The organism is Paenibacillus sp. FSL L8-0663 (assembly GCF_038008125.1).
In the GTDB taxonomy this organism is placed as follows: domain Bacteria; phylum Bacillota; class Bacilli; order Paenibacillales; family Paenibacillaceae; genus Paenibacillus; species Paenibacillus polymyxa_D.
The window spans coordinates 588700-819385 of record NZ_JBBOYM010000001.1 but is presented as its reverse complement, the minus strand read 5'-3'; the positions used below and the strand labels follow the sequence as shown (position 1 = coordinate 819385).

The window sequence follows — 230686 nt, the reverse complement described above, 5'->3', positions numbered from 1 at the left end:
ACTGCAACTCAGGCAAAGCTGTTGTTTTTTCTGTTGATCTATGTACATTCTCCATACGTTATCCCCTATCTATAAAAATAACTGTTATCCATAGGCTAATCGTAATTTTAAGGCGGCTATCCCGTCGTTTATATCTGATGTTAACAAAAAAAGGTGGCTACGCCTATGCGTAAACCACCCTTTTTTGTTCATCACATAAACGTCTTGCGATGTTCGATCAATCCTTAAGCAGCGACAGAAACTCTGCGCGCTGCGCTGCATCATCACGAAACGTACCGCGTACCGCAGACGTTACTGTTTTGCTACCAGGCTTTTTGACACCTCTTGCACACATGCACAGGTGCTCGCCTTCTACGACTACCATAACCCCGTGAGCGGAGACCGCTTCATTTAAAATATCAGCGATCTGTGAAGTAATACGCTCCTGTACCTGCAATCGGCGGGTCACTGCCTCTACCAGGCGTGCAAGCTTGCTCAATCCTACAATTTTGCCGCTGGGTACATAGCCGATATGCACTTTTCCGAAGAAAGGAGCCATATGGTGCTCACACTGGCTGTAATAGACGATGTCCTTCACGATCACAAGCTCCTCGTGATTCTCGTCAAATGTCACACCCAGCGCATCCCGGGGATCAACCTCATAACCCGCAAATATTTCCTCATACATGCGCGCAACGCGTGCCGGTGTTTCCAACAACCCTTCACGCTTGGGGTCCTCACCGATCAGTTGTAAAATCTGCTCCACATGGTACTCGATTTTATCCCGGTTATCCGCAGCTTTGCGGTTAATATAATCTTTTACGCCAGCCACAGTAATCCTCCTCTATGCAGCAACCTCATGCGGCATCCGTACTCACGTTGCTCATTATTTCCGACGGCCCTGATTTTTACGCGGACCAGGCTGATTTTTGGAGAACTGTTGGTTCTTCATCATCTGCTGGGCTTTTTGCATTTGTTTCCCATTCAGGTTGTAACCCATCTGTTTGGCCATTTTTTGCAGCGTTTCAGGGTCGTTTTGCATCTTTTCAAGCTGTTTACGAAGATAATAAGCACCGATGAAAAATCCCCCAACCAAACCAGCAATCAGGGTAATAATCGGAATGACAATATTCCACACCACGAAGTCGTCACCTCTGTATATTTATATGAAACATCTTGAATTACACACGAACCTATCATAGCAAAACATGGGACAGCTAGCAAATCACTTTTTGCAAACATATGTCCTTATTGTTTCTCCAAATCCAGCAACTTCGTCTTGACTGGCAAGCCTCCAGCATAACCGACCAAACTTCCGTTAGCACCCGATACTCGGTGACATGGAAACAGAATGGGTAACGGATTTTTGTTATTGGCTCCACCCACAGCACGTACTGCCTTGGCTCGTCCGATCGATTCCGCAATATCTTTGTAGGACACACTTTGTCCGTACGGAATATTTTGCAGTGCACGCCACACCTGCTCTTGAAAAGGAGTCCCTCTCAAATCATAAGCTATACTAAATTCCCGCCGTTCTCCGGCAAAATACTCACGCAGTTGGTCCGCAGCTTCGCGCAGCTTTTCCGGCTCCTGCACATAGACATATTCCCCAATCCATGTTCGGGCCCATTGCTGAAGCAGTGCTTCCTTCGCATGAAAAACGCCATAGTCTATTCGGCACAGCCCCCGATCCGTAGCGCACAGCGTTAACGTGCCCACAGGTGTCTCCATCTCATCATAATAAATGGTGGTTGGACTCTGTGAATCCCCGGCCGTTACTTCTGATTTTGATAATTCAGATGCCTTTAGCTCTTCTGCCTGCTCTTGTTCCTCTAGCTTGGAATGCGCCTGTGCGATCATTTCGCGTACTTGCTCATGTTGTTCCTTCTCTGATGCTTGCTTGATCGCTGTCATAGCGTTTTCCCCTCCTATTCGACTCAAAGCCCACGCCGCCGTGCCTCGCAGCTCGGGACGCGGATCATCCAATAAAACCTCCGTCAATTTGGGCACCGCGCTAACATCCTTGAAATTGCCAAGACCAATGACTGCATTGCGTTGAATGGGCTTCTTCCCCCGCCAAGCCGCCGCACTTTGTCCAAATCGGTCTTTGAATTCACGGTTGCTCAAATCCAATAACGGCAGCAGCAACGGCTTCACAATTTCAGGATCGGGTGTAAGCTCGGGATGGTGATCCCAGTTGAGACCCCGATTTTTAGGGCATACCATTTGGCAGGTATCACATCCATACAGCCGATTCCCTATTTTCAGCATAAACTCCTCGTCCAAAAAGCCCTTCGTTTGCGTCAAAAAGGACACACACCGCTGGGCATTCAGCTGTCCAGGACCTACAAGCGCGCCCGTAGGACAGGCATCCAAACATTTGGTGCACTCTCCGCAACCATCCGTAACCGGTTCATCTGGCTGGAAAGGAATGTTCGTCAACAGCTCCCCCAGATAAATCCATGATCCCAGTGTCGGTGAAATCATCATCGTATTTTTGCCGCTAAAACCAATCCCTGCGCGTTCCGCAACGGCTCGATCCGACAGTTCTCCGGTATCCACCATGTTTTTCATAATGGCATCAGGCACCCGCTCGCTTATAAAAGCCTCAAGCTTTTCCATCGCTTCGCGTAGTACCAGATGATAATCTTTCCCCCAGGCTGAACGCGCCAAAATACCACGGTACTTCCCCTTGTCCGACTTCGGCGGGTCCTTCATTTTGGAAGGATACGCCACTGCAATAGCAATCAGAGATGCAGGCTGTGAGCCATACAGCTCCGGGTAGATCCGCTTATCAATATCTGGCTCCTCAAAGCCGGATTCATAGCCTTTCGCACGATGCTCTTCCAATATAGCTTTCAGAGACAGAAAGGGGTCGGCGGATGCGAACCCGATGGAGTCGATACCCAGCCCTGGAGCCGCCTCAATAATTTCCTGCTTGAGCGAAGCCCAAGTCGAAGCGGTTCCGGCAGCCGCCTGAGTCAATCCGCGTTGCATCCGATACTCACCTCTCTTCCACTTTTTATCATTACAGATATGAGAATTTGCAAAATTCTCATATCTCAAATTTCAACAGAAAATAGCAGCAGATGCTACCGTAAATTTTTAACAGCACTGGTCGCTAGAAAATCACAACGATTATTCAGTTCGTTGTCACTGTGCCCCTTAACCTTCACATATTCAACCTCATGCTTACCCATCAGTTCCCACAGCTCTTCCCATAATTCCTTATTCTCCACTGGCTGATTTTTACTGTTGCGCCAGCCATTACGAAGCCAGTTCTTAATCCAGCCCTGTTTGAAGCAATTGACGACATAGGCAGAGTCACTGTGTACTTTCACATGGCAAGGCTCCTTGAGCAGCTTCAGTGCTTCAATCACGGACTTAATCTCCATACGGTTGTTTGTCGTCATTTTCTCGGCACCTGACAGCTCCTTACGATGCTCCCCATACAGCAGAACGATCCCCCAGCCCCCAGGACCCGGATTTCCCGAACAAGCACCGTCGGTATATACCATCACTTCTTTCATCATCCTCTTCCTTTCCTTGATTTCAGACTTTAGTTGCTCTATAGCCACTTCCACTCAGATATCGGCCAAAATATAAATTCTGCACGTCCCAGTAAATCTTGAGATTTAATGCTGCCAAAATAGCGGCTATCCTTGCTTGCTGCAGTATGGCGATTATCTCCCATGACAAAAAAGTGCCCCGGCTCCACCGTAAAAGGACCATAATCACCATCCTCCACGTCAGAGTTGGTGTAAGGTTCATTTAGCAGTTCACCGTTCACATACAAATGATTATGTTCAACTCGGATTACATCTCCGGGAATACCTATGACTCTTTTCACTAAAAATCTTGGGCTCGACAGCTTGGAATCGGGATCTTTTAAAATCACAATGTCCCCCCTGCCCGGATCATGAAAATTATAAACCAGCTTGTTAACGAACAAATGCTGGCTTTCCATTAGCGTCGGCTGCATCGAATGTCCTCTGACCGTGGACAAGTTAAATACAAACAGGTTCAGAAGCAGCAAGACGACCATAGCGATCAGAAGAGTGACTAACCAATCGCGTATGTAACCAGAGCGACCTGCTTGTTTGGACGTTTCCGGCGAGGGAGGCGGGCCTGACGAAGGAGCCAAAGCGTCCATAATTAAACCTCCTCAACCCTGTTATAAATAGAAAAGCATATCCCGTACCCGATTGCAACGGTTACTCAGATATGCTCTAAATGTAAATATTATACTTAATGTTATTCAATTCTCTTTATTTCGATTTCCAATTAATGAGGCGCCAAAATACTCAGCTTCTGAAAAGCCTGTAAAATCTGGCTTGCTCCATAGCCCATCGCTTCGTACAAAGGCATGGCCACACTGTTATGCTTGTCCCCTGCTACCCAAATACGGCTAACCTTACGTTGCTGAAAACGCTGCTCCATGGACTCCACAAGCGATTTGCCGATTCCCATCCGACGACGATCCGGGTGAATAGCGATACGATAGTAACAACCATCATTCTGATCGATCGTGCCGATCAAAGCACCCACGATCTCTCCCTCTTCTTCTGCAACGATAATCAAACCGGAATCCCACGAAAGCTGACGGGCAAATGCTTTCACCGTCTCTTTGTAGCACTCCTCTGACAAGGCAATTTGCATGAGTTCCGTTACTGAGTTCACATCACTTAATTGAAAGGAACGAACGTGCATAAGTAATATCTCCCTTTTCGTAAGCATAATAAAAAAATTGAGACAGCACCGTCATTTTTACATAAATCCTTAAATTTCTTATCATGGTGTTAATCACAAGGCATTATGATAAAAATGCATACGATCTGCTATATATGAAATGAAGAACAGGAAAAGGGTGTATGCCCTCAAGTTCGTCATGTCATAGACATGACAGATTATAGCAGACGACAAAAAAGCCGAAATTTCTGCTTCCTTGACCATTAAACCATACTTTTTGACGGAATACATCCCTTTTTCTCATGTAAGCGCTGTATATAAAGCGTTTACATTTTAATGTTCACAATTTACCTCTTATTACCTATGTATTGTGTATTCTAAGCGGGTTTTTGGACATGCTATCTACCAGGCCGTATTGCCCAGTTTGCTATTTTACAAACAAAAATGTTGATTAAATAGGCTGAATGCGGTTTAATATAACTGTCGAGGGTATTATTACATAGGAACACTTACCCAACCATATAACCAGGAGGGATTTACTATGGCATTTCAATTACCAGAACTTCCTTACGCAAAAGACGCACTGGAACCGCACATTGATGCACAGACAATGGAAATTCACCATGATCGTCACCATAACACATATGTTACAAACTTGAACGCAGCTCTGGAGAGCGCTCCCGAACTGCAAAGCAAAAGCCTGGAGGATCTGATCTCTAATCTGGACAGCGTTCCAGAAAGCATCCGCACTGCGGTTCGCAATAACGGTGGTGGACATCACAACCACAGCCTGTTCTGGGAAGTTATCGGTCCTAACGGTGGCGGACAGCCAACAGGTGCAATTGCTGAAGCAATCAACAATGAACTGGGCGGCTATGACAAATTTAAAGAAGACTTCACTAAAGCAGCTACAACTCGTTTTGGTAGCGGCTGGGCTTGGTTGGTTGTCGGCAAAGACGGCAAACTGGCGATCACTAGCACTCCAAACCAAGATAGCCCGCTGTTTGAAGGTCTGACTCCGGTACTTGGACTGGACGTTTGGGAGCATGCTTACTACCTGAAATATCAAAACAAACGCCCAGACTACATTTCAGCTTTCTACAATGTAATCAACTGGGATGAAGTCAACAAACGTTACGCGGCTGCAAAGAAATAAGCCAGTAGCAACATTCTTATCCTATAATAAGGGCTGTCTCAAAAGTAGATTTTCTACGAATGAGACAGCCCTTTTGGCATTCCATGGTAAACTGGTGGAGATGATTCTCAAATATGGCTCTGGAGGTTGATGGATGCAGACTTTTTTTCGTTACAACTGGATGATTCGGGAACAATGGTACCGCTGGTGTGAAGAGGTGTCGCAGGAGGAATTACTGAAACAACGCGTCGGCGGAGTCGGCGGCATTCTAAAGACACTCTTTCATATCGTTGATGTGGAGTGGAGCTGGATTCAAACGATTCAGGGCAAACCCGACTTTCAGGAGGACTTCTCTCTGTATGATACGCTCGACAAGGTCCGTGAGCTGGATGCGAAGTTTCGACTCAATGTCGAGCCGTTCGTGCTCGCCTGGCATGATGGTCTGGAACGGAAAAGGTTTGAAGATCACCTCCCGGACGGCAGAATTGTAATGGATGCCTGGGGCGAGGTGATGCGCCATGTCATTGCCCACCAAATCCACCATATTGGGCAGTTGTCCATATGGTCTCGGGAGCTCGGCAAGCCTCCGGTTTCGGCCAATGTAATCGGCAAAGGGCTGATTGAAAGCGATGGTGGCATCGATTAGCTTTAACGAATGTACATGCATACCTATGTAAAGTTAGGGCCATCCTCGGTCGTTTATAACGACGGAGGACGGCCCTTTTAATTTTTCATCTATGCTCTCTTGTCCATTCCACAAATATTCTCTCCTTTAACCGTTTTCATAAAAGCTTAATTTTTTCAACCTGCTAATGTTCTTTTGGTTCAGGCTCGTGACCTCTTGCTCTTGATAGCACCGTAAGCCAATGTAAATAATGCTCCACATAACAGGGCAATAAGATGAGCGATAAGATAATTGATATGACCGTGATTATCCGACGCTGCAATTGCAAAGCCCGGAAGAGCCGTGGTTCCGAATCCTATGGCTGTCAGTTTACTTAAATATACATATGCTCCCGCAACCATTCCTCCGAGGCATCCAGCAACTAAGGGGAACTTATACTTTAAAGTGACCCCAAAGATCGCGGGTTCCGAGATTCCAAAAAGTACAGACCCGAATGCAGAGTAACCCATTTCTTTAACTTTAGTGTCTTTGCGATTCAAAAGAATATACCCCAAAACGGCGCCCCCTTGAGCCATCAAAGCTACTGATGCCAATGGGTTGATAAAATTTCTGCCTGTATCGGTTAACAGCTGCGCTTCTACCGCACCCATAACATGATGTAAGCCTGTAATAACAATGATCTGCTGAATGCCTGCAAAAAACATAAAACCGAATATTCCAAGATTTTGCGTCATCCAAAGCAGCGAAACGGTGACCAGACTGGCCAACTCTCGCCCAAGAGGGCCGATAATCGTGAACAATAGCAGGGAAGAAACAAAGACCGTCAGCAACGGAGCCAAAAATAATTTAATCATGTCTGGAACCTTTTTGTTAAAAAACTGATCCAACTTGGCTACCACGTATCCCATCATTAGAGCAATAATAATACCACCCTGAAATCCAACCAACTGTACGGGAAGGCCGAAAAGACTGATCGATTCCGGATTTTGACTCCCTTTAGCTACCTCAAAGGCATCCGCCAGGGCCGGATGCAGCATAATCGCACCCAGCACAAGCCCCAGAATAGGACGACCGCCATATCTCTTGGTTGCAGAATAAACAACAAGCAGCGGCAGGATGGTGAAAATACCCGTGGAAACGATTTGAACAAAGCGATTAATCCCTTGAAAAATTGGATACATCTCCACAATCGATTTAGGACCAAATAACCCCTTCTGACCTAACAGCCCGGTTATCCCCATTAACAATGCGGCGGCGAGAATTCCCGGCATGATCTCAATGAAGACATCTGACAGCGATTTAATGGCTTTTTGAAAAGGATTTTGCTTTTGTGCGGACTTTGATTTGACATCACTTAATGACATATCTTCTGTTCCGGTCAGTTTGGAGAACACGGCATAGATATTATTGACCAACCCTGCTCCAAAAATGATCTGCAGTTGATCCCCCGCTATGAAAACACCTTTAACCAGATCAATATCTTCAATCTTCTTTAATTCCGCTTTTTCATTGTCCTCAAGTACAATTCTTAATCTTGTGGCACAATGGGCCACACCGATAATGTTCTCTTCACCACCGATATATTTTAAAATTTCTTGAGAAATGTGCTTATACCGCTTTTCTTTTGCTTCCATCTAGTAAACCCTCCTCTAGCTGAATCAGATCTCTTCTTTAACAAATCTCCAGAACATGCCTAAAAAGTCCTGCTTCACCCTGGCAAGCGTTATGCCAACATGCATTAATTCATCACCGCCGAACAGCTCACCGGTTTCTACATTTCTATAAACGTAGTCTGGATTCAAACCTTTGAATTTTAACGTTTTAATCGCGGCAGCGGGTTGGGATAAAACCTTGAAATAGCTGGCCGCCATTTCCGTTTGATCCTCTGACACAAAGCTCCATGCGGCTTCATTTTCATCAAACGGATTAATCATTCTGTAAAAATTTCCAAACTGAATGAGCGATCTCATTTCTTTATATAGAGCTATCTGTTTTTTCACCACTTCTTTTTCTTCAACGGTTAATGTCGTCAAATCCAGCTCATATCCTAAATTCCCGGCCATGGCGACATAACCTCTTGTCTCCAAGGGAGTTATTCTACCCACTTGATGGTTGGGTACTGTGGAAACGTGTGCCCCCATGGTAATTGGCGGGTAGACAAGACTTGTTCCCCATTGAATTTTCAGTCGGCAAATGGCATCCGTATTATCGCTCGTCCAGGTCTGAGGCATGTAATAGAGCATGCCGGCATCAAAACGGCCTCCTCCACTAGAACAGCTCTCGAATAAGACATTGGGGAACTTTGATGTAAGCTCTTCCATAATATTATAGAGTCCCAGGATATAACGATGCGCAGTCTCCCTTTGTCTCTCAGGTGGCAAGGCTGCCGAACCCACATCCGTCATGTGACGATTCATGTCCCATTTTACATAAGTAATTGGAACATCCGATAAAATATCGGAAACCGATTTAATAACGTATTCACACACTTCCTTCCTCGATAAATCCAACATAAGCTGATTTCTTCCCAACGTATACGGACGATCAGGGACATGGATACACCAATCGGGATGCTTTCTGTATAAGTCGCTGTCTATGGATACCATTTCAGGTTCAAACCACAAACCAAACTCCATACCCAGATTTCGAATGCGGTTTGCAAGATCCGGCAATCCATCTGGAAGTTTGCGACGATCCACCACCCAATCGCCTAATGAAGTATTGTCATCATCTCGTTTTCCAAACCACCCATCATCCAATACAAACAGCTCCACTCCCACACTTTGAGCTTCCTTCGCCAACTGCTCAATCTTGTTGGCATCAAAGTTAAAGTAGGTAGCTTCCCAGTTATTAATCAGGATTGGCCGTTCCTTGTCACGAAATGGTCCACGACATAATCTGTTCCTGTATAATTCATGATAAATTCTCGACATGCCGCCCAAGCCATTTTCGGTGTATACCATGACCACTTCTGGCGTTTGGAACGACTCCTCCGGTCCAAGCAGCCATGTGAAATCAAAAGGATTAATCCCCATCGTGACTCTAGTGTTCCGATAGGAATCTACCTGCGTCTGGGCCGTAAAGTTCCCGCTGTACACCAGATTAAAGGCGTATACTTCGCCCTGATCTTCATCTGTCCCTTCTCTTACAAGTGCCATAAAGGGTGCCTGATGAGGGCTGCTAGCGCCACGGCAGCTGTCTACCATTTGAATTCCGGGTACAATTTTTCGCCTTGCTATATTTTTTTCATTGTTATGCGCACCATACAAGGTAATGAGTTCATATTCATCATCTCGAAAATCCACACTGGCACTTAACGCTCTAAGCAGTTTTAGCTGTTGCCGACCTTCATTCTCGAAACGGACTGAACGGGTAATGACATCCCGCTTTTGATATAGGCTATAGGATAGTACAACCTTTACATCAATTAATGGGTCTTCAAGGACGATTTCCAGTGTTGCTACTTCGCCATCATCCTCTGCATACGTAGAAGGAAGCCCTTTCAATTTTGGTTTGCCTTGGAAAACCCGATGTTCTTTATACCGAAAATCGGTCACGGTAGAACCATTCTCCAATTGAATCTGATACGCAGGAATCCTGAAATCACTATTCCCAAATGACGGATATTCTTGTGGGATGGTATCCAGTGAAAAGGCTCGATCCTCGCCATCGGGATTGGGCGAAAATCCTCTATCCATAAAGATGATTTTATTGCTCCCCCGATAGTTCTGAATTTTCTTTCCCCAATACAGATGGGATAAATAACCACCTCGTATAACCTGCATGACATAACTGGTATTGCTGCCTTGTAAATGGAATAAAAGCTTTTCTTTATCGATGATTATAGCCATAGTGACCCCCTTGTAGCGCCAATAGTAATATTTTCAAAAAGTATAAATTATGTTGTTTGCTTATCGTTTACATTCTAATAATAATTGAATAGTTTTAATAATTATATGGAATAATGTAGACTCTATATGAAACAGTGTGATAATATGCAGAGATGAATTAAGGGGTGAAACCAAATGAGTTCGCATTTTTCCAATCATTCCTATAACAATCTGGATCTCAATCTATACACATGTGGCAAAGAGAGCTGTACCAGCAAACACTCTTATGGTCCAGCCATTCGAAGCGGATATATGGTGCATTTTATTTTAAAAGGAAAAGGGATCTTTAAAGTCAACGATAAAATCTATCATTTGGAGAAAAACGATGCTTTCTTTATTGAACCGAAGGTTTTAATTTACTACGAAGCGGATGAGCTTGACCCATGGGAATATGCCTGGATTGGTTTTAATGGGGTGCAAGCAAAAGAATATCTAAGCCGGACCTGTATCCATAGGGACAATCCCATTTTCCGGTTTGAAGCGGAGGGCAGCCTTGCCCGCTGTATGGAGAGCATCGTGGTTTCTTCTACGCTGAAATCCAACAAAGACCTGTTGCTTACATCCAAGCTGTATGAATTTCTGTATCTGATGTTTGAACTTTACCCTAATCAGGAAGTCAACCCTGAGGTAAGACAGCAGCGGTATATTAAAGAAGCGCTTCTCTTCATTCAACAAAACTACTCACACTTCATTACCGTAAGTGATATTGCTAAGTACATTTCAATTGACCGTTCGTATTTGCATCGTTTATTTAAACAGCAACTCAATAAGTCACCGCAGGAATTTTTATTACATTTGAGGATGGAAAAATCGTGCTCCCTATTAAGAAATACTTCCCTTAAAATCGGAGATATTGCTCGGTCTGTAGGGTATAAAGATGTACTCCTATTCTCCAAGATGTTCAAAACGGTCAACAAGGTAACTCCATCCGAATACCGAAAAAATCACCAAAAATAACACCTTCGCTCGCAAGTAAGTTAGGCATATTCCTCCCAGAAAACAGAAAAATAGCGGCAGCATGGATCAACCTCATGTCCATACTGCCGCTATTGTCAAAAGAAAATAAAGTTCTAGACTGAAAAATAAAGTATTAGACTGACGTTGCTTCATTAAGCTAACGAGCAGGTTAACCTAACAAGTAGACTGCCAATTACGTTTGAAAATACCCAAACGTGCCGCCGGTTTGACATTCAGAACTGGCCTTTTGAATTTGGTGGAGTTAAAGGGAGTTCTAGTTGTGTCTCATCTATTATTTTGAACAAGCATTGTATTGAAGAGCCAGCGAAAATTCCATCTGAAATACTGAGCTAGATGCCAATCTTCATAACCATTTAGTACACCTTCATTTAACCAGTAAGACTCTGGTTTTCCGCTCGTCGCAGCTTCAGACACATAAGCGATCGTTTTTTCTAAAAAGCGAATGACATCTAGAATTTTATCTGGAGTGGACACATCCCCATGCCCGGGAATAACAGTATCTACCTTCAGATCTCTTTGAATGCGTTTTAGGATGCGTATCCAAGCGTATGGATTACCGTATGGCATGACCGGAATCGTCTTGTTGGTTATTAAATCACCAGCAATTAAGGTTCTTTCTTCAGGCACGTAAACAACGGCATCGCTTAAAGAATGGCCGCCTCCGTAGGATAAAACTTCGACAGTGCGTTTTGCTCCTTTTATAACTAGTTTATCGTCAAAAGTTATCGTGGGTATCACTCTACGAAGGGAAGGGATAGCATTATATAGAGCTCTCTGCACAGAAAGATCATAACCGATTTCGGTTAACATGTGCGGATTTTTTTCTTGTGAATGTACTTGATGCAGGCTATTTATTAACTTCTGAATGTTTTGTTGCATTAGATCAATATTCACTTTACCCATTTCAGATAGCAAATCTCTTGTCCAAACGGTAGATATAAAATCACTTTCCATGAATTCCTGATTGCCGTTGACATGATCTCCATGGAAATGAGTATTGATCACATATTTAATTGGTTTATTCGTTAATTGCTCTGCGGATTGACGTAACAAAGCACCAGAATGCGGTAGGTTGGTTGTGTCCACAACAACGGTCAAATCCCCAAGGTCAATAATTGCCGCATTCCCCAGAGAACCACTACCAGGTACCGAAATAGCACCCCAGATACCTTCCGCTGCTTGTTGAATCGTGAAATATTTGTTGTTCATTGTTTATACCTCCATCAAAATAAGTTTGACACCATTTCCTTTTATCTTTAGGTTGTTTTTTGTTTTCATGTATATCAATAAGCAACTTTAGCTTACAAGTTAGAGTCAACTAGAAATCAAGCACAAACTTTGAAATGAAGTTAGAGGTGCAAATATCGACTTCAAATTGACTTAAAGATGTATAATAGTTTTAAATTTTGGTTTAGAAAAAAGGAGTGACATATAAAACAATGCTTACTATAAGCCAAGTATCAGAAAGAACGGGGTTAACTCCTTATACGATTCGCTATTATGAAAAAATTGGAGTGCTACAGGAACCAAATCGAAGAAATGGAAGGACACGTATTTATACCGAAAGTGAGGTTTCATATATACAATGTTTAATTAGATTGAAAAAATTGGGATTGTCGCTTGAGGAGATCACGGAATTTACTCGTGACGGATGTGTACTGGATAAAATTCAACAAGGGGAAGAACTTGCTAATTTTACTCCTGCCTTACACATACGGATAGAAATTCTTGAGAAGCATCTGATGGAACTGGAATCCAAGCGACAGGAACTTGAGCGCATGATTTCCCTTGCCAACGAGAAGATAGCCCTGTACCAAAAACTTATGAAAGACGATATAGTAATGTAGGAAACTTGGTTCATCACCAGCATATACGATGGCAACAGAATTGATTGAACTAACGGGAAACGATAGCTCAATCAATTGGCTTTTACCACGCCTTATTTAATGCCAAAGAGAGCCTATCCATTTATTAATTGGAAATGATTTAACCTCCAAATCAAAGTGATGGGCTTATTTTCTTTCTCCTAAGCACTACACTACATTAGACTGACGCTATTTAATTAAGCTAACGAGCAGATTAGTTTAAAGTCAATCGATAGGAACCTTATCACAGGTAAGGTTATTTTTTTGTGCGCATTCATCAATAAAGAACAAAGCTCGCTGTCACTTCAGCGAGCTTTGTTCTTTATATGTCAAAACCAAGTCATAGTAAACCCTATTCGAGGTCTCAAGTTATCGAAAGAAATAGCACACTTAGGCGCGTTCTCATCCGCAGGTTAAACAGTATTCTCGCTGTTTAAACAGATTTAATATACACATCTGCAAAAACTTTTGCAAAGTCTTCGACCTTGACTTTACCGAGGTGGTAGTCGGTGGCACGGAGGCTGGCGTAGAACTCGTCGGCGTTCTCGCAGGCGCGGTTCATTTGGGCAAAGGCATTGGCAGTGTTTTCGTGGAAGCCGATTTTTTTCATATTCTCAGCAAGAGCTTCAACGGGGATTTGTTGGTATTTGGCCTCGATACCATTCTCAGCAAGGGCATTGAGCCAGTCGTTACCTGTGGCCCAGTCACTAACAATGAACTTCGCACTTTTACCCGATGGGGTGTGAGAAATCAGGTCGTAAGCGACGTCCGCGATATCAACGGGGCTGACCCAGCCTTGTGGGATGTCAACTGAAATTGGGCTGAAGATGGTCTGCTGGGTTTTTAGGCTTTGCATGTCGGCAAAAAGATTGCTGTAAAAGCCGACAGGGCGGATGTGGACAACGTTCACGTCTTCAAGCGAGTTTAGCGCTTCTTCTGCAAAATGATAGCTGTAGAGAATGCCGGCGTTTGGGTTGTCGGCGCCGACTGAGCTGAGGTTGACGACGTTTTTTACACCTGATTTTAGCACAGCGGCCTTATAATTTTCAGAAAGATCAATGGCGGTCTGCCACATGTCGGTGCCAGAGGCATAATTGATACCTGAAATCATGAGGTAGACGACGTCGCTACCTGCAAAAGCCTGCGCGAGGAATTCGACGTCGAGGTTTGAGCCGACCGCTGGTTCGGCACCGAGCGCTTTGATGTCGGCGATACGATCTTTGGAGCTTGTGATGACGGTAACATCGTGGCCGTCTGCGATTAGGGATGGGAGGTAGTTGCGGTTAATATTGCCGAGTGAGCCGAGAACTGTGATTTTCATTGTGTAATCTCCTTTTTTAATGTGATTTCGAGAAATGGATATCGCTTATTGGGACCGTTATCCCTTCCTTGATTGGATATTCATTACAAGAGAGATTATACATCGGATAAATAAACTAAGTAAACTAATTTAATAAAATTAGTTAATTTAATAATCTTTTTAAATATTGTTTATTGATGCCTCTACTTTGATATAATATGATTTGACGAGCGGTAGAGGAGGCTTCAATCGTGAGAAAACCCATGAGCGCAGATCAATATCTTAATAAAATCAAACCTGTAATTAGAAGAACCAGATTCAGCCAACTGAAAATTGACGATATCGCAAAACATATGGATATTAGTAAAGTGACGCTTTACAAGCATTTTTCATCCAAAGATGAAATCATCGAACAGGTTGTAGAGTATGGAATTCAGTACTTGCAGCAGGCTGACACCGTTGTATATGATGATTCCGTTTCATATATTGATCGATTTCAAAAAACGTTTCTGGAATCGTTAATAGGTGTTATTTATTTATCCGATTTGTTCCTGCAAGACCTTAAGGAGTTTTATCCACGACTTTTTGAAAATATTTCCGTTGCTCAACAAAATAGAATTAAAAATTTACAATCTTTTTTTCAATCCGGTATGGATAAAAAGATTTTTAACAGAATGCACGTTGCGCTGTCCTTAGTTCAAGACGATGCTACGCTTCGGCGCATTATGGAACCGACCTTTAGTATTCAATGGTATGATCTCACCTTGAAACAAGCCGTTATGGAATTTTATAAGATGAAACAGTATCAAGTGATTAGTCCTGAGTATCTGGATACTGTTGACGATTCCGTTATCGAAAAAGAAATCATTCGTATTTTACAAACCATTTCGTGAACGCGTTCGTTTCTCCCGACTTGCTCTTATTGATGCTGTCGTCCGTTATCTGAGTAATCGTTGTAAAGTTTGTAGCTTATAACGCTAAGAAGGCCCTCCGTGTAGATGACCATTAAACTTGCCGTTACAAACAGCACGGTGAACCGTATCACAGTAAGTCATTATGCTAACGGAAAACGATAGCTCATAAAAGACAAGAAGGCAGCCGATCATAGTGATCGGCTGCCTTTGTTTAACTAACGGGCAGGATAGTTTAAAGCTTTCGATAAATCGTATGGCCTTACGAAAGACAATAAAAGCGCAGCTCATGATTGGAAAAGACCGTTTAAAAGAGCACCACCAATTCCACTGGCAATTATGCAAATTTATTAGCATTAGCGCTGCGCCACTAGGCGTACTCGTCCCATTGGGCACTGCGGAACTCATGCTGGTTGCTATACAAGAAGCGCGTGCCAATTGCGACGAGCCGTTCGCTCTATATCATTCAGCGGTTACTTTGTATATTTGGTGCAGCAGGTCGTATCCCATGCCGTCAGCCAATATGTGCACCCTGGGAACACATAATCGTCCTTTAAGTATGGCCAGATGAGATTCCCAGCAAACGCAAAGCGAGTTTCAAGCTGTGGCGTTCTTCGTGTATTCGGTCAAATAATACACGGGGAATGGGAAAGTCATTTTTTCAACTATAAACAGTTGCCTGAAAGGGCAGAGAGGATTTCCTGTGTTGTCCGGGTACGCCCGATGCGTGGAAAAATGAAATTTTTTACGTAATCATGCCCGGTTTCGGAAAATCCAGTCATAGCATCAATCGCCAAAATCAGCTGATACCCATGCATAAACGCTTCCCGCGCAGTCGTATCAACGCCCAACTCAGTAGCGATGCCGCATAAGACGATGGTATCAATTCCTCGGCGGCGCAACTGAAGGTCGAGCTCCGTTCCGTAAAAAGCCCCCCATTGCTTCTTCGTGATGATATGGTCTGTCTCGGTGACCCGCATTTCCGGGACGATTTGATCCCATCCTTCAGGCAGATTCAGGGGTGGTCCAGGCGAATCCAACTTAGGACGCGGGATATCCTTCAAATCTTTACTAGATACCCGGACCAGTGCAACCATTGAGCTTTGCTCACGGAAAGTATCTGCCAAGGCTGCGGCGTTAGACACTACCTGCTCAGCAGAATAAGGGGCGTATTGATTTCCTATCCACTTTTGCAAGTCAATAACAACCAACGCTGTTTTTTGTGGATCCCATAATCGTTCCATTCTGTATGTTCTCCTCATCTCTTCGATTTGACCGTATGTTTAATTACGCGAACATATAGTCATTTGACTTCATGTTTCGTATTTTGTACTATCATTCATGAATAGTCAAGGGGGGAGATTTTTATTATGAGTGTGACAAGGGAAGAGGTTTTAAAATCGGCGATGAAGCTTTTTAAGGAACATGGGTTTCTTTCGACGACGATACAGGATATTGCCGAGGATTGCGGTATTGCCAAAGGATCAGTCTATAAATATTTCCCTTCCAAGGAAGACCTCTTCAGCGAGGTGTTTGATCAATGCCATAACGCCTATTTTGATCAAGTCGATGAACTGAAACGCTTTCCCGAACTCTCGCCAGAAGAGCAGTTTCTACAGCAGATCATTCTGCGATTCCGTTATTTTATGGAATACAAGCATATTCTGGTCGAATTCACGGAGCTCCCCATCCAACAGGATCCCAAGTTCCAGCCGCTTAGACACAAGGTTAGAGGGCGGCTCATCCGATGGCATAAAGAGTGCTTGATACAGGTTTATGGCGAAGAAATTTATCCGTTCCTGTGGGATTTGGTTTCCATCTATCGTGCGATTCTGAAGGAGTACTTATTTTGGATCGTTTATGAAGAAAAGTCTCTATCGCTTGAGGAAACGGCAAGGTTCATTTTGGATAAGCTCAATGTGCTCGTTAAGCATATGATGGCCTCTAACCTGAAGCCTCTGCTGAAACAGGCTTCGTTCGAGAGGTATTTAAGCTGGGGGCTCGAGGGCCGCCAAGGGGAGAGAGAGCAGTTCCTTACCGAGCTATTCCGGGAGATGGATTCGGCCCTTAATGTTCTTCCATCCGGCGCAAAACATCGTTCGGAGTTGAAAGAGGTTTACCATTTTATCCAGAACGAAACTCGTAAAGCGGAACCGAACTTCCCGTTACTGCAAGCTTCGCTCTACTTTTTGGAGAGAGAGAAAGAGCTTAAAAGTCAGGTCATCCAGTTAAGGAATATTATTTATTCAGGTAGGGGGAGATAGCTTGTTATGTGAAATCAAATCTAACCCCATTGGGGACAAGAGCGAAGACTCTAGGGGTGGAGAGAACAATACGCGAGAAAGGTACGTCTAATGTTGTTACGGTTAGCGAGCATTCCGCTAACGGGAAACGTTAGTTCAATGGAAACAACGACAGTCTAGGACTTTATTTTCTCGTCCTTAGTTGTCGCCGTTTCCATTTTATAGGATAAATTAAACACTTTGTCTTTTACTGACAGTTATTTCATTAACATCAGTTCTCTTTTTGCTTCGCATAATACTCGGTGATCAGATCGAGGAACACCTTGGGAAACGCCAAGGTGGCCATATCCGCTTCGCTGATCCAGCGGTACCCCGCCGGCAGCGCATTGTGCGCGTGCTCCGCCTGCTCAGCCAGCGCAATCAACGCACCTGGCTTCGCTCCGGTGCTGTAGCTGGCCCGCTGCTCGGCAGCCAGCGGGGGGCCTCCCGCCTCCCCGGCAGGGGCGGCGACCTCCTCACACTGGAACACACGCAGGTTCCAGTGAATGTGGCTGAACGTGTGCTCCGCCTCACGTACAAACCGCACCGGGCGCGCAAGCACGCCCTCTGCCAGCAAATGAGCCGCCAGATGGTCCATGGCGGGCTCATCTGGCACCGGGCCGTTGTAGCCCTCCGGTCTGGCAAGCTCATGCGGCAGCTCCCACATGCGGGCCAACAGGCCCTTGGCCGGGCGCTGCCGTACGAGCAGACGGCCGGTGTTCGCTCCGCTGCCCTCGATGAGAGCGACGGAGCGCGGCTCCAGCCGCGGCGGCTTTGCCTTGGTCTTGACTGGCAGTGTCTCCTCGCGACCTGCCAGCCTGCCCGAGCAATGCTCCATGACCGGGCAGGTCAGACAATGAGGCGACTTCGGCGTACAGACCAGTGCGCCTAGCTCCATCAGAGCCTGATTAAAATCAGAGGCTCTTCCTTCGGGAATCAGCTCCCGTACCAGACTTTCCATATGTGCCCGCGTGCTGCCTTTCATAATATCCTCTTCAATGAGAAAATAACGCGACAGCACACGCATCACATTCCCGTCCACAGCAGGCTCTGGTCGATTGAAGGCGATACTCATAATCGCCCCCGTCGTATACGGGCCTACTCCTTTCAGTGCAGCAACAGCTTGTGTATCATCCGGCACCTGTCCGCCGTGAAGCTCAACTACTTGTTTTGCCGCAGTTTGCAAATTCCGGGCCCGCGAATAATAGCCCAGTCCTTCCCATAGCTTAAGCACATCCTCCTCGGGTGCTTCCGCCAGCGCTTCAATCGTAGGAAAACGTGCAATAAAGCGATTAAAATACGGAATGACCGTATCGACACGCGTCTGCTGAAGCATAATTTCCGAGATCCAGATATAAAAAGGATTCCGATGACGTCGCCACGGCAAATCGCGTTTGTTACGTGTATACCAATTCAACAGTTCAAAGCTGAAATAACGCTTTTGTTCCAATGTATTTGTAGTCATCACATCACGTCTCCTTATATTCGACAATCACAAAAGCAGAGGCAATGTTAGGCTGATGTGTAATACTCAAGTGAATGCTGTAATTTGAGTCACCTGTATTCGGCAATCTCAGTCGATCCCACGCGGATGAAGACAAATAAACGGCTGGCTTCCCCCCAGGTTCCGGTAAAATATCCATATCGCCGAACCCGATGATTTGCCCAATTCCGCAACCGAAGGCTTTGGTTATCGCTTCCTTGGCAGCAAAGCGCCCTGCTACGAACTCCGTTAGTCTACCCTTGCGTTCCACAGCAAGCTCACGTTCTGCCGGGGTCAGCACCCGATTCAAAAACGCATCTGCATATTTACCTGCCAAAATATGAGCCATACGGCTTATTTCCAGCACATCATGTCCAATTCCGTAGATCATTTGGGTATTCCCCGTCCTTTATACTTTACTGGATCTATTGTAACAGTGCGTCCACACCCTGGCGAGTCACAAAGGCGTAAAAACAGCACCAAAATATGTTAAAATAAGAAAGGCTGTAGATGAATGTTTGAAATTCAGCTGATATGCCCATTTTAAAAAAATTCCCGTAGAAAGGAAGGATAGGATGTCAGAAACCATTATTGTTGAAGCAGGTACCGAAGCAGGAACAGATGCGGTGATCCGGGCTTCCTGGTTTCCCTCTAAAAATACAGCCAAAAGCCTGCTCATCATCGCTCATGGCTACAAAGGATTTAAGGATTGGGGCATGTTCCCCTATATAGCAGAAGCATTGAGTATGGATAACCATGTTGTGACCTTCAACTTTTCACATAATGGCATAGGTGAGGATCTAGAGAATTTTACCGAGCTGGAAAAGTTCGCACGCAACACCTATAGCCGCGAACAAGAGGATTTGGAACTATTGCTATCCAATCTGAGAGCCCGTCATGAGTTCAGAGAATTGCCGTTGTTTCTGTTAGGTCATAGCCGAGGCGCGGGAAGCTGCTTTGTATATGCTCTAGATCATCCCGGCGAGATTGCTGGCGTCATTTCATGGAATGGCGTGACAGATCTTGATCTGTTTACTTTACCGCAAAAAGAAGAAATGCGCGCCAAGGGACGCAGCTATGTGGAGAACGCCAGAACCGGGCAACAGCTCCCGCTGGATGCTATCATTCTGGAAGACCTGGAACAAAATCGCCAGCGTTTTGCCATTGTAGACAGACTTGCCAACAGCCAGCTCCCAGCTGTACTGATCCAGGGAACCGAAGATTCCAAACGTCTACGAGAAGGCTCTGCCCTGCTCACATCCGTTCGTCCCGACATCGAATGGGTACAAATTCAAGGCGGCAATCATACCTTTAATACCGTTCATCCATTCCAGGGAGGCAGTCTTCCACTGGATCAGGCGATTACCGAAACCCGCCGCTTCATTGAGTGGATCGCCAATTAATTATTACCCCTTCAATACAAACGGCGATCCGCCGGGCGGATCGCCGCATTTATTTACTTCAGAATTTTGCAAAATCCTCGCTTGAGCATTTTAAAATTACATAATGATTAATGCTTAGACTCCTGGGATGCTTGTCCGCTTATGCGCAGTACGTGTAAAGAAGCTTTCCAGCTTTTCGCGTGCCGCCGGGTCAATTTCCTTGCCTTCCAGATAGTCACTGTTTGCTTCGTAGGAGATCCCCAGTTCTTTTTCATCCGTCTGGCCTTCCCACAATCCAGCTGTAGGCGCTTTGTCCAAAATGGCCTGCGGAACTCCGAGATAGCTGGCGAGCAAGCGCACCTGACGTTTGTTCAGCGTGCTAAGTGGCGTAATATCGACCGCACCATCGCCCCATTTGGTATAAAAGCCTGTGATGGCTTCGGAAGCGTGATCTGTGCCAACGACGAGCAAATTCAGCTCATTCGCAAGTGCGTACTGAACCACCATCCGTGTTCTTGCCTTTACATTCCCTCTCACTTGCGGAGTAATCGAACGCTCAAGACTAATATCCTTTAACGTATGCTCCACTTCCACGGCAACCTTGTCCACGGCTTCCTTAATGTTCGTTTCCCCGGCATATTTCAGGTCGAACGCTTTGGCAACCGCGTAGCTATGCTCGATATCTTCCTGTTGGCCGTATGGCTGGAATACACCCAACGTTTTGTATTCGTCTCCTTGTTCCTGCGTCAATTCATCTGTAGCGCGCTTGCACAAAGCAGCTGCTACGGCACTGTCAATCCCGCCACTGATGGCGATCAACAGCCCTTTGCTTCCCGTTTTCGTTACATACGACTTGAGGAAATCCACACGCTTACGGACCTCTGCCTCTACGTTAATCGTAGGCTGTACTCCCAATTCAGCAATAATCTGTTCCTGCAAACTCATCAGATAAGCACCTCTTTTTTAGGAATTTCCTTCACAAGCCAACATGCAAAAGCCCCGGCAAGTTTCGCAGGCGAAAAATGCGGGGCATAGCTTGAGCAGTCTTACCGGCAAAAACGATCAAATGCACTGGTCAAATCAGCAGCAATCTGATCTGCCGAACGATCCTCCACCTGATGACGCTCGATGAAGTGAACCAACTCGCCGTCTTTCAACAGCGCGATAGAAGGGGAAGACGGTGGGTAAGGTGCGAAAAATTCGCGAGCCTTTGCCGTTGCTTCCTTGTCCTGTCCGGCAAAAACCGAATACAGATGATCTGGCGTAATATCATGCTTCAGTGCTTCACCCACACCCGGGCGGCATTGGCCTGCGGCACAACCACATACCGAGTTCACAACCACCAGCACTGTTCCTTTACTATTAGGCAGCTTGGCCTCCACATCTTCAGAGGTACGCAGTTCCTGAATCCCAAGATTCGTCAGTTCATCGCGCATCGGCTGAACTGAATCTCTCATATATTGATCGAAAGACATAGACATATTCTTTCACTCCTTTTCCGAAAATCATGTATAGTACGTTTCTAATTTCATCCTTTGCCGTAGTAAAGGCATGGACATCTAAATTTCATTATACAATCTTTTTCACGTAATTTGCAAAAATCCGGCTATATTTTTGAACGATTATTTCTGTATCGGACTCATGACAGGAGGCTCAGAATGATCCCGGTAAGTCGGGACGGTTCTGCGCAATCGAACTTTAAACTGCGTGCCCATTCCCTCCACCGAATCTACGGCAATCGTACCGTGATGACGCTCCACTATACTTTGACATAAGGCCAGACCCAGACCTGTACCTTTCGTTTTGGTGGTGTAAAAAGGTTGGAACAGCTTTTCAAGCTGTTTTTGCGAAATTCCAGGCCCTGTATCCTTTACTTCCAGTTCCACGAAATCCCCTTCCTCATGAGTAGAAATGGTCAGCACTCCCTTTTCCCCCATGGCTTCCATCGCATTACGCGATAAATTAAGCAGCAATTGCTTTATTTCCTTAGGGTTCAAATGCAGCATCGTCACATGATCCTCCAGCTTTAGATCAATCGTCTGCCCCCTCAGATTCGCATCTGCCCACAATAAAGGCGTCAGTTCGCGAATAATATCATGCAGATGACATTGCTCCTTCTCGACAATTCGATTCTGGGCCAGTGAAAGAAAATCGTTAATAATCCCGTTCGCCCGGTCAAGTTCCTCCATCACAATGCGGTAATAATGGTTGAGGGATTCTGGACTTTTCTCACGCATAAGCTGTAAAAAACCACGCACAACCGCCATCGGATTACGTATTTCATGAGTAATGCCCGCTGCCATCTGTCCAACCAGACTTAGCCTCTCGAAATTGCCTAGCTCACTGCGCAGCGTCTCAAGCTCTGTAATATCTTGCAGGGCGATAATGACGCCTGTCGTTTGGTTTACATGTTTATCACGAATAGGAAGGAAACTTGAGAAGAATACTTTGGGAGTAACATTTATAAAATCAGCCCCCGCCGCTCCTTCCAACGCTTTCGCAACCCGTTCGTTAACCACAGGTAAAGTGTCAAAACCATATAACGTGCTCAATGGACGACCCACTATCTCAGGCAGTGTAATGTAGGGATCGTAGTTTCGATAGAGTTCCAGCATCGTTTTGTTCATATGTATAACTCGTTCTTCGCTGTCCAGAGTAACAAGAGATAACGGCATCAAATCCATAACTTGACGCAGCTTATCCACTTCAATTAAGTATTTGCTCGTAAACTCAGTCACATCACGCCGAAGCGTCAGCTTCTCAAAGGCATTATGCATTAGACTCACGACCGTAAAACTTGCCAGCACCCCTGCACCCATATTCCAAAACGTTGTAAGTAAGTCAGGAATGTATACAGAAACATCCTGTTTGCCCCACAGTAGCGGAAATATCGCCTTAAACAGCATATCAGCCACAACATATGCGGAGATCAGGAGCTTTTTGTCCAGCAATGTTCCTCTTTGAAAAAACTTGACATGCAGGAGCATAAAAGGAAAAAGGATAAAACCAGTGCCCACATACATTGGGGACATTTCTGTCGACTGGGCTATAATCAGGACACCCATCAGTGCGGAAGCAGCGAGCACAAAGGCAGTGCGACGTCTACCGTACATGATGCCAACAGCAAGGGGAATAATACCGAGATTAGAAGGTAGACCATACGGAGACTGATATTGAAAGAGTGTACATAGCAATATGGCTGGTAAGCAACACAAATACAGTATTCCTTGAGTGGGTCCAGGAAGCAGATTGCCGCCCCAAACCTTTTTCTTATCCCCATAATCCGTTAATATAGAGAAAAAACCCGCCGATATAACGGCAAGGAGAACTTGGAGCACACTTTCCTTCAACGCAATTAACAAGGACTTCTCCCCCTCATCATCTTTCCTTGACGCCGTTAGTTGAATTAAAGCACAGGCTACAATATATTACAATATATGTGTTAAAATTCCGGTATAGAACGACAAAATCTGCTAAATACCAGATGTATATAAGAAGATCGTTTTTACGCGTTTTAAAATCCTGTAAATTGAAAAATATACACGTTTACCGTGCTCTTAGGTTATCTAAAATGACGGTATTACGATATGATGAAAAATTGGTTACGCCGTTCTGAATTTTTTGAAAATTTGTCGACGAAAAGGAAGAGGTTTATGACTTACGACGTTATTGTGATCGGAGGCGGCTCAGCCGGATTAATGGCTGCTGCCGCTGCCAGCAGTGAGGGTGCCAAGGTGCTTTTACTTGAAAAAGGAAATAAACTCGGGCGAAAGCTGGGGATCTCTGGTGGAGGCCGTTGCAATGTCACGAATGCCAAAGAGCTGGACGAACTCATTCGGCACATCCCCGGCAATGGCCGTTTTCTGCACAGTGCACTGGCGGCTTTTGGCAATCGGGATATCATCGCCTTTTTTGAACAGCTGGGTATAGCCTTAAAGGAAGAAGACAATGGGCGTATGTTTCCAGTGACGGACAAAGCCAAAACAGTAGTCGATGCTTTGATTAACAAGGTACGCTCTCAAGGAGTCGAAATTCGGACAAGTCGTCCTGTTCAAGAGGTTATTTACAAAGAAGGTCATACAGCTGGGGTACGGCTGCGTTCCGGTGAAATCCTACATAGCCGTAATGTCATTGTAGCCGTCGGTGGCAAGTCCGTCCCGCATACCGGCTCGGAAGGTGACGGCTATGCATGGGCAGAACAAGCGGGGCATACCATTACGGAGCTGTATCCAACAGAGGTGCCATTGACCTCAGGCGAAACGTTCATCCAGACGAAAGAGCTTCAGGGACTATCCTTACGCGACATCAGTCTGACCGTATGGAATGCGAAGCAAAAGAAAGTTGTCGTCCATGAAGGAGATATGATTTTTACACATTTCGGTCTATCTGGCCCAACTGCTTTGCGGTGCAGTCAATTTGTCGTCAAGGGAATGAAAAAAGATAAGGTAAACACGGTGTTATTGACTCTCGATTTGCAGCCTCATAAACATGCCGATGAAGTCTACCGTGAGACGCTGGAGTTGGCATCGGTCGATGCTAAAAAAGCGATCAAAAATGTGCTTAAGCCTTATTTACCGGAACGCTTGATTCCATTGTTGCTCCAGCAAGCCGAACTGCGTGAGGACTTGACCTATGATCATATTCCCAAGCAGCAATGGCAAGAACTTGCTCATCGCATTAAGGCGTTTCCAATCCGTGTGAACGGTACGCTCTCTCTGAAGGAAGCATTTGTTACCGGGGGCGGTGTGAATTTGAAGGAAATTAATCCGAAAACGATGGAGTCCAAGCTGATGCCTGGATTGTTCTTCTGCGGTGAGATTCTCGATATTCACGGTTACACAGGTGGTTATAATATTACAGCGGCGTTTACGACAGGGCATACAGCAGGGACACAAGCGGCCGTAAGCGATTAAGACGCTGCGCGTAGGACTTGATCTTACGATCGCTGTTGCCACGGGATTCTCTTGATTATATAAAACATTTAAGGGTAAGAATTCCGTGGCAAAGGCGAACGCTGTCGCTTCTTCAGATTCAAATCCTCCGCTGCGCTGCATACCACCACTGCATCCTCATTTTTTGGGGGAGATAGGAAAAGGAAATGAAAAAGACTTAAATCAGTTGAATTGCTGAGTTAAGTCTTTTTTTGAGTAATCGTGTATTGAACAAGCTCTATCTTGTTTTACATTTGCCGCTATCTTAAACCTCAATAATGATAGGTAAAATCATGGGTCTTCTCTTCGTCTGATTGTAAATGAACCGACCAACATCATCTTTTAACATCTGCTTAATCAGTCCCCACTGACTCATTTCGATTTCTGTTAGCTCGTTCACTGTGGACATAATCGTGTCGTGGATCTGACTCATGAGCTCTTCGGAATCCTTAACATATACAAAGCCTCTTGAAATGACCTCTGGCGCTGCGAGCATTTGCTTCTCATTTTTACTCAACGTCATCACAATAATCAGCATTCCGTCTGAAGAAAGTTTTTTACGGTCACGCAGGACAATATTACCTACGTCACCGGTTACCAACCCGTCTACCAAGCTATTGCCGGCTGGTACTTTAGGCCCCAGGGATGCCCTTCCCTCTTCAATTTGAATCGTGTCACCGTTATGGACGATAAATACATTCTCCATCGGAATCCCCACAGACTCCGCTAGCTGACGATGCTGATACAGCATTCTGAATTCACCATGTATAGGAATCAAATACTGTGGTTTCATCAAAGTCATCATTAATTTCAGTTCTTCCTGGCTACCATGACCGGATACGTGCATTCCTGTAGAGCTGCCTGATCCATAAATAACCTGGGCACCCAGCACATACAGGTTGTCAATGACCTGGGAAAGGTTTCGCTCATTCCCCGGTATGGCTCCCGCAGCAATGATGACCGTATCACCAGGCAAAATTTCGATTTTGGGATGCAGGGAATTGGCTAAACGTGACAATGCGGCCATCGGCTCTCCCTGGCTTCCGGTACATAAAACTGCAATTTCTTCTGCGGGAAACCGCTCTGTGTCTCCCGCCTCAATCAGTAAATCCTCAGGCATATGCAAGAAGCCCAGCTCCTTGGCCACTGACACCACATTTATCATACTGCGTCCGAGTAAAACCAGTTTCCTGCCTGTTTCCACAGCCGCATCAATGATTTGCTGGACACGGTTAACATTAGAAGCGAACGTGGAGATAAATACCTGCTGTTTGGCTCTGGCAAATGCATCTAGAATATGCCCGCCAACCAAACGTTCTGAAGGGGTAAATCCTGGCCTTTCCGCATTTGTACTTTCGGAGAGCAGCACTTTCACCCCCTTCTTTCCTATTTCAGCCATTCGATGAAGATCCGGAAAAGGTCCGCTTACGGGGGACATATCGAATTTGAAATCGCCGGTATGGACCACATTTCCTTCCGGTGTCTGAAAAAAGACACCCAGGCAATCCGGGATACTGTGGACCGTGGTGAAAAAGGATGCCTGAATCGTTCCCGCTTGAACGGTTGAATCCGCATCTATAAGATGAAGCTCGGCATCACGCAAAAGGTTATGTTCCCTTAACTTAATCTTAATTAATTCGATGGTGAGCTTTGTCCCATAAACAGGCATGTTAATCTGCTTGAGCAGATAGGGAATACCTCCGATGTGATCCTCATGCCCATGAGTCACAATGAGCGCTCTGACTTTATCCTGATTTTCCAGCAGATAGGTGACATCGGGCACAATAAGGTCAATACCAGGCAAGTTCTCATCAGGAAACTTCGAACCACAATCGATTACGACGATATCCTGATCGTATTGGATGAAATACATGTTTTTCCCGATTTCATTCACACCGCCTAGAGCAGCAATGAGTAATCTATTATCACCAAGCATCAAGTTTATTTCCTCCTTAGAAAAAGGCTATCCATATTATTCATTTTCCACGTAAACTTATACACAAAAAGAAACCCTTGTCTCTAAAGACAGGGGTTCTCACTTGATTTACTAAATACCCACCGCAGCCGAAATAGCAGCGAAAATAGCAGCAACTAACCACAGGATGAGGAATAGCTTGAAGATTACCTTCAGCCACTGTCCAAAGCTGATCCGGGCAATGGCCAATCCTGCTAGCAGAACTCCACCTGTCGGTGAAATGAGATTGGTTAACCCGTTACCAAACTGGTACGCTGTGACTACGGCTTCACGATTGATGCCTACAAGATCGCCAAGCGGTGCAAGTACAGGCATAGTTAGTGCTGCTTCCCCCGAAGAAGATGGGACTAGGAAAGTAATAATATTATGTGCAACCAACATAATGGTTGTGAACAAGTAATTTGGCAATCCTTCCAGGATGCCTGCGAGTGCATTCAATACGGTATCGATGATCATACCCTGCTCGGCGATGATCAGAATTCCGCGAGCGAGACCTATAATCACTGCAGCGTAGATGAATTCTCCACACCCTTTTACAAAATTCTCAGCTATCTCCTTCTGGCTCATTTTGGTAACTACCCCGACAAAAAGACCGAGTGCGAAGAAAAGGGCGCCGATTTCAGTCATATACCAGCCTTTGGCCAAAATTCCCCAGACAATGGCTCCAAGCGTTACAATAAATCCACCTATAATTAATTTGTCCCGAAACGTGAAGACGACGTCCTCACCTGTATTTTCTTTTATAAATTGCTCGCGATTTATAATATCACTCTGAAAAACAATGGATTTCTCCGGATTTCTCTTAACCCGGTGCGCATACCACATCGTAAAGGCAATAGAAATCATAGTAAATACAAGCCATTCAATAAATCTCAGCCAGAGCTGAGGATTCCCCTCCACTCCCGCGATTCCCTGGGCAATCAATACTGAAAATGGATTCACAGTCGAACCAACATAGCCAATTTGCGTTCCCAGAAATAGAATGAGAATAGCAGTCATAGAATCGAAGCCTAGAGCAAACATTAACGGAATAAAAATCGCATACAGCGGGATAATTTCTTCGCTCATCCCAAAGGTAGAGCCTCCGAGACTGAATATAACCATGGCAATTGGAATAAGCAAAATCCCCTTATTCTTCAGTCGCCTGGCAAGAGCCGTCAGAGCACGATCGATGGCTCCCGTCTGCAGAATAATCCCGAAGGAGCCGCCTACAATAAGGACAAAAGAGACCACATCGGCAGCATTGATAATCCCTTCAATCGGGGCGCTAAGGATTTGGGGGATTCCCTGTCTTAAATCACCGTTCTCACCCGTTTTGGGTACAGTGTGATAGGTTCCCGAAACGATTGCCGTTTTGGTCACACCGTTCACTGTCACTTCATGACGCTCAAACTGTCCGCTGGGTACAATCCATGTCAACGCAGCGACCGTAATAATAATCAAAAATATTAAAGTATAACTATGGGGCAAGGATAATTTCCATTTCTTATTCTTGATGTTCATGTTTATCCCTCATTCCAAGAATGGTTATACGTAACCTTCCCTCCCATAATGGTCAATATCACTTGGGCATCCCTGATGTCGCTAGCGGATGCGTTAAGGAGGTCGCGATCAAAAACGGCGATGTCAGCATATTTTCCAGCCTCCAGCGTACCTGTAACCTCTTCCATATAACAATGTTTGGCTCCATTAATGGTCCATGCCCTTAAAACTTCGGATGGCGGCATCCCTTGGTCAGGATACCAGCCTCCTGCAGGCGAGCCATCCGGGAATAATCGGTGAGAGGCTGCATACAGTGAATCAGGGACACTAGTGATAAATAAAGGCAGATCAGTCCCAATGGTTATTGGCACGTTAGCCTCCAGCATGGATTTATAATTATAAAAGCGGTTTTCATTGTCTTTACCTACCACAGCAGACATATAAGCATCCTCGTAAGAAGGATTCAGTAGCAGGATTTGGGCGTAGACTTCGGCAAAAATTTCGTTCTCGCCCATTCTAATCAGATCATCTGGATGAGGATACTCTAGATCACTGATCGAATGTCTAATAAGGTGATTACCTTGTTGTTCGCGGCATTTTTCAATCATCGATACTGCCTGGCGAATTGCAGCATCCCCTTCTGCAGTTAGGCAGCATTTGATACCTTGGCTGTCTGCTTCCAGAACTGAGGCTTCAATTTTTTCATAATCAACCGTTCTTAAATTCGTGACTTCAGGCATATCTGCGTAAGGCTCCAACATATCCCCTGTATGATCGGCTACAACGCCGTCAAGCATCAGCTTGTATCCTTGGAAACGAATAAGGTCTCCATTATAAAGTGCTTTATACTTGATACCGGTGCCAACATCCAACGGTTCAACAACGGGTTCAAGCGAAAAATGAAATCGGAGTGGCAGTTCTCCTGCTTCTTTCAATTCTTCTAGAATCGGCAGTAGCTCGCTATGCCGGTCAAAGCCAATATCCTTTATGGAAGTAACTCCTCGTGCAGCCAGCAGGCGGCAAAACTCCACAAACTCTTGTTTGACAAGGCTGCGATCCTGCATCATGGCTTGGAGTAGCAAAGCGCGTGCCTCAGCACTGCATTGATCCGGCAAAAATTGATATTTCTCCTGAGCCAGTCGGTTCATCCAGCAGTAGCTTTTATTTAGGTTAATGGCAATTACCGCCCGATCAGGGAACATCTCGTCCAACAAGCTTTGTTCCGGCAGCTTGCCCCATCTTTCCTCGCTCCAACCGTAAGCGGTTACATCTTTCCCTGGCGGAAGATTGTTTGCCGCTTGCAGCATGGATTCCACTGCTTCTCCAATCGAGGCTGCATGAGTCAAATCCACGCCCCGATGCATCGACATATATCCGGTAAAAAATACATGATTGTCATGAACTCCTGGCATGATAAAAGCATCACCCAAATCACAGACAACCGTTTCAGTTCCTATCCAAGCTTGTGCTTCCTCGGGACGCCCCACTGCTGCAATACATTCTCCCCGCAGTGCAATAAACCCAGGCGAAGCTTCATTTTCTAAGCCATTAAAAATAGCATTTGACAGTAGAACCTTGTCCGCTAATGTGTCCTTCTTCCCTTGCACAGTTTCACCTCCTCATTATTTATCCGCTTCATAACATAACGTAATATAACGTTATAATATTGCTTCTGCTTCTCTCATGGAGTGGAAGCAGAAGCTGCGCCGTACCTGAATAACATTACGTAACAGGCAACGGATTTATATTGAGAATTGATAACGGTCCCCAATGATGTACTGCTTACCTACATGAACGGGGCTTCCATGCTGATCATAAATAATCGTATGCATGTAGAACAACGCCTGTCCGATGGCTGTCTCTAGCAGCTTTGCCTGGTATTCATCCGCCAAAGCGATTTGTAATATCGTCTCTCCCGGTTGGTTAGGATCGATGCTGTATTTATGACGCAATAGTTCGTATACAGAGCCCTCTAACTGCTCTTCCATTAGAAATGAAAATCGGTCATAAGGATAAAAATTATTCTCCAGCATGAGCGGTCGATCACCGGCGTATCTTTGGCGCTGAATAAATAACACTTTTTCTCCTTGTGGCAACTGCAACTGATGTGCAATTTCCTCATCTGCTTCTATGATTTCACGTTCTGTGACCACACTGTGTGAAGAGAGGCCGTTGGATTTGCAGGCAGCCGTAAAGCTGATCACATGTTCAATCTTCCGCCCAATTTTGGGTACATTGACAAAGGTTCCTTTTCCTTGACGTTTGGTCAGATAACCTTCATGAACCAATTCGGCAATCGCTTTTCTTACGGTAATTCGACTTACATTGTAGGTCTCGCTTAGCTCAGTTTCGGTCGGTATACGACTTCCCTGCGTATATGTTCCATTATGAATAGCAGTTTTGACCGCTTTTTGTAATTGAATATATAATGGCTCTGCTTGATCTGAATTCAACATAATGTACCCTCACTTGTCATATAACGTTATATTACTCCCACTTAGAGTATCAAATGTTACATATTCTTACAAGTGAAGATGTTTGAAAAAAGTTTATTAGTAACGGACGCCGTATCCGAATGAACCTTCTACCAGACAGCTCTGGGCGGCAACCCTCGATCCTTCTGCCATAGCGTCCTGAATATTATCCTTTTTCAAAAAACTCAGTAAAAAGGCGGTGATATAGGAGTCTCCTGCCCCCATCGTATCCACAGCGTCCACGGAATCAGGCGTTTGAAAATAGAACTTGGTACCATCATAGGCAATAGATCTATCTCCGCCGCGTGTGGCTACCAGAATTTGCCCCTCTTTTTTTCGATTGGAGCGGATATAGTTCTGTGTCTCTTCATCCGTCATATGGCTGCAAGAGAAGAATGCAAAATCGGCGTACGCAATATATCTCTCGACCTGTTCATCTACGAAATCATCTGAAAAGTCAAAAGAAAGAGGGATTCCCAGCGTCTCCAATTCAGGCAGCAAGTGCCCTGTATGACTGTACAAGCCCGTGTGAATAAGGTCGAACCCGCCAACATAGGCCTTGTCATCTTCACTCAGCTTCAGCGGGTGGAGACGTGTAACTCCTCCCTCATTGCTGCCCAGAAATACTCTGTCCCCGTCTTCCAGGGTTACACGTGCGCAGCCGTTCTCACCGCTGTGATATCTGCACCGTGAAATGTCGATTTCCAGCTCACGGAGAATGTGTTCTACATGCTGTGCTTCGTTATCATCCCCGAATACTCCAATAAAGGCTGCATCTACTCCCGCTTTTTTGGCAAACACACTGAAATTAAGCGCATTGCCGCCAGGATACATCATGCGCAGATGAACATATTTATCTACCACATTATCGCCAATGCCTAGAACTTTCATGATGGTTTCCTCCTGTTGGTAAGTGCGCTTAGTAAGCTACTTTGCCCATATAACGGCGAGTTTCCAGTGGGTGATTGCGTACATTTGCGAGTGCTTCACGATAAACACATACAATGCTATAAAATAAAACCGGGTTAAAGAACTCGACAACCTCGTCAGCAATGGTTCCGATTCCAAGCTCTTTCGCATCGATCACTTCTACTTTCTCGGCATATTGATTCAGGAAAGTCTGTGCCCGCTCATCCAATGCCCGTGTGCGTCCTTCGTTGATCATCAGAATAAATGGAGTTTCTTTATCCGTTACTTCAAACGGACCGTGGAAAAATTCACCGGAATGGATTGAAGCCGCATGAAGCCATTGCATTTCCATTAGAGAACAGATAGCAAATCCGTAGGCATGTCCATAAGAAGCTCCGCTGGTCAGGATATAGAAGAGATCTTCATTGCGGTATTTGTCAGCGAATACACTGGCACGCGGTTCGACTTGTATTTTGGCCCTGTTAATAATTCCATTGATTGCTCCCAAGCCGTTCTGGAAAGCTTGATAATGCACATAGCCTTCAGCGACTTGAAGCAGCTCAACAGTAAGCTCCAAAATAATAGCCATCGGGTTATTTTTGACATCGCTCTCATCTCCCCACTCGTAGAGGAATGAATAATCAGAGTAATTGAGCAGTGTCGCTTCACTATTGTGGGTTAAGCCGATGGTGTAAGCGCCTTTCTCTTTGGCTGATTTAGCAGCCGCAACCGATTCCGGCGTGTTTCCTCCATGGGAACACACGATGACAACTGAGTTTTTACCTAATCGTCTTGGCAGCGCGTGCACAAACTCATTTGCTGTATACATGCCTGCTACCAGCTTCTTTGCTTCACTATCCAAGAAATATTTTGAGGGATACATATCGACTAATGAGCCCCCGCAAGCTACTAAATAAACCTCAGAAATCTCTCCACTTGATTGTTCATAAATCGTCTGAACCGTCTGTTGTACATTCATCATTTTTACCTCTCCTTTTTGTATAACGTTATATAACGTATTGTTTATGGGATAAATATAAGCGCTTTCACCAAAAGTGTCAAGCCCATTTATTCAATGAACTTTTAATGATCTGCATTCAAAAAGCTCTAATCCTTTTGTCGAAGAATTAGAGTTCCTATTGGGATTTGATTATTGAGTGTTTGGTCATAACGAGATTACACCTACAAAATACGCAAAAAATTGGTCTTACCCATGGGTTTGTCCGAATAAACTAAAGTAGACAAGTACATAACAGCCCATAAAAAATCAAGGAGGAAAACACCATTAATACATTAATCAGTTATATTTTTCTCGGTCTGTCACTGTCGGCCCCCATTGGGCCGATTAATGCTGCACAGTTGGATCGAGGTATTAAGAATGGATTTTGGCATGCTTGGTTTATCGGGCTTGGGGCAATAACCGCAGATATAATCTATATGCTGCTTGTCTATTTGGGAATGATCCACCTTCTTAATGCCCCGTTTGTTAAAGCTTTTTTATGGTTATTTGGTTTTTTCGTACTTTTGTATACAGGTGTTGAAAGCATCAAAAATGCAGGTGTGATTTCAGAATCTGAATTGAGGGGAAATGGCAATACCTTAACCAACTCTTTTTTGGCAGGCTTTCTGATGTCATTATTTAATCCTCTCTCCATCCTTTTCTGGCTTGGCATTTACGGGTCCATACTGGCCAACGTCGCTAATACATATCCAGTACAACAGCTAATGATCTTTAGCGGAGCGATTGTATTAGGTGTGTTACTCTGGGACGTAACCATGGCAGCCGCTTCAAGTATTTTCCGGAGGTTTCTAAAAACCGGATTACTTAAAACCATCTCTTGGATGTCTGGATTATCTCTTATCGGTTTTGGTTTTTATTTTGGTGTACAGGCATTTCAATTACTTTTTTTACACTGACGATTAACTCCCTGACAAAGTTAACGAGATTCCTTGGCGTGTTTTCGGCGAACCCATTGTACAATGAGGTCACATATTGCAATGAACAAGACCAGAAGTAAGCTGATGTAAACCCCAGGACGACTAAGCTTATGAAAAAATGATCCGACCACAGCCATAGCTATCAACAATAATCCAACCCAGCGTTTAATGTTGCTAGATGTGCTCGATTCCAGTAACTTACCTGAAGACAGCAAAATAAAGCACCAGTTATACAACAGCATTAACCCTGCAGCTGTTGTAATATATTCATACACTTTTCCCGGCAGCAGCAACGACATTACGATGGCTGAGATTAATCCAACAGTGATCAAACTAAGTGCATACAGAGGATATTTGCCCTTCCACTTCCGTGAAAACAATGTGGGCGCATCTCCCTCCTGTGCAAGTGTAATCATCATAGATGTCTCTGCATATAGGGAGGCTGTCATTGTTGAGAACCCTGCAATAATAAGCACTCCATTAAATAAATGAGGTACAAAAACCAGATGATCGCTGCTCAGCGCAAGCACAAATGGACTTTCTTTCGGGTTAAAGGCACTTAAGGGTACCATAGACACAGCCAGACCAATCGAAAGCACATATACTACAACGAGCGTCATCAACATTACTTTTCCTGCTTTAGGTGCATCCTCCGGTTTTTGAAGCCGATTAGACATTATTCCGAGCACTTCAATACCTCCGTATGCATAAAAGGCAAAAATAAAAGATGACCATAATCCCATACCGCCGGTAGGAAAAAAGTCTTTGTAACTGATGGGGAACTTTGGATTATATTTTCTTCCTCCGATCCAGCCTGCCAAAAGAGCAACGGCCAAGACCAGAAACATAACAATAGCTGCCATTTTAATAATAGCCAATACATTTTCAACTCGATCAAAACCCTTGTTACCAAAAAAAACAATCACAAGCCCTAAAATCCCGAAGCCTGCCGCAAAAATCCACATCGGTACCTGAGGAAACCAGAAGCGTGAAAATATAGATAGCGCCGTTAGTTGGCTCCCATTGATAAGCAATTCTGAGAACCAATACACCCAGCCACTACCGAAGCCTGCCCAATTACCAAATGCTTTTTGGGCATAGGAACGGAAAGAGCCCTGTTCTGGATGATCTGCCGTCATGCGCGAAAGAGCGTCAAACACCACATACGTTCCCACCGCTGCCAAAAAGTATGCAATGAGTACGGCTGGGCCACCGATGGAAATCGCTAAGCCGGACCCGAGGAAATATCCTGTACCGATGGTACCTGCAACTCCTAACAAGCTTAGTTGCCACCATTTTAGTTTTTTTTCTTTTTGCATACGATCCGAAGACTTACCCATAAAAGAGAATCACCCTGTTCCTGAATTTGAGACCGAGTTCTCTATTTTAAGATTGCCTATTTCACCATATTTCATGTGAAGCATGACTTGGCTTTATTTATGAATAAAGAAGCACCAGAACCCCGTTAAGGTTTACTGGTGCTTTGTAAATGTATAAAATTGTCCGAGGGGTTAAGTGAAACTCAAACAATCAAACTTTAGATAAAGAAAGGGCCTTATCGGCATTTTGAATATCCATTTGTAATTGCTGCTCCGGATCATAAGCGTTATAGTAACCGTTGTTCTTCATATAATTAAAGATTTGTTCATGAAGATTAACCGCTTTGCTCAATTGGTCACAAAGAACATTGCGAACTTCCGAACTGGTTGACTCTGTCAGCGCAAGAGCATAGTTCTTAATTCCGCTTTTAGCTGAAATTAATAAATCAGAAGCAATCACCTGATCGTTCATGGGACTCGTTCCAGTCATATTCTCAACGAAAGAGTTCACATTAATCCTCCTTTAAAATTACACAAGTAGATTTCTAAGCTGTTGAATATCTTGTGTACCACCGTTGACATCCTGCTGCAAAATGTTTTTTAAGTTTGTGTCTGACACTAAAGGAATCATGGTTTGGGCTTTTGTGAGACAAGTTGTTTTAAACGTAAGCAGCTCATGTAATTCCAATTTTTCGTGAACTCCTAATTTTTGCATGGTCAAAACCTCCTTTCTGAAATTGTTATTCCCTGCTGTCGCTGCTATTTATGCAAATCCTACAGAGTTTCAGTTCTGGCAAAAGTTCTAACTGAGTTTTTTTCACACAAAAAAAGCTCCTTCAAAGCCACAATAATCCATGGTCTTATAGGAACTTTTCCTTAAAATGTGCTGGACAGTGAAGACTCAAATTTCTAATCATGATTTTTAGGATAAAATTAGGTATGGATGCTTCCAGAAAATCCATCCACATCGTCCTCGGGTTGAGGATCAGAGCTGACGTTGTGCTCCTCCGTCGTATTAGTGTACATTTGAGAGGAGCCATTTTTATAAGCTTCGCTCCAGTCTTCGTTGATCGTATGTGCTGGGATAATCCAGTCTTCCGGGCTATAACCTGGATTATGTACACCTATATTTCCTTGCAAACCGGGATATTCATCCGGTTTAGAGAAAAGAGTCCCTACCTCAATCATGCTTCCTTCATAGGCTTGGCAAATTTCCAATGCAGACAGTACATCTTGGTTCTCAATATGTACATTGAGACCTGTGTCACCGTTCGTGCTGGCAGAGTATCCAATTTCCTTTAATGTTTCACAGGCTTGAGCAGCTTGCTGCGGATCACGAAATTGAAAACGGAAAGAACCCGTATCCATGTGTTTCATCTCCTCTAAATTAGCTTATTTTGTTAATTTGTCCATTAGGTTAGGTATGTTCTTTTTTAATATAACCAACCAGAACAGTATTTTTACATTCAAATCCTTTATTTTTCAAAAATTTACTTTAATGCTTTGAAATTAAATAGTTAAAAAAGCAGCTACTGTGACAAATCGCATGTTTTCGCTATGTAAATCCCTTTATGCTAGTAACAAGGGTATGGTTGCCCGGTCATCCGAGCCGAGCGGTCAAAGGATGCCCAAATCCATACATAAAGGCGGAATGAAGATGATAGATTACCGAACATTGGTGACACAGCAATCCATGCATTTGTATAGCGTGTTTGCCAAGTCATTCAAAAGTGTAAACGAACATGCGGTTGCTGGCATCAAAACGGTGGGCTTCAACCCAACGGCCTTTGCCGTGATGGAAGTTTTATATCACAAGGGCGCGCAGCCAATCCAACAAATTGGAGCAAAGCTGCTTCTGCAAAGCGGAAATGTCACTTATGTTATTGACAAGCTGGAAAGTCGCGGTTATTTGCACCGTCACCCGTGCGACCAAGATCGTCGGATTATATATGCAGAATTGACGGACGAGGGACAACGTGTCATGGACGAAATTTATCCTGATTATACACGTCAGATTGAACGTGCCTTTAGCGGAATCAGTGAAACAGAAAGAGATCAACTCATCGGCTTGCTTAAAAAATTGGGTCGTAGCGCTGATAACCTGTCACCTTATCACAAATAGAATGTATAGTAATTTTAGCAAACAAACATTTGTGAAGAAATGAACAATCTTTAGCTGTGCTAAACGTAGATTAGATTTATACTAGAAAAGTCCACCCTTATATTCATGGGTGGACTTTTTATATACCTGAATAGAGCGAAATATGCCCAAGCTTACGAGCAGCATAAGTATCTGCTATCGACTAAAATGTTTGACCACTACATTGTTAAACATAGCCGGACCGCCATCGGAAAAAAGAGTAATTTTCTGATCCTCTAATCGTGGAAATATTAAGGAGGAATAAGCTACTTCTCCATCATCTACAAACACTTCAATGCTGGTTTTATCGACGAGAATGTTTAGGTGGACCTTTTTCTTATTAGCATCAAAAGGCGCCTTGCTCTCTACATATTTCCCACTCTGATCCGGATGTCCGGTATTGGCTCTATTTACGTAGGAGTATTGCCCATCCACCGAAACACCGACATCCACATGGCGCTTGCCATCTGCTGACTCTCGAAGCCTCAGTCCCGCATTTTTGATCGTTGACCAAGATACATCCGCCTCTAACTGATAGGTATCGCCTGCTACCGGAAGCGAGTAAACACCGTCTACTTTGATCTGTCCAAATGATTTCGTAGAAGTTTGGAATCGTTCCAAAGTTTTTACTGGCTGTGAAACCAAGCGATACCCAGCATCTGCTGTATGCTTCAACCGAATTTGACGAACAATCGAATCCATTCCATTAAAGCCTTCCTTTAGGGTAGGCGTGTTATTGGCATAATCCCAATTATTCATCCAGGCCAGAGCATAACGGTGACTGTATTTATCTTTGTCTTTTCCTTCCTCGAACGTAACTGCACCATACCAGTCAAACCCATAATCCAGCCACTCAGGTTCACTGTGATCAGGGAGAAATGCTTCTCCATTAAAATCTCCCGTCCAGTAGGCATACGTGTTGGGTCCGCCTGTTGGTTTGCTATTGGCGCTCGCGCCCAAAACCCATTGATAGGTTCCATCATCTGCACGCATCTGGTAAAGGTCAGGACATTCCACAAGCCCGATATTTTCCGTTTGAAAGCCACTCGTAAACTGCCAATCCTTTAAATTTTTAGACTTATAAAAGCCAATCTTCGTTCCCTCTGCCATGACCATCATCCATTGATTACGCCCAGTATCCCGGATGATTTTGGGATCTCTGAAGTCCTTTGTACCGGGATTGGACATCACAGGCTTGTTGCGGTAAGAAGTAAACGTCTTGCCGTTATCCTTACTGTACCACAAAAATTGTTCCTGCTTTCCGCCATCTGCGGAGGGCTGTGTCACAATGGCTACCAGCGTCCCTTTTCCAAAACCTGCGGTATTCTTATCATCGATCACGACCGAACCGGACCAAGGATCTCCATTCCGGTTCGTATATTTGGGAATCGCCACCCCTTCATCTTTCCAATGAACCAGGTCGGTTGATGTGGCATGTCGCCATTCTGTACCGTTCTTTTTGGGATAGTCACGATTGTATAAATAGTAATAATGATATTTTCCATCGAAATAAATGGGCCGTTGGGGGTCATTCTTCCACTTATCCGGAACGGTAAAATGATAGGCTGACCGATAGGTCGGTGTTGTATGCTTACTTTGTTTAGCTTGACTTTTTGGAGTTGCAGCAGATTTTGGGGGTTCGGCTGTATCCTGTTGGTACATACTCCAACCCATAGCTATGAATATAGTTAAGCCTGTGATGATTACAACGGATCGTATCCAAATGCTCTTGGGAGTTTTTTTTTTCATTATGACGATCCTCCTTACCTCTCATTGCATCGTTATGTACCGCCCGATGGACGACAGATCGGGTTGCTACCAATCTACCGCCTTCGGACATACTGCATTACATATACCTACTTATTTCTTTCCATACTCATTTGGAGATTCTTTTTTGTCATTCGTTGGATCAATCGTGATTTGCCCTTGCTCCAAAATACCGTTTTTCACAACAGAGGTTTTCGAGCCTTTAATATTCAGCAGGAAGCTTGGTGCGAAAGTAGATTTGTGATCCGGGAAAAGCCCGCGATTGGTCATATAACTCGAAACGACTACGTTATTGCCTTTGCCTTGCGGGATAGCAAAATGGGCATACGTCCAGGTAATATCATCACGATCCAGATCCTGATGAAGAACGAGACCGGTTCCATTCAAGGGTTTATAAGGCCCTGTCAAGGAAGTAGAAACATAACCCAGCATGTAAATATCATCGTCACCGATCGCATCTACAGTCACCTTGGAACCTCTCGTACTCGTAAATAAATACCACAAACCGTTCATTTTGAACACATTTGCCCGTTCAATTTCATCTGTTACCAAATTGGAAGCAATCAAAGGAGGCATTACATTTTTCAACGTATAATCATCATTCAATTCAACGATGCCCAGTGCGCCGTTAGCCAGCTCAGCTCCCTTTTTCTTGGGACTTTGCAACAAATTTTGTTGCTCTTCCGTGAAGAATTTCTTATTGCCGCCATAATAAGCTGGGTTTTGAAGCGAATCTTCGCCTTGGTAGCCGGTTTCTGTTCCTGTGTTGGCTTCAAATATAATATATTTGTGGCCTTGATCCTCGACATAGTGAGGGTCTCTAAACGTATGGTTGTCCATATCTATTCCGACGCTTTGCTGTACATTTTGATAGGTTTTCCCATCTCCACCGTCATAGATCGATTTCAAATCCTCGACTCCATCTACTTTCAGTGTCTTGTCATCAGGCTGAGAGACATTAATTTGAGCCGTGCTCAAGGTTTGTTTGCCGTATAGTTGGTTACTTGGCTCAAAGGGCTGTCTGCTGGTATAAAATAAACGTACTTGTCCATCAGAGGTTAACGTAGCAGAACCGGACCATTCTTCTGACTGATTTTTTAGAATCGGATCGTTGGCAAGTAATTTATCATTGTCTTTAAATACTCTTCCGGCATTTTTCCAGCCGCTCAGCGAGGTATTACCCGCTTTTTGATAGAACAGATATATAAATGTATCCTCTGCTCTTTTAGGATCGCCTGCCAATCCAAAAACGATATTATACCCTTTGTAATTGGCTACTGTGCCATCGGCATTTTGTAACGGCCAAGAGTCCCAGACATCAAAATCAGTCAGCTTGCCTGAGCTGTCGCGACCAATAGCAGAAGGAATATTCTTAATTGTAGACGCATCGAAGGACGGAACCTCATATTTCTCTTTGCCTTGCTGTTTGAAAATATTCAGCATGTCATTACGCGTAATTTGCGTAAATGCATTGTCTGTTTTGAGATCAGATGCATCATTTTCCTCGGCAAAAGCCTGAACGCCGCCTCCTAACAGCAAGGTAGTTGCTACTGTTGCAGTGGCTGCTTTACTGAACCATTTGTTAAACTTCAAGTACTCCATCTCCCTTAATCTAATTATGCTTCTAGATTTGAAAACCAACTTTTTGGTTGGTAGGGCCATTTTATATGGTATGTCAAACGATTGATATAGACTGAAAAGCCCTATTATGTGAGATAAGAAAACAGGTTACTCTATGAATTTCATCCTCATATTTTCCTAGTAATTTTCTGAAAATCCCTTTTTTTTCATTCTTATTACATTCAGAAAAATTTGCTGCTTGATTTTTTTCCGTGTTTCATATTGCTAGCTTGGTTGCTTCATTCACATGCAAAATCATTCTAAAATAAATCATACAAAGCCCAATTTGTAAGCGGGTTCAAAAAAATAGTTCCTTAGTACCCTACAGCTCCATCCAGAAACAAATTTTTTGTTACAATTTCTTAAGACTTTTTTACTATTTTATTACCTATACCATATGAATATATCGCAGTCTCAAGGGGATTTTTATTTCCTTTTTGTATGCTGGGAAATTTATTGGTCCTAAGCGAGGTGTTTTTTTGTTGAATCATTAGGAGGAGAGACCTTTGAATAAAGAGATAGCCCGGACTTTTATTCAAAGGTCCGGGCTATCTCTTTTATAATGAAAGATTTATATTATTTTTTATGCGTGTTCTCTTTGTGGTGTCTTTACGCGCTGATCTGCCTCTTCTTCCGTACCCGGCGGACGGTTCCGCAGTCCGAGCACGACAAACCAGCTAATCACTGCAATAACGACCATGATAACGAACAGGGAATGCAGACTGTTTTCCAGTACAGAACGAAGCAATCCGGCAACCTTGTCACTTAGACTCTGTGAAGCATGAGGTGCAAGCAGACCGTTAATATCCTCCTGCGTAACCCCTTGCTGTGTAAGCTGTCCTTCTGCTGTCTGGGCAGCAATGCGATAATTCAGCCATGAACCGAAGGCAGCAACCCCGATCGTTTGCCCCAACGTGCGCAGGAATGTATTCAAAGCTGTAGACGCGCCACGCAACTGGAACCCGACCGAGGACTGGGCAATAATCGTAAACACAGTTATCGAGAAACCGAATCCCAGTCCATACAACAATGTAGACAGGAAGAGCAGCCAGATTGGAGCCGTTTGGCCCATCAAGGTCATGACGAAGGCTCCCAATACAATCAGGGTCAGTCCAATCAATGAGGTTCGACGCGAGCCCAGCGTCAGCAAAATGCGTCCTCCGATCATAGAGCCAAATAGCCAGCCTATGGACATTGGAGCCAATGCGAGACCAGATGAAGCGGCATCCCCACCGTATACACCTTGAATCCATAGTGGAAGATAGCTAGTCAATCCGATCAGCAGGGTGCTGACTAACAGGGCTGCGGCACAGGAAAAAGCGATATCCCGTATCCGAAATAACTTTAGTGGCACCATCGGTTCCTGAGCGCGTTTTTCGATAACCAAAAACAGAATCAGGAACAAAATGGCTACGGCAGCCAAGGCCAGCAATTCAGGAGAAGCCCAACCGATATACTGTCCGCCCAGTGCCAATACGAGCAAGAGAGCCGTCATCCCGATGGTAAAGGTAACCGCTCCGGGTACGTCGATACGTGCGGTACGCTTGCTTACCTGTTCATGCAAGTAACGGGCGATGAAGAACATAGCCAGCAATCCAAAGGGAACGTTAAAGCCGAAAATCCACTCCCAACCAAAATAGGTGACCACATAACCGCCCAAGAGTGGCCCGATCAGGGAAGAAATTCCCCATACTGAGCTGATCATGCCTTGGACTTTGCCACGTTCCTCCATTTTGTATATATCACCGATGATGGTAAAGGTAACGGGAATGACACCACCCGCACCAATCCCCTGAATGGCCCGGTAGATAATAAGCTGCTCCATAGTACCAGCTATCATACAAAGTAAAGAGCCAAGTACAAACAACGAACAACCGATTAAAAAAATGGGTTTTCGTCCAAACAAATCGCTAAGCTTTCCGAAAATAGGTGTGGTCACAGCCATCGTCAGTAAATATGCCGTAAAAATCCAGCTGAGCAAATTCACGCTGCCCAGTTCACTAACAATCGTCGGTCCCGCTGGACCGATAACCGTTCCTTCAATTGCGGCCAAAAAAGTGGCCAATAGAACACCTGTCAGCACGAGTCCGCGCTTCATAGGTTTATCGTCTCCCAAGCAAATCACAAATCCTTTCCTTATAAAAACTGTGTTGTATCTGTGCAGTTTTCCCTCTCAGATGGATGATTACCCGCACTGTATAATCGTAAACAGGCGGCCTATATAGGCCGCCTGTTTTGTACGATGTATATATATTATTGTCTACATATCCTTAATTTTTGTCAACTGTAATCGTATGATCATTCCAGCTATTTTCCGTTTTATAGAGATACCCCTCTTCCATACGAAGAACATGGCTGGCAAAGCGTTCAGCTACCTGTATATCGTGGGTGATGATCAGGAATGCCGCGCCTTCGGTAGACTGCTCTGTGCACATACGGAGCAGAATATTCGCCCCTTCGTAATCCGTTCCTGCGGTAGGCTCATCCAGAATGTAGAGCTTTTTGGGCAAGATAAACTGTGCTGCAACGCTCAAGAGCCTTTTTTCGCCTCCACTTAGCAGATACGGGGAGGCATCCAGTCTGTGCTCCAGCCTGGCGGCAGCCAGCAAGTGATGCGCCCGTTCCACATATGCGGCGGGAACTGGCTCCCGGGTCCGTAAACCAAGCTTGGCGCGAACGCTGTACAAGCACTCTTCCCACACCGTTGCAGCTGCAAACTGATGCTCTGGCTGCTGGAACACATAGCCGATTTCGGTAGCCAGCTGGTGAATGGGCAGCTTCGCCATATCCTGCCCCTCCCACCACATGCACCCCTTCGGTGCGGGGAGTAGGCCCATGAGCAGCTTGCCGAGCGTGGTTTTACCTGAGCCGTTCTCGCCCAACAGCACGGCTCGTTCGCCAGGCGCAAGGGCAAGACTCACGCCCTTGAGCGCCGGGCGCTGGCTGCCGGGGTAGGTGAAGGGCAATCCCTTCACCTCCAGCAACGGCTGTCCAGCGCGGTCCGCCGCTGACCCGGGCTTCGCGCCCGGCTCACACGGCACGTCTCCCCTCTCTGCGGAAGAGGGGAGCAGCCCCAAGGCGGCCAGCTGCGCACCATGTTCGCGCAGCAGCGTTTCGGGCGGACCCTGCAGCTGCACGGTCCCGCCCTTCAGGACGATGATGCGCTGCGCTGCCCGTGCGCCATCGTCTATGCGGCCGGACGCGGTAACTACCGTCCGGCCTTCGGCATGGAGCCGCCGACATAACAGGACGAAGTCGCAGACAGCCGGCGGGTCTAACTGCGCAGCTGCGTCGTCGAACACGACCAGCGGCGCTTCCAACGCCAGTACCGCAGCAATCGCGGTGCGTTGGCGCTGGCCTCCCGAGAGGCGCCGCACGAAGGAGTCGCGCTCGGGAGCTAGGCCGACGGCCTCCAGCGCAGCGGCAATGCGCTGCGCTATTTCTGCCGGAGGCACGCGCAGGTTCTCCGGTCCAAAAGCAATCTCGTCTTCGACGATTCCCTGCACCAGCTGGGCATCCGGGTCCTGAAGCACGACGCCGACAGTGGTGGCGACAGTAGCCAGATCAGCGGTATCGGGGTCCATCCCGTACACGGTCAACTCACCCGTTCGTTCGCCCTCGCCAGAACGGGATAACCCGCCATGAAGCAGCTGGCATAGCGTAGACTTTCCACTTCCGCTGGCTCCGACAATGGCTACATGCTCGCCCACCGCAATGTCCAGTGTCAGGCCATGTAACGCTGGCTCCACCTGATCATCATACCGATAGCCAAAATTCTTCAAGGATACGGCTATTTTACTGTTCAAATTATAATCGCTATGTTCATTCATAACTGAAATATCCTCGATCCCCATTGTTGAAGATATAACCACATGCATAGCCACCCACGGCTATGCACGTGAAGCGCGTCCTAGTTCAAACCGTTTTAACAGTCCCGTACGATTTAAGGCATCGCCCAGCACTTTCGTCAGCAGACCACACAGGACAATGCCGCTCAGGATACGAACGACCAGTGCAATCGTCAGCACCTTCCACCCCCAATGCATATAGCCAAACATATTGGCTGCCACAATAAACCACAGCGGAACCATAGCCCCACCCACTAGCATCAGCGAAACTGCGTTCCAGCGCCGATACCGCAACAAGGCAAATACCAACTCAGCCGCAATCATATAGCAGACAGCCGCCGCAATAATAGAAGCAATTCCATAGGCAGAGCCCATAAAAGACTGCACTACCGCACCAAATGCATAAGCAATAACCGCCGTACCCGGCTTACGAATAATATAATAGGCCAACAAACCGTATATCATGTACAGACCGACAATAGCGGAAGTTGCGATAGGCCCTCCCAGACTGTTTAATGTTTTGTTAATGATCGACAAATACACGGTCATGACGCCGTTCAACGTGGCCAGCATCGCCATGAGTACGATATCCAGCGTTGTAAACTTTGCAAACATACGAGATTCCTTCATATGTATTCTTGACTCCTCTCCCTATCTAATCTATAAGATTGCAGCTCTGATCCTTATACAAGCTGCTACTGTATAAATGTATTCATCTGCAGCCTTATTGTCAACCTAATTATATTTAAAAGGTTGACAATAAGAACAAAAATAAGAGGCTTCACTTTATAAGCTCCACCCTAAAACAGCCGTAGCTACTACAGCAGTCACAGCACATAAGTTGCCTAAACGCCCATTCTTCAGTGTGCGAAGATAGGTCCGTTCTGCATAAGCGCCGAAACCTTTACCCTCCATAGCCAGCGCCGTCTGCTGAACCCGTCTTACAGCATTCACCAACACGGCAGCCGCATACCCGCTCCACCATGATAACCGATTGCCCCACCCCCGTGGTGGTTCCTGTCCACGAACACGCCGTGCTGCCATAATTGTTCGCCCTTCTTCTTCCAATAAGGGGAGAAACGTCAGTGCCACTGAAATACCGAACGCAAACCGATAAGGAACACGCAAGCGCAGATTCAATGCCTGCACAAAATCTCGGGGATCGGTCGTCGAGAGATAGATATAAGATGCCAAAAACAACACAAAAATCCGCAACGTTAACGCCCCTGCGATATCCAGTCCCTCTGCTGTAATGACAATGGGTCCCCATGAAGCCACGGGATGTCCTTCTCGAATCGCTAGGATAGACAGTATAAAATATGGGATGCCTAACCCAATCAGGAATGACATAGCCCGAAGCTGGCGTGCTAAGGTCAAACGTGCGCCCAAGCCAGCCACAGCAATCAGTACAGCCAAGAGAACTGCTTCCCGCAGCGTCGAATCCCAAACCATCGACAGGAGGCTAAAGCATCCCACCCATATTAGCTTACTTAACGGCCCTAGTCTGTGCAGTGGTGATGAACCGCCGTTATACTGAAACAGCATTTCGTTGTGCCTCCAGTCTGAGCCATTCTTCATGCAGTAAAGAATACATCAGCATATCCTTAAAGCCTGTAGATGTATGCTGTACCTGCCGCAACAGTCCTTCCTGTGTCCAGCCCATCGAGGACAGCAGAGCTTGCGAGCCTGTATTGCGCGGGTCCACCAGCGCTTCGATCCGATTCAACCGAATCGTGTTATACCCGAATGACAGCACCAAGCGTAGCGCCTCGGTCATGTAACCCTGTCGCCAATAAGGCTTGGCTATCTCATAACCAATCTCAGCTTTATAAGCTCCCTCTGTCTGCCAATAATTAAAACCACAGCTTCCAATCAACTTCCCGTTCTCCTTCAGCTCTATTCCCCAGCGCAGCGCATCCTCCGTCTTCGCCAGCTCATTCAACAGCTCAATCATATCCTCTGCGTCCTCACGTCCTGACATACCAGAAAGGTTCATATAACGGTGAACCTCCGGGTCAGACCAGCAAGCGAACATCGTAGCCGCATCCCCGCTTTCCATCCTTCGCAGCCGAAGACGCGAACTTTCCTGCGGTGGTATATGCCCCTTACATGCATATGCACACATGTTCAATCATCCTTCCAGCATTTAAAATGACAATAAATATACGCTACATTTAAGCACACACCTTCAACAAACACAACCTTATTTAAAGCTGAGAAGCTTATATATAGAAGATGCCCTTCTGTTCCTAGGATTAGGAATTAGAAGGGCATCTTCTATTTTATAAGAGATTAAACCGTTTGAGAGCTTGTCTTCCGAATCAAAAGTATTGAGCATCTAAGCCTTTTAAGAAGAGACACGGGTAGTGGTGCGTGTCGCTTTCTTCACAACATCCTTGTACAGTACGTCCAGCATCGACTGAATTTCCTGTAATTCATCGATCCCTGCACCGGTAATGCTGTACATATCATCATGCGGTGTCAGAAAGTTTTCCTGCGTCAGGTTTTCAAGCTCCTGCTTGACCTCACGTTCTCCTACACGGTAACCGCGCTCTTCCAACACAGGTTGAATATCTCTTATCGTGAGATCGTTCTGATGTGCATAAGAAAGCATCTGTATACGGATAAACAAGTTCTGAACATCTGCATGCATAATTGTAACTCCTCCCTGGCCTAGGCCAACCATGTTACACTGTTTTTACCCATAGAGGATAAGCTGGAAACAGATGAGGGCAACCCTTGCTGAATTTACTTTCGATATTGTTTGCCCCGCTAAAACGTATAGTTTTCCACTTGACTGAATATACACAATCGTTATATCTTAAATTAATTAACCAATGGTAAAAGCGAATTGCATAATTACCTATTTTTGGCGATTTATACAGCACTTCATGTGAAAATTTAATGTTAGGAGCGTGAACTCTACATGTTTCAAACTATACCTTACGAAGGCACACGTCATGAACAATTCGAATCCGTTCTCGGGCAACTCCGGGCACTGATTCATGATGAATCCAATACCATTGCTAATCTGGCAAATGCTTCAGCATTACTCGGTCACTTCCTTCCAAATATTAACTGGAGCGGTTTCTATCTTTATGATGGCACTGAGCTTGTACTTGGTCCTTTCCAGGGCTTACCTGCATGTATACGGATTCCGTTGGGACGTGGCGTATGCGGTACCGCAGCAGCAGAACAACGAACGCTTGTTATAGATGATGTACATGCGTTTCCAGGACATATTGCCTGTGACGCTGCTTCCAATAGTGAAATCGTTATTCCCCTTGTCAAGAATGGGGAGCTGATAGGAGTGCTGGACATTGACAGCCCACTTAAAGGTCGTTTTGATCACGAAGATCGTGTATTCCTAGAGGAATTTACGGCTATTCTGTTAGCCAGCCTATAACCAAAAATAGCGCATATATATCGTCTTCCTTCGCCACAATATAGGAGGGTCTGAAACCCAAAACTATCCGGCGAAGGAGATTGATGATCAATGTTCAACAACATGGCTCCACAACAACAACTTCATCAATGTGAACAAATTATTCAGCAATTGGCACAACAAACACAGCAAGGAACCGCCATGTATCAGCAGTTGCTGCAACAAGAGCAACAAAATGCATCCAGCCTTGAAAACCTGATGCAACGTGAACGTAATGCAGCTCAAATGATCCAAACCGCAATCCAGGACCACCAAAAAGCTATGCAACAATACCAACAAGTTATTCAACTGTGTAGTCAGCTGGAAAACACTATCCGCTCGAGCAGCCAAATGACTCAGCCTGGATTTGGCGATAACTATGCTTCCCGTAGTATGCAACCATCCACCTTTAGTGCAGGAAGCCATATGAATCACAGCTTTCCGCAGCATATGGGGTCGACCGGACAGCATTTTGCAGGCAGTGGTAACATGCAGCAGTTCGGAAACAGCAGTCAGCAAGGCATGAGAACAGTACCAAGCAGCATGTAAGCTGTTTTACACAAAAAAAGGGTGAACAGCAGGCCGTCAAATCGGCTTGTTGTTCACCTCTTTTTCATATCATTTAAGCCCTTTCATCAGCTGTTGCTAGTTTAATTCCCGTTCGGCCAGCACCTTCATTCCGTCTCGCAAATACTCAGCCAGCCCGGGGCGATAGCCTTCATACATTTTATTGAAATCCTCATGCTCGACATACAAGTCTCCCAGCCCGCTATAAATTTCTGCGGTAGGAGTATAAAATCGGCTTACCCATTGAAGATGACGGCGGATCAGCGCCTGTACTTCTTCACTGTTATGCTTCAATCCTTTATTCATGGCTTCAGCCAGCCGTCGATGAATCTGGTCAGCCTCTGCCTGTGAATCCAAATAATCCTCTTTGCTCCAGTTCTCCGTCGCCGTCTTGCTCTCCTGAATTGTTTTCTGAGCCTCTTGACCATAACGGTCTGTCAAATCATGTTCATACATTTCCTGCTTTTCCGGGTTAAACCCTTGGTACATTTGCTCTGGTTTCATTGCTTGTTCCCCTTTCAAATGAGCCACCGTTTCGTCGATGGTTTGTAGGAGAGTATGCAAGCGGAAGACTTTGGCCTCGACCTTGGCTCGATGCTCTTGCAAAACCTCGGCCTTTTGTTCCTTGGTTTGCTCCAGCATATTTCCAATTTCAGATAAAGGCAAATCCAGTTCCCTATATACCATGATTTGTTGAAGCCTCAACAGTTGTTCCTGTTCGTAATAGCGATATCCATTATTTCCAATATGATGCGGTTTCAGCAATCCTATTTCATCATAATAATGCAAGGTTCGTACGCTGATTCCCGACAGATTAGATACTTCCTTCACCGTATAAGCCATTCCGCTTCACCTCCCTTGCTTGACAGTCTACAGTCTCACGTGGCGTGAGAGTCAACGCCCCCACTTGCCCACCTTGGTACTACACTTTTACCCTATAAGCGCATTGTGAACCGCTCATTTACCAACCATTTTTCATACTTGCGACCTACAATCGGCATCTTTAGATAACTATGCAAAAAAAAGCCCACCAACGAGCATTTTCAAATATGCCGGGGGCTCCATATATTCGATTTGACTTAACCACTATTTACAGATCAAACGATACCTAAGAGAGGCTTTTTCCCATAACCACACGATCATAAAAAGCTATCTTTTGAATAATTTTCTCCAAATTGTGCTGCGTTTGTGCCACATGTTCTTCCACCTTCTTTTTGTGGGCTACAAGGAAATCTCTTCTCTCTTGGATTGTGGCTTCTCCTTTTACATTTAGCTCAAGGTATGCCTTAATTTCTTCAATGGTCATCCCTGTATCTTTCATGGCCATAAGGAACCTGATCCAATCGATTTGTTTTTCGGTATATACCCTTCTTCCCCCTTCATCCCGACCGACATCAGGTAATATACCTTCTTTTTCATAATAACGAAGGGTAGATGCGGGTAATCCGCTCTTGATTTGAACTTCTTTAATGGAGTACATGGTTATTCCCCTCCTCATTCTTAAATTTTCTCTTCAAGTCAGCTTTAACGATAAGTATAAGTTTTCATAGTAAAGAGTGCAAAATTAAGATTCCTACTACCTTACAGCAGCGAGGCAACCTTCTTATTGCCCGTCAGTCCGGACAGAAAATAGAACGTGGGCATTTGTGCCTCATAACCAAAATCGTCAACATGGCTGATAATATCGTCCACAATCTGGTCGGTCTGAAGACCTTCACGTGCTAATCGAGTTCATACCCGCACCGCCTTATATTGCATCCAATTCTACACACCAAACGCCACCTCATACAGCATGGGAATCGATTGCCTCCACAGCTTGCTCCTTATCCCGTATTACTAAAAATTTTATTGCCAACTAGAATATTATTTATGAATATATATCGGTAATTCTTTATAATTACCCTCACACACCCCTCAATAAATAAACACATATTGGTAATTACTTGTATACTTTTCAACAGTTTACTAAATATATGCGATTGCTTCTCTAAGCCTATTCTTTTTTATCATAACTATTTAGTATTATAAGGATATAAAAAAGGAGGTTATCATTTGAAAAGTACAGGTATGACACGTCCCCTAGATGCGTTAGGCCGTATCGTTATTCCCAAAGAAATGCGAATTTCCATGGATTATAATGTGGGTGATCCTGTTGAGATTTTTGCAGATGAGGAAACCGGTATTCTCGCCTTTCGAAAATATACTGGGGTGACGTGTAAAATGTGTGGTTCAACAGAACAATTAACTTATTTTAGAGACAGCTTTATTTGCGTGGAATGTATTGAGAGTTTAAAGAAGGGGGTAAATTTCAGCCCAGTCCTAAGACCAGCCAAATCAGCTTTATCCAACTCACAACGATCTAATAAAGAGTCCAAACGTCTGCGGCGATCGACACAACAGATGATCGAAAGTCTAAAAGAATTAATGCAAAAACACCCCAATGCAGCACAGCACGAATATGCCAAAATACTTGAGGTTTCCCAAGCCCGTATATCCCAGCTCAAAAAAATGCTATAACCACAGCTTGATACCCTACATAGATATACACCAGTGATTTCATCATGTACAGCTACTTTTGAACCGTGATACGCAGCATCATAGCTAACCGACAAAATGCAAAAACGTCCATGCGAAAATTCCAAACCAGGTATAAAGACCCACTGAATGACTTACAAGCGAGAACGCCTATAGCAAAAGGCAGTGCTACATTTAATATTGGTTCCTGAATTAAAAAATGGCCTTCTTTAATTAGAGAAGGTCATTTCATTTATTTATTCATTTTTCTGTAGTAAAACATCCTATACTTTTTCTTTTCGTCAGTTTTTCGTCATTTCATTACATCTTCCCCTCATAAAAAAATAGTATTCGTTTTATAGATAGAGAAAGGATGTGTGAACCTAATATGAACAAACCTGCTCAAATTTTTTCTATTCTTATACTTTCCGTAAGTGTAAGTGTGTTTGCTGGTTGTGGAAAGCAGGAAACAACAGATACATCTACCAATGAAACAGTACCAACAACCTCAGAAACGGTAGTCAAAGAAGGAACAGATCAACCAGCCGCCCTGGAAAGTTTCCATTCCTTCTCATTGCGGAACTTTTCAGAGCCTCGCGAACGTGATGTAATCGACTTGGGCAGGCTCTGCCGATTCGATCCGAAGTGCCCGGTTGATCTGTCCCCGGTGATATTGTCCATGTAAGAGGACCTGCAACAGGCTGTCCCGGACGGACGTTCGGAACGGAACCCCGCTCTGGTTCGCATAGTCGATCATCTCATCCAACTCGGATTCCTCGAGCCCTTCGATATAGACACGATATTGTTCGGCGTTTTCTTCGAACATCGTCCGGATCGCCGACAGGTCTTCAGCTTCCTCCCACAACGAATATTGCGCGCTGCCCTTGCCCTGCAATCGGGACAGCCAGACTCGTTCCGCGACCGCGACGTGCCGAACCAGCTTCAGAAGGTCCTTGTTCTTCGTCTCACTCTCCTCGAGCGCGTCCAAGATGCGTCCGTCCGCCCAGTACAGGTGGTCCATCATGCACTTGATCGTCTTCATTTCGGTTTCCCCCTCTTCATCTCATCGATTACTTGAACCTACTGTTAACCGTTAGTTTAATCATTTGAATGAACTAAAACAACCTTTTTTGGGGTGAATTCCTTGTTGCTGTAAACTTCCAAGGAGAAACGTGCAATTTCAAAGGGTTTAGTGGCTTGTCGCTCCCTTTTGGGAAGAACTCATGGGAGATTAAGCCTACTCTGGTTGCTGCACCATCCTCATTTTACGTTTAGCCTTGAAAGATCTTTGATACTTTAATTTCATAACCCTTCTCAGGCACTGCCTTTTTTAAAAAATCATTTGGCTAGGTCTATTTTGTTATTGTCTTTTTGGGGCTACGACCATCCTTCATTATATTCCATTTTTAAATATTAATTAAAGAACATACGCGGGTAGCAGTAGTGATTTAAAAGAGCCTTATCTTAATCTAGCACTAAGAAAACACTTTATTTTCATCTGATAATCACGTAGAAGGTGCCAAAAAAGCCTATCTAATGAACAGACATACGCAAAACGTATTATCTATGTCCATCAGATAGGCTTTTATATAACTACTACCGTTTAATAACGATCAGCTTTGTTTCCAGCATTTCTTCCATGGCATACTTTACGCCTTCGCGTCCGGTGCCACTTTGCTTCACACCACCATACGGCATATGGTCGACACGGAAGCTTGGAATGTCATTGATCACCACGCCGCCAACCTCAAGCTTGTCTGCTGCATCCAGCGCAGTCGTGATATTACGTGTGTAAATTCCCGCCTGCAGGCCATAGATCGAATCATTCACATGGTTTACGGCTTCATCTATAGAGCTAACAGAATGAATCAGCACAAGCGGGGCAAACACTTCACGACAGGATACCTTGGAAGTCGGGTCCACATTAAGCAAAACCGTCGGCTCCAAAATACCTCCCTTGACTTGGCCACCCAGAGCGATTCTCGCACCTGCTTGAACGGCTTCTTCCAGCCACTCACGGACACGTTCGACATCCTTGGCTGAAATAAGCGCGGATACATCCGTGTCCGGCTCTAGCGGATCTCCCATTTTTAAACGTTGAGTTGCTTCTATAAATCGGAATACAAAGGTATCATACAGTTCATCGACAACGTAAATACGTTGAACTGATATGCACACCTGCCCTTGATTGGCAAAGGCTCCACTCACACAACGGTCGATGACCGCTTCCACATCCGTATCACGGTCGATAATAACGGCCGCGTTGGAACCCAGCTCCAGCGTGACCCGTTTCAAGCCAGCCTTGGAGCGAATTTCTGTACCGACCGCCGGGCTACCGGTAAAAGTGATATAGCTGACGCGCGGATCAGTGACAAGTACGTCGCCATTGGTTTTACCATCGCCGCTGATCACGTTAAGAGCGCCCGCAGGCAATCCAGCATGCTCTAGCAGCTCTGCGATTAGGTAAGCCGACAACGGCGTCTGCTCCGCAGGCTTTAATACGACTGTATTGCCTGCTGCCAGCGCGGGACCCACTTTATGAGCGACCAGATTCATCGGAAAGTTAAATGGTGTAATAGCTCCTACTACTCCGACAGGTTCTTTGAGCGTGTAGGCCATACGGCCCTCGCCGCCCGGTGCGGCATCCAGCGGAATGGTTTCCCCGTGAATCCGTTTGGCTTCTTCAGCTGCGAACTTGTAGGTTTGCACCGTCCGGTCAACCTCCGCCAGCGCAGCTTTCCATGGTTTTGACGCTTCGCGTGCAATGATGCGCGCTGCATCCTCACGCCGCTCTTCCAGCAGGTCAGCCAGCTTCTCCAAAATGGCTGACCGCTGGTGCGCAGGCATGGCCCGCATCTCCGAGCGTGCATCAGAGGCCGCCTGAATAGCAGCCTTGACATCTTCTGGCGTGGCCTCTGCCACCTCAGCAATGATTTCCCCGGAATACGGTGATTTCAACGTCGTGTACGTTGAAGCTACCTTCCATTCTCCTCCAATAAATAAATGCTGCTGCATGCTTTTTCCTCCTTTTCTCTATATTAACGTCTCTTTTACCATCTATTTTACCGTCAGCACCGGACAAGGTGCATGCTGAATCACATGATGGCTCACGCTGCCCAGTATCATTTCAGAAACAAGTCCTTTTCCCCGTGTTCCCATAATGATCAGATCCACCTTTTCCTGATCTGCAATTTCACAAATGATACTCGCTGGATTACCATGACCCGCTAGCATACGGCAAGGGATGTCCGCGTTCTTTAAATAGTCGGATGCAGGTTCTAAGATATGACGCCCCTCCTCTTCGATCCGTTCATCCACATCCACCCCAATCGGGGGCTCATTCATGGATAGAGCTGGGTTTACATGCAATACAGTCAGATGCGGATTCCCCTGAAGCTGTTTAGACAACGTTTTGGCTGTCTCCAACGCCTTCATCGCGTGTTCCGAACCATCAATCGCGACCAGAATATGTTTGTATTCATTCATACTCTTTTCCTCCTCAGAAGTTCGATATTAGTGTGCATCCACCTGAATATCCTGCATATGTCGACGACGTACGATCAGCACAGCTACACCAATCAGTACCATCAATGCTCCAAAATAAAACGGGGTTTCTGCTGAGTACCACTCTGACAGCTTCCCTGCAAGCCACGGCGAAATGGCCCCACCCAAAAAACGCATGAAGCTGTAGGCCGCAGATGCTGTCGAGCGCTCCACTGGAGCAGCCTGCATAACAGCAGTTGTAATCAATGTATTGTTAATCCCCAGAAAAATACCAGCTACAATGACGGCGACAATGACAGTCGTTGGCGAGCCAGCTAACGTCCCAATCGCCATAACACCTAAATCAATGGCAAATAGCGTCAGCATGATACTAATGGAAGATACCACGCTCAAGCGTGCTTGAATCTTTGGTGCTACAAACACCGAGGTAAAGGCTAGCATAATTCCCCAGCCAAAAAATACATAACCCAAACCATGCTCGTCCAGATGCATTACATATGGAGAATACGCCATCAACGTAAAAAATCCAAAGTTATATAACAACGCTACAATACCGAGCGTGAGTAAAGCTGGATAACTAAGCGCTTTGAACGGATCGGCAATGGAACCGCGTTTTTTGGGCTTTGGAATCGAAGGCAGCATAAACGTAATGAACAAAAATCCCACGACCATTAGTCCGGCTACACCGAAAAACGGACCACGCCAGGAAATGGAGCCTAACTCACCGCCCAGCAGTGGACCCACTGAAATCCCGAGGCCCAAGGCCGCTTCATACAAAATAATTGCTTTAGCTGTTCCAGAAGTAGACAGACCTACAATCGCAGATAACGCTGTTGCGATAAACAAAGCGTTCCCCAAGCCCCAGCCTGCCCGGTAGCCCACAATTCCGCCAACTGTATTGGCCGTGCCGCCAAGTCCAGCAAACACAATAATAAACAAAATCCCGGTTAGTAACGTCCATTTGACACCCAATCGACTAGATACGACGCCCGTAATCAGCATCGCAACGCCTGTTACCAGGTTATAGCTGGTGAACAGCAATGACACTTGGCTTTTCGTAGCATGAAGCTGATCGGCAATGGCCGGAAGAATCGGATCGACCAATCCCAGGCCCATAAATGAAATAACACAAGCAAAGGCGACCGCCCATACCGCTTTAGGTTGAGACAGCAAGCCTGAGCGTTCTTTTAGCTCTTCAGGTAATGCATGTTGTGAACTCATATTATGATGTTACCTCCACATCTGAATGTAAATGTTCTTGTTATGATGGGTTGTGATCAAGTTCCTCATCCAAAAGGGTTTTGCGTTCACGAACCCTGACCCGCAACTCCTCCAACTCAGTCTGGAGCAAACGGATGCTGTTGATTTTTCCCTCCATTAATTCCAACTGTTCGTTCAGTGTACCTTCCATATCCTCCAACATGGCCCGTCGCTCGTTCGGTTGCAAATGCTCCGTTCGCTCGCGATATTCCTCCCGCTGACCCTTGAGCATTTCCGCTGCGGACATGTAACGCTGAAGCTCTTGCAAGGAGAATCCAAGTACTTCCTTGGCACTCACTATTTTTTTTAGTAAATCCACATCCTCCTGCGTATACAGGCGCATATTTCCTTCACTGCGTTGCGGGGAGGGCAATAATCCGATCTCCTCATAATAACGAATAGTTCGCTTCGTCAGACCACTTTGCTTGGCGACCTCATCAATTTTATACGTAACCATGACACCCACCTTATGAAAAAGATTATATATAAATACTACGCCTATATAACGTTAACGTCAACGTAAACTTTGATATAAAAAGAAACCGCCTCTATTGGAGACGGTTCCTGTTTTGACTAGCACGGTCATAGACCCGAAGCATCGGCGCTCAAGCCCATGAATATAGCTTTAGATGAAAATGGTACGTGTGATGATAACCAGCAAAATGAAGAGTACCAGAATAACACCAGTGGAAGTAAACATGTTGTAGCCGCCACCACCGCAACCTCTTTCTACTTCACCCATCTTAAGTTCCTCCTCCCTCTGTCGATTACAACAAATCGCCCGAAATCAGATTCATGAGCTACGAATTAGATGACGAATGCTTTGGAAATAATAACGAGCAGAATGAAAAGTACCAGAATCGCTCCTGTAGATGTAAAAGCTCCATAACCAGCGCCTACTCCAGACATGGTGATTCCTCCCTTCATGGTTTACAAGAGCATCTTATGCTTATGCCATCATTCATGATAGGGACAAATGCCGCGCCTGCCGCCCAAATCTAGGTTTGGTATTGTATAGTCCTGTTATTCTTCGGACCCGAGCATGCCGTGATAGAGGAGGTTTCGTGCCTGCTTGGCAAGTACAGACGGACTTTCACGTCCAGGCAACAATTTCGTTAACGTCAGCCGTTCAATCAAGCCGATCACGCATTCTGCTATCAGTTCAGGGTCCAGTTCCTCACGGCACGAGCCCCATCGTTGCGCAGCCAGCAGATGCTTTTTGATATGCTCGGCCATTTCTGCCTTAATGCGCACCGAGTCTGCCGCCTGGTAAAATCCGACACGGGTGATCGCCGGATTGTTAGACAACACGCGAAAAATAGCCTCCAGAAACACTTGTCCCCGTTGCAAAATTTCAGCTTCGCTTTGATCCGGACCTATCTTCATGCTTTGAACCGTTTCATTCACCAAAGTACGAAAGCTCTCCACAAGCTCATCATACATCTGTTCCTTGCTTTCAAAATGAATATAAAAATCCGGCTGCGTCAATCCTGCGCGTGCCGCGATCGAACTTACCTTTGTCTGATAAAACCCCGTCTGAGCGAACTCTTCAGCCCCTGCTTCCAGTAACAACCGTCGACTCTCCCGACTTCTGACTCCTGCTCCCATCACGGTCTTGCCCCCTTACGCCACAAATCTATCGTATTATAAAGTTCCTTTGCAGTAAGAACAACGGGCTTGAGGATGATATATACCTGTCCTTCAAAAGTCCTAATACAGAAGGACTGAAAGTTTTGGAAAATCAAGGGCATCTCCCTACAAGGTATAATTAACCAATCTGACGGTGAGCGAGCAGGAATTTATTACGCTCAGTGATGAGGACAATATTTGCGCATCATCTCAATCGTCGTCAGATCATCATCCAGCCCCCGTTGTTGCAAGCCGTCGATAATTTGCTGACGTTCCTGATCTTTGACATTTTGACCGAATTTAAACTTGGCGGTCCAATCCTCCGGTACAATTTTGATCAGAGCGACCCCTTTCAAACGTGAGGCATACCGAGAATCGCTAGCATCAATCGTGTCATACCCGCCTTCCGGTTGCAGCTTACTCATAAAAATGGAAAAGGCCGATGCTTTTTCTTCCAAATCCACTACATGCTCCGCATGACCACGAACGGTAATGCTTTTAAAAAATGAAGTCGCCGGACATGCCATATGTTCATCCGTAAAATAAGATGGAATGAGCGCATATTCTTTGGCGGCTGAAAAAGTAACCCGATTATCCTCTTTCATCTGTTCCATCTTTTCTCCAGCACGGCTGCCATGAATATAAAAAACGCCATTTCCATAAGCGAAATTCAAGGGAACCACACGCGGAAAACCATCCTCGCTGTTCATGCCTAAAAATCCGAAACTGACCTCGCTTAGAAACTGCTCTATTTCCTCTAGTTCTGCCACCGCAAATTCTTTCCTTCTCATAGAGAACTCTCCCTCCATCTATTGACCAATGATACATTTCAGATTATGTTGAAAATGGATTCATAAAAAGACCCAATATGAACGAAAGTGAGTGGCCCAATCGAAGGAGAAGAGTATGGATATTACGATTGCATATCAGCGCGCGCTTCAAAAATATCATCTAAAATACTTGGCATTGTATCATGCTCTTCGTGAGGGAATCCTCAATGGTTCCCTTGCGAGTGGTACGCGTCTGCCTTCCACTCGTGATCTGGCTGTGATGTATGGAATTTCGCGAGGGAGTGTTAAAGAAGCATACGATATGCTGCTGGCAGAAGGATATGTAGACTCGGCAGTAGGCAGAGGAACCTTTGTTATGCAACAGACAGCGGTGCTACCAAACCCATCTCAAATCGGCCTGCAGAATCAGAATCCACCCGTTTCCAAGCAAAAATCCCCTACGCTGTCAGCATGGGGACAACGAATCATGCAGATCGAAAGGGAACGAAACTTACAGTCGTCTCCTGTTTCTGCTACAGATAGAGACCGTGCACAACAGCCTTTGATTTCTTTTCAGGCAGGAGAAGTTGTATTGGAGGGCAATTCACAGATCGCATGGAAAAGCGCACTGACTGCCGCTGGAAAAGATCTGCAAAAGCCCTCGGCTGACGAAACTACTGCGCCAGTGAGCGGTGATGAATGGCTACGTGAAGCGATTTGCCATCATGTTGGCAGAACACGCGGAATTACGGCCAGCCCGGATCAAGTCGTATTATGCAGTGGTTCCATGGAAGTAATCACGTTATTAAGTCAGTTGCTTATTCATGAACAAGATCGAATTGTATTGGAGAATCCTTGTTATTCCGGCATCTACCGTGCAGTTACTGCCTCAGGCGGACAGATACTCGCTGCCGAAATGGATCAACACGGAATTGTCCCACAGGATTGGGATTCCAAATTGCTGTTTGTTACACCTGGACGACAGTTTCCAACCGGGGCAGTTTTGCCATTAACACGACGTCAACATATTTTGCAATGGGCAGCATCCAAGGGAGCGTGGATCATTGAGGACGATTATGACAGTGAATTCCGCTGGGCAGGACGACCCATTGAACCGTTAAAAGCACTGGATTGCGCAGAATGTGTCATCTATGTCGGTTCCTTTTCCAAAAGCATGTTCAGCAGCCTTCGGCTCGGGTTTGCAATCCTGCCCGTTGAATTAGCCCAAGCGCTGACAGCTGCCAAACGACTATACGATCCCCTGCCGCCTGCCCGCTTGGAACAGCGCGCACTGGCACGTTTTATGATGCGCGGCGACTACGTTCGCCATGTGCGTCGGATGACTCGCATATACAGGTCTCGCTACGACGTGTTCCAGCGGGAAATACAGCAGTTGAATGAACTGTTTCACTGGCATCAGAACAATTGCGGACTACATGCCTATGCCATCTGGAAGCATGATTCTGCCCAGTATCATCATTTGATGCAGACAGCACGATTTTACGGAGTCACATGGCGTGATGCCGCTGATTACCAACTGACACCGGGACCTCCATCAGCTTGCTTTATCTTTGCCCATCTATCGGAGCAACAAATTATTGAAGGGTTTAACCGTCTGCGCCAGGCATGGGACAGTATCAAACATGAGTATCACGGAGCAAAGCTGAGGCTTTAAAAAGGTACTCCATTCGCGCTTTGTATATAGCAAATTAGACTAACGATAAAGAAGAATTGCCCTTTCCATTCCCTTACTTTTTCATATGATGCTAGTAACTTAAAAGAATTGGAGTGAGAGAAATGGCAATTAGTCCGCTTTGTAGACAGTTTGCAGCTATATTAAAAGCAACACCTCAAATCATCAACGGAGTTTGTACTGCATCTACAGTCAGAAATAACATCAAGCCGATCATTTTAGGGAAAAGGGCCAGATCCTTTCTTGCCATACCCCAAGCTTTTTCTTTCGAAAGTATTGGCCGTAACGGAAAAGGTTTATGTCTTGGTGAAACCGTGATTTTGACCGCAGAAATTAATCCGTTTATTTCTCGACTTCGTAAACATGATATCAAAGTGACGGCACTGCACAATCACTGGCTATTTGATAACCCCAATCTCTGGTACATCCACTTCGAAAAAGTAGAAAAACCGCTTGTTTTCGCCACAGAAGTGCGTGACGCGCTTAATGTCTTGACAACGAAGCCTGTACGGCCGGTTATTAAGAAAAAGTAAGCTATCAATAAATGCAAAGATCCGCTTTGGCGGGTCTTTTTTTGTTATGGGCGGAACATAGGACAAAACAGATTAATATTCTACATTAGCCCATTTATCTAAAAGGAGAGCTTTATGAAAAACAAATTAATCTTTGATTATATTGTCGTAGGAACAGGTCCTGCAGGTGCTGTAATAGCGAAAACCCTTACGGATGATAAGCAAACATCGGTTCTTGGGCTGGAAGCAGGGGAAAATAACGATAAAGACAAACCAATAAGGGACTCTACCTTTGCCCTGGAGCTGGAGGAACAATTTTTCCCCGAATACTTTTGGCAAGGGGAAGGCATTCCACAAAATGGAGTAGACGATCGGTCATTCGAATGGACCACAGGACGGCTGCTAGGCGGTGGTTCTTCAATTAACGGCGAGCAGTATGTACGACCTACTTCGGCTGTGTTTAGAGAATGGGAAAAACTTTTAGGCCCGTTATGGTCACCTAGGAGAGCTATTCGCCGATTCAAAAAACTAGAGAACTATAACGGAGCAACGAATAACCCGAGGGTTCACGGATTTAGCGGACGGATTGATATTAGGCAAGCCCCTGTTAACCCTACTTCTATGGCGCAGAAACTAACCTTGGCCATTGAACGTGCTACAGGTTTTTCGGAAATCCTCGATTATAACGATCCTAAAACTCCCCTTGGTCCCTTTACCCGATGGCAGTTGTTCCAAAAACCAAATGGACACAGGGAAAGCTCTTCAACCGCTTTTCTCTCGCCAGGCATCATGACTTCTTCCGGACAGGGCGTAAACGGCCGGAAGTTGAGGGTTTTCTTTAAATCAACAACTTTGCGCGTTCTTTTTACTAACAAGCGCGCTGTAGGAGTGGAATTCCTCCGTGAAGGAATATGTACACGAGCTTATGCGCGGAAGAAGGTTATCGTCTCAGCAGGCATTAACAGCGCCCAGTTATTAATGCTATCCGGAATCGGACCTGAAAAATCGCTTAAAGACAAAGGGATTCATGTAGTATTTAATAATCCCAATGTAGGCAAACGCCTGCGTAACCATACTCTGAACTTTGCCTCCTTCTCAACCAATCCCAAGGATCGCGCACTGCCTTCTAATGATCCAAGTGCTCTATATACGGGTGGAGCCTTCTTGCCTGATCCCAATGGAACGGAGGACCATCGTCGGGCGGTTCAAATGCTAGGTATAGGTTCGGAAGGCATGCTTACCTTAGGTTTGATTTACTTACGCCCTGCAAGCCGGGGATCGATCAAACTGCAAAACAACGACCCTCTGAAAATCGTGCTTGCAGATGAAGGCTTTCTCTCGAATCCCGAGGACATGGAAGCGGTGAAAAACATATATAAAAATTATGTCAAAAACATAGCGGCAGAGCTGACGGCCATTGATCCATCATATCAGCTCGTTTCTCCTACGCTTGACGTTATTGACAACGACTCTAACCTGGAGGAGTTTATCAAGCAAAATTTTGGCCATAATCATCACCAGCAAGGCTCTCTTCGCATGGCCCCCTTAAATAAAGGAGGCGTCGTGGATCGTAGAGGTAACGTGCATGGAGTCAAAAATTTAATCGTTGCCGATGCTTCCATCATCCCCTTCACGGTCGATGGTAACACATCCGCTGCTGCATACCTGATAGGATATACCATAGCACGACAATTAAAGCTGCTGGATAAAAATATACGCGCTCGAAAGTTAAGACGGCAACGATATGAAGAATATGAAGAGTAGCCTGAGACTCGTTCGTCATTTGCGGCGGATGACTCGAATATATCCCCTTATTTAATTACTAGCCCCAAAAGGCCCACAAAGGATGAAGCCTGATGCGGTGAGATGATGCAGCCATTCAAGTCTTCTATCTCTACTTGTAATCCATCAAATTCGCAATCACTGAGATCAATTCCCTTGAGCTTGGACCCCGACAGGGTGGCTTGATCCAGATTGCAACGGGCAAAAGAGGTTTTTTGTAGTGTTAAATGATACAGATCTGCACTTATCAAAGAACAATCCTCTAAACCAACTTGCTTGAAATTAGCAAAACGGAACATCGAATAATCCCCTAAACAATCCGAAAAACGAACGTTTTGGAACCTGCTTCTCGAAAAATCCGTTCCGAGCAATTTGCAGTTTCTGAACTCTACCCGATGGATAAAGGAACCTGAAAAATTAACATTCGATAGATCGCATTTATCAAAAATAACGTCTGTCCATTCACTTTCCGGCAATGACGATTCCATGATCGTTACATTTTTAAAAGTCATCTTCTCTAATGAAACCTTAACCGCTTCCATATTGTCCAAAATGATATCCTCTACAGACCCTATACTGAGTTCGTCTTTGGATCGTATGGAGCGCATTTCTTCATTTAATACGGGTAAATCCGCAGGAATCTTTGGCAACTCCATTTTATTTTTCATTATATCTCTACCTCCACGATTGAGAGCCCTCTAGGATATCTATATGAATCTATTTTCTATCAATTCTCATACATAGGGTAGCAAAAGTATTTCTCACACATATATTAACGTAGTGAGCACGCTCACGAACCTTTGTTAGGAGGTTGATAACATGGCAGTACAGCTATCTAATCAAGTGTTCTCCATCTCTGTCGGAGATTACGGGGATCTCTCTTCCTTGCGACTGGTAGGGGACACTTTTAATACCAACTATGTTATGAACAGCTCCAACGCACCTAAACAGAATACGTCGGATCATCAATGGCTGGGTGAACTCATGTTCACCTATCGTCTCGGCAACGGAGCGTGGACTCGGGCATGGACAAGCAATTCTGCTGATGCGCGCCAGATCACCTCTTCTGGAAACAGTGTCCAGGTAGCCTATCAGAATTCATCAAACCATCAGGGAATACGTAATTTCATTTTACATGAAACTTATTCGTTGGTTAACGATTATTTGCACTGGCAAATGAAAGTAACGAACAGCTCTAATCAAACGCTGGAGATCGGAGATTGGGGACTGCCACTTCCGTTTAACGAGTATTGGTCCGGTGGCAATAATGAACAAATTTATGAAACCAGAGTACTCTCACACTCCTTTGTAGGCCATAATAGTTCCTTTATTACCGCTGGACGACCTAGCGGCATCGGACCGTATGTACTACTAATCCCTGATGCCTCAACGGGGGCTGGTCTCGAATATCAGGACCATTGGAGAACTGAGGAGCATCCCGGCAGCACATGGGCTATGGAGCAAGGGGGCTGGTCCGAAGGACTGAATGTGTTCTATATCCACTCCAATGTCATCAAGAGCACCAACCGTGGCTATCTTGGAAGCACCAGTCTGTCGCTGGCTCCTGGTGAAAGCAAAACGTATGCTTTTAAATTTTACAAGGTAGCGGACGAGCAGGCCGTAAAGGACAGGCTGTACAGTGAGGGACATGTGGATGTGACCGTGGTTCCGGGTATGATCTTCCCAACCAATCTCAAGGCTAAATTCGATCTGCATACCAGCAAATCCATTACCTCTGTCACCGCGCAATATCCGTCGGAAACGACCATCAGCTATCTGGAAACAGCCCCTACAAACCATAAAATATATGAACTTACACTGGGACGACTGGGACATAACAATATTACGGTTAACTATGGTAACGGCGAAAAAACCGTTCTCCAGTTCTATGCCATCGAGCCAATCGAAGCTGCACTTCAGCGTCACTCTACCTTCATGGTCAACAGCACCCAATGGAACGTTCCGGGCGACCTGAGGGATAAGGTCTTTGATGACTGGATGATGCAGTACAAGGCCAAACGCAACAGCTTTGCTGGTTACTGGGGCTGGGGTGACGATTGGGGGCTAACTCACGGTCAGTTTCTGGCGGAGAAAAACGTTCAGAAGCCCGTGGCATCTGAGATCAAGGCAGTCGATGATTATTTGGAAGTGGCCATCTGGACGAATTTGATGGAAGGCCATCATAGCGATTATCTGGTTCCTGATTTCCTGATGCCGCAGCCTAATACGACACCAACGTACCGGGGCTATGCCTATCCGCACATTTATAATACGTTTTTTAGCATGTATAAACTTGCCAAGCTGTATCCCAACCTGATCAGCTATCGCAATAGCAAAAACACATATTTGCTACGTGCTTATCATATTTTTAAAGCGTTGTATGAAGGCCCTGTTGCCTATAACTGGAACACGGGACTCATGGGTGAGCTAACTACACCTGATATTATTAAAGCGCTTCAGGAAGAAGGCTTGACCACCGAGGCTAACGACCTGATTGCCAAAATGGCTACCAAGTACAACAATTTCAAGAATACCACCTATCCTTATGGCTCTGAGTATAACTATGACAATACAGGCGAAGAAGCCGTATATACACTCGCCAAAATGAACAACAACACGACGATGATGAGCAAAATCAACGCCAAAACGCGTGCTGCACGCGGTTATATGCCTGTCTGGTACTATTATGCCGATCCGGTCACCATTACCGGAGAGAATTGGTGGAACTTCCAGTACACGACCTCACTGGCCGGCTATGCGATGGATGACTGGACACGTCGTTATTCGTCCAAGCCTGAAGTGGATCAGCGTCTATCCTATGCCGCCAAGCTGGCGAACATCGGGGCGATTAACTCGGGACAGATCAGCTCTGATCCTGCCAATATCGGGGCGGTATCGTGGACATATCAGGCAGGCAAGGGCAATTACGGCGCCCTGGGTCTGGACGGCGGCCCTCTCTTTAACGGATGGCGTGGCATGTCCGGGGAAGCCGATCTAGGGCTGTTTGGAGCCATTAAAATTCTAAGCTCGGATGTTGCTGTCGATCCCATATTCGGTTTGTTCGGTTATGGCTGTGACGTTACAGAAAGCAATAACAGCTATACGGTTACTCCAAAAGACGGCGTATTCCAACGTCTGCATCTGATCACCCAGAAGCTGAGTCTGGAGTTGAACCGGGATCAATATAGCTTGGCCATCGTGTCCAAGTCCAAGAACAACATGCGCCTGACACTGAAAAATATGACCCCAGGCACGACTCATACTACCGTTATGAGCTTGACCGGACTCGCGGCAGGTACGTATGACGTGCTCGTAGACGGTACCAAAACCGGATCAGTCACGGCTGCTAACAGCTCTGCGATCACGGTCAGACTGAATATCGGTACGGCAGCCAACTATGATATCCGTATTCAATCGAGTACAGGTAATCCGTCTCCCGCTGGAGACATTATAGCCCATTATGAATTTGACGAAACGGCCGGATCTACCGCAGTCGATTCTTCCGGTTATGGACAACAGGCCAGTGTAAATGGAGGCTCGTGGGGCGCGGGACGGAATGGCAATGCTCTGCGCCTTAACGGTACAGACGCCTATGCCAGCCTGCCCGGCGGAATAGTTAGCAGCCTCAATGACTTTACCATTGCCGCATGGGTACGAGTGAACACGCATAATGGCTGGGCACGCCTGTTTGATTTTGGAGCAAGCACGGATCGGTATATGTTTTTGACACCTAAGGCCGAGGGAACTGGTATGCGCTTCGCTATCACTATCGCGGGGAACGGAAAGGAACAACAGTTGAATGCGCCGGAGCTAGCAACAGGGGTTTGGAAGCATGTCGCCGTGACTTTGTCAGGCAATACTGGAATGATGTATGTGGACGGTGTAGAGGCGACGCGTAACACGAACATGACGCTGAATCCTTCCAGTCTTGGACTGACAAACCGGAACTATATTGGGAAATCCCAGTTTGATGATCCCTATCTGAACGGCGCAGTAGATGAACTGATCATTTACAACAGAGCCCTGACCGCTCAGGAAATCCGGGGCTTGGCCTCGGCAAGTAGCATCATTACAGCCCCTGATGTGGGAGTCCAAGCATATGCTGAGGGGGCAGATTAGAATGCATTATGCATTCATTCATGCCGTTAACGTTTTAGATTGTGAATGATTTGTATTATGAATGATTTGTATCGTGAAACATTTGCATCGTAAATGATTGGGATCGTGAATTATTTCTGCTGGTGCTTCTCATTGCCTCCGCCCCGGATTTCTTATATTAATTCTGTAATCAGGGGAGAAATCCGGGGAGGTGATGCTTCCGAAGTGAGCCTTCCTGTGGAAATCTCTTAAAGCGACCACTTTACCAAAGTAATCAGCGGCAGCTATTCCATCTATAGATCAATTAGCTTCGTCTAATACGTGTCGTTCTTGGTCTTAAGCGAGCGAGTTCCTCACTGGTGAGTTGTCTAGTATAGGAGCGAGGGGAAGACCCTGTATCTACCCTCAGCACCCTGCCTGCCCCGCTGGGTCGGGCTACTCGTGTGTTGAATACCTGCATGGCCCACTGCACTGGAAAGGCTATGGATAAGCGACCATCTGCCGTGCCTGCATAATTAACCGCAGCTGCATAATTATCAGACTGTCTGAGCCATACAGAGCCAGAATCCCCGGGTAGTGATACAGGAGTCGTACCTCTAATAACTGTCTGATCTTCGAAGGTCAGTAAGCCCAACTCCCCACCATAATTGATTTGCAGGTCCGTATAGACGGACTCTACCGTGCCATTGACCCGCCCGGTCGTACGCCCTACCTTCTTCAACCTATCCCCTATGCGATAAGCGGTCACATGACCCGGAATCGCTCCTACTGTGGCATAACGCGGATTGAGCAGGTTGTTACGGGTCGGAAGCGAAAGCGCCCCATCAATCAGGTTCGTTCCGGTAGGATTCAAGCGCACGTAACGATATAGCCGTCCTATACGATCCTGAGCAACCGTCCCCCCATCGGCTCCGCCTGGCTGAATTGTAGCCTCCCGATTGTCTGTATTGGAGGGATTGAGGACATGGTTGTTGCTAAAAAGATAACGTGTAGCCGGCGCTCCAGTTGGGGCAACGATGAGTCCGGTTGTACCGGAGCCTTCAATCGTCCCGACACTGTAGCCGGCGATGACCGGGCGTATGCGCATTCTGTAGTCCGTAGCATTGGCTCTGATCTTTCCAGTCTTTACAATTCGGACTGGAACGTTCGTTTTCTTTCCTAATGCGGTGGCCGACAGGAGTCCAGTAGAGGCCGACGCTAAACGGTCCGTGTACACAATGACAGCGGCTCCCTTTTTGGGATGGGCAGGGTCCCTGTATCCTACGCCAATGCCGTGGACACCGGACATTTTTAAGACTCGCTTGGCCATCCGCTTTTTTACTTGAAGCGCGGCCGAGAAGGTAGCCAACATAATCATCTCCTTTTACATTCAGATGAAATATTGTATGGCTAAGGCCGCTTCGCGTTCCATTTGATCTTACGATCGCTATATTGAAAGGCATATGAAAACATACCATAAAATGGTACACTTATTTCCGAAATTGACATCTTATCATTTGATTCTGATGTTCAAGGAGGTACTTTATGTTTTCAATCATGTTGACATACAGCATACAAGCAATTGCAATTTTACTAATTATCTTTGAATTGTTGAGAAAAAACAGAAAAAAAGTAGGCTGGGGATCACTTTCACTGCTGTTATCTCTTCTTGGCATGGCTGTTTCTTTTGAATTTGGCGATTACATATTGGGAGACCAGTTGCTTTCCTTTTTTGGATTGTCCGCATGGTCCAATCCTGTCGATAATACTAGGTTTCACTACACCATTTATCTATCCAGTATTTTTTTTATTCCCAGTTTAATCATTGGATATAAAAATCCTAAAGAGTTTGGAGCTACAATCGGAAAACGGGTTTCTAGTATATATCTAACTTTGATCATCATTTCGCTTTTATTTTTTATTATAAGTATTTTCTCGAAGTAACGTTGGATGTGCGTCGTTCCAAAACAAAAGCCTTTCTCAGCGGAGGGTTTCTGTTTTATCACATTAATTCCGAACATTCCTGGGTGGGTAATTAGATTAAGGAGCTGATATTATCTATAATTCATTTACCTCAACATTTTTTGCTGCGTTAACTGCAATCACCCTCATAACGCTGCCAAAATTAGAAGCTAGGGTGAGTAAGAGAACAATGTTGAAAGTGAGAATTTCCATAATAACAACAGTTCTGCTGATCGGAGTCGTGTTGTATATCATTGACCCTCAGGGGTGGATCATTGTAGCCTTTGCAATTTTGTTTGTAACCCTTCCTATCTTTTTATTGAAACGTTGGCGCGAAAAAAGCTGAATCAGAGAAAAAGCCTTCCTTATTGATAGGAAGGCTTTCCACCTTATCCCTTAACCGCTCCCTCCGCGATTCCTTCCATAATGAATTTCTGAAAGAATGCATAGATCAGGATAACCGGGATGGAGGTCAGCACGAGTGCGGCCAGAATAAGCGACCATTCCTTGTTGTACTCTCCAAACAGCATATTGGTCGAGAGAATCAGGGTGTAATGGTTCACATCCGTCAACATCAACAATGGAAGTAAAAAGTCATTCCAAATCCACAAGAAATCCAAAATCGCGATAGTAACTGTAATCGGCAGCAGCAAAGGAAATATAATGCGAAAGAACGTCTGAAACTCATTACAACCGTCCATTTGTGCGGATTCTTCCAGCTCACGCGGGATGGATTTGACAAATCCATGATACAAAAAGATCGCCATATTCACACCCAAGCCGATATAGATCAGGGCCAAGCCGTACGTACTGCCCTGAACGGACAAATCTTTTGCCATTCGTGTAAGCGGTATCATAATGGAGTGAAACGGCACCAGCATCGATGCGACAAATAGGAAGAAAATCGCACTGCTCAGTTTCCCCTGTGTACGAGACAGCTTGTAGCCTGCCAGCGCCGAACAGATCACAATGCCACCAATGCCGATAAAAGAAATAATCGTGGAATTCAGAGCGCTGTTCAGCAAATGAGTCTGATGAAAAGCCTGACTGTAATTTTCAAAATGAAGCTTTGTTGGCAGCGCTGTAAAGGATGCAAACATCTCACCCTGTGTTTTAAACGAATTAATTACCGCCATGTAGATCGGGAAGAAGGATACGACTGCGCCCACGCACAAAATCAGCGTAATCAGCAAGGAATTGGCTTTCTTCAACCTCATGCCTCCACCTCCCTCTTCTTCATGACACGCAGTTGAATCAGGGTGAAAATGAGAACAATCGCGAACAAAATAACAGATTTGGCACTCGCATAACCATAACGGAAGTTGTTGGAGAACGCCTCCTCATAAATGTTCATTGTAATCACCTGTGTACTGCGCCCCGGCCCCCCGCCAGTCAGTCCGTATACGACCTCATACACCTTGAAGGCACCATTCAGCGTCAGGAAGAAACAGATCGTAATCGCATGAGTAATCATCGGCATCGTCACACTTCGCAATGTCTGAAATGCGTTCGCCCCGTCAATAATCGCAGCTTCCTTCAAGCTTTGTGGCACGCCTTGAAGCGCAGCCAGATAGATGATCATCATATAACCGACACCATTCCAGAGCGACACGATAATAATAGCGAAGAAAGATACTTTCGGATCGCCCAGCCACGATTGGCCCAAAAAGGCGATAGCCGTCTTTTCGGCGATCTGTGGCAGCACGGAGGAAAAAACGAATGTCCACATAAATGCGCTAATAATGGTACTGATCATATTGGGCATAAAAAATATCGTCCGGAAAAATCCTTTGGTACGTGTACGCGACTCAATCAACACTGCCAGTGCCAGCGCCAGTACATTTTGCAGCACAATCATGACGAATACGTATTTAAGGGTAAACCAAAGGGAATTGAGAAAATCGGGGTCTTCTTTCAACGATTCCACAAAGTTCCCCAAGCCGATAAAGCTGTAATTGGGATTCAATCCGTTCCAGTCTGTAAAGCTGTAGTACATGCCGCTGATCGTTGGAATGAGCAGGAAGATGGCATAAAAGATCAGCGCCGGGGCTGTAAACGCCAGTAGCATGACGTATTTTTTATAGATTTTAAAAGGCATGGAGTCTCTCCCTCCTGGTGTAATTCTGTAGGTTACCGTTACTTGTTCACTTTGTTATACGATTTCCATGCCTTATCCAGCGCCTTAATGACATCATCCTGCGAGAGCTGACCCGCATAATAGGATTGTAGCGATTTGCCTGCCTCGTCCTTGACCGCTTGCGGGATCGATGGATCTTGGTACGACTTGCCTGCTTTTACGTATTCGGTAGCGTCATTAACCCAAGGATAGCTTTTAAACGTATGCACTTTGGAGATCGGGTTAAATTTCAATGCTTCATAGAACGCACTGGAATCCTTGTCATCCAGCACATAGTTAACAAAATCGAGCGCAACCTCCTTATTCTTGCTTGTAGAGGATACAGCCAGCGAAGTCGAAGTGGACAAATTAATCAGTGTCGCATTGGGATCGTCATTGATCGGCAGCGGTGCTACCCCAAAATCCATCTTCGGATCCGATTTTAAAATCGTTTCTGCAAACCACGGTCCCTGAATCCACATCGCCGCTTTACCCGAGGCAAACGCAGCCGATCCATCATCCCCACCGATTTCCAGCGCCTTGTCCGTACCGTTACTATTCACCAGATCAATAATATCGAACATGCTTTTCATTTCGGAAAAAGAGCCTTTATCCTGATTCATCCGGTCGATAAAATCCTTATTCTGTGTGTTCATCATCGCACCCGCTGTCAGCGGCACGAACAGCTGTGGAATCCAGGATTCCTTGTAGGACAACAGGAACGGTTTCACATTATTCGCTTTCAGCTTCTCGACCACTGCCTTCATTTCGGTTAACGTTCCCGGCGGCTGCAAATCCAAATCCTTAAATATCTTTTTATTGTACAAGTAGCCCCATGAGATCGTCTCCAAAGGAACCGCTACGACCTTTCCGTCTTTGGTTGTCACCGAAGGCTTCACACTATCCATCAATTTGTTAACAAAAGGCTGACCGGACAAATCCTCCAAATAGCCCGCTTTATAAAACGGAGGGATTTCATTCACTGCGTGCAATGCAAATACGTCCGGCGCATCGTTGGATGCGAGTCTTGTCTTCAAAATTTGTGCAGCGTTGTCCGCAGGCGGCATCTCCAGTTGAACCGTAACGTCGATATTTTTATCTTTCTTCTCTTTCGCTACGAACGCATTAATGTATTTATCGTAGTGCTCCTTCAAACGGGGCTGAGCAATAAACATTTTGAGATTCACCGTTTTGCCGTCTCCACCGGAACCGCTGCTGTCACTGCCTGAAGAATTCGCTCCACACCCGGCCAATAACGTGCCAACCAGCATTGTGCTCAATACACCTTTCCACATTTTCATAAAAAATGACCTCCCCTATTTTGAAAATAACTGCTACCCACCGACAAATCAGTTGTTATTCAAAGCAGCTATGCCGCCGGTCTTCAACCTCTATTCAGCTCTGTGCGAACTTCATAAAGGCCAAATTCCTTTGTACAACTTGTTTTGTATACGCTTTCATTATAGAATGGGAGGTCACTTCTGCCATTGGACACCCTTAGCTTATTGGATTGGACTTTTTTAAACTTCCTTCCTCATTTCACCGGGTGCCATGCCAAAATGCTTTTTAAATACCCGATAGAAATAAGACACATCCTCATATCCTGCCATCTCCGCAACTGCTTTAATTGAAACCTGTTTATTGACCAGCCATTCTCGCGCCTTTTCCATTCTTCGCGCTACAATATAGTCCGTTACATTTTGACCATACTCCTGCTTAAATACCTTGCTCATATACTCCTTGCTCACAAAAAAGTTTTTCGCCAACTGCTCCAGTGTAATCGGCCCAGCAAAGTGACTGTCGATATATCGCCGTACCTCTTCTAAATTCAGCTTGTTTTTGTATTTCCGCTGCCGAATGAGCTGATCCAGTTCCTGAACATAGCACGACGATACGAATTCCAACGCATGTTCTACAGAGGATACGGCATCCTGCGACAGTAGAGATCCTGCCTTTGCCGTAGAAGTATCCAGCCCGTTATCCGCTGCCAGCTCTTTCAGCAGGGAAAGAAGCTCCTGCACTAGCCTGCCTAGCATAGGTGGACTCGGCGCTCCATAACTCTCCAGCTCCTGCATAACCTGTCTGCAGGTTAGGTTCACCCCGTCACAGTTCAACTCATTAAAATAAAGACGCAGCAGTTGCTTATACCGGGTCAGCTTGTGAAAAAACTCATAATCCAGCTCCGTCGCTTCTTGCTGCTGTTCAGCAGCCTTGACCTCCAGATCGTTTTTGCATTTGAGCAACACTGCATTCAGCTCGGCAGGATTGACTGGCTTTAACAAATAATCGACGGCCTTGTAACGGATGGCATGTTTGGCATACGCAAAGTCATCATATCCGCTCACGACAATGATTTTTACATTAGGACAATGGTTATTTAGCGCTTGCAGCAGCTCCACTCCGTCCGCACCCGGCATGTGCATATCCGTAATCACAATATGGGGAGCTAACTCCCCGACTAGTCTGAACGCCTCGTCTCCGTCCTCAGCCTCACCCACTACCAACATTCCGAGTTTTTCCCATGTGCCAAATGTCTTCAGAATATCGCGATTCCACGGCTCATCGTCCACAATTAATACTCTGATCATACTTTTCCCTCCTCTGCTGAGATGAATGGAATGCGGATGGTGACACGTGTACCGACTCCCTGCTCACTATCTATCGTCACTCCGTAGCGCACTCCAAAATTCATCCGTATGCGTGAAGACACATTGCTCAATCCGATATGACTACCCTGCGCCCAGATCGGTTCCTCCGACGCGTTTTCCAGCTTTGCCCGTACTTTTTCCAGCTTGTCCGGGGCCATGCCGTTTCCATTATCGCAAACCGTAATACACACATCTTCTCTCATAATCTCCACTCGAATTCCCATTCGCCATGCCCCTGCCTTACGGTCAAGACCGTGCTGAAACGCGTTTTCTAACAATGGCTGAAGCGATAGCTTAGGCAGACGAATATCCATCGCCTGTTCTTCCGTCTCCACCTGAAACACTAATCTTTGGGGAAATCGACGTTGTTGGATGCGCATATAATGCCCTACATGGTCGAGCTCTGCGCGTAAAGAGGCCAAATCCTGAGGCTCCCGTACCACGTAACGGAACATCTCACTCAGCGACCGAATAACTTCATAGGTGTCCTCCGGCTTTTGAGAAAATACCATACTCCCGATCATTTGCAGTGTATTTTGCAGAAAATGTGGATGAATCTGTGCCTGGAGCGCTTTCAATTCAGCCGTCTTTTTTTGCAAATTGATACTGTATTCCGTCTGGATATGCTCGCGGATTCGGCCTGCCATCCCATGCAGACTTCTTTCCAGCAGTCCTATCTCATCCGGACGTGTACTTGGCTGTCCAACCGGTCCTTTGATCATATCCAGCTCCTGTACGGAACGTGCCAAATGAACAATCGGACGTGCAGTCCGCCATGCGATGAAAACGGCAATGCAGATGGAAACCAGGATTGAAATCACGCCGACGATGATACCATACAGCATGGTTGAAAAGGCGCTGTGGTTAATGGAGGAAGTGGGTACGATTTTGACCAGCTTCAGCCCAACTACATCCAGATCATTATAGAACACATAATGTTCAGCAGTTTGAATCATCCCGGGGCCCGGCTTAACGTCACGCAGAGCTGTCAGCACTCCTGCAGGAGGAGGCGACTGAAGAGCCTGTGCTGGATACATAACCCTGCCATCTGCATCTGTAATCAACACTTGATGCTGATCCCCTCGTCCCAGTAGGCCCAGCGTCTGATCGAATTGAGACCACAATACATCCAAAGAAATAGCTCCCGTCTGCTTTTGGTCTTCAAAACGCCGAATACTGCGCGTCAGAGTAAAGCGTTCCGGGTCAGTAGAGCTTGGGCGAATCAAATAATCCTTATTCGCTTGCCACATCTCGGCATACTGTGGGGGAATACCGCTCACCGTCGTAATTTCATTTTGCATGCTATTGAAGGTAAACAAGGTTTGCGATTGCTTCGAATAAAGCTGGATGCCGATCACATGACTTCCGGCCGAATAATACACATTCGCCATCGTATTCAGCATTTTTCGCTGGGCATTAAATTGGCTTGAAAGATTGTCAGGCTCGCGCTCATTCAAATAATCGCTCAGATCAGGACTGATCTGAATGCTGTAAATCAGATGATTCAGACGATCTAGCTGATCGCTGATATAGATCCCCGTCCATTTCATATTGGACATGTTCGTCTCTACCACTTCCGTTTCCATGGAAGCTCTGCTTTTCTCCGCAGCCAGCACCGTGACAGCAATGACCGGCAGCACAGACAAAACAACCATCGTCAAGATCAGCTTGAGCTGAATGCTACGTCGATACGGGGCCGTCAGCGCCCGGAACCAGCGAACTGCTCGGGTTGGCATAGCGATGCACTCCTCTTTCAGCCATATGCGAAAACGCCCCGCAATTCGCAGGGGCGCTTCATGTACCGGATACTCCCGGGGAAAACCTATATGATATTATTCGTAAGTTGGTTTCAGCTCATTATTCATCATTTACGCTTCTTCGATAATTATAACACCCCAAGGCTCTAATGGAAGCGTTTCTCCTTGGGTAACCGCATGCTCCCCAATCAGCTCCTTGCCGTCTCCATGCGGATAGACCACCGAGCCTGCTTGTTCAGAATAGTTAAAATAGTACCGGATTGTCCGTCCTAGCTCATTCGTGCCGGATTTAACAATGATCGGATAAGACGTTTCCTGATCCAGTCCCCATACTCCTGCCTTTTTGGCTACAGAGCTGAATAGTTCGCGGATGACCGCCGGGCTGACGATACAGCCGATATAGGTCGCTGTTCCCTGACCATAGCGGTTTTGCGTAATTGCTGCATATTTGCCCCAATGCGGGTGATCGTAATAGGCCAATACTTCGGCGGTCGTCGGGGTAATCAGCTCCATCCACGTATCTACCTGATTGTCCTCTGGTGCCACCCCAAAAGGATTATTCTTAAGCGTCACTTTCTTCGGCTCCACGAACAAGCTGTAATGAATGCCGCAGGCTTCGCTAATCACGCCCGGCTGTCGGGACGTTCTCACCTGCACATGCTCGTTGGTAAATCCGCTTCGGAATGTGTATACTACATGACCACCTTTTTCCACATATCGGTTCAGCTTCTCCAGTAGTGCATCTGGGGCAGAATAGAGAACCGGGACGATCAAGAGATCATAGTCGTCAAACGATTCTGTACCTGGATGAACAATATCTGTCCCGATATTCAGTTTATACAACTCGTCATACAAACGACGTACGATGTCATTGTAATTCAACGGACTACTCATATTAAATTTAAACCAGTCAATTGACGTCAATGCTTCGTTGCTGACCAGAATCGCCGTTTTATTTTTCTTTTTCAAGTTGACCAAATGCGGAGACAATCTTGCAAAATCCTTCCCTATGGTCTGTGCTTCCTCATACACTGGATTCGGCTCAAAATCATGGCTCAGCAGACCCTTCCAGTAGGTTTCGAAGGAATTATGGATGGAATGCCAGTGCCAGTATGCCACCATATTGGCCCCTGAAGCCAGATGGCTGAACGCTTGCAGACGCAATTGCCCCGGATAGGGAACCCAGTGGGTAAAAGCCTGCGCTTCCGTTTCTAGCACTAGATAGTTGTTATTTTTCGTCGAACGTGCCACATCGCCACCGAAGGAAATTTCAATACCAGTCAGGTCATCCTGTGATGGATGGTAAATATCCACCCCAGTCACATCAAAGGCTTGCGATGCCGCAAAGTGATCCACGTCTGGCTGAACACCAAAGGAATGACCTCTCCATTCAAAATCAAAGTTTTGCGTAATAAATTGGTCCTCCCGCTTATATTCCTTCACCAGCGCGACCTGCCATGCCAGAAAGTCCGTCACCAGCTTGCGCTGGAATTGGGAAAAGGCTGCGCCCAAACTTCCATTAATCGTTCCGACCACTGAAGGAAAGTCCTCCCAGCTATTGATGCGATTACTCCAATAGTCCAGACCAAATTTGCGGTTTAGCTCCTCCAGCGATTCGAACCGCTCTCGCAGGTACTTTACAAATTGCAATTGCACATTAGGCCCACTCGTGTTGTAATGCTTGGTCTCATTATCCGTCTGAAAGCCAATGACCGCCGGATGCTGACTCACCCGTCCGATCAGCTTGCGTATGATTCGCTCGGCATGAAACAGGTACACCGGGTTCGTAATGTCCATAATCTGGCGAGCACCATATTTGCCCGGCCCTTGAGGCGTTGTCGCCAATACATCAGGATGCTCCTTCACCAGCCACGTGGGTACGGCATAGGTGGGCGTCCCCACAATGGCTTCAATGCCCGCCTTATGCATGGCGTCCAGCACCCGATCCACAGAAGTAAAATCAAACACGCCATTTTGCGGTTCATGCGTACTCCAGGTGGATTCCGCAATCCGCACCACGTTGATGCCCGCATCCTTCATCATTTGGATATCCTGGTCCAAACGGTCATATGGCATATATTCATCATAATAGGCAACACCGTACAGTAGCTTTTTCATCAAGTCGTCCTCCAATTAGGTTCATCAGGATTTTGCAAAATTCGATTCCAGCCACTCCGATGATCGGAGCACTAAGTGCATTCCATATACGGGCTAGTACAAATAGAGTACTGATAATTGAAACAGATATGTCAACATAATCCGCATCACTTTCAAAATGTCTATATATAAGCACTTTCTTTTATATAAAAGCTTATACAATAGTATTTGTAAGCGCTCTTTTATTATAGTTAAATGTTAGATACAATGAGATTGTCTAAGCGGTGTAAAATTTACCCTAATCGAAGGTGATCTGATGATATTAAATCCTGATGTTGATCCATCTCTATTTCATGATTGCCAATGGCTGCCCATTATTGACTGGAATGTGAAATTTTTTGGCGCCCATATTCACCGGGTCCAAGCGGATTGGTGCATGCCGGAGGAATCTCATATCGGTTTTGAAATTGCACTCATTTTAGAAGGTCGTCAGGAAACGATTATGGAAAATAACGTATATTCGGTTGGAGAAGGTGATATTTTAATCATTCCGCCGGGTTTTAAACATGTGAGTCAGTGTGTTTCCCCAAACGGCATGTACTATTTTAGCTCTCATTTTAATGTCGATGATCCATTATTCCGTCAGGAAATGATTAAAAGCAATCAGCTCTTTTTTCCGGCGGGTACTGAAACGAATGCCAAGCTGCAAAAGGTTGTCCATAGCTGGATTGGCATGGTGCGGAAAAGCGGAGAATATACGACAGCAGACCGTTTTCGCATGCAGATTGCCTTATTTGAGCTATTCGGGATATTCTCGCAAATGATATCTACCAGTTTGGAGCCCAGAATTGCGCCTTCATCCGTTCAATATGCCAAAGCCATCATGGAAGCTATTCAATCGAGGTTTAAGCCTTATCGGGAAGATGAATCTGGCGAGCAAGCGTTCCGACTTGAAGATGTGGCGGCTTCTCTCGGGATCAGTCCTGGCTATGCCCAGGAAGTGTTCCGTAAGGTATACGGCTATTCACCACGTCACTATCTATCGGAGACCAAGTTGCATGAAGCTAAGGTGTTGATCCAGCAGGCCAATCTACCACTCAACAAGGTAGCTTCCCTGCTCGGATACTCCAGTCTGGCTCATTTCAGCAGACAGTTCAAGCGCTGGACAGGCACCAGCCCACTTAAATACCGCCAAACGTTAAAGCCGATTACTGATGAACAAAGGATTAAGATATAAGGACGGAGTGTAAAGGCTCCTCCGTGTTATTCAACAAAAAAAGAGCGTGACACCGAATATTGCGGTTGTCGCGCTCTTTTGACTCTATTTTCTATAAGCTGTACCCGTTGCCTTAATGATCTAAAATCTTGACCAAGCTCTCATCATCGGATCACAGCCTAATATCCCCTATATGCTGGTGCACCACATACATCATCCCCATCAGGAATACGGCCAAAGCCAAGTAACCGATGCCGAATTTCCAGCGCGATGATGCGGGTACTTCGTAATACTTATCATTTTCAAACGGAATATAATCAATCCCACACAGCAATCTGAGCTGGTACGCATCCGGCGTCGGTATATGTTCCACACCGTTCAGCCATACATCCTGGACAAGACACTGCTGTGGCAGCAGAAGTGTCTGCTCCACATCCAGACTTTCCATATACACCGTCACATATTGCTGCCCCTCTAAATCCGAGTAGGTATTAAAAGATAATCTGCGCGTGTGCTCCGGTCCAGGCAGCGGATATCCTTGTTCATACAGATGCTGTACGTTCACCAGTGGCTTTTGCAAAAAGGATTGGACCTTAGCCTCTTCTTTATTGCGTTTAACATATTTTTTGTACAAATCGTAGGCAAAGAACGCCCATATCAAGAAAAATAAAAAGGATTTTAAATATACTACGACTACAATTCCACCCAATAGACCCACCAGCCACAGCCAACGCGTCACTGCCGTGGAAATCCGTCCTCCGTCGAGCGGATGAATCGGCAGCAGGTTGATCAGGTTCAGGAAAAAGCCGACATACGAGAGCGCATACAACAGGGGACTGTCTGTTGCATAGGCTCCTGCGTATACTGCCATAGCCCCAATCGTCCCCAGTAACGGGCCGCCCATGGCCACATAAGCCTCTGTCTGCGCATCCAAAGGTTGACGTTTCATGGTGATCAGCGCACCGAGAAAAGGAATAAATAATGGTGCTGATACGGGAAGCCCCTTGCGCTTGGCGGCCAATACATGTCCCAGCTCATGTACAAACAACAGCAACACGAAGCCGACCGCAAATCCCCACGGGTAAATGATCGCATATGTGCTAATCGTTATCGCCATAGATATCAGCGCACCGCCAAATTTACTGAATTTTAAAAGGGCAAGTAACGACTTGCCTTTCAGAAGAAGCAATGCTGCTGCACTACCAAGGTACCATTTGGATGAGCCGGATTTGGAATCGGTCTTTTTCTCTTCATTTTGCAAAAGTATCCGTCTCCTTTCTCTAACACTTCCATTGTATCCTGCTATGTGCAGCTTGTAAAAACTTCTCTACCTTCATTACTGTACAGCGTCTGTACGTTTCATCAATTCAACATACTGAATTAACTCTGCCTTTTGTTGCTCTAAAGTATGAATTCTGTTCGTTAACCCGACAAAAAAGCTTCAATTTGGTCTCTGATAGCATTGGCCGAATGCCCAGTCCATTCATGCAGACGCCCATATAATACACGTGCCGCTTGTTCATCTGTGCGAAGTTTGGCGAGTAGCCAGGTCAGCTCCTTTTCGGCAAGCAATAGCTCTTCCAGTTCGACCCGTAATTGTCCGTTCAAATTACTGGCCACCTCCTATGTATTCATTTTTCTATATCGTTAGTACCTTGTTATTAGCGTTATTAGCTAATATCTGCCTGGATAAACTGCTCTATTTTGTACTCGAGATTGTAAAGGAATTCATTAGTCGTCCGTAAATGCCACTGACTAAATTCCATCATGGAGGAGTCAAGCTGTGTTACAATCGGCTGCAACCGCCGACTCTGACTACTGTGCAAATAGCGTGAAAGCCTGGCTCTGACACGTTGGAAATCTGCATCACATTGTTGTGCATTCGCCTTCCATTTTTCAGCTACAGCGAGTAGATGCTCCGGCATGACTTGAATCGTACCTGCTGAAGCAGATGTTGCCGCCGTTACCAGCGCTGCCTTTTGGAATTGAGTTAAGGTCTGTCCTAATTGATGTATCCAGCCGTCCACCGTTTCCATTAGGTTAAAGTCAGATGGAATACGCGGAGATTCCGCGATTCGTTCGCCTGTTACAGGATCATATAGCGGGTTGGATACATAGCCATTCTTATCAAACTTATAATGATTGAGTGAGTGATAGGAAGGCCCACCCAACGTGTTGTCCACTCTCTCTTTTAGTCCTAAGCCTTCATTAGCTGTTTGATAATTATTGTCAATATGGTAGGAAGCTCCTACGTGAAGATCGTACCCTCCCCCAATAAAGCTAGCTATCATATCACTGGGATGCAGAAAATTCGTAATTTGATGATCAAATTCGCCATTTTCGGCTTTCTCTCTGTACTCCGGTGTCAGACTGGAAATGACCGAAGGCGCACAGAATGTAACCGCATTTAACCCTGTATAAGCAGCTACATATTGTGCATTCCCTCCTCCCAGCGAATGTCCAGTTAGCGAGAAGTTGTAGTTTTTGTACTTGTTTTGTATATCCTTCGCATAGTCCTCTGCCTGATAGAACTGGTTCGAGCTGCCGAACAAAGCCTTATCTACGCTTTTTTCTTTCTCTCCCATCCAGTTGTTAAACGCCGTGAACCCTAAAGCGTCGTCCATTTTTTTCATTTTTTCATTATATTCATCTGAATGAATATTCAAGCTACCGTGAATTTTGCGGTTAATTTCAGGAAGTGCAAGAGTCACATCGTTATACAGATCCTGTGGATCATCCGTTTCCGTCCCACGATAGGCGATAACGGCCTGTTCCGTTTCTTCGTTGTAAAATGTGACAGCGGCAAGTCCCGAATCCTCGCGATCGAGCGTGTCTAACACTTTCCAGCCGGGGAGTTCTTCTGATGGTTCAGCACCTTTTTTCATTTTTTTATAGGCCATTTCAGACATTATTTTATAAGTTTCGTCACTTACTTGAAGTGAACTCATACTATTTACACTCCTCTGATCTAGTGATTTTTCTTTTTATCTTGAAAGCCTGGATAAGTCCCATTTTCAATAAGCACCTTTTTTAGCTCGGGACTTATAGCAAAATTCGAAGTTTCCTGATTTTCATAGTTTACAGAAATCGTAAAATCCTCTTCTGCATGACCTATTACATTGCCACTTATATCTACCTTGTTTGTTACATAAGGAGGAAATTTTTTTGCATATGTGATTTCAACGTCTAGTTCGTATTTTTCCTTCAAATATTGAACAGCCGTAGCTTTCGCCTTACTGATCAGTTCAGCATCTTCGTCTTTATTCACCTTGTGGCATCCTCCCAGTATTAAAATAAGGGCTATCAACACCATCATTCCTTTTAGATATCGGTGACTGATCCTAATCATCCCTTTCATATGCGTAACATCCATTTTATATCCACAAAATCCCTTTTATAAATTGTACCTTTTCTTTCCAAAGACAATCAATACGCCATAAGACATGGGATAGGGTTAAGTCTACGGTATCAAATCGGTGTGGAAACCTTCCGTTCTTAGCTGATAAGTTTTATTTCTCGTATTACATTCCCCACATGTCCATCCTCCTGTCTGTTCTGTTATCATGTAAGAAAACGGAATAACCCAGGAAAGGATTACGAACCATGAGTTTTGAACTTACCCGACGAGCCATCAGACAACTATGCAGTCAAGCCGCTTATGACGACGGGGATGCCTATTACCGGGCCAAAAGAGTGGCCTTTACACAAATAGATCATGATGAAGGGGTATACGAAGCTACGGTCAAAGGAAGCAGCTTTTATGCTGTTGCGGCGATGATCCGATCCAATGGAAGTATCCGAGCAGAATGCACCTGTAGCACATTTCAGAACACCGGTCGATATTGTAAACATATCGCAGCTGTTCTCCTTAACGCCCATGATATACGCCGTGGAAAGAGTCTGTCTGTGCGCTCCTATGCCTCCAGACTTCATCCCGGTACTGCCCCAGATACAGCAGGAAGCATGGATTCAGACGGGATGTACACATCTACAGATGCTTCATATGATCACACTGCTAGAACAGCACGATCCTCTGGTATCACACAAGGGGATCTCCAGCTGACCGACAGCATGTTAAAGCTATTTGGCCGCAAGCGACCGCTTCGCAGCACACCAACCCTACTGGATACTCGCGCGGTCTTGGATTTTCAGTTCGTGATCCGACCTTTTGCCTACGGTTACCAAAAATATATGTTTGGTGTGGAAATGAAGGCCGGTCCCAAACGATTATATATCGTCCAGAAAATCCGTCCGTTTCTGCAGAGTATCGACCGTGGGGATAGCTACATGTTCACGAAAAGCTTCTCATACGAGCCTGAGCTGTACCGCTTCCGACCTGAACATGACGCTATTCTCCAGCAATTATCCCAGGTGTGCCACCATGAGCGTATGATTCGGGAAACCTCAGGCACGTATTCATCTTCCAGTAGTCATATGAGCGGCGAGCGAATGCTCCTCATCCCGCCTGCGGCTTGGGAAAAGCTGCTCCCCTTGCTGACAGCAGCACAGGGCGTCTACTTTGAAATTCACGGAAACATGAACGAGGGTATTCCCCAGTCCGACCTGATGCTTCCGCTGCAATTTGAATTTGATGAGGCTGAGGCCGAAACCGAAGGCTACCAGCTAAGCATACAAGGATTGGATGACTTGACCATCATGGAAGACTATGGTGTCGTCATTGCCGATGGCAAGCTTGTCAAACAGAAAGCCGACCCCTTACGGCGTTTGTCCGAGCTAAAACGGATGGTAGAAGTACATCACAGGCGAAAAGTTCAGATCGCGCCAGAGCAGATGGAATCTTTTATGGACAAGGTTGTACCCGGGTTAATGAAGCTCGGACGTGTTCATATGACACGTTCCGTCTCAGATCGGGTCACACAGCAGCCATTGAAGGCCAAGCTGTATCTGGACCGAGTAAGAGACAAGCTGCTGGCAGGGCTGGAGTTCCAATATGGGGATATCATCATCAACCCGCTGGAAACAGATGCACGAACGCCTGGTAACGACCGAATTCTGATACGTGATGGGGAACAGGAGCAACGGATTTTGGAGCTGATGGAGCATAGCTCCTTTGCCAGAACAGACAGCGGATATTTTATGGAAGATGAAGATGCAGAGTATGATTTTTTGTACCATACGGTTCCGCAACTGGAAAAGCTGCTGGACGTCTATGCTACAGGTGCAGTCAAAGCAAAAATAAACAATACTCTGCCTACCCCAAGGATACGCGCGGAGTGGGATGAACGTACAGATTGGCTTGAATTTAAATTTGATATGGAGGGCATACCGGAACCGGAAATTCGCAAACTGCTCAAATCGTTAGAGGAAAAACAGAAATATCACCGTCTGCCGAATGGTGCCTTGCTGCCGCTGGAAACAGAGGAATACAAGGAATTGATTCGGTTCATGAATGAAACAGGTATCCGCAAAAGTGATCTGGATGCAGCCCAAATTCGTGTTCCCGTCACGCAAGGACTGTACTTAATTGATCCTCACGATCATGGGAAAAACCTGACTTTGGGTAAAACCTTTCGCCAGCTACTGGAAAATATACGCAACCCAGACCATCTCGACTTTCCAGTTCCAGACATGCTTGCCCCAATCTTAAGAGATTATCAGGTTTACGGCTTTCAATGGCTTAAGACATTGGCGCATTACCGTTTTGGGGGCATTTTGGCAGATGATATGGGGCTGGGTAAAACGCTGCAAAGTATCGCCTTTCTCGTCTCAGTATTGCCGGAAATCCGCAGCCAGCAGCTTCCAGCCATGATCGTGTCCCCTGCATCACTGGTGTACAACTGGCGGAATGAGCTGGAGAAGTTTGCTCCACATATCCGCGTTACTATCGCAGATGGCAGCCCGGAAGAACGCGGCCGGATCATACGGGATGCCGCCAGTTATGACGTCGTCATTACGTCCTACCCGTTGCTACGACGCGATGCAGATGTGTACAGCAAGCCATCGTTTCATACGCTCATTCTGGACGAGGCACAGGCTTTCAAAAATCATGCCACCCAGACGGCACAGGCTGTTAAGGATGTAAAAGCTCGTTACCGTTTTGCCCTGACAGGAACGCCAGTAGAAAATACGTTGGAAGAGCTGTGGTCCATCTTTGACGTTGTATTTCCTGCGTTATTTCCCGGCGGGAAAAGAGCGTTTCACAACCTGCCTCGAAATGTGATTGCCAAGCGGGTTCGTCCTTTTTTGCTGCGCCGTCTCAAGAGTGATGTCCTCAAGGAGCTGCCGGAAAAAATCGAATCCGTGCAGGTATCCCGGCTTCTGCCAGATCAGAAAAAGCTGTATACGGCCTATCTGGCCAAGCTCCAGCATGAAACGTTAAAGCATCTCAACGAGGAAGGATTTCAGAAAAATCGGATCAAAATTCTCGCAGGTCTAACCCGGCTTCGTCAGCTCTGCTGTCATCCTGGCTTGTTCATCGAAGGATATACGGGAAGCTCCGCCAAATTTGAACAGCTGTTGGAGATCATTACGGAATGTCTCAGCTCCGGGAAACGGATGCTCATTTTTTCACAGTTCACCACGATGCTTCAAATGATCGGACGCGAGCTTGCTCGAGAAGGAGTGTCCTACTTTTACCTGGATGGGCAGACTCCCGCTCTGGAACGAGTCGAACTGTGCAATCGCTTCAACGAAGGAGAACGCGAGCTGTTCTTGATTTCCCTAAAGGCAGGAGGTACTGGCCTGAACCTCACCGGCGCAGATACAGTCATACTGTATGATCTATGGTGGAATCCCGCTGTAGAGGAGCAGGCTACCAACCGTGCACACCGAATGGGCCAGAAAAAAGTCGTGCAGGTTATTCGTCTCGTCGCCCAAGGCACAGTAGAGGATAAAATGTATGAACTGCAACAAAAAAAGAAAAACATGATCGACCAGGTCATTCAGCCGGGGCAAGAAACCCTTTCGGCACTGACCGAGCTGGAGATTCGCGAACTGCTCATGATCTAGCTAATTCCACATGCACAAAAAGGTCCAATCACGGTAGAAATCTTCCCGTATTGGACCTTTTTGCTTCTAATATGATTGTTTGGATCGAGCAGATTAATCCTGTTTTAATACTCTAGGTTCAATGGGAACCAGGTTAGACTCAATCTGGGTGCGCTGAGGCTCATACCATTCAGGCAGCATCAGCTTGTGCCCCAACTCATTCAATTCCTCATCCACCGTAAATCCGGGCGGATCGGTTGCGATCTCGAATAGAATACCGCCTTGCTCGCGGAAGTATACGGCATTGAAGTATTGGCGATCTACAATGCCACTAGTCCCAAAACCCTGCTGGTGAACCCATTCGTTCCACGCTTGATGCTCCGTATCATCCTGCGCGCGCCAGGCAATATGGTGAACCGTACCGGCACCGCCATTCCCCCACGGGACATCTTTGACCGGAATATCGATCAGGTTGCCCAGATCACCTGTCGTCTGATAGCGGATGTAGCCTGCATTTGCGTCTTCTCCGACGGGAGTCATCCCCAGGACGTTCTCCAACACCCCTTGCGTATGCTTGGAATCCGCACTGTACAGTACCGCCCCGCCAAAGCCCTTGATCGCTTTATCCGTAGGCACGCCTCCGGCTGTCCACGTGTTCAACGGGCCACCTTCCCGCTCCACCAACTCCAGATGTAAGCCCTCGTTGTCTCGGAACTGGATGAATGACTCGCCAAAACGATTAGCCTTCGTGAAAGATACCTTCAAGCTGTGCAGACGGTTTTCCCAGTATTCCAAAGCACCGGATGGCACGACATACGTCGTAATCCCAACCTGTCCGCCTCCAATCTTACCTTTGCGTGTACCCGGAGCTGGAAAAAAAGTAATGATTGTTCCCGGGCTGCCCTCTTCATTACCAAAGTACAAATGGTATACTTCTGGAGCATCAAAGTTGATCGTCTTTTTAATCAATCGCAGACCAAGTACGCCTGCGTAAAAATCAACGTTGCCCTGCGGGTCGCCTGCAAAGGACGTGATATGGTGAATTCCAGCGGTTTTCAATGACATCTTTATCACTCCTTCATTAACATGTTGATTTATTTACACAAATGATTTACAAATTTCAAAATCCATTGTAGCTGACAAATTGTCCAACCGGCTTGCGGTATCCCCGTGCCCGCTGACCCGATTCGTCCTCTTTACCCAAGGTAATCATCATCACGGGTACAAATTGCTCTGGAATATTCAATACTTCCTGCACCTTCGCCGGATCAAAACCGATCATCGGGCAAGTATCCCAGCCTTTGTCCTTGGCAATCAGCATAAATTGCATAGCCGACAGGCTGGCATTACGGATCGCTTCTTCTCTCTGGAAGACAGGCCCCCGTTCGCGATAAAACTGAGTTACCGATTCCACTGTACTATCATATTCCTGCTTGCTCAGGACACCTAAGTTCAGGAATCCTTCGTTGAGGTCAGCTACCTTGGTATAAGCTTCTGTATCCCCCAACACTACAATGGTCGCCGAAGCCGTTAATATTTTATACTGCTTACTTGCCTCATCATGCAGTCTTTGTTTGGTATCCGCATCCTGCACTACGATATAACGCGCATGCTGTAAATTAAAAGCCGATGGAGCAAACTTCACCAACTGAAATATTTCTTCTAGTTCTTTTGCATCTATAGTAACATCAGGAATAAATTTAGAAGCTGATCTTCTCTCTTGAATAATATTCACCAGTTCGCTCATGTTAAGTTCCACTCCTTGATATTATTTTCAAATGAATTATCTTTAAATTAAGAATATATCTATTTGTGATTTCTGTCAAGTAAAACTATAAGTATTTTTGGATACAAAAAAAGGGCTTCACTCAGCCCTTTACAGATCCGTTGCCCGTATTCTCATCGTAATCGCTTCACGTTGCGCTTTGGTTAAGCTCTTGAAGACCAGCTCATACGAATGGTCGATCATGCTGTACAAATCCTCCAGTGGGAAGGTAGCATCAACCTCAATCGTATTCCAATGCTTTTTATTTAAATGATAGCCTGGCTTAATCGCCTTGTTTTGTTCACGCAAATTTACCGCAATGACTGGATCACATTTCAAGGATACATGGCTCATACCATCCTTTTCAGTCAGGAGAGCAAACATCTTGCCCCCTACTTTGAGTACCAGGGGATCAGCACCAAACGGGTAATCCTTAACGGCCTCTTTTTGGCTCAAACCATATGCTACAATTTGCTCAAACACCAGCCTTCTCTCCTCTGTTCCGAGTTATTTTTTCTACGAACCTACCTATTTGCGCCCTATTATATCACCTTCATACGCTACATATACACTAAGTCCGTGCTACATTTAGGGGAACTGTGCTAAAGGTGAACCACTACGGATACCGTCGCACACACTGTTCGGATTGGCTCTATATGGGACAGGATAACTGGTTCGCGAAAAATAATAATGACTACTGTTAGGCGCAATAAGGTAGCGCCTATTTTCCTCTTAATTCACTTCATCCCCCTTTAATCATCCATGTAAAAAAGTGTTTTATTTATATAAGCTTATACGGAAGCGAAAGCTTTTTTAAGCGGCAAAAAATAAATAAAGGAGATTTTTTTCGTGAACTCAAACACTGCTCTTATAAGAAAAGGCGGTGCAAATGTGTCGTCTTCCAAACGTCTCCCGTGGGTCGGGTTGCTGGCTTTAGCCATGGCGGGATTCATCTGCATTCTTACAGAAAGCCTGCCTGCTGGATTACTGCCACAAATTGCACAGGATCTAGGGGTCAGTTCATTAAGATTAGCGGGGCCTTTGCCGATGCTTTCAGACTGCACGCTCGGTACTTCCGATCTATGTAAAATTGTAAGCATTACGAATAAACTCAATATAGTCAAAGAGCGTTAACCTGTCAACACGAAAAACGGACGCTGTCCTTGAAGAGACGGCATCCGTGTGAATATAAGAAGCGCTTTAGATCGAAAAGCTCGTTTTCTTCAATTCTTCCGTGCTGAACAGAATATCGTAATCCTTGATGTCTTCCCGCCGAACAAATTGCTCCGCAACTTTCCGAACAGACGCTTCATCGGGTCCATGAATCATGGCGTATAAATTATACGGCCAATCGGGGTGCGTCCGGCGCTTGTAGCAGTGGCTGACTTCCGAATAATCGGCCAGCCTTTTTCCTGCCTCAGGTATATGCTCCTCAGGAAGTACGCAGATGAACAGGCCATTTGCTGAAAATCCCGCTTCCCTATGCTTTAGAACGGCTCCGATTCGTTTGAGTGCTCCTCCTGCCTGCAGTGCCTGCAAGCGCAGAAACACCTCTTCCAAGCTGCAACCTGTCTTATTGGCAATCTCGGTATACGGTTCAGTTGACAACGGAAGATCTCCCTGCAGTTCGCGGATCAGCTGCACATCCGTTATTTCTATTTTGCATGGTTCCTGTTTGGAGGTTGCGACTCCATTCAAGTTCGGGCTGGGTGTAATGGCTGATGCATCAGCCGTTTCTTCCATATTCAGAAAGACCTTTAGTTTGAATAATTGCTCGGAGGGAAACTCATATAGCAGCGGCCCTCCCGCCGCTTCACGGATCGTTTCAAGAATAGCCCCCCGTTCTTCCTCGGTCCGGGAAGTCAGCGTGAACCACATATTGAGCCTGCTGCGCCGGCGGTAGTTATGGGTTACGCCTCTATACCTGTTGATGACAGCAGCGGTCTGGTAAAAAAGCTCCTCCCTGACTGCCATCGCATACAAACAGCCTCTAAATCCCAGTCCCGCCGGATTAAACACCCCGCCGATCCGCCGGATGAATCCCTCTTTCTTCAGCCTTTCAAGCCTTTGAAGCACATCTTCCTGGCGTAATTCCAGTTCCTCCGCAATGGCATTCCAAGGGCGTTTGACCAGAGGAAGCCCGATTTGCAGCCGATTCAGCAGCTTCCGGTCGTTCGAATCCAGGTCCACTATTCCCACCTCCCCAGCTTACAGCGCCGCCGATCTTTTGTAACACCACGGCTCTTCGGCCATGAAATTGCCGCCGCTGTAATAGTACGATCTCGCCCGGCAGCCGCCACAAATGCCCACATCGGGGCAGGAGCCGCATTCTCCTTCATATTTCTTGAAGTCCCTTAAATCCCGAAACACCGGATTATCCCGCCATATTTCATCAAAAGGCTGCTCGCGAACATTCCCCACCTTGACCGGCAGGTACGGACAAATATGCACCTCGCCATTCGGCAGCACAGAACAATAGGAGACCCCGGCCAGACAACCGCGCGTGTACCGCATTTCCAGCCCCATGCTCTTGGCAAGCGGCATGAACTGGGGAGCGCATGTCGGTTTGATTTCAAGGGATGTTGACTTCTGTTTGGACAGAACACTGCGCAGAACCGAGTAATACCGTTCCCGCTTCAGCCCGTCTTCTTCAATATGGACGGCCCGTCCGGTCGGGACGAGAAAGAACGGGTGCAGAGAGGACACATGAAGCTCCTCGGCAAGCTGGGCAACCTGCACGAAGTCATCCATATTTCCCTCGGTCAGCGTCATGTTAATCTGCACTCTCAGCCCGGCTTCCCGGGCATAACGAATGCCCTCCAATGCTTGCTGCCAGCCTTCTGGCGCATTCCTGAACCGGTTGTGATACTCAGGCGTGGCGCTGTCTATGCTGATCGCAATGCCCCCCAGCCCTGCTTTTTTCAGCTCCGCAGCTTTGGCGGCGGTCAGAAGCGTGCCGTTGCTGCCAAGTGCGGGACGAAGGCCGATAGACGAGGCATACGCGATCAATTCGCAGAGATCTTCACGGATCAAGGGCTCGCCGCCGCTGAATATGAGAAGCTTGAATCCAGCCTGCTTGATCTGATCAATGAGCCGGATGCCTTCCTCCGTGGTTAGCTGGTCTTCTACAGACGATGTCGGCCCCGAGTCACGATAGCAGTGTTCGCAGTATAAATTGCATTTCTTGGTCACATTCCAGGAAACGAGCATGCGTATTCAGCCTTCCTTTCCAGTGTTATACGATTCCAATTTCACGGTCACTTAAATAACAGGATGGGTCCTCCGCCCAGAAATCACCGCTTACCGAAGCCCGGGCCCGGAAATTCCCGTTACAGATATCCAGCCAATTGCATTCTCTGCAGCGTCCCTTTAGCAGCGGTTTACGGTCGCGCAGGCCGACCATTAGCGGATGAGCGGCATCACGCCAAATCTCGCTGAATTTCTGCTTGCGGATATTACCGATTTCGATATCTCTCGTGAACTGATCGGGATAGACGTTGCCGTGCCAATCCACGCAGCCGATGGCTATTCCGGAACGGTTGCCGCCGTTTCTCTGAAGCAAGCCAAGCAGTTCAGCTGCGCGCTCCGGGTCGCGCTCCATCATCCGCTGGTATAAGTAAACGCCATCCGCATGGTTATCAACGGTGAGCAATTCCACCGGTTTGCCTTTGCCATGCAGGTCCACCGTTTTAGCCATAATCCGGTCAAGAGCATGCCGGGATTGTTCATGGGTAACATCCTCTTGCTGCAGGGCGCTCCCGCGGCCGGAATAGACGAGATGGTAGAAGCAGGCCCGAGGAATATTTTCCCGCTCGATCAAATCAAGGACACCATCCAAGTCTTCATATGTATGTCTGCTGATCGTGAACCGGACCCCTACCTTCTGGCCGATGACCAAGCAGTTTCGGATACCCTGAAGCGCCTGCTTAAAGGCTCCTTTTCGCCCGCGAAATTCATCATGGCGCTCTTCCAGCCCATCCAGGCTTACACCGACATATTTAACCCCTGCTTCTTTTAGCATCTTCGCTCTGTCCATGGTAATCAATGTGCCATTGGTCGATACTACCGGCCGAAGCCCTTTGCTTGACGCATAAGAAATCAGCTCATAAATATCTTTGCGGATCAGAGGCTCTCCACCGGAAAAAAGCAGTACCGGCACCTGGAAGGCGGCCAGATTATCAATAAATACCTTAGCTTCCTCCGTCGACATTTCATCGGGATCATGGGCAGGACAGGCATTCGCATAACAATGTTTACAGGTTAAGTTGCAAGCCCGTGTCGAATTCCATACGACGACAGGCCCTCTGCCCGCGGAAACGCCATGAGGTTTGTGGCCCGGCTTAATGGTATAACGAAGGTCATCGCCTTCTCCCTTCATACCGGTAAGTAGTTTCGTTACATTAATCATTTCCGTTCCCTCATCTCCCTATAATTAGATACCAGTTCTTTTTATCTTAAGATAACTTGTGAGAATAAGGATATGCGCTATTATCTTGCTCTCGCGCCGCATTAATGCTTGGGTCTGCAATAAGAAGAAACGTCTGACGGCGTCTTATTAGAGCTTATGCTTCCGAAGTAGCGATATGAGTATCGCTTTTAGGTACGTTTACCCGTAATGCTGCGGGTATCAAAAAGGTCGTGGCCGAAATGATTTTTTCTTACAGCTGAAAAAGTGCTAGCAGGTTTCACGGTTACACACAGCCATGACATTCAGCGTGAAATTTGGCAAAAGTATATATTTGTTGCCAGCATGAGCGGAACACTTCTGGCATTGGCTAATCGTAATATGTCATATCCGATACTTGAAACGGTGTATGCCCGATTAAAGGTCTATGAGCGTTTGCTGGACACAACTAATATTAGATAACTGGTGAATTCCTGCCGTTGAATATGTAGTAGGTGGCCATTCAAATAAGCAGATCCTTCTATGATGAAGGATCTGCTTTGGATTTTCCTATACCTGTCCTCTGCATGCTTGCTCAAGCCCTTGAAGTAATGCCTCCATTTCCTGTCTAGTTTCAGCGTTTGTAATGATGCCTTCTGAGTTCAGCTTTAATGTGATATGCGGAATAATGACCTTTCCATTCTCCACAATCTCTGCGTTGATCATTTGCAATGTGAGCAGCAGCGAGGCATGCGCCAGATGGCCGCCCATAGGAGACGGTGACGCGCTAATGACCGCTGTTGGTTTATTTACAAATTCACCTGAAGATACGAGCCAATCCAAGGCATTTTTCAAAGCACCCGGCACCCCATTTCCATATTCCGGTGTACAGATCAGCACTCCATCCACTTGTTTCAATTGTTCCCGTAGCCCTCTTACGGAAGCTGGCCCCTCATCTACATCCAAGTCAGGGTTAAAATGCGGGAGATCTTCCAACCCATCATAGACTGTGAACATCATATTTTCAGAAGCCAGCCCCATAGTAGCCTTCATAAGTGCTGTATTGGAGGACTTTTGACGAAGGCTACCCGATATAGCCAATACCTTAATTTTCTGTTCCAACCGTATCATCTCATTTCTCCGAACTTGATCTGATCTTGCATATTCAGTGTACTATAGCTAACAAGAGAATTAAAAAGTGGATGAGCGTCAGCGATTTTTCCTGTGAACAAAAGGGCAATAAAAAAATGCCTGCGGTTTCGCAGGCATTTGTGATATATCAATAGTCACTATACTAGGGCGGAATCTGTATTGCTGAATCAAGTATCCTTCTCTTGCTTGCGTTTTATCCCAATCAGATCAAGGAAGAAAACAAACAACGGAATACCTACAATCAAGCCCCAAATTCCAATCAGATGCTCAGAGAAAATAAGTACGACAAAGGTAAAGAAAATCGGTAAATTCGTTTTGGATGACATCAGCTTCGGATTTAAGAAATAGGCCTCAATCGCATGAATCACCACGATCAATATAACCAGATAAATTACATATTGAATGCCACCGACACTGAAAGCGATCAGGCCGAGCGGTGCCAGTGAGATAAACACACCTGCCACCGGAACCAATCCCAGTACGAAAATGATGAGCGCAAGACCGAGCAGATTAGGGAAGCCCATAATCCAGAGCGCAATCGTGGTCAATATACAGTTAATAAGTGAAATCAGCAGTTGAGCCTCCAATACCTTCCCGAACGTACCCAGGAACATACGGCCGAAATGACCCACTTCCTTGAAAAACCAGCCCAGCTTGCTATCTACAAACGTAGCTGTAAAGCGTGTAATATAGGATTTTTCCATCAGGAAGAACAAGCTCAAAATAATTGACACCAGAAGTTGTGTTCCCAATTGACTGACCTTCATCACTGCACTCAGGCCAGGCTCAAATAGCCGCTGAACATTCAGTGTGTCCATAAATTCGATAATCGTTTCGTTCCATTGATTACGATCAGGATACATATACGCTTGCTGAATCATGAGATACACCTGCTTGACCTGTACAATGATTAGCGGCACCATTCGGTAAACGCCCCACACCATAATCAGGATCAGCAGACCATACACCAGTAGCAGTACGACCATTGACGGTACATTGACAAACCGCTTGACCAGCTTATTCACTCCGTTATATATACTGCCAATCAAGATCGTAAGAAGCAGTGTTAACAACATAATATTCATCATGCTTCTTAACATAAACAACAGCAAAACGATTATCGCAAGGACGGCTATCCGCCTGACGCCCGCATGATTCATCCAGTTTCTTACCATTCGTCTTTATTCCCTCTCTCCCACTTGACTGTCACCCTTTGCAATCTTTCCCGGCATTAACTTTCTCTTTTTAACAATTTACTGTTAGCGATCAATAGAGAACCTACCATGACTAGAATAGCAATGGACCACCAGAATGTATTTTTAGCATCATCATGGTCCACAATAATGAGCCTGATGACGGCCGTAATCCCAATATAGATGAAATAACGTAATGGAAAATGAAAATTGGTTTTAAAGTACTTAACTATTAATGCTATGAATTCAAAATACAAGAAAAATACAAGCAGCTCTTCCGTGAATTCATAGTAATTTTTGTCGGCCTCTGTGTACAAAAAAACATAAGAAAAAATGGACCATGTTTCTTTTAGAAGTAAGAAGCTTAAAATCAGCCCGACCAGAAATAGCGAGATATTTAAGATCATTTGCAGAAAACCAGGTAACTTCTCAATATACTTCATTAATGCATTCAATACAGATCCCCTCACTGGTTGTACAATATCATCTTTATTTATATTATCGGTGGTATACGTGAAAAATGCTACATTACTTTTGGGGTCACCTTAATGAAAGTTTATATTCGCCCCTGCAATATAACCAATGGAGATAAAAATAAGCGTCCATATCAGAGAACCTGCGCTTGCCACCAGCATATATTTTCGGACAGGCATCGCACTAAGCCCTGACAAATAGCTTGTTGCATGTCTGACTCCTGGGATAAAATAACCAAACAAAATGGTCCACAACCCAAAGCGCGCAAACCACCCCTTAACTCTTGCAAATCGCTTCGGTGTCAATCCAACCCACTTGCCGTGCTTATCCACCAAGGGCTGGCCCAGCTTTTTGCCTAGCGTGTAGCTGATCATCATCCCTGTCATTGCACCGATGAAGCTGACTAAGATAGACACCGAATAATTCAGTACCATAATAGAAGATAAATAGCCGACAAACACCATAATAATTTCATCTGGAACCGGTAGGCCAATAATCCCAAGAGCAAGAAGAGCAAAAATAGCGATATATCCGTATTGTGTAATCATGCTGATGGCCCATTCCATAGGAGCGCCACCTCCTGACCGATTATTTTTTGAAGGACGGGAAGGGAATACGGCTAACCATCAGGAACGACAGCACTACCATTAACGCAAGCAACAACCCCGGCTTCAAATGCTCACTCCATAAAAACATAAAGGACAAAATCACTCCCGCCGCCGTAATCGGCATACCCACAAAGCCTTTACTAAAAGCCATTAGGTTGAATCTTGCCAATCTTACCGCACCACATATGACAAACAAAACAGCCACAAGTGGTCCTACCCAATGGGTATCTCCCAGCTTGTATAACAAGATCAAGAAAGCAGGGGCAACCCCAAATGAGACCACATCCGCCAGCGAATCGAGCTGTTTGCCAAAATCACTGGAACAATGCAGCAGCCTTGCCAGTAAACCGTCTAATACATCCCACAAAGCAGCCACCACCACGAGAATAAAGGCGGTCATGTATTGCTCATGAATCGTGAAATACAGGGATAAGACCCCTGCCCCCAGGTTTGCAATCGTGCATAGTGAGGGCAACCAATTCCATTTCATACTCTTAACTCCTTTGCCATAGCTTAGCCTCCGAATATAACAACAAAACGGACGCCGTCCTTGGTATTCTCCACCTTAAAGTGGAATTCGTGCAAATCCAAAATTCGTTTGACGATCGACAGCCCGAGCCCTGTCCCACCTGTCTGGCGGCTTCGGGACAGCTCAGCCCGGTAAAAGCGATCCCATATCTGCTCCAGTTGATCATCAGGAATGGTCTCACCTTTATTTTCAATGGAAAAGGAACTGATTTCCCCATCACCTTCGATACGAATCGTGATTGAGCTTCCTTCTTCAGCATGTCGTATGGCATTGACAACAAAGTTGATAATCACCTGTTCCATCCATCCTACATCGGCATGGATCGGCATCTCATTGGCGGGGATAATGACTACTTCCAGCTTTTTCTCCTTCAACAAATGGAATAGCTTGTCCACGACCTCCTCCACCAGCTCACTCAAGATAAAGGTCGTCTTGCGAAGCTTGAGAGTACCCGATTCCAATTTGGCGAGGTCCAGCATATCTTTGACCAATCGCTCCATTTTGTCCGCTTCCTCTACAATGACTTTCATATAATGATCCTGCTTCCCGGCGCTAACCCCATCTTGTAATCCTTCTGCGAAGCCTTTAATGATACTCAGCGGAGTTTTCAGTTCATGAGAAGCGTTGGCAAAAAAGTCTTGTTGCACAGCCTCCATCCTCTGCTTCTGTTCCATATCCTCCACTAATTGCTGATTGGCCTCCTGAAGCTCGCGCAAAGCGGTGTCCAGGTTCTGGGACAGGGTATACATGCTGTAGGACAAGCTGCCCAGTTCATCATTCTGCCGGATTGGTGTATGGGCTGTAAAATCGAGCTTAGCCATCCGCTTGGCGGTATTATTCAAAGCAATGAGCGGACGGGTCACCATCCGAGAATAGAACAGAGACAAAATTAGAATGAGTGCAAATCCTCCGATCCCTAAGTACAGATAAAACCAGCGCAAAGCCTCATTCGTCTCACTGATTTCCTGCAACGATGTCACAGTGAACAGGAGGTCGATCTCGCCTGTGCTCTGACGAACAGGATGGACTATAACTGCATTGCGTACCCCTGTCCAAGGTTCCGTCCAATCTTCCTCCAACACTTCGAAATTCTTAAGCTTCTCCAGATGCGACTGTGATAAAGGGAACCATTCCTCCAGCGCACTAAACAGTAAACCTTGTCGCTGACTCCATGTTTTCAGATCCGGCAGTACAATCTCTGTCACCGTACCGGAAAACCTTACACTGCCACCTGTGCTTGCCTCTTCCAAAGTTGATCCTATACTTTTGAAGCCAAGCTTCTGTATGCCGGTTGGATAAATTAAATTGGCGGAGGATATGCCTTCCGTTCCCAATCCCTCACCTTCAACCGTTACCGTATCGCCAGGCTGAAGCCGGGCAGCTCTCAGCTCATCTCCATACTCACTCATAAACAGAGACAGCGATATTTTAACGATTTTACCATCTGCTTTTCTTACATTGATATGAAACGCATCATCCAGCTTTACTTTGCCGTCCAGCGTTACAATCGCCAACTGGTTTTTATTCTGAAGCATAAAACGAGCTGCCTCACGCGAAACCCTGCCCGATCCCCAAGCCTCCTGGACATAACTTTGACCGAAGCTATGCAAACGACTTTCCACACGCCCAATCTTCTGTTTCTGATAAAAATTTTCAAAAAACAACAATTGACTTAAAATCACCATACCGTAAAAACACAGGAAAAACACAACCGTCATAATGAACAACTTAAAGGTAACTCCCCGTTTGTTCATTCTTCCTCCTCAAACCTGTAGCCAGTACCAAAAATAGTGCGGATATGGCGTGATTCACGTCCCAGCTTACTTCTCAGCTTTTTGATATGCGTATCGACAACTCGTGTATCTCCTTCAAAGTCGATGCCCCACACTCGGTTCAGTATCGCATCCCGTGAAATAACGATGCCTTTATTATGTATAAGCAGCCGCAGCAGCTCATACTCCTTGGGCGTCAGCTCGACTTCTGCCTGATCCACCTCAAGCCGATGAGCCATCGTGTTGAGAATGGCACTACCGAACCGCAAGATATGCGACTCTGGCTGCACATGTCCTTCCACCCGTTTCATCAGCGCGTTGGCGCGGGCGATCAGCACCTTGGGGCTGAAAGGTTTGGTCACGTAATCATCGGCTCCCAGTTCAAAGCCTAATATTTTATCATCATCACCGGATTTGGCTGTCAACAAAATGATCGGCACACCTGAACGGCTGCGCACCTGGCGGCACACCTCCCAACCATCCAGTTCCGGCATCATAATATCGAGTATAATCAGGTCAGGCTGCACCGAATCAAACCAGATAAGTGCATCTTTTCCATTGCCTGCTTCATAGACTTCCCAATTATTTTGTTTAAAATAATCCGCAATCACTTCACGAATACGTATTTCATCCTCGACAAGAAGAACTCTTTTCTTCAATCGACTTCCCTCTTTCGGTCATTCTAGGACACCAGTATATCAAAGACATGTGTTCTTTATGTGTTCTTGACACTTCTTATCAGCAAAAGTTCTCATCCGCAAATTTCACCTTGGATTAGGGCAAATTTGTCATCGCTCAGACCATCTCTTCCTCTAAGATCCTACCCTATAATAAGTTGAGATACAAAAAGCCTGACAGGAGGGTAACACATGAGCAATCAAACCATTCAGTGGTTTTCCACTTCCAAAGCTAAAGCTTGGCAATCCCAAGCTCACCATTTGACCGATACCCAAGAGAGTGCCAACCTAATCCTTACAGGAGAAACATATCAGCTTGTAGAAGGCTTTGGTGGCTGTTTTAATGAATTAGGTTATGTGGCCCTGAATCATTTGGAAAAGGACGACCGAGATCGGGTGCTTCATTCTCTCTTTCACCCAGAGGGCGAGCACAAATTCACGATATGCCGACTTCCTATTGGAGCGAGTGACTACGCGCTGGAATGGTATAGCCACAATGAAACAGACGGCGACGTGGAGATGAAGCATTTTTCCATCGAGCGCGATCAGCAGTATCTCATTCCTTTTATTCGAGAAGCGTTACAACTCAATCCGGACTTAAAGTTGTTCGCTTCACCCTGGAGTCCGCCGACATGGATGAAATCACCGAAAGCCTACAATTACGGCACGCTGCGCTGGGAAAGGGATATTTTGAAAGCGTATGCATTGTACTTTGTCAAATTTGTTCAGGCTTACCGGGAGGCAGGGATTACGATCCATCAGATTCATGTTCAAAATGAAGTCATTGCCGATCAGAAGTTTCCTTCCTGTGTATGGACCGGAGAGCAACTGCGTGAATTTATTCGCGACTATTTGGGTCCTGCTTTTGAGGAACACGGACTGGATACGGAAATTTGGCTGGGCACCATTAACGCACCCGATCCGTGGGAGGAATTAATGAAAAAGACTTCGACCGGATTCGATGAGTATGCCCATACCGTGTTAAGTGACCCCCAGGCCTACAAATATATTAAAGGTGTAGGCTACCAGTGGGCAGGCAAAAATGCCATTCAGCGCACCGTTGCCAGTTATCCTGAGCTTCGTTACATGCAAACCGAAAATGAATGCGGTAACGGAGAGAACTCATGGGACTACGCCAAATATGTATATAATCTGTACCAGCACTACTTCACCAATGGTGTGAATGCTTATATTTACTGGAATATGGTTTTGGAACCGAAAGGCAAGAGCACATGGGGCTGGGAGCAAAATTCGATGATTACCGTTGATCCAACGGATCGAAAACCTGTCCTGAATCCAGAGTATTATGTTATGAAGCATTTTTCTCATTTTGTATTACCGGGTGCCCGACGCATCGGACTTCGCGGCTCATGGACTGGAAATGCAGTTGCTTTTCAAAATACAGACGGGCAAAGAGTGCTAGTCATCGCCAATCCGTTCAAGGAATCACGTGTACTGAATCTGTCTCTCGGAAAAACAACACACCGCTTGGAGCTGGAGCCAGAGTCCTTTAATACGATCGTGATTCCTTCTTAACGCCGCAGGTTTCTGGAATTATGCATATATTAGGAATATTACGTTCCTGTTTTCCGGTCCTGCGTAATCATCATGCTTCACTGTCCAGTCGATCTGTATCCATATACGTATGCATAGTTTCCAAAATGGATGTATATCCTTTTGCGTATAGTAACTATAAATAGTATACTTGGAATAACTATGGACAGGAGGTCGATGAATATCACTACTGTAAAAGACCGGATTGATTTGAAGCTGATTAATTGTGATAAGGAATTGACTCTCGCGGTCATCGGTGGAAAATGGAAGCTGATTATTTTGTGGCATCTCGGTATGGAAGGCACCAAGCGGTTTGGTGAATTGAAGAAGCTGATTCCCCATATTACGCAAAAAATGCTGACCAACCAATTGCGCGAGCTGGAAGAAGATAAACTCATTCTACGTAAAGTCTATCCTGTCGTCCCTCCGCATGTGGAATATTCACTGACAGAGCATGGCGAAAGCCTGATTCCGGTACTGAGAGCAATGTACGATTGGGGATCAAACTATCGCGAGAACGTGATTTGGAAAGAAGAAGAAGCGGTTCAAGACGTCACACCCGTGTGACCAGCAAACAAGCATTTTGCGAAATGCTGAACTATATTTCACGTAGAAACAGCCTCGGGAGATCTGGGGTTGTTTTTTTATGATATAAAGACGTTCCCCAAGATAATAAAAGATATGGATGCAAGTATCCGTTTCCATTGGCATTAAAGATCGTTTTCCGCTACATATCCTCATTTTACACTTGTATTCGTGATTTACATTACATCCGCTGTGACGTATGATTCTTCCATCCCTATTTACAGTGAACTCGAGAAGGAGGCCATTCTAGCATGAGCATGACGCTTGCCCAGCCCACAACGTCCCAAGCGACCCAATTACGCATTGGTTCCATGGAAATGATTCAATACGATTATCGTCAATTTCCTGACTCGAAACCCTATCAACACCCTTGCTGTGGCTTGCTTACTATGTCGTGTAACGGCGCTCAAGGTCTGGCAGAATATGAGTTACCTGAAATTAAAGGAGCCTTTGACCTCGTCCGCTGGGCTTCCGTGTTTACCTCACTCAAGGGTCTGTCCTTAACCGAGGCTGAGCAATATATTCAGCACCACGCTGATCACTGGGGGCCTGATAAAACAGAGCTGGCTCTATCTGCCTTATCCGATCTGACTACCCATGCAAACTTGCACATCTTCTCTCCATCAGCAACCATCCTCCCCTCTCGGATTAGTCGTTCGTATCTTATCGAGCATGGTCTGGTCTACTATTCATTCTAAATATCGTCCACCACTCCATTAGCAATCTACTTTCAGTTCATGCAAAAAAGCCTGAGACTGTTTATCACAGGCTAGGCTTTTACACTTTCAGCACAGAGTTAATTACACTTGCAGTTTACCTGCACGAATATCGTCTGTCATTCCTTCATAAGGTGCTTGGGAAATCAATTTTTCGTTGTTCACACCTGCATTTTCGATGAATGTAATATTTGCAAATTCAGGCACCACATACTTTGGATACGTTTCATACTTTTCACGCGATTCTTCCATTAGCGGAATAAAATCGTTTTGGTAGCGCACAGTGATTTCCGGATGCTCATGAACCCATTTAGGGAAGAAAATAATGCCGTGCATACGTTTTTCCTCAGGCATAAAATTCAGAGAAACGTCAGTGCCTGTCGGTTCGGTCCACGATACTTTATACACATTTTCCACCAGCTTCACCAGATTGACCTTCTGATCACGTACCCAGCGTCCGCCTACCATTCCACTATGAATGCGATAATCAATCGTATCTTCATTTTTAATATATATTTCGTACTCCCAACCATTCTCATAGGTGTAGATCATGTGGCTGCCGATAAACTTGTCCATCTTGCATCCTTCTTTCTTAGATTATAATTTTTCATGAATTGAATAGGATACCAAAGATAATAAATATTCAATTCAAAACATGTAAATATAAACATGTTTTTAGCTACATATAAATTGTAGCACTGTGGTATACTAGTGTCAAATACCGTTTTACGAGGAGAGCTACGTTGAAACGCACTTTAAAATATGCCATTTTGGGCCTGGTTCACAAAGAGGAAATGAGCGGCTACGATATTACGAGCCAATTCAAGCAGGAAATCGGACAATTTTGGAGCGCCAAACACAGTCAGATTTATCCCGAGTTAAAAAGGCTGACTGAAGAGGGACTCATTGAATATCGCACCTCCATTACAGGAGCCAAGCTGGAAAAAAAGCTGTACTGCATTACCCCTAAAGGAACCCTAGAACTGACCGAATGGCTGCTAAGCCCCAAGGAGTTACCCGAAACGGAAAAGGATGAGTTTATGCTTATGCTGTATTTCTCAGCGGCCATCCCCAAGGAAGAGAACAAGCGATTGTTCGAGGACCAGATTGCCAAACGTAAAGAAAAACTGGAGTATCTGTACGAAAGTAAAAAATCCCTCCAACAGCTGGACGACAACCTTCAATCCCCCGGCTCTAACCAATTCGGGCATTATCTGGTGCTGAGCCGTGCCATTAATCGGGAAGAAAGCTATATTACGTGGCTGGAAGAAACACTGTTCCTGTTTGAATAGCCTAAAAAACCTTCAACGCCACGTAGATTCGTGGTATTGAAGGTTTTTCTAAAATAAGTACGTGCAAACTAGTCTGCCGTCGTAATCGAAGAGCCGTAATCTTCAATATGGATATCTGTGCTAAACCGTACAGGAATGGTACTAAAAGTGGTATCCCAATCCTCTTTGACCTTACGCCAAACTTTAGGATGCTGAATCCTCAAGGCTTCTCCGAAACCTCCGACGTCAACCTTCAGCTTTTGCATTTTAGCTAACGTTTGTTCAGCTAATGAATTCACTTTCTCCTGAAAGAGATTCTCTTCTTGTCCAAGCACTTTGTTGTTGCGCAAATTTTCATTCTTTATGTGCACCTCCGAAATGCGTCCCTCTGAGGTCATTTTTACCTGAAAGAAAATGTCATCCCCCTGAACGATGGCCTTGATCTTGCTTTTCACCGCTTTGATCTCATATGCTATATTTTTCCCAGTCTTCGGATCGCTGCTTTTCAGCACGCCTCCCTTCAGATCGCCTTTGATCCACATAAGACCCTCAACCTCTGACTCATTCAGATAACCACCGTAGGTTTGTGTCTTTCCCTTGATGATTCCCGCACCTGCGAGCTTGATTTCATTCTCCGCCGTAATGACATTAGGTAATATAAAGCTTCTTTCACCCTTCATGGGTCCGATCACTTTAGCCAAAGCCACGGGCTTTATCAACCGCGCGTTCCGTTTACGGTTTTGGAATATATCCTTTAAAATATAAGCAGGAATCTGACCAGGAATTTTCTCCTGAAGCGCATTCCCCGCCTTGTCTGTACTAATGAGCAACTGTACGCTGAGCCGAATGTCATTATCCCCCAAGGAAAAGTCCAGCAACTCATACAAGGGAACCTTGCGAAGCAGACTGGAACTGATAATAATCGTTTTCAGATGTTGCCCGATGGGAGGCCGATTGGTCCGCAATGAAATTTCTCTGATCATTTCAAAAATGGAATCTCCTGTTTCCGTAATATTAAAAAATTTTTTAGCTTGTGGAGAAGAAGTGTTGGAGCCACCGCTTTCTTCTGGAATGATAAATTGAAAGGTTCCTGTAATTAACTCCTTCTTTGGATAATCTCCTCCTTTTCGATTAATTTGTTCTTCTTGCAAAGATTCTTCCGCTATATCCATAGCAATGCCTGTCTCCAGATTCAGATCTTCCACCGGAGAACTGCTCCAGCAGCCTGAAAGTATACTGCATATCAGGAGAGCAGCCAATCCGAGTAATGCTGACCGTGCCCTCGTCATGACCGCACCCTCCTCCAGCGAGAAATAAGCAGCAGTGGCAGTGGAAGCAGAGCGAATAAAATGAAAGCTGCATTCCCCAGGATCGTTCCAAAAGAAAATAACTCATTCAGATTTTTGGGAATTTGGGACAGGAAGTAGATGATCGGAAGCAAAATGAACAGCGTCTTGGAATAAGAGCTATTCAAAATTTGAGAAACTCCGAGCGAAGCGCAATAAAAAGCAATACTAAATGTGGAAAAAATTTGCATGATCCAAATGGTCAACAATAAGGATTCGAACCGTTCCAATAACAGGTACTCCACTTCAAAACTGCGAGCCAAATCTAAAAATGGCCAGGTTCTGCTCAAGACTCCTTCGAACGAAAAAGCGCCAATGCACAGGATCAGCGTAGCTGTATAAAAAGCGACCGCGATCCCGATCGCCAGTCCGATTGCCTTGGTTGCTTTCTCGGGTTTTTCCATCCGACAAAGAATAATCAGCAAGGACTCTGTCCCCGTTAATGTCAGGATTGTAGTCTTGAGCGTTCTGACCACTGGCATCACACCCTCCGACAAGACAGGACGCAAATTATTCAATTCGAAAATATTTAAACTCAGCAAGCATATCAACAAAAAGATAGCCGTCGTAATCGGGAATATTAACTGGCATATTTTCCCTAATGAACCCACTCCCCCCATACATAGGTACAGTGAGAGCCACATAAAAGGTGCTGAAATCGCCCACGCCGGAGTGCCTTCAAGCAGAAAGAACGACGTTACTTCCTCCACAGATCGGATTTCAAATGCGGCTATACAAACAAAATAAATAACAATCAGCATACCTATCCCTTTGCCAATGACTTTGCCTGTTATACGCTGAACATACTGATAAAAGGTGCTTTCTGGAAACCGTGAACTTAGTTTAATTATAATCCATCCAACCAGGAAAGTGACCGCCCCTGCTAAAATGACAGACATCCACGCATCCGGTGTTTTTGCAACTTCAGTTGCTACTCTGGGAAGGGTAAGCAACCCGGCAGCCAGCATAAAGGAAACCACAATTGCCGTTGTCTGCAACGTTGTAATTTTATCCGCTTTTTTTCCACGGGCCATCTTGCTCCCTCCTGTGTTGAGCTCATCCTTGTCGCTTAGGGTCTTTATGCTTCAATAGAATGGGCCTGTTTTTCATAAATTGCAACGGTGCTCGTATGAAGTAATCTTTCCAGTCCTTCAACGAACGGGGGACCGTTAGACTAAGGAACGGAACACCGAAGCTGTGTAGCTTCACCATATGAATACTCAGTAGCAGGAAAAACATAATAACGCCATACAACCCGAAGGTGGCCGCCGTGAACATGGCTCCAAAGCGCATGACACGCATGGAAATTCCAGCGCTGTATACAGGGGCTGAAAAGGAAGAAATCGCTGTAACGGCCACCACAATTACGAGAATCGGGCTTACAATCCCAGCGTCAACAGCGGCCTGTCCAATAATCAAACCGCCAACGATGCCCATCGCTGGACCGATGGGTTTGGGGAGCCGAAGTCCTGCCTCGCGTAAAATTTCGATGGAAATTTCCATAATCAGGGCCTCAATCAGTGTCGAAAATGGGACCCCCTGTCTCGCACTGATAATCGAAATGACCAGCTTGGTTGGAATCAATCCGGGATGAAACGAGATAAAGGAGATATAGAGCGCCGGGGCGAACAGCGATATGAAAGTTGCCATAAAACGAAGGAATCGTATAAGCGAACCCGGTATCCATCGTTCATAATAATCTTCGGGGGACTGGAGCATCATCCCATACGTTACAGGCATAAGAAGCGCAAAAGGTGTACCGTCCAGCAGAATCGCCACACGTCCCTCCAGCAATGCAGCCATGACCCGATCCGGTCTCTCCGTATTTTGAATTTGCAGAAAGGGGCTAAGAAAATTATCCTCAATAAGCTGCTCCACATAGCCCGACTCCAATACCTCATCCATATCAATGGTTTGGACCCGCCGCTTCACCTCATCCACAAGCTCCGGGTCGGCAATGTCTCTGAAATACACCACCATCAACTGCTTCTCCACTCTTTTTCCAACTTTGAAGGACGACATGGCCAGTTCCGTACTTTCTCCATGTCTGCGCAGCATTGCCGTATTATCGCTGAGGGTCTCGGTAAAACCGACTCGCGGTCCTCGCAGCACCGATTCCGATATCGGGTCCTCCACCCCTCGTGTATTCCCTTTGGGTGTACCCAGCACAAAAGCGCCGGGTATGCCCTGAATTATAAGTATGACAGAACCGAACAGCACCTTTTGCAAGGAGAACTGCACCTCTAACGTATACTCTGTCTCCGATACCAGCATGACCTGACGAATAAACATATCCCGAAGCTCTTTTCCTCTCGGAAGATCCTCCCCGCCTTGTCCTGAACTGCCCCAATCCATCAGTGGCTTTAAAATGTTCTGATCCATGCCAACCTTGTCTGTTAATCCATCCACAAAAAAAAGTGTACCTACAGCGTTCAGTTTTCCCAGGAAAATAGATCGTTCGTTCACATCTGCCATATCCGCGACGGCTTGTCTGACTTTTTCTATATTCGCCTCATAATCTTCGGTAAAGGTTCCCTTTTCCTTCTCTGCCTCACTTACAGACGGGTTGCGATCTGCCTGCTCCGAACGGTCTTCTTCTTCTAGAAGCTTTAATCGTTCCATACGTCTGCTCTCTCGACCATCCATCGCTTTAATTTGTCGTACCGTCAGAAAAATAATCAAAGGTATGATGAACAAAAAGACAGCTTCTATCCATACGTTCCATTTGGGTATATGAGTTCCGATGACCTGCCACACGTTCTTTCCTCCTTTACTTCCATAGGATTTGTATATAGATTTACCTGGATTAGAAAAAAGATGCATGGACGATAGGTGGGATGGAATAAATTTCTTTGCTCACAAAAGGAATAAAAAGGTGAATTTGATAGATGAACTGTAGTGTCAAATGTAGAAATCCATGATAATATCTATTCATTCTATGACTAATGTCACAAATTTGTTGAATTCGTGGTCCATTATTCGAATCTAAAAAGGAGTTGTAGGTATGAAGAATCATTTTTGGAAGAAAACCGCTGTGTTGAGTTTGTTAGCGGTCATTTTGTTAGGTGGAACGGCAATCAGTCCCAAACAGGCACATGCAGGTTATGAGCCTTATATTGGGGAAATTACGGTGTACCCGTACATGTTCGCTCCTAAAGGTTGGCTAAAATGCGAGGGCCAGATCTTGAGCATTGCTCAGAATTCAGCATTATTTAGCCTGCTGGGCACTAATTTTGGCGGCGATGGAATGAGCACATTTGCATTGCCTGACTTGCGCGGAGCTTCCCCGTTGCCAAATGTAAACTACTACATCGCAACCGAAGGGGCATACCCGTCCCGCCCATAAGATGAATACGCTCAATAGTGTGCTATTTAATAAAGAAGAGGTGATAGCGTGCTCGAAGGCAATAACTTCACACGCAACAAATTGAAACCCTATCGGTTGCTGGTTCCATTGCTGCCATTCATCGGCGGTGCGTTCCTGCTCATAGGGACGAATGAGGCACATGCTGCCGGTTGGGAAAATGTAGTGTTGCACAAGCCTGTAAGCTCAAGCGGTTACACGCAACCCTATGATCCCTCCAGAGCGGTAGATGGGTCAATCGAGCCAACAAGCCGCTGGTATCAGGCAAGCAATGGTGAAAAATGGATCCAGGTAGATCTGAGAGATTGGTATACCGTAGATCGATATGTTGTTACAGGTATGGGTGTCCATTATGGATGGAACGATCAACGTGATCCATACAGTTTCCGATTGCAGACAAGCAGCAACGGAATTAATTGGGTGACTGTAGATACCGTCCAGAATAATGAAAGCTCTAATGTTGAAAAGAGCATTGCCCCTGTAACTACACGATACTTGCGATTAACTATTGATCAAGGAAATGCAAGAAACAATCAATGGACTTCCATCATGGAATTCGCAGCTTATGGGGAGCAATTGCCTATTCCACAGGCTCCGGGCCATTTTGCAGGAACCAAAAATGGAAATACAGTGGAGTTAAGCTGGGATGCTGTTCCTTATGCAACATCATACAAAGTCATACGAGATAGCGTAACGCTCTATACAGGCAGCTTAACCCAATTCATAGACACTTCAGCCTTGCCGCCAGGTGAAGCAATTTATACGGTTCAGGCTGTGAATGCTAAAGGGGAGAGCACTCCCTCAGAGGTTAAAGTGATTATACTTACCGATGCCGAGAGAGTTGCACAGGCAAAAGCCGCTCTTGCTTTAGGCTTTGCATCTGGAGATACAGCTGATTCGGTATCTCAAAATCTGACACTACCCCTCACTGGATTGAATGATACGACGGTGAGCTGGAGTTCGGATACTCCTGACGTCATTACGAATGAGGGGGCTGTCACACGCCCGCGGTACGATCTGGGTGACCGAAAAGTAAAACTTACAGCTACGATTGCAAAAGGAACCGCCTCGGATACTCAAACTTTCGAAGTTACCGTACCGAAGATAACTGCACATGATACATTGGATCAAGCAGCAGGTGCCCTCTCGCTTGGCGATTTGTCTGCGCTGACAGAAAATATATCTCTCCCATTATCCGGTTATGGTGGTACGCAGATCGAATGGTCCTCGTCCAAACCTCTTGTCATTGCATCAGATGGAACACTCACCAGACCCTCTTATAGTAGTGGAGATACTGACGTTATCCTAACGGCTACCCTGCAACTTGCAGGCTTAACGAAAACAAAGAATTTTACTGCGCATGTATTCCGTCTGCCCATGAGCGATACAGAAGCCGTTGACGCAGCATACAGGGCGCTTGAGTTGCCAATGACTACAGTAACCGGAGACGTATATTTGCCAAAAGACGCATTGAATGGTGTTCAGGTGTCATGGTCATCGACTCAGCCCCAGTTCCTGGATCATACGGGGCATGTAACATTCCCAAGCTATGTGCAAGGCGATCAGACCATCACGCTGGAAGCAGTTGTGTCACGAGGCGGGGTTGAGCTGCGAAAAACATTCAGCCTGCTCGTGCCCGCACTGCCCGTAAGTGCTGATGAAGCCGTAAATTTGGCAGCAAATACACTAAATTTGGATTATCCGCAAGGGATTAAGGATTCCATTGCTCTGCCTCGTACAGGAGCATTTGACACCCAGATTGACTGGTCTTCGGATCAACCGGATATCCTCAGCAATAGTGGTCAGGTGAATCGGCCTAAATATACAGACGGTGATGCGAATGTACAATTAATTGCCATTATTTCTAAAGGTGCAGCTTCTGTACAAAGAACATTCACGATCACAGTGCTGAAGGCATTGCCGAATACACCTTACGTACGATTGAACGGCAGTAATCCAATTGTTCTGGAAACCGGCGACAGCTTCACTGATCCAGGAGCCAGCGTACTGGACAGTGTTTACGGCAATATCCTGCTCCCTGAGCTTTCAGGTAGCGGGAATGTTGATACAAATGTACCTGGTGTATATGTATTGAACTATGCTTATAGCGACAACGGGGGTTGGACGGCAGAGCCTGCAGAACGCCATATAAACGTGCTGCCTCGTGCTGTTACAGCCGCAGCAGGCAATGAGGATATAGCCTCTGTGATCGTTACAGGCGCCTTACCGAACGCACGGCTTGAGCTGTACAATGCTCAGCAGGAGCTTATAGCGGAAGGAATTGCTTCCGGAGAGGGTAGATATACATTTATACCCGTTCCTGAAGGAGCCACCTACTATGTGCTACAGAACGTAAATGGCATGAAGAGCGCTCCGTCAGGGCTAGTGTATCCGCAAGGGTTAACCGCGCAGCGCGTTGCCGATTCCATCACAAGCATAACACCTCCTACAACAAGTGATACATTGCTCAGGTTGCCTGTTGTACCTGATGGTTTCCGTGTGACCATCAGCAGCAGTAGCCAGCCAGACATCGTGCGTACAGACGGAACTATTGTTCAAGCAGGTACTCCTTCCGTTGTAACTATCATGCTGGATGTTATGAGGGTAAGTGATGGTTCTCATGCTTTGACGCAAGCCATAGAAGTCACCGTTCCTGCCAAGGTAATTGCGAATACAGGCAAATCTAACAAAGATAAGACTGAGGATCTATCTACTTTCGTGCCACAGATCGGATTTTCCGAACAAGGGAAAGAGTTCTCCCTCTTTGTTCCTTCGCCGGCATTTCTGGATGAGCAGATACAGCAAGCACTTCGTGAGGGCAAAGCATACGCAGACATTCGTTTGGAGCAGGAAAAACAAATGAGTCGTGTTCTCCTTCCTCATTCTTTACTGAATAAGTGGGATAAGATGGGTGCATCGGTAATATCCCGATATGGAACACTGAGGATATCCAGTGACACCTTAACCAGCATGGCCTCAGGTCAGCAGGACGTTACATTGTCATTCCAGCAGGTAGATGTACAGCGTGCACAGCAGATCCGTGATTGGGCTGAGCAACAATCCAGCCTGACGCTGATGGGTCCGGTTACAGACATCAAAGCTAATGTGACAGGGACATCGACCATCATTCTACCGCTGGATAACGAATCCTTAGGTGAGTTACACAATGCAGAGCCCCAGTTCTCCATTCTTGTTATTCATGAGAATAGCGAGCGTGAGATTCTAAAAGGTACTGCTGTAATGGATTCAAAAGGGATTTTGTCGGGTGTGAGTCTGAATACGACCGGGTTAGGTACCTTTGCCATCGCCACAGATGCAAAGCCTCAAACCGGTCATACCCGTGTGCAAAATGCCCCAATCAATTCGTCAGATTCGCAAGAGCTAGCTCAAGTATGGCCAGATGTACAAGGCCATTGGGCTGCGAAGTCCTTGCAATCTCTTGCAGACAAAGGCTGGATACAAGGCTATAAAGACGGCAACATACGTCCTGAGCGCGCTGTAAGCCGTGCAGAATTTGTAGCCATACTGACCAGAGCATTGGGAACTGCTGGAGATGAGAGCCCTTCTACCTCATTTACAGATATGAAGGGACACTGGGCTGGATCAGCTGTGGATTCTGCTTACCGTCAGGGATGGATTCAAGGGCTAACCGCTCAAACTTTCGGACCTGATGAAAGCCTTACCCGTGAACAGGCGATGGTGATCCTGTCACACGCGATGCAGAATCAGACATCCATTTCCAGCACTACTGCACTGCAATCCTACAAGGATGAGCAGCAGATTTCAGCGTGGGCCTCCACAGCATTCCAAAATGCAGTATCCTCCGGCTGGATCAGCGGTTATCCAGATGGAACGCTCAAGCCAAAAGCGGCTATCAGCAGAGGTGAGATGGCTGAACTGTTAGTACGTATGCTTAAATAAGAATTTTCAAGTTTCATAGATCAGATGAGTATAGCCAATACAACGCGGCCTCCAAGCTTTTCGGGGGGCCGTATTTTTTATGTGTATTTTATGTAGGAGCCTTCAACAATCATTTTTGCTTGGTCATTCACCCTTTTCGCTTCAGAAAATATATTATGAGTATCTGCGAAACGGGGCGATGAACCACCTGTCACCTCTACTGTAGGAAGAACGATCAGGAGGAGATATTTGAGCATGAAACATAAAAAACCGTTCAGGTTCAGTGGTGCATCAAAAAAAGATGAAGACTGTAAACCAACAAGAGTAAATAGAAGTATCGAAGATCTTCTCAGGCTGATTAATGAAATGACCGCGATTATCCCCATCGTGTTCGCAAACCCTTCTGCGGCTAATGTATCTTCCTTGCAACAGGTTTTAAGACGTCTGTTGTCTCTGGCGAAAAGCTTAAGGCTTCGCGGCGGGGCCAAGGCAGACTTACTGGCAGCGCTGGAGCTTGCTATTGTTGCGTTAGAAGCTACACCTTTCTCGCCGATCGGCGTAGGTACTGCACTGCAACAATTGCTGGATGCGCTATTGTCCATCGTTTTACAAGAATCCCTCGATCCTGCTCTTAAAGACAGCTTAATCAACGCGATCAGAATCGCTGGAACGATGGTTAGCAACGTATTAGGTGAAACATACTTGTCAGGGGAGCCCGGTGCACAAGGACCCCCAGGGCCTCCAGGGGTTCCAGGGCCTCCAGGACCTCCAGGACCGGTGGGACCCGGCGGTGCGCCTGGACCAGCAGGTGGACCAGGGCCACAAGGGGCTCCCGGACCTATCGGAGCGGCCGGACCTGTGGGCCTTGACGGGCCTGCGGGACCTGTGGGCGCCGCTGGGCCCGCTGGGCCTATCGGGGCCGCTGGACCGGAAGGCCCTGCCGGACCTGTCGGCGCTACGGGTGCTACGGGGCCCGATGGTCTACCGGGCGCAGTTGGCGCTGTCGGACCCGCTGGGGCCACGGGTGTTACGGGCGTTACAGGGATTACCGGAGCCACCGGCTCGGGAGCCATCATCCCGTTTGCTTCCGGAGGGCCTGCTACACTGACAACTGTTCTTGGTGGGCTGGTAGGAACCACAAGTTTGATCGGCTTCGGAAGCTCAGCTACAGGTATTGGCCTCGTAGGCGATACCATTGACCTCACAGGTACGCTTGTAGGACCGCTTATTAACTTTGCTTTTTCCGTACCACGGGATGGCGTAATTACCTCTATTGCTGGTTACTTCAGTACAACAGCTGCTCTGACCCTCTTAGCATCATCCGTTAGCATTACTGCCCAGTTGTTTAGTTCCCCAACACCTAATAATTCCTTCACAGCGATTCCCGGAGCTACCGTTATATTGACTCCCCCACTGACTGACATTGTTGCTTTGGGAACGATCTCTAGTGGTATTACTACCGAATTGGCTATACCCGTAACCGCGCAGACCCGTCTACTTATGGTCTTCTCAGCAACGGCTACAGGAGCCTCCCTCCTCAACACCGTGGTGGGTTATGCGAGTGCAGGCATTACCATTACCTGATCCAAGCCGAAAAGGGCCCAACAGGATTGTCCTGTTGAGCCCTTTTTATTTGTATTCCATCAGATGAACTAAACCGTTTCGAGCGATATTTTTACTTCTTCTCCCTCTTCACAAACAGCGAACGTTTTAACTTGTCCGTGATCAGGCTCTTGAACGATGCCTGTCTGCAGGTCAATTTTCCAGTCATATAAAGGATCATAGATATAATGACCAGATACTATCGCCTCTGTAAGAGGACCTCTTTTGGGATGAGGATTGATATTTTCAACGGCATAAAGCTCATTCTCCGAAGTGCGAAAAACAGCAATTTCGACACCTTTGATGTGGATGGTACGTCCTATTCTGATCGGAAAATCCTTACTGTGACCGACGACAAGCCATTCGGCATTTTTGATCATTTGCTTGATTGCTCCCTTCCTCAGGCATTTTAGATACAATTACACAATAGACGGGGTGACAACCTCGAATAAATTTTTGCGTGAATCCTCATCATTGATGATCTTTTTCCAAGGGTCTTCGACCTGTTGCAGTGCAAATTCGATACGTTCTACTAAAGCTTGGCGATTAGCTGTATCCTGAACGACTGCTTTCTGAATCTCTTCCAGACCGATCCGTTCCACCCACTCCGAAGTACGTTCCAGGTATTGTCCTGTTTCGCGGTAGAGTTGCATTACGCTACCTACAATATCAATCAACTCGGCGTCGGTTTTCACTTTACAGAGTGAATCAGCCAACCGTGCTTTAATACCGCCATTACCACCGATAAAGATCTCCCAGCCCCCATCATTACCTACGATTCCGATATCTTTGGTACATGATTCCGCACAGTTGCGTGGACATCCATTAACCGCTAATTTGAATTTTGCCGGGAAATCCAGTCGTTCGAATTTCCGTTCCAACACTTCTCCCATTCCCATCGAGTCCTGTGTACCAAACCGACAAAATTGCGATCCAACACAGGTTTTAACCGTACGAAGTGACTTCGCGTAGGCATACCCCGACGGCATATCGAGTTCTTCCCATACTTTAGGCAGATCCTCTTTACGGACACCGATCAAATCAAGCCGCTGTCCTCCTGTTACTTTAACGACCTTAACGTTGTATTTAAGAGAAACATCTGCTATCTTCTTCAAATCTTCTGGGGTCGTTACACCGCCGTACATTCTAGGAACAACTGTAAACGTTCCATCCTTTTGAATGTTTGCGTGCAATCGCTCATTTACAAAACGGGAATCCCCCTCATTTTCATAGGTGTCCGGGTTAATCATTCCCAGATAGTAATTCAGCGCCGGCCGGCATTTGGAGCAACCTTCATCATTATGCCAACCCAGTACATTCATAACTTCACGCGTTGTTGTCAGCCCTTTGGTTTTGATCGCTTCCACAATCTCGTCCCGGCTCAATGTTGTGCAGCTACATATTCCTTGCTTGGCTGACGTCTTGAAGCTGTCTCCAAGAACATATTGTAGAATCTGCTCCACGACCGGCTTACATCCTCCACAAGAACGAGTTGCTCCGGTACATGCTTTAATTTCATCGACTGTAGTCAGCCCATTGTCATTAATTGCATCAACAATGGCCTTTTTAGTAACACCGTTACAGCCACACACAATTTCATCATCGGCCATCGTTTCAGCGGATGATGTTTTCGACCCGTGATTGCTGCATCCAGTACCCATGAGCTGTCCATATATTTCATCTGTCATCAATGTTTGCTGACGCACATATTTTTGCAGGCTAGCAGATTCGCTCACATCGCCAAACAGTACAGTTCCAACAATCTTATTTTCACGAAGCAGCACTTTTTTGTAGGTCCGCTTCCACTCATCTTTTGCAACAATCACCGTATGTTCAGGCTGGGTTATGAATTCGCCAGCTGAGAAAACATCCACCCCTGAAATTTTGAGCTTGGTGGAAACCACCGATCCCATATAACCTTCAGTTTCCGCGCCTGCCAAATGTTTGGCAATGACACTTCCCTGCTCAAACAGCGGAGCTACCAGACCATAACAGATTCCGCGGTGTTCAACACATTCCCCTACAGCATATACATCCGGCACAGAGGTTCTCATCAAATCATCGACTACAATACCACGGTTCGTTTCCATACCACTTTGCACAGCTACCTGAATATTAGGCTTGATCCCAACCGCCATAACGACCAAATCCGCTTCCAGCTCGCTTCCGTCTGAAAACCGCAATCCTTGTACGCGATCTTGACCGTACACCTCCGAAGTTTGCATTTGCATAGCAAACTTGATTCCTTGGCGTTCTAGTTCTGCTTTTAGCATCGCAGAGGCTTCCCGGTCTAGCTGACGTTCCATCAAATCTTCCATTAAATGAACGACCGTAACATCCATCCCCAGATTGACCAGGCCTTTAGCTGCCTCCAGCCCCAACAGACCTCCACCAATGACAGCGGCCTTTTTATAGGTCTTTGCCGCTTCCAGCATTGCCGAGCAATCGGCGATATCTCGGAAACCAATAACTCCCGGTAATTCTTTACCCGGAATAGGCAGAATAAACGATTGTGAACCAGTAGCCACCAAAGCCACATCGTAATCAATTTCCAGTCCGTCTTCGGTGAGAATCTTCTTGTTCTCACCGTCGATACTTTTAACCATTTTTCCTGTATATAAAGTAATCCCTTGATCCGCATACCATTGCAAATCGTTCAGTATGATATCATCTATTGTTTTACTACCTTCCAACACATAAGAGAGCATGATCCTGTTATAGTTCGGATGCGGCTCACTTCCCAGGACTGTAATTTCATATTTATCTGTTAATTTTAAAATTTGTTCGACCGTATTGATACCAGCCATCCCGTTCCCTATAACCACAAGCTTCTTTTTACTGTTTATCATATACCGGTTCCTCCATTCATTCGACGCTACTTCCTATCCGACGACATCTCTACGTTTCTAATGAATATTGTTTATGCTTCTATTTTAATACAGCAGATAGAGCTATATGTGACTAGAATCACAATGTAGTTAAAATTAAGAATATTTAGGGATTTCCCTATTCCGTTTCAAGGGATTTTGCTCCATTCTCTACACTGGCTCTCAGTGCTAGATAGCTCTATAACAACAACAGAAGTGTTTCGTGTGAGATCTGCCGTAATGATTAGATTTAAAAATAGTGTAGTTGATGATCATTTGCTCTGGTCATCGAACGAATCTTTCCAGTTCATGTGTAAATACAACCTTTATAAGGAATACTTTAGGGACAACTTGTATCTTAGAATTGATTCGTTTGGAGGTGGTCATCTTGTGGTCTAAAATAATTTCTTATATTCCGAGCTGGAGTATACTCTTTCAAGCAGGCCTCGCGTTGATTATTCCTTTAGGGATTTATTATATAAACACCTCGATTTATTCGTTTGTCGGTAGTAAGGGAGCGAAATCCAAACATTCTTCCGGTCGGCCGCTCTCCGATGAAAATAACGAAGGGCACCTTGATCAACAGAATAAACCAAACTCTAAAATTACAGGGAATTACGATTCCGATTTAAATTCGATCCGAGAGTCTATAGGCGGAAATAGTGATGTGCATTTTCGTGAGTTTATGTTGAAAAAATTTCATGCTCGGTCCGTATTAGTCTTCATAGAAGGCATGCAGGATGAAAAGCTTATGAGCAATCAGGTATTGGAGGTCTTGATGTTTGAGGGCCAGCAGGACCAACAGGAACAGCCGGAAAGTATAAGTAGCTCTTTTATAAAAGATAGCTTGATGCCACTTACGCAAATTAGTGAAGTTACCAGTATGGAGGAACTGCACGAGTTCATCCTTTTAGGTCATACTGCCTTATTAATTGAAGGAATGAAGGAAGCACTACTGGTAGGCTCGCCTAATGGCGCCATTCGCTCCGTCAATGAACCAACCTCTGAAGCACTACTTCGGGGTCCCAGAATCGGTTTTACGGAAGTATTAAGTGAAAATACTTCGATGCTTCGACGCCAGGGCTTAAATAAAAGTCTGGAAATGAAGAAATTTCAAGTGGGAAGCCGAATCAAAAAGGATCTGGTTGTCGCGTACATCAAGGATATTGTGAATCCGGATCTTCTTGAAGAAGTAAACCGCAGAATATCAAAAATAGATATGGATTTTTTGGCTGAATCCGGTTATGTGGAGCAACTCATCGAAGACAATTATTTAAGTCCGTTCCAGCAGGTTCACAACACAGAGCGACCCGACCGTGTCATTAATGCATTACTGGAAGGAAGAATAGCCATTCTTCTGGACGGGACTCCCTTTGCACTTATTGTCCCGGTGACCTTCAGTATGCTGCTTCAATCTCCCGAGGATTATTATGAACGCTGGATTCCAGGTTCACTTTTACGTTTGCTGAGATTTTTTGGAGCTTTCATAGCGCTGATGGGCCCTGCTTTGTATATCTCTTTTATTTCATTTCATCCCGGTTTGATTCCGACCAAGCTGGTCATTAGCATCATTCAGACCCGTCAAGGCGTCCCTTTTCCTTCCGTCATTGAAGTCATGATTCTGGAAATTTCGATTGAAATCCTGCGGGAAGCCGGCATCCGATTGCCCAAACCCATTGGTCCTGCAATGGGCATTGTGGGAGGCTTGGTCATCGGCGACGCTGCTGTAAATGCGGGCATCGTCAGCCCCTTCCTGGTGATTGTGGTTGCGGTAACTGCCATTTCTTCATTTTCGATACCGACATACAGTGCGGGCATTACCTTGCGCCTACTGCGTTTCGTCGGCATGCTCTTTGCAGCAATCCTGGGGATGCTCGGAACCATATTGTTCTTTCTGTTGATTTGTATCCATCTGACGAAATTGAAAAGCTTCGGCGTCCCATATGTGACTCCCTTTTCCCCGATGCGTCTAAGCGACTTGAAAGATATGTACATCCGAGCTCCTATATCTCTAATGAAACGAAGACCTGTTATGATGAAAACGCAGCAAAAAAGGCGTAGACCATGATGCCAAGACGAAGGAGGAGCTACTGTGTTTAGACGCTCTGATGACAAGATCACGACGAAGCAGGCGGCTGTATTCCTGACCAATACCGTATTGGGCGCAGGGATTTTGACACTGCCGAGGGGTGTAACTGAACAAGTACAGACTCCTGATGCATGGCTTTCTGTCCTCATCGGTGGAGGTATTGTCATATTCGTCGTCTGGGTCATGGTGAAATTAAGTCAACAGTTTCCCGGAAACACCATATACCAATACTCCAGAAGAATTGTAGGCACTGTTCCGGGAGGAATCTTAAGCGTGCTATTGATTATATACTTTATAATCATTGCCGGCTTTGAAATACGTGTGTTAGCTGAAGTGACCATGTTTTTTCTACTCGAAGGCACACCCATCTGGGCGATTGTGATTCCATTTATCTGGGTAGGGAGTTATTTAGTTTTTGGAGGCATTAATCCCATCGTGCGACTGTACCAGATTGTACTTCCAATCAGTCTTTTCTTTCTGCTTTTTTGTTTTCTCTTTAGCTTAAGGATTTTTGAAATTGATCATCTTCGTCCCGTATTGAGTGAAGGGGTTTTGCCCGTCATCAAGGGGCTGAAATCAACTATCCTTGTTTTCAGTGGATGTGAAGTCGTCATGACACTGGTCGCTTTTATGCAGCACCCCGAGAAGGCATTTAAGGCCATGGTAGTGGGGATCAGTATCCCTTTAATTTTGTACTTTTTGACCGTAGTTATGGTCATCGGCGGGCTATCGGTAGATTCCACTGTGACAAGTACTTGGCCTACCATTAATTTGATGCGCAGTTTTGAAATCCCTGGATTTCTTTTTGAACGTCTAGAGTTTCCACTGCTAGTGATCTGGATGATGCAAATGTTTTGTAATTCCTGCAGTTTTTTCTTCAATGCATCCTTAGGTGTTTCACAGGTGTTTGGTTTTAAATATCGTTATGCGGTTTTCGGTTTAATCCCGCTAATCTTTATCTCCACAATGACTCCTGTTCGTATGATGGAAGTGTTTAGCCTGGGCGATGCGATCGGATATATGGGAATCCTATTATTTATTTTGATTCCGGTATTTCTCTCCATTGTGTTCATGATCAGGAAGAAGGGAATGAAGCAAAATGTGTAGACGACCTATCCTATCTGTACTGCTTGCCTTTATTCTTCTGGTGACTCAAGTCGGTTGTTGGAGCAGCAAAGAAGTAGAGGAACTTAGCATATATACAGGACTTTCTCTGGATAAGGGGGAGCTCACTCCATTGGAACAGGATCTGGAGAAGAAAGGTAGCCGTTACTTCAAGAAAAATAAAATTACGGCCAGCGTACAAATCGTCCCCAAAAAATCATCTGGAAGCCCAAACCAACAAGGCGGAGGAGGGGGACAAGAGCCAAACTATAACAACATAACTGGCACAGGAGATTCTTTGCTTGAAATCTTCCGGCAGCTCTCTCTCCGTTTGGATCGCCCCGTTATTGGCCACCATCTAAAGGTCATGGTGGTTGCCACCGATTTGGCGAAAGAACAGACGATGCAGCAATTGATGGATTTTGCGCTTCGTGATAATGATATTCGCCCGAGTTGCTTGGTCTTCTTAAGCAAGGGACGAGCAGCTAGTACTTTAGTTACCAAATATAAGGAAGAAGTCCCATCCATTCATATTCTGTATATGCTTCGTAACCATTTCAGAACCAGCAAGGTAATGAGGGGGGTCAATTTGTCTGAATTGGATGGGATGATGCATTCCAAAAAAAGCTATATATTGCAAAACATCACTGAATCCGATGGGGAATTGGAATTTTCAGGTGCTGGTATTATTAAAGGAGATACCGGTCACTGGATAGGCAGTTTGGACCAACAAGACGTGGAGAGTATTGGCTGGATTACAGGTGATGTTAAGGGCGGAGCTGTAAAAACATATGACAAGCGGAATGAAGCTATCACTTACGAAATCAAATCGGTAAAAAGCAAAATAACAACTAAAGTAACCGAAGGCAACGATATCTCGTTTCACGTAAAAATTGAATCCAAAGGACGTTTAATCGAAAACTGGGATGATAAAGCGGACCCGACTGAGACACAAAACATGAAGGAGGCTGAGAAAGAGTTTGAAAAACAAGTGACTCGCAGGATTAAGTCTCTTATGCACAAATTACAGTCAGAATATAAAGTCGATGTTGCCGGTTTTGGTGACCATTTGCATATTGAGAAACCGCAGGTGTGGAAAAAGGTAAAGGATAATTGGGATTACAAATTCAGCAAAACCCCCGTAACCTTTGATATAAAATTATCCATTACGGATTTAGGTTCATCTGCTGAATGAAATAGTCGCTCCTGAATTTACAGAAGCGACTACACACTTAATTCAAATTGATTTTAAATACATCCCCTGCATTGCCACCCAAAACGATCAAGCCACCTTTGGGCAGTACAACCGAATTGTTATTGCTAGCAGTTGAAAATTGTACAACTGCTCCGTTTTCATCATAGACAGCGAACCCTCCGCTTGTTGGAAAATCAACGGTCATCGTTTTATTGGCTGAGTTTTTATCTATTTTATACCATGTGGCTTGGCCATTAGATGGTACAGTGTGCACTGATTTTCCTCCCAAGATAGGTTTAGCAGCATCTTCACTGATATAGGATTGTCCATCTATGGTTAAATACTCCGAACCATCCTTGGTATAAAAATTCAGATCAAATGCATCTCTTCCACTCATAACTGGAATCTCAACGGCATTTACTGCTTTATTCTCATTCACAATTTTAGTACCACTTGCGTATCCATCATGATCAACGGATATTTTTTTCGTTATAAATGAGGGGGCCAGATAAAATATGGAAGATATCTTTTCATCCAAAGCATAATAAATTCTCCCGTTTCTGTTTTCCCATGCCTTTTTAACTGTGGGATTTACAGGATTGGCATCTAGCTTTTGATATTCATAAGTCACCATAACCATTTGACCTAATCCCGGAAAGTCTAAATATAGGTTAGCCTTAATATACGTTTTCCCGTTTTTTTGTTTGTCAAAGCTTATGGCTACACTGCCATCACTGCTTTTGAATTGTCCATTGCCTGTATACACATATTTTTGCGCCGGGACGAATCCATCCAAGAAAGCAGGTAAATCAAACTCACCGTTTTTAATCTCTACATTGATGGTTGTACCCACAGAACCGTATAATCCCGAATAAGAAAGTAAATCAGATGGCATTTCCACTTTTACAGGAGGCTCAAATGTTTTCTCAGGTATGATGTCTTTAATGATGCCCTTATCTTTTAAAAGTTCCAATAAAATGTTAGAAGCAAAAATACTATCTAAGATGGAAGACCCTCCAGATGAAAGCACAGCCATAGAAATATGATGCTCTGGTATGGTGATCAAAGTAGAGTGATACAAAACAGTATCCCCACCCTTGGATAACGCAGTTATTCCGTAATCACTAAACGGTGCCAACTGAACCGCATCCCAACCAAGTCCATAATTAAAGCTGTTTGTCTCTTCAGGTACCCATATTCCTTTTCGATATTCATGACTTTGCATGGACTTCGCCGATTGGGCAGATAGAATATCGGGTCTGTTCCCCGTTAACACTTCTGAAAACATAGCCACCTCTTCTGCGGTGGAGTATAAGCCCCCTGTCCCGATGACATTGGCATTTTCAACCGGTAAGGCCCCCTCAATCGCAGGAAAATAAGTTTTGGACAGCTTTTGTCTATCAAATTGATCGAGAGGTGTTTTGGTAGATTTCAAACCCAAAGGGGTACTCATATGCTTTGCCAGGAAATCGGTGTAACTTAGACCGCTCACCCGCTCAACTAATATTTCAAGCAATTGAAATCCATCATTGGTATATACGGAATATTCGCCAGGGTTTGATTTTAAAGTTTCTGATTGCAACCTTAGCAAGAGCTCATCATGATTTTCTGTATCATTGTTATTAAATAACATACTATTTTTATAGTGAGCACCATAAAGACCTGACGAATGATTTAACAGCATACGCGGTGTAATTTGTTTGTATCTTTCATCAGACATTTTAAAGTCCTTAATGTATGTTGTTAATGGCTGATCAATATCTACCTTATGGGCATCCACCAGCATCATCGTTGCAGCAGATACATACATTTTGCTTGTAGAGCCTATACCGAACATCGTATCTTTGGTGATCGGCTCGTTGGTTGCTTTATTCTTTACACCCACGCTATCCGATAATACGATGTTTCCATGATCCATAATGGCATACTGCACACCGCTAACACCGTATTTGGATACCAGCTCCGAGGCCAGACTGCGAGCCTTTTCCTTGATAGGTTCATCAGTGCCTTGAGCAAAAGTATTCGTCATCGGCAGTACAAAAAGCATAGCAGAAACGAACACAGCTATTATTTTCTTCATTCCATATTTCCTCCTCTTATAGCTTCACCAGATTTTATGACTGACCTGATCATACAATGAACGAGGATTCTATATAAAAAAACACCCTTAAACGAAAAAAACAATCCCTAAACAACATGATGTCTAAGGAATGTCCTTATAAAATGGCAATAAAACCATATTATTGAATACTTTATTTCTCGTTTCAATGGTCATATTCCCACCATATTTGTCACATATTCTAGATATATTGGTTAAGCCAATGCCATGAACATCTGGGTTTGATTTTTGACTATGCAAATGAGCCACTTCATTCTCCACATGATTAAGGATGTGAATGAAAAGCGCGGACTCATTGGAATGTATTTTAATAAGAATGTACCTGTCATCAGCAATCTTGACCTTTTTAGATGCTTCTATGGCATTATCCAGCATATTCCCTAGAACTACACATAAATCATAACGTTCAATATTTACTTTCTGTGAATATAAGTTAAGTTGGGTATCTACCTTGATGCCATTGGCTTGTCCAATGTTAAGACTATTCGTGACAAGGGCATCTATAACCAGATTACCGGTATTAACCCTTTGATATGCTCCTTCGATTTTATTTAAGGTAACCTTAATATGTTCACTCGCCTCAGCCAATTCATTTCTCTTGATACATTCTTCAATATACAAAAACTGTTGGTGCGTATCATGAATGATTCTTTTTATATTTTTGAAGCTGTGAACCGTTTTTTCATAATTGGCATCTTGGTAGTCCATCTGATCTTGTAATTGAGCATTTTCATGCATTAATTGAAATTTTTCAATGACATTATCAAAAATATATATGATAAAAACATTTAAGGAAATAAAGCCAATAATAGAACCAAAATAATACATATTCTTTTCACTATAAACAGATAAAACATTGACCTGGTATAAACTTATGATGGGAACGATTAAAAATAAAATATAGTAACGATGCTGCAAAGGGAAGGTTCTTCGTTTGGCAAATAACCGTATAATCTGAATGACAGCAAACATGATAATGCAGCTGAGTAACATAACCTTAGAGAATATCAAGTGATCTTGTTCACTCAAATGGCTAAAGTTGCTAATTTTAACAGAGCCTACAGCATATAAAATATAAAGAGATATAAAATTAACGATGGTTATCAATACAGCATAAAGGATAGAAAAGATGATCTTTGTCTTTATTTCCACTGTATACGATTGCGCTAAACTAAATATGACAAGTAATGCTAAAATCGAAGATATCGTAGGAGCCAAATAAACACTTAAATATAGGGAATCCAGCAACCCAAAAATAATGAAGTACACGAATCTGTTCGGCTTTCGATTGGACTTATCAAAAACCGAGTTAAAGTAAAAATTCACTTGGAAGCACATAACAAGGACAACGCAAAGATTAAGAAGCAGGGAGTTATATTCCATCATATTAATGCATCTTCATGATCATAAATTTGGTATATAGATCTTTAACTTCTTTTATTTTAGAACGCCCAATAGGTAACTTCACATCATTTGACATCAAAACATCACCGCCAGCAAATTTTTTCACATGAATTAAGTTTATAATAATCGAACGATGAATTTGTAGAAAATTATGTTCTTTTAATGCTGAAGCATAGTCCGAAAGAATCCCTTTGCTATCATAGGTTTGAGTAGAGGTTACAAAATGCAGTTTGTTTTTTATGGTTAAGCTTTTGACCACTTCAATACTAATGATATCATCATATTTTAAAAGCACTTCCTCATAAGCTGACTTGATGATAACGAATTTTTTATCGAGAGATTGAAAATATTGACACAGCTTTATCATTTTTTCCTCAAAGATATGGGGAGCAATCGGTTTTATTAAATACTGAAATGTGACTACGTCAAAACTTTCCACCATATATTCAGGGTAGCTCGTTAAAAAAACAATCTGTTCATCCAGGTGATTTAAACTCCTTATTTTTTGGGCGGTTTGGATTCCGTTCATGCCACTCATTTCAACATCCAATATTAAGATATGGAATGGAGACTCATGGTTTTGATAATGAGATACCAGCTGTTCTCCGGAGTCGAATAATTCAACTTTAAATTCTATACTGGTCTTTATCGACAAAGTAATCAGCATATTTTTAACAAGCTCTCTCTGCTTGTGCTCATCATCGCAGATAGCCACTCTATACATAAATAACATACACCTCGTTCCCATTGCATTGATCATGGAATTGTATTCTAAACAGTATATAACCTTTTAATATTCTATAAACAGCTTTTGGATAAAACGCAAATTCAAATCCCTCAAATGCCAGTATACAAGCTGCTCAGCAGTTGCATCCAAGGTAAAAAAGAAACCCTCGTCTTAAAAGACGGGGTTTCTTAACTATATTATTGATCGTTATTTTAAAAAATCTGCTCTCTTGTCTCCACCGTGGGAACGTCTGGCAAAGTCGACAAATTGGAATTTGTCCAGCCGATGCCTTGACTCGGTATACTGGAACAACGTGGTGTCCTCCAGATAAACATAGTTACGTACTACGACCACATGAGTGTAGTTCTGAAGGTCCATCAGCCTATGATCTTCTTCGTCTGCATTTTCTACGGAAACGACTTTTTTTGCATAACTGATTTGAAGATGGAGCTCTCCCTCCAAATATTCGTAGATGGATCCACGACTAATTTCCTCAGTAAGCACAGATACAATGTCTGATCGAAAGTAATCTTTGTCCAATATGACGCATTCACCTTCAATTTCACGTGCACGAACGACTTTCCAGACCAAATATTTGTCTTTGTCAATCTCAAGATGATTGGCTATGTCATCTGGAACTGGAAGTAGTTGATTTTCATGTACAATGGTTCGTGATGTACGCCCAATCCGTTCGGACATTTCCTTAAAACTGACCAGACCTCCTATAGGAAAATCCATCCGTCCCATATCCAGAACAAAAGATCCTTTAGCTTTTATTTTATGGATATACCCATTTTGTGCAAGCAAATGGAGTGCCTTACGTACGGTTTCGCGAGAAGTGTTATACTCCCGGGCCAGTTCATTTTCAGATGGCATTTTCGTACCTGGAGCCAATTCGCCTGTCTGAATCTGTCCCGAATAATCCTGATAAATTTGCAAAAATATATTCTTTGTCAATTTTCATCACCACGTTCATTGTAGCATTCTTTCACTTCCCTGTTCACTATAATAGACTGTGCGAATTGAAACTGAATTAATTCCTATGACCTGATGAAGAATTCAAATGAATTTTCATTAAGGTATACTGCAAATCGTCTGCCTCACCTGGCAGTTCCTCAACCGATTTAATCATACTTTGGCCATCCGGGACAATGACAGGTGTAATGATGGGATATCCAGATTTCTGAATCAGATCACGGTCAAATTCCATCAATAGTTGTCCTTGCTTCACAGTTTGATCTGTCTCCACATGTATGGTGAATCCCTCACCCTTCAGTGACACCGTATTGATCCCCACATGTACCAGAATCTGTACCCCTGTCGGATGCTCCAAAATCAAGGCATGCTTGCTTTTCATCATGATATGAATAACTTTTCCGCTGAAAGGGGCAAGAATCTTACCATCCTTCGGTTCCACTGCGATACCCTGTCCCATCTGCCGTTCGGCAAAAGCCGGATCAGGAACCTGCTCCAACGGCACAACACGTCCCAGTACCGGAGTCTTTACTTCAAGCACATCCAGTGCAGAATCTTGACGGCCCGAATCTTTCCGTACGGAGTCGTTAGCTGGTGTAGCTGGAGTCTGACGGCGCTTATTTAGCAGTTTTCCATACATAAAGGTTAAAGTGAACGGTACAATCAATACGATCGCCATCCCAATGAAGAATACACCCCAGTTGTTTGGGAAAATAGACAAGAAGCCTGGAATCCCTCCCACACCAATGGAAGAAGCCATCACATGATTTACGGTAAGCAGTATACCTGCGATACCGGAACCGATCATTCCAAATACGAACGGATATTTATATCGGATATTCACCCCGAATATGGCAGGCTCGGTTACACCCAGAAAAGCAGACACAGAAGAGGTAAGAGCCAACCCTTTTCCCTTTTGCTCCTTCAATACTAGCATCATGGCCAATGCTCCGGCCCCCTGAGCGATATTGGACAGCGCCAGCATCGGCCAGAGGAACGTTCCACCCTGCGTACCAATTAATTGCACATCCACCGCCAGGAAAGTATGGTGCATTCCCGTAATCACGAGCAAGGAGTACAAGCCTCCATAGATCAAGCCTCCCACCGCAGGAGCCCAATCGAAAACGTATACAAGACCAGACGTAATAGCATTACCAATCATAAAAGTAACCGGACCGATCACTGTAAAAGCCAGAAATCCCGTTATTAATAATGTAATCGGTGCCACGAGTAACAGCTTAAATGAATCCGCTATCTTTTTATTTAGGAATTTTTCAATTTGTGCAAGTACGTAAGCGGATACTAAAACAGGTAAAACCTGTCCTTGATAACCAATCTTGTTCACTTCCCACCCAAACAAATTCCAAACCGGAACGGTTCCTTGGGTAACGGCATCCGCATAACCGTATGCACTTAATAAATCTGGGTGAACCAGAATCAGACCCAGTACAATCCCGAGTAAAGGACTGCCGCCAAACCGGACAACGGCTGACCATCCAATTAAGGCAGGTAGGAATGTAAAAGCGGTGCTGGCAATGGTGTTAATGATAGCAGCAAAGTCAGTCCATTGAGGATAGACCTGAACCAGAGCCATACCTTCGAAGAAAATCCCCTTGCCTGTCAAAATATTATTTATTCCAAGTAATAAACCTGCAGTCACGATTGCGGGCAAGATGGGGATAAAAATATCTGCCAGCGTCTTGATGGCACGCTGAATTGGATTTTGTTTTTTGCTTGCTGCATTTTTGACATCGTCTTTAGAAGCCCGACTACCTCCTGTAATGGAGATCATTTCGTTATATACCTTATCCACCAGGCCTGGACCAATCACGACCTGATACTGTCCTTGTGAAGAAAATTGGCCTTTGACCAAATCATTTTGTTCAAGTGCTTCTTTATCGACCAGCTTATCATCATAAAGGGCAAATCGCAGACGAGTTACGCAATGCGTAGAGGCCTCTATGTTGTCTTTGCCACCAACGGCTTTTATAATGTCTTCTACCTGTGATCTTTCAATCGCCATTTAGCCCACTCCCTTAACGTTTGCTCTTTTTTAGCAGCAACCCCGGTTATAAAAAATAACGTTCCCGGGGTACTACTAGTTATCTCCATACTATTCACTAAGACTACGGACAATCCACATATATGAAGCATATGGGGCCAAAGTGATCTCTTGTTTTAGCTCCGGGACGTGCTGGGTATTACCTATTAAAAGCTCAGCCGCACCCAACGCTTGATTTTTTAATGATGAATAAAATGAATCCGGTATACGGAATTGCGCATCCTGTCCGCTAAAATTAGAGATGACGATCAAAGTCTCCTCTTCATTGCTGCGTTGATAGGCGTAGACCTGAGGATGAGCTTCGTCCAAACGTTGATAACTCCCGTCAGTAAGGACCTGCACCGTCTTACGCAGGTGAATCAGCTGACGGTAATGATTGTAGATCGAGTTCGGGTCCTCTAACTGAGACTGAACGTTGATCTGTGGATATCGTTCATCTACCTTAATCCAAGGCGTGCCTGTAGTGAAGCCCGCATTGCGAGTGTTATCCCACTGCATCGGTGTCCTCGAATTATCACGAGACCGCTCTCGAATGATATTCAATGCTTCTTCTGCACTTTTGCCTTGTTCCTGTAAGATACGATACATATTCAGAGATTCAACATCCCGAAACTCTTCAATATCTGCCCACTGCGGGTTGGCCATCCCAATCTCTTCACCTTGAAATATATAGGGCGTTCCTTGAAGACCATGTAACGTGGTTGCCAGCAGCTTGGCGCTTTCCGCATGGTATTCGCCATCATCCAAAAAGCGAGAGATCGCCCTTGGCTGATCATGATTGTTAAAAAACAATGCACTCCAGCCGCCACCTTGTTGCATGCCCGTTTGCCAATCCGAGAATAGCTTCTTCAACAATTCAAAATCATATGGCATCAATTCCCACTTATGTCCATTTGGATAATCTACCTTCAAATGATGAAAATTAAAGGTCATGGACAATTCTTTTCTTTCTGGATTGGAATAACGGATACAGTGATCCAGTGAGGTGGAGGACATCTCCCCTACAGTGACACTGTTATACGCTGAGAATACTTTCTCATGTAATTCATGAAGGTATTCATGCACACTTGGGCCGTCCGTATAATACTTACGCCCGTCCCCAGGAGCCGTGCTTCCATCGTCGTCCGAGAATTGCTGATCTTTGGAAATCAAATTAATGACATCAAGTCGGAAGCCACTAACTCCCTTCTCTGCCCAAAATTCCAGCACATTAACAACTTCCTGACGAACTTTGGGATTTTCCCAGTTTAAATCCGCCTGCGTCTTATCAAACAGTGTCAAGAAATATTGGTTTGTAGCCTCGTCATACTGCCAAGCTGGTCCACCAAACTTGGAAATCCAGTTGTTCGGAGGTCCTCCATCGGGTGCTGGGTCACGCCAGATATAATAGTCCCTGTACTCACTATCCTTAGAAAGCCGCGCCTGCTGAAACCAGACATGCTCTGTGGAAGAATGGTTAACCACGATGTCGATCATCAAGTGCATCCCACGCGCCCGAATTTCCCGGCTCAATTCTTCAAAATCCTGCATTGTTCCATAGTCAGGATTAATCCGGCAATAATCGGCTACATCATACCCGTTATCACGTTGTGGTGAGACATATACAGGCTGCAACCAGACAATATCGGTACCCAGTTTTTGCAAATAATCCAGCTTTTGCGTCAGTCCTCTTATATCACCGGTTCCTTTACCCGTCGTATCGTTAAAACTTTTGGGATAAACCTGATAGACGACCGATTTGCGCCACCAGTCCTTATCTTGAGGAACCAAAGTCCTATTCGTTGCTTCCATTCATGCTCATTCCTTCCTTGCGAAATGAAGTAGCGTAAAAAATAATATAACGCTTTCAACATCTTGTATATACAAGATTAAGTCATGTATATACAAGTTGTCAACAGCTTTATTTATTAAGGTAATACCCGTTTTGCAGCTAAATGATCAGGAGACTCATCCATTCTGTCCGATTGTATGTTATAACTCGTAAAATAAGCTCAATTCACACGAAAAAAAAGCTCCTGCCTATAGTCAGGAACCTCCCTTTTCTATGATGGATACGGTATTCATTTACATCCATATCGATAGTGCACTATAAATCAGTAATAAGGCCATTATAATATTGAAGGAGTGCTCATACTTGTTCAAGAAGCGCTGAAACATAGCCCCAAAAACCGCCCAGCACACTACAGCTACAAAACCAATACAGGTCAGGAGTAATGAAATCGTAATAAGCTCTATATACGATACATCATAAGGCATTACAAACGTTGAAATGACCGTAATACCATACAAAATGACTTTTAAATTAATAAATTGCAGCAGCAATCCTGATTTGAAGGAATATCCTTCATTGTGATCATTATTTTTAGAAGAAGGTTTGCTCTTCGCTATTTTTATCGCCAGATAAAGCATGTACAGACTACCGAGTACATTCATCCAGATTTTAACCCGTGGCAAAAAATGATACAAAGCAAGATTAAAATAGCAGGCTAACAGCATAATAGCGAAACAGCCCGCTGTTACTCCCAGCAAAAATGGAAATGCTTTTCTCAAACCTAACCGCCTGGCACTGTCTAATGACATAATATTGTTGGGTCCGGGCGTAAAGCTGGTAACAATCACATAAGAAAGAAACGGAATAACCGGCATGCAACAATCAACTCCAGTATGTTATAATTGTATAAAGTGTGCGTTAAAACGCACGTTTGTACTTTATGATTGTACAATACGTTCTTTATAAAGCACAATAGGGGCGAATAATTATGGAGAATATTAATCTGATTTTAAGTAAAAATTTGAAATATCTAAGAAATGAACGAAAATTAAGTTTAGATAAATTAGCCGATCTGACGGGGATCAGTAAAACGATGCTTGGTCAGATTGAGCGGGGAGAATCAAATCCTTCGATTACAACCGTATGGAAAATTGCGAACGGTTTGAAAATCTCTTTCACTGCCCTGATTAATGAACCCCCTGCAGATGCAGTAGTCGTTCCGAAAACCAAGGTGCAAGTGCTTGAAGAAAATAATCACTATCGGTTGTATCCGTTTTTTCCCTATGAAGGAAGTAGAAATTTTGAGGTTTACACCGTAGAGATTGAAGCAGGCGGGGAACTGAGTTCAGCGCCACACCGTGAAGGTACAGAAGAATTTATTACGGTATTTGAGGGTGAAATGGTGATAAAAGTCAGCGAAGAAATGTACACAGTTAAAGCTGGAGATTCAATCCGGTTTAAAGCAGACCGTCCACACATTTACTATAATCTAGGAGAAACACTAGTTCGGATGAATATGATTATTTATTACTCTGTATAGTTCAATCTTGAAGACCATAAGCATACTAGTCTTTAAATTAAATGATCCTATTAAAATAAAGAGCTATTTTAATAGGATCATCGGAACAAATATTAAATGCTTTGCCTGTATGCTGTTTAGGAGATTTCAATCTGCTTAATTATTCGTGCTGGATTTCCAGCTACAACCACATGATCTGGAACATCCTTGGTTACTACTGCTCCTGATGCCACTACGACATTATTACCTATCGTAACACCAGGATTGATCACTGCTCTCCCGCCGATCCATACATTGTTGCCAATCTTAACAGGCTTTCCATACTCTGGGCCAGCGATTCGTTCAAACGGATCTATGGGGTGAGTTGCTGTGTAAATATGAACTCCTGGAGCCAGGAAACAATTATCTCCAATGCGCACTTCGCAAACATCCAAAATGGTACAGTCAAAGTTGGCATAGAAATTATTTCCAACATGGATGTTGTATCCGTAGTCACAACGTATGTTGGGTTCCATGCCTATATTTTCACCAGTTGATCCGAAAAGCTCCTTAAGTAACTTTTCACGGTACTCACGATCCGTCTCTGTCGTCTGATTAAAGAGACGGACACATCTTCTCGCATACTCTCTTTCACTCGTTAATTGAGGATCAGCAGCTACATACAGTTCTCCATCTATCATCTTTTGTTTTTCCGTTTTCATAGTCATGCGACAATCCCCTTTATTTTTTAATCTGATTTTTTCTTTCACTCCAATGGGTTGGGCTGCACCCGATATCAAACCAGCGACCATAACGCCAACAAGCACTACAATCAAGGCATGCAGAAGTTCCAACATGTTCACCTAAAAACCCTAAGCCTGGGGGATCTATAAGTAGTCCCGCTAAAGAAATGCAGCTAATCCAAAAATAATGATTCCCATTTCGGCAGTCGAGACATGTAAATTACCCCGTATAGTAGGCGTTCGAGATACCCAGGAAGCAAAAGCTACACCCGGTAAAGCGAACAACAAAAACAAGATATTACGAATTACCCGAGGATTCATGGATGATTCTACTGGCATTTACATATCTACTTATCACCACTTTTTATTAATGTTTTAATAAGTTATATCATAATTAGTCATTCTATTCGTATCCAAACTATTTGTCAAAAAGAGAACTATGGCTGCTTCCCCCCGACAGTTAGGTAAACACAAAAAAACGACCATAAGGTCGTTTTTTGCTAGTCTATGCTCTCTTTGAACGCATCCATAACATGATAGGAAGTAACGCCAGCGCCAGAATTCCTCCCGCATAAGAAAGTATGGAATAGCTTGAATTTGCTACGATCATCCCGGACAGTGCTCCTCCCGAAGCTCCTGCCAAAGCAATAAGTACGTCCACCGATCCCTGTACCTTAGCTTGATTAGATATTGTCGTCGAATCTACAATCAAAGCGGTTCCACTAATCAGTCCAAAATTCCACCCTATCCCTAAAAGAGAAAGCGCCACAATAAGCAAAACCATCGAATCAGTGGGAGCCAACGCAGCTACTACGCCAGCGAGAAGTAGCGTTACAGCTGAAGCCATCGCCATCGCTATACGACCAATCTTATCGACAAGAATACCCGTAACTAGAGACGGAAGATACATAGCACCAATATGAAAACCGATGACTAATCCTACTTCGCCGAGTCCATGTCCATGGTGCTTCATATGTACGGGAGTCATCGTCATAATCGCAACCATGACAATTTGAGTTATTATCATGATTAAAGCGCCAAGAATAATTCCTTTTCTACCATCACGAGTAGCCTCAAGATCAGAAGACGACTGGCTTCCTTGTGCCGCCTGATTCGCAACTGCTTTGGCCACCAATAAAGGGTCAGGATGAAGAAGTAGCAATAATATTATGCCTGCTAATGTATAGGCTACCGCCGCTAAAAGAAAAGGTCCCGCTAAACTGGGAACTCCAATGGATAACGCAAACTCTCCGGTAACGTTAACTAAGTTGGGACCGGCTACCGCTCCGATCGTTGTAAAGACCATAGCCATACTCGCAGCTGTTGCCCTCTGCTTTGAACTTGCGAGATCTGTACCGGCATAACGAGCCTGCAGATTTGTAGCCGTTCCCGATCCATAAACAAGAAGGGAGACTAGAAGCAGGGTAATACTATTCATAAGGGCTGCAACAACGACACCGATCGCCCCAACTCCCCCTGCAATAAAACCGAGTCCCAGCCCCATTCGTCGGCCGAATCTTTGGGAAAACCGACCAACGAGGAGCGCTGCAGCCGCTGAACCAAGTGTAAATAGTGCCGCAGGAATCCCCGTAAATTTATCCGTACCCAGCATATCTTGCGCCAACAACGCACCAACGGTTACTCCGGCAGCAAGTCCGGCGCCTCCAAAAATTTGAGAGAAAATAACGGTGATAAGCGTACGACGATACAGTTTTCTTTGCTTATCTGAAGATTCCGCATAGGAATTGATAAGCGCTTGCCTCTTCTGCGAAGCATTCGTCAAATTCATTAAGGCTAACTTCCTTCCCTGATAAAGTCGTTCCAATCATGAACACTCTTATCCAAGTGTCTAGCTTCGAAACCACGAGCCTGCAACAATGCAATAGCTCTAACCGCCATTAAGCAATACGGGCCTCTGCAATAAGCCACAATCTTCGAGTCGGCTGGCAACAAAGATAACTGCTCCGCTAATTCTTCAATTGGAACGGAAACAGCCCCCGGTATATGAGCAGTTTCATATTCATCTCGCGGCCGTACATCAAGAAGTGTGACCTCTCCTTTTTCCATCCGCATTGCCAATTCTTCCATTGTGACTCCTTCAACATCCGAGAATTGACCCAAAAATTGCTCCTTAATGTGCTGAACTTCAATTAACTGCTTTTCAGACAGGTCATACAGTGAATTTAAAAAGTGCAAAACAGATGAATCAGAAAGTTCATAATACACAAAGTTTCCCTGCTTTTTGGATTGAACCAACTTAGCTTGATATAGAGTTTGTAGATGCTGAGAAACATTGGCAACGGACATCGAAGTCATTTTAGATAGAACTTCAACTGATTTGGGTCCTTGTATGAGAATATCAAGAATTTCCAACCTTTTCGGGCTGGACAAGCATTTTCCGATCCGTGCGTATTCGGTGAAAAGCCCATCTTTGAAATCTCGTTCGTTCACTATTAAACACCCCATCTATTAAACTATTCAATTAATTTCTTTAATACCGAAACTATAAAACTTTCTTATTTTTATGTCAATTCTGAAACCTACCTATATATAAAAATAAAAAAGACCAGCCCAGAAGCTGGTCAAGAGTAACAATAATACGTAAGCTAAAATACAATGTCTTTACTGAATCAACCTTGAATTGTCATTTATATTCTTGTTCCACTTTCAGCCTGGTTCCTCCCAGTAACCCTCCATCTGCTGATGCTTGAAGCAACAGCTCACCAGCCACATTCCCAGATTGTACAACCACAAGACACCTTCCTCTGTGTGTTCGTCTCTCATTCCCCTTGTAGGGTTCATCACTGGTGAGGTCCCCATTGTCTATTCCAAGGATGCGGCCATCACCATGCAGTTTAAAGGTTAATTCAACATCCTGGTTAGGTACAGTGATCCCGTTTGGGTCTATGACGGTTACTTCCACATGAGATATCTCATGCCCATCAGCAGGTAGAACCGTCCGATCGGCCTCCAACTTTAGAGCATAAGGAGTCCCGGCAGTAGTCAGTTCATGCTCACAAACCTTCTCGTTTCCATTACGACCCACAGCTCGGATTTTGCCCGGTGTATAGGGAAGCTCCCATAGGATTAAATGATTAGGGTAATCCACTAGCTTCCTCTCACCGTATAATTCATCATTCACGATCAATTCCACACTCTCACAATTGGTGAAGGTAACCAACCGTATCAATTTTCCACCGTAGTCAGGAAATGTCCAGTGATCTTCCATGGCCGGAGATTTCCAGTGCATTGTCCATGTCGGATTAAATTCCGATTTCATATGTTCGTTAAATGCGGCTATGTGCACAACAGGCTGATTAGACCATAAGCTTTGTTGGAGATAAGATACTGGTTTGCGGAATCCGCAAGTATCAATCAGGCCCGAAGACCACCCTTTGGAGGGATAGCTCGTTTCTCCCAAATAGTCAATTCCACTCCAAACAAATTGACCGATCACATAATCATGATTAGCGACATCAAACCAGGGATTCATAAGCAAATAACCTTTAACCCGGTTATCCTTGCCCCGATAGTATGGAAACGTCTCGGTTCCAAGGATAAGCATATCCGGCATGGCTGCCCTATAGTGCTCATACCACTGCTCCTGATAGTTTAACCCCAGAACATCCACTCGTTGTGCCAGCTGCTTAGTATGCTCCACTTTGGCCTCAATCGAACCCTCACGCAAGCTGATCGGTGTATTATGCGGCTCAAGCGCATATGTAACCGATCGGGTTGGGTCTTTTTCATGGCAGAAACCCACGAGCTGCTCCAACATTTTTAGCATGGATGGCTGCCCTTGGTTTTCCACTTCATTCCCAACGCTCCACATGAAAACACTGGGATGGTTCCTGTCTCTGAGCAACATTGCCTCCAGATCTTTTTCCCACCACTCATCATATAAATGCTCATAGAAAAGAGATTTCCACTTATCAAAAGCCTCATCAACCACCAAGAACCCCATCTGGTCACATAAATCTAATAATTCGGGCGCCATCGGGTTATGAGCAAAACGGATCGAGTTACAGCCCATTTCCTTCAGCTTTTGCAGCCTTCTTTTCATGGCTGTATCATGGTAAGCAGCCCCCAGACAGCCTAAATCATGGTGAATGCACACTCCCTTTAGCTTTAAGCTGTGCCCATTCAAAAATAAACCTTTTTGTGTATCCAGCTTCACTTCTCTTATGCCAAAAGAGGTACAATAACGATCCACCTCTGTATTGTCGCAATAGATCGTCGTCTGGGCTTCGTAGAGCACTGGGTTGTCCGGTGACCATAGTTCTGGCTCTAATACTCGCGTTTTTTGCTCTATTTCCCCCGTTTCACAGCTCGAAAGAGTGACTCGGTTTTCCACTTTTCCTTGGATCTGTCCCTGTGGGTCCAGCATTTCAGTCATAATCGTACACTCTACGGCATGCGCGTGTTGATTAGTGACCTGGATTCTGACAGTCACCTTGGCTTCATCTGGCGAAATTTCAGGTGTGGTAATGTAAGTCCCCCATTCGGTTATATGAATATAATCCGTACAAATCAGCCAAACATTACGATAAATACCGGCCCCCGAATACCATCTGTCAGGTGAAAGAATCGTATTGTCCACTTTGACGGCAATCACATTTTCCTCATCCCACCGAATATATGGAGTCAAATCATATTGAAAGCTAACATATCCATAGGGTCGCTTGCCCACAAAATGCCCATTGATCCAAACCTCACTGTTACTGTGAATGCCATCAAATTGTATGTATACGCGCTGTTTTGGAGAGGAGGGCTTCACATTAAAATGCTTTCTGTACCATCCGACAGACCATCTTGGCAAATAAGCCTGATTGCCACCATACAGCATATGTGGATCAAAGGACTTTTCAATGCTCCAATCATGAGGGACATGAAGGAGCCGCCAATGCTCATCGTTGTAGTCCATTTTCTCAGCACCCGCGTAATTTCCTTCTATAAATCTCCAGTCTGTTTTGAACGGCATAATCACTCTGCTTCCCATGATCTCGCCTCCATTTCATAAAGTGGATGAACGGATATAACAGCAGTGCTGGATGACCATCACAAAAAACGTGTTCTCATTACAATATTTGAAACACCGGGTGATCTTCAATAAAGTGTACGGGAAGCATCGGAAATTGGGCGGAAAGTACATCTGCGAGATACTTCATCCCAGGTGCTTCACTTTCAGCATGTCCCAGCATGATAAGTGCTCTACTGTGCCCTTGATAGACAGCATCTTTAACATATTCTGGTGTTTCCCATTCTGGGCCTTCACCGGCGATGACTACATCTACATTTTCATTTAGAAATAATGGAATGGCTAGATCGCCACCTCCCCTGTATCCTACTGAAATTCCCACTCGTTCACATGGCATGGAAACCTCGCCAGCCACCCGTACATAACGAATATGTAGTTTGGCTTTGATATATTCAGCGATCTCCTTAACTTTCATAGCTGGAATAGTCAAAATGGCGGCCGTCGGCTGCTGTTTCACCATGTAATTGTGCCAGCCAAGCGCCTGAAGAAGCCCAACCATCACTCCATCCGGTTGATAACGATGTATGGTGTCATGAAACCGATAAATGCCTATACCTGCATCGGCAATGAGGCGAGATTTTTGCGAAAAAACCGGATCATGTAGTAGACACTCATGCATCCTCTGATGACTATAAAAAATGCCTTCATGCGTAATGATAAAATTTGCACCTAGAGAAATAGCTTGTTCTATCACGTACTGTGAAGCGGAGAAAGCGGTTACAATTCCTTGCACCTCAGTATCTACAGATCCTGGGTCCAGCAGATCTACGGTGGTGTGGGGTAGGCTTATTCCCTTGGTCAGATGATTCACAATCAGACCCATAGTCATGGTCATACACGTTCCCTCCTCATGGATAATGCATAGCAATTGTACCATTTTATTTCAGCCATAGGCGCTATTCTTTCTAGCAAAACAGCCAGTTCCAGAGGAGCCAGCTGTTTTACGAATAATTCTATTATTTATACAGAACTCCTAAAATGGAGTCGATTCGTTCTTTTGCTCCTTGCCAGGATGTCATGACGGGGAACTCATATTGCTCTCTTGCTCTCAGATTCCATGGATGAGGAATACAAAGCACCTTTTTCCCCTCCTTTAGCGCAGGTACTAAATTATGAGGACCATCATCAATCAGGAGATCATAGTTAATCAGGTTCTTTCGTTTACATGGGAAAAAGTTCTCGATCGGAATGAATGGCATATGTCTTTGAAGCCAGTTCCATTTCTCTACGACGGTCTTAGGTTCTGCTGCTGTCACAATAATGACATCAAAAGCATTGCAAAGCTTCTCCATTTCTTCTACAACATACTCGTCAAACAGTTCAAGTTCCTCAAACAAACCCGGTCGCCCATAAAATACATCATGCGTGCTTTTGGGATGACGTAGATGATCCGTGTTCCAATCTAACATTTCTTCATAACGAAGCGGATGAGTGGGAAATTCACTATTGTTATGGTATATGGCTCGTTTGACGAGATGACAGATGGTATCGTCCATATCGACTGCAATGATTGGTTTTCTCATCAGCTTGCCCCTATTCACTCTGGTAAAATTTTTCACAAGAATATCATACTATAATTTAATATCGCGGTGAAGCTTAGGTATTGCTGTCCGATAGATCTCACCTTTGTTCAAAATAATTAACCAAGCAAAACGTTAGGTCAACCTACACAAATCCGGAATATCACAGAAATATAGTTAGGTTATTTTTATCAATATAAACTAAATTTTAAACAAATATAAACAATAAATACAATGAAACCACAGAAAATCGCACTTAAATAATACATCCATGTGTTTATACTTCAAAAACATAAAAAATAACTAAAATAACCGATTGAATAACAAAAACACAAATGATAGAATAACAAAAATAACTTTTTTCATATTTGAAAGCGCTTAATTTTGTGTTTAGCTTACTGCTATTTACACACTTACATACCTAACTTCATCTCTGTATAGCAGGAGGTTGAATAATATATTTAGGGAGGAATAAAAATGAAGGTATTGTTAAGAAAAGCACTATTGTCTGGAATGATCGGCTTGCTCATCATGATTGGTTTAGGAGGAGATTTCTCCAAGGTAGAAGCTGCTTCAGGATTTTATGTAAGCGGTACCAAATTGTATGATTCTACAGGCAAGCCATTTGTTATGAGAGGCGTCAATCATGCTCACACATGGTACAAAAACGATCTTTATACAGCGATCCCGGCAATTGCCCAGACAGGTGCTAATACTGTCCGAATTGTCCTTTCTAACGGAAACCAGTACACCAAGGATGATATTAATTCCGTGAAAAATATTATTTCTCTCGTCTCCAACCATAAAATGATTGCTGTACTTGAAGTTCATGACGCTACGGGCAAAGACGACTACGCTTCTTTGGATGCAGCTGTGAACTACTGGATTAGCATAAAGGATGCTCTAATCGGCAAGGAAGACCGGGTTATCGTAAACATAGCGAACGAATGGTATGGTTCTTGGAATGGAAGTGGTTGGGCTGATGGATACAAGCAAGCGATTCCCAAGCTGAGAAACGCAGGTATCAAAAATACACTCATCGTCGATTGTGCCGGATGGGGACAATATCCTCAATCTATCAATGACTTTGGTAAATCTGTATTCGCAGCTGATTCTTTGAAGAATACGGTATTTTCCATCCATATGTATGAGTTCGCTGGTAAAGATGTTCAAACTGTTCGAACCAATATTGATAACGTTCTGAATCAAGGACTCGCTCTGATTATTGGCGAATTTGGCGGTTACCACCAGGGAGCAGACGTCGACGAGACAGAAATCATGAGATACGGTCAATCCAAAGGAGTAGGCTGGTTAGCCTGGTCCTGGTATGGTAATAGTTCCAATCTTTCCTACCTTGATCTTGTAACAGGACCTAATGGCAATCTGACGGATTGGGGGAAAACTGTAGTTAACGGAAGCAACGGGATCAAAGAAACATCGAAAAAGGCTGGTATCTACTAAACGTACTATCAGAAAGTAAAAAAGGCTCATGGTTGAACGACCATGAGCTTTTACATTTTTATACTTTATACTAAAAGTACCCACTGTGCGTCTCTGAACTTACACTTCCTGGGTTATACGGTGAGTCGAATTTCATACACAGGCACGATGCTGACTGCGCCGATATCTACGATACGTTCCTTTGCCGTCTCTTTCCAGCCAGCCATAGTCGTATTGCTGTTGAGAACCTTACCTTTTCGTATTGGGGAAACATATACGTACAACCCTTGCTCGATGAGCCGATGCTCAAATGCTTTCAAGCCTATTTCCCAGGTCGTATGGTTGCAGAAATTATCGTTGATCAGTTCGCCATCCATAAAAGCATAACCGATATCTCCAGTATAATCGATACGCAGCAGAGCTTCCTTAATTCCGTGAAAGGCATCTATCTCAAAATCAATAGTAAGTTTATCGTCATTTATTTTTTTCAAATTGAAATGAATTTCTCGCTTAGGAGCCTTTAAACGATACGTTTTAAATACATTGTTTTCTGTTATGTCTAGCAGCTCTCCACCAGTAATAGATGTGATCGAGGCGTCGAAATCAGGGAATACACTCAGGGATACCATTTCTTGATCCGTCGATTCCAGCCTTAGATCGCCCTCAGATACAAGTACATTGGCATTGGTCAAAATGACTCTGTCCCGACCTTGCATGTTTACCTTCCAAAATGTAAGACTTTGCTCATCAGTCATCGTGTAGATGGCAACTTTTTTGCCACTTTCAGATACCAGATGGATGAGACTATCGTCCTCTTCAGCAACCTTAATGATCGTGTTCCCATCCAACTGCTCTATCGAGCCTTTGTCGATTGTGGCACTGATGATATCTTTTGACTCAATTTCATATCTTCCCTTCATCCCCTCTGGTACAAAGAAAAAGTAGTATACTTCTCCATCTTCTTCTATCCTTGTTATCAGCTGTACCGTAGCATATTTGAGCTTCATTCCATCTAAATTAAAGTTAAATGGCAATATAGCGAAACTTTCACGTCCTAACATCAGCTCACCTTGACTAGGGATTACAATCGTTTCCTCGGGCAGTTCAATGCACACATTAAAATCGCACAGGTCGTCATTTTCGACATGGTCTTGGAAATTATTTAGAAACAGATAACCCGATCCAGCACTGGATCGCACTGCATATCGTAACGTATCCACATCATAAGGGTCCATCTGGGACGTATCCCCTGGCAGAATAGTCTTTGTTAGTGAGAATTGCTTTTGGAACGTTGAAAAAAAGTAATGCTGCAGCTTTGTTCTATGGTACGATTCCCTTACTTGACCGAATTCGCCGATCATGGCGTTGAAATCATAGGAGATTTTGGGGGTGGCTAGATCATTGGTGAACGGGTTAACCTTACCCCGAGGATTGGAACCCCCATGATACATGTAATATCCGATCAGATTACAGCCTTCTGCAACCTTCATGACAGTCATTGCTGGAACACTGCGGTAGGGAAATGCGAACCGATATTTATAAAACTGAACCATGCCGCCACCCATTTCACAGCAAGCGTACGGATAGTCTTCAGGTGCGTATTGAGGCTCGAAATTGTAACTCTCTGGAATCTTGTTATTATGCTTGTCGCGGAAAATGTATTCCGGTGTCGCAGGATGCTCGTCCATCCCCTCCAAACGTCCCTCTTCGTAGTAGATCCATGGCCAATAGGCATACCCGCCCCATAACGGCAGCATATCAGGTACAGGAGTTGTTGCTCCTCCCCATCCTGTGCACGTATAGATCGGAGTATCAATCCCCGCTTCCAGAGCTATTTCTTTAAGTTTTAACATATGCGAGTTACCGTCACTTCCACTGTTTAGCCACATATCATTAATTCCTACAGTCAATGCCCACTGGGCAGATGAATGATGATGCTCGTTTTCGATTTGGGTGCCGATAATCGGCCCCCCCTCCTTATATAACAGCCCTTTAACCTGGCTACCGATTTCGTTATACAATCTTCTTGTATAGAACAGATACCCCTCATCATTAGAACGAACCTCAAATGGTCGACCGAATAACCAATCTGGCATACCGCCGTTTCGAATTTCCCCATGATCAAAGGGACCGATCCGAATGATGGAGTATACCTGATGTTTGCCGCACAACTCGATGAAACGACGAAGATTCTTGTTCCCACTCCAATTAAAAACACCTTCAACTTCTTCATGTAGGTTCCAAAAAATATAAGTGGCAATGATGTTTACGCCGCCCATTTTTATTTTAATAATTTCGTCTTCCCAATAGCGTTCATCATAACGGGCATAATGGAATTCACCACAAATACCGAAAAAGGGCTCTCCGTCCTTCTCCATAAAATAGTTGGTGAATCCGATCTCCTCTCCTTTTGGGTTGGTGCCGCCAAGTTTGATATGTCCTTTAACAATATGCTTCTGATCGTCTTTAACCGCAACTCGATAGTTTCTCATGGAGTTCACTCCCCTCACTCGTTAATCTGAATTCAGGATAAATTGGTTCCACTTGCGCTGCCAAGCGATATCATTCCAGAATGGATGATGGGGAGCGCAGTTAGAACAGAGGGTCATTCCCCAGAACCCAAGTGCCATTCCTTTTCGCAACACATATTCAGCGATAAATTTGCCGACTGGGCCTTCTTCAAATTGGCCATGCAGCGGCGTGTAGCCTACATAACCTTCTCCTATGACAATTGGAATGCCGGAATGACGAGTCCATTCATGAATCTCTTCCAATCGGGTGTCGGCCTTCTGCAACATGGCCATTTTATGGTCTCCATACCGATCGTACAAAAATAAATCCCATTGATCGGGATCTACCCAGTCGTGCAAATAAATAAGTCTCATGCCGACTGGATTGCCTTCCATCCGCCAATTCTGCCCCGGAGGCAGGGTCCATTTTGTAAATGGAGGAGCGTCTTCTCTTAATAGGGATTGTACGAATGGATTGGGGAACGGCGCCAACTCATCATAAAGCGCTGCCGCTTCCATAAGCTCATTGAGCACCCCTTTAATATAGAGGTGAAAATGGGCCACCTGCATATTGCGCGCGACGTAAGCTTTGGGGTAGGCTTCATTTAACGTATAGCTGGCCGTCATCATGATATCCGGATGACATTGGCGAAGATATTCTATCGCTTCTTCTACGTAGGGCTGCATGGCTTCAATAAGCGCCGGTACATTCGTTTCAGCTATGCCTTCAGACGTTCCGACGGCGTTTAACTGCCCAAATTCCAATTCATTATGCAGCTCTGTATAGATGATCTGACTCCTGTAGCCTTCTGCTGTGACGAAACGGATCAACTGATCCATTGATTTTGCAATGGCCATGAATCTCCCCTTAGGAGGAATTGCAGCTAATTTATCTCTAAGCTCAGCATGAGCCAGAAAGCTGGGACTCTGCTGATATTCCCAAGAGGATAACATAATGTAACAGTTATGAGCCTTTGCTTGTTTGAACAGTTCGAGCAAATGAGCATGCCCGTCCAGTAATGCGCCTCCACGACAGTTATACCAACGCGTACGCTGGCCTACTTCCCCAAGGTTAGCAAACTCCAAGGGTCCGGGGCGTTTGCCATCCGCTGTAAACAACATGAATGGCATAGCACATATTCGGATCGTATTGTAGCCTCTTTCGACCGCTTCTTTAAAACGGGCTTCCAGATCGCTATAGGGCTCACCTTCCTGCGTCATGGTATACCAAGAGAAGTCCCACATCGTGATCGTCAATTTGCGCGGTACATTTCTCATGAGATTACTCAATTGATTTCCCCTCCCAGCTCCAATCCATATGGTTCAATGCTCCTTGATGGTTGGCTTCCAGCTTAAGCACCGATTCAAAATGTAAGATAGCTTCGTCCTGCCGCCCTAATCCAAGCAAACCAAGTGCTTTCATATAAGTACAATGAACCTGATTACGAATATTCAGGTCATCTTCAAAGATGAGAAAGTCGGGTAACGAGACCGCGAAGTAATCTATTTTCACGGGTTCGAACAAGTGCCTATCGGCGTAATCTATGAGCTTGTTAAATCGACGCTTGCCTTCCTTCACATAACCAAGTTTCTGCCAGGCCAATCCTTGGTAAAATATCATATCTGGCTGTTGATCGTTATAATACATGGCGTTAATGGGTTCCCCCAGTCCTTGAGAGGCCGTGGAAAAGGCCTGTCTTGCCTCATCTGTTAATTTCAATAGCTCGTACGCGCAGCCCAAATAATAATAGATATCATTATCTTGGGAACCCTCTAGCTTACCTTCGCCAAGATTCTCTGGATACACTAAAGCCTCCCGCAGCCCCTTTACAGCCTGTTCAATCCGCCCAGACCTCAGGTCGGACTTGGCAAGCTCTACCTTGGCCAGCCTATACTGTCCCGTTACCTTCCCCTCTCCGCCTTCCCATGGATGAAATATTCTCCCTGTCAGCAAGGACAACGCTATCTTATGCTGCTTCATCGTATTGTGAACGGTTACATATTCTAAAAACAGATCATCGCGAAGCTTTATGATTCCCGGATAACTCTCCATTAGATTCAATCTGTCGTTGGGCTTGATGTTCAGCTTCTTATACAGCTGGTCAAGCTCATAAAGAATACGTGCGTCTGAAGTATTGCACGCAAAGGCCTGCTCTAACGAATGGCGAGCCTTCTCTACTTGGCCTTGTTTGTTAAAATATCCAAGAGCAAGATTACGGTGTACAACGGGGGAAGTATCGTCAATGGAACGAGACGTTTCCCAGCTGGAAATGGCATCCCGATGCCGTTTCTTATCATAGAGTAAATTACCTAAGTAATAATGCGCCTTGTCATCCTTCGGTCTTGTTCGAATTGCAAATTGTAACACATCCAACTCAAACAGACGGTTAGGAAAGCAGTAATCGGGTACTGCATCTGCGGCCTGAGCGAGAGCATTGTTCACCTGCTCAGGCTTGCCGATTTTAGCATAGCAGAAGGCCTGAACGTAATACAGCATAGGGTATGTTTTTGCCTGCTCTGGAGCTTCTTCCAGCACACATGCTGCATCCTCATAGAGTCCTGCCGCCGCATAGTCCGATGCTACCGCTATATAGTTGTGCACATCTCCACGCATCCATTTTTCCAGCTCTTCAAAGACCGTTTTAGCATCATCTCGTAACCCGAGAGCCTCTAAAGATAATGCTTGCTCACGGTAAGCTCCAAAATCGGCGATATCGAGCTTCATCGTTTCCTTGGAAAAGGCTATTGCCGCTTCGTAGTTGCCAAGCTTACGAAGAATAGCCGACTTCAGGTTGCGTGCCTTGTAATTGCGAGCATTTCGGATTATTGAGCGCTCCACGAGTTCCAGGGCTTCTTCATAGTTCCCTTGTTCTGTTGCAATCTGTGCCAGTGAGAAATACCCGCTGTCTTGCCATGCCGCACTCCATACTGATTTATAAAATGCAGCGAACGCCTCATCCATCCGCTCTTGGTGTTTTAGCGACAAACCAAGCTGGTAGTAGGCCTCACCATCATAGGGATTAGAGTTACGCCAGGTTACCCGCGAGATGGCTTTACGAAAGCACTCTTCACTTTCTGAATACAATCCTCTACGAAGAAGCAACGTACCATATGCCACATTTACACGGCTGTCATTTTTATCTCTTTTCAGGCCCTCAAGATAGTACGCCTCAGGTTCAAAGGTAGCATGACGATATTGCTCCAAATGTTGTCCTGCTAAATACAATTCTTCGTTCGTTCTTAATTCCTCCGGTTCCGGCAAGGGGGCAGCAGCAGCCGGCATCTGTTCAACTTCCCTTTTCTTCGGCTGGTAACTAATCAGCTCCCTTCCGGTCGCGTCTTTGACAGTTAAGCATAGCTCATATTCCTCATCCTCAGCCAAAATAACTGTCTTCTGTATAAAGGCCTTATTAGGTGTCAGATCTAAGGTTTCTTGGATATAAACTTTCCGCTGACTGCTTAATTCCACAACAGCCTCACGAAATGACGAAGTCACATAGACTCCAATCTGTGCTGTCCCTTCGCTGCGATTTAATTCCAAACTAACGGCTGCGTCAATTGAAGCGTTTTTGACCATACCAATATGTTTGTAAGGCATAAAATACTGTGAGAACGTCTTTTCTTCATACGGCTGAAGCCAAGTGAAATCTGGTTGATTATCGGTATACACTCCCGTCATCAACTCGATGTAGGGGCCGTCTTCATCTGTTAGATTGCGGTCCCAAGCTTGGCCGAATTCGCCATTTCCCCATGTCCACTGCTTTTTCCCGGGAGAGATGTGATGGTTGGCCACATGCAAAAGCCCAGCTTGTTTCATATGGTCGTAACCACCTATGAAATTGTAATCCGATTTATAGGCCATATATGAAGTGGGAACAGGAATATTTTTGTATCGGGAGATATCTACGCCTTCAGAATAATCCATTTTATAATAAGTGCCTGTAGCAATCGGGAAACGGGATACATCTCGCTTTCCATGGTCGAACACGGCTGATACGTCTGGAGGAAAAACAGATTGCGTGTGATCATGTACCGCTACGGCTGGATTGGCCCACCATAGAAATGTTTGAGGCTCGGCAGTTCGGTTGTATAGCTGGGCCCCCACTTTAAGGTATGCTTTATCCGGTTGAAGTGTAAAACCAGCTGTTACTTTCGTGCCGAACATACGATCAATTTCGCTCACCCATACCGTTGCGCTTCCGTCGCCATGTTCTTCCAACTTGTATTCAACGGGTCCGTAAGTGTTGGGACGGTGATGCTGCGGCCAGTTGAACTCAATACCTCCAGATATCCACGGCCCCAATAAGCCCACAAGCGCTGGTTTGATGACCCTGTTATAATAAACAAAATCATAACCGTTGGTCTTGTCGACCGCACGATAAATGCGGCCTCCCAGCTCTGGCATGATCTCAATGCGCAAATATTTATTTTCCAGAAAAACCATTTGGTAATTTTCAAGTTTCTTCTCATCCTCAATTTTATCAATGACCGGATGCGGATACACTCGACCGGAACTCCCCTGATAGACACGTTTCTCCAGAAACATTGGATTTTTCTCGGGTTTGCCAATTCCATACGTGGGGATCTGCACGGTTTGCTCCCACACGCGTGCCTTAGCGTCAAAAATGCTCAATTCCATCACTCCCTCATAGTTGCTCTTATGATTCTGAGCTTACAAGTAAGCGACATTACAGACAATTGACAATCCACTGTTTATGATGGACTATATACGTATTTCATCATTAGAGCCGCCTAAGGCTAGGAGATGGATAGATTATGAATAAGAAAGCTGATGGATTTGAGGGTGAAAAGTTATATGTCGTTCCACCCTATATACTGGATAAATTAAATATGAATCCGCTTACAAAAAATCTATATATTACGGATATAGGCTGCTTCAGCCATGCCCGCCATCATTTTCGTGAAAGAATGCACGGATGTGACTCTCATATATTCATCTACTGTACCAGCGGAAAAGGTTGGATACGAACAAAGGATGGCCTAACGATTGACATGACAGAGCGAGGCTTTGCGTACATTCCCAGGGACATGCCGCATGCTTATGGGGCTGACGATAGAGATCCTTGGACAATTTACTGGTTTCATCTTAAAGGGGACCAAATGGATGATTTTATAGCATTGTTTGAGCCTTTTAAAACGTATATTTCGATATCTGCCAGTGATGGAGTCAAACTACTGGAGCTATTTCATCAGTGTTACGACCTTTTATTGAATAAATCATACTCCATTATACATTTAGTTCAAGTATCGCAAACTGTCCGTTATCTGCTGAGTTTTGTTGTATCGGTTGCATTTCGCAAGGAAGACAGTACGTACCAGAGTCATGTGGATAAGGCAACACGCTATATGAGTGAACAATTGGAATCCACCGTTTCGCTTGAGCAGCTTAGTCGGCATGTTCAGGTATCCAAGCAGCATCTGAACCTGATATTCAAGCAATCCACCGGCTACTCTCCTGTCGATTACTATTTAAGAATGAAGATACAGAGGGCCAGTCAGCTTTTGGATTTGACGAATGCCTCTATTAAAGAAGTTAGCATACAACTCGGTTTTAGGGACCCTTACTACTTCTCCAGACTATTCAAAAAAATAATGGGCTGCTCTCCTTTGGAATATCGAAATAATTTGAAGGGTTAATCTATGTTCATCAGGAGCGTTCAAATTTGCTTCTATCGGGCTACCGCAAGGTCACAGATCATTTACGAATCACGGGTGCAAGGTCTATACTTAAGGTTAAAAAAGGAAGTTTTGTATGCTCCTCACGTTGAATCGTAGACTAAATGCAGCTATGCCGCTAATTACACCAATCAGCATTCTAATTGGCGTCCTAATCGGTACGCCGTTGTCAGAATATACCGAACTCTCTCCCTGGCTGTTTGCATTCATGACCTTCGCGGGCAGCATCAGTATGGGGTTTAAGGATTTTGTCCATGTGATCAAGCATCCTGGTCCGCTGATCGCCTGTCTGTTTATTCTTCACCTGGCCATGCCGCTTCTCGCCATGATGCTGGGACATCTGGCCTTCAGTGATGATCCTTACACGATTACTGGACTTATTCTTGGTGCAGCTATCCCTACGGGCATTTCCAGCTTCGTGTGGGTCAACATCTATAAAGGCAATACAGCGCTGACATTGGCGATCATTTTAATTGATACGATTTTGGCCCCATTTGCCGTGCCGGGCATCATGTCCCTACTGATCGGAGCGGATGTGCAGCTCGATACCTGGGCGATGATGCAGAGCCTATTCTGGATGATTGTCGTTCCTTCGCTAATCGGCATGGTGTTGAACGAATGGACCAAAGGGAAGATCAAGCAGGTATGGGGACCACGGCTAGGACCGTTCTCCAAGCTGGCTATGGCTCTTGTCGTCATGATTAACGGATCTGTCATTGCGCCTTATCTGGTCGATTTTAATCTTAAGCTTGTCGGAGTATGCCTATCCATAATCGTCCTTGCTTCCACTGGATATGCAATCGGTTATCTGATATCAGGACTGATGCGGTGGAATAATGCAGACCGTACGGCGCTTGTCTTTAACGGCGGCATGCGCAATATTAGCGCGGGAGCCGTGCTTGCCATCACCTATTTCCCGGCCCCGGTAGCATTGCCGGTTGTACTGGGGATGATTTTCCAACAATCCACAGCATCTCTGGTCGGGTTTCTGCTGAGTCGTCGCGACCGCGGCAACGCCAAGGAAAAGCGCAATACGGCCTCTGTTTCTTAAGCAAAGGGGGTTAGCGGTGGTTCCAGATGATAAAACTCCTCCTTATGAGGAGGAGTTAGTTTCGGAAGGGCGTTTCTATACGTACATGGTTGAAAGTCTAATTCAAATATGCATGCACAATCATGTAAATGGTCACTTTCCACTTCTTAACATTACGATTGATCGTGTAGGGTAATATACTAAGCTCCCGTAAAGAGCCTTTCGTGGCACAACGTTCAAGCCATATATTACCCTAAGGAAACTAAGAACGATATACACAGGTCGCAAAGTCTAAAACAGCTTTTGCGTAAGATTTTGAAATTGTGACTTCACTCCATCTTTCTGAAGTTCTGATTGTAACACCTGATTAAAGGTTTGAAGTGCACGCTGGAATTTATTTTCACCTAATTCCGTAATCCGAGTATACACACCTCGTCGATCATCCTCGCATGTATGTCTTTCTAAAGCCCCGCAGTTTTTGGCTTCCATTCTAACTATGAGTCTCGATGTCGCACTCTGACTTAAACCCACCAATTCTTGAAGTTGCTGCAGTCGTAATTTTTTCTCCTCAGAATTGGATATGAAACCCAAAACATAAAACTCCTTCAAAGATAAATCATAATTTTGTAGTAGGGCTTGTTCTAACTTATCATTTAAAGTGGAATGGATGTGAGACAAAGACAACCATACATCCAAAAGTTCGTTTTCATGTTGCAAGTTAGACCACACCATTCTATATTAAAGTATTTCCACTAAGTTTATCCTATTGTAACAAGCTTAAATGGAATGGTCAAAACCCATACCCTATTTTGAATATTACAATCCGTCGTCACCGAACCAGCATGCAAATGCAGCATAATGGTTCTCGTTTCAGAGTGGCGATTTTATTGACAGTAACTATATTCCAATGTACATACATTGCTGCAATTAATCTTAAAAATGTGAGAAAGCGAATATATCAAAAAAAGAACACGTCAATCATGGTGGTATCTAACCATAATCGACCTGTTGAATGTAAAGGAATAGCATTTTCAAGTGAGCGGTAACAACATCATGACGAAATGGAAGAACAACGTAGATCGTAGCAAAAGGAAGTCAGACAACAAATTTTCACATGTAGCCTTTCAAAAAGACGACACTGCATATCCAGTGTCGACTTGTTAGTGTTATTTTTAATTGTTTTTGTTTCGAAGCAACTTAATAAGGTGAACTTTGCAAATAAAACTCTTGGCCTGAACCCTGAAGACTTCTCGAACCAGTCCCTTGGGAATTCCCCCCTTCAGCCACTCTATCAAGATATATATAGATTCCATATCCTTTTACTGTATACATAATATGAACTGCAATCTTTTCATTGAATTATTCAGCTTGCCATATATCTTTCAATTTCCAATATGTCAGCCCATTTACTAGCGCCTCTCCACCCTCTGTTATGATTTCTATGCCTAGCAATTTCTCACCCGGATAGATGCGACTTGTCATCGTAGCTTGCCCTTCATTCGCAAACATTTCAATGGATGAACGATCCAGATATACATGCAATGTCAGCTGTCCCTCAGCATTGAAGGCTGTTTGACGTACTCCATCTGTCTTTTTACCTGATTTAGAACAATTAAGCATTAGTTTCTGCTCCGGAATAGAATATGTGATAACCGTTTCTTCTCGACCTGTTCCACGAAACTTCAAGCCTACCAGGTCTGCACTTGACTTCGTGAGGTCGAACACTACCTTAACTTCAAGCAAGTCTTCTTCAACTTCCCTGAAGTAACTTCCAGAAATAGCGCCATATTGATACAAAACATGTTTACTTTGACGAAGTAACTTCATTTCTTCAACTGGAGTCATCAGTACTTTATTATTGTCACCCAACGTAATTAAACGCGGGATCGTCATTGCTCCACACCAGCCGTCTGCTTTCGTCGGCATATCCGATTCCCACATATCCATCCAACCAATCGCAATACGGCGACCTTGATCATCTAGAAAAGTTTGAACTGCATAGAAGTCATGACCATTATCCAACTCGATGAACTCTCCATGCTTATATTCATTATTAGCATAATTATATTCGCCAACATAATATCCCGTCTGGAACAAGTTATTGTACTTATCTCCTTGCGCATCAATACCTTGTGGGGAGAACATAAATATATGCTTACCGTTCAGTTCAAAGAAATCAGGACACTCCCACATGAAGCCCATATTCTTATCTCCCTGCAGAAGCACACCATGATAGGTCCAAGTCCTAAGATCAGGAGATGTATATAGAATAACACGCGGCAGATCTTCTTTCGTGCTGTTACCTAGGATCATGTACCATGTATCCTCATGCTTCCATACCTTCGGATCACGGAAATGCTGTGAGCTATCAGTCGGAGGTTCAGCGATTACGGGATTCTGCCTTAGTTTTATAAAATGAATGCCATCTGTGCTTACTGCCACATTTTGATTTTGGAAAAAGATATTGTTGGGTTGATCAATATAGTGATGACCAGTATAGATCAATGTCAGTTCGCCGTTATTATCTACTGCGCTTCCTGAGAAGCAACCATCAAGGTCACACGCATCTCCAGGCGCTAATGCAATCGGACAATGCTCCCAATGTACAAGGTCTTTACTCTTCACGTGGCCCCAATGCATTGGGCCCCAGTTCTCATCATAAGGATGATGCTGATAGAAGGCGTGATATTCACCTTTGAATTGAATTAATCCATTTGGGTCGTTAATCCAGTTTGCTGGTGCCATAATATGATAACCTAATCGGTACCGCTTGTTCATTTTCGCTTCTGCCTGTTTCAATGCTTCCTCAGCTTGCTTCGTATTGTTATTATATGTGTTCATCTTTCTTCCTCCTATGCTGTTTCAATATGCTTGTTAGGCTTGGGATCCAGCTTTTTCGGTTCTTTCTTTAAGGTAAAGATTGAGATTGTTGTAAAGACAAATACGAAAACACCCATAATCACGTACGTATTTGCAAAACCTCTAATGTCATAAGACATACCGGCGATTGGCGAGAAGATCGAAGCTCCTACCTGACTCATAAACTGGAATCCCACCAGATACAAGATCGAAGACAGACGCGTATCGAAATTTGCAGCCAAGTACTTAAATACGGAGATCAGCATGATTGGCAGTTCCAATGCGTGAATCAATTTCATAGCTGAGATTCCATAAGGTCCAATAACTAAGCCTGAACCCATGATCCGGAACGCCATCAAGAACCCTGCCAATATTAGACCCTTTTTTGCTCCAATTTTGTTGACAATGAAAGGCGCTAAGAACATCATGCCTGCTTCCAAGAACACTTGTAGGGAATTTAAGTAACCGTAAACTTGATTGCCTAATGCAACCGTTGAGAACGTCGATGAAAAGTAATTCGGGAACTGCTGGTCATACACATTGTAAATACAGGTAACACCAAGAACATATAAAATGAAGAACCACAAATGCTTATTTGCAAACAAATGGCCGATTTGCTTAAAGTTAACGGATTCTGCTCGCTCCATCTCGGAATCTGTCATTTCAACTTTAATTGTCATCATAATGATAAACAGAACGACAGCAGATACTGATGCAATCCAGAAGTTAATGTTAGGGTTGATATTAAAGAGCTGACCAGCGAAAAACGTTGCTGCTGCCCAACCTAGCGAGCCCCACATACGAGATTTCCCGTATTCAAAGTCATATTTTCGGCTGACTTTCTCGACATAAGATTCGATGGCTCCAATCCCTGCCAAAAAAGAAATACCCAAGTATAATCCACCTGCAATGGCACCGAGAAATACATTGTATTGAAGTAACGGCCCATAGATAAAGATATAGAAAGGACCAACAAATAAGAGCAAAGAACTGATTAGAAATAAAATATGCTTCTTTAATCCGATTTTATCAGATATATAGCCATAAAGCGGTTGCATACATAGCGCAAAGATAGCGTTTACAGTAAAGATAACACCTGTTTCAGCACCATTCAGACTGATTTCTTGCCCTAGCCAGATGGAGAACAATGAATAACTTGCTGACCAAGTAAAGAAGAAAAAGAAGAAATAGGCACTTAGTTTCCAGTACATGCTCTTTGACTTTCTCATATCGAACGCTCCTCAAGTCGAACATTTAATGTAAATGAAAGCACTTTCGTATTTACAGATCGATTATATGTCAACCGCTTTCATATGTCAACCGCTTGACATATTTTCGAAAGAAAAAGAGCTTTCCTCTTTGATTTCAATTACTCTAATAAGGATAGCTCCACCTTCTATCACAATGCTGAAAACTATGGAAATTGTATTAAGCCGTACTAGCTTCAATCAGTTTCACTGGTAGATAGGTTTCTCGCGGGACATCACTGAATCCACCTTCAATTTCTTTAATAAGTAACTCTATGGAAGATCTCGCAATCTCCTGTATTGGTTGCTGAATTGTCGTTAATTCAGGGAGAAGATTGCGGGTTGTTTCTGTTCCGTCATATCCAATTACGCGAATATCTTCAGGAACACGTTTTCCTCTTCTTCTTGCTTTAGCAATAAAAGACGCAGCCACCAAGTCATTACTCGCAAACAATCCATCTACTTCAGGATGTTCATCGAGCAAGCGTTTAATCGGTTCGTCGTGATTCTGTTGGTGGAAGGGATCATGTACTTCATAGGTAATTGCCTTTCGACCATACTGCTCCATCACATCTTCATATGCTTTTCTTCTTAAGCTTGCTGGTGTTTCCAATTCAACAGGGCCATTTATGTGTAAGATATGCTTGCACCCTTTTTCAATAAGTAGTTCTGACGCCAGTTTTCCACCCATATAATTATCCGATCCTACAACTGGGATTGAATCGGATAGGAAGCGATCGATCGCAATGACGGCAATGTTCTTCTGTTCATAATTTACGATACCCCGATTGTGTGTACCAACGATAATACCGTCAACTTGATTTCGCATAAGCATATCCACATATGATTCCTCTTTATCCAGCTGATTCAAACTGTTACAAAGCAACAGCTTATAGCCTAATGACGCACAAATATTCTCTATATGAAAAGTCAGCTCTCCGAAAAATGGGTTGCTTGTAGTTGGAATGATTAATCCAATCAGATTTGTTCGTTTACTAAATAATGACCGAGCCACATCATTTGGAAAGTAATTTAGCTCTTGCATCGCTTTATGAACTTGATCCTTCGTTTCTTGACTGATATAGCCACGATTATTAAGTACGCGAGAAACCGTAGTCGGTGAAACTCCAGCTAATTGTGCAACATCGTTAAGTTTTGGTTTCATTGATTCTCCCTGCCTTCTCTTCATGCCATATCTCTAATTTTTTTCATTTTAACATGGTTAAATGTTAAAAAACATGCTTGAGCATTCTTATGGATTATTCTTCAGATTTGTCTCCCTCTAAGAATCTCCTTGGCGACAGAAGAACTGGTCAAAGAAGACGCTAAAAAACAAGGATATGATAGCGAATTTGTTGATTATTACATCATAGAAATGAGCAAAAATCCTCCTGAAGAAGCTTACACCGTATTGCCTGCGGCTGTAACCATTTCGTCGAATCGTGCCACTGCTTAATAGGCTCTGTCGTAAATTCATTTCAATTTCAATTTTAATGATAATGGTAAACTAAAGTCTAAGCAGTCTCATTTCCTCAGATGCATGTCAGATGATAATTCAACGATCATCTTCATAATTAGTGAGAACTCATTGACTCGAAGTTATACTACTTCTTCATTGTCAATTGTTAGCGAATAATAATGTTTTAGACTAAACAATAAAGAACTAGACTGAGATAAGTTATAGACTGGCGACGCGCGGCCCGCATGCGCGACTGCAGTTGCGCTCCCCATCTCTTCCGGAATGAAGTCCAGCTTTGCGATCGGCGCGCTAGCGACTGCGCCCGTGTAATTAGAAAATATAGTCTTAGACTGGAAAATAAAGTATTAAAGGTATAAACTACGAATATGCTTTTTTCTTGAACCCTCTCATATGATGAGAGTAATTCAGTATTCGAGGAGATGGTCTTGATGAACAAGAACATAGGGATTAAGGATACTTTGGTAAAGTTCGACGAGATTTCGAAGCATTATGTTCGGGAGCTGGACAAGTATAGTCTGGCGGAACTGTGTCGCAAGCCAAGCGAAAACGAATGGTCGCTTGGGCAAATGTACCTGCATTTGCCCCATTCCACGCTGAACTTGCAGCTCCGTCTTGCGGAGCAGTGCATGGCGCTCGGTGGCGGCAACGAGGAGGGCGACGGGAAGACGGAGGCCGGCCATGCCGTGTTTGAGCAAGGGAGCTTCCCACCGGTTCGCATTCAGGTACCGGCCGACTTGCAATATACGCCCCCACAGCCAGAAAGCAAGGAGCAGCTTGTCGCCAAGCTGGAGGAAGCAAGGCGCCGCATGCATGAGATTGGGGCGTCGCTACAGAACATAGACCCAGAGCGGCTGCAGCGAAAGGCGACTCATCCGGCTGTAGCCTTCGGCGCGTTAAACGCGGTCGAATGGTTCACGATGGTGGAGATGCATTACCGTCATCATCTTCTTCAAAAGGAGCGGCTGGACGCTTTCTTACAAACTGCAGAGTTATTAGGCTAACAGGACACGATAGTTGAATGTTGACCACAACAGCGGCCAGTCTAGGAATTTATTTTCGCGTCCTTATCTGCCGCTGTTGCATTTATCGGATCAGTCTAAAACTTTATTTTCTTCGGACAATAAAGTTGTATACCGAAATCCAACATTTGTAATTTTGATTCTTTTATCAATATATAAAAATATGTACGTTAAAATGGGGTAATACCAGCGAAAATGGTACAAACCGCAATTTGTTTCCTCTAAGCTTTTAGAGGCTGATCGTTTGGACTGCTTACATCAACATAAACACGAACATATTCACTGTTTCTGTTCTGATAAGCCTTTGAACGCTTCAGCACTCTGTAGTAGTCCTCGAAGTGCTCCAAAAACTGATCAATCTCTTCAGGTATTCCTTCAACCCGTATTTTTAGCATCCTCTTTTACAACTCTTCTTTTAGCGATGAGCTTGGAGCATTTTCAACCATTTCGTTTGTGATTCCGTGGATGGCGGTCGCTTCTTCTGGAATGAGGGATACCGGCTTGATTAACGTTTCAAAAAGAGGATTTTCGTCAAGATCAATAATTGCAATCTCTACGATCTCAGAGTCGCCATCTAAACCGGTGGTTTTCACATCTAAAATGATATATTCTGATTTTCTTTGGCTAACTGAACGGTTCGAGCTTTTTGTATTGCTGCTAGTTGTTTCTCTTATTTTCACAAAAAACCAAGCTGACGATTATAAGATGGACTTTTTCTTGTACAAAAAAGAGTCTGCCCTTGGGCAGACCCGATACAAATGAACAGACTCGTGCAAGTTGTGCTCAGTCAGATTGAACCTGCAGGATAGAGGCTGTTTCAATTCGGATTTATTTTGTTAACTTGATAATAATGTGCTTCTACCCAACATCGTCTCTAATTCGAAAACATTTATTCCATCTAATGATCTTTTAATGGAATAACCTAGCTGACATTTTTAAACACCTCTATTGACACTTAACACTATCATCAATACAACACTTCGTTAAGCCACATTATTACAAATTTATTGATGTAGTTGAGATGGACTCACTTTTTGAATTTGAACAAGTATATCAAACGTTTTACCTAATGATATATCAACAGTTTTTGGTATAGCAGGGCCTTCTTTAGTTATTCCAGCAAAAATTTGATGTTGTTCGTTTAACCAAGTTTTTGTCACTCCGTTCGCCTTACGTAAATCAATAAAAAATTGATCTTTTTTGACCTGTCCAAAAATGTAATTATAACTGTTTGGATCATCTGATTTTAATATTCCATATGGGCCAAATTCACCATCATTATTATAAACATTATATTGTCCTTTATAAACTGATGTTCCAATAGATACATACCGTTTTCCATAATATTCTGCTAAATGCTGCCCAGCTACTTTAGGGTATATAAATGGAATCATATTTGTTTTCGAAACGTGTCCATTATGTCCCCAAACTATGGTTTTCCCTAAATGTTCTTCAGTCCACTTCGCATTTTCATACATTGCAATATCATGTTTCAAATAAAAATCCGATGGTTTATCAGGGGATGTTCCTCCTAACATTGTAGTAAACTGTTCAATAATACGAGCATTTTGTTTTATCCATGCGAACTCTTTGGATTTTCCGTTCAGATAACTTTTATTTTGTTCTAATAAAGCACTGATTTGTTTAGCATCTGAAATATACTTTTCTTTTTCTTCTTTTGTAAGGCCCTCAAAAGTAGTCATATCCTTTGTTACAGGAATGAGACCTTTTATCTTCTCTTCTACTCTAGGCACAAGATCTGAATTGTTTCTTTTTATATATTCTATTATATTATTATAAACATTCTCGTTTACTGATTGAATGTCCATCCCAATGATACGCACTTTAGATTTATGTTCTGGATTAGCATTATATTGTCGAATCCAACTAAGTAGATCTAACATTTCTTTTGTGTTAAATACAGGTGATAGATGTTGGCTTGGGTTTCCCTTACCAGTAAGAACATATCGATCAAGCTCCAGAGCTCTGTCCCATCCCTCTTCTAAAACTAAGTTGATGAATCCCTTTTCAGATACTAAATAATTAACAATGCGTTGTTTCATTGTAAAAACTTCATGAGCCCCATGCGTAGCTTCACCTAAACCTACAATTGAAGCTGAACCTACCATATTCTTAAGTGGTTTTAAATCATTAAAAGATGCAGTTGGATTAGTTGTTTTTAAAGGCTTTGCATGCATTTCTAACCATTCCGTTATTTGATTTGTATTGTAGGGAGCTGTAACAGAAACTCCTGTTTTCGAGTCTGCATAAGTACTTCCTACAAAATTAGTCAGTATTATAGCAAAAACACCAAGTGCAATAATCATTTTCTTTTTCATAATACCCTCCTAAAATACTTACTTGTTAGTTTTTTGACATGCTCTAAGGAGCCCATTTTAAACCATTTTTTTCCTTTTTTCCTACTTGCTAAATTCAGCAAGTAAAATATTTTTAAATGGATCAGGACTATCAGCTTTAAAGCTGTTCAAATTGACGACCAATGTATGCTTGCCTCCAAGTGTGCCACCAGCAAAAGTGGTAAACCCTAGAACTCTACCTTTGTGTCCCCATATCGAGACACCGTTTGGAAGCTTAGTTTCAAAGATCCCAAGACCATATCCGGTTCCTTCTCTATCTGTAGGAACTGTAGTAAGCATTTGTTTTAGTTGCTGTTCCTTCAGTAATTTACCACTGAGTAAGTAAGAGAAGAATTTGTTTAAATCGTCAGCAGTAGAAATCATATCTCCATCCGAGCTACCTGGGTTAATATAAGTAACGTCTTTTAGCTCACTTGCTCCGTCTAGTTGGAAATAGCCACGGGCATGCTTGGTGCCTGGAATCACGCTTGAATTGCCAGGTAGGAATGTATTTGACAAATCAAGCGGTTCAATAATCCGATTTTCAACCTCTTCCGCATAGCTGTTTCCAGTTACTTTTTCAATAAGGATCCCCAGTATTACGTATCCTGTGTTTGAATAAGACCAACCCTTTCCTGGGGCAAAGTCTGGGGGAAGAGAAATCCCCATCTTTACGAATTCTTCAGCCGTATACGATTTTTTTGTATCCGTATAATCAAAGTCTTTTGAATTTACATAGTCAGCGATACCACTTGTATGATTCAATATCTGCCGGATAGTAATTTGGTTACCATCATATCCGTTTCCTTGAATGACACCAGGCAACCATTTTTCAATGGAGTCGTCTAGATTCAAGCGGTTCTCTTCAGATAATTGAAGTAGAACTGTTGCAATGAATGTCTTCGTTACACTACCAATGCGAAAGCGAAAATCTGTTTTCATTGGTTTCTTGGTGCTCAGGTCCGCTAACCCAGCGGCATAACTCCATGTTTTTCCACCCTCAGAAGTTTTAGCAAGTATCCCAGGATATCCAAGTTGCAATGTATCCCGCATTGCTTCTTTGACGGAATTACGTTCACTTTGAGTGCTTGTTTGTAACGGACTAGATACATTTTGAATGGACTCCGCTTTTACAATTGAGGTTGGTGTTGTGTATAACAGAGAACTTCCAGCCATTAAAAGGACTAAACCTGTAGATGCAATTTGACAATGCTTTTTCATAAAGATATTCTTCTCCTCTATTCATATTGTATCGGCAGTTATTTGCTGTTTTAGGACAAGAGTGGATTTGCAATTATCTTTACTCATTATTATTTTCACAAACGCTATTGTGTCCTAACAAACGGTAAATTCCTTTTTTTTCACATGTATGTTAACCCTAGAAATTACTTCTTTTCCTTAAAACACTCTTGTTACTGGTTTGTTTTTCATAAATAGGTCATACCTGTTTCCCCTTTCACGCCTCTTTATTTTTTATCATACACAATGGAAATCTCCCCTCCTCGTTTATTGTTAATGTGTTAAACTGCCTCTATGATTCTAAGTATTTTTCTGTCACATACAGTAGTGTCAAAATGTCACACTATTAAAAATCCTAATATTATTCGGAGTGAATATCTCAATCCAGATGTCGCTGTCAGTGAAGCTGGTGATTTGGCTGTGTCTTATTCGTATTCCCAGTTGCTCCATAACCTCTCTTACCGGAACTCTTGCCAATCTCAATTCAATCGCTTGCATTTTTCTAGGGGGTAACTCACTCTCGTTGCCAACGTAAAAACACCTCCAAGGTTATCTCCATATCTTACGACATGGCTTGATTCTCTTGAAGGTGTTTTGATTTGTCTCACGTTATGGGGTCAGTCCCCTTGATCTACAGTCGAAAAAGGTTCTTTATCTAACTTTACCAATCGATCAAAAACCTTAATTTCAAATCCCGATTCATTTCTCAACACTTCAAACCGGATGTTCTCCTCTACCGCCGGATTGATGGCTGAACCGAAACATTGTTATCTCCTGACTACAATCAATCATTTTAAGCCCATTATCTTCAAACAGGCATTCAGCATATCCTTGTTTTTATAGATTACAACAGTAATCTCCTGTCGTGCTCTCGTTAGCATTTGGTACAAACGCAGCCCCGTTGTTTCTTTGCACTCCACCTAGGCGACATTCTTTAGCTTGGCGTATTGTTGCAGGTGTAAGGCTTTTGCCGATGCCCAACCGCCGATGACAAATTGACATCGGACAATTTGTCCGATATAATCAAAACAAAACGGACAAACTGTCCGAATTTATAATACGAAGGGTGAAACTGGGATGCATATCAAAAAATTGTATTTTTTATCTGTAGGTGAATGTTTCCTAGATCAATCGGCAGTTAATCGAACCCTTGCCCCCGGGAAATTAGTCGGAATGCCTGTGTGGTCTTTTCTATTGGAAACGACCAGCGGGCCGATACTCATCGATACGGGAATGCCCGACGCTTTTATCAACAATCCCGATTACTACAAGGGGACTAGACGTGAAGGGCGCGTCGTCCCCAACATGTCTGACGGCGACTCGATCGTAAATGTGTTAAAGCGTGTCGGTTATCGACCTGACGATATTCAAATGGTCATTAGCTCCCATTTACACTTGGATCATTCTGGGGGAAACGGGCATTTCCGCAATACGCCGATCCTTATTCAAAGGGCAGAGTATGATGCGGCCATAAACAATGAGGATTACTCTCCATTAGAGTGCAGGCTGCCCGATTTACAATATCAAATCATTGAGGGTGACCATGAATTGATTCCGGGGGTTCAAATTTTATTCACTCCGGGTCATTCCCCTGGCCATCAATCAGTCCTTGTCACAACGGAAAAGTCGGGTCCAGTGCTACTGACAATTGATGTTGCTTATACTCGGGAGAACTTCGAGAATAGCGTACCGTTCTTGACATTCGATCAAGAGATGGCTGCCAAATCGATTACTCGCATGCAGGAGTTAATTCAGGATGTTCGGCCGTCCTATGTTTTCTTGGGACACGATAGAGATCAGGCGCAAAAATGCCGCACCTTTCCTGACTTCCTGTAATGGAGAGACAGGCTATGGATACTCAATCAATGGCTTTATCCGGCAATGAGCGGAAATTAATGGGGACACTTTGCTTGCTCATTATTTTCGGAAACATCAATATGACCATGTTTAATTTGTCTATACCTTCGATTTCCGCTGACTTTGCCCTGACCTCCTCGCAGGTGAGCTGGGTTATGGTCGGTTACAGCATTTTGATGGCTATCGGCGCCGGTACTTACGGCAAGTTAACGGAGTCCTTTTCCTTTCGCCAGCTGTATGTCATTGGTTTAATCCTTTTAGCTTTCGGCTCTATGATCGGCTTTTTTGCAGCTTCATACTTGCAAGTCATCATTGGAAGACTACTGCAGGCAGCAGGGGCCTCATCCATCTCTCCCCTGTCTTATGCGGCAGTAACCCTGTATTTTAAGCCTACAGTCAAGGGACGGGTGCTGGGAACCTTATCCGCCACAATTGCCTTTGCTTCCGGCTTCGGGCCTGTGTTCGGCGGTTTCGTAGAGCAATACTTTGGCTGGCGTGCTTTGTTCATCGTGTCCAGTATGAGCCTATTTGTTATCCCTTTGATATTCAAGTATGTTCCTGACAAGAAACACGACCGCGGTTCATTCGATTTTCTCGGAGCTGTTTTGTTCTCCGCGGGACTGGCGTTGGTATTGCTAGGGGTTACGAACTATTGGTTTATGCTCATTGCAGGAGCAGCAGTTCTTCTATGGTTCGGTACTCATATTCAGAAAAAAGAACATCCATTTATCGATGCATCTTTCATGAAAAATGCTCCTTACCGACGAATTCTAGGGATTGGATTCCTTACCTTCGTATGCAACACGGGGTTAACCTTTACTCTTCCTGTCATGATGAAGAATTCCTTTCATTTACCAACTAGTAAAATCGGTCTGCTGATGCTTCCCGGTGCCGCCTGTGCAGCCTTGCTCGGATCCCGGATCGGAAGTTGGACAGATCGTTTCGGAAGCTCCCGTGTGCTTGTCATATCGCAAAGTCTCGTCATCAGCGGATTTATACTACTGGGGGTATCCGTACATTTGCCGCCATGGATCGACGCTTTATTGATCATTATCCTTATGATTGGATTCAACGGTGTCCTCACCTCTAGCAGCAATTTAGTTTCGACGACACTCCGTTCGGCTGAGCTGGGTGTGGGGATGGGTATTTTCACACTGGCCTATCTCCTAGGCGGAGCATTCGGCCCTGCGCTGGTCGGCCGACTGATTGATCTAAAGATGCCTTTTTCTGTTGTTTATTTTACCATTTCCCTGTTGGCAATCCTGACATACTTATTCGCAAGAAAAGCAAATCCTAGCGGGAGCTATGGTAATTAGTTTGGTAGACTTACGACATGTCCGAAAGATACGGAGGATGAATAGATGAGTAAATTAAATTTCCAACTGTCCTTTGCTGCTATTCATGAGCTGGCCGAGAGGATCCGTACAAGGAAAATATCCCCGGTAGAGATTACAGAACATGCGCTTCACCGCATCGAACGTTTGAATCCGAAACTGAACGTTTTCGTTACCCAAACGTCCGAACTGGCGATTGAACAAGCGAAGCAATCGGAACGCGATATTATGCATGGTCGGTACAAAGGGCCCCTTCACGGGATTCCCATCGTTCATAAGGATCTATATTACACTAAAGGGATCCGAACAACTGCCGGTTCAAAAATATTGAACAGCTTCGTCCCCGATTACGATTCGACGGTTGCAGCTAAGCTACATGAGGCTGGAACAGTTCTGCTAGGCAAAGTACAGACTCACGAGTTCGCTGCGGGATTGACAACAACTAGCCCGCACTTCGGTCCTTGTCTCAATCCGTGGAACACTGAACTTGTAACGGGAGGTTCAAGCGGCGGCTCGGCTTCTGCTTTAGCAGCTGGACTTACTTATCTGGGCACAGGCTCGGATACCGGAGGTTCGATCCGCATACCCGCTGCTTTGTGCGGTGTCGTAGGGATGAAGCCGACGTACGGTCGGGTCAGTCGGTATGGTATCATTCCAATGGCCTGGTCATTGGACCACTCGGGTCCGTTGACCCGCTGTGTCATGGATGCGTCCCTGTGCTTGGATGTGATGTCTGGCTTCGATCCAAAGGATGAATCGACTGTCGATCTGCCTGCGCCAGGTATCAAGATGTATCCGAATGGTCTCAGGGGTGTGCGTATCGGATTGCCGACAAGCTACTATTACGAGGATTTGATGCCGGAAGTGGAAGCTGCGATGAAGGCCGCTATCAATAAATTCCGAGAACTGGGAGCAGAAATCATCGAAGTTAGCCTGCCCCTGATCAAACATGTTAGAAGTGCGACGATGGCCATTATGATGACGGAAATGTACTCGTACCACGAGAAGTGGCTTGAGACAGAATTGGAACAGTATGGACCGGACGTCCGAATGTTTCTTGAAAGCAGTAGAGATATTCCGGCTTCCATTTACCTTCAGTCTCAGCGGGCCCGGCAACTAATTGTCAATGATTTTTTGAATGCATTGTCCGGAATCGACATCTTGTTGACGCCGGCAACACCGATCACTGCGCCGCGTGCAGATGATGAAGCTAGTGTATTCAGATTGAACTCATTTACGGTTCCGACCAATTTGACTGGCTTGCCTAGCTTGAGCATGCCTTGCGGCTTCTCACCTTCCGGTCTGCCGATTAATATGCAATTGATTGGCCGCCCCTTCGAAGAAGCGACAGTACTAGGTATCGGCAATACTTATGAAATGAATACAGACTGGCACAAGAGACATCCGGATTTGTAAGCCTGACTATATTTGATGGAGGGTAATCTATGGATCAAAAGCAACTTAACTCTGAAGTTAGCAGGAGAGCATCAACCGAAACCGGAACAGATACGACGAGCGACAAGAAAAAAGCATACGAGCAGTTTATTCATACGATCGCAAGTTTAAAGGAACTGGACCTATCGGGCATTGAACCGCATTTGCCTCCAATTTACAAAAAGCACTATACCAAGAGATAAAAAAAGCTCATCGGTCACCCAAATGAATGTATTTTTAATTTTTCACGAAATGTATTATAATTATGAAGACGGACAACATGTCCTATACACGAAAAACGGACATATTGTCCGTTTTTCGTGTTAAATAACAGTTAAATTAATGATGAAGGGAGATGTTTATGGTGAATTCAGAATCGCAATCTGTCTCTCTGAAAATTCCCAGAGAGGAGTTAAACCGAAGACGAATTTTGGCGGCGGCTAGAGAACTTTTCATCAAAAAAGGCGTTGACAATGTCAATATGCATCAGATTGCGAAGACTGCTGGAGTAGGACAAGCAAGCCTATACCGCCGCTACTCGGATAAGGGCGACATATGTCAGGAGATCGCGTATGAAGAATACCAACCTTTGTTTGATGAAGTTCAAGCATTTCTTGATCAATCCCCAGAAACCGCTGCCTTGGACCGGCTTTACCATGTAATCGTAAGATATGTCTCTTTTTTAGAGGCGAAAGTTCCTTGGCTCTGTGAGGTCAGCCGGGCCTCAACCGGGCATCGTCCGTTACAATCCCCGTTATGTCAATGGATGCGCAATATAAGCAGAAATCTGCTAAATGAGGCCGTTGAACAGGGAGACGTATCCGGGGTGGACATTTCATATACTATTGAAGCCCTGCTGGCCGTGCTTCACAATATCGATTACCATCTCCAAGATGAGGGCTTTACAAGCCAACGAGTTCTTGATGGATTACACCGCATATTTATTGAAGGTTTAAGAGCTAATAGACATTAATTGAGGGGCTGGCCACAAAGCCACATAACATGGATGAGGAATAGTCCTGCGTAACTCCTCTTTTTATCTCATAATGGTATATTGAATGTACAAAGAAACCATATCCTTTCAAATGGTCGGGTGGTACCTCCATTTTACCCAGGAACGGTTTCTTATTGTTTTACAATTGGAGAACAGGACGTCCCTAGTCATTTTTATGACTTATGGGACAACCCTTTTTTTCTGCCAATGGCTGCTACGCGAATTGTCCGGATCGGACTTCCATGGCACGCTCTCCTTATTCGGTTTTCTTATCATCAGCAGCGCTCTTTCGTCTACTTCCTGTAGGCTTCGTAGCAGCAGGCTTAGTAGCCTGAGAATCCATGGAGAACAAGCAGGTTTTCATCTTATGTATTCCAAAATTGCAGTTGAAGAGATTTGTACAACACTTGGGGATTTTATTAACTCATCTTCCAAACTCCACGTCCAACTTCTCCAATCCATAACCAAACCACCTTTACGAAAAGTATCAATTATGATCGTAATTTGGATTCGATATCGATAATACCATATGTTAACATTTATAGGATATATAGAGTAAATAGAAACACAAAAAACCAATAGAAACAAGGGGCTTTGTTTCTACTGGTTTAAAAATGTCTCAAACATATACCCAAAAATGTCTCGGTTATCAACCAAATCAGTCTCAATTATTACCGTTACTCACTGTGTGGTGTCATAATTAATGAGAATATCCACATTGCTTAAATGCATAAAAATACATCCGCTTGTATACATTATTTTACCATCGAGTAACCCTAAAGATACAAAAAAGGGAAAAAAAAATGCCGGTTAATGGATATAAAAAACATATGCAGTTCCATCATTAAATACAAAGATGCAGTAGCTGGTAAATCTTCAATTAATTTAATTTTTGAGTCTGTTATGAGGTATACAATATTGTTTGGATCATAGAGGTACCAGTCATCTCTCATCACTTACGATATATCCGTTAACTTTTTTATAGCCAGCAGCCATTTTCTCCTTATAAGCTTCATCACGTAGTCTTTTTATTCTTTCCTGTTTTAATACCTCTCTAGCTGCTAATTTTAGTTTATTGTACCTTCTATTGAGTTTATCTAACTGATAGAATGCAAACACATTGCTAAGCTTAGGCCTTTCATCGAGAAGGGTTAATAACTTAGGAATTGTGACTGAACTGTAAAACTGCCCCAAACTCTTTGGATCTAGCTCTTAGTTTTCTTCTGTATTCTGTTCTTTGCGTTCTAAGAGTATCTATCTCTTTCAACAGTTCAACTTCACGTCTAGCCAGATGGTTTCTTTCAGTTTCAACTTTAGTAATATTTCTTTTCAGAGGCTCTCTGAGTTATGCCCGATGATTTCTTTCATCACCAGCAAATTTTGATTTAGATCTGCTGTAAAAGGAACGACTAGTTGAGGTATTTCTTGTTTCATGAAACTTTTTTTGATCAAAGCTGAACCAGTGTAAATTTCTCCCGTTCCCTGTATGCAACCATTGAAATACTCTTGATACTCCAAACGGAAGAGCAAATGGGAAAAAAGTTCCTAACCATATATCCGGTTTAATAAGATAAGTTAGTACCTTTTGCAGAATGATGACGGTCTCACCCTTTCATGAAAATCAAGAAATTCCATATTTGCTAATTTAGCATACCCAGCCCCATTATTTTAATTCAAACGCTTAATTGCCCTTGTCTTAACACGAGACAATATCATTTATCTGTAAAACAAAAAGCCGCCAAATTGGCGACTTCATAACCACTGCAAGTTCTTGTCCCGAACTGAGAACAAGAACTAGGTACCCCCTTGGGAAAAGAATATGATCTTATTGTCAATCATCATATTATTATAGGTAAGATGCAAGGAAAGATTCTTACGCCCTCTTACCACTGTAAAACTATATTATGAAATTCTCCGTGTTAGTCTTTCGATTTCTGCTAACTTCTAAGGATACGAACCCCCGGTACGGTTGTGAGCCGACGGGAGGTTACGTGTCCAGGCATAAGATAATACTTTAATTAGTTTTGGAGACCAGTTTAGATACGGATATAAGCAATCGGGCTGTAACCATTTCGTCGAATCAAGCCGCTGCTTAACGGGTTCTGTTGTAAGAACGTTTCAATTGGAATGATAATCATAACTACTGTCTAAACATTCTCATTTCCCCAAATGCTTACCAGATCATTGATCTGAAGCGACACGACCCTCAGTTCTCCACCAATGGCGTAGAGTTCTAGTCCCTTACTTTCGAAGTCCGGGAAAATCATGTCTGAAATGATTGTTTTTCCATGATTGCCGAAGACTTCGACACTTGACCAATCCAGATAAATGCTCAACTGTATCCTCTCATGCTCTGGCTTCATAGTGGCCTTGTGTATTGCTGTGAAATCTGAATGAAAATCAGTGGCGCTCGACTTCGTCCGATCGACGAACAATTCCTCATTCGAGATATTATATCCGATGATCGTCTCCTGATTGGCGGACTTCCGTACTTTAAACCCGAATTCCATAGCAGTACCGATTTCAAATTCTGCAATAATTTCTGCCTTGGCTGCGGAAATATCAGACAACACGTTCATATCTGGCTTAATCGTCAAGTCTTGTAGAGACAAAATCGGTTTTCTTAGCTGACTTAATTCATTTATGGGTGTTTGGATTAGGCGAAGTCCCTCGGGATAAGTCCTTAGCTGTAGCTCCCGGGGAATTGATGTCTTGCCACGCCATTCCTTTGAAGGAAGCGTGGTAGCATAACGCCAATTATTCATCCAGCCGATCCAAATCTTTCGTCCGTCTTCGTTCGAAATGCCATTCCAGGACACGGCCGCGTAAAAGTCTGATCCATAGTCTACCCATTTGATAGTATCGATGGATTCCAACGCTTCATCTGGCGTGAACGACTTACCGTCAAAGTTGCCTACAAAATACATCATGCCAGAACCGCCTGCCGGTGGTTCCGGATCGTCTGGATTCACACCATTTCTATCCCCGACGCTTAGCATCAGAATCCACTTCGTGGTATTAGGATCCTCATCCACTTGGATTCGAAATATATCAGGACATTCAAATATCCCTCGGTGTATATGTGGAATGTCGGAACCGAATTCGCTTGCAAAAGACCATTCTTTCAGGTTTGGAGATGTGTAAAATTCTACACGGTCCCTTACGGCAAGAACCATGATCCACATTGATGATTCATCATGCCAAATCACCTTCGGATCACGAAAGTCTAGCGTGTCCGTTGGAAATAAAACCGGGTTACCTTCATATTTTGTCCAGGTTCGACCTTTATCCTTGCTGTAAGCAATGCTTTGCACCTGCGGTTTTCCAGGCTGAGCCTTGTTGCCCTCATTTGTATAAATGGCCACCAATCCTGATCCTTCCTCTTTGAAAAATCCGCTGGTATTGTTCTTATCCACCACCGCACTCCCCGAGAAGATCGCTCCGTCCTCCCCAGGTGGAATCGCTGGTGGAAGCTCAGTCCAATGCACTAGATCCTTGCTTACCGCATGCCCCCAATGCATGTTGCCAAAATCAGGCTGCGTATCATGGGGCGTATGCTGGTAGAACAGGTGGTATTCTCCTTCAAAGTAAACCATGCCGTTGGGATCGTTCATCCAATTTTTCTCCGGTGAATAATGAAATTGAGGCCTGTACGTCTCACTATAGTTACTTTTTCTCTTTCTGCCGCTATAGTCGTCCGTTAGGTTTAATTCTTTCATAGTATCCGCTCTCCTCTTGATTGTTGATAAGGTATTTAACATAATAATTTGAGTTGCTCGTTTGCAAATGAATTTGAAATACTACCATTTAAATGTTTCAGCTTTGATCTTTGAGATATCTGTCATAGCCTTTCTGTTTGATTTCCAGCCATTTATCTAGCCCCAGTCTGGACAGCTCGGCTTTATATTCGGCCCATTCTTCTTCCACTTTACCCGTCTTGATCCATTCCGCCCGCTTGCGGTTAACGTAAGCAAACAAATCGGTTTCCAATGTGGAGATCTGCTTCTGATCCTCCAGAGAGAAGAAGACTTTCGGGAAATTATGGTCAGCCTTCATATAAGGAACGAGTCTTTCCTTCATGAGCTTAAGCCGTCCCACTGCATCATCGGGCTTAGTCGTAACCGTTCCGTAATACTCGTCAAGAATTGCTAATGGACCACCGATGTTCGTTTTTTGCCGTAGCTCGACAGGGGCCGTTCCCTTAAGCGGAAGATGCTTCAGCATATGACTCGCTTCATCGTATTCAAAAATGTTCTGCTGAGTTTTGTCGCCGTAGGTACCCCAGTTGTCTTGCACGGACTGGATAGGATCATACAGCTGGTCAATCCATTTTGCCGTAAGCTCGAGATTTTGGTTGTCACTGGTAATCACCATTCTCCCCCGGTCAAAGCCGAGATTGTTCGTGCGGGTCACATTGACTTCACCGCTTGGTCCGGCGAGCGGATTCATCAGTTCATATTTATCGTTGTCTCCTGAAATATTCGCCTTATCCCATTGGAAGTAGAGGCCATATCTTTCACTCTGACCTTTGGCTAGATACGTGTTATAATCCTGCTCGAATGATTCCTCGTCGATCAGGTTCAGTTTATACAGCTCATTAAGATATTTAATCCCCTCTTTGTAACCGTCCTGATCGGCAGTGAAGACCACTTTCCCCTCATTGGTCACTACCGTATGATCGCCGTTGTCCCCAAGACCGAATGATCCGAACAGAAAATTCAGGTCCTCATTGCCGTTATTGAGCATAAAGGACAGCGGGATTTCATCCGCTTGGCCATTTCCGTTAGGGTCGCCATTTTTAAATGCGAGCAGAACTTTTTTTAAATCCTCGGTGGTTTTTGGCATTTTAAGTCCCAGCTTTTTCAGCCACTCCACATTGATCCATGGCATGTCGTTTACAGAATGAATGCTCTCCTTCTCAGAACCCAGTTCTTCAATCCAAGGAAAGGCATAAATGTGCCCGTCCTGTGCGGTTATCATGGATCTGTACTCAGGCGCTTCCTTTAATACCTTCTGCAGATTGGGCATATATTTTTGAATCAAATCCTCTAAAGGGATAATAGTTCCATCCTTTCCGAGGTTCAACAAATCGTAATCGGAATATCCGGCATCCAGTATGGCATCTGGAAGATCTCCACTGGCAACAGCAAGGTTTCTTTTTTCAATGAAGGAATCGGAGGTGAAGTTGGTAAAATCGATATGCACCCCTGTTTTTTCTTCCAGTCTTTTATAAATCAACTTTTCATTTGGATCGGAAGGTGCCAGCGGCGAGCTTTGAGTCATAAAATGCAAAGTAACTTTCTCTTTAAGCGGCAGAGTAACATTTTCCAGCTTGTAATCTTCGGATGCCGCAGAATTATTGCCCGAACCGCCGCATCCGGCAAGCAGTGAAGTAGAAAGTGCCAACACAGACAAGGTTAGTAATGTTTTTTTCATCTCTATTCCCCCGATTTGTTATTTGATCGAACCTACCATGACACCCTTTTCGAAATACTTCTGGAAGAATGGATACATGACAATCAAAGGCAAACTTGATATGACAATGGCAGAGTACTTAATCATTTCAGACAATTTCTTAAGCTCCGCTTGTGCCATCGCATCGGCAATCATGCCGGGCTGAACCTGATTCTGTATCAAAATGGAGCGCAGTACTAGTTGAAGCGGAAACAGCTTCGGATCATCCAGATAAATCATGGCGTCGAAATAAGAATTCCACTGTCCGACAAAAGCGTATAAAGCTAGAACAAAAATAATAGGCTTGGAAAGCGGCAGGACGATTTTAAAGAAAATACTGAGCTCGGAAGCTCCGTCTATACTCGCCGCCTGGAACAGTTCTTTCGGAAGTCCCTGGAAATAAGTCTTTGCCAGAATAATATTGAATACGCTGATCGAGCCGGGCAGAATAATGGCCCAGACCGTATTCAACATGCCTAAATCCTTAATCACCAGATAGGTAGGAATCAGACCGCCACCGAAAAACATCGTTATCAGGAAAAAGATCATAATGGACCGTTTCCCTACCAACTCTTCAATCGCAAGCGGATAAGCTGCGAAGACGGAAAATAATACGGTTGCGAACGCAAAGGCTGCTGAATAAAAAATAGCATTAAAAAAACCGCGGATCATGGCACTGTTGCTTAGGATTTTGGCATATCCCGTGAGTGTCCAGTCTGATGATGTAATGGCAAACCCTTTGGTAATCAGGGTATTTGGAGTTAAAAAGGACGAAAGCACCACATAAACCAGCGGTAACAGAATAGCGAGAACAAACAAACCAAGTAGAATATAATTGATGATGAGCAGAATCCGGTCCTTCCCGGTGTAATGAATATCCATAAATACCTCCTTCTTTAATACAGCCCTTCTCCTTCGTTCAGCTTCTTGACGACGGTATTTACGAAAATCAACAGGAATACATTAATTACGGAATTGAACAACCCGATTGCCGTAGAATAAGCATAATCGCCGGATTGCAACCCCACCTTGTATACGTAAGTCGCGATGATTTCCGAGGTAGGTGTGTTCAGAGCCGTCTGCATTAGGTAAGCCTTTTCATAGCCGATCGACATAATACCTCCTGCAGCGAGAATGAACAGGACGGCCATGACGGGTTTAAGAGCTGGCAGATCAATGTGGAAGATTCTCTTCATCAATGAAGCACCATCAATTGTTGCAGCGTCATGCAACTGCGGGTCCACATTGGCTAAGGTGGCCACATAAATGATAGAGGACCAGCCCGCTGTTTGCCATATACCAGACAAAATATATACCGTTCGGAAATAGGCAGGATCAGTCATAAAAGCAATCGGCTTGCCGGTGAAGGTTGTTACCAAAGCGTTCACTATTCCAGCTGGCGATAGAAAAACAAACAGCATACCGGCAACAACAACAACCGAGATGAAGTTAGGTGCGTATACAATAAGCTGAATATTCTTCTTGAACTTCGCTCCTCTGACCAGATTTAGCATTAAGGCCAGAATGATGGGTACTGGGAAGCCGAGAATAAGACCGTAAGCGCTTAATTTAAGCGTATTCATTAATATGTCATAAAAATTTGGTGATGAAAGAAACCGCTGAAAATGTTCAAATCCAACCCATTCGCTGCCGAGGATGCCTTTTCTTGGGCTGAAATTTTTAAACGCAATGATCGAGCCGTACATGGGAACATACTTGAAAATGACGGTAAGAATTATGGACGGAAGCAGAAACAAATACAATATATAATTTCGAAGCATATAGCTTAACCAATGGTTTCTTTTTTTTGTTTCTGAAGCCTTTAATCCCCTTTTTTGAACGATCGAATTTGCCAATATTTTCCCTCCTACTGTTCACGGCTTGTTATACGACACAAAATATAAGCCATGTTATGTCATCTCTCTGACATAATTAACCAAGATGTTTTTCAAATACTTGCTTGTAATATCCACACCTCCAACAGAACGAGAATTTTACACATTCCCAAAATGAATGGGCTTACAATTTACATTTGAACATTTTTCACTCTTACAATTTATCAGATGTACATTTAATTAGTCAATATAATTCGGGTGAAAAATTCATTCAAAAAGCGTATTTCAAGATAATTGTAATGTTTTTAGCAAAAATACATCAAAAATACACAATATAAATAAACAAACGTAAACCTTTATTGTTCATTTGAATAAATACATTGTTAAAAACATGAAAATACTATATATTTAGAAATATGAAGAATCTTAATTCGGAGAATAAGGTGAACAATATGACGAGAAAGTCAAAGGTTACGATACAAGATATCGCTGATGCCTTGGGAATTTCCAGAAACACTGCATCCAAGGCGCTTAATGGAGTGGAGAGTATTCCCACCGTTACTAGGGACAAGGTGGTCAAAAAAGCAATGGAGCTTAAATACAAACAATTTTCTTATATGGAAACAGCTTCTGAAAAACAAGGCAATATCGCACTTTTGACCTGTAATCTTCCTAATAGCTCACACTTTGGATCTTTGTTGATCAGCGGACTGGAGAAGGAAATCAGCAAACAGGGCTATACTTTATCCATTTATTTTGTCCGTGAGAATGATATCAATTCGATGACCCTACCCGGCAATTTTGAACCTTCGAATGTGGCTGGCATTTTCTGCATCGAAATGTTCAGCAAGGAATACAGCAAGCTGATCACAGATCTTTGCATCCCAACCATTTTTATTGATTGCGCTGCGGATATGATGTATCCAGAATTGAAGGCGGATCTGGTATTAATGGAAAATGAACACAGCACATACTGTGTTACCCGGAAATTAATCGATCATGGCTATGAAAGCTTCGGTTTTGTAGGCGATTACAATCACTGCAAAAGCTTCAATGAACGCTGGACCGGATTTAATAGGGCCTTAGCAGAAGCAGGAATCGCCGTAGATCCTGCCCATAGCATTGTAGCGCCTGACCGCAACTTCTTTATAGAGGAGAACTGGATGGAACAGCAGTTGGATGCTCTGAGGGAGTGTCCCTCCGTCTTTATTTGCGCCAATGATTTCATTGCCATCAACGTGATCAAATCTTTAAAAAACAAAGGGATTAAAGTCCCAGAAGATGTTGCTGTCTGCGGGTTCGATGATGCTTCGGAATCCCGGGTTGTCGAGCCTCATCTTACAACCGTGCATATTTACAGTAGTCAGATGGGTATTATTTCAGCCGAAATGTTATTGTCCAGAATCAAAGACAATACCATGCCATACCGAGTGACTCATGTTGCAACGGATATCGTATACCGGGACTCGACCCCTGTTCTAAACTAAATCTACCAAGAGGTGAATCAAAGTGAAAAATGACAGAACGGTTCTTTGTGTGGGCGAGTTGCTCATTGATTTTTTCTGCACGGATATTGATGTTAATCTTGCCAAGGGTCAGCATTTCTCCAAGCAGGCCGGCGGCGCTCCGGCAAATGTAAGCGCAGCCGTAGCCAAGCTCGGAGGAAAAGCGTCATTCTTGGGGAAAGTCGGGGATGATCCCTTTGGCATGTATCTGAAGCAAACGTTGGATGAGCAACATGTGGATACGTCCATGCTCCTTTTTGATCCGGCCACGCCGACTACACTAGCCTTTGTTTCCCTTGCCGCTAACGGCGAACGGGATTTCGTATTCAACCGCGGAGCTGACCGTCAACTGTCTCTGCAGGACATTGATAGAGAAAGGACCCGACAGGCTGCCATTCTGCATTTTGGCTCGGCAACGGCCTTGCTCGCCGATCCTTTCCGGGAAGCGTATTTGTCTTTATTGGACGAAGCGAAAGCCAATGGGCAATTTACCTCCTTTGATCCCAATTACCGGGGGGACCTCTGGAAAGATAGGCTGGAGGAGTTTATAACATTGTCCAGAAGAGGAATACACAATGCGGATTTCGTAAAGGTAAGCGAAGAGGAATTAAATATCATTACGGGGCTGACTGACCGCAATGCTTCATTGGATCTTTTGCATGGGTTGGGAGCCAAAACGGTGGCAGTTACCTTGGGGAAAGAAGGTACTCTCATCTCAAGCGGTACCTCCCGTTCGCTAATCAGCAGTATTACTGTTAAATCGATCGATTCTACCGGTGCCGGTGATGCCTTCGTCGGAGCTATGCTGTATCAAATCAGCCAGCTGAGTCAGCCCAAGGCATTTACCTCCGATTGGGAGCAACAGCAGGAATTTATAACACTTGCCAATCAAGTCGGCGCTATCGTGTGCACTAAAGTTGGAGCGATTGCAGCCTTGCCATCGTTGGAAGAAGTTAAGCATTTCATAGAGCAACAGGGTGAAACAAAAATCGAACTGTAAGAACAGCAAAGGTGTCCCGACGACCCTAGGGTCGCTGGACACCTTTTTAGTTATTCCTTGGAAAGTGAAGTGAGGAAACTAAATCATATCAAGGGAGTTTAATCAAAAGGAAACTACTACTATCCTATGTAGTAGCTCCTTGTATTTAAGACAGACCAAAATATTTTCGATTGCCGATAATATTCCATTTTTATTTGACTCAGATGTTTTCATAAAACATTTTAATTCACATTGCTGTGCTTATTGTAGGTAGTGATTTGAAGCTTTAACAACTGTATTTAGTGTTTCACTTCTTGTACATTGTGGATCAAATAAAACAGGAAATAAATCCTCCATGCCTCTCAGGTGATCTCGATCTAAATACTCTGATCGAATTAGTCCATCTTCGGCAAACACAAAGAAAACCTGGTTGTAGGCAGAAATTCCTCTTAAAAATGCTGGTTCCATAAAGGTATCGACGATAATGGGCTTCTTTTTACCCATTTGTTATAACTCTAAAATAATGAACTCAACACTTTCATCAAAGACCGAAGAACCATTGACTCTATCGTTCCCACAACCTAAGAAAAACCACTCCCAATCGATAAAGTGACTTAAAATTGCCGGATGGTCCTGAGGGTTAGCTTTGCCCTGATAATCAAAGGTATGGTCATCAGAAGAATAATACTCCCCACTTGGAGGCTTTCGTCTTAGTCATAGTGCTTTTTACCGCCGTAAGGCCCCCGCCACAAATCCAAGCAAATGTGATTTAGATAAAGCCTTAATACTCGATCTGAAATTTTCAAAGTACATCATTCCCCTGTCTAAAAATTGTTTCTTACAAGGGGAAAAGTCTCATTCTGAAAGCACTACAGTAATTTCTCATCATCCATATTCATTAATAATGCCCCCATCATTAAGTTATGTTTGGTTTATTCGATTCCGTCCCACATTCCACACAAAGTCTATCCATACCTAAAGCTCTTTTCCCTTGGCTCCTACAAATCCATTTCATTTTATCCTATTCGTTCCCTTGGCCTCGTGGTTTATCATCATTTATTAACCACCATTTCTTTTGATTTTTTATATTCTCGTTGCACATAATAATAAATCCGTCCAAATCGGCATGCCAAATCACCACAAGCAACATCTGGTGCTTGCAGCATGGACATCTCAACGGGTCTTGTTCATATGTCTCTATCACTCAGTCTCTATCACTCGCTGGCGATACGAAAAGCGAAAGAAGCTCGACGCTTTCCTGGCCAGCAAGAAATTGATTTTCCTAACCTGACAGAAGTAAGCTGAAGCTGCATGAACACAATAACAAATCCGCCTTTTGCCAAAAGCCCCTCTACGCCAAGCGAAGGGGCTTTTCTACAGGATAGAACTAAAAATCAGAGCTTACTTTCCACCTATTTCGTCGCATTTCATCCGTTGGAGGAGTCTCTAACGTAAGCTTTGAACCATCCTCGGATATGGTCAAAGCCCTATTATGATAAACTGAGATAATGACAACCGAACCATCCCTATTTTTGTGGACAATCCACCGCTGATTATTGTAGCCCAAATAAGAATAGAGCTGAATTTTATTGTGCTCCGCGTCCAGATCCAGCGCCTGTCCGGAGGTCGTTCGGATGGAATAGGAACCTGCATCATCTCCGGTCGGCACAAACACCCATTTTTGATCCGAGGCTTCATTTGCATCCTGTACACTAACTGCTTCGCCATTTGCCAGGCGGGCTGTATATATGGATTTTTGGAATGCTACGTTCACGAGGCTTGATACCCTCAACTTGGCCGGTTTCCCTCCTGTCACATTTACATTCTGATAAGAGACAGAGCCGCCAAAGACATGAAGTCCGAAATGACCTTCGGCAAAGGTCCCATCCTTCAGATCCATTATTTTCAGTCCTCCCATATGTACCACGATATGCGGGCCTTCCGCTTGAATCTTTATTTTATAGGTTTGGCCTCGCTGGATGAAGGCCGGGACTTTCGCCAGAACCTGTCGTTCCTCGAATCGTCCATCTATTTTGTAGAACAGGCGAATAGACTTCATGTTAGGATCTAGATTCAGGTAGTAGCCGCTGTGCCCATCCTCGCTTGCACGGAACAGAAGTGAACCAGCCCCGCCGGACGTGCCAAGCTTCAGTTCAGCTTCATAAGTAAAATCCCCAGCCTGCTCCTGGGCCATATAATTCGCGTCGCTTGAGTATCTTCCACGAATTCCATCCTTGCTGAGTACCCATGAAGCCATTGACGGATCTGGGGTCCAGCCGCTGAGACTGGTATGAAACTCGCCGCCAGAGACTTTTACAAGAAGGCTGGCGGATGCCTTTCCATTCGGGGTGGATACAGTAATGACGGACTCGCCCTCTTTTTTGGCCATAAGAGTTGCCTGAGAAGCGCCGGCTCCCTTTATGCCTACCACCTTGGCATTACTGGATTTCCACTCCAGCGGGTGAACACCATTGCCAGGCCCATTCTCCACTGCCGCCCGCAGCGTTTCGCTTTGCCCTATCCCTAGTTCACGGTCACCCGTGTCCATTGCAATCCGTAGTGGCGAATCGTTATCCGAATTCCACACTGATCCAAGCTTGTTTACCGACAGAGAAACAATCTTCACATTGCCACCCTGATTATAAAAGCTCATCTCCCTACTGGCCGGATCAGGAAATATGACCTCGGAGAAAACCACCTTGCCTCCATTAGCGAAGACCTCAACAGAGGATTCATCCACCAAAATCCGCATCTGGATCCGCTTGTTCTCGGCTTTCATCCCCGTTTCATGTCTTGTGGTAAACAGATTGGAGAAATCCGTAGCTCCGGAAGCAGAGCGATCCACGAACAATTTACTTTCGCCTGGCTTATAACCCACCACAGTCTTCTGATTCACACCTTCACGTAGATTAAAACCAAACTCTGTTACGTTACTTCCAGCCGGAATCTCCAGTTCGGCTTCAATCTCATATGATCCAGAAACAAGTCCCTTCAGCAGGTTTGGAGAAGATGGATTGATCATCTTGTCAGTTACAGAGAACAGCCTGCTGCGCAGATGTTCCATCTCCTTGATCGGACCCTGGGCGAGACGGAGTCCGTCTGGGGTCATGACCAGAGCAACCTCTCTCGGAACAGTCAGTCCCCCCTTCCAGCCCGAAGTCGGAAAAGCGAACGGATAATCCCAGTTGGACATCCACGCCAACATCACTCTGCGCCCATCCGTCATGTCCGAGAAAGACATGGATGCATAATACTCCTTGCCAAAATCCGTTCTCAGCACCTTTCCTGCCGGATTGTCATTTACGAATTTCCCCTCTGCAGTCAGACTTCCCACAAAATATTCAGAATCCGATCCTCCTGTTGCCGAATTCGCCCCTGTACTGATCATGAGAACCCACTTCTTCTCTGACGTTTCCTGCACGACCAGTGGGAACAGGTCAGGGCATTCCCACACACCGCCACGAACATAATCTCCATAACCCCAATTGTCGGTCAACGTCCAGTCCAGCAAATTAGCCGATGTAAAGAACCGGATATGATCACCACCGGACACTACCATGACCCAGCGATTATGCTCGTCATCGCGAATCACCTTAGGGTCGCGGAAATCCCATCCCCCCGGCTCTTCCCCGTTCTTGCCGGGGTTCTCAACCACGATCGGACGATTCTTGGCATAATGCCACGTACGCCCCTGATCCTTGCTGTAAGCAAGGCCAATGCGCTGGTTGCCATTAGGACCATCCGGGTTATAGGAAGTATAATAGGCGATCAGACCTTTGCCGCCCGAATCCGTAAATAAGCCTGAAGTATTCGTTACATCCGCCACAGCAGATCCGGACCAGATATGCCCGTAATCATTCCACGGAAGTGCAATCGGCAGACGTTTCCAGCTCAGCATATCCTTACTGACGGCATGGGCCCATGTGCCTCCATCCTGATGGAAAAGATGGTATTCACCTTCGAAATAGACCAACCCGTTCGGGTCACTGGCGTACCCACGGATCGGTGTATAATGATACTGGGGACGATAGGTTTCAGTATAATAATTATTAGCTTCTGTGACATAAGTATCCTGAAAGTAAGCGCTTCCCTTTTTCACAACAAGACCGGCGTTTCCTGTTGAATACGAATGATCCGTTACATCGATTGCTGGTGGAGTATAACCGTCCACGAAAACTTGAATCCGGTTACCCATTGCCTTTACTTCCACATAATGCTTCGCACCTGCTAAGCTCGGATAAGGTCGCTCTGAGCCTGCAATTGCAGTTCCATCCGCTTTCGTCAGCGATACGCGGACCTGCTCTCCTTCCTTCACCAGAGTAGCTTCATATCCACGTGTTCCATCGGTAGAGGACCGGAAAGCTAGAGCGGCAGCAGCATCGGAGCGGAAAACGATTGTTCCTTCATATACAAAGTCAGCAGCTTGCCTGCTATAGATTTGCTGAGCCTTGCTCTGGTTCACAGACGTTCCTTTTTGGCCGCTGAGGTCAGGCTGCCACTGTCCTTTTTTCACAAGTACCAAACCCAGATTCCCTTTCAGATCGCTAACGGTTATGTTTTGGAACAAGGCTGACCCATCCCAGACGTGAAGTCCAAGGCGGCCAGATCGGTATGAACTGTCTTGAACATCAATCACAGGCTTATATTGAGTTCCCCAATATACTTTCAGCGAGGCCCCTTCAGCTTTTACCTTGAGATGATAGATCTCCCCTTTCTTGAGCGAAACCGGATGCTCTTCATTTAATTTACCTGCTCCACTGCCCGCATCTTTTAAACGGATAATACCGGACTGCGGTGCAATTTGAAGCATATACGAATTCAATCCGTCTTCATTGGAACGGAAGAGCAAAGAAGCATCCGCTTGCATATCCTTGATCATAACATCGGCTTCATACAGGAAATCATCTGCTATTGTTTCTGAGATGGCCATCACGTCCTCCTGCGGATCAGATGTCAGCAGGAGCCCTTCTGCGGCATCTCCCCACTTGCCATTTCCTTTTACCTGCCATCCTGTCAAATTTGTATTTAGATTTATAACGTTTTCAAAAATAGAAAGACCCTCCTTTTCCGATTTTACTGTGTTACCTTCCGCCCGTGCAGCCCAGCCGGTATCAGGACTAGCGGCGTAAACTCCAGATGAAGTCATAATAATAGCCATCACCATGAGGATGTGCAGCACAGCTTTGAATTTCTTTTTCATCGATTACCCTCCATTTCTACTCTACGGAATAATCATCTTCTACCAAAAAAGTAGAAGGCGGCCAGTTACAGCACAGTAACTGGCCGGAATAGCATATTAAATTTGTTATAAAATATATAGAGCTTGAACTTGTGATTTCTATTTTAGGATTTGAACGAGACTATTGGGAATGTTCAAACTCCGACTCCCCTCTCTCTTTCCCTTTTTGTTAATTTTCAATAATATCCGAGCCCGGTGGAACACTATACTCATCCTTATGCTCCAAGATGGCACTTAAATTGAAATAACCGTTCAGGTTCCGGAGCACAACCTACCGGTTCAGCGGGAAAATCAGCAGCAGCTGCATAACGCCGCCCAAAAAATTTTGTGAGTTGACAAAAGTAAAATGACACGGGTTTATGGACCAGCAATATAGAAGGCTTCCATATCTAATGCGATATGGTTCAACGGCAGCTCGTGGTCCTTTTTCTCATCTGGCTTCAATGGCCTTCAAGGCGTCCCTATGTTAACGAATTCATCTTCAGAATGCCGTCTGGTCAGCATTTGTCCACTCTTCGGATATACAAGTATATGTATAATTTCACCTTCCGAATAAACACTAACACCGCCCCCCCGTACCTACGATATATTACAAGCAGTAGGAATCCTTACGCAGCACCCCATTTAAATCTCGCTATAAACTGCTGCATTGACATCGGTTTCCCAGCCAACGGGAACGGCAAGACCCGCCGCAGAATACTCAGTGTTTGTAATTTTCGACCCCGTCTTAGGAGTTGTGTAGCGAATCTGTAATTTGGCTATCCGGCGGAAAAGCTCAATAAAATCACAGCCGGTTATACAGAGCTCATTTTAGTTTACCTCCATCCTTACCCTCAAAATACTTATACTTGTGCATTTAATTGTTCATCAAGTTTACATTTATAATCAATATTTATAAACATTAATTTATATAACCAAAAGTATAGCGCTTTCAAAAATAAAAAGCAATGAAAATCCCACTCACTCTGTTACTTGTTTAAGTTTATATATTTCCTTGATAGCAAACCCTCACGAGAAGGGGTCTAGCTCTCTTTCTTTTCTTAGAAGAACACCGATTTATCCTAATAGTATAGAATCTTTTTTATCTAACTCTTACTACAAAAAAGGCAAAGAGTAGTGTAGTATAAGAGGGGAATGTTTATTAGAAGTATGCAAGATCAAAGAATTGTTTTCAAGCTAAAAACCACATTCACATTTACATTTGAATAAATTTTTGTTTATCATTTAAGATTTTATGAAGCAGGATAAAAAGGAGCTTATTATGGCTGAGAAAGTAACGGTTCAAGACATCGCGGATGCAATGGGGCTGTCTCGAAATACCATATCCAAAGCCCTCAACAACCATCCGCAAATTCCAGAGGGCACAAAAAAGAGAGTAATCCAAAAAGCAGCGGAGATGAAATACAAAAACTACAGTTTTATGAATGGAGGCAATATTGCTCTTCTTACACGAGGGGACATTAACGCCATCAGCTTCTACTCTGAAACGATTAAAGGAATGGAAACCTCCCTGCGCGCTGAAGGCTTTAATCTGATCTTATCTCTTGTCAATCCTGAGGATATCCATTCATGCACACTGCCCTCCAATATTAACCAATCAAATGTGAACGGAATTGTTTGTATTGAGATCTTCCAAGAAGCCTATATTGAAACTATTCTAAACACGGGCATTCCAACGGTATTTATCGATTTTTTGCCAGAGTCGTTGAACTCTCCACACAAATTCGACATCCTCTTGATGGAGAATCACCGCACGACATACAATCTTACTCGTTCTCTCATTGGACGCGGCCATTCGGAGATTGGATTTATCGGAGACCACAATCACTGTCGAAGCTTCTATGAGCGTTGGCTTGGTTACGATCAAGCCCTCCGGATGCATCGCGCTTCATCTGGAGAGACGTTCAGCATCAAGCTTGAGGACAACAATCCTTATCTATCTGTTGAGTGGATGCTTGAACAGTTGAAGCAGCTTCCAAAGCTTCCGACAGCATTTGTTTGTGCCAACGATGATATTGGAATTTCGGTTATTCGTGCGCTAAAGGAGCTGCACATCGATGTTCCTGGACAAATCGAGGTAACAGGTTTTGACGATATTGCTAATGCCAAGATTATCGATCCTCCGCTCACGACCGTACATACTTATCCGTACGGACTCGGTACACGCGTCGTTGAGTCCTTGTTGGCTCGATTGGAGCAGCCGGATCGACGGAATGAGACCATTCATCTTGAGACATGCATCGTTCATAGAGGCTCCACGAAGTCTTCCTAATCAAGTTGTATGTAACAAAGATACAGGGAACCATTTTTATTCAGAGCATATACACTGTTATTTTTAAGCAAGGTAAGATGAATAAGATTTTCAGATACCAAGGTAGTATGAATGAGAGAGATAGCAAAACTAAAAAATTAATCTTTCTCACATTCTTATGTTTTATTTTTTTGCTCCTTATAGTTAATAACCATAGTGTACTTCTATCATTACAATATAGACATAAATAAATAAGAAATTGAATCAGCACTTTGATTTTCAATGATATTCCTCCAAATAAGTTATGTTTTTCGCGTTAATTAAGTTTTGATGTGTAATGAATTTTTCAGATGAGTAAGCGCCCGAACTGTAGAAGGTATTTTGGTAACTAAATTAAAATGAGTTAAGAGAAGCATTTAGCGTAGATCTCATTTTTAAAAAGACGAAAAACCTCTTCACAATTCAGCCCTATCTCCTTTCTAATTATTGCATTTGCGTAAAGTTAGGCTTATAAGTAGCAGTTTATACTTAAATGAATCTGATATAAATAATACGTTTATATTAGATTTTCTTAAAAGATATATTTAAAAATAAATTGTCCTTATGTCGCATAATACAAATAATTTTTTTATTTATAGAAATAGCTATAACTGTATTCAATGAAAAAAGGTAGGTTCGCAATTGAACCTACCTATTCGGAGAAATTACATATTATTTACTTTCTTATCCTACTTAAGACTTCGAGCCCATCATTCTCCTGGCTTCTTTTAGTATTGAACCTGTTGTACTCATTAGCCATCCCAAAGAATCAGTAGTACCACAATACTCAATAACATCAGCGCATTTTAATTGTCAGGAGAAAATAACGTTCTAGACTAAAAAATAAAGTGTTAGACTCAGCAAATAAAGTTGTAGACTGAGAAAATAGAGAGACTGACGATGCTTCATTAAGCTAACGGACAGATAGGTTAACCATGAGATTTCAATAACTAGTATGGTTGTAGCATTGTAAAAAATATTGATCCCTCATAAGGGGAGAGTGATTTATTATTGAGTCTTTATGTTAAAATTACTATATGGATTGTGAATAAATGTACTTGAATTAATGCAGCAGATTAGTAATGGTAGATTATACCATGTGGATTATATGGAGGTTGCTGTAATGTTTGAAAGTATATGTGTTTCTAGTGATTGCGATTTAGGGACAATAGCAGAGAAAGCAATTTTTTATGATAAGGTAAAAATAATCGTCAATGAGAATCTGTTAAATCGTTTGTTTTCACAAGTCCATCCCGCTGAATTTATTCCATTTTTAGAAGAACATAAAGAAAATATTGAATTAGTTTATTTCTGGGTTGTACCAGTTACTAGAACTTTCCACCACGATGATAAAACAGAAATAATGTTTACCTCAATGGATGAAGATGATGTAGACCCATACTTAGATTACTTGTGGGAAAAAGGTGGGTTGAATAGTTCTAATGGGCATTTTACAGACTTACCTTTGGCAAGAAAACTTTACAGATTAATGAGTAGAGATGATATTTATTTTGAAACAACAAAAAAGTATGCAGAAGAAATGGAATCTGAAGAACAAATCATAAATTACTTAGAAAATTTCCTTATAAAGACCAATCCTTTACTTTTAAAGAAACTTCCAAAAGATATTAAGTTAAAATTACACATCATAGAAGATGATGCTCTTTTAAAAAGATATGAATTAGAACATAATATTAGTAAAGAGATAATTGACCCTCTCTCATTTCTAGGAAGTTATTTTTCGACTTTTTCTAGCTTTGAAGTATGGTCAAAGCACTCATCGGATTTCCAATTAAGCCCATCATCTTCTATCTTAATTGCGAACAGATTTGATTCCCTTTATAACAAAATCGTTAGTGGAAGTAATAGTATAGAAACATTTAATAATTTTGTACTGAAAACTGGAAATGTTAGAGGAGTTTTGAATTCCGGGGAAAAGACTTTTTCAGAGTATATATCTATATATGAAAATAGTAGAAAATTCAAGGAGTTTATTGGTGATTTACCCCCAGAAGCTAATTTAATACAGGAATACTTTAATGCTAATAATGCAAATACTTGGGCTGAGAAATTACCATCTAAAACAATCAGGTTGGGCTGTTTACAGGTGCAGGTTTACTTAATACAGTAGGTGGCTCAGGAGCTGGCACTTTATTAGGAATTTCATTGAGTGCGGTAGATACATTTTTAGTAGATAAGCTAATAAAAGGATGGAAACCAAATCACTTTATAGAAAATGATTTAAAAAACTTTATAAATAGTTAAATATGTAATGTTAGACTAACGGGAAACGTTAGCTTAACAACAACAGCGGCAGTCTAAGACCTTATTTATCAGGTCTTGTTCTGCCGCTGTTTCATTTAATGGATTAGTCTAAAACTTATTTCTCAAAAGTTGACGGTTCTTCAATCCGAAAACGTTGTTAAGTCAACGACTCCAGTCTATTACTTTATTTTTACAGTACTAATCCTTTTCTTTTGTCATTTTAAATCATTCCCCTTAAATAGTTTATTTCTTCGCCATCTTCTTATATTCGGACACCATACAATAACTCCACCGATGTATACTAGTGTATAAATATTCATTTCTCATCAATTATGAAATTTTTTTCTCATTAATTATGAATACATTCTCATTAATTATGACACCACACACTCACATGTATTGCTAAAAATTTAAATCTTGTAAGCCTTCATAGCTTTTCTTAGCTCTTTGAACGAAGGACGTTTACCATACATTAAGACACCCGTACGGTAGATCTTGGCGGCCAGCCAACCGAACAGCAAAATGGAGGCGACCAGAATACCAAGTGACAGCCAGATTTCCAGCAGGCTCGCCCGTTCCAGACCAATCCGCAACAGCATGACGGTTGGCGAGAAAAATGGGATGTACCCGGCAACCTTTACGAAAATCGTATCAGATGCGGCGATATTGAAGATACCGATATAAAAGGCTGCTAGTGACAGCACGGTAATCGGCATGATCGCCTGTCCCAACTCCTCGGTACGGCTAACAATGGAGCCCACCGCGGCGAACAGTACTGCGTAGAGAAAGTAGCCGAGGATGTAGAATACCAGACCATAACCCAACACCGCGATATTCAGTTGCGACAGATCCAGCCCGGCTGAGCTAAGAATGACATTATTATGCGGCAGCATAAGGTTGGCACATACAGCGGCTGCAAAGACAGCAATTTGCAGCAGGCCGACCAGGAAAATGCCGATAATTTTTCCGAACATCTGGGTCAACGGTGAGACACTTGTGATGAGAATCTCCATGATACGTGAGCTTTTTTCCGATGTCACCTCTGCAGCAATCATATTCCCCGTCATCATGGAGGAGGTGAAGAATAAAATCATCAGTACATAGACCAAACCATAGTTAATCATAGAGGTCTCTTTTTCCTCTGTCCCCACAGCTCCCCCTGCCTCAGACGAACCGTCTACTTCCCTGCTGTCCACTATTACAGGTGTGCTAATCTCACGAATTTGATCACTGGTCAATGCATTGCCGCCCATAATGGCTTTGACCTTAGCTTCCTGAAGTCCCGTCTGCAACAATGTAATTACAGCAGGAGATGGCTCTTTTTCTACAGAGACATATTCCACTTTAGGAAACGTGTCTCCCTTGTCGGTAGGCTCCGTGAACTGTACGTAACCTTGCAGCTCCCCATTTTTCAAGGCTTGCTGCATGGCTGGTGTTTGTACGTTGTCATAACGCTTCCAGATGGCTGCCGGGTTGGATTGCTCCTTGGTGAATTTCTCCAGTTGATTCGCCACTTCTATCCGGCTCCCGGCAATCAGTCCCAAGCGATGATGCTCGGCTGCCGTCGTGCCCGAACCTCCTGTCCCATCTGCTTTAAACAAAGAAATCAAATATGGCAGATTCATACCAAGCGTAATGAGCAAGGCCAGTACCAGCGTTGTAATGATAAAAGATTTGGTTCTCGCCTTCTGACGAAACGTAAAACCGATTACCGTACCCAGTCTATTCATGGGAATCACCCACCTCTCTTATGAAAATCTCGTTCAGCGTCGGTTCCTTGATCTCAAAATGCTCTACATCCGTTTGCTCCAACGCCGTTTGTAATACCAACTTCGCCGCATTCGGCTGCTCAATATGCAGCATCCAGCCGCGATCCATAGGCTCTACACGGCGCACGCCGGGCAGCTGTTCCAGTCCGTTCACTTCACCTGTAGTGATGAGACGAACTTTTTCACGCGGGTAACGGCCCTTAATCTCCTGCACACTTCCCTGCACAACTGTATTTGAGCGATGCAAAATCGTAATATGGCGGCACAGTTCCTCCACATGCTCCATGCGGTGGGTCGAGAATAAAATCGCAGCCCCATCGTCCCGCAGCTCTTTCACCGTATCCTTAAGCAATTCAACGTTTACCGGATCAAGCCCACTAAAGGCCTCATCCAAAATGAGCAGCGTCGGGCGATGCACAACGGCGGCAATAAAGCCCATTTTCTGCTGATTTCCCTTGGATAGCTCCTCAATCCGCTTGTCGTAATATTCGGGCACTCCAAAGCGCTCCAGCCAGTAGCGTAGACTTTTGTCCGCCTCCTTAGCCGACATTCCGCGCAACCTGCCCAAATAGTTAATTTGCTCGCTCACCTTCACCTTGGGGTACAACCCTCGCTCCTCGGGCAAATAGCCCATCGTCCGCTGAAGCTCCTTGCTGTAGGGCTTGCCCTCATATTGAATGTTACCTCCATCAGGGTAAATCAGACCGAGCACCATGCGCATCGTTGTCGTTTTGCCTGCTCCATTGCCTCCCAGTAGTCCGTAAATCTCCCCACCGTTCACATTCAGCGAAATTCCGTTCACCGCCGTGTGGTTCCCATATTGCTTCACGACCTCTTTCAATTCCAGCATGTTCATGATTACTCCGCTCCTTTTTTCTGCGTGTATGTCTCCGCATCTTCTGATAGTTGTCCCGCAGACCAATGTACTAAAATATCATCCAGTTCCAAACGCCGCACACGGATGGGGCGGATGCCCGCTTGTTCCAAGATGGCGCTGGTCTCTCCGGCTGCCAACGTTACAATTCGCTGCAATCCGCCTTCGCTCTCCATCTCTACAACACCCGGAAGTTCCGATGCCTCCTCCGGTGTGCCTTCAAACCACATTTCTTTGCTATTTTCGAGCAAATGGTCTTTTTCCAGCTTGCCGAGCAGCCTGCCATCATGCATCAGGACAATATAATCCGCCAAACGCTTAATCTCGTCTATGATATGAGTGGCAATAATGACCGTCGTTTTGCCGTTCTCCATACAATCCCGCAGTTCCTCCAGCATGATTTTCCAGGCAAAAGGGTCTAAACCCGACGAAGGCTCATCCAGCAGCAACAAACGAGGGTGAGGCGCCAAGGCTGCAGCCAGTTCAAACTTACGGCGCTCTCCCTTGGACATGCGCGATAATTTCGTATGCTGAGGAACCTGAAATCGTTCCATCAGACGCTGAAAACGTGTTTCATCCCAGCCGGGATACCACAAGGCTCGAAACGCCGCTGCTGCTTCTGCTGTGAGTCGATCTTCCTCACGGGTCGGCTGCTCTGACATATACCCAACCCATTGTCGTGTATCTGCCGGCATGCCGTCCGGATACGCTTGACCGAACCAACGTATTTCACCGGAATCCGGGTGGATAAGCTGAGTCAGCAGATGAATCAATGTACTTTTGCCCGATCCGTTATGTCCAGCCAAAGCGACTACATATCCCGGTTCAATGGTTAGATTAATCGGTCCAATTTCCCGGTTACCTCGAGTTTTATAGACTTGGCTCATCTCAATAATGGGTGTTTTTATCTGTATCCCCGTAGGAACTTCCACATGATGGTTTACATCGTTTTTCACGGGCGTCACTCCTTCACTTGGACTTCATACCTTCTCTTCACCATTTCTGCGAAAAGCTCCAACAATTCCTGTTCTGTCATCTGTACAGCGATGCCTGTGTCAATCGCCGTTTCCAACGCCTCGGTCACTGCTTTAAGGCGGTAACCTGAGCGCTTATCGTCTTCGACCAGAGCTACGAAGGTGCCCGTTCCCTGCCGGGTACGAAGCAAACCTTCGTTCTCCAAATCCTGATAGACCCGCCGGACGGTGATGACGCTGCAGCGGAGCGTCCCTGCGAACTCCCGAATGGAGGGAAGCAGCGTTCCCGCTGCAATCTGTCCGGTTACGATGAGTGAGCGAAGTTGCTTTTCAATCTGCGCATACAGCGGTTCCGCGCTATTCTCATCAATTTGCACTGGTATATTCACCTGCTTCTCCCCCCTTTTTATCTATCTTTGTACACATACCGCTAAGTTAAATCCCGTTTCATAAGCTTACGCTGTGTCACCCTGTAGGACATCCACATACCCAGAGCTCCTGCCAGCAGCGCTCCCCACATCACCGGAGACAACAGCTGCCATTCCTTGCTGTAAAATGCCGTTATCGATACCAGATTAGCCCCACATACTCGAACTATAATCGTAACTATCCCACAAATTAGCATGATGACAATGGATAGCCAAAAGTAGGATTTACCTTTTTTAAGAAATTCCACATGAATATAAATGGCTTGAATCAGCATTCCGTAGCCTATCCAGGTAAGTGCAAACGATACAAAGAAACCTGTACTGGCATATACCCGAAACGTAGCTGACAACGTAAACAATAGAGTGAAAAATATCACACTATTCACAACAAACGCCAAAAGCGCCTGTTGAATTCGACTCATAATCACCGCATTCATCGGTATAGGCAAGGTGCGGAAAAAGGCTAGCATATGCGTATAGGAATCTTCCTGAAGATATTTAAATGCACGGCGGTTATAAATGTATCCGAGAAACGGAATCAACACCAGCATGATAAAATCGGCTACCGGACTCAAGTTTCCACGTTCATCCCAATGCACACTTACAGCAAAACTCATGGTAAATCCCAAATACGCAATAAACAGCAATGTCCACAGCATAACATATGGATTGTTGCGAAAATCCTGCCGGGTAATCTTCCATGCCTGCTTGATGATTGTCATTTTCTTATCCTGATCCCTTCTGCACTGCCTGTAATGACGACCTCGTTCTCTCTTCATACGAAGTTATTATTAAAGTAATCAGTGTTATTACTGTATATATCTTTATACACAGTATATAAACCATGAATTACAACTGTCAATACCTGAATGTAAATTGTGCGTACAATCACAATAGCTCGTCAGGACCTATGATACTCTGTAAATGATAAACGTTCTCAATCAAGGGGATGAACAAATGGATAAGATACTGCACTGGGATGAACCGATTTTTAACCTTGTTAACCGTTATCCCGAAGTGAAGGACATTATGGTAGAGCTGGGTTTTCATGATATCGCCAAGCCTGGCATGTTACAAACCGCAGGTCGTTTTATGACATTGTCCAAAGGTATTGCATTGAAAAAAGTAGCTATGGAAACCGTGGAACGCACGTTTTTGCAACATGGTTTTACCATTCAAAAATAAAGGAGCTAACGATCATGAGCGAGCTAATTAACAACCGTGAACATACAGCACAGGAATTAACAGAACGTCAACGAACACTGAAGGAAATTATAAAAGAATTACATGCCGGGAAAAGCGTCGAAGAGGTGAAAGCGCGTTTTGCAGAGGCTGTTGGCGGAGTAAGTGTGGCGGAAATTTCAGCTATGGAGCACGCACTGATGACCGAGGAGGGAATTCCCGTATCGGAAGTTCAGCGGCTCTGTTCCGTGCATACTTCGATCTTCAAGGGCTCCATCGAGGATATTCACCGTCCTTCAGGACCGGAGGAACAACCGGGACATCCTGTCCACACATTCAAGCTGGAAAATCGGGAGATCGAACGACTGGTCAACTTTAAGTTGGCATTGCATGCAGAGCAATTTCAAAAGGAGGACAGTCCCAAGGTTATTTACAAGCTGCTTGAGGATTTAAGTCTGCTAATGGATCTCGACAAGCACTACAGTCGTAAAGAAAACTTGGTCTTTCCTTATCTAGAACGCTATGGAATTTTTGGCCCGACCAAAGTCATGTGGGGTGTGGACGACGGCATTCGTGCCGCGATTAAGGAAGCGAAGAGTCTGCTCGCCGAATATAACGGGGATCGTGAACAGATTGGGAAGGCGCTTGCCCATATCATGAGTGAAGTAAATGAAATGATATTCAAGGAAGAGAATATTTTGCTGCCGATGGCACTCAGTAAGCTGACAGAGGATGAATGGCTGAAAATAGCCCGGGAAAGCGAGGAAATTGGATTCTGCCTGACCGCCCCCGAACGCGAATGGATACCCGAACGGGCAGAGGAGCCTGCAGAAGCCCTTGAGCAAACGGAAGGCACATCAGGAACACCGCAAGGCTTCGTGCGATTCGAGACAGGGATTGTATCCGTACAACAATTGGAACTGCTGTTGAACCATCTACCTGTTGACCTGACCTTTATCGATGAAAATGATGTTGTTCGCTATTTTTCCCATGGTAAGGAACGAATCTTCGCGCGCACGAAAGCCGTCATTGGTCGTACCGTACAGAATTGCCACCCACCCCAAAGCGTGCATGTCGTTGAGAAGCTGCTGGAAGATTTTAAGGCAGGCCGCAAGGATGTTGAAGATTTTTGGATTCCAATCAAGGATAAATTTGTCTACATTCGTTATTTTGCCATCCGTGATGCAGAGGGCCGCTATCTGGGAACGTTGGAATTTACGCAAAATATCGCACCCATTCGTGCCTTGGAAGGACAAAAGCGTATTCTATCCGAATAGTATCCAACCGTAAGCCACCATGTTCAGATTTTTGCCACCCAAACTTATAATATGTTGTTCTACTATAAGTTTGGCTCCCAACCTTTCATAAAAGGTACATGCTGGATTATCTGCTAGCACCCATACGATCACAGAGTGAATATCCATACTATTGAAATGTTGAAGCAGACGTAAAAATAGTCTCTTCCCCAAGCCTAAACTATGGTATTCACTCAAAACGTAAATTGCCGTTATTTCTCCCCCATACGGGGGATATTCACCTGACTTTTCCGGACCCCCACTCACAAATCCGATGATTTCCCCCTTCTCATTTTCAGCAACATATACCCGATGACCGTCTTCACTGGATAGATTCGCATTCCACAGTTTTGTTCTTTGCTCATAGGAAAGCTGTTCCAAAACCTGGGCAGGCATTATTTCTTTGTACGTCGTCCTCCAGCAATCTACGTGCACCTTGGCGATGCCCTCGGCATCTGATATCGTTGCTTCCCTGATGATCATGTGAGTTCCACTCCTAGTTTCCAATATTATACTTTCCATATACCGACGATCCGAATCTTGATCTATAATAAAAATGTTCACTGCTATTCATTCATTCCTGAAGGATTCGACTTGAATAAAATTGTTTCATTTTATGTACGTTCGTGGCTGTAGCTGTATTGATCATAGGCTGGAGTATCGGGTTGACGCCCGTAGGCAATCTGGTCTTTCAATATGTATTTGGTGTGTCCCCGAATTGATCGAACCTACCAAGAACGTATTTCAGGTTCTTACTTTACTATACATATGGGTAGCTGTCCGTAACATATATCAGGGACTTATTATTAACAAGCACCGAACGGCATGGATGACATTCAGCTCGTCCATACGTATTATCGTGATGCTACCAAACCTATCTTTATCGGTAGGCTGTTTTCTGTAGCTTTGCAATTCTCGCGCTTATTCTCTGTATCTGCTTTTTTCCAGGACTGGACGGCAAAGTGGCGGGAATTGTGATGGCTGTTTCCGATGAATGCATCATCCTGAAAAAAACTTACCTAGAGAGCCTTATGCAAAGGACCCGCACATTGACTCCCTATGGCACAACTCGCTTTTACGAGGTCAAAATATAAGGGCCGTTCTTTGTAATCGCAATCGTGTGCTCGTATTGGGCTCCCCAACTGCCGTCTGCTGTGCTGATGGTCCAGCCATCGTCCCCCCAGAGCACGGCCCCCTCGGTTCCTAGGGTAAATACCGGCTCGATGGTAATCACCATCCCTTCGCGCAGGGGTAATCCCGTTTTGGGACGACCGTAGTGCAGAACCTCTGGCGGCTCATGCATTTGGCGGCCAATGCCATGCCCGATCAGAGGCTTGACGTTGCCGAACCGCCGCCAGCCTGCCGCTTTTTCCACAGCATGCCCGATATCCCCCAATGTCCTCCCCGGGCGGGCAACCTCTATACCGCCCATCAGTGCCTTATGGGTCTGCCGCAACAGTCTCGCTACCGGGCGGCTAATGTTACCTACCGCATAGGTCCATCCTCGGTCAGCCAGCCAACCGTCCTTGTTAACCACAATGTCGATGGTCACAATATCCCCATCATGAAGCACCCGCTCCGAGGGAAAACCATGGCACACCACCTCATTGACCGAAGCGCAGGTGGCATAAGGGAAACCTTTATAGCCCTTTTGTTCAGGCGTGGCTCCGCGCTTGTTTAAAAACTGCTCCACCCAAGCGTCGATTTCAAGCGTTGTGATTCCCGGAAGAATACGACTTTCCAGCGTACGATGACAATCTGCTAAAATACGCCCGGCCTCCCTCATGTAGCCGATTTCCTCCGGTGTTCGTATCGCTATCTCTATTGGAATCCGCCTCCTTTGAGCATACAAATACACTAAATCTATCCCATTGTATGCAGGGCAGACACAAAAAAACCGTCTCCTCTGTGGATAGACGGTTTATAAAAGTCGTATTTCTAGTTTTTCGGGTAATCGAACCCTTTAAGATACTGAAGAATTTATGCGACCGAGTTCGTTTTCCACCACCATGGTCAACTCTTCCTCATACCCTCCTGTAATCCGGTATTTTCGCACATATTCCTTTACAAATTTTTTGGGATCCTTAGGCCGGAAAATTCGAGTCATTTCCCGCAGACTTTCCTTTACTTCATTGTGACCTTTCGTTGCCATGTAACTCCCTCCCAAAACGTTGAAAATAAGTGCTCCGTTGAAGAGAATGCCGAAAAGTATTGATGTCCTTATGCAGTGAAGTAGTATGTCTAATTGCAGCTTAGGTCGGGAACGCCTTAGGCAGGCATGTACCTGACACTTGTATTAACCGATTTTCTTTTGGCTGAATCACTACCCCATTATAACATATTCAGATACAGCTTTCAGCTTTCCAGTAAATTTACATTGATTTTACCTATCTTTTACGCATCATGTCATTTGGGGTACTACATCAGCTGTTGCACAGAGGGTATACCTTATTTATCGGTTTTTGGAGTGTATGTGTTTGGGGTAAAATAAATAAACATAACAAGGAGGGAAAAGGATGAGCCGCTATGCTCCGCTGTTCACTGCACCTGTTGCCCGTATGTCTGCCCTGAACATAGGAACTTGTGAAGAGGAGGGCATCAATGCCTCCTTACTTGATCAGGCAGACCGTGAAGTTCAAGCCAAGTTTCCTAAAATGCACAGCTTCCTGCTGCTGCGCCACGGTAAACTGATCTGGGAACGCTATTACAACGGTCATGAAGCAAGCTCTCTGAACGATTTGCGATCCGCGACCAAAAGCTTCACTTCCACGCTCATCGGCATAGCTATGGCTCGCGGTGATATGCCCGGGCCAGAGACGGCTGTACATAAGCTGTTGCCTGAGTATTTACCTAGGCGGAAGGAAACACTGCTAGAGCAGATTACGATTCGCCATCTGTTGACCATGACATCCGGCTTGTATTGGCAGACAGGCAAAAAGCTCGGAGAAGCTTTTATCCACCGTTTTCATCGCAGCAAAAGCTGGCCGTCCTTTGCCCTGCGCTTACCTGTACAGGAGGATCAACTCGGTGTATTCCAATATCGCAGTGTTGACTCGCACTTGCTGTCCGTGCTACTGACCCATTGTTGTGGGATTGACGCCTATACGTACGCTCTCCAGCATCTGTTCGAACCCTTAGGTTTTGGGAGAAGTGGTTGGGCACAAGATCCAGAGGGCTACACCATGGGACATATCGGGCTATATCTGACATCGCGTGACATGGCTAAATTCGGCGACTGCTGCCTTCATCAAGGCAGCTGGAACGGAAAAGAATTGATACCGGCCGATTGGCTGCATCAGGCGACACAGCGACAGGTCGAAGGCTATCCAGAATTCGGGGATTACGGATTCCAATGGTGGACAGGACGACTCCACGGCATCAACTACGCGTGTGCACACGGACATGGAGGACAGCAAATTTATCTTGTGCCAGAAGCGAACGCAGTCGCGGTATTTACAGCAGACAGCAAGGTGAGCCGTTGGAAAAATCCGCGAACACTGCTGGAGCGTTACGTTTTGCCAGCCGTATCCTCCCTCAACTTGGAACGTTCCTGAAATGAGCTTCAATGTGCTTATTGAATATAGGGGGCTAAACAATCATGGAAGTCTCACCACCAAAAATTCTAATATTGTACGCCAGTTACGGGGAAGGCCATGTACAGGCCGCCCGGGCAATTAAGAACAGTTTGCGAAGACTCGGACACTGCGAGGTACGACTACTTGACCTAATGGCTGAATCTCATCCCTGGTTGAACAGTCTGACCAAATTTGTATATATGCAAAGCTTCAAAACCATTCCACAGCTTTACGGATGGGTCTATAACATCACGCGCGGTATGCAGGCTACATCGGCCTTCGGCCATGTGTTGCATTCATTCGGAATGCGTCAACTTACGCTCACACTGAAAAAGGAGTTGCCCGACCTCGTAGTACATACATTCCCGCAGCTCGCGCTTCCGGCGTTACGTCGCAAAATGGGAATGCATTTGCCGATTGTCAACGTGGTTACGGATTTCGATCTGCATGGGCGCTGGCTGCATCCCGATATTGACCGCTACTATGTAGCCACTGAGGATATGCAGCAGGAAGCTGCCCAGCGGGGAATACCGATCGAACGCATTGCCGCGACGGGCATTCCGATCCACGCTTCTTTTTATAACATGTCTGCCGACGAAGCGCCTGTTCAAGAACAGCTAATCCCACCGCTACAGGCTGAGACTACTACGCTACTCATTATGGCTGGCGCCTATGGTGTGCTATCCGGCATAATGGATATCTGTCAGCAATTAAGCCAGGTTCCTCAGTTGCGGCTACTCATCGTCTGCGGTCGTAACCAGCAACTGAAGGCAGAATTGGATGCGCTGTATGCAGACTACCCGGACATTTACACCTATGGATTCGTGGACTTTGTTCCAGCACTTATGCGTGCGAGCAATCTGGTGATTACGAAGCCGGGCGGCATTACACTCTCAGAAAGCATTGCATCCGGTTTGCCTATTCTTGTGTTCAAGCCCGTACCCGGTCAGGAGCTAAATAATGCTCTATATTTGCAGCAAAAAGGAGCTGCTCGGATTGCTCGCACTACGGAGGAGCTGATTCAGCATTGTCTCGTCCTGATTTCCATCCCCTCTCTTGCTGAAGAGATGACGCAGGCGATTAAGCTACTTCGCAAACCTCATCCCGCAGACCAAATTGCCGAGGATATTTTGCATCAGCTTGTGGATAAAAGAACCTCCGTCCGGACAAATTAACGGAGAATAAGCCATACGGAGGGGATACCAATGGAACGCAAAGGAAAGGATTTACTCCCACTAACGGGTGATAAGGTAGAAGTGGACGGTGTTTATATTGATGAGGATGGACATGAGCAGCATTTGCACAGAGGCCAGCATTTTCCCGCTGATGTAGTTTTGGGTACTTCCGAGTGGAAAATGACCGAATATGCCTTTGATAACCATCACGAGGGACGTACCGATGAACGACTTATCCCCAAAGAGGATGACAAGAATAAAATGGGTAAAATCACACATCCACGCCGCCATTTAAAAACTGGTGACCGATAATTACGAAAGTATATCCACAATTACACCCAATATGTTGATAGTTTGTGGACAAACTGTGTGCAAAGTATAAATTATCGTAATATTATCTACAGATTGTGCACAACTTGTGTATAAATAATGTTATTTCTGTGGATAAACATTAATATGTGGTGGATAAAGTGTATACAACATGTGCAAAACATGTGCATAACCGTTTAAAAGGCTGAACGAATTCTTTTCGTTCAGCCTTTTTCGTATTTTTATACACATTCTCTAATTCATTTTTTTACCGAGATCGGGTATGTTCGAACGAGAAATCGCTCCCGGAACGATGAGTTGCCCAAAAAGGACTCTATCCCATTAACGGAGACTCATCGAAAATTCGCAAATAGCGCATAGAGGAGTGTAAAATGGAAACGAGGACGAACAGAGTCAAAAGAGGAATTACCGAAATGTAATAAGGCGTAGTCATCATAGAAATTCTCGCTTCAGGCGGGCGAACATATGCAGGAACGCGGTATATAGAAGCATCTAGCAAAACTCGTTGACCAAAATTTGGAGTAGGGGTGATCCGAATGGCATCTATTAAAATCCTTTCACTTAATGTCGGCATGCCCAAGCAGATCCAGTTTAATCAGAAGAACGTTTCTACGGGGATATTCAAGTCGGCCACAGATGAATATTTGTATTTATCTTATCTAAACTTCGAAGGGGATGGGCAGGGCGATCTAGTTCATCACGGGGGTAAAGAGAAAGCTGTATGCGTCTATCCCTACGAGCACTATCCGTTCTGGGAAAATGAATTGCGGAGACCGCTCGATTACGGCGCGTTCGGGGAAAATTTAACGATAAAGGGTTTGCTAGAATCCGACGTTTGCATTGGAGACGTCTTTAAGCTTGGCAAAGCTATCGTTCAAGTTAGCCAACCGAGACAGCCTTGCTACAAGTTGTCCATCAAGTACGGCGTACCGGACATGCCCTTGAAGGTACAGCAAACAGGCCACACGGGATTCTACTTCCGCGTTTTGGAAGAGGGAGTTGCCTCTAAAGCCGACGGACTATCCCTCCTTCATCGCCATCCGAAAGCAATTACGGTTTCATTTGCCAATCGAATTATGCATCAAGAGAAGAATCATATCGAGGGTATTAAGCAAATTCTCGAAGTGGAAGAATTGTCCTTAAACTGGAGAAATACGTTTCTAAAACGTTTGGCGGGAACCGAAACGGATTCTCGGGAAAGACTATCAGGCAATTCGTAAGATGGAAGTGGTTCAATGAGTCTGCAAGCTCGTCTGGCTGCATTCGAACATCGAATCTGCGAAGCTTGTGGGCGATGCGACAGAAGCGCAGTCCAAAGGTTATCGCCAAATTCGAGTATATCCATTCGCTTGACCGCTTATCCTTTGTGTAGAGCCAATTTTTTTACCGTGATCGGGCATATCCTTCAATCCTGTCCTCATAGCTTGTATAGTACGGAGACTTAGCTTGAATCTTTTATAAAGGAGGATATGCCTGACATGTCAGTCTATAAGTCTTCCACAGGATTGGATGAAAATATAGCAGCTGTCCTGTGCTATTTGTTCGCCTTTATTGGCGCGCTGGCCTTTGTCATGCTGGAAAAGAAAAGCCGATTCGTATTATTTCACGCACTGCAATCCATACTTCTTTTTGTAGCCCTCATGATCGGACATGTGCTGGTAGGATTCATCCCCCTACTCGGTCCTTTCTTCGCTTCCCTGCTAACGCTGGCAGGCCTTGCCTTGTGGATTATCTTGTTAATTCGTGCGGGACAAGGAAAGTGGCTCAAGCTTCCCTGGATAGGCGATCTGGCTCTTCATCAAGCCCGGCAGTTATGAAAACAGCAAAAAACCTTGATCCTAAGCAAGGAATCAAGGTTTTTTATGTTTGGGCAGTTCATTTTTTTACACTAGCTTCTTCTGTCCTATCAGGATTTTGAAAAATTCGATTCCAGTCGCTCCGGAGTGCAAGATATAGACGAACTAAACCATTTCGATCTATATCTTATTCATTGGAAGTCGCTTATGGGATTTTTGCAAAATCCTCGTCTATATGGATGTGTCCCAGCTTATCTGGATTAACCATTAAATAAAAATTCTGAATATGCTCCCCGTCCGGTGTCAGTATGAGACATAAGGTTTCTCTCACTTTTCCGTCTTCCAGAAATGCCAGCTGGACCTCGCCATTGATGACGGTATGGAACACATCTCTTTCTCGTAAAACGGTTAATACCCGACGAGAAGTCAACAGGGCAAGAACACCTTTGCGTACAACCATCGGCTTCATCACCGTATGCACATTACCTCCGCCATCTGACACAAATACAGGTTGTTCAGCCAGTAGTTCCAGCATAGCAGTCACATCGTAGGCAAGAAAAGCTGTTGTAAAACGTTCTAGTAGTTTTATTCGGGATGAGTTATTCACATTGCGACTGGACTGAGCCTCAAGAGCAGATTCTCCGGAAGATAGAATACGACGGGAGCGACTGAACAACTGACGACAGTTGCTCTCCGTCTTCCCCAGCAATTCCGCAATATCTTTGTAATCATATTGAAAAGCTTCCCTCAGCACAAAAACAGCCCGCTCTATCGGCTTTAGCTGCTCCAGCAAAACCAGAAAAGCGTAAGATATCATATCTTTACGCTCTAACCAATCCGCAGGGAGATCTGCGCTTTCACCCAACGGCTCCGGCAGCCACTGTCCTACATATGTCTCTCTTTGCTTACGTGCAGAGTTCAGTAGATTCAGGCACCGATTCATCGTCATTTTGGCCACATAGGCTTTGGGATTGTGTATATTATCCAGGGGCTTATCCTTCAGCTCGACAAAGCAGTCTTGAACGACATCCTCGGCATCTGTAACCGTTCCAAGCATGCGATAAGCAATGGCAAAAGAATATTTGCGATATTTCTGATACAGCTCTTCCAGACTTACATCCACCGATTCTTGTTCAATTCTATGTTCTTTGCCAGACAAAGCATAGCCCCCTGTTCATTAAAGAATGCCCGGATACATGCCCGTTGCAATTGCAATCCGGTTCCAACTGTTAATCACGTTAACTGCGGTTATCAAATCTACGTATTCTTCCTCGGTAAAATGCTCTCTGACCCGATTATACAAATCTGTAGGTACCCCTTGTTCTGAGATACGAGTAACCGCTTCGGCTAATTCAAGCATAACACGTTCTTTTTCCGTGAACAAAGGAACCTCCCGCCATAAGGCTAGCTGCAAAATGTGGTCAGCATAATCCCCCAGCTTGAGCAGATCCTTCGCATGCATATCCAGACAATAGGAACATCCATTGATTTGGGATACTCTAATTTTCAGTAGTTCGTACAATACTTTGTCTGTAAAACGACCGGAAATATATTTCTCCATCTCCATCATCGCCTTGAACGTACTAGGACTCACTGTTCTGTGATTGAATCTTAAACTCACGATACATCGCCTCCATTATTGGTTTACATATAGAAGACAAATGAACATGTGATTTTGTGACAAAGTGCAATACATCAATTGGGAATTGCCCTCAATTGACATAGCATGTATTATAGATAAATGATTTTATGCAAAGAAGGTGAGCACTCACATGAGCGGAAAAGGTATTATAAAAGAATTTAAGGAATTCGCTGTACGGGGTAACGTGATTGACCTTGCGGTCGGTGTTATCATCGGTGGAGCGTTTGGCAAAATTGTCACTTCTGTGGTAAACGATATTATTATGCCTCCGATTGGTAAGCTTCTGGGAGGTATGAATTTTCCAGATTTGTATGTAGCTTTACAAGCTGCTGAGCCTTTAAATGGTGACGGTACACGCAAGACTTTGGCACAGGCCAAAGAAGCAGGGATCGCGGTCCTCGCCTATGGTCAGTTCATTAACGTCCTGCTGGACTTTCTGATCGTGGCCTTCTGTGTGTTCATGCTGGTCAAAGGGATTAACATGCTGAAACGCAAAGAGGAAGAAAAACCTCCTCAGGAAAAAACGATCAAGGAATGTCCACATTGCCTATCCGAAATTCCTGTAGCCGCTACCCGTTGCGCACATTGCACTTCCAAGCTGGAAGGGTACGTGGAAGCACGCTGACTCAACCCACTTATATGACTACAATAAACGGCTTAAGACGCTCTATCGTCTTAAGCCGTTTTGGCATGTATGGAAAATTCAATTAGTTGAAATTGGTGATAATGCCACGGGGTCTAACGGGCAAGCCCTCAGCGTACAGATGGGAAACATCACCGAAGCCGATGCAACGGGGAACTGCCCATTCTTGGGAGCGCTCATCAAACAAGATCGTGGTTACGGAGCTAGGCGGCATCCAAAAACCGGACCAGACCAAGGCCAATGGCAACTCCAACAGATGAGCAAGCCAGGTCAGCCCGAAGCCGCCATGACAAAATACCGCCACCTGATCTTCAGTGTGCTTCAGAATCCGGTACCTGCCCTCCACCCGCTCAAAGCCTTGCCGTTTCAGGAACTCATCGGAATGAAGCTTCAGCCGCTCGAAGGTTTCAGGGCTTTGCGTTCCCTGATAATAGGAAATCTCCTGCCAAGAGTCATGAGTCGGCAGGGGCAACTCGGAACGGATCACTTCACCAGGCAAATCCCAATGGGAAAGACGGCCGTATGGGGTTTCCTCCAGCTTTAGAGCCAGCTCCTGCGTCCAGTGTTCTACTTCATGAGTCATACCCAGAGAGTCGGCGGTGTAGCGCATCGTATCCAAAGCCCTCCCCAAAGGAGAGGCATAAATTCGATCCAGTCCGTGACTGGAAAGCCGCTTGGCTAGTGCCTGGGCTTCCAAATGCCCCTCCGGCGTTATGGTGTTGTTGGGGTAATCGGGGTCTGCGTGTCGGATAATATACAATCTCATCATTGTTCTCCGTTCCTATGAATGGCGACAGGATCGCTTTATCTCATTTCATCGATTAGTTCTCCTGGTCTTTAACGTTTATTCAGCAAAGTTTCCAAAATCGCGCGCAAATCCCTATCTTCCTGGTAGACTTCCTCACCCGTATCCAGCTCAATAACCCGGATATATGTATAATTGGCTCTGACATCGACTGGTTTAAAAATCAATTCCTCCGGATTGTCTGGGCGGACATCATAGCCCATATTTTTGAACATATCCGTGATTTGATCAATCCCCGGCTTGCCCCCGCTTTCCAGCATAATCAACCCGCGAAGTTCCTTGGGTTCCTCCGGATGCATGACTCGAAAATGTACTATACATTCCATGTAAAATCGCTCCTTTCAATAATAAATCTATGTGATGTTTCAAATCCTTATGTTCCCAGCATACCCCAAATGCCACTCCACATTCCACACCCGCCTTCATATCGTTAGGACAGAAAACACGTTATACTGTAAAGTAGACCTTTGATTTCTGCTTACTATAGGAGGAACCACGATGAATAGCGAGCTTCTGGATATCTACGACGATGAAGACAACCCCCTTGGCACAGCCTCCCGACGAGACGCACATGCCAAGGGATACTGGCACCATACCTTTCACTGCTGGCTAGCACGAGACACTTCTACAGGCCGTCGCTTGCTATTCCAACAGCGTCAGGATACGAAGGATACCTTCCCCGGATGCTACGATATTACAGCAGCCGGTCATTTGACGGCAGGCGAAGATATGTCTCAGGCGGCTCGCGAGCTGGAGGAAGAACTGGGCATTCATGTTCCCTTTACCTCATTAACACCGCTGATGACCGTTCGGTATGAAAGCAAAGGTACCGCCCAGGGCACCTCTTTTTGGGATCGGGAGGTTAGCTCGGTGTTTGGACTGCTATCGAACCAGCCATTGGAAGCTTATCATCTCCAGCAAGAAGAAGTAGCCGGACTGTACGAAGCGGATCTTGACCAAGCACTGGCCCTTTTTGAAGGCTATATTCCCTTTATCGAAGCCCAAGGCATTACGTCAGGGCCGAACCCAGAAAAAACTCGCCGCCTGATCACATCGGATCAATTCGTGCCTCATAAGGCGGGCTATATTACATCTATATGCCGGGCACTGATGGAACTTCCTACCCGGTAATCTTTAGCTATTCCCCAGCTGACATATATTTGCCGATAATGCCTTCATACCGCCAGCCATACCGGGTCGACAGCTCTCTGCCCATATCATGCTCCAGCTCATACAGAATAAGATCCTGAGCAAAATGATTAAGCAGCAGGCCTGTCATTACCGGATGCTCGGTAATAAGCGCCTGTGTCGGGCAATTCTCTCCCCGCATCCCCAGCATGCACCAACGCCGATCAATAACAAAAGAAAACTTACGCCCTGCTGGTTCCTGTCCGTCTGTACCAGACCTAAGCGGTAACCACGGTCCCATCATGCTTTCTCCGTTATCGCAGGACCAGAGCAGACGCACACCTCGACTCTCGGCTTTCTCCAACTCTGTCCGCAGCAGTTCGGCTTCCTCGCGCCACAAGTCCAACACAATCTCATGCTCTGCCCGTTCCAACTCACGGGTCAGACTTTCCAGTACCTTCCGATCGCCTTCCGCATTATAAAAGGTCGGCTTGGTTGGTTCTGTTCGTGGCATTTCTTTCTCCACTGCACGTAGAGACTCCTGCATTTGTCCTTCGATCATCCGGGTCAATTCAGCCGGTGGCAGCATGCTGTAACGTACAGGCTCTCCCGCACTGGTTCTGAGGTATCCCTGCCCGGCCAAACGCTGTAAAGCCGCGTACACGTTGGAGCGTGATGCACCCAGACGCTTAGCCACTTCATAGCCGGAAGCCGCATTTTGCCTCGAAAGCTCGACCATAACCTTGGCTTCCATTTCCGTAAAACCCAGATTCCGCAGATGATGCAGCAAACGCTCCATATATTCTGTTCCCCCTATGCTGCCCGGCGTTATGTCTGTGTCCTGCGGCAGCCTGTTCGGCTGCGTTAAATCTGTTCAGCTCCGCAACGCGGGCACCACTTGGACCCTTTGGGTAGTTCTGCGGTGCAGATTTGGCATTTTACATTTTCACGTACTTGTGCAGACGGCGTTGCCGGTTTCTCAGCCCCGGAGTTGTTGGCCTTCCAATATCGAATCCGCTCGTCCAGCTCCTCCTGACGCTCACGCTCACGTGCCAATTCTTCAAGACGACGGTGTTCTTTTTCCAGATCTTCCTGACGACGGCGCTCCCACTCAGCGTCGAATGCCGCTTTTTCCTCCGGTGTAAAATCAGACACTGTATAATCGCGGTCTAGTCCCGCTGGTTCGTGTGTTTCATACCGCTCATCCTGTTCCTGTTCATGTCGATCGACTACTTCATGTTCTGCATACTCCGTGTAAGCAGGCGCAGCATCCTTCGCTACCTCTGGCTTGCGCAGATCAAAAGAATAGACGTCCGTTGGCACCTCTTCACGCACAGCAGCTACTTGTTTGGAAGCAGCCTGTCCTTCATTGAGCTTGCGTCCGCATTTAGGGCAAAAGTTCGCATCCAGAGGCACAACCGCTCCACAGGTGCATAAATGAGCGTTCTTCAATTCTGCAATTCTACTGCGCAGCTCGTCAATTTCATCCTGAAGCTCATCACAAGCAGTGGATAGCTGTGTCATCTCGGTTTCTGCCACCGACATGTCGGATGCGCGATAACCTTCGTAAAAGATTTGACCCATTCGCAAGAAATGAACATCCATTTCCTGCTGGATCGTTGTAATTTGTGAATTGATCTTACTAATCTCGACAGCATGCTGCGCCTTTTCTGTTGCGCGATTAGCGCCTTCCTTTATACGTTGAATCAGCTTCATCGTTATTTCCTCCCCATATCCAGCCGGATTTCACTGTACCGTCCGTATATCCCAAAGTTTTTTTCTGTTGGCAAACCTCGAACTCCTGTATAATGGAATGCGGTCATATCGCCTGTTTGAAGGCTATAGGCATTGGCGTCAACGTATTGACGTTCTGACGCTTCGGCAAGATCCGCATGAATTTCAGCATTATTTTAGTCCATCGCCTTGTTCTTATCGTCAGCTAAAGCTGACTAGAACTCTATCATACCAAAAACTACCCCCATTTGTGAAAATGGAAGATTTTAAGAACGAAAGGGGTTTCAGGATTATGGACCCAAATCCTTCTTTTTACCCCCGACCCATCGGGGTTCCTTATTCAACGTCGAGCCCTCAGGCACGTCGTGCTTCCATGGATACCAGTATGACGCTGGTACCCGATACCGACCAAGACTCGGCCTATTTCCGTGCTTTAGAGAACGCCGGCATTCACCTGAACCGCCCGCAGATTCAGGCCGTCCGCCACGGCAAAGGCCCCCTACTGACCCTTGCAGGGGCTGGCTGCGGCAAAACCACAGTGCTGGCTGCCCGCGCAGGCTACCTGATGGCGATGCGGGATGTTCCTGCATCGTCCATTCTGCTGGTGACCTTCACCAGCAAGGCAGCTGCCGAGATGAAACTGCGCATCGCGGGATTACCCGGTGTGCGCCCTGCCGCTGCACGTGCAGTTCAGGCACGCACGTTTCACTCATTCGCTTTAGCGATGCTGCGTCATCGCGGCGTGCAAGATGAAGTGTTCGGTGAAACGCAGGCCCAGCATACCGTCATGAAAATGATGCTGCGGCAGCTTGGGCTCAGCGAAGCTTTCCAGCCGGAAAGCCTGCTGTCTGCCCTCTCCGCCTGGAAAGCGGAAGGCCGCAGCGCGGACGAGCTGCCGGAAACCGTGCGCGAGGAATCGGATGCCAAGCGTGCCATGCTCGCTTATGAAGCGTGGAAACAGGAGCGCAATAAAATGGATTTTGACGATATTCTGCTGCGTGCCTCCGCACTACTGCGTGACCCGGATGTGCTTCAGCCGCTTCAGCGACGTTTTTCACATATCATGGTCGATGAATTTCAGGATACGAATGCCCTCCAATATGAGATGGTGCAGCGGTTGGCTGCCCGACATCGCAATCTGATGGTTGTGGGGGATGATGACCAGACGATCTATACCTTTAATGGGGCACGCCAGGAATCCATTCTGGAGTTTGACAAGGTCTATAAGGATGCAAAGGTCATTACTCTGGATATTAATTATCGCAGTGATGCACGCATTTTGGGGCTGGGCTCCAACATCGTCGCCAAAAATGTTCATCGACGCTCCAAACGTCTTGCGGCTGCCGGGCGTGAGGGCTTGCCGCCACAGTTTGCCACCCCATCTGGGCCTGAGGAAGAGGCGGGACATATTGTTACTCATCTGCTCGGGCAGGTAGAAGAAGGTCGTCTTCGCTACCGGGATATCGCTATTTTGCACCGGACAGCCAGCGGAAGCCGATCTATTTTTGAGCAATTAATTATGCGGGATGTCCCATTTATTCAGTACGGAGCAGGGGCTGTATTTTATGACCAGTCCCTGATTCGTCCTTTAATGGATCACCTGCGCTTGTCGCTAAATCCCCGACGTATGGAATCCATTCCGAGCACCCTTGGGCCGCTGTACGTCTCGCGTGAGGCTGGGATGGAATGGATTATGCGCGAGGAGAAACAGCAGGCTAAAAAATACCCGCTGATTCATCTCAGCCGCTGGGATCGACTACGTGATTTTCAGCGTGAACAAGTGAAAGAGCGTATTCGTCTGATTCGCAGTCTCACTACCATGAAACCTGCCTATGCCATTCAAGAAATGCGGCGCGTCTTTTATGACAAATATTTGGAAAGTGGAGATACGGGCGCGTGGACTCATTATAAGGAAACGATGCAAGAAAGTCTGGAGGAGCTCGAAACGGCAGCCAAGCGGTTTGACACTGTGGAGGCGTTCGTCAGCTTTGCGGACGAGCTTTCCGAGCGTCACCGCCAAATGGAATCGCTGCGCAGAGAGGAAGACAGCGATGCTGTTCGGCTCATGACGATCCACCGCGCCAAGGGATTGGAATTCCCTTGCGTATATTGGATCGGAGCCAGCGAAGGCATTCTGCCGCACAGCTCGGCGCTGCACAGCGAGCTGCCGGAGGATCGGCGGGCAGGCGCCGCCCCAACTACAGCTGTGGATAACGATGCAGCGCTTGAAGAAGAGCGCCGCCTCGCTTACGTGGCCGTCACCCGGGCGAAGGAGTTGCTATACATCACCTCCCCCGCCTCTAATCATGGCAAGCCTGCCGCCGTGTCACGCTTCCTGCTGGAAGCCTATGGGGTCACCCCTGAGGCTTCCAAGCCAGAAACACGCCGCAGTAGCTTTGGCCAAGCGAAGGGTGCTTCCGGGTATGGCAGCCGTGCTGGCGCTGGATCGCCAGCGTCTGGCACAGCGACCCGTGTGAGCAGCAGGCCGGGACCAGGCAGCGCTACGGCACGGACAACCTCGTCGGTGGCAGGGTCTCCGGCGGAGCCACGCATCAGCGTGCCCGTGTGGAAATGTACCGACGGCGCTTGCAAAGCGTGGATGCGTCGCGACACAACAAGCGGACGCCGTACAAGCGCGGCTAGCACAAGCACGCCGCCAGTGTGCCCGCTCTGCGCCTCCCCGATGACAGAGGGGACACGCAGCATCCCAGCCAGATAGGGATACGGCGTATAGCTGGTATGGAGAATTGTGCAGACCAATGATAAATTAAATAAGCTTTGGACAGACCAATAAAAGAAAGAGCGGTAGGCTAGGACGTGAAAAATAAAGTCCTAGTCTGCCGCTTTCTGTTTTAACTTGCTATTGAACGTTCGTTTTCCGTTAGTTCAATGCCTTGCTCTTTGTGATCACCCAATAGGTGTTCCATCAGGTAGTTTGATATCTGGTTTCAATAGAACCACATCCCCCTTTTCGGGTATTCCTCCAAGAACCAATACCTCTGACTTAAAGCCTGCTATCCGTCGAGGTGGAAAGTTGACTACACCTATGATTTGTTCCCCTATAATATCTTCAGCCACATATCTTTTTGTAATTTGTGCACTCGAAGCCTTTATTCCGATATCTTGTCCAAAATCAATTTCAAGTTTAATATTTTGCAACTGTAGTATACTTTAAAGATTTTGCCCAAAAATACATTCCCATACCGAATAGAGTCATGATTCCACCTATAAATTGAAATGCAGAGATTATTTCTCCCAAGAATAAGTAGGCGAGAATTATGGCAAGAACAGGCTCTCCAATAATACCAACGGAGACCGTAGTTGCACCCATTGATTTCAACAACAGATTAAAAATATATTGTCCAAAAATAGTTGGGATTACTGCAAGTAACAAGAAATACATCCATTCCGACGAGTCATATTCAATCAAGGAATAATGATTCAACAAATTGTACACCAGCATGACGCTGCCACCAATAAAAAAAACAATAACACTATATAAATTTGCATTTATTTTGTGACTTACTTTCTGTCCTGCCAACATATATGCTGAAACCAAAATTGTTCCCAATAAAGATAATCCATCTCCGATCAATGCCTCTCTCGAAATCCCTATGTCTCCCCAAGCAATAATGATTGAACCGACAAGAGCGGCGATCAAACAAAGTATGGTTAATATGTTGGTTCGGTCTCTGAACATAAAGTATGAACCCATCATTACAAATAAAGGCTGTAAGGATAAGATGACCATGGAGCTCGCAACTGAGGTATATACTAAAGATTCCATCCAGAATAAGAAATGTAACCCGATAAAAAGACCGGCTATGAAAACGGTAATCCAATCTTTTTTGTTCATTTCTAAGGAACGGAACATTTTCCAAGGTACAAAAGGAAGCATTATGAGTACTGACATATACAATCTGTACATCCCAGCCACAGAGGTTGGAATATCTGAGGATTTGATCATGATGGATGAGATAGAGACAGACAGTATGCTGATTAAAAGCAAAATATACGGATGAAACGGTAACGACGATTGATTTATTTTCACATGTACGCCTCCAAGAGGTCTTATCCAATCGCCTGTGCACAGGATTGTAATGATAAGCCGAAGATCTGGTATAATAATATCACCACTTTTATTTATTTTGTGTAACTATATCTTTAATTTATATAGAAATATCGTCATGAGAAAGGACCTCGCTAAAATGGAAAAACAATTGCATGAGACCATTCTATATCCCGATGTTTCATTTCCATACATCATGTACACCCATACTATTCATGCAAGTAGTCCTGAAGGTAGAGGATTCAACGATTTACATTGGCATGAGGAGCTACAAATCACTTTGGTTACCAAAGGGAAGCTAGTGATCCAAGTTAACGGGATTGATCATGAATTAGAAACAGGTCAGGCCATTTTAATTAATAAAGGTGTTCTTCACGTTACTACGCACCTTACACATAACGGCCAATATGTCAGTTTTAATTTTCCGGAGAAGCTGCTGGCCTTTTATGCAGATAGTGTGATGGAAAAAAACTATGTACTGCCTTATACAAACTCTCTCTTATTGTCATTAGTAATCAAAGGAGATGTTGAATGGCAAATTCAAATACTGCAAATGCTTTGGGATATGAAAGAGAAATTTGATATGAAAAAAAACTGGGGATGGGAATATGAGGTTTCTATTAAAACAGTACAATTATGGTTCATCATAATTTCTAACATTTCGCTTTCTTCGGAGGAAGCACCTAAACACATGAAACTGCAACAGGAAAGACTTCAATTGATGCTCAGCTTTATCCATCAAAACTATTCAGACAATATAACACTGCAAGAAATTGCTGAAGTAGCACATTTAAGTATTTCGGAATGCACTCGTAGTTTTAAGAGAACCATTCATATGACACCTTACGACTATTTAATTAAGTACCGTATCAAGAAAAGCAGCGAGTTATTAATTTCAACAGATTCTACAATAACTGAAATAGCCCACAGAGTGGGGTTCAATCATGTAAATCACTTCATTCAATCTTTTAAAAAACATCATGAAAGAACACCTAAAAATTTCCGGAAATTTAGAAATGAAATCAAGGATTAAGGGCTATTTCTTTTCTGGTTGCGTGATACTGCTCTAATACCAACAGTCACCTATATTCCGTTGTACTTCTCAACCGGCGCGCGACAGCGGCCTAATTCGTCAATCAATAGATAGCTTAAAATCAACAATAGTTTGCTCAGCCGTGATCTCATAGCCTAAGCCCTCGTAAAGATATACAGCGGCTTGGTTCTCCTTCAGTACTCCCAGGTAGATATCTGATGAAAGTGACCTGCCCAGTTTTGTAAGTTGGCTCGTCAAGTGCTTTGCTAGGCCTTTCCCTCTGTGAGTAGGGCTTGTGTATATGTTTCCGAGCTCAACAAGTTTAGAATCATAAAAGTGGAAGCCGCCCACGACAATAAAATGACCACATTCCTTTATCCCAAGGAAAGGATATTGTTCGAGTTCGCTCCTCGTAAAAAATTTCATGCTGCCATTTCGTAATAAATCCACTATATCTGAAAGGTCATTTTCCTTAACTAGCTCAGCCCAGTTTGAATCGAGCAGTTTCGATTGATCCATATGCTTCATTGTTAAAAAACGTTGTGGGTTACCCAATATAAGACCATGAGATTGAAAAAGTTCAAGGTCACGATTACAGAGGATTGTACCACAAACAGTATTTTTCTTAAGTTGAATGATTTCCTCAGTAAAAGTAATAAGAGCTGGAAAGTTAAGTTTCTCGCGATTTATGCAATGGAAAGAAAAAGCAGGGAAGGATAGCCCCCAAAAGTATGCTAAGACCGCCGTCAGCTTGTCGTCTATATATTGACCAACAAATTTAGCCTGCTCCTTACGTTGACTTAAATAGCTATAGAATAACAAGTGTTGGTCTCTATTAATCTGGTCAGTTAATTGACTAATTGTTTCGTAGGTAAGCAATCGATGAGAAATCATTTATTAGTCCCTTTCATTAGTCATACTTTTCCTATGCGTGGAATACCTACTGGCATGATACCACAAATTGAAACTATTCTTCCCGCTTATTCCATATAGCCTTAAAAAATATTGGGTTATACATTTCTATAAAGATAAATTGTTTGCCGCCGGAGTATAAAAATCCATAATTTAAGGATGATTTTTCCCGAAATTCATTGTATGGTTCCTGCCTCGCGTCTAATTTATCATGAAATTAAAGAGAGGTGAGGCACTGAAAAAATTAATGACAAATATTGAAAACGCATACAAATGAAGAAGGTATGTTTAAAAGTGCAAGCTGGTCCTTAATCACCTGTCATCGATTACTTCAAAGCGTACTTAATATGTACACACTTATGAAAGCGTTTTCTGTACTATGCGTTGCAGGTTAACTAAGGCTTTAACATCTAATTCAAGGAGTGAGTCATATGCCAGACCCATGGAAAAAAAGGTTTTTCAGTATTCTCAGTTTTGTTCTCTTATCCTTTTTGTTGGTATCTCTCAGTTTAATTCCAAGCCTAGCAAAAGCAGAATCAGCTCACTTGGTCACTGACGGTAGCCCCTCTCCTATAGTCGTCAGCTCCAAAAATGCAATTCTTCAAGGTTACGGGGTAGAAAAACGGAATATACCCTATACCGGCGATACGCTTTATAAAGGCGATGGCTATGTATCCTTCTTTTATGACTATGACCCAAACTCAGGAAAGTCTGACGGGACGGCTACGTTTAAAGTGAACGTGCCTACAGCAGGTCTTTATAGGCTGAGCCTCGGCTACTACATTCCGGCGGACACCGGCTCCAAGGATACCAGCATCAAGGTCAATGGCACAATGGCTGAAAACGTAACGCTGGCTGCTCCTCCGAAAGGTGCGGCGGTGAACGAGAAAATGGTAACTAAGATCATGCTGAATGCTGGCACAAACGAGCTGACTTTTTCAAGAGGCTGGGGATATTACGGGATCGAGTATGTGAAGGTTGAATTCGCCAATCTGCCTGCTGCCATAAGCAAAATGGAAGCCGAAGAAGGAGCCATTACTGGTGAGGTCAGCATCGAAGCTGCTGATACGGGTTATTCCGGTACCGGTTACGCAGCCTTTAAAGGCACAGGGTCGTTAACCTTTGCCTATAACGCAGCCTCAAGCGGGCTTTACAATCTTGCAATCGGTTACAGTAACCCCAATGGAGACAAAAAGACTCAATTGGTGGTCAATGGCCAGACCAGCGAAACATCACTCCCGTCAACAGCAAGCTACACAGAGGTATCTGGCGGTAAACTGATGCTGAGTGTGGGAAACAATACCATACAGTTCAATGTCGATTCGGACCAATATCATATCGACTACGTCAAGCTGTCAGCAGTGTCCCCCCCGAAATTGCATCAGATTGAGAAAAAGCCAGTAAACCCGAATGCGACTGCGGAAACCAAGGCACTTATGGGTTATCTCGTCGATAGTTACGGCAGCAACATTCTTTCCGGTCAGCACACTCTTGAGGATGCCCAGTGGATTAAAGACCAAACTGGAAAGTATCCTGCGATGTTATCAACGGACATGATGGATTATTCCCCCTCTCGCATCGAACATGGCGCCACCTCAACTGAAGTGGAAAAGGCGATTCAATGGGCCAAAGAAGGTGGAATTGTCACATTCGCATGGCACTGGAATGCTCCTAAGGGACTGCATGATATTCCCGGCAAAGAATGGTGGCGCGGGTTTTACACGGACGCTACTACATTCGACGTTCAATATGCACTTAATCATCCCGAATCGGAAGAGTATCAGCTTATCCTAAGGGATATCGATGCTATTGCTGCTCAGTTGAAACGTCTCCAAGACGCTCACGTTCCGGTGCTGTGGAGACCGCTGCACGAGGCGGAGGGCAAATGGTTCTGGTGGGGCGCCCAAGGGCCAGACTCTGCCAAGCAACTGTACCATATCATGTACGACCGCCTAACAAACTACCATCACCTGAACAACCTGATCTGGGTATGGAACTCCGAGAGCCCCGAGTGGTATCCGGGAGACGATGTCATCGATATTGTAAGTGTGGATATCTACAACCAGGCGGCTAATTATAGCCCAAGTATCGGCAAGTATGACAGCTTGGCGAATCTCGTGCAAGGCAAGAAGCTGGTTGGTCTGTCCGAAAACGGCCCGATTGGCGATCCTGAATTACTTCAAACATATTCAGCGCATTGGCTCTTTTTCACCACATGGACAGGCGACTTCATCCGCAACGGACAATATAACTCCCTGGATCATCTTATAAAAGTGTTCAACAGCGATTACGTGATCACGAGGGATGAGCTTCCCCAAGACCTATTTACTTCGTCCAAGAATGAAGCGGAGTAAATTACTTTGAACGTATCCGTAACTATACCGTCCCATCCAGCGTCGTAAAGTAACGAAGTAGTCTTCCTCTAACAAACAGCGGCCACCTCTGAAAATAACCAGGGTAGCCGCTGTTTATTTGTACCTCAAATGCTCCATATTTTATTCTCCCGTTTCGTTAATGTAGCTACTTTTCTAACCAAGAGACCATTATGAAAAAGGACCGTCTCCTCTCCGGCAGGAAAGTGGAAACGGCCCCGTTCTTTTATGCGAAACGAGTTAGTTCGTGGACCACAGCTTAATTCGGTCTTGGATATGCTTGGTAAAGGATTGTTCCATTTCTTGCACTCCAGCTTTCTCTAGTTCTGCCATATAGGCATCCCAAACCTTGTCGAAGTTTTCCGGTTTAGTCATGACAGCTTCCGGAATTCGTTTCCATGTAATATCCTTCATCTTGGCTCCAAGAATAACAGCCGGATCGTCATTGGGAAGAGACATTGTATATGCTGCTCCGTATGCTCTAGGCGGAAATTCCTCTTCCTTCGGGAATAGATCTTTCCAGTGCTCGATCTTATAAGCCTTAAGAACTTCCTTCTCCGACTTGTTGTAAGTCGCTGTCAGCAGTTCTGGATAACTACGAGTGAAATAGTTGCCAGTTGAGTCTTCGATGCCATCACCATAATGGACCGACAAGTTCCAATATAGACCGATTCCAGACTCTTTTTGGAAAGCCGCATTGTCATTGTTTATCCGTTCAAGTACAGCCGGAGTAATCGTCCGTTTGCCGTCTTTCATCGTGTAATGCTTTCCTTCAATTCCCCAGTTATTCAGGACTTGCCCCTCTTCCGATGCTAGAAAGTCGAGAAACTGGATAGCGCGTACCGGATCCTTGCATTTGCTAGAGATTGAGATTCCGTATCCCCCATCAAAGCCAGGAAGCCAGAAATTGGTATCCTTGTACTCCTTGCTCATGGTGACTGGATAATGACCGTAAGTCTGATCGAATTTGCCTTCCGCCTTCAGCGCATTTTGTCCGTCGCCATAGTCCCATTCTGGATCGGCCAGACCCAGTACGCGGCCTGAAGCCACTTTCGCCTTAAACTGGTCAGTCTTCTGCACAAAGCTTTCCGGATCAAGTAATCCAATGGCATTCATGTGATTCAACCAGCGAAAATATTCTTTTTCTTCCGGTCGACGGAAATGATAAGTCGCTTGGTGTGTTTTTTGATCGATGTAGTATTCACCATCGTCTGGTCCCCCTGTTGTTTGGAATCCTGAGTTCGTTACCTGGTACATATGCCAATCGTCCGCATTTAGGGACAGTCCGATATTTTTGTTGCCATTTTCATCCGTCGGATGCTTGGTTAGATAGTCCTTAATGACTTTTTCAAAATCCTGTACCGTACGAATGTCTGGGTATCCCGCTTCCTTGACGACACGGTGTTGGAGTTTAAATCCTACGTCGGGTTTGATTTTTTTCTCCTCGACAGCGGACCAGGTCGGAATCACATAGATCGATGGGTCGTCCAAACTGTACTTTGTCCGAACAAGCTTGTCACCCAGCATTTTTTTGATGTTCGGTGCGTGCTTATCGATCAAATCCGTCAAATCAATGATTGCGCCAGCATCGACAAGTTTGCCGACATCCGCCTTAGCAGCGATCAAATCAGGATAGTTTCCTGTGGCTGCAATCAACGAAATTTTTTGGACCGGGTCGCCGACAGCGAATTCAGCATCTAGAGTTACTCCCGTTTTTTCAGCGATGACCTTACCGACTTCATCCTTCATGCTATTCCAGTTTGTGCTGGAGTCTTCCGAGAAATAAGTAAGCGTGATGTCTCCTGTGGTTACGGCCTTGGTAGCATCAGATGCTTTATTACCGCCGCACCCTGCGAGCGTCGCGACTAAAGTTAATGACATTACGAAAGATACGACCATTCTATGTTTTCTTGGCTTCATGGAGCTAAACCTCCCTGTATAATGAATGTTTGCTGCTTCGTTTTAGCTTTTTACCGCTCCAAGTGTCATACCCTTAACAAAATATTTTTGTAGAAAAGGATAGACGATAAGAATCGGCACGGTAACAATGATGGTGATTGCCATTTTGACAGATTCAGGCGATACCTGTGCCATACGCTCCGCCATATTGGCAGCGTCCTGGGAATTGGTTGCGCTTGTTGTCGTGCTTTGCAAAATTTTCATCAATTCATATTGCAGAGTCGTCAACGATTCGTTGGACCCATTAAACAGATAAGTATCGAACCAAGAGTTCCATTGCCCAACTGCCAAGAAGAGCGCTACGGTCGCTAATGCCGGTTTGCAAAGAGGAAGGATAACGCGCCAGTAGATCGTGAAGTCGTTGGCACCATCCAGCTTGGCTGATTCCTGTAACGCATAAGGCAGGCCGTCAATAAAGGAACGAATAATGAAGACATTAAACGCACTTACAAGGCCTGGTAAAATATAGACGGCAAATGTATCAATTAAATGCAATTCCTTCATCAGGATAAAACCTGGAATCAACCCTCCGGAAACATACATAGTGACGGCCAGAAAGATGGAGATGAACCTTCTAGCTTGAAAATCACTTCGTGCAAGCGTATAGGCAAGCATCGAACCGCTGACCAAGCCCGCTACGGTGCCAATGACGGTTCGCAGAAAGGAGATCTTGAACCCAGTGATTAACCCCTCATAGGTGAAAATCAAATCGTAATTCTTTAAAGTAAATTGCCTTGGCCAGATGGTGATCCCACCTCTAATGGTGTCTACCGAATCGTTAAAAGAGATAGCCAGTACATTTAAGAACGGATAGATTGTTAGAGCGGTTACCACAATCATGAAAAGATAAACAACGACTTCTAAGATTCGATCTTGTGGTGATTTCGCCTTAAGCCAGTTGTTTAATCGGCCGACTGGCGTACTGCTTTTGACAGCCTCCATGTCCTTCATCCTCCTTACATAATACTCTCGTTGGTATAGCGCTTAAAGATTCCGTTAGCCGCAAACAATAGGATCAGGCTTATCACCGAATTAAAGATATTAATTGCCGTTCCGAAAGAGTAACGTCCCATCGCCAGACCATAATTAAGCGCATACAAATCAAGTACTTCAGAGTAATCAATGACCAGGTGATTGCCCAGCAAAAATTGTTTCTCGAATCCCGTACCGAGCAAATGACCAATCGACATAATCAGGAGAATGATAATGGTCGGCCGGATCCCTGGCAACGTGATATGCCACATTTGCCGGAATCGGCTAGCGCCGTCGACCCGCGCAGCCTCGTATAATTCAGGACCAATACCGGCGATGGCAGCCAGATAAATAATGGCGTTCCAACCTGTTTCCTTCCAGATGTCTCCGAAGGTTACAACCCACCAAAATAATTTACCTTGGGCCATAAACTGGATCGGCTGTTCGATGATGCCTAGACCCATGAACATATCATTCACGACACCGCCATCCGCTGAAAGCATTTTGGTGACAATGCCTGCAGCAACCACCCATGAAACAAAGTGCGGCAGATAAGATACCGTCTGAACAAATCGTTTTATAACCTGGATACGAACCTCGTTGAGCAGTAAAGCAAAGACAACCGGCACGATAAAACCGGCGATCAGTCCCATAAGACTCATAGCCAGCGTGTTCCGCAGCACTTGGTAGAAATGATCATCTCGGAACAAAGTACGAAAATGCTCCAAGCCCACCCACTTTTGCTCAAAAAAACTCAAACCGGGTTTATATTTTTGAAAGGCCATTGTCCAGCCCCATAGCGGCAAATACTGGAAGACAAAAACCCAAATAACAAACGGAATGGACATGTAGTAAAGATACCTCTGGCTTTTAAATACCTTCCAAGCATTCCTCTCCGTCTTTTTGTATGCCTTTTCCGAAACCACTGTTACCGCTTTCATTTTTTTCATCCCCTCTCTTAAAATCCATCATAAAACAGAGAGGAGTCCGCGCCCATACAACGGATTTCGGAAAAAATCATACACAAATTATGGATTTCTATATTCCGACGGTGAACGGCCTTCGTACCTTTTGAATTTGCTGTAAAAGTAGTTGACGCTTGTATAGCCCACGCTTTCAGCGACTTCGTATACTTTCATTCCCTGATCCAGCAGCTCCTTGGCCTTTTGGATGCGGACTCGGTCCAGATAGGTGTTGAAGTACTCCCCAGTCTTGTTCTTGAAAAGCTGGCCTAAATAGGCGGTACTGTAGTTTAGTAGTCCGGCTAGCGTTTCCAGCCTCAGATTGTCCGCATAATGCCTATGAATGAAGTCGATCATTTTCTTGAATTCCTGCTCCTTTCCACGGTGTTCGGAGTCTTTTCCCAATGCTAGTAGGAAACGGTGGGTCTCTTCCAAAAGATCATCTAGGTTATCATGCTGGTATATCCCATTCAAAAAGCGGGAAACTGCTTCCGTCTCTTTCAACTCAATGCAGAAACCCGCGGTCAGCTTGTGAATGACTGCATTGGACAGAAAGAAGAAGGATTCTTTAACAGATTTCTCATCTTGCCCCTGTTTGAGAAAAAATGCTGCCGCCTCTTTCAACAACGATAGTACTATAGCCTGGTTTCCTACCTCCAGACTGTAATACAGGCGGAAGATGAAATCCTCCATCATTTCTTCGGCTTTATTGACGGACAATCGGGGAGAATCCAGCGAGGACGAAAAGAGAGGATACGGATCTATCAGTCGGTTCTTCTCGCTGAAAAAAGCTTGTTTTACTGCTTTCTGGGCCTTAAAAAAAGATTTGCAAATATCTTGGGGAACAGACACTCCCCCTCCGGTTGCAGCAACGAACCGTCCATTACCCACGGCGTTACGAATCTCGTTATACAGACTTTCACGTCGTTTTCTCCCGCGCAGCAGCTCGTTGAGCAGAAGAACCGTATACGGGGGAATCACAGTTACAAGCCCCATCATCTGCCCTTCTATCTTTGGTTTTAACTCAATCGAAAGCCGATTTACCACATCGGCACGATCCACTTCAGAAACACGCGGGTAGACGACTACGACTTCATAGCTGGTCCACAACAAATCCGCTTCTTTTGCCTTACTTCTCAATTTGGCAGGATCCTCAGTTTTCTCTTGCGGGATGAGCAGGCTATGCAGGCAAAAATCACGACTCATAATCTCCCTCTCACGCCACTCTCCTTGAAGTCGCTCCTCTTCAATCCGCTCGCGTATCCGCTTTAAGTTGGCCGACATTTCAGCGACGTCCACCGGTTTAAGGAGATAGCCGACAACCCCGTATTTGATCGCTTGTTTGGCATACTCGAAGTCGGCATATCCACTGAGAATCATAAAATGCAAATGATGACCGTCAGATGTCAAGTGCTCAATCAACTGTAAACCATCCATAACCGGCATGCGGATATCGACAATTACGACATCGGGAGTCTTTTCCTCAATGACTTTCAATGCTTCTTTTCCATTAGCTGCCGCAGCAATAACGATAAATCCGAGACTTTCCCATGGAATCAGCGTTTGAAGGCCTTGACGAAGCTTCGGTTCATCATCAACGATCACTACCTTAATCATTTGGATTCCCTCCAGGAATGAAAAACTGAATACAAGTGCCTTTCCCAGGCTCGCTCTCGATTTTTAAGGCACTAGAAGCCCCATACAGTAAGACGAGACGATCGTTTACGTTTCGCAATCCAATCCGCTGGACCTCCTGTTCATGTAGGGATGCAGCAAGCTCTTCCCGTATAAGAGCGAGACGATCGGCCGTGAAACCGGCCCCGTTATCACGTACCATAACTCGGACCCCCTCCAGGATTTCCTTTACTTTCACTTCAATGACAGCTCCTTCTGCTCGGTTATCCAGGCCATGCACAATAGAATTCTCCACCAAAGGTTGAATAATCAACGGCGGGACCAACATCTCCTCCAAATTCGGATCAACCGTTAAACGATAATTCAAACGGTCTTCATATCGAAACTTTTGAAGATCAAGATAACAGCTAACCCGCTCAAGTTCTTTGCGTAGCGGAATCTTATCATTACCAGCCTCCAGACTGCTGCGAAGCATCGTGCTCAGCTGCCATACTGCCTCAGCAATATCGTCCTGTTTGCGAATGTGGGCCTCCATTCTGATGGACTCCAACGAATTGAAGAGAAAGTGCGGGTTAATCTGGCTGGCCAGCATTTTAAATTTGATCTCGTTTTGTCTTTGCTCTACGAGATTTTTCTGACGATTCGTTTCTTGGACCTCCTGCACCAAATTGTTCACGCTGCTGACGAGCGCGTTAAATTGCCTTGATAGTATACCGACTTCATCTTTTCCGTCGATATGGAGAAATGTTTCCCATGAGCCCGCGCCAACTTTGGTCATATGTTTGCTCAAGCGGAGAAGCCTTCTGGATAATAGCGAAGCAGAAGCATAGATAAGTAAGACTGCAAACATCAGGCTGGCCGTGATCACGATTCCGCCAAGCCATATCACTTGATTGGCATCGCGGGTGATCTCTGAAACGGAAAAGATGGAAATGACGCGAAGTCCGTTCCAGCTGTTCTGTGGAATTAGATTTGCAATAACCACTTTTGACGCTTTTCCGTTGATGAACGTGTTGTAACTTCCTTCCTGATTAAAAAGTATATTTTCGTCAGCATGAATTTCGGAAAGATTCTTCCCGAACAACTTTACTTCATTAGACGCGACGATCTGATTTCGGTTATCTACGATCAAGGTAGGGAACGATTCCTGCTCTAGGATTGAATTTAATTGGCGCTTGTTTACATTCATGACCAGAACTCCTTTTCGCCCTAGTGAATCCACTGAGAATGAACGAATTAGACTGAGATAATCGGAACCGTCCCTCTCATCCTTGATTAAATCCCATCCGGCCAAACCTTTCTGATCTATAGCCTCCTTGTACCAATCTGCGGTTGTGATCGTATCGTCAGGCTGGATAAATTCCCAATTGTTAAGCGCTCCTGGATTAGCGACATAGACACGGATGCCGGATATCTCTTTGTATAACTGGAGGTAGTCACGAATATCCGTATACCCCCGGTATGCCTGAATGACTTCGAGGTAGCTGTTATACTTTTGGCTGGCCACCATCTTCATCCGGCTGTCATTGGTTAGCCGGTACGAGATGTCCAGCGGAACTTTAATCAGTTCTCCTGTACGATTTCGGACCCTTTCAACATTGTTGGATGCTTGCATAAAGGCGTTCTTAATGACAATCTCTCGAAGCCTCCCGGTCAGAAACAGACCGCATAACAGCAAGGGAAGAACGGCTACCGAAATGAATGTAAGCGTCATTTTCTTCCTCAGTTTCATGTCATTCATCATTCGTATAAAAAACAAGGCTTCCCCCCTCTCAGATCAGTGCGGCTGCTACGCGCAAAATGCCCCTTTTCATATAAAAAGGGGCATAACCTAATCGATTGTTTTTTCTCTTTTGGCAGTTTACTGTTGTACTGATCCTTTAGACCTTGCCGGACTTTATTGCCCGGAGCCTGAACCATCCACTTTCATAGTCTTTCTGTCTGTAGACAAGAGGAAGCCCCAACTTCATAAGCCTATCCCCCCCATGGATAGACTTTTGCCCGCTATTTCCTGACTGAACTTCATATTCGAGTTCTGGATTAAGTCCGTCAAGGCGGAGGGCTCGCCAAGGCGCGTTCGGGACAGCCATCACTTGGAAATAGTAGACGATGGCATCCTCTTGGTCTTCAGAAACAAACATCCAAGCCGACTCGTTATTTTCAAACGGACTCTTTAGGCGATACAAGTCACCCTTCTGTACTAAACCACGAATCTGCTTGTAGACTGCGATTTGGCGTTTGACCGTCTCTTTTTCCTCATCGGTGAATTTCGTGAGATCAAGCTCATATCCAAAATTCCCGGACATGGCTACATCACCTCGAAAATCAAGGGGCGTTATGCGTCCAACTTGATGGTTCGGAACTGCCGAGACATGCGCCCCGGTTGCGCTTACAGGATAGACAAGGCTAGTTCCATATTGAATCTTCAGGCGTTCCGCCGCATCGGTATTATCACTAGTCCAGACTTGAGGCATGTAGTAAAGCATGCCTGGATCAAAGCGTCCTCCGCCACTTGAACAGCTCTCGAAAAGAATATGCGGAAATTCAGTGGTGACGCGCTCCAATAGCTCATACAATCCAAGAACATAGCGATGGGCAGTTTCGGATTGGCGTTCCGGCGGCAGAGCAGCGGAACCGATTTCCGTCAGGCAGCGGTTCATATCCCATTTCACGTAAGAAACCGGCACGCTGGAGAAAATGGCAGCCAGCGAATCGTAGATGAAATCGCGCACTTCCTTGCGAGTATAGTCCAGCACTAGTTGCCATCTGGCTTCGCTGCGCCTCCGTCCCGGAACGTGAAGGCACCAGTCCGGATGCTCCCGGTACAACTCACTGTCTGGAGAGATCATCTCTGGCTCAAACCAGAGCCCGAACTCAAGACCCAGCTGATTGATACGTTTCGCAACATCCGCAAGTCCGTCTGGCAGCTTCCGACGATCCTCGTACCAATCGCCAAGAGACGAATTGTCGGAATCTCGTTTTCCGAACCAACCGTCATCTAAGACAAATAGTTCGATGCCTAGCTCAGCCCCCTCTTTCGCGATCGATACCAACTTATCTGCATTGAAGTCAAAATAGGTAGCTTCCCAGTTGTTGACCAGAATAGGTCTTTCTTCGTCCCGATATTTCCCTCGGCAAAGTCGAGTCCGATACAAGCGATGATACGTCCGCGACATATCTCCCAGGCCTTGACCGGAGTAAACCATAACGGCTTCTGGCGTTTGGAAACTCTCCCCTGGGCTCAGTAACCACGAAAAGTCAAAGGAGTTCACGCCGATGTTAAACCGTGTGGAGCCAAATGAATCCATTTCTGCTCCCGCCTCAAAGCCCCCGCTATACACAAGGCTAAAGCCGAATGCCTCGCCATAGCTTTCCGTTGTCTCCCGAGTGACCAATGCAGTAAAAGGGTTGAGTTGATGGCTGCTCATGCCCCTTTTACTATCAATTCGGGTTTCACCTTGAAGAATCGGTTTGCGGGTAATATTCCCTTCCCGAGCCCATGCTCCCGAAAGATACATGAATTCCAAATCGCTTTTACCCGAAAAATCGACACTGGCACTTAGTGCACGAAGGAGCCTAAGATTCTTTTCCCCCGCATTACTCAAACGAGCCGAACGAGCGATTACGTTTCGATCCGCGAAGACGGTGTAAAGAAGAACCACTTTAAGACCTGAAAAGTCATCTTTTAACTCCAGTTCCAACGTATCCGCTTCGTCTTCATTCTCGGTATATACGGCCGGAAGCCCGGTTAATGATGGCTTTCCCTTCATGATCCGGTAACCATCGTACTTTAACTCCGTGATACGGGTTCCATCCTCAAGTTCTACTTGATACGCCGGGTTACGGAAGTCTCCACTCCCATACTGCGGATACTCTTGCGGAAGCCGATCCAATCCAGCCGTCGCAGAAGTGTGAGGCAATAGATCGGCCGTTGATTCGCGATGCTTCAGCCTATCTCCCCAGTATACATGCACAGGAAATCCATCCACAACCTGAATAATATAACTCATGCCCGACGACTGTAGATGAAACAGCCCCGTTTGCTCTTGAACAATGATACCCATTGGGAAAATAACCCCTCTCTTAGATAATAATCATCGGAGATCCACACCAAAAAGGCACTTAGAAGAATCTTTATGTAGCAGGCATCAACTAAGCTCATATGGTGTAAAGCTTGATAAGATCCAACAATATAGCAGCAGGTTCTACAGAAATCATATATTAATTTTAGATATGAAGTACATGGCATGGTGCTCACTATTTATGTTATAATGCTTGATAATTTACATAAGGAGATTTTACCGTGATAGAGTATTTGCCACGTAGTAAACAGCACTCTGAATTGTATCTAACTCAGTTTGGTATAGAGAAATGCATACCCAGTCACTTTTTTGGACCTGCGATAAGAGATCACTATTTGCTCCATTATGTTTTGGACGGAGAGGGTACCTTCGAGGTTGGCGGGTTCAGTTATCGCTTGCGGAAAGGACAGTGGTTTCTAATCTGCCCCCAAGTCATCACTTATTATCAAGCCGATGTGGTGAATCCTTGGTCTTATTGCTGGTTTGGTTTTAACGGGGTACTGGCAGAAACACTCCTCAAGCAAGCAGGCCTAACGATGACGCGTCCAATCCTCAACTTTGAAGGAGACCATTTGATTTATCAGTATTTGCAGCTCATGAACGAATCAAGTGGATGCCATAAAGCTCGGGAAACCAGACTGACCGGTCTGCTATGCCTAATGTTATCGGAGCTTATAGAGTTCGGTCCGGTAACACCTCCTGAACAAAAGGAAAGCCGGGCGGAAATTTACGTGGAAAAAGTGAAGGATTTTATCGAAATGAATTATGCTCAGAAGATTACCATTGAGCACATTGCAAATTTTATCGGACTCAATCGGAGCTATTTATGTTCGTTATTCAAACAACAAGTGAACACAAGCATTCAGGATTATTTGGTTCGCTATAGGATCAACAAAGCATGTGAAATGATGGGAAACGCTGAACTTTCGATCGGTGATATTTCCCGTTCAGTCGGCTATAACGATCCTTTACTCTTCTCGAAAATTTTTAAAAAGATAAAGGGATTCTCCCCCAAACACTATCGAATCGAAACCCATGCTCAAACTCAAGCCGACTACTAACAAAAGAGGTCAACCCGAAAAACTGGCTGACCTCATAAGTTTATTTTGTTGTAGTTTGTCCTTCCAAATAAGAAACCGGCTCTTTAACTTCTACTTTGGTACCGCCAAATTCATCTTTAATGAATTTTTGAGTATCCTCGTTATGATAGAGATCCGCTAACTTTTGCAGCCCTTTGTTATTTGCCTTATCAGATGAAGTCACCAGAACGTTAATATTATTTTTGGTTGCCTGACTGATTTCCTCATGGAACAAGGAATCTTTCAGTACATTCAGGCCCCCTTCTAAAGCAATCGTATTCCCAATCAGCACCAAGCCTACATCTTGAATCACTCGTGGGCCTGTTTTGTCATCAATGAGTTCAAATTTCAGGTTTTTAGGATTGCTAGTAATATCATTGACTGTACCCAAGGCATCATTAAAGTCAGCCTTAAGCTTGATCAAACCGGAGGCTTCCAATAACTTCAAACCTCTTGCCGTATTCGCCGGGTTATCTGCCAAAGCTACCAGAGCCCCGTCAGTCACTTCATCGATGCTTTTGAATTTTTGCGAATAAATCCCCATCGGCTCCAGATAGGTTGTGGCTATCGCCTTCAAATCGGCTTTGCTCTCTTTGTTATAGCTAACCAGGTACGCCCATGATTGGAATGCATTCACGTCTACTTCGCCTTCTTTGGTTGCATTGTTCGTTTCGATTCCACCGTTAATTTCTTTCACTTCAATGTCCAGCTTGGCATCCTTGGCGGCCTGGGACTGGGCAATATGCTTCCATATCTGGGCGTCAGAGCCCATGGATCCGATGACTACTTTTTGCGTTTCCGAACCGGAAGCGGCGCCGGAGCCATTGCTGTCCGAACTTTTAGTACCACATCCTGCGGCAATTAATAATAAACTAATCCCTAATAGTAAAACGAACGATTTTCTCATGTTGTTTTCCCCCAGATCATGCTAGTATGCTAGTGCATCGTCATTCCACCTGTAACATTAATCGCTTGTCCTGTCATGTATGCAGAGAGCGGACTTGCCAGAAACAGCACTACATTGGCAACATCCTCCACCTCGGCCGTTCTCCCCAAAGGGACCTGTGAACAATCTTCTTCGTATATTTCTTGAGCGGTCATTCCGCGAATGACGCCTCCTTCAATCCGTTCACGATGCTTCATCGGCGTTTCTACAATGCCAGGGCAGACCGCATTTACCAAAATATTTTGCCGGGCAAGCTCAATGGCCATCACCTTGGTCAAGCCGAGAACCGCATGTTTGGAAGCACAATATCCGCCCATCGCCCGATATCCATTTTTTCCAGCCTGCGAAGCCATTTGAATAATTCGTCCTGCTTTACGAGCAGCCACCATTTCTTTGGCAAAACGTTTGGACGTTACATATAATCCGGTTGAATTGATCGAAAATACTTTCTCCCAATCAGCCAACTCACTATCAATGACATAATCCATCGTAGAAGTACCCGCGCAGTTCACCAATATATCAGGAACTCCCGCTTCGCTGATTAGTAAATCGCACCATCTTTCGATATCATCCGGTTTGGATATGTCCAATTGAGTTTCAACCAACTGTGGATTGACCACTCTATACGGCTCTTCATAAGAGATATCAGCAGAAATCACTTTAGCTCCGCTTTGAATGAAAAGCTCTACAATTCCCTTGCCTATGCCTGACTTACCGCCTGTCACTACCGCTGTCTGATGAGATAGGTCAATCGAAATCATAGATTTTACAATACTCTTTCGAAAGGATCGCGGCTAATGCCTGCTTCCAATACAATTTTCACATATTCCTGCGCAGAGAAAAGGGAGTGGTCCTTGTAGTTCCCACATTCCAAAGCAGTAACAGCCGGGACCTCTGTCGTTTCCAGAATTCTTTTCAAGGTTTTTTCCAAAGCGAGTGCAATTTCCTCAGGCTCATGTTCATTCCATAAAATCAAGTAGAACCCCGTTCTGCATCCCATAGGAGAGATATCAATAATTCCTTTGATTTCATCTCTCAGATACGTGGCTAATAAGTGCTCCAGCGTATGTACAGCTGCTGTCGGAAGTGCATCTTCATTGGGTTGCAAAAATCTCAAGTCATACTTTTGTACTGTGCTTCCTTTTTCGTCATGCTCTACTCCCGCTGCTCTTACATAAGGAGCCTTTACAATCGTGTGATCTAATTGAAAACTTTCTACTTTTGCCATTTTTCTTTTCCTCTTTTCTGTAATTTATATTTTTAATCTAATGATGGATACTCTACATTTGTGATTTTTTTCAAAGAATTAAATGCTCCAAATCAGCATTTTTGTAATTATACATCGGATTACTCGGTTTTACCACTATAATTCTTGTCGTATTTCTTTTTTTCTTTGTCCGTCTCTCCTTTGCCTGTAGGTTTTGACATAGTGTACAATGTATACGATAATGCATTTTTACGAAAAAGATCGAGGACATCATAAGCCTCATTTAGGAGAATGCTCTGTGAATGAACCGGATTGGAAGCACCTGAATGCTGTCCCATTACCCTTGCAGGAATTTCAGCTACAGCTGGATCAAAACAGTGTTGACGCCAAGCAACTAGAGGAGTGGAGAAAGATTCCCGTCCTTTATCAGCTGGCTCTGGAAGAATTAAAGAATAAAATTAAGCTGATCCAGACGGAATGGAAGCTGTTAGACGGTTTTAGCCCGATTGAACATATTAAAACCCGAATCAAAGAGCCCCACAGCATCGTGGAAAAGGTTCGGCGCAAAGGGCATGAAGTGACCTTGGACAATATATTGCGTGAAATTCATGATATCGCGGGGATGCGTGTGGTATGCGCCTTTGTGAAAGATATTTATCGTCTGATGGATCATCTACACACTCGGGAAGACATTCGTATTCTGGAGGTCAAGGACTATATAGCCCATCCTAAGCCCAACGGCTATCAGAGCCTGCATGTCATTGTGGAAATTCCACTGATCCTGTTTGAGGGCACACGTTGGATCAAGGTTGAAATTCAATTGCGTACATTGGCTATGGATTTCTGGGCCAGTATGGAGCATATTTTGTATTATAAGTTCGATAAGAAAGTGCCTGAACATGTCGTTAATGGATTGACCGAAGCCGCACGTGCAACCTACGAGCTGGATCAGAAAATGCTGAAGTTGCGCGGCGAAATTTTATCGCTTAGCGAGGAACAGGATGCGGAAGAAACCCCGGAGAAACCATCCGAAGAGTCGTCCATGAAGACACTCTCCCTCCCCGCAGATCACGCCACTTCACGGCCACAAACCTGCTAAGTTTTTGTGTGTAAGATAACTTAAGAATTCCGTCGAGGCTGCAAAAACGTTGGTTCAGTCTTACGCTGAATTCTGTAATGTACAAAAAAAGAGCCATCAAAACCACGTTCATCATGGTTTTGATGGCTCTTTTACACATTTTTTCGATCAAATATTACTGTTTCTCACGGATTTCTGTGCTGATTTTCTCAACGATGTCCGCAATGCTGAGTGATCCCAGATCGCCTTCGCCGCGTTTACGAACCGCTACAGTACCGGTTGTTTTTTCATTTTCCCCGATAACGAACATATATGGAACCTTCTCTAGTTGCGCCTCGCGGATTTTATAACCAAGCTTCTCATTGCGAGTATCCACTTCGACGCGCAGACCCGCTTTCAGCAACGCATCCTGTATCTCATTAGCAGTCTCGATATAGTTCTCGGATACTGGCAACAGCTTCGCATGAACAGGAGCCAACCATAATGGGAATGCACCTGTAAAATGCTCAGTCAGGATGCCCATGAAGCGGTCAATTGAACCGTAGATGGCACGGTGAATAACGACTGGACGGTGCTTTTGGTTGTCCTCGCCCACATAAGTGAGGTCGAATTTTTCAGGCATTTGGAAGTCCAATTGGATCGTTCCGCACTGCCAGCTGCGTTTGAGCGCATCGAGAATGTGGAAGTCAATTTTTGGACCGTAAAATGCTCCATCTCCCGCATTAATACGGTAGTTTATGCCCAGGTGATCCAGCACGTTTTGCAGAGCTTGTTCCGCTTGATCCCACAGTGCTGGCTCGCCCATAAAGTCATCTGGACGTGTGGACAATTCCACTGTGAAGTCAAAGCCAAACACACTATACATTTCGTTAATCAGCTTAATTACGTCTGAAATCTCTTGTTCAATCTGACCTGGTGTGACAAAAATATGCGCATCATCCTGACAGAATGTACGAACACGCATCATACCGTTCAACGCACCGGACAGCTCATGGCGATGCACTTGTCCAAATTCGGCTATACGAATTGGCAGATCGCGATAAGAATGAAGCTCATTTTTAAACACAAGCATATGCCCTGGGCAGTTCATCGGTTTCAGAGCAAATGTAGTTTCATCCACTTCGGAGAAGTACATGTTTTCCTTGTAATGCTCATAGTGTCCCGATTGTTCCCACAGCCGGTTGTTCATCATCAGCGGTGTACGTACTTCCTCATAGCCATGCAGACGTTGAATGTCACGGGAGTAATCTTCCAATGCAGTGCGGACAACCATACCTTTAGGCAGGTAGAACGGCATACCCGGTGCTTCTTCGGAGAACATGAACAGTTCCAACTCTTTACCCAACTTGCGATGGTCACGTTTTTTTGCTTCCTCCAGCAAATGCAGGTGCTCATCCAGTTGTGCTTTTTTCGGGAATGCTGTTCCGTAGATACGTTGCAGCATCTTGTTGTTGGAATCGCCTCTCCAGTATGCACCCGCTACACTCAACAGTTTAAAAGCTTTGATGCGGCCAGTAGATGGCAAATGTGGGCCACGACACAGGTCAAAAAATTCGCCTTGGTCATAAATTGTAATTTCCGCTTCTTCCGGCAAATCACGAATCAGTTCCAGCTTCAGTGGGTCTTCCAACTCTCCAAAAATACGAGTGGCTTCCTCACGGCTGACCACACGACGTGTAATCGGCAGATTTTCCTGTGCGATCTTCGTCATTTCCTTCTCAATCTTGGCCAAGTCGTCAACGGACAATGGGTTTTCAATATCAATGTCATAGTAGAAGCCGCTGTCGATGACCGGACCGATACCCAGTTTCACGTTTTTCTCACCGTAAATGCGTTTGAGCGCTTGAGCGAGCAAATGCGCTGTACTGTGGCGATAAATTTCCAGACCGTCTGCACCGTCCAGCGTAATGATTTCAAGGTCAACGTTCTGGTCCAAAACGGTGTTCAGGTCTACAGCCTTCCCATTCACTTTACCTGCTACGGCGTTCTTTTTCAGCCCGGAGCTGATCGAACCCGCCACATCGGCGATCGTTACGCCCTGCTCGTACTCGCGTACGGCTCCATCCGGCAATTTCACTTGAATACTCACGATTAAAGCCTCCATTCAAATTGTGTGCTATATCAAAAATTGAACGCAAAAAAACGCCTCTCTCCCTCAAGGGACGAGTGCGTTCAGCTCGTGGTTCCACCCTAGTTCGGCCCGCTCCTGTGCGTACATTCATGTTCATCGGAACATGCTCATGCACACATGCGTGACCCTCCATTGGTATCCGTTAACGGGGATAAAGCGGTAGGCGCTTACTGATGTCACTGCCAGATTGCACAGCTACATGTTCAACGTCACGGCTACAAAGGGGTAACTTCACATGCGGTTGCCGGAAAAGCTCTCAGCCTCGTCTTTTCTCTCTGAACGGCCCTTCAAGGAAATCATGTCTTTGGTCAATGCCTTGAATATCACTATATGCTACAGCATTATAGATCAAATTCGCAGGTATTTCAAGTGGGCGTTTATGTATCCATATTTACACAGCTCTGAAAACACTATAATATACACTTATCTAGACGACACCGTACAGAAAGGGAGAAGGAGAGATGCCTAGAATTATTGTCACAGAAGAACAATGGATTCGGAAAGGAATCGAACGTTTTGAACAGGGTGGAATTGATCAACTCGTAGTTGAAAAAATGGCCGTTTCTTTGGGGTGCAGTAAGAGCAGTTTTTATTGGTATTTTAACAATCGCAGCAGCTACATTAGACAGATTGTGGAGACATGGAAGGAACAGACGACACAACAGGTGATTGCAGCGTCCATCATCCATGCTGCTGCAGATGAGCGGATCAAAGAGTTGTTAACCCAGATGTTCGGGAAGACGAAACGAGGAGATTTTCTGTTTTATCTGCGAAAACTGTCATTGAAGGATGATAGTTACCGTTCCTTGCTCGATGAAGTTGAACAGATGAGAATGGAGTTTATGAAAGAGCTTTTAATACAGAAGGGAATGCAGGCAGAGAAAGCCTTTCAGAGATCATGGATGTTGTACCATTACTACTTAGGCTGGTATGAGCGTCACAAGCAAGAGACATTAAGTGACGAAGCCATTCAACAGCATATTCACATGATTTGGACAGAGTGGATTTCGAATGAACCCAATTAAGGAGGATGTGGGATGTTGGAATTACTTACATGGGCAGTTGGCGGAATTCTATGGGTACTGAGCGGCATGCATTTATATTGGGTATTCGGCGGACAAAAAGGCGCTAAGGCAGCGATCCCAAGCACGGGAACGGATTTACTCTTTAAACCCTCCAAAATAGGGACATCGACCGTTGCCATTTTACTAGCTTTAGCCGCTTGGTTCGTCCTAGAACTAGGTGGAGTTACACAATTCCTGTTTTTCAGGTCCTTTCATTCCTACGGTGCAGGCTTGTTGTCGTGCGTATTTATTTTACGTTCTATAGGAGATTTCAAATGGGTAGGGTTCTGCAAGAGAAAGAAAGGAACCGTTTTTGCAAAATGGGACAGTGTGCTCTATTCGCCCCTTTGCTTTCTCTTGGGAACAGCCATTTTAATCATTATGTTTTTGCGTACGGCATAACTTAAAGCTGACCTCTATCAGGTGGTTTGTTTCTTTCGCACATCTCCACTCGTTTCTTTCTCAGTGAAAAAGTACAGCAAAGCCAGCACAGGCAGGACGACTCCAATCAGAGCACTGAAATTCCAACCTCCTAACGCATACGACCAACCACCTAATGATGATCCAATCGCTCCGCCTATGAAAAAAATAGACATGAATAATCCATTCAAACGCCCTCTCGCTTCACTTCCCAAGGAGTAAATCACACGCTGTCCAAGTACAAGATTTCCCGATACAGCCATATCCAGTGTAATCGCTGAAATAAAGAGAAGTACGAGTGCAACCGTCGAATGACTTTGAAAAAGATAGATGAGTAAAAAAGACAAGGCTGCAATGATCATAGCTAACCCGGTTAATACTTTACTCCAGCCTTTATCCGCCAATCTCCCGGCAATCGGAGCAGCTACCGCACCACCTACGCCTACTAAAGCAAACAATGCAATCCCTTGTTGGGACATTCCGAAATCATCCGCCAAACGTAGAGGAACAACAGTCCAAAATAGGCTGAATGCACCAAATAGGCAGGCTTGATAGAGGGCACGGCGACGCAATGCAGGCGTTTGTTTTAGAAGAGTACCTAACGAGAAAATCAATTTACTGTAAGATACCGTAGGCACAGGCTTGCGTTCTGGAAGAGCTCGCGAGAGCAGAATCGTCAACAGCGTCAAGACAATGGCTGACAAAATAAATACGGCTTGCCACCCCCAGATGCTGGTGATAAAGCTTGCTACTGGCCGTGCGAACATAATGCCTAGCAAGAGTCCGCTCATGACATTCCCAACAACGCGGCCGCGTTGCTCTTCGGATGCTAAATAGGTGGCGTACGGCACCAGTATTTGGGCTACCACAGATCCAATTCCAATGAACAAGGATGCGGTCAGGAACAACGGGGCATTGGTAGCAAAAGCGGCAACAACCAATGCACAGACTGTAATGATTAGCGATACGACCATGAGCCGTCGATTTTCGATAATGTCGCTGAGCGGTACGATAAATAGCAATCCCACCACATAGCCGATTTGAGTCAAGGTGACAATGAAGCCCGCGGCTGTAGAAGAAAGACCCATAGCAATATGAATAGGTCCTACAAGGGTTTGAGCATAGTACAGGTTGGCAACAATAAGGCCGCATGCGGCTGCTAACAAAAACATCATCCAATTTGAGATACGGTTACTTTCTAAGGCTTGTTGTTCTCTTTGCATGATAATCCTCCTCATTAATTTAAATACTAAACGTATAGTTCATTAATTCGATAGTTAAATAATATACTGAACGTTTCGTTTTGTAAATAGGCAAAATCAACTTTTTATTTTTATATGGTATTTGATATACTGAACGTATAGTTTATTTTTTGTGGTTACTTATATCTATTAAGAAGGTGAGCATTCCAGTGCAGAGCAAAAGAGGACGTCCACGTAATGTCGAGACGCATAAATCTATCCTTAACGCTTCCTATGATTTACTGTTGGAGCAAGGCTTTGGGGCGGTTACGGTAGAAAAAATTGCTGAACGAGCGAAAGTTAGCAAAGCCACCATTTATAAATGGTGGCCTAACAAAGCTGCCGTAGTGATGGATGGTTTCCTGTCAGCCACCATAGCAAGATTGCCCGTGCCCGACACGGGCTCTGTATTAGATGATATTCTCATTCATGCCACAAATTTAGTGCGGTTCTTAATAAGTCGAGAGGGTAAAATCATTACGGAGTTAATAGGCGAAGGGCAACTTGATTCAGGATTGTCAGAGGCATACCGGACCCGATATTTCCACCCTCGGCGACTTGAGGCCAGGCTTCTTATTGAGCGCGGAATGGAGCGCGGAGAATTGAAGGAAGATCTCGATATTGAATTATGTATCGATCTCATTTATGGGCCCGTTTTTTATCGATTGTTGGTAACCGGTTATCCATTAGACGACTCCTATGTACGAC

At 44.8% G+C, this 230686-nt stretch carries 199 protein-coding genes and 3 pseudogenes (2 of these 202 running past the window's edge); 65 read left to right on the top strand and 137 right to left on the bottom strand.

Features of this window, described 5'->3' with window-relative positions:
• The 7 genes from MKY75_RS03620 to MKY75_RS03590 all read right to left on the bottom strand — a co-directional run.
• On the bottom strand, positions 1-55 hold the 5' portion of the coding sequence (locus MKY75_RS03620; protein WP_340884345.1) for a lipoate--protein ligase family protein. Its footprint begins 791 nt before the window's first position; 55 of the gene's 846 nt are visible here — the first part of the coding sequence; its start codon is at positions 53-55; its stop codon lies off the left edge, out of view.
• A gap of 162 nt (positions 56-217) precedes the next feature.
• A complete protein-coding gene (gene folE / locus MKY75_RS03615; protein ID WP_013308743.1) occupies positions 218-811 on the bottom strand; it encodes a GTP cyclohydrolase I FolE in 594 nt (197 codons plus the stop codon).
• Between the two features lie 54 nt (positions 812-865).
• Positions 866-1120 carry a YneF family protein gene (locus tag MKY75_RS03610; protein ID WP_013308742.1) on the bottom strand — a complete coding sequence of 85 codons (255 nt, stop codon included), beginning with the start codon at positions 1118-1120 and terminating at the stop codon, positions 866-868.
• Positions 1121-1227: 107 nt separating this feature from the next.
• Complete coding sequence (gene queG, locus MKY75_RS03605) at positions 1228-2976, bottom strand: tRNA epoxyqueuosine(34) reductase QueG (protein WP_340884343.1); 1749 nt, start codon at positions 2974-2976, stop codon at positions 1228-1230.
• A gap of 95 nt (positions 2977-3071) precedes the next feature.
• The gene (gene rnhA, locus MKY75_RS03600) at positions 3072-3509 is read right to left on the bottom strand and encodes a ribonuclease HI (protein ID WP_023986996.1); all 438 of its coding nucleotides are present in this window, start codon (positions 3507-3509) and stop codon (positions 3072-3074) included.
• Positions 3510-3547: 38 nt separating this feature from the next.
• Complete coding sequence (gene lepB / locus MKY75_RS03595) at positions 3548-4132, bottom strand: signal peptidase I (RefSeq protein ID WP_029515784.1); 585 nt, start codon at positions 4130-4132, stop codon at positions 3548-3550.
• Positions 4133-4263: 131 nt separating this feature from the next.
• Positions 4264-4689, bottom strand: coding sequence for a GNAT family N-acetyltransferase (locus tag MKY75_RS03590; protein ID WP_029515785.1), 426 nt, complete (start codon positions 4687-4689; stop codon positions 4264-4266).
• A gap of 520 nt (positions 4690-5209) precedes the next feature.
• On the opposite strand from MKY75_RS03590, the gene MKY75_RS03585 reads away from it, so the two are divergent.
• Entirely contained in the window at positions 5210-5824 is a 615-nt protein-coding gene (locus MKY75_RS03585) for a superoxide dismutase (RefSeq protein WP_029515786.1), read from the top strand.
• A 133-nt stretch (positions 5825-5957) separates the two neighbouring features.
• Positions 5958-6449 (top strand): DinB family protein, encoded by a 492-nt coding sequence (locus MKY75_RS03580; protein WP_029515787.1) that lies wholly within the window; start codon positions 5958-5960, stop codon positions 6447-6449.
• Positions 6450-6628: 179 nt separating this feature from the next.
• Here the strand turns inward: MKY75_RS03580 and MKY75_RS03575 are convergent, their stop codons facing one another.
• Complete coding sequence (locus tag MKY75_RS03575) at positions 6629-8062, bottom strand: PTS transporter subunit EIIC (protein ID WP_340884340.1); 1434 nt, start codon at positions 8060-8062, stop codon at positions 6629-6631.
• Positions 8063-8086: 24 nt separating this feature from the next.
• Positions 8087-10279: an alpha-galactosidase gene (locus MKY75_RS03570; protein WP_340884338.1), complete on the bottom strand. Its 2193-nt coding sequence runs from the start codon at positions 10277-10279 to the stop codon at positions 8087-8089.
• Between the two features lie 174 nt (positions 10280-10453).
• On the opposite strand from MKY75_RS03570, the gene MKY75_RS03565 reads away from it, so the two are divergent.
• Positions 10454-11275, top strand: coding sequence for an AraC family transcriptional regulator (locus MKY75_RS03565; RefSeq protein ID WP_039270637.1), 822 nt, complete (start codon positions 10454-10456; stop codon positions 11273-11275).
• Positions 11276-11560: 285 nt separating this feature from the next.
• Here the strand turns inward: MKY75_RS03565 and MKY75_RS03560 are convergent, their stop codons facing one another.
• On the bottom strand, positions 11561-12505 hold the full coding sequence (locus MKY75_RS03560; protein WP_318627575.1) for an MBL fold metallo-hydrolase: 945 nt from the start codon (positions 12503-12505) through the stop codon (positions 11561-11563).
• 230 nt (positions 12506-12735) lie between these two features.
• On the opposite strand from MKY75_RS03560, the gene MKY75_RS03555 reads away from it, so the two are divergent.
• Complete coding sequence (locus MKY75_RS03555) at positions 12736-13143, top strand: MerR family transcriptional regulator (RefSeq protein ID WP_318627576.1); 408 nt, start codon at positions 12736-12738, stop codon at positions 13141-13143.
• A gap of 451 nt (positions 13144-13594) precedes the next feature.
• Here the strand turns inward: MKY75_RS03555 and MKY75_RS03550 are convergent, their stop codons facing one another.
• Complete coding sequence (locus tag MKY75_RS03550) at positions 13595-14482, bottom strand: NmrA family NAD(P)-binding protein (protein WP_340884337.1); 888 nt, start codon at positions 14480-14482, stop codon at positions 13595-13597.
• Positions 14483-14712: 230 nt separating this feature from the next.
• Here MKY75_RS03550 and MKY75_RS03545 point away from each other — a divergent pair, with 230 nt between their 5' ends.
• Both MKY75_RS03545 and MKY75_RS03540 read left to right on the top strand, forming a co-directional pair.
• Positions 14713-15354: a TetR/AcrR family transcriptional regulator gene (locus tag MKY75_RS03545; RefSeq protein WP_029515793.1), complete on the top strand. Its 642-nt coding sequence runs from the start codon at positions 14713-14715 to the stop codon at positions 15352-15354.
• 307 nt (positions 15355-15661) lie between these two features.
• Positions 15662-15943, top strand: coding sequence for a hypothetical protein (locus tag MKY75_RS03540; protein ID WP_209949419.1), 282 nt, complete (start codon positions 15662-15664; stop codon positions 15941-15943).
• A gap of 94 nt (positions 15944-16037) precedes the next feature.
• Here MKY75_RS03540 and MKY75_RS03535 read toward each other — a convergent pair whose 3' ends face one another.
• Positions 16038-16616, bottom strand: a complete 579-nt coding sequence (locus MKY75_RS03535) for a hydrolase (RefSeq protein ID WP_029515795.1) — start codon at positions 16614-16616, stop codon at positions 16038-16040.
• Between the two features lie 126 nt (positions 16617-16742).
• Here MKY75_RS03535 and MKY75_RS03530 point away from each other — a divergent pair, with 126 nt between their 5' ends.
• Entirely contained in the window at positions 16743-17636 is an 894-nt protein-coding gene (locus MKY75_RS03530; RefSeq protein ID WP_340884336.1) for a TetR/AcrR family transcriptional regulator, read from the top strand.
• A 250-nt stretch (positions 17637-17886) separates the two neighbouring features.
• Here the strand turns inward: MKY75_RS03530 and mutY are convergent, their stop codons facing one another.
• Together mutY and acpS are read right to left on the bottom strand one after the other, a co-directional pair.
• The gene (gene mutY, locus MKY75_RS03525; RefSeq protein WP_241113472.1) at positions 17887-19119 is read right to left on the bottom strand and encodes an A/G-specific adenine glycosylase; all 1233 of its coding nucleotides are present in this window, start codon (positions 19117-19119) and stop codon (positions 17887-17889) included.
• A 4-nt stretch (positions 19120-19123) separates the two neighbouring features.
• Positions 19124-19528: a holo-ACP synthase gene (gene acpS / locus MKY75_RS03520; protein WP_340884333.1), complete on the bottom strand. Its 405-nt coding sequence runs from the start codon at positions 19526-19528 to the stop codon at positions 19124-19126.
• Positions 19529-19712: 184 nt separating this feature from the next.
• Between acpS and MKY75_RS03515 the strand changes: the two genes are divergently transcribed.
• Positions 19713-20540 carry an alpha/beta hydrolase family protein gene (locus MKY75_RS03515; protein ID WP_029515800.1) on the top strand — a complete coding sequence of 276 codons (828 nt, stop codon included), beginning with the start codon at positions 19713-19715 and terminating at the stop codon, positions 20538-20540.
• Positions 20541-20654: 114 nt separating this feature from the next.
• Here the strand turns inward: MKY75_RS03515 and nadE are convergent, their stop codons facing one another.
• The 3 genes from nadE to MKY75_RS03500 form a co-directional block, all read right to left on the bottom strand.
• A complete protein-coding gene (gene nadE / locus MKY75_RS03510) occupies positions 20655-21464 on the bottom strand; it encodes an ammonia-dependent NAD(+) synthetase (protein WP_340884331.1) in 810 nt (269 codons plus the stop codon).
• A gap of 101 nt (positions 21465-21565) precedes the next feature.
• Positions 21566-22000, bottom strand: a complete 435-nt coding sequence (locus tag MKY75_RS03505) for a BrxA/BrxB family bacilliredoxin (protein WP_029515801.1) — start codon at positions 21998-22000, stop codon at positions 21566-21568.
• A gap of 141 nt (positions 22001-22141) precedes the next feature.
• Entirely contained in the window at positions 22142-23881 is a 1740-nt protein-coding gene (locus MKY75_RS03500; RefSeq protein ID WP_340884330.1) for a two-component system sensor histidine kinase NtrB, read from the bottom strand.
• 291 nt (positions 23882-24172) lie between these two features.
• Here MKY75_RS03500 and MKY75_RS03495 point away from each other — a divergent pair, with 291 nt between their 5' ends.
• Complete coding sequence (locus MKY75_RS03495; protein ID WP_318627580.1) at positions 24173-25432, top strand: BaiN/RdsA family NAD(P)/FAD-dependent oxidoreductase; 1260 nt, start codon at positions 24173-24175, stop codon at positions 25430-25432.
• A gap of 283 nt (positions 25433-25715) precedes the next feature.
• Here MKY75_RS03495 and MKY75_RS03490 read toward each other — a convergent pair whose 3' ends face one another.
• The 6 genes from MKY75_RS03490 to MKY75_RS03465 form a co-directional block, all read right to left on the bottom strand.
• A complete protein-coding gene (locus MKY75_RS03490; RefSeq protein ID WP_340887057.1) occupies positions 25716-27386 on the bottom strand; it encodes a ribonuclease J in 1671 nt (556 codons plus the stop codon).
• 111 nt (positions 27387-27497) lie between these two features.
• Positions 27498-28928 carry a YfcC family protein gene (locus MKY75_RS03485; protein WP_340884326.1) on the bottom strand — a complete coding sequence of 477 codons (1431 nt, stop codon included), beginning with the start codon at positions 28926-28928 and terminating at the stop codon, positions 27498-27500.
• A gap of 2 nt (positions 28929-28930) precedes the next feature.
• Positions 28931-30514, bottom strand: coding sequence for an amidohydrolase (locus tag MKY75_RS03480; protein ID WP_069012136.1), 1584 nt, complete (start codon positions 30512-30514; stop codon positions 28931-28933).
• 135 nt (positions 30515-30649) lie between these two features.
• Complete coding sequence (locus tag MKY75_RS03475; RefSeq protein WP_318627582.1) at positions 30650-31363, bottom strand: GntR family transcriptional regulator; 714 nt, start codon at positions 31361-31363, stop codon at positions 30650-30652.
• Positions 31364-31459: 96 nt separating this feature from the next.
• Positions 31460-32272 (bottom strand): fructoselysine 6-kinase, encoded by an 813-nt coding sequence (locus tag MKY75_RS03470; RefSeq protein WP_165148393.1) that lies wholly within the window; start codon positions 32270-32272, stop codon positions 31460-31462.
• A gap of 28 nt (positions 32273-32300) precedes the next feature.
• Positions 32301-33272, bottom strand: coding sequence for an SIS domain-containing protein (locus MKY75_RS03465; RefSeq protein ID WP_340884323.1), 972 nt, complete (start codon positions 33270-33272; stop codon positions 32301-32303).
• A gap of 302 nt (positions 33273-33574) precedes the next feature.
• Here MKY75_RS03465 and MKY75_RS03460 point away from each other — a divergent pair, with 302 nt between their 5' ends.
• Positions 33575-34207 (top strand): LysE family transporter, encoded by a 633-nt coding sequence (locus MKY75_RS03460; RefSeq protein WP_340887055.1) that lies wholly within the window; start codon positions 33575-33577, stop codon positions 34205-34207.
• A 20-nt stretch (positions 34208-34227) separates the two neighbouring features.
• Here the strand turns inward: MKY75_RS03460 and MKY75_RS03455 are convergent, their stop codons facing one another.
• From MKY75_RS03455 to MKY75_RS03440, 4 genes are all read right to left on the bottom strand, one after another.
• On the bottom strand, positions 34228-35568 hold the full coding sequence (locus tag MKY75_RS03455) for an amino acid permease (RefSeq protein WP_340884322.1): 1341 nt from the start codon (positions 35566-35568) through the stop codon (positions 34228-34230).
• A gap of 190 nt (positions 35569-35758) precedes the next feature.
• A complete protein-coding gene (locus MKY75_RS03450) occupies positions 35759-36058 on the bottom strand; it encodes a spore coat protein (protein ID WP_318627584.1) in 300 nt (99 codons plus the stop codon).
• 18 nt (positions 36059-36076) lie between these two features.
• Positions 36077-36262 (bottom strand): hypothetical protein, encoded by a 186-nt coding sequence (locus MKY75_RS03445; protein WP_029515813.1) that lies wholly within the window; start codon positions 36260-36262, stop codon positions 36077-36079.
• A 218-nt stretch (positions 36263-36480) separates the two neighbouring features.
• A complete protein-coding gene (locus tag MKY75_RS03440; RefSeq protein WP_318627585.1) occupies positions 36481-36915 on the bottom strand; it encodes a hypothetical protein in 435 nt (144 codons plus the stop codon).
• 289 nt (positions 36916-37204) lie between these two features.
• Between MKY75_RS03440 and MKY75_RS03435 the strand changes: the two genes are divergently transcribed.
• Positions 37205-37669: a MarR family winged helix-turn-helix transcriptional regulator gene (locus MKY75_RS03435; protein ID WP_013369372.1), complete on the top strand. Its 465-nt coding sequence runs from the start codon at positions 37205-37207 to the stop codon at positions 37667-37669.
• A gap of 174 nt (positions 37670-37843) precedes the next feature.
• On the opposite strand, the gene MKY75_RS03430 is transcribed toward MKY75_RS03435, so the two are convergent.
• The 8 genes from MKY75_RS03430 to MKY75_RS03395 form a co-directional block, all read right to left on the bottom strand.
• Positions 37844-39436, bottom strand: coding sequence for a glycoside hydrolase family 32 protein (locus MKY75_RS03430; protein ID WP_029515815.1), 1593 nt, complete (start codon positions 39434-39436; stop codon positions 37844-37846).
• A gap of 111 nt (positions 39437-39547) precedes the next feature.
• On the bottom strand, positions 39548-41047 hold the full coding sequence (locus MKY75_RS03425; protein WP_029515816.1) for a glycoside hydrolase family 68 protein: 1500 nt from the start codon (positions 41045-41047) through the stop codon (positions 39548-39550).
• 610 nt (positions 41048-41657) lie between these two features.
• Positions 41658-43172: an MDR family MFS transporter gene (locus MKY75_RS03420; protein ID WP_029515817.1), complete on the bottom strand. Its 1515-nt coding sequence runs from the start codon at positions 43170-43172 to the stop codon at positions 41658-41660.
• Between the two features lie 172 nt (positions 43173-43344).
• On the bottom strand, positions 43345-44904 hold the full coding sequence (locus MKY75_RS03415) for an ABC transporter ATP-binding protein (protein WP_318627684.1): 1560 nt from the start codon (positions 44902-44904) through the stop codon (positions 43345-43347).
• Positions 44905-44964: 60 nt separating this feature from the next.
• The gene (locus MKY75_RS03410) at positions 44965-45552 is read right to left on the bottom strand and encodes an ECF transporter S component (protein WP_220026966.1); all 588 of its coding nucleotides are present in this window, start codon (positions 45550-45552) and stop codon (positions 44965-44967) included.
• Between the two features lie 156 nt (positions 45553-45708).
• Positions 45709-46467, bottom strand: coding sequence for an energy-coupling factor transporter transmembrane component T family protein (locus tag MKY75_RS03405; RefSeq protein WP_318627587.1), 759 nt, complete (start codon positions 46465-46467; stop codon positions 45709-45711).
• Complete coding sequence (locus tag MKY75_RS03400) at positions 46451-47047, bottom strand: GNAT family N-acetyltransferase (protein ID WP_069012144.1); 597 nt, start codon at positions 47045-47047, stop codon at positions 46451-46453. Before MKY75_RS03400 ends, MKY75_RS03405 begins: the two co-directional genes overlap by 17 nt.
• A gap of 222 nt (positions 47048-47269) precedes the next feature.
• Positions 47270-47575 (bottom strand): hypothetical protein, encoded by a 306-nt coding sequence (locus MKY75_RS03395; RefSeq protein ID WP_029515823.1) that lies wholly within the window; start codon positions 47573-47575, stop codon positions 47270-47272.
• A 273-nt stretch (positions 47576-47848) separates the two neighbouring features.
• Between MKY75_RS03395 and MKY75_RS03390 the strand changes: the two genes are divergently transcribed.
• The gene (locus MKY75_RS03390) at positions 47849-48328 is read left to right on the top strand and encodes a GAF domain-containing protein (protein WP_029515824.1); all 480 of its coding nucleotides are present in this window, start codon (positions 47849-47851) and stop codon (positions 48326-48328) included.
• Between the two features lie 90 nt (positions 48329-48418).
• Positions 48419-48895: a hypothetical protein gene (locus tag MKY75_RS03385; protein ID WP_029515825.1), complete on the top strand. Its 477-nt coding sequence runs from the start codon at positions 48419-48421 to the stop codon at positions 48893-48895.
• A gap of 96 nt (positions 48896-48991) precedes the next feature.
• Here the strand turns inward: MKY75_RS03385 and MKY75_RS03380 are convergent, their stop codons facing one another.
• Together MKY75_RS03380 and MKY75_RS03375 are read right to left on the bottom strand one after the other, a co-directional pair.
• On the bottom strand, positions 48992-49756 hold the full coding sequence (locus MKY75_RS03380) for a MerR family transcriptional regulator (protein ID WP_165148360.1): 765 nt from the start codon (positions 49754-49756) through the stop codon (positions 48992-48994).
• Between the two features lie 265 nt (positions 49757-50021).
• A complete protein-coding gene (locus tag MKY75_RS03375; protein WP_029515827.1) occupies positions 50022-50393 on the bottom strand; it encodes a MerR family transcriptional regulator in 372 nt (123 codons plus the stop codon).
• Positions 50394-50965: 572 nt separating this feature from the next.
• On the opposite strand from MKY75_RS03375, the gene MKY75_RS03370 reads away from it, so the two are divergent.
• A complete protein-coding gene (locus MKY75_RS03370; RefSeq protein ID WP_340884321.1) occupies positions 50966-51430 on the top strand; it encodes an AbrB/MazE/SpoVT family DNA-binding domain-containing protein in 465 nt (154 codons plus the stop codon).
• 583 nt (positions 51431-52013) lie between these two features.
• Here MKY75_RS03370 and MKY75_RS03365 read toward each other — a convergent pair.
• From MKY75_RS03365 to MKY75_RS03330, 8 genes are all read right to left on the bottom strand, one after another.
• Positions 52014-52469 (bottom strand): DinB family protein, encoded by a 456-nt coding sequence (locus tag MKY75_RS03365; RefSeq protein ID WP_029515829.1) that lies wholly within the window; start codon positions 52467-52469, stop codon positions 52014-52016.
• Positions 52470-53023: 554 nt separating this feature from the next.
• Positions 53024-54442 (bottom strand): aldehyde dehydrogenase family protein, encoded by a 1419-nt coding sequence (locus MKY75_RS03360; RefSeq protein WP_340884319.1) that lies wholly within the window; start codon positions 54440-54442, stop codon positions 53024-53026.
• Between the two features lie 42 nt (positions 54443-54484).
• A complete protein-coding gene (locus tag MKY75_RS03355; RefSeq protein ID WP_069010959.1) occupies positions 54485-54913 on the bottom strand; it encodes a universal stress protein in 429 nt (142 codons plus the stop codon).
• 27 nt (positions 54914-54940) lie between these two features.
• Positions 54941-56152, bottom strand: a complete 1212-nt coding sequence (locus tag MKY75_RS03350) for an MFS transporter (RefSeq protein ID WP_340884317.1) — start codon at positions 56150-56152, stop codon at positions 54941-54943.
• Positions 56153-56192: 40 nt separating this feature from the next.
• The gene (locus tag MKY75_RS03345) at positions 56193-56648 is read right to left on the bottom strand and encodes a MerR family transcriptional regulator (protein ID WP_069010957.1); all 456 of its coding nucleotides are present in this window, start codon (positions 56646-56648) and stop codon (positions 56193-56195) included.
• A gap of 350 nt (positions 56649-56998) precedes the next feature.
• A complete protein-coding gene (locus MKY75_RS03340; RefSeq protein WP_014599460.1) occupies positions 56999-57100 on the bottom strand; it encodes a hypothetical protein in 102 nt (33 codons plus the stop codon).
• A gap of 114 nt (positions 57101-57214) precedes the next feature.
• A complete protein-coding gene (locus MKY75_RS03335; protein ID WP_069010956.1) occupies positions 57215-57799 on the bottom strand; it encodes a TetR/AcrR family transcriptional regulator in 585 nt (194 codons plus the stop codon).
• Positions 57800-57999: 200 nt separating this feature from the next.
• On the bottom strand, positions 58000-58611 hold the full coding sequence (locus MKY75_RS03330; RefSeq protein ID WP_069010955.1) for a pyridoxamine 5'-phosphate oxidase family protein: 612 nt from the start codon (positions 58609-58611) through the stop codon (positions 58000-58002).
• A 115-nt stretch (positions 58612-58726) separates the two neighbouring features.
• Between MKY75_RS03330 and pdxR the strand changes: the two genes are divergently transcribed.
• The 3 genes from pdxR (at position 58727) to MKY75_RS03315 (ending at position 62559) form a co-directional block, all read left to right on the top strand.
• On the top strand, positions 58727-60265 hold the full coding sequence (gene pdxR, locus MKY75_RS03325) for a MocR-like pyridoxine biosynthesis transcription factor PdxR (protein ID WP_069010954.1): 1539 nt from the start codon (positions 58727-58729) through the stop codon (positions 60263-60265).
• A 122-nt stretch (positions 60266-60387) separates the two neighbouring features.
• Complete coding sequence (locus MKY75_RS03320) at positions 60388-60816, top strand: DUF1259 domain-containing protein (protein ID WP_039270545.1); 429 nt, start codon at positions 60388-60390, stop codon at positions 60814-60816.
• 114 nt (positions 60817-60930) lie between these two features.
• Entirely contained in the window at positions 60931-62559 is a 1629-nt protein-coding gene (locus MKY75_RS03315; RefSeq protein ID WP_340884314.1) for a GMC family oxidoreductase, read from the top strand.
• A gap of 47 nt (positions 62560-62606) precedes the next feature.
• Here the strand turns inward: MKY75_RS03315 and MKY75_RS03310 are convergent, their stop codons facing one another.
• Complete coding sequence (locus MKY75_RS03310) at positions 62607-63245, bottom strand: pentapeptide repeat-containing protein (RefSeq protein ID WP_340884312.1); 639 nt, start codon at positions 63243-63245, stop codon at positions 62607-62609.
• A gap of 151 nt (positions 63246-63396) precedes the next feature.
• On the opposite strand from MKY75_RS03310, the gene MKY75_RS03305 reads away from it, so the two are divergent.
• Positions 63397-66696, top strand: coding sequence for a DUF5695 domain-containing protein (locus MKY75_RS03305; RefSeq protein ID WP_340884310.1), 3300 nt, complete (start codon positions 63397-63399; stop codon positions 66694-66696).
• A 283-nt stretch (positions 66697-66979) separates the two neighbouring features.
• On the opposite strand, the gene MKY75_RS03300 is transcribed toward MKY75_RS03305, so the two are convergent.
• A complete protein-coding gene (locus MKY75_RS03300) occupies positions 66980-68026 on the bottom strand; it encodes a hypothetical protein (protein ID WP_340884307.1) in 1047 nt (348 codons plus the stop codon).
• Positions 68027-68199: 173 nt separating this feature from the next.
• Between MKY75_RS03300 and MKY75_RS03295 the strand changes: the two genes are divergently transcribed.
• Positions 68200-68598, top strand: coding sequence for a hypothetical protein (locus tag MKY75_RS03295; protein WP_029515842.1), 399 nt, complete (start codon positions 68200-68202; stop codon positions 68596-68598).
• 407 nt (positions 68599-69005) lie between these two features.
• Here the strand turns inward: MKY75_RS03295 and MKY75_RS03290 are convergent, their stop codons facing one another.
• The 6 genes from MKY75_RS03290 to MKY75_RS03265 all read right to left on the bottom strand — a co-directional run bounded on the left by MKY75_RS03290 (position 69006) and on the right by MKY75_RS03265 (position 77255).
• Complete coding sequence (locus MKY75_RS03290; RefSeq protein WP_029515843.1) at positions 69006-69833, bottom strand: carbohydrate ABC transporter permease; 828 nt, start codon at positions 69831-69833, stop codon at positions 69006-69008.
• Positions 69830-70714, bottom strand: a complete 885-nt coding sequence (locus tag MKY75_RS03285) for a carbohydrate ABC transporter permease (protein WP_029515844.1) — start codon at positions 70712-70714, stop codon at positions 69830-69832. Before MKY75_RS03285 ends, MKY75_RS03290 begins: the two co-directional genes overlap by 4 nt.
• A 38-nt stretch (positions 70715-70752) precedes the next feature.
• Positions 70753-72033 carry an ABC transporter substrate-binding protein gene (locus MKY75_RS03280; RefSeq protein WP_069010949.1) on the bottom strand — a complete coding sequence of 427 codons (1281 nt, stop codon included), beginning with the start codon at positions 72031-72033 and terminating at the stop codon, positions 70753-70755.
• Between the two features lie 219 nt (positions 72034-72252).
• Complete coding sequence (locus tag MKY75_RS03275) at positions 72253-73320, bottom strand: response regulator transcription factor (protein WP_318627592.1); 1068 nt, start codon at positions 73318-73320, stop codon at positions 72253-72255.
• Positions 73317-75116 carry a sensor histidine kinase gene (locus MKY75_RS03270; RefSeq protein ID WP_318627593.1) on the bottom strand — a complete coding sequence of 600 codons (1800 nt, stop codon included), beginning with the start codon at positions 75114-75116 and terminating at the stop codon, positions 73317-73319. The genes MKY75_RS03275 and MKY75_RS03270 overlap by 4 nt, the downstream gene beginning before the upstream one ends.
• Before the next feature lie 132 nt (positions 75117-75248).
• Positions 75249-77255, bottom strand: a complete 2007-nt coding sequence (locus tag MKY75_RS03265; RefSeq protein ID WP_165148306.1) for a beta-galactosidase — start codon at positions 77253-77255, stop codon at positions 75249-75251.
• A 295-nt stretch (positions 77256-77550) separates the two neighbouring features.
• Between MKY75_RS03265 and MKY75_RS03260 the strand changes: the two genes are divergently transcribed.
• Positions 77551-78471, top strand: a complete 921-nt coding sequence (locus MKY75_RS03260; protein WP_340884304.1) for an AraC family transcriptional regulator — start codon at positions 77551-77553, stop codon at positions 78469-78471.
• A gap of 151 nt (positions 78472-78622) precedes the next feature.
• Here the strand turns inward: MKY75_RS03260 and MKY75_RS03255 are convergent, their stop codons facing one another.
• The 4 genes from MKY75_RS03255 to MKY75_RS03240 all read right to left on the bottom strand — a co-directional run bounded on the left by MKY75_RS03255 (position 78623) and on the right by MKY75_RS03240 (position 81718).
• Complete coding sequence (locus MKY75_RS03255) at positions 78623-79711, bottom strand: site-2 protease family protein (RefSeq protein ID WP_029515850.1); 1089 nt, start codon at positions 79709-79711, stop codon at positions 78623-78625.
• A gap of 161 nt (positions 79712-79872) precedes the next feature.
• Positions 79873-80058, bottom strand: a complete 186-nt coding sequence (locus MKY75_RS03250) for a hypothetical protein (RefSeq protein ID WP_340884302.1) — start codon at positions 80056-80058, stop codon at positions 79873-79875.
• Between the two features lie 62 nt (positions 80059-80120).
• Entirely contained in the window at positions 80121-81398 is a 1278-nt protein-coding gene (locus tag MKY75_RS03245; protein WP_069010945.1) for a lipase family protein, read from the bottom strand.
• 20 nt (positions 81399-81418) lie between these two features.
• Positions 81419-81718, bottom strand: a complete 300-nt coding sequence (locus MKY75_RS03240) for a hypothetical protein (RefSeq protein ID WP_029515853.1) — start codon at positions 81716-81718, stop codon at positions 81419-81421.
• Positions 81719-82053: 335 nt separating this feature from the next.
• Here MKY75_RS03240 and MKY75_RS03235 point away from each other — a divergent pair, with 335 nt between their 5' ends.
• Positions 82054-85419 (top strand): DEAD/DEAH box helicase, encoded by a 3366-nt coding sequence (locus MKY75_RS03235; protein WP_340884299.1) that lies wholly within the window; start codon positions 82054-82056, stop codon positions 85417-85419.
• 93 nt (positions 85420-85512) lie between these two features.
• Here the strand turns inward: MKY75_RS03235 and MKY75_RS03230 are convergent, their stop codons facing one another.
• The 3 genes from MKY75_RS03230 to MKY75_RS03220 all read right to left on the bottom strand — a co-directional run bounded on the left by MKY75_RS03230 (position 85513) and on the right by MKY75_RS03220 (position 87646).
• Entirely contained in the window at positions 85513-86463 is a 951-nt protein-coding gene (locus MKY75_RS03230) for a ring-cleaving dioxygenase (RefSeq protein WP_340884298.1), read from the bottom strand.
• Between the two features lie 55 nt (positions 86464-86518).
• A complete protein-coding gene (locus MKY75_RS03225; protein ID WP_029515856.1) occupies positions 86519-87145 on the bottom strand; it encodes a nitroreductase family protein in 627 nt (208 codons plus the stop codon).
• A 129-nt stretch (positions 87146-87274) separates the two neighbouring features.
• Positions 87275-87646, bottom strand: a complete 372-nt coding sequence (locus MKY75_RS03220) for an MmcQ/YjbR family DNA-binding protein (protein ID WP_340884296.1) — start codon at positions 87644-87646, stop codon at positions 87275-87277.
• A gap of 366 nt (positions 87647-88012) precedes the next feature.
• On the opposite strand from MKY75_RS03220, the pseudogene MKY75_RS03215 reads away from it, so the two are divergent.
• Positions 88013-88216, top strand: a pseudogene (locus tag MKY75_RS03215) (MFS transporter); the annotation flags it as partial.
• Between the two features lie 147 nt (positions 88217-88363).
• Here MKY75_RS03215 and ahbB read toward each other — a convergent pair.
• From ahbB to MKY75_RS03200, 3 genes are read right to left on the bottom strand one after another with little or no spacing between them, the layout of a single operon-like run.
• On the bottom strand, positions 88364-89353 hold the full coding sequence (gene ahbB / locus MKY75_RS03210; RefSeq protein WP_340884295.1) for a siroheme decarboxylase subunit beta: 990 nt from the start codon (positions 89351-89353) through the stop codon (positions 88364-88366).
• A gap of 18 nt (positions 89354-89371) precedes the next feature.
• Complete coding sequence (locus MKY75_RS03205) at positions 89372-90373, bottom strand: radical SAM/SPASM domain-containing protein (protein WP_029515860.1); 1002 nt, start codon at positions 90371-90373, stop codon at positions 89372-89374.
• A gap of 25 nt (positions 90374-90398) precedes the next feature.
• The gene (locus tag MKY75_RS03200; protein WP_029515861.1) at positions 90399-91571 is read right to left on the bottom strand and encodes a radical SAM/SPASM domain-containing protein; all 1173 of its coding nucleotides are present in this window, start codon (positions 91569-91571) and stop codon (positions 90399-90401) included.
• Between the two features lie 264 nt (positions 91572-91835).
• On the opposite strand from MKY75_RS03200, the gene MKY75_RS03195 reads away from it, so the two are divergent.
• Positions 91836-92030, top strand: coding sequence for a hypothetical protein (locus tag MKY75_RS03195; RefSeq protein ID WP_230585007.1), 195 nt, complete (start codon positions 91836-91838; stop codon positions 92028-92030).
• A gap of 87 nt (positions 92031-92117) precedes the next feature.
• Here the strand turns inward: MKY75_RS03195 and MKY75_RS03190 are convergent, their stop codons facing one another.
• The 7 genes from MKY75_RS03190 to MKY75_RS03160 all read right to left on the bottom strand — a co-directional run bounded on the left by MKY75_RS03190 (position 92118) and on the right by MKY75_RS03160 (position 97934).
• Positions 92118-92678: an NADPH-dependent FMN reductase gene (locus MKY75_RS03190; RefSeq protein WP_029515862.1), complete on the bottom strand. Its 561-nt coding sequence runs from the start codon at positions 92676-92678 to the stop codon at positions 92118-92120.
• A gap of 188 nt (positions 92679-92866) precedes the next feature.
• A complete protein-coding gene (locus MKY75_RS03185; protein ID WP_029515863.1) occupies positions 92867-93874 on the bottom strand; it encodes an AI-2E family transporter in 1008 nt (335 codons plus the stop codon).
• Positions 93875-93930: 56 nt separating this feature from the next.
• Positions 93931-94347 carry a phosphate-starvation-inducible protein PsiE gene (gene psiE, locus MKY75_RS03180; protein WP_029515864.1) on the bottom strand — a complete coding sequence of 139 codons (417 nt, stop codon included), beginning with the start codon at positions 94345-94347 and terminating at the stop codon, positions 93931-93933.
• A gap of 90 nt (positions 94348-94437) precedes the next feature.
• The gene (locus MKY75_RS03175; RefSeq protein WP_029515865.1) at positions 94438-94932 is read right to left on the bottom strand and encodes a DedA family protein; all 495 of its coding nucleotides are present in this window, start codon (positions 94930-94932) and stop codon (positions 94438-94440) included.
• A 22-nt stretch (positions 94933-94954) separates the two neighbouring features.
• On the bottom strand, positions 94955-95464 hold the full coding sequence (gene pssA / locus MKY75_RS03170; RefSeq protein WP_029515866.1) for a CDP-diacylglycerol--serine O-phosphatidyltransferase: 510 nt from the start codon (positions 95462-95464) through the stop codon (positions 94955-94957).
• 23 nt (positions 95465-95487) lie between these two features.
• Positions 95488-97257, bottom strand: coding sequence for a sensor histidine kinase (locus MKY75_RS03165; protein ID WP_340884293.1), 1770 nt, complete (start codon positions 97255-97257; stop codon positions 95488-95490).
• A complete protein-coding gene (locus tag MKY75_RS03160; protein WP_029515868.1) occupies positions 97254-97934 on the bottom strand; it encodes a response regulator transcription factor in 681 nt (226 codons plus the stop codon). The genes MKY75_RS03165 and MKY75_RS03160 overlap by 4 nt, the downstream gene beginning before the upstream one ends.
• Before the next feature lie 210 nt (positions 97935-98144).
• Here MKY75_RS03160 and MKY75_RS03155 point away from each other — a divergent pair, with 210 nt between their 5' ends.
• The 3 genes from MKY75_RS03155 to MKY75_RS03145 all read left to right on the top strand — a co-directional run bounded on the left by MKY75_RS03155 (position 98145) and on the right by MKY75_RS03145 (position 100789).
• Positions 98145-99488 (top strand): glycoside hydrolase family 30 protein, encoded by a 1344-nt coding sequence (locus MKY75_RS03155; RefSeq protein WP_029515869.1) that lies wholly within the window; start codon positions 98145-98147, stop codon positions 99486-99488.
• A gap of 195 nt (positions 99489-99683) precedes the next feature.
• A complete protein-coding gene (locus MKY75_RS03150; protein ID WP_029515870.1) occupies positions 99684-100073 on the top strand; it encodes a winged helix-turn-helix transcriptional regulator in 390 nt (129 codons plus the stop codon).
• Between the two features lie 269 nt (positions 100074-100342).
• Positions 100343-100789, top strand: a complete 447-nt coding sequence (locus tag MKY75_RS03145) for a hypothetical protein (RefSeq protein WP_340884291.1) — start codon at positions 100343-100345, stop codon at positions 100787-100789.
• Between the two features lie 102 nt (positions 100790-100891).
• On the opposite strand, the gene MKY75_RS03140 is transcribed toward MKY75_RS03145, so the two are convergent.
• A complete protein-coding gene (locus tag MKY75_RS03140; protein ID WP_340884288.1) occupies positions 100892-101383 on the bottom strand; it encodes a phenolic acid decarboxylase in 492 nt (163 codons plus the stop codon).
• A gap of 167 nt (positions 101384-101550) precedes the next feature.
• Here MKY75_RS03140 and MKY75_RS03135 point away from each other — a divergent pair, with 167 nt between their 5' ends.
• The gene (locus MKY75_RS03135) at positions 101551-102099 is read left to right on the top strand and encodes a PadR family transcriptional regulator (RefSeq protein WP_340884286.1); all 549 of its coding nucleotides are present in this window, start codon (positions 101551-101553) and stop codon (positions 102097-102099) included.
• Positions 102100-102167: 68 nt separating this feature from the next.
• Here the strand turns inward: MKY75_RS03135 and MKY75_RS03130 are convergent, their stop codons facing one another.
• Genes MKY75_RS03130 through MKY75_RS03120 form a run of 3 tightly spaced genes read right to left on the bottom strand, consistent with a single transcriptional unit; the run spans position 102168 to position 106181 of the window.
• On the bottom strand, positions 102168-103367 hold the full coding sequence (locus MKY75_RS03130; protein ID WP_340884284.1) for a Ger(x)C family spore germination protein: 1200 nt from the start codon (positions 103365-103367) through the stop codon (positions 102168-102170).
• Positions 103364-104458 (bottom strand): GerAB/ArcD/ProY family transporter, encoded by a 1095-nt coding sequence (locus tag MKY75_RS03125; protein ID WP_340884283.1) that lies wholly within the window; start codon positions 104456-104458, stop codon positions 103364-103366. The genes MKY75_RS03130 and MKY75_RS03125 overlap by 4 nt, the downstream gene beginning before the upstream one ends.
• 22 nt (positions 104459-104480) lie before the next feature.
• Positions 104481-106181, bottom strand: a complete 1701-nt coding sequence (locus MKY75_RS03120; protein ID WP_340884277.1) for a spore germination protein — start codon at positions 106179-106181, stop codon at positions 104481-104483.
• Between the two features lie 247 nt (positions 106182-106428).
• On the opposite strand from MKY75_RS03120, the gene MKY75_RS03115 reads away from it, so the two are divergent.
• From MKY75_RS03115 to MKY75_RS03105, 3 genes are all read left to right on the top strand, one after another.
• Complete coding sequence (locus MKY75_RS03115) at positions 106429-106770, top strand: phage tail protein (protein WP_029515877.1); 342 nt, start codon at positions 106429-106431, stop codon at positions 106768-106770.
• Positions 106771-106818: 48 nt separating this feature from the next.
• Complete coding sequence (locus MKY75_RS03110) at positions 106819-110709, top strand: immunoglobulin-like domain-containing protein (protein WP_340884274.1); 3891 nt, start codon at positions 106819-106821, stop codon at positions 110707-110709.
• A 234-nt stretch (positions 110710-110943) separates the two neighbouring features.
• Positions 110944-112272 carry an exosporium glycoprotein BclB-related protein gene (locus MKY75_RS03105; protein WP_340884271.1) on the top strand — a complete coding sequence of 443 codons (1329 nt, stop codon included), beginning with the start codon at positions 110944-110946 and terminating at the stop codon, positions 112270-112272.
• A 68-nt stretch (positions 112273-112340) separates the two neighbouring features.
• On the opposite strand, the gene nirD is transcribed toward MKY75_RS03105, so the two are convergent.
• Both nirD and nirB read right to left on the bottom strand, forming a co-directional pair.
• On the bottom strand, positions 112341-112670 hold the full coding sequence (gene nirD, locus MKY75_RS03100) for a nitrite reductase small subunit NirD (RefSeq protein WP_029515880.1): 330 nt from the start codon (positions 112668-112670) through the stop codon (positions 112341-112343).
• Between the two features lie 39 nt (positions 112671-112709).
• Positions 112710-115139, bottom strand: a complete 2430-nt coding sequence (gene nirB / locus MKY75_RS03095; protein WP_029515881.1) for a nitrite reductase large subunit NirB — start codon at positions 115137-115139, stop codon at positions 112710-112712.
• 406 nt (positions 115140-115545) lie between these two features.
• On the opposite strand from nirB, the gene MKY75_RS03090 reads away from it, so the two are divergent.
• The 3 genes from MKY75_RS03090 to MKY75_RS03080 are packed head-to-tail and all read left to right on the top strand — an operon-like array spanning position 115546 to position 119545.
• Positions 115546-117225, top strand: a complete 1680-nt coding sequence (locus MKY75_RS03090) for a spore germination protein (RefSeq protein WP_029515882.1) — start codon at positions 115546-115548, stop codon at positions 117223-117225.
• A gap of 24 nt (positions 117226-117249) precedes the next feature.
• Complete coding sequence (locus MKY75_RS03085; RefSeq protein ID WP_029515883.1) at positions 117250-118353, top strand: GerAB/ArcD/ProY family transporter; 1104 nt, start codon at positions 117250-117252, stop codon at positions 118351-118353.
• Positions 118346-119545, top strand: a complete 1200-nt coding sequence (locus MKY75_RS03080; protein ID WP_241113470.1) for a Ger(x)C family spore germination protein — start codon at positions 118346-118348, stop codon at positions 119543-119545. Before MKY75_RS03085 ends, MKY75_RS03080 begins: the two co-directional genes overlap by 8 nt.
• Before the next feature lie 37 nt (positions 119546-119582).
• On the opposite strand, the gene MKY75_RS03075 is transcribed toward MKY75_RS03080, so the two are convergent.
• The 7 genes from MKY75_RS03075 to MKY75_RS03045 all read right to left on the bottom strand — a co-directional run bounded on the left by MKY75_RS03075 (position 119583) and on the right by MKY75_RS03045 (position 129478).
• A complete protein-coding gene (locus MKY75_RS03075) occupies positions 119583-121625 on the bottom strand; it encodes a serine hydrolase domain-containing protein (protein ID WP_209949391.1) in 2043 nt (680 codons plus the stop codon).
• A gap of 123 nt (positions 121626-121748) precedes the next feature.
• Positions 121749-123050 (bottom strand): GHKL domain-containing protein, encoded by a 1302-nt coding sequence (locus MKY75_RS03070; protein WP_340884269.1) that lies wholly within the window; start codon positions 123048-123050, stop codon positions 121749-121751.
• Between the two features lies 1 nt (position 123051).
• On the bottom strand, positions 123052-123792 hold the full coding sequence (locus MKY75_RS03065) for a LytR/AlgR family response regulator transcription factor (RefSeq protein ID WP_165148237.1): 741 nt from the start codon (positions 123790-123792) through the stop codon (positions 123052-123054).
• Between the two features lie 210 nt (positions 123793-124002).
• The gene (gene treR, locus MKY75_RS03060; RefSeq protein ID WP_069010927.1) at positions 124003-124752 is read right to left on the bottom strand and encodes a trehalose operon repressor; all 750 of its coding nucleotides are present in this window, start codon (positions 124750-124752) and stop codon (positions 124003-124005) included.
• 76 nt (positions 124753-124828) lie between these two features.
• Positions 124829-126793 carry a PTS system trehalose-specific EIIBC component gene (gene treP, locus MKY75_RS03055; RefSeq protein ID WP_340884268.1) on the bottom strand — a complete coding sequence of 655 codons (1965 nt, stop codon included), beginning with the start codon at positions 126791-126793 and terminating at the stop codon, positions 124829-124831.
• Positions 126794-126883: 90 nt separating this feature from the next.
• Positions 126884-128623 carry an alpha,alpha-phosphotrehalase gene (treC, locus tag MKY75_RS03050; RefSeq protein WP_340884266.1) on the bottom strand — a complete coding sequence of 580 codons (1740 nt, stop codon included), beginning with the start codon at positions 128621-128623 and terminating at the stop codon, positions 126884-126886.
• Between the two features lie 273 nt (positions 128624-128896).
• On the bottom strand, positions 128897-129478 hold the full coding sequence (locus tag MKY75_RS03045) for a LysE family transporter (RefSeq protein WP_340884264.1): 582 nt from the start codon (positions 129476-129478) through the stop codon (positions 128897-128899).
• Positions 129479-129588: 110 nt separating this feature from the next.
• On the opposite strand from MKY75_RS03045, the gene MKY75_RS03040 reads away from it, so the two are divergent.
• Positions 129589-130143 carry a helix-turn-helix domain-containing protein gene (locus MKY75_RS03040; protein WP_081317545.1) on the top strand — a complete coding sequence of 185 codons (555 nt, stop codon included), beginning with the start codon at positions 129589-129591 and terminating at the stop codon, positions 130141-130143.
• A 116-nt stretch (positions 130144-130259) separates the two neighbouring features.
• Here MKY75_RS03040 and MKY75_RS03035 read toward each other — a convergent pair whose 3' ends face one another.
• The 7 genes and pseudogenes from MKY75_RS03035 to MKY75_RS03005 all read right to left on the bottom strand — a co-directional run bounded on the left by MKY75_RS03035 (position 130260) and on the right by MKY75_RS03005 (position 137405).
• Positions 130260-130829 (bottom strand): sugar O-acetyltransferase, encoded by a 570-nt coding sequence (locus MKY75_RS03035; RefSeq protein ID WP_029515893.1) that lies wholly within the window; start codon positions 130827-130829, stop codon positions 130260-130262.
• A 183-nt stretch (positions 130830-131012) separates the two neighbouring features.
• Positions 131013-131165, bottom strand: a pseudogene (locus MKY75_RS03030) (MFS transporter); the annotation flags it as partial.
• Positions 131166-131349: 184 nt separating this feature from the next.
• Positions 131350-132633 carry an MFS transporter gene (locus tag MKY75_RS03025; protein ID WP_069010922.1) on the bottom strand — a complete coding sequence of 428 codons (1284 nt, stop codon included), beginning with the start codon at positions 132631-132633 and terminating at the stop codon, positions 131350-131352.
• A 5-nt stretch (positions 132634-132638) separates the two neighbouring features.
• Complete coding sequence (locus MKY75_RS03020) at positions 132639-133295, bottom strand: ArsR/SmtB family transcription factor (protein ID WP_029515896.1); 657 nt, start codon at positions 133293-133295, stop codon at positions 132639-132641.
• Between the two features lie 193 nt (positions 133296-133488).
• Positions 133489-135843 (bottom strand): glycoside hydrolase family 2 TIM barrel-domain containing protein, encoded by a 2355-nt coding sequence (locus tag MKY75_RS03015; protein ID WP_029515897.1) that lies wholly within the window; start codon positions 135841-135843, stop codon positions 133489-133491.
• Between the two features lie 79 nt (positions 135844-135922).
• A complete protein-coding gene (locus MKY75_RS03010; RefSeq protein WP_069010920.1) occupies positions 135923-136717 on the bottom strand; it encodes a Nif3-like dinuclear metal center hexameric protein in 795 nt (264 codons plus the stop codon).
• Between the two features lie 121 nt (positions 136718-136838).
• Positions 136839-137405 (bottom strand): 5' nucleotidase, NT5C type, encoded by a 567-nt coding sequence (locus MKY75_RS03005; protein WP_165148205.1) that lies wholly within the window; start codon positions 137403-137405, stop codon positions 136839-136841.
• A gap of 474 nt (positions 137406-137879) precedes the next feature.
• Here MKY75_RS03005 and MKY75_RS03000 point away from each other — a divergent pair, with 474 nt between their 5' ends.
• Positions 137880-138863: a glycoside hydrolase family 5 protein gene (locus tag MKY75_RS03000; RefSeq protein ID WP_340884263.1), complete on the top strand. Its 984-nt coding sequence runs from the start codon at positions 137880-137882 to the stop codon at positions 138861-138863.
• A 113-nt stretch (positions 138864-138976) separates the two neighbouring features.
• On the opposite strand, the gene MKY75_RS02995 is transcribed toward MKY75_RS03000, so the two are convergent.
• The 3 genes from MKY75_RS02995 to MKY75_RS02985 are packed head-to-tail and all read right to left on the bottom strand — an operon-like array spanning position 138977 to position 145991.
• Positions 138977-141334, bottom strand: coding sequence for a beta-galactosidase (locus MKY75_RS02995; protein ID WP_340884262.1), 2358 nt, complete (start codon positions 141332-141334; stop codon positions 138977-138979).
• 21 nt (positions 141335-141355) lie between these two features.
• Positions 141356-142642 carry a cellulase-like family protein gene (locus MKY75_RS02990; protein ID WP_340884261.1) on the bottom strand — a complete coding sequence of 429 codons (1287 nt, stop codon included), beginning with the start codon at positions 142640-142642 and terminating at the stop codon, positions 141356-141358.
• Positions 142635-145991 (bottom strand): DUF5107 domain-containing protein, encoded by a 3357-nt coding sequence (locus tag MKY75_RS02985; RefSeq protein WP_340884258.1) that lies wholly within the window; start codon positions 145989-145991, stop codon positions 142635-142637. The genes MKY75_RS02990 and MKY75_RS02985 overlap by 8 nt, the downstream gene beginning before the upstream one ends.
• Positions 145992-146128: 137 nt before the next feature.
• Here MKY75_RS02985 and MKY75_RS02980 point away from each other — a divergent pair, with 137 nt between their 5' ends.
• Together MKY75_RS02980 and MKY75_RS02975 are read left to right on the top strand one after the other, a co-directional pair.
• Positions 146129-147010 (top strand): AraC family transcriptional regulator, encoded by an 882-nt coding sequence (locus MKY75_RS02980; protein WP_165148193.1) that lies wholly within the window; start codon positions 146129-146131, stop codon positions 147008-147010.
• Between the two features lie 115 nt (positions 147011-147125).
• Positions 147126-148100: a bile acid:sodium symporter family protein gene (locus MKY75_RS02975; RefSeq protein WP_029515905.1), complete on the top strand. Its 975-nt coding sequence runs from the start codon at positions 147126-147128 to the stop codon at positions 148098-148100.
• Between the two features lie 270 nt (positions 148101-148370).
• Here the strand turns inward: MKY75_RS02975 and MKY75_RS02970 are convergent, their stop codons facing one another.
• From MKY75_RS02970 to MKY75_RS02955, 4 genes are all read right to left on the bottom strand, one after another.
• Positions 148371-148811: a MarR family winged helix-turn-helix transcriptional regulator gene (locus tag MKY75_RS02970; protein ID WP_049816908.1), complete on the bottom strand. Its 441-nt coding sequence runs from the start codon at positions 148809-148811 to the stop codon at positions 148371-148373.
• A gap of 627 nt (positions 148812-149438) precedes the next feature.
• Entirely contained in the window at positions 149439-150920 is a 1482-nt protein-coding gene (locus MKY75_RS02965; RefSeq protein WP_340884257.1) for a glycoside hydrolase family 32 protein, read from the bottom strand.
• Between the two features lie 11 nt (positions 150921-150931).
• A complete protein-coding gene (locus MKY75_RS02960) occupies positions 150932-152167 on the bottom strand; it encodes an MFS transporter (protein ID WP_029515908.1) in 1236 nt (411 codons plus the stop codon).
• 199 nt (positions 152168-152366) lie between these two features.
• Positions 152367-153350, bottom strand: a complete 984-nt coding sequence (locus MKY75_RS02955) for a LacI family DNA-binding transcriptional regulator (RefSeq protein ID WP_029515909.1) — start codon at positions 153348-153350, stop codon at positions 152367-152369.
• Between the two features lie 129 nt (positions 153351-153479).
• Between MKY75_RS02955 and MKY75_RS02950 the strand changes: the two genes are divergently transcribed.
• Both MKY75_RS02950 and MKY75_RS02945 read left to right on the top strand, forming a co-directional pair.
• A complete protein-coding gene (locus MKY75_RS02950) occupies positions 153480-153641 on the top strand; it encodes a hypothetical protein (RefSeq protein ID WP_250273189.1) in 162 nt (53 codons plus the stop codon).
• Positions 153642-154093: 452 nt separating this feature from the next.
• On the top strand, positions 154094-154666 hold the full coding sequence (locus tag MKY75_RS02945; RefSeq protein WP_340884256.1) for a DinB family protein: 573 nt from the start codon (positions 154094-154096) through the stop codon (positions 154664-154666).
• 239 nt (positions 154667-154905) lie between these two features.
• Here the strand turns inward: MKY75_RS02945 and MKY75_RS25550 are convergent, their stop codons facing one another.
• From MKY75_RS25550 to MKY75_RS02930, 4 genes are all read right to left on the bottom strand, one after another.
• Entirely contained in the window at positions 154906-155079 is a 174-nt protein-coding gene (locus MKY75_RS25550) for a DUF3970 family protein (protein WP_080658577.1), read from the bottom strand.
• 6 nt (positions 155080-155085) lie between these two features.
• Positions 155086-155364 (bottom strand): 3'-5' exonuclease, encoded by a 279-nt coding sequence (locus tag MKY75_RS02940; protein ID WP_080658578.1) that lies wholly within the window; start codon positions 155362-155364, stop codon positions 155086-155088.
• A 324-nt stretch (positions 155365-155688) separates the two neighbouring features.
• A complete protein-coding gene (locus MKY75_RS02935; RefSeq protein WP_069010912.1) occupies positions 155689-157023 on the bottom strand; it encodes an erythromycin esterase family protein in 1335 nt (444 codons plus the stop codon).
• Positions 157024-157104: 81 nt separating this feature from the next.
• Positions 157105-158262, bottom strand: coding sequence for a serine hydrolase domain-containing protein (locus MKY75_RS02930; protein ID WP_069010911.1), 1158 nt, complete (start codon positions 158260-158262; stop codon positions 157105-157107).
• 1095 nt (positions 158263-159357) lie between these two features.
• On the opposite strand from MKY75_RS02930, the gene aiiA reads away from it, so the two are divergent.
• The 5 genes from aiiA to MKY75_RS02905 all read left to right on the top strand — a co-directional run bounded on the left by aiiA (position 159358) and on the right by MKY75_RS02905 (position 163878).
• A complete protein-coding gene (gene aiiA / locus MKY75_RS02925; RefSeq protein WP_029515914.1) occupies positions 159358-160116 on the top strand; it encodes a quorum-quenching N-acyl homoserine lactonase AiiA in 759 nt (252 codons plus the stop codon).
• A gap of 14 nt (positions 160117-160130) precedes the next feature.
• Positions 160131-161453 carry an MFS transporter gene (locus MKY75_RS02920; protein ID WP_340884254.1) on the top strand — a complete coding sequence of 441 codons (1323 nt, stop codon included), beginning with the start codon at positions 160131-160133 and terminating at the stop codon, positions 161451-161453.
• 45 nt (positions 161454-161498) lie between these two features.
• Positions 161499-162887: an amidase gene (locus MKY75_RS02915; RefSeq protein ID WP_340884252.1), complete on the top strand. Its 1389-nt coding sequence runs from the start codon at positions 161499-161501 to the stop codon at positions 162885-162887.
• A gap of 29 nt (positions 162888-162916) precedes the next feature.
• Positions 162917-163108, top strand: a complete 192-nt coding sequence (locus MKY75_RS02910; RefSeq protein WP_069010906.1) for a hypothetical protein — start codon at positions 162917-162919, stop codon at positions 163106-163108.
• A 158-nt stretch (positions 163109-163266) separates the two neighbouring features.
• Positions 163267-163878 (top strand): TetR/AcrR family transcriptional regulator, encoded by a 612-nt coding sequence (locus MKY75_RS02905; protein WP_069010905.1) that lies wholly within the window; start codon positions 163267-163269, stop codon positions 163876-163878.
• Between the two features lie 963 nt (positions 163879-164841).
• Here the strand turns inward: MKY75_RS02905 and MKY75_RS02900 are convergent.
• The 6 genes from MKY75_RS02900 to MKY75_RS02875 form a co-directional block, all read right to left on the bottom strand.
• Entirely contained in the window at positions 164842-165093 is a 252-nt protein-coding gene (locus MKY75_RS02900; protein WP_069010904.1) for a hypothetical protein, read from the bottom strand.
• Positions 165094-165228: 135 nt separating this feature from the next.
• The gene (locus tag MKY75_RS02895; protein WP_141695469.1) at positions 165229-165417 is read right to left on the bottom strand and encodes a hypothetical protein; all 189 of its coding nucleotides are present in this window, start codon (positions 165415-165417) and stop codon (positions 165229-165231) included.
• A 629-nt stretch (positions 165418-166046) separates the two neighbouring features.
• Positions 166047-167618: a glycoside hydrolase family 32 protein gene (locus tag MKY75_RS02890; protein ID WP_081317544.1), complete on the bottom strand. Its 1572-nt coding sequence runs from the start codon at positions 167616-167618 to the stop codon at positions 166047-166049.
• Between the two features lie 97 nt (positions 167619-167715).
• Positions 167716-169335, bottom strand: a complete 1620-nt coding sequence (locus MKY75_RS02885; RefSeq protein WP_029515922.1) for an ABC transporter substrate-binding protein — start codon at positions 169333-169335, stop codon at positions 167716-167718.
• Between the two features lie 18 nt (positions 169336-169353).
• Positions 169354-170235 carry a carbohydrate ABC transporter permease gene (locus MKY75_RS02880; protein WP_013309484.1) on the bottom strand — a complete coding sequence of 294 codons (882 nt, stop codon included), beginning with the start codon at positions 170233-170235 and terminating at the stop codon, positions 169354-169356.
• 14 nt (positions 170236-170249) lie between these two features.
• Complete coding sequence (locus tag MKY75_RS02875; RefSeq protein WP_230584986.1) at positions 170250-171134, bottom strand: ABC transporter permease; 885 nt, start codon at positions 171132-171134, stop codon at positions 170250-170252.
• Between the two features lie 506 nt (positions 171135-171640).
• Between MKY75_RS02875 and MKY75_RS02870 the strand changes: the two genes are divergently transcribed.
• Positions 171641-172675: a LacI family DNA-binding transcriptional regulator gene (locus MKY75_RS02870; protein WP_029515925.1), complete on the top strand. Its 1035-nt coding sequence runs from the start codon at positions 171641-171643 to the stop codon at positions 172673-172675.
• Positions 172676-172697: 22 nt separating this feature from the next.
• On the top strand, positions 172698-173693 hold the full coding sequence (locus tag MKY75_RS02865; RefSeq protein WP_340884250.1) for a carbohydrate kinase family protein: 996 nt from the start codon (positions 172698-172700) through the stop codon (positions 173691-173693).
• A 240-nt stretch (positions 173694-173933) separates the two neighbouring features.
• Here the strand turns inward: MKY75_RS02865 and MKY75_RS02860 are convergent, their stop codons facing one another.
• Together MKY75_RS02860 and MKY75_RS02855 are read right to left on the bottom strand one after the other, a co-directional pair.
• Positions 173934-174176, bottom strand: coding sequence for a hypothetical protein (locus MKY75_RS02860; protein WP_069010903.1), 243 nt, complete (start codon positions 174174-174176; stop codon positions 173934-173936).
• A gap of 883 nt (positions 174177-175059) precedes the next feature.
• Positions 175060-178872: a GH32 C-terminal domain-containing protein gene (locus MKY75_RS02855; RefSeq protein WP_340884248.1), complete on the bottom strand. Its 3813-nt coding sequence runs from the start codon at positions 178870-178872 to the stop codon at positions 175060-175062.
• A gap of 1300 nt (positions 178873-180172) precedes the next feature.
• Between MKY75_RS02855 and MKY75_RS02850 the strand changes: the two genes are divergently transcribed.
• Together MKY75_RS02850 and MKY75_RS02845 are read left to right on the top strand one after the other, a co-directional pair.
• Positions 180173-181183: a LacI family DNA-binding transcriptional regulator gene (locus MKY75_RS02850; RefSeq protein ID WP_029515929.1), complete on the top strand. Its 1011-nt coding sequence runs from the start codon at positions 180173-180175 to the stop codon at positions 181181-181183.
• A gap of 1141 nt (positions 181184-182324) precedes the next feature.
• Positions 182325-183332: a hypothetical protein gene (locus MKY75_RS02845; RefSeq protein WP_340884246.1), complete on the top strand. Its 1008-nt coding sequence runs from the start codon at positions 182325-182327 to the stop codon at positions 183330-183332.
• 544 nt (positions 183333-183876) lie between these two features.
• Here MKY75_RS02845 and MKY75_RS02840 read toward each other — a convergent pair.
• The 5 genes from MKY75_RS02840 to MKY75_RS02820 all read right to left on the bottom strand — a co-directional run bounded on the left by MKY75_RS02840 (position 183877) and on the right by MKY75_RS02820 (position 188233).
• A complete protein-coding gene (locus MKY75_RS02840; RefSeq protein ID WP_069010900.1) occupies positions 183877-185196 on the bottom strand; it encodes an ABC transporter permease in 1320 nt (439 codons plus the stop codon).
• Entirely contained in the window at positions 185189-186091 is a 903-nt protein-coding gene (locus tag MKY75_RS02835; protein ID WP_029515932.1) for an ABC transporter ATP-binding protein, read from the bottom strand. The genes MKY75_RS02840 and MKY75_RS02835 overlap by 8 nt, the downstream gene beginning before the upstream one ends.
• A gap of 2 nt (positions 186092-186093) precedes the next feature.
• Entirely contained in the window at positions 186094-186996 is a 903-nt protein-coding gene (locus MKY75_RS02830; protein WP_165148414.1) for an ATP-binding cassette domain-containing protein, read from the bottom strand.
• 74 nt (positions 186997-187070) lie between these two features.
• Positions 187071-187472, bottom strand: coding sequence for a GntR family transcriptional regulator (locus tag MKY75_RS02825; RefSeq protein ID WP_039270421.1), 402 nt, complete (start codon positions 187470-187472; stop codon positions 187071-187073).
• Between the two features lie 41 nt (positions 187473-187513).
• Positions 187514-188233: a hypothetical protein gene (locus MKY75_RS02820; RefSeq protein ID WP_340884245.1), complete on the bottom strand. Its 720-nt coding sequence runs from the start codon at positions 188231-188233 to the stop codon at positions 187514-187516.
• 235 nt (positions 188234-188468) lie between these two features.
• Between MKY75_RS02820 and MKY75_RS02815 the strand changes: the two genes are divergently transcribed.
• Complete coding sequence (locus MKY75_RS02815) at positions 188469-188696, top strand: DUF1858 domain-containing protein (RefSeq protein ID WP_029515936.1); 228 nt, start codon at positions 188469-188471, stop codon at positions 188694-188696.
• Positions 188697-188710: 14 nt separating this feature from the next.
• The gene (locus MKY75_RS02810) at positions 188711-189970 is read left to right on the top strand and encodes a DUF438 domain-containing protein (RefSeq protein ID WP_029515937.1); all 1260 of its coding nucleotides are present in this window, start codon (positions 188711-188713) and stop codon (positions 189968-189970) included.
• On the opposite strand, the gene MKY75_RS02805 is transcribed toward MKY75_RS02810, so the two are convergent.
• From MKY75_RS02805 to MKY75_RS02795, 3 genes are all read right to left on the bottom strand, one after another.
• Positions 189959-190471 (bottom strand): GNAT family N-acetyltransferase, encoded by a 513-nt coding sequence (locus tag MKY75_RS02805; RefSeq protein WP_165148151.1) that lies wholly within the window; start codon positions 190469-190471, stop codon positions 189959-189961. The two genes, MKY75_RS02810 and MKY75_RS02805, sit on opposite strands and share 12 nt — an antisense overlap.
• 592 nt (positions 190472-191063) lie before the next feature.
• Positions 191064-191846: a type I methionyl aminopeptidase gene (map, locus tag MKY75_RS02800; protein ID WP_340884244.1), complete on the bottom strand. Its 783-nt coding sequence runs from the start codon at positions 191844-191846 to the stop codon at positions 191064-191066.
• Between the two features lie 105 nt (positions 191847-191951).
• Positions 191952-192140 carry a hypothetical protein gene (locus MKY75_RS02795; RefSeq protein ID WP_007428354.1) on the bottom strand — a complete coding sequence of 63 codons (189 nt, stop codon included), beginning with the start codon at positions 192138-192140 and terminating at the stop codon, positions 191952-191954.
• Between the two features lie 364 nt (positions 192141-192504).
• Between MKY75_RS02795 and MKY75_RS02790 the strand changes: the two genes are divergently transcribed.
• The 5 genes from MKY75_RS02790 (at position 192505) to MKY75_RS02770 (ending at position 196885) form a co-directional block, all read left to right on the top strand.
• The gene (locus MKY75_RS02790) at positions 192505-193542 is read left to right on the top strand and encodes a serine hydrolase domain-containing protein (RefSeq protein ID WP_029515940.1); all 1038 of its coding nucleotides are present in this window, start codon (positions 192505-192507) and stop codon (positions 193540-193542) included.
• A gap of 44 nt (positions 193543-193586) precedes the next feature.
• Positions 193587-194738 carry an MGDG synthase family glycosyltransferase gene (locus tag MKY75_RS02785; protein ID WP_340884243.1) on the top strand — a complete coding sequence of 384 codons (1152 nt, stop codon included), beginning with the start codon at positions 193587-193589 and terminating at the stop codon, positions 194736-194738.
• A 30-nt stretch (positions 194739-194768) separates the two neighbouring features.
• The gene (locus tag MKY75_RS02780) at positions 194769-195050 is read left to right on the top strand and encodes a hypothetical protein (RefSeq protein WP_029515942.1); all 282 of its coding nucleotides are present in this window, start codon (positions 194769-194771) and stop codon (positions 195048-195050) included.
• Positions 195051-195604: 554 nt separating this feature from the next.
• Positions 195605-196288 (top strand): MOSC domain-containing protein, encoded by a 684-nt coding sequence (locus MKY75_RS02775; protein ID WP_029515943.1) that lies wholly within the window; start codon positions 195605-195607, stop codon positions 196286-196288.
• A gap of 258 nt (positions 196289-196546) precedes the next feature.
• Positions 196547-196885 (top strand): DUF4870 domain-containing protein, encoded by a 339-nt coding sequence (locus MKY75_RS02770; protein ID WP_029515944.1) that lies wholly within the window; start codon positions 196547-196549, stop codon positions 196883-196885.
• Positions 196886-197069: 184 nt separating this feature from the next.
• Here the strand turns inward: MKY75_RS02770 and MKY75_RS02765 are convergent, their stop codons facing one another.
• Together MKY75_RS02765 and MKY75_RS02760 are read right to left on the bottom strand one after the other, a co-directional pair.
• Positions 197070-198023 (bottom strand): sigma-70 family RNA polymerase sigma factor, encoded by a 954-nt coding sequence (locus MKY75_RS02765; RefSeq protein WP_165148148.1) that lies wholly within the window; start codon positions 198021-198023, stop codon positions 197070-197072.
• An 18-nt stretch (positions 198024-198041) separates the two neighbouring features.
• The gene (locus MKY75_RS02760) at positions 198042-198485 is read right to left on the bottom strand and encodes a carboxymuconolactone decarboxylase family protein (RefSeq protein ID WP_039270408.1); all 444 of its coding nucleotides are present in this window, start codon (positions 198483-198485) and stop codon (positions 198042-198044) included.
• Positions 198486-198636: 151 nt separating this feature from the next.
• On the opposite strand from MKY75_RS02760, the gene mscL reads away from it, so the two are divergent.
• Positions 198637-199131: a large conductance mechanosensitive channel protein MscL gene (gene mscL / locus MKY75_RS02755; RefSeq protein WP_039270406.1), complete on the top strand. Its 495-nt coding sequence runs from the start codon at positions 198637-198639 to the stop codon at positions 199129-199131.
• An 82-nt stretch (positions 199132-199213) separates the two neighbouring features.
• Here the strand turns inward: mscL and MKY75_RS02750 are convergent, their stop codons facing one another.
• Positions 199214-199915, bottom strand: a complete 702-nt coding sequence (locus tag MKY75_RS02750; protein ID WP_029515948.1) for a histidine phosphatase family protein — start codon at positions 199913-199915, stop codon at positions 199214-199216.
• A 71-nt stretch (positions 199916-199986) separates the two neighbouring features.
• On the bottom strand, positions 199987-200280 hold the full coding sequence (locus MKY75_RS02745; RefSeq protein WP_029515949.1) for a hypothetical protein: 294 nt from the start codon (positions 200278-200280) through the stop codon (positions 199987-199989).
• Positions 200281-200452: 172 nt separating this feature from the next.
• Between MKY75_RS02745 and MKY75_RS02740 the strand changes: the two genes are divergently transcribed.
• A complete protein-coding gene (locus MKY75_RS02740; protein ID WP_029515950.1) occupies positions 200453-201085 on the top strand; it encodes an NUDIX hydrolase in 633 nt (210 codons plus the stop codon).
• Positions 201086-201092: 7 nt separating this feature from the next.
• Here the strand turns inward: MKY75_RS02740 and MKY75_RS02735 are convergent, their stop codons facing one another.
• Both MKY75_RS02735 and MKY75_RS02730 read right to left on the bottom strand, forming a co-directional pair.
• The gene (locus MKY75_RS02735; protein ID WP_029515951.1) at positions 201093-201881 is read right to left on the bottom strand and encodes a TrmB family transcriptional regulator; all 789 of its coding nucleotides are present in this window, start codon (positions 201879-201881) and stop codon (positions 201093-201095) included.
• A gap of 65 nt (positions 201882-201946) precedes the next feature.
• On the bottom strand, positions 201947-202798 hold the full coding sequence (locus MKY75_RS02730) for a zinc ribbon domain-containing protein (RefSeq protein ID WP_029515952.1): 852 nt from the start codon (positions 202796-202798) through the stop codon (positions 201947-201949).
• Between the two features lie 310 nt (positions 202799-203108).
• Between MKY75_RS02730 and MKY75_RS02725 the strand changes: the two genes are divergently transcribed.
• On the top strand, positions 203109-205535 hold the full coding sequence (locus tag MKY75_RS02725) for a UvrD-helicase domain-containing protein (RefSeq protein ID WP_340884241.1): 2427 nt from the start codon (positions 203109-203111) through the stop codon (positions 205533-205535).
• Positions 205536-205723: 188 nt separating this feature from the next.
• On the opposite strand, the pseudogene MKY75_RS02720 reads toward MKY75_RS02725, so the two are convergent.
• Positions 205724-205966 (bottom strand): annotated as a pseudogene (locus tag MKY75_RS02720) (tRNA-binding protein); the annotation flags it as partial.
• A complete protein-coding gene (locus MKY75_RS02715; protein ID WP_340884238.1) occupies positions 205962-206867 on the bottom strand; it encodes a DMT family transporter in 906 nt (301 codons plus the stop codon). The pseudogene MKY75_RS02720 and the gene MKY75_RS02715, both read right to left, overlap by 5 nt.
• Positions 206868-207024: 157 nt before the next feature.
• On the opposite strand from MKY75_RS02715, the gene MKY75_RS02710 reads away from it, so the two are divergent.
• Entirely contained in the window at positions 207025-207918 is an 894-nt protein-coding gene (locus MKY75_RS02710) for an AraC family transcriptional regulator (RefSeq protein WP_340884235.1), read from the top strand.
• Between the two features lie 99 nt (positions 207919-208017).
• Here MKY75_RS02710 and MKY75_RS02705 read toward each other — a convergent pair whose 3' ends face one another.
• Positions 208018-208812 (bottom strand): GNAT family N-acetyltransferase, encoded by a 795-nt coding sequence (locus MKY75_RS02705; protein WP_340884233.1) that lies wholly within the window; start codon positions 208810-208812, stop codon positions 208018-208020.
• Positions 208813-209261: 449 nt separating this feature from the next.
• Between MKY75_RS02705 and MKY75_RS02700 the strand changes: the two genes are divergently transcribed.
• Positions 209262-211184, top strand: a complete 1923-nt coding sequence (locus MKY75_RS02700; RefSeq protein ID WP_340884232.1) for a glycosyl hydrolase — start codon at positions 209262-209264, stop codon at positions 211182-211184.
• Positions 211185-211442: 258 nt separating this feature from the next.
• Here MKY75_RS02700 and MKY75_RS02695 read toward each other — a convergent pair whose 3' ends face one another.
• From MKY75_RS02695 to MKY75_RS02670, 6 genes are all read right to left on the bottom strand, one after another.
• Positions 211443-213122, bottom strand: coding sequence for an ABC transporter substrate-binding protein (locus MKY75_RS02695; protein ID WP_340884230.1), 1680 nt, complete (start codon positions 213120-213122; stop codon positions 211443-211445).
• Positions 213123-213164: 42 nt separating this feature from the next.
• Positions 213165-214103 (bottom strand): carbohydrate ABC transporter permease, encoded by a 939-nt coding sequence (locus MKY75_RS02690; RefSeq protein ID WP_340884227.1) that lies wholly within the window; start codon positions 214101-214103, stop codon positions 213165-213167.
• A gap of 14 nt (positions 214104-214117) precedes the next feature.
• Positions 214118-215074, bottom strand: a complete 957-nt coding sequence (locus tag MKY75_RS02685; protein WP_029515960.1) for an ABC transporter permease — start codon at positions 215072-215074, stop codon at positions 214118-214120.
• An 87-nt stretch (positions 215075-215161) separates the two neighbouring features.
• Positions 215162-216712, bottom strand: a complete 1551-nt coding sequence (locus tag MKY75_RS02680; protein ID WP_340884224.1) for a response regulator transcription factor — start codon at positions 216710-216712, stop codon at positions 215162-215164.
• Positions 216705-218489: a sensor histidine kinase gene (locus MKY75_RS02675; protein ID WP_340884222.1), complete on the bottom strand. Its 1785-nt coding sequence runs from the start codon at positions 218487-218489 to the stop codon at positions 216705-216707. Before MKY75_RS02675 ends, MKY75_RS02680 begins: the two co-directional genes overlap by 8 nt.
• A gap of 121 nt (positions 218490-218610) precedes the next feature.
• Complete coding sequence (locus MKY75_RS02670; protein WP_340884219.1) at positions 218611-220794, bottom strand: alpha-galactosidase; 2184 nt, start codon at positions 220792-220794, stop codon at positions 218611-218613.
• Between the two features lie 239 nt (positions 220795-221033).
• Between MKY75_RS02670 and MKY75_RS02665 the strand changes: the two genes are divergently transcribed.
• On the top strand, positions 221034-221873 hold the full coding sequence (locus MKY75_RS02665; RefSeq protein ID WP_165148101.1) for an AraC family transcriptional regulator: 840 nt from the start codon (positions 221034-221036) through the stop codon (positions 221871-221873).
• A gap of 40 nt (positions 221874-221913) precedes the next feature.
• On the opposite strand, the gene MKY75_RS02660 is transcribed toward MKY75_RS02665, so the two are convergent.
• The 3 genes from MKY75_RS02660 to MKY75_RS02650 are packed head-to-tail and all read right to left on the bottom strand — an operon-like array spanning position 221914 to position 224065.
• Positions 221914-222798: a MetQ/NlpA family ABC transporter substrate-binding protein gene (locus MKY75_RS02660; RefSeq protein ID WP_029515965.1), complete on the bottom strand. Its 885-nt coding sequence runs from the start codon at positions 222796-222798 to the stop codon at positions 221914-221916.
• Between the two features lie 29 nt (positions 222799-222827).
• The gene (locus tag MKY75_RS02655; protein ID WP_029515966.1) at positions 222828-223598 is read right to left on the bottom strand and encodes an SDR family NAD(P)-dependent oxidoreductase; all 771 of its coding nucleotides are present in this window, start codon (positions 223596-223598) and stop codon (positions 222828-222830) included.
• A gap of 5 nt (positions 223599-223603) precedes the next feature.
• Complete coding sequence (locus MKY75_RS02650) at positions 223604-224065, bottom strand: S-ribosylhomocysteine lyase (RefSeq protein ID WP_029515967.1); 462 nt, start codon at positions 224063-224065, stop codon at positions 223604-223606.
• 277 nt (positions 224066-224342) lie between these two features.
• Here MKY75_RS02650 and MKY75_RS02645 point away from each other — a divergent pair, with 277 nt between their 5' ends.
• Positions 224343-225143 (top strand): GTP pyrophosphokinase, encoded by an 801-nt coding sequence (locus tag MKY75_RS02645; protein ID WP_029515968.1) that lies wholly within the window; start codon positions 224343-224345, stop codon positions 225141-225143.
• 154 nt (positions 225144-225297) lie between these two features.
• On the opposite strand, the gene thrS is transcribed toward MKY75_RS02645, so the two are convergent.
• A complete protein-coding gene (gene thrS, locus MKY75_RS02640) occupies positions 225298-227211 on the bottom strand; it encodes a threonine--tRNA ligase (protein WP_029515969.1) in 1914 nt (637 codons plus the stop codon).
• Positions 227212-227714: 503 nt separating this feature from the next.
• Between thrS and MKY75_RS02635 the strand changes: the two genes are divergently transcribed.
• Positions 227715-228278, top strand: a complete 564-nt coding sequence (locus tag MKY75_RS02635; protein WP_165148092.1) for a TetR/AcrR family transcriptional regulator — start codon at positions 227715-227717, stop codon at positions 228276-228278.
• A gap of 12 nt (positions 228279-228290) precedes the next feature.
• Complete coding sequence (locus MKY75_RS02630; protein WP_029515972.1) at positions 228291-228719, top strand: DUF3995 domain-containing protein; 429 nt, start codon at positions 228291-228293, stop codon at positions 228717-228719.
• Between the two features lie 17 nt (positions 228720-228736).
• On the opposite strand, the gene MKY75_RS02625 is transcribed toward MKY75_RS02630, so the two are convergent.
• Positions 228737-229960, bottom strand: a complete 1224-nt coding sequence (locus MKY75_RS02625) for an MFS transporter (protein ID WP_029515973.1) — start codon at positions 229958-229960, stop codon at positions 228737-228739.
• Positions 229961-230148: 188 nt separating this feature from the next.
• Here MKY75_RS02625 and MKY75_RS02620 point away from each other — a divergent pair, with 188 nt between their 5' ends.
• Positions 230149-230686 carry the 5' portion of a TetR/AcrR family transcriptional regulator gene (locus tag MKY75_RS02620; protein WP_029515974.1) on the top strand. Its footprint extends 41 nt past the window's final position, so the window shows 538 of its 579 coding nt (coding positions 1-538); the start codon lies at positions 230149-230151; the stop codon falls past the right edge of the window.

Coding starts and splice junctions, on each gene's coding strand:
- queG (WP_340884343.1), bottom strand. CDS start 2,976: ATGCAACGCGGATTGACTCAGGCGGCTGCCGGAACCGCTTCGACTTGG.
- rnhA (WP_023986996.1), bottom strand. CDS start 3,509: ATGAAAGAAGTGATGGTATATACCGACGGTGCTTGTTCGGGAAATCCG.
- lepB (WP_029515784.1), bottom strand. CDS start 4,132: ATGGACGCTTTGGCTCCTTCGTCAGGCCCGCCTCCCTCGCCGGAAACG.
- MKY75_RS03590 (WP_029515785.1), bottom strand. CDS start 4,689: ATGCACGTTCGTTCCTTTCAATTAAGTGATGTGAACTCAGTAACGGAA.
- MKY75_RS03585 (WP_029515786.1), top strand. CDS start 5,210: ATGGCATTTCAATTACCAGAACTTCCTTACGCAAAAGACGCACTGGAA.
- MKY75_RS03580 (WP_029515787.1), top strand. CDS start 5,958: ATGCAGACTTTTTTTCGTTACAACTGGATGATTCGGGAACAATGGTAC.
- MKY75_RS03575 (WP_340884340.1), bottom strand. CDS start 8,062: ATGGAAGCAAAAGAAAAGCGGTATAAGCACATTTCTCAAGAAATTTTA.
- MKY75_RS03570 (WP_340884338.1), bottom strand. CDS start 10,279: ATGGCTATAATCATCGATAAAGAAAAGCTTTTATTCCATTTACAAGGC.
- MKY75_RS03565 (WP_039270637.1), top strand. CDS start 10,454: ATGAGTTCGCATTTTTCCAATCATTCCTATAACAATCTGGATCTCAAT.
- MKY75_RS03560 (WP_318627575.1), bottom strand. CDS start 12,505: ATGAACAACAAATATTTCACGATTCAACAAGCAGCGGAAGGTATCTGG.
- MKY75_RS03555 (WP_318627576.1), top strand. CDS start 12,736: ATGCTTACTATAAGCCAAGTATCAGAAAGAACGGGGTTAACTCCTTAT.
- MKY75_RS03550 (WP_340884337.1), bottom strand. CDS start 14,482: ATGAAAATCACAGTTCTCGGCTCACTCGGCAATATTAACCGCAACTAC.
- MKY75_RS03540 (WP_209949419.1), top strand. CDS start 15,662: ATGATTGGAAAAGACCGTTTAAAAGAGCACCACCAATTCCACTGGCAA.
- MKY75_RS03535 (WP_029515795.1), bottom strand. CDS start 16,616: ATGGAACGATTATGGGATCCACAAAAAACAGCGTTGGTTGTTATTGAC.
- MKY75_RS03530 (WP_340884336.1), top strand. CDS start 16,743: ATGAGTGTGACAAGGGAAGAGGTTTTAAAATCGGCGATGAAGCTTTTT.
- mutY (WP_241113472.1), bottom strand. CDS start 19,119: ATGACTACAAATACATTGGAACAAAAGCGTTATTTCAGCTTTGAACTG.
- acpS (WP_340884333.1), bottom strand. CDS start 19,528: ATGATCTACGGAATTGGACATGATGTGCTGGAAATAAGCCGTATGGCT.
- MKY75_RS03515 (WP_029515800.1), top strand. CDS start 19,713: ATGTCAGAAACCATTATTGTTGAAGCAGGTACCGAAGCAGGAACAGAT.
- nadE (WP_340884331.1), bottom strand. CDS start 21,464: ATGAGTTTGCAGGAACAGATTATTGCTGAATTGGGAGTACAGCCTACG.
- MKY75_RS03505 (WP_029515801.1), bottom strand. CDS start 22,000: ATGTCTATGTCTTTCGATCAATATATGAGAGATTCAGTTCAGCCGATG.
- MKY75_RS03495 (WP_318627580.1), top strand. CDS start 24,173: ATGACTTACGACGTTATTGTGATCGGAGGCGGCTCAGCCGGATTAATG.
- MKY75_RS03490 (WP_340887057.1), bottom strand. CDS start 27,386: ATGCTTGGTGATAATAGATTACTCATTGCTGCTCTAGGCGGTGTGAAT.
- MKY75_RS03485 (WP_340884326.1), bottom strand. CDS start 28,928: ATGAACATCAAGAATAAGAAATGGAAATTATCCTTGCCCCATAGTTAT.
- MKY75_RS03475 (WP_318627582.1), bottom strand. CDS start 31,363: ATGTTGAATTCAGATCAAGCAGAGCCATTATATATTCAATTACAAAAA.
- MKY75_RS03470 (WP_165148393.1), bottom strand. CDS start 32,272: ATGAAAGTTCTAGGCATTGGCGATAATGTGGTAGATAAATATGTTCAT.
- MKY75_RS03465 (WP_340884323.1), bottom strand. CDS start 33,272: ATGATGAATGTACAACAGACGGTTCAGACGATTTATGAACAATCAAGT.
- MKY75_RS03455 (WP_340884322.1), bottom strand. CDS start 35,568: ATGGGTAAGTCTTCGGATCGTATGCAAAAAGAAAAAAAACTAAAATGG.
- MKY75_RS03445 (WP_029515813.1), bottom strand. CDS start 36,262: ATGCAAAAATTAGGAGTTCACGAAAAATTGGAATTACATGAGCTGCTT.
- MKY75_RS03440 (WP_318627585.1), bottom strand. CDS start 36,915: ATGGATACGGGTTCTTTCCGTTTTCAATTTCGTGATCCGCAGCAAGCT.
- MKY75_RS03435 (WP_013369372.1), top strand. CDS start 37,205: ATGATAGATTACCGAACATTGGTGACACAGCAATCCATGCATTTGTAT.
- MKY75_RS03430 (WP_029515815.1), bottom strand. CDS start 39,436: ATGAAAAAAAAAACTCCCAAGAGCATTTGGATACGATCCGTTGTAATC.
- MKY75_RS03420 (WP_029515817.1), bottom strand. CDS start 43,172: ATGAAGCGCGGACTCGTGCTGACAGGTGTTCTATTGGCCACTTTTTTG.
- MKY75_RS03415 (WP_318627684.1), bottom strand. CDS start 44,904: ATGAATGAACATAGCGATTATAATTTGAACAGTAAAATAGCCGTATCC.
- MKY75_RS03410 (WP_220026966.1), bottom strand. CDS start 45,552: ATGAAGGAATCTCGTATGTTTGCAAAGTTTACAACGCTGGATATCGTA.
- MKY75_RS03405 (WP_318627587.1), bottom strand. CDS start 46,467: ATGCTGTTTCAGTATAACGGCGGTTCATCACCACTGCACAGACTAGGG.
- MKY75_RS03400 (WP_069012144.1), bottom strand. CDS start 47,047: ATGTGTGCATATGCATGTAAGGGGCATATACCACCGCAGGAAAGTTCG.
- MKY75_RS03395 (WP_029515823.1), bottom strand. CDS start 47,575: ATGCATGCAGATGTTCAGAACTTGTTTATCCGTATACAGATGCTTTCT.
- MKY75_RS03390 (WP_029515824.1), top strand. CDS start 47,849: ATGTTTCAAACTATACCTTACGAAGGCACACGTCATGAACAATTCGAA.
- MKY75_RS03385 (WP_029515825.1), top strand. CDS start 48,419: ATGTTCAACAACATGGCTCCACAACAACAACTTCATCAATGTGAACAA.
- MKY75_RS03380 (WP_165148360.1), bottom strand. CDS start 49,756: ATGGCTTATACGGTGAAGGAAGTATCTAATCTGTCGGGAATCAGCGTA.
- MKY75_RS03375 (WP_029515827.1), bottom strand. CDS start 50,393: ATGTACTCCATTAAAGAAGTTCAAATCAAGAGCGGATTACCCGCATCT.
- MKY75_RS03365 (WP_029515829.1), bottom strand. CDS start 52,469: ATGAAGACGATCAAGTGCATGATGGACCACCTGTACTGGGCGGACGGA.
- MKY75_RS03360 (WP_340884319.1), bottom strand. CDS start 54,442: ATGCAGCAGCATTTATTTATTGGAGGAGAATGGAAGGTAGCTTCAACG.
- MKY75_RS03355 (WP_069010959.1), bottom strand. CDS start 54,913: ATGAATGAATACAAACATATTCTGGTCGCGATTGATGGTTCGGAACAC.
- MKY75_RS03350 (WP_340884317.1), bottom strand. CDS start 56,152: ATGAGTTCACAACATGCATTACCTGAAGAGCTAAAAGAACGCTCAGGC.
- MKY75_RS03345 (WP_069010957.1), bottom strand. CDS start 56,648: ATGGTTACGTATAAAATTGATGAGGTCGCCAAGCAAAGTGGTCTGACG.
- MKY75_RS03340 (WP_014599460.1), bottom strand. CDS start 57,100: ATGTCTGGAGTAGGCGCTGGTTATGGAGCTTTTACATCTACAGGAGCG.
- MKY75_RS03335 (WP_069010956.1), bottom strand. CDS start 57,799: ATGGGAGCAGGAGTCAGAAGTCGGGAGAGTCGACGGTTGTTACTGGAA.
- MKY75_RS03330 (WP_069010955.1), bottom strand. CDS start 58,611: ATGAGAAGGAAAGAATTTGCGGTGGCAGAACTAGAGGAAATAGAGCAG.
- pdxR (WP_069010954.1), top strand. CDS start 58,727: ATGGATATTACGATTGCATATCAGCGCGCGCTTCAAAAATATCATCTA.
- MKY75_RS03320 (WP_039270545.1), top strand. CDS start 60,388: ATGGCAATTAGTCCGCTTTGTAGACAGTTTGCAGCTATATTAAAAGCA.
- MKY75_RS03315 (WP_340884314.1), top strand. CDS start 60,931: ATGAAAAACAAATTAATCTTTGATTATATTGTCGTAGGAACAGGTCCT.
- MKY75_RS03310 (WP_340884312.1), bottom strand. CDS start 63,245: ATGAAAAATAAAATGGAGTTGCCAAAGATTCCTGCGGATTTACCCGTA.
- MKY75_RS03305 (WP_340884310.1), top strand. CDS start 63,397: ATGGCAGTACAGCTATCTAATCAAGTGTTCTCCATCTCTGTCGGAGAT.
- MKY75_RS03300 (WP_340884307.1), bottom strand. CDS start 68,026: ATGTTGGCTACCTTCTCGGCCGCGCTTCAAGTAAAAAAGCGGATGGCC.
- MKY75_RS03295 (WP_029515842.1), top strand. CDS start 68,200: ATGTTTTCAATCATGTTGACATACAGCATACAAGCAATTGCAATTTTA.
- MKY75_RS03290 (WP_029515843.1), bottom strand. CDS start 69,833: ATGAGGTTGAAGAAAGCCAATTCCTTGCTGATTACGCTGATTTTGTGC.
- MKY75_RS03285 (WP_029515844.1), bottom strand. CDS start 70,714: ATGCCTTTTAAAATCTATAAAAAATACGTCATGCTACTGGCGTTTACA.
- MKY75_RS03280 (WP_069010949.1), bottom strand. CDS start 72,033: ATGAAAATGTGGAAAGGTGTATTGAGCACAATGCTGGTTGGCACGTTA.
- MKY75_RS03275 (WP_318627592.1), bottom strand. CDS start 73,320: ATGATCAGAGTATTAATTGTGGACGATGAGCCGTGGAATCGCGATATT.
- MKY75_RS03270 (WP_318627593.1), bottom strand. CDS start 75,116: ATGCCAACCCGAGCAGTTCGCTGGTTCCGGGCGCTGACGGCCCCGTAT.
- MKY75_RS03265 (WP_165148306.1), bottom strand. CDS start 77,255: ATGAAAAAGCTACTGTACGGTGTTGCCTATTATGATGAATATATGCCA.
- MKY75_RS03260 (WP_340884304.1), top strand. CDS start 77,551: ATGATATTAAATCCTGATGTTGATCCATCTCTATTTCATGATTGCCAA.
- MKY75_RS03245 (WP_069010945.1), bottom strand. CDS start 81,398: ATGAGTTCACTTCAAGTAAGTGACGAAACTTATAAAATAATGTCTGAA.
- MKY75_RS03235 (WP_340884299.1), top strand. CDS start 82,054: ATGAGTTTTGAACTTACCCGACGAGCCATCAGACAACTATGCAGTCAA.
- MKY75_RS03230 (WP_340884298.1), bottom strand. CDS start 86,463: ATGTCATTGAAAACCGCTGGAATTCACCATATCACGTCCTTTGCAGGC.
- MKY75_RS03225 (WP_029515856.1), bottom strand. CDS start 87,145: ATGAGCGAACTGGTGAATATTATTCAAGAGAGAAGATCAGCTTCTAAA.
- MKY75_RS03205 (WP_029515860.1), bottom strand. CDS start 90,373: ATGCTCGTTTCCTGGAATGTGACCAAGAAATGCAATTTATACTGCGAA.
- MKY75_RS03200 (WP_029515861.1), bottom strand. CDS start 91,571: ATGATTAATGTAACGAAACTACTTACCGGTATGAAGGGAGAAGGCGAT.
- MKY75_RS03190 (WP_029515862.1), bottom strand. CDS start 92,678: ATGATACGGTTGGAACAGAAAATTAAGGTATTGGCTATATCGGGTAGC.
- MKY75_RS03185 (WP_029515863.1), bottom strand. CDS start 93,874: ATGGTAAGAAACTGGATGAATCATGCGGGCGTCAGGCGGATAGCCGTC.
- MKY75_RS03175 (WP_029515865.1), bottom strand. CDS start 94,932: ATGGAATGGGCCATCAGCATGATTACACAATACGGATATATCGCTATT.
- pssA (WP_029515866.1), bottom strand. CDS start 95,464: ATGAAATGGAATTGGTTGCCCTCACTATGCACGATTGCAAACCTGGGG.
- MKY75_RS03165 (WP_340884293.1), bottom strand. CDS start 97,257: ATGAACAAACGGGGAGTTACCTTTAAGTTGTTCATTATGACGGTTGTG.
- MKY75_RS03155 (WP_029515869.1), top strand. CDS start 98,145: ATGAGCAATCAAACCATTCAGTGGTTTTCCACTTCCAAAGCTAAAGCT.
- MKY75_RS03150 (WP_029515870.1), top strand. CDS start 99,684: ATGAATATCACTACTGTAAAAGACCGGATTGATTTGAAGCTGATTAAT.
- MKY75_RS03145 (WP_340884291.1), top strand. CDS start 100,343: ATGAGCATGACGCTTGCCCAGCCCACAACGTCCCAAGCGACCCAATTA.
- MKY75_RS03140 (WP_340884288.1), bottom strand. CDS start 101,383: ATGGACAAGTTTATCGGCAGCCACATGATCTACACCTATGAGAATGGT.
- MKY75_RS03130 (WP_340884284.1), bottom strand. CDS start 103,367: ATGACGAGGGCACGGTCAGCATTACTCGGATTGGCTGCTCTCCTGATA.
- MKY75_RS03125 (WP_340884283.1), bottom strand. CDS start 104,458: ATGGCCCGTGGAAAAAAAGCGGATAAAATTACAACGTTGCAGACAACG.
- MKY75_RS03115 (WP_029515877.1), top strand. CDS start 106,429: ATGAAGAATCATTTTTGGAAGAAAACCGCTGTGTTGAGTTTGTTAGCG.
- MKY75_RS03105 (WP_340884271.1), top strand. CDS start 110,944: ATGAAACATAAAAAACCGTTCAGGTTCAGTGGTGCATCAAAAAAAGAT.
- nirD (WP_029515880.1), bottom strand. CDS start 112,670: ATGATCAAAAATGCCGAATGGCTTGTCGTCGGTCACAGTAAGGATTTT.
- nirB (WP_029515881.1), bottom strand. CDS start 115,139: ATGATAAACAGTAAAAAGAAGCTTGTGGTTATAGGGAACGGGATGGCT.
- MKY75_RS03080 (WP_241113470.1), top strand. CDS start 118,346: ATGTGTAGACGACCTATCCTATCTGTACTGCTTGCCTTTATTCTTCTG.
- MKY75_RS03075 (WP_209949391.1), bottom strand. CDS start 121,625: ATGAAGAAAATAATAGCTGTGTTCGTTTCTGCTATGCTTTTTGTACTG.
- MKY75_RS03070 (WP_340884269.1), bottom strand. CDS start 123,050: ATGATGGAATATAACTCCCTGCTTCTTAATCTTTGCGTTGTCCTTGTT.
- MKY75_RS03065 (WP_165148237.1), bottom strand. CDS start 123,792: ATGTATAGAGTGGCTATCTGCGATGATGAGCACAAGCAGAGAGAGCTT.
- treP (WP_340884268.1), bottom strand. CDS start 126,793: ATGGCGATTGAAAGATCACAGGTAGAAGACATTATAAAAGCCGTTGGT.
- treC (WP_340884266.1), bottom strand. CDS start 128,623: ATGGAAGCAACGAATAGGACTTTGGTTCCTCAAGATAAGGACTGGTGG.
- MKY75_RS03045 (WP_340884264.1), bottom strand. CDS start 129,478: ATGCCGGTTATTCCGTTTCTTTCTTATGTGATTGTTACCAGCTTTACG.
- MKY75_RS03035 (WP_029515893.1), bottom strand. CDS start 130,829: ATGACTATGAAAACGGAAAAACAAAAGATGATAGATGGAGAACTGTAT.
- MKY75_RS03025 (WP_069010922.1), bottom strand. CDS start 132,633: ATGAATTTGACGAATGCTTCGCAGAAGAGGCAAGCGCTTATCAATTCC.
- MKY75_RS03015 (WP_029515897.1), bottom strand. CDS start 135,843: ATGGGAAGCAGAGTGATTATGCCGTTCAAAACAGACTGGAGATTTATA.
- MKY75_RS03010 (WP_069010920.1), bottom strand. CDS start 136,717: ATGACCATGACTATGGGTCTGATTGTGAATCATCTGACCAAGGGAATA.
- MKY75_RS03005 (WP_165148205.1), bottom strand. CDS start 137,405: ATGAGAAAACCAATCATTGCAGTCGATATGGACGATACCATCTGTCAT.
- MKY75_RS03000 (WP_340884263.1), top strand. CDS start 137,880: ATGAAGGTATTGTTAAGAAAAGCACTATTGTCTGGAATGATCGGCTTG.
- MKY75_RS02995 (WP_340884262.1), bottom strand. CDS start 141,334: ATGAGAAACTATCGAGTTGCGGTTAAAGACGATCAGAAGCATATTGTT.
- MKY75_RS02985 (WP_340884258.1), bottom strand. CDS start 145,991: ATGGAATTGAGCATTTTTGACGCTAAGGCACGCGTGTGGGAGCAAACC.
- MKY75_RS02980 (WP_165148193.1), top strand. CDS start 146,129: ATGAATAAGAAAGCTGATGGATTTGAGGGTGAAAAGTTATATGTCGTT.
- MKY75_RS02975 (WP_029515905.1), top strand. CDS start 147,126: ATGCTCCTCACGTTGAATCGTAGACTAAATGCAGCTATGCCGCTAATT.
- MKY75_RS02970 (WP_049816908.1), bottom strand. CDS start 148,811: ATGGTGTGGTCTAACTTGCAACATGAAAACGAACTTTTGGATGTATGG.
- MKY75_RS02965 (WP_340884257.1), bottom strand. CDS start 150,920: ATGAACACATATAATAACAATACGAAGCAAGCTGAGGAAGCATTGAAA.
- MKY75_RS02960 (WP_029515908.1), bottom strand. CDS start 152,167: ATGAGAAAGTCAAAGAGCATGTACTGGAAACTAAGTGCCTATTTCTTC.
- MKY75_RS02955 (WP_029515909.1), bottom strand. CDS start 153,350: ATGAAACCAAAACTTAACGATGTTGCACAATTAGCTGGAGTTTCACCG.
- MKY75_RS02945 (WP_340884256.1), top strand. CDS start 154,094: ATGAACAAGAACATAGGGATTAAGGATACTTTGGTAAAGTTCGACGAG.
- MKY75_RS25550 (WP_080658577.1), bottom strand. CDS start 155,079: ATGCTAAAAATACGGGTTGAAGGAATACCTGAAGAGATTGATCAGTTT.
- MKY75_RS02935 (WP_069010912.1), bottom strand. CDS start 157,023: ATGAAAAAGAAAATGATTATTGCACTTGGTGTTTTTGCTATAATACTG.
- MKY75_RS02930 (WP_069010911.1), bottom strand. CDS start 158,262: ATGAAAAAGCATTGTCAAATTGCATCTACAGGTTTAGTCCTTTTAATG.
- aiiA (WP_029515914.1), top strand. CDS start 159,358: ATGCATATCAAAAAATTGTATTTTTTATCTGTAGGTGAATGTTTCCTA.
- MKY75_RS02920 (WP_340884254.1), top strand. CDS start 160,131: ATGGATACTCAATCAATGGCTTTATCCGGCAATGAGCGGAAATTAATG.
- MKY75_RS02915 (WP_340884252.1), top strand. CDS start 161,499: ATGAGTAAATTAAATTTCCAACTGTCCTTTGCTGCTATTCATGAGCTG.
- MKY75_RS02910 (WP_069010906.1), top strand. CDS start 162,917: ATGGATCAAAAGCAACTTAACTCTGAAGTTAGCAGGAGAGCATCAACC.
- MKY75_RS02905 (WP_069010905.1), top strand. CDS start 163,267: ATGGTGAATTCAGAATCGCAATCTGTCTCTCTGAAAATTCCCAGAGAG.
- MKY75_RS02890 (WP_081317544.1), bottom strand. CDS start 167,618: ATGAAAGAATTAAACCTAACGGACGACTATAGCGGCAGAAAGAGAAAA.
- MKY75_RS02885 (WP_029515922.1), bottom strand. CDS start 169,335: ATGAAAAAAACATTACTAACCTTGTCTGTGTTGGCACTTTCTACTTCA.
- MKY75_RS02880 (WP_013309484.1), bottom strand. CDS start 170,235: ATGGATATTCATTACACCGGGAAGGACCGGATTCTGCTCATCATCAAT.
- MKY75_RS02875 (WP_230584986.1), bottom strand. CDS start 171,134: ATGCTTCGAAATTATATATTGTATTTGTTTCTGCTTCCGTCCATAATT.
- MKY75_RS02870 (WP_029515925.1), top strand. CDS start 171,641: ATGACGAGAAAGTCAAAGGTTACGATACAAGATATCGCTGATGCCTTG.
- MKY75_RS02860 (WP_069010903.1), bottom strand. CDS start 174,176: ATGGGTAAAAAGAAGCCCATTATCGTCGATACCTTTATGGAACCAGCA.
- MKY75_RS02855 (WP_340884248.1), bottom strand. CDS start 178,872: ATGAAAAAGAAATTCAAAGCTGTGCTGCACATCCTCATGGTGATGGCT.
- MKY75_RS02850 (WP_029515929.1), top strand. CDS start 180,173: ATGGCTGAGAAAGTAACGGTTCAAGACATCGCGGATGCAATGGGGCTG.
- MKY75_RS02845 (WP_340884246.1), top strand. CDS start 182,325: ATGTTTGAAAGTATATGTGTTTCTAGTGATTGCGATTTAGGGACAATA.
- MKY75_RS02840 (WP_069010900.1), bottom strand. CDS start 185,196: ATGAATAGACTGGGTACGGTAATCGGTTTTACGTTTCGTCAGAAGGCG.
- MKY75_RS02835 (WP_029515932.1), bottom strand. CDS start 186,091: ATGAACATGCTGGAATTGAAAGAGGTCGTGAAGCAATATGGGAACCAC.
- MKY75_RS02830 (WP_165148414.1), bottom strand. CDS start 186,996: ATGAGCCAAGTCTATAAAACTCGAGGTAACCGGGAAATTGGACCGATT.
- MKY75_RS02820 (WP_340884245.1), bottom strand. CDS start 188,233: ATGACAATCATCAAGCAGGCATGGAAGATTACCCGGCAGGATTTTCGC.
- MKY75_RS02815 (WP_029515936.1), top strand. CDS start 188,469: ATGGATAAGATACTGCACTGGGATGAACCGATTTTTAACCTTGTTAAC.
- MKY75_RS02810 (WP_029515937.1), top strand. CDS start 188,711: ATGAGCGAGCTAATTAACAACCGTGAACATACAGCACAGGAATTAACA.
- MKY75_RS02805 (WP_165148151.1), bottom strand. CDS start 190,471: ATGATCATCAGGGAAGCAACGATATCAGATGCCGAGGGCATCGCCAAG.
- MKY75_RS02795 (WP_007428354.1), bottom strand. CDS start 192,140: ATGGCAACGAAAGGTCACAATGAAGTAAAGGAAAGTCTGCGGGAAATG.
- MKY75_RS02790 (WP_029515940.1), top strand. CDS start 192,505: ATGAGCCGCTATGCTCCGCTGTTCACTGCACCTGTTGCCCGTATGTCT.
- MKY75_RS02785 (WP_340884243.1), top strand. CDS start 193,587: ATGGAAGTCTCACCACCAAAAATTCTAATATTGTACGCCAGTTACGGG.
- MKY75_RS02780 (WP_029515942.1), top strand. CDS start 194,769: ATGGAACGCAAAGGAAAGGATTTACTCCCACTAACGGGTGATAAGGTA.
- MKY75_RS02775 (WP_029515943.1), top strand. CDS start 195,605: ATGGCATCTATTAAAATCCTTTCACTTAATGTCGGCATGCCCAAGCAG.
- MKY75_RS02770 (WP_029515944.1), top strand. CDS start 196,547: ATGTCAGTCTATAAGTCTTCCACAGGATTGGATGAAAATATAGCAGCT.
- mscL (WP_039270406.1), top strand. CDS start 198,637: ATGAGCGGAAAAGGTATTATAAAAGAATTTAAGGAATTCGCTGTACGG.
- MKY75_RS02750 (WP_029515948.1), bottom strand. CDS start 199,915: ATGAGATTGTATATTATCCGACACGCAGACCCCGATTACCCCAACAAC.
- MKY75_RS02745 (WP_029515949.1), bottom strand. CDS start 200,280: ATGGAATGTATAGTACATTTTCGAGTCATGCATCCGGAGGAACCCAAG.
- MKY75_RS02740 (WP_029515950.1), top strand. CDS start 200,453: ATGAATAGCGAGCTTCTGGATATCTACGACGATGAAGACAACCCCCTT.
- MKY75_RS02735 (WP_029515951.1), bottom strand. CDS start 201,881: ATGGAGCGTTTGCTGCATCATCTGCGGAATCTGGGTTTTACGGAAATG.
- MKY75_RS02730 (WP_029515952.1), bottom strand. CDS start 202,798: ATGAAGCTGATTCAACGTATAAAGGAAGGCGCTAATCGCGCAACAGAA.
- MKY75_RS02725 (WP_340884241.1), top strand. CDS start 203,109: ATGGACCCAAATCCTTCTTTTTACCCCCGACCCATCGGGGTTCCTTAT.
- MKY75_RS02710 (WP_340884235.1), top strand. CDS start 207,025: ATGGAAAAACAATTGCATGAGACCATTCTATATCCCGATGTTTCATTT.
- MKY75_RS02705 (WP_340884233.1), bottom strand. CDS start 208,812: ATGATTTCTCATCGATTGCTTACCTACGAAACAATTAGTCAATTAACT.
- MKY75_RS02700 (WP_340884232.1), top strand. CDS start 209,262: ATGCCAGACCCATGGAAAAAAAGGTTTTTCAGTATTCTCAGTTTTGTT.
- MKY75_RS02695 (WP_340884230.1), bottom strand. CDS start 213,122: ATGAAGCCAAGAAAACATAGAATGGTCGTATCTTTCGTAATGTCATTA.
- MKY75_RS02690 (WP_340884227.1), bottom strand. CDS start 214,103: ATGGAGGCTGTCAAAAGCAGTACGCCAGTCGGCCGATTAAACAACTGG.
- MKY75_RS02685 (WP_029515960.1), bottom strand. CDS start 215,074: ATGAAAGCGGTAACAGTGGTTTCGGAAAAGGCATACAAAAAGACGGAG.
- MKY75_RS02680 (WP_340884224.1), bottom strand. CDS start 216,712: ATGATTAAGGTAGTGATCGTTGATGATGAACCGAAGCTTCGTCAAGGC.
- MKY75_RS02670 (WP_340884219.1), bottom strand. CDS start 220,794: ATGGGTATCATTGTTCAAGAGCAAACGGGGCTGTTTCATCTACAGTCG.
- MKY75_RS02660 (WP_029515965.1), bottom strand. CDS start 222,798: ATGAGAAAATCGTTCGTTTTACTATTAGGGATTAGTTTATTATTAATT.
- MKY75_RS02655 (WP_029515966.1), bottom strand. CDS start 223,598: ATGATTTCGATTGACCTATCTCATCAGACAGCGGTAGTGACAGGCGGT.
- MKY75_RS02650 (WP_029515967.1), bottom strand. CDS start 224,065: ATGGCAAAAGTAGAAAGTTTTCAATTAGATCACACGATTGTAAAGGCT.
- MKY75_RS02635 (WP_165148092.1), top strand. CDS start 227,715: ATGCCTAGAATTATTGTCACAGAAGAACAATGGATTCGGAAAGGAATC.
- MKY75_RS02630 (WP_029515972.1), top strand. CDS start 228,291: ATGTTGGAATTACTTACATGGGCAGTTGGCGGAATTCTATGGGTACTG.
- MKY75_RS02625 (WP_029515973.1), bottom strand. CDS start 229,960: ATGCAAAGAGAACAACAAGCCTTAGAAAGTAACCGTATCTCAAATTGG.